The organism is Devosia sp. FJ2-5-3, from assembly GCF_029201545.1.
Classification (GTDB): Bacteria; Pseudomonadota; Alphaproteobacteria; order Rhizobiales; family Devosiaceae; genus Devosia.
This window is the reverse complement of the sequence record NZ_CP104007.1, coordinates 1050954-1279036: the sequence shown is the minus strand read 5'-3', so window position 1 is coordinate 1279036 and position 228083 is coordinate 1050954. Positions and strand designations below refer to the sequence as shown.

The window sequence follows — 228083 nt, the reverse complement described above, 5'->3', positions numbered from 1 at the left end:
TCATCTTCTCGTACCCTGTAAAACGCCGGCCAACTTTCGTAGTTGTGCGCGCTTATAGTATCTTCTGATATTCGAGGCATAAGGCTTGTCACATGAAGCACATCCCCCTTGATCGCACTCACACAAATCTGAAATTCATCTCGGGCCGCGCTCCAATCAACCGAGTCTAGAACCTCTTTAGACTTTTTTTCGTCTCCCTGAAGTCGGTAGCAGTTTCCAAGATTGACCACATTCATCATCTGCCGATCCATCTTAATCGGCTTCGCCTCCATCATGGAGAATAGGAGCAATTGCTCTGCTAGCTCATACTGTCGAGCTTCAACCAAATCATAGCAAAACTCGCCAAGAATTTGGTCTATTTGCTCCAGGTCATCTGGGCACTGCCGCCTCCAAGCTACAAAAACAAGCTTTGCACCAAAATCATACATATTTATTATAGATCGAGAGAAGTACTTAGAACCAACAGACAACCTGTCTCCGATATTTTTATCCGAATTCTCTACATTGTTCAAATATATCCCATTAACTACACCGTCAGCGTGCGCAAATAAATTCCGGCGCTCAAATACCTCAACCAAGTCATCCCACTTCTTATACTGACCGCTTATGCCCTTTTTTATTCCCAGATAACCTTCAAAAACTGAGACTTGTTTAGAAAAACTGTCCCGCATAACCCCTTCCACCTACTGAGAGATGTAATATGACTTTATCGATTCAATATCGCCAAACGAGGATATCCCTTCCAAGGTCAACTCAATAGCCTTGGAGTTCAATATTTCTGGCCTATTACTCAGGATACATTTCAATAACGTTGAAAAATGGTATTCGAAGCTACTAACAACGCCAAGCAAAAGCATTGGAGGGACTTTCTTACCCAGACGAACAGCGTTACCTCTTTTGCTATTTATATTGCTATACGTTGGAAAGTGACCAGAATGGATCCTGTAAACCTCCTTATATTCGTTATTTTCGTGCAGATCTCCATGTCGAGAAACGAACGACTTAACAGCTCCATTTGAAACAGAGTTCGAGATGGAGTTCCCGATTGCGGCAACCAATGGAAGCATTTCCAGATATCCCATCATCGAGCTAGAAAAATCACTGAACACCTCCCGAAAACTAGAGAACTCAGAAGAAACCTTTTTTTCCGAAGCCTCTTTTATTTGTTCCGTTTTTTCTCTTTGCTCATCCACGCTATCCATAAATTCGCCATCACTAGAAATGGCATGAGCCGAGTATTTTCCCGGATTCGACGCGTTTTTATACATGCAAACGTAGAAATATTTAGCCACAGTCAACCCCAGTAGTTCGCACACCGATTTTCGATCTATTCTCACAATATAATATATTTAAGATGTATTCTTGAGTCTATTTTAATTGCACCTTATGGCCCTTCAGAGTGCCAGCTTCTTTGTTAGAGAATGATAGAAAATCTTCCGCAGCTAAAGCAATAACCTCGTCGCGGTCATATAGATTCTTATCGAGTTACTGCCAGCCGAGGTCTGCCGCCAGCAGGCCTCCCCCTGTAGGAGCGGGAGGAGAAGATCGGGGCTCCCGCAGATCGCGACACAAACGCGATGCGTCCCTCCCCCTGGCAAGGGGGAGGTTAGGTGGGGGTCGACTGACGAAGATCGAGAGAAGCAAAACACCCCCACCCGGCCTCCCCCTGAAGAAGGGGGAGGGGAAGATTGCGGCTCTCGGGCTTAGGCGTCGGGCTCGCCGAGCACGCCACGCAAAATCTCAAAAACACCCTCGTCGCTTTCCAGCACATCGACATTGGTGAAGCGCAGCACCGTAAAACCGCGCTGGCGCAGAAAATCCGTGCGAACCGCGTCACGTGAAATCCCCGCGTCGGGAAAATGGCTGTCGCCATCTATCTCGACGACGAGTTTCCGGCTCTTGCAGCAAAAATCCACGACATAGGGACCGATCGGCGCCTGCCGCCGCCAGTGCATGCCGCGCTCGCGCCAGGGATGGAGCAGCGCCCAGAAGGCGCGCTCGGCGGGCGTCTGCTCCCGGCGCAGGGCGCGGGCAAAGGCGGTCCGGTCTTTCATGGTGTTCCCTCAAAGGGGAGAGTAGCAGGTGTGGGGATGGTGAGAAGACCCCCACCCGGCCTCCCCCTGAGGGAGGGGGAGGAGAAGAAAGGGGCTCTCCCAGATCGCGCCACAAACCCGATCCGTCCCTCCCCCTGGCAAGGGGGAGGTTAGGTGGGGGGCGACTGACGCAAGCCAGACAAACATAACACCCCCACCCGGCCTCCCCCTGGACGAGGGGGAGGGGAAGAAGGGGCCCCACAGATCGCGCCACAAACCCGATCGGTCCCTCCCCCTGGCAAGGGGGAGGCTAGGTGGGGGTCGGCCCCAACACCCAAAACCAAAACTAATCCCCGCCCCTCTGCCCTGCCCCACACTGGCTGCACGAAAAATCATCAGCCAGGGACCACCCACTAAATGCGACCACCCGATCCGCCGAAACTCAGCCCGATCGCTCTCCGTCAGGTCATCGTGTGGCAACGCCTTCAAACCGAGCTGGAGGAATTTGTCTTCGAGCTCGATGAATTGCCGCGGCAGACGCCGCCGTCCGGCCTGCTGGTCGAGCTGGTGCGCCAGCACCGGACAAAGCTCTACCGCTTCCTGTCGCGCGAAAACTTTGGGCGGGCGCTCGAAAAATTCCCCGCGCCGCCGCTCGATCGCGCCTGTCTGATCGCCCTCCTGCACGAATCCAGGCTGGCGCTCGGCCAGTTCCGAAAACTCCATTCCTCCGAATTTTCCGAGCGCGAGGATGGGTTCGTGATCGAGGAGGATTTTTAGCCCCTTCTTGCTCGCCCCCTCACCCTGTCATCCCCGCGAAAGCGGGGACCCCAGTTTCCTTGGGGCGACCCAACAGGGGTTCCCGCTTTCGCGGGAATGACACCGCGGGGGTTAACAGCTCCTCCCCAAGCCCCTCCGCTCCTGCGCCCCCTCGCCCCTCCGGGGAGAGGGTTGGGGTGAGGGGCCTTTCCCACCCCACCATTCGTCATCGCCGCCCGCCCCAACCACTATGTCATCCCCGCGCACGCGGGGACCTCCGTTTCCCCTTCCTCCACAGTACAACAGAGGTTCCCGCTTCCGCGGGAATGACATCGAGGGTGCAAAAGAATCCCACTTATCCCCGTCCTCAATGTTCCATGCCATCATCCGCCCGTTCCCGCCGACAACACGCGGCGCCGACGAAGCGTCGGGCGGGGAGACGGGCCGCACGGGGTCGCCTGGGCGGGGGCGTGGATGTCGACCACCGGCCGGCGCCGGTTCTGCCTTTCGGGGTCATGCCTCGACGCAGTTCCCAGCACCACCCGCAAGGGGGCCGCTCAAGACATGCGCCCAAAAAACCGGTCGTGGAAAGCGGCTTTCGCCTCTTTCACTCTTTTTCAATTCGGGGCGAAAGCCGCTTTTCACCGCGTGCCCTAGGGCATCGCGACCCTGCACCCGCGACGCTCCCTCCGAGCCGGGCGGCGCTTTGGCACGCCTGCCCCAAGCTTGCAACGCTGCCGGCTTTGGCGCATTGACTCCCGAAGCCCCCTGAGGAGCCGAACAAAATGCGCGCCCCTGCGAAAAAAACCGGACTTGCCCTCGTGACAAGCCTTGTCGCGAGCCTCGCCCTCGCCCTGCCCACCCAGGCGCTGACAGTGACGGCCCGGGTATCCGGCGGCAATATCGCCATTCATTCCGGCCCCGGCGATGGCTACGCCATTATCGGCCGCGTCGCCGATGGCATGGAAATCCCCATCGACCGCTGCACGCAGAACGACAGCGATTCCCGTTTTGGCAGCTTTTTCGGCGATGCCGGCCACGCCCTCCGCGGCCGCAACGCCACCCAGTGGTGCCATATTCCGGACACTGGCTGGGTACTGCGCAGCTACATCGTCGGCCGCGGCCTCGTCAACGTCACCCCGCCCGACTTCAACGGGCCGGGGTGGTAAGGGCAGATAATCCTAGGCTATCACCCCACCCTCATTCCCTCCCCATCGAGGGGAGGGAGGCGCTAGCACAACCGTCTCGGCTCCGTCGTCTCCGTCCCCCTTGTGGGGAGGGATCAAGGGTGGGGGTGTCACGTCGCGCTTGCGGTAACTTCTAGGCCCTAGAGCCAGCCGGACAGTTCCCGGCGCACCATGGACTCGATCATGTCCATGCCTTCGACGCTGTCGTTGAGGCAGGGAATATAGGCATAGTTCTCGCCGCCGGCCTCAAGGAAGGTCTCCTTGCCGCCAATGGCGATTTCTTCCAGCGTCTCGATACAGTCGGCCGAGAACGCCGGAGCCAGGATCGCCACCTTCTTGATGCCCTTCTTGGGCAGCTCGCCCAGGGTCACATCGGTATAGGGCTGCAGCCATTCCGTCGGCCCGAACCGGCTCTGGAAGGTCACCATCAGCTTTTCCTTCGGCCAGCCGAGATATTCCCGCACCAGCCGCGTGGTCTTGAAACACTGGCAGTGGTACGGGTCGCCCTTCTGCAGATACTCCACCGGCATGCCGTGGAACGAGGTGATCACCACATCCGGCTCGAAGTCGAGCTTGGCGACACCGTCGCGGATCGAATTGCCGAGGGTCTCGATATATTTCGGGTCCTCGAAATAGGCCGGCGCGGTGCGCACGGCCGGCTGCCAGCGCATGGTTTTCAGCGCATCGAACGCCTTGTCATTGGCCGTCGCCGTGGTGGTCGCCGAATATTGCGGATAGAGCGGCACGAGCAGGATCTTCTGGCATCCGGCGGCCTGCATCTTCTCCAGCACCGACTGGGTCGAGGGATTGCCATAGCGCATGGCGTATTCGACCATGACGCCGTCGCCGGACATGCGCTCGGCCAGCGCCTCGGACTGCGCGCGGGTGATCACGCGCAGCGGGCTCTCGTTCTTTTCCTTGTCCCAGATCATCGCATAGGCATGCCCCGCCTTTTGCGGGCGGAAGCTGAGGATGATGAGGTTGAGGACCGGCCACCACTTCCATTTCGGCGTCTCGATGACGCGCGGATCGGAGAGGAATTCCTTGAGATAGCGGCGCACGCTCCAATAATCGGTCGCGTCCGGCGTACCCAGATTGAGCAGCAGAACCCCGATTTTTTGCTGCGGAACGGGGGGATGATCTTTCGGCAGGTTGTGCGTCATTGTCCGCCAGTTTGGAGTTGTTCTATTTTGGGCGCACCATACCCGCTTCCCGCCTCTTCGCAAGGCGGCGTTGGGTCGCGCCGGCCGGGAAATTCTAGAGACTGGCCACCAGAAGCAAGACGCCGAAGCCGAGAACCATCACAGCGCCGGCCAGTTCCGCCCACCACACCAGCCCCTGTGCCAGGGCGCTGTCTGCGCCGCCAATCCGGCTCGCCAATCCCTTGGCGCCGACGGCAATGCTTGCCAACGCCGCCACGGTTATGGCGGTGCCAAGGCCCATCAGCAGCACCGAGGCAATGCCGGCCGCCAGCAATCCCTGTGACAAGGCAAACACCAGAACCACCAGGGCACCCGAACAGGGCCGCAGGCCGACCGCCAGCACCACGCCCAATTGTTCGCGCCAACTGCCCTTGAGGTCGGCCGGCGCAACCGCGTGGTGAAGATGCCCGGCGTGATCGTGAAGATGTTCGTGAACATGTTCATGATCGTGATCGTGATCATGATCGTGGACATCCGAATGGGCATGGCCATGGCTATGCCCCCAGCCAAACAGCTTTCGCGCCACAAGCCAAACTCCGAGCAGCGCTACAAGACCGTAGGAAATGATGCCCACCCAATAGGCGGCATCGCCGAGCGCCGTGCTGGTCAGGCGTAGGACCCCGGCCAACACCAGCACAAAGCCGATGGCAACGAGAGACTGCATGAGTGCCGAAAGCGCGCTGAGCACGATGCCCTGCCGCAATTGGCGCTCATTGGCGAGGAGATAGGAAGAGATAACCACCTTGCCATGCCCCGGCCCGGCGGCATGAAACACTCCGTATAGAAAACTCAGCCCGCCCAGCACCCAGAACGCGGTCCAGTCGGTGCGCATGGAGTCGAGCGCCCCCGTCATTGCGGCGTAGAAATCGCGCTGCTGATCCTGCAGCCAGCCGAAAAATCCGGTCCGCGGCAGATTGAGCCCCACTTCGGCGGGCGGTCCGCCGAACGGCGTTGCGGGCCGGGTTTCCGCCACCTGCGTGGCAGCCTCCAGCGCCGTCGCCGGCGCGGGCATCTCTCCGCAGGAGAGCACGATCATCCCTTGCGTACCCCGCATCGCGGCGGCAAGGTCCGGCGGCAGCACCGGCACGTCCGGCCCAAGGGCGTAGAGCCGGGCTTCCACCGCGGGGTCGATCGGCTGTGGCGGAATGAGCGCGACCGCGCAACTGTCCGGGGCATTCACCAGCGTCACATCGGAGACTGCTCCGAAGCCGATGGCCACGTAATATTCCGCGTCATAGACGCCCAGTTCAAACCTTGGCCCGGGCGGCGTAGGGCTAACTGCGTTGATGGAAAAATCCAGCGTAACCCGATTGTCCTGGTAGTTCATGCGCTGGTCGCCGGCCGCGACGAAGTCCACGCCGTCGCCGGCCACGGTGTAAAATCCGTATTCGCTCAGCCCGCCGACATTCTCGTCGGCCAGCTCCTGCATTTCCTCGGGGCTGACGCTGCCGTCGCCGTTGGTATCGAGCCCCTGAACCATCCATACCGAAAACGCGGCGTCGAATGTCCAGCTGTGCTGGAGCGCGGTTATGGCACCAGCGTCGTCAAAGACAACGCCCACCTTGGCGTCGATGAAAATATGAGGATGCGCCAGTGCCGGCTGTGCGAAAAAAAGGCCTGCCAGCGCAGCGACAGCCAGCCGTGCGAGCCCCGGAAACTTAATCAAATTCATGCGCCCCTAACTGATCGGATGGACGGAGAACCAATCCACCAGATGGTCGATCAGCGCCCTGACCTTCCCAGCCAGATGCCGCCGATGCGGGTAGACCGCCTGCAGTGTCTGCCCCGTCGGCAAGAAATCGACGAGGACCGGCACCAGTTCGCCACTCGCAACCTTCGGTTCGGCGAGGTAGGAGGGCAATACGACAAAACCGAGGCCCATCACTGCCGCAGTCCGGGCAGCGAGGGGTGAATTGACCCGAACCGGCCCGTTCACCGGTACAGAAATCGTCTTGCCGTTCTCGGTAAAACGCCAGTTCGACTGCCCCTGCAGATTGACGTCGACGATGCACGGAAGATGGCGCAAATCCTCGGGATGCGTCGGGATCTCGATGGATTTAAGCAGATCGGGCGATGCGCTCACCACCACATGCATGTCGGCGATCTTGCGGGCGATCAGCGAGGAATCGGCGAGTGTCGAGATACGCAGCGCCACGTCAACGCCCTCATCGACAAGATCGACATAGCGGTCCTCGAGCCGCAGATCGAGCGACACCTTGGGGTATTTCTTGAGGAACTCGAATATCGCCGGGGCGAGCGTCGATTCCCCGAAATTGCGGGGCGCCGACACCCGCACGATGCCGCGCGGCTCCGATGTCTGGTCAGTGATGGTCGCGTCGAGATCATCCAATTGCTGCAGAAGGCTCGAGGCTTCGCGGTAATAGGCCTCGCCTGCCTCAGTGAGGCTGAGCTTTCGCGTGGTCCGGTTCATCAGCCGGACGCCCAGATAGTCCTCTAGGTCGGTGACATATTTGCTGAGCAGGGCCTTGGAGCGTCCGAATTGCCGCGCCGCCGAAGAAAACCCGCCTGCATCAAAGACCTGCACAAAGGCGCGTATGCGAGCCAGATCTTGCGTCATGACCATCCGTTCACCCAAACCAGCGTAATCAAGCCATAACTCATCCGTGTTTGGTGAACAATAACGGCTTGGCGCGTTCCTGATTAACGATAGGATACGAGCCTCATCGACGCAGCCAAGGAGATCGGACTATTTTCCCGCCTATGTCCAAACCAACCTCCCGTTCGGCGCTCTATCGGCTTATCCAGGCCGGGCAATTGGCCCACCAGGCCGTCCTCGTGCCTCTGGTCGAAAAAGGCCTGGAGCCGGGAGACGATGCCATCCTCTTCGTCCTGGGTCGCGCCGGCACCACTGAGGACGATCTCTCGCGCGAATTGGGACTGCCGCCAGAGGCGCTGCAGAGTCGCTTGTCGCGTCTTGCCGAGCGCAATCTGGTCACCCGGCAGGCCGTAGGTCCGGAACTGCTCCCCGGCTTTGCCCTCACCGAACGCGGCGCTCGCATCCGGGCCGGATTGATCGAGCATTGGGCGCAATTGGAAGAGGCGCTCCTTGGCGAACTCAAGCCCAAGCAGCGCAAGAAGCTAAGCGCCGCCCTCAAGCGGTTCACAGAGCTACTGAGCTTCTGAAAGGAACGTCGGCTTCGGGGCCAAGAAGCCAGGCCAGTTTGCTGTAAGGCCCGTTCAGTCTGGGTTCATCCGCATTGGTGTCTTCTGTGTTCAGGCAAATACAAGCCACTAAACAGGGAAAGGACACTTCTATGGCACTCACTCGGAAGCTCTTCGCATCCGGCCTGGCCACCCTGGCCGTGCTGGCGACCACCGCAGCGGCATCTGCTGCTCCCGCTTTCGCCACCAGCAATGTCAACGTGCGCTCCGGCCCGGGCACGGGCTACGCAATTGTCGATGCCCTGCGTCGCGGCGAGCGCGTCGATGTTCAACAGTGCCGCGGCAGCTGGTGCTATGTCGAACGTCGCGGCGCCGATGGCTGGGTCTCAGCAAGCTATCTCGATAGTGGCCGCTGGGATGATGGCTGGAACGACGGCTGGGACCGCCCGCCTCCGCCGCCTCCGGCCTGGGGCAATCCGCGCCCGCCGCACTGGAACAATCGTCCCCGTCCGCCGGTCGTCTATCCGCCCTATCCGAGCCGTCCGGGCGCCAGCTTCTGCTTCAATGGCCCAAATGGCTATTTCTGCATGAACAATTGAGCATTGAGCGCCGCCTTCCGGGCGGCGCTTTTCATTCCACCCGCAGTCTCTCGACATCGACACCGTGCCGTTCGAGGGGTGCCCGGGCCTTTCGCGCCAGATATTCGCTGGCACCATAACCGACTGCCACCCCGATGGCAGCAGTGGCGGCAAAGCCCCGCCAGCCATCCTGGCTCCCCATCAGGATCGCGCCGAACAGCGTCGCCGCGCCCACTCCCAATAGAATCCACATGCGCTTCTGCGTGGCGGCGCGCAGATTGTGGGCACCTGCATAGAGCAGGTCGCGCAATTCGCTGTCGCTCATAGCGGCCAGGATGGGGCTTCCACGCTCCCGCCGGATGGTTTCGATATAGGCGTCCACCCTGCGCAGGATCAGGGCCTCGCGCCTTTTGGTGGCCTTGCCCTGCGTCAGAAGCGTCAGTCCACCGCCGACCAGCAGCAGCACCAGGGCAATCTGAATCAGGAACATCTTTCCCCTCCACGATTGTGCCCTTCACATGCCCATCAAAGGGCTGCGCTTCAAGCGGCAAATATGGGGCGCCGTGCTATTCGCGGCCCGTGACCGCCGCTGCCTTGGTGAGGATGCTGGCGTTCTTCGCCCGCTCCCGAGCCATCACCACCAGACCTGCGGCGGCAATCACCGTCGCGCCGAGCAACGAAACCGGATCGATCCAGTGTCCGAAAATCACCGCACTGAGAAAGATCGCCCAGGGCAGCGAGAAATAGTTGAACGGCTGCAGGGTGCTGGCCGGGGCCATGGACAGCGCGAAGACCATCAGCCCGTGTCCCGCACACGTCGTGACCATGGTCAGCGCGACGAGGGCGAAATCGCCCCATCCCATGGGCTGCCAGAAGAACACGCCCACGGCACCGGATAGCACGAGGCCCACCAGCGCCGAATAGGCGAGGCTGGTTGCCGCGCTGTCGACCGTGCTGACCTGGCGGGTGACCACGATATAGAGCGCATAGGTCGCCGCCGAGATCAGCGCAAAGCCGACGCCCCAATCGAGTGGCACGCCGCCCGGGCGGATGATCACCAGCGCGCCCAGGAAGCCGACGCTCACGGCGGCAAATCGAAAAATGCCGACCTTCTCCCCGAGGATCGGAATGGCAAAGATCGTCACCAGCAGCGGATAAACGATGACGATCGCCTGCAACTCTCCGAGCGGTACCGTGCGCAGCGCCATGCCGAACGTCCAGATGTCGACCATCAGCAGCAGGCCGCGCAACACCTGCCGCCGCGGCATGCGCGATCGCAGCGCCTGGCGCAGCGGCGCTTGTCGCGCCACCAGGATCAGGGCAAAGACGGCAAAGCCCCAATAGCGCATCATCGTAATTTGGAAAGGCGAATAGTCCTGCACCAGCAGCTTCGATATCGCGTCCTGAATGCCAAAGGCGCCGATCGTGACGAGCGTCAAAATGATGGCACGCCCCACAGCATCCTGCTGGGGCTCGGTAACGATGGCTGACATGGAGACGCGCGCTCTTGAAGACCTGATGCGCCCCGCAAGCAAGTTCTCGCGAGGCACGGCATTGGTAGCTGCTGGTTCAGCCTTTGGCCATCGCCGACTTGATGGCGCCCACTATTGCGGTCAGCAGTCCGCCACCGATAAGGCCGGTGGCCCCTTGCCCGGCCAGCGCACCAAGATCGAGCCCGCTCGCGACCCCATCCGCGGCGCCCGCCCTCACCAGGCCATCCAGTCCGGGAATGATGCCGGCGAGCCAGGTCCCGGCCAGGCCCCCAATAATCCCGACGATCGTATTGCCGGCCGTGCCCAGTTGAATGGACTTGGCCAATTGCCCGATGACATTGCCGCCTGCGGCGCCAGCGATCAGCTGCACCAAAATGGGTACGATAACGTCCATTATGTCCCCCTCCTCCCAAAAAGGGCGCAACCCCTCGTTGAGCCCTTTGGGAAGGCTACTCCCCTTCCTGGACGGGCAAAAGCCCCCACCTGCTGCCGCTCCCTGTCAGCAGCCTCTCGCCTTTACTGCACGCCCCGATTGAAGAAACCGACCGAACCGTCTTATGGTCCGCGCGATGTCACATCCGAACCCAGCTTCGATTCACGCCCCAGTCGCGCTTGTCACAGGCGCCAGCGACCGCATTGGCGCCGCCATTGCCCGAGCCCTTGCCGGCTCCGGCCATGCGGTCGTCATCCATTATCGCTCGGGCACCGACGGGGCCTGCCAGTTGAAAGACGAGATTTGCGCTGCGGGCGGCAGGGCCGAGATTCTCAAGGCCGATCTCGGCAATCGCGGCGATCGCGCTACGGTCATCCCCAGGGCACTCGATCTCTTCGGGCCCCTCACCACCCTCGTCAACAACGCGTCCATCTTCGATCCGGACTCTGCCCGCGATATCAACGAAGAATTGTGGGACCAGCATTTTGCGATCCATGCCGAAGCCCCCATATTTCTGGCACGTGATTTTGCCAACCAGCTGCCGCAGGGCGCCGAGGGAAATATCGTCAACATGATCGACGAGCGGGTGCTTCATCTCAGCCCGGCCTATTTCAGCTATACCCTGTCCAAATCGGTGCTTTGGACGGCAACGCAGACGCTTGCCCAGTCCCTGGCCCCCGCTATTCGCGTCAACGCCATCGGCCCCGGCCCGGTCCTGCCCCATTCGCGCCAGACCCAGTCAGAGTTCGAACAGGGCGTGAAGGCCCTGCCCCTGCAGCGTCACGCCGATCCCGAAGCCATCGCCCAGGGCGTGCTGGCCATCCTCTCCATGCCGGCCTTCACCGGCCAGATGCTCGCCCTCGATGGCGGCAAGCATCTCGAATTTCCCGCCAGGCGCGGGCCCACTCCGCGACAATGACCGAAAAACCGACCCCGACCCGTTCCGGCCCGGAAATCATCCGGGCTTTTGTCCGTACCCTGCCGGCGGCCCCCGGCGTCTACCGCATGCTCGATGCGGAGGGCGAGGTCATGTATGTGGGCAAGGCCCGCAACCTTAAGGCCCGCGTCACCAATTACACGCGCCCTGAAGGCCTGCCCGTGCGCATCCAGCGCATGATAGCGGCCACGGTCGGCATGGAGTTCGTGCGCACCGAAACCGAGTCCGAAGCGCTGCTGCTCGAGGCCAATCTGGTCAAGCGGCTGAAGCCGCGCTTCAACGTGCTGCTGCGCGACGACAAGAGCTTCCCCTATATCCTCATCGCCACCGACCATGAGGCGCCTGAGCTCACCAAGCATCGCGGCTCCCGCCGGCGGCCCGGCCATTATTTCGGCCCCTTCGCCTCGGCCACCGCCGTCGGCCGTACCATTGCGAGCCTCCAAAAGGCCTTCCTCCTCCGCAATTGCTCGGACAGTTTTTACGCCGGCCGCACCCGTCCGTGCCTCCAATACCAGATCAAGCGCTGCGCCGGCCCCTGCACCCGCGAGATCAGCCTCGAAGCCTATGGCGAACTCGTCGAGGACGCCCGGCAATTCCTCTCCGGCAAGTCGCGCAGCGTCCAGGATCACCTCCAGGCGGACATGAACAAGGCCGCCGAGGACCTCGATTTCGAACGCGCCGCCCTCATTCGTGACCGCCTTTCCGCCCTTGCCCTCATCCAGAGCCAGGGCGACGCCACCGCCAAGACGGTCGAGGAAGCCGACGTTTTCGCCATCCACCACGAGGGCGGCCAGTTCTGCGTGCAGGTCTTCTTCTTCCGTGCCTTCCAGAACTGGGGCAATTACCCCTACCGCCCCCGCGCCGATGCCAGCCTTACCGACGCCGAAGTGCTCGAAGCCTTCATCGCCCAATTCTATGAAGACCGCACGCCGGCCAGGCTGGTTCTCATCAGCCACGAGCTGTCCGAGCCGGCCCTCATGGAAGAGGCCCTCTCCTCCCGCGCCGGGCGCCGGGTCTATATCGAGCAGCCGAAGCGCGGCGAGAAGCGCGATCTCGTCAATCACGCCCTCAACAATGCCCGCGAAGCCCTTGGCCGCCAGCTGGCCGAAGGCGCCTCACACCGCGCCCTGCTCGAGGGCGTCGCCGAGACATTCGCGCTGGAAAACGTGCCGCGCCGCATCGAGATCTACGACAACTCCCACATTTCCGGCACCAACATGGTCGGCGCCATGGTGGTGGCGGGCGAAGAGGGCTTTTCCAAAAAGCACTACCGCACCTTCAACATCAAATCCGACATCTCCGCCGGCGACGATTTTGGCATGATGCGCGAAGTGCTGACCCGCCGCTTTGCCCGCCTCGCCGCCGAAAGCGAAACCGACGCCGAGGATGAAAACACCGGCATGCCCGACTGGCCCGACCTCGTCTTCATCGACGGCGGCGCCGGTCAGATGAGCGCCGTGCGCGAGGTCATCGCCACCCTCAACCTGCCCAAGGAAGTGATTTTCATCGGCATCGCCAAGGGCGAGGACCGCGATGCCGGTCGCGAAAAATTCTTCATGGAGGGTCGCGACGCCTTCATGCTGCCCCACCGCGATCCGGTGCTCTACTACGTCCAGCGCCTGCGCGACGAGGCCCACCGCTTCGCCATCGGCACGCACCGCGCCAAGCGCAAGAAGGACGCCATCAAGAACCCGCTCGACGAGATCGAAGGTATCGGCCCGACGCGAAAGCGCGCCCTCCTCAACCATTTTGGCTCCGCCAAGGCGGTATCCCGCGCCTCCCTCCTCGATCTCCAGGCCGTGCCGTCCATCTCCGGCGCCATGGCGCAGCTCATTTACGATCACTTCAATCGCACCTAGCGCGGGTGCGATCGTACTCCATGATGTGATCGATCCGCCGCCGCGCTTCCGCAACCAGTCTGGCCGTCATCCGTTCGAACCTGACCAAGCCAGGAGCTGACCCCATGACCCAAGAAAACAACAACATTCTTCCCCCCGACGAAGCTGCCGACCGTGTTTGGGAGCTGGCTGAAAAGATCGACATCTGCATGTTCACCACCTGGGATGGCGAACAGCAGCGCAGCCGCCCCATGTCGGCGCGCGTCCGCCGCGAAGAGAATGCCATCTATTTTCTCACCGACCTCGAGGGCCACAAGCTCCAGGAAATCGAGCGCTACCCTCATGTCTCGCTGGCCTGGGCCGATAATGGCGCACATCGCTATGCCGTTATTGCCGGCGATGCCATCGTTTCCAATGACCGCGCAAAGATCGAGCAATTGTGGAGCGCCTTCGACAAGGCCTGGTGGGACGATGCCAATGATCCCCAGATCCGCCTTCTCAAGGTCACCCCGGAAGATGGCGAAGTCTGGGATAGCCCCAACAAGCTGATCGCAGGGGCAAAGATGCTGTTTGCGGCCGCCACCGGCGCCAAGCCCGAAATGGGCGACACGGCCAAGGTCGACCTCTAGGACCAATTTCGGGCCGTCCTTCGCTGGACGGCTCGACGCCCCCTACGAAAGTCGGGACTCGACAAGCCGGAGACTCGGCGCTAGCTTCCCTGCCATGATCAACGCAGCCACCTTTTATTGGTACTTTAGCTATCCGCTCCCGGCGGAGGCTAATGCGCGCGCGTCCTGATCCCGACAAAGATTAGACCCAAATCGCAAGCCAGCCGCCCGACTTTCGAGGCGGCTTTTTTCTTGGCCGCCTCCTGAATAACCCAGGAAGCCAACGAAAATGCTCAAATCCACCGACGATCTCCGCATCACCGAAATCAAGACCCTGACCACGCCGATCGAGGTCATGCGCCAGCATCCGCGCACCGATGCGGCGACCCGCACGGTGCTCGCCGCGCGCCATGATTTCCATAATATCTTGACCGGCCAGGATGATCGCCTGGCCGTTATTGTTGGTCCCTGCTCCATCCACGATCCCGCCGCCGCCATGGACTACGCGCGCCGCCTCGCCCCGTTGCGCGAACGCCTGGGCGACCGGCTTGAGATCATCATGCGCGTCTACTTCGAAAAGCCGCGGACCACGGTCGGCTGGAAGGGTCTCATCAACGACCCCGATCTCAATGGCAGCTTCAATATCGACCAGGGCCTGCACACCGCGCGCGCGCTCCTGCTCGACATCGCCAATCTCGGCCTGCCGGCCGCCTGCGAATTCCTCGACATGACGACGCCGCAATACATTGCCGATCTCGTCTCCTGGGCTGCCATCGGCGCGCGCACCACGGAAAGCCAGATCCACCGCGAGCTGTCCTCCGGCCTTTCCTGCCCGGTCGGCTTCAAGAACGGCACCGACGGCAACGTCAAGATCGCGCTCGACGCCGTGCTCTCCGCCTCCCAGCCGCATCATTTCCTCGCCGTCACCAAGGACGGTCGCTCGGCCATCGCCTCGACCACCGGCAATGAGGACTGCCACATCATCCTGCGCGGCGGAAAGACCACCAATTACGATGCCCAGAGCGTCGAGGACACGGCCAATGCCGCCCTCAAGGCGGGCCTGACCCCTGCGATCATGATCGACGCCAGCCACGCCAACTCCTCCAAGAAGCCTGAAAACCAGCCCCAGGTTCTCGCCGAGATCGGCAACCAGCTCGCCGCCGGCGACAAGCGCATCATCGGCGTGATGGTCGAATCCAATATCGTCGCCGGTCGCCAGGACCTTATCCCCGGCCAGGAGCTGGTCTACGGCCAGTCGATCACCGACGGCTGTATCGATTGGGACACCACCGTCACCGCTCTCGAGGCTCTTGCCGATTCCGTCTCCAAGCGCCGCGCCGCCACCACCCAGGCCGTCGCATAACTTCCCTTCCTTCCTCCCCGGGGAGGGTAGCAGAGCTAGGCCGTCAGGCCGTAGTGGCGCTGGGGTGGGGGCGAATCTGCCCCAACTCCCTTACCCCTCGACTCCGTCCCACCTCCCCCTCCGAAGGGGGAGGTAGCGTCGCTCGGCCCAAAGGGCCGTAGCAAAGCTGGGAGGGGGTGATCCTACCCATCCCCTCCAATCTACCTTGACCCCTCGCCGCCATTCCTGTTCTCTCCGGCCATGGCCAGAAACCCGCTTACGCTCGTCCCGAACATCATCACCATCGCTCGCATCCTTGCGATCATCCCCATCACCTGGCTGGTGATGAATGGCGACATCACCCTGCGCATCGTCGCGCTGGCGCTCTATGTGCTCGCCGCCGCCAGCGACTGGCTGGACGGCTATCTCGCGCGCGCCTGGAACCAGTATTCCGATCTCGGGCGCATGCTCGACCCCATTGCCGACAAGCTGCTCGTCGGCATTCTCATCGCCGCCTTGGCGTGGGACGGCAGCTTTTCGGGTTGGGACATGATCCCCGTCGTCGCCATCCTGTTCCGTGAACTCTTCATTCCCGGCCTGCGCGAATTTCTCGGCAACAAGACCGTGGTCCTGCCCGTCAGCAAGCTGGCTAAATGGAAGACCACCATCCAGCTCGTCGCTCTCGCCTTCGTCCTCGCCGAGCGCATAATCCCCGGCCTGGGCCTTGCCTCCGATATTCTCCTCTGGCTTGCCGGCATCCTCACGCTCTGGACCGGCTGGCAATATCTTCGCGCCAGCTGGCCGCACCTTTCCGGCGTCGGCAAATGAAAATCCTCTATTTCGCCTGGCTGCGCGAACGCCTCAACCGCGCCGGCGACGAGGTCAACCCGCCCGCCGATGTCGAAACCCTCGCCGATCTCGTCACCTGGCTGTGCGCCAATGACGAAGCGCTCGACCTCGCCATGGCCAATCCGGCCCAGTTCAAGCTCTCGAAAAACGCCCGCATCGTCCCCTGGGACACGCCCATCGAGGGTGCCGACACCATCGCCATCCTGCCGCCCATGACCGGTGGCTGAAATGATCCGCGTCACCAGCGCCCCCTTTGATCCCGGCGCCGAGCTCACCGCCTTCCAGGCCAACCACCCCGACGCCGGCGCTGCTGTCACCTTCACCGGCCTCGTCCGGTCCCTCCCCGAGCGCCCGATCACCGCGCTCATCCTCGAATGCTATCCCGAACTGGCCGTGAACGAGATATCAGCCATCCGCGACGCCGCCATCGCCCGCTTCGCGCTCACCGACGCTGCGATCATCCATCGCCACGGGCGCCTGGTGCCCGGCGAGCCGATCATGCAGGTCATGGCCCTTGCCCCCCATCGGCAAGCCGCCTTCGACGGTGCTCAGTTCCTGATGGACTACCTCAAGACCGACGCGCCCTTCTGGAAACAGGAAGAAACCGCGACCGGCACAAACTGGGTCGAAGCCAAGCCCGCCGACGACGCCGCCCGCGAACGCTGGGGCTGACACCCCCACCCAACCGCCCCTGGTCAGGGGGAGGGGCACGGCGGTTCTTGCCTCAATATCTGCGCGCCACCGGCCGATCCCTCCCCCTGGCCAGGGGAAGGCTCGGCGGGGGTGCTACTCGCTAAAAACAATAAAAGCCGGACATCACTGCCCGGCCTTCTCAAATTCTATCAGCGGAAAAGACTTATTCTGCCGCTGCCTGCTTGGGCTGAACCGCTGCGGAATAAGCGTCGATCAGCGTGCGGCAACCTTCACCGGGGGTGAAGCTGTATTCGCCGATCAGCGAAACCGGCGTCACTTCGGCGGCCGTACCGGTCAGGAAGCACTCGTCAAAACTGCTGAGTTCTTCCGGCATGATATGCCGCTCGGTGACCGTAAAGCCGTTTTCCTTGGCCAGCTGGATAAGCGTCTGGCGGGTAATACCATTGAGGAAGCAATCCGGCGTCGGCGTGGTGATTTCCTTGCCCTTGATGAAGAACACATTCGCGCCGGTGGCCTCAGCCACATAGCCGCGATAGTCCAGCATCAGCGCGTCGGCATAGCCATTGGCCATGGCCGCGTCCTTGGAGAGCGTGCAGATCATGTAAAGACCGGCAGCCTTGGCCGAAGACGGAATGGTTTCCGGGCTCGGGCGCTTCCACTTGCTCCATTCGAGGCGAATGCCCTTGAGCTTCTCCTCGGTCGAGAAGTAGCTCGGCCAAACCCATGCGGCGATCGCCACATGCACCTTGTTGTTGCGCGCAGGAACCGACAGTTCCTCCGAACCGCGCCAGGCGACGGGACGAAGATAGGCGTCGACCAGGCCGTTCTTTTCGAGAACCAGGCGCTTTGCCGCTTCGATCTCTTCGACAGTGTAGGGGAAAGGCATGTCCAGCGTCGCCGCCGAGCGAATCAGACGCTCGGTGTGCTCGCGCGACTTGAAGATTTCGCCGCCATAGGCGCGTTCGCCTTCGAATACCGAGCTGGCGTAGTGAAGCCCGTGCGTCAGCACGTGAATCTTCGCGTCCTTCCACGGTTTGAGTTCGCCATCGAACCAGATCCAGCCATCACGCTGGTCCATGGGCAGGCCTGCCATAGTCCTCTCCAACATACTTAAATTGTGGTGCCGTCTTCGAACGGTCATTCCGTCAAATATGCCTCACGGCCCATGGCCTTGGCAAACCTGAATGTCTTTGGGATAAGACGGAACGGCGGTTTGATGGAGTGAAAATGGCAGAGAGCCTAAAAAATGTCAACAAGGCTGACATAAATTCTGCCCTTTCTGGAGACGAAGATCTGCCGCTCGATATTATGGGCCTGTTCTTCTTTGCCTATCGCGACTTCACGGGTGATGCCGACGCATTGCTGGAGCGTCAAGGGTTTGGCCGCGCCCATCACCGCGTGCTGTATTTCGTCAATCTGCGGCCGGGCATGCCCGTGGCCGACATTCTCGATGTCCTCAAGATCACCAAGCAGAGCCTGGCCCGGGTGCTGCGCCAGCTGATCGACAATGGCTATATCGAGCAGAAAACCGGCCAGTCCGATCGCCGCCAGCGTCTTCTTTACGCCACCGACAAGGGCCGCGCCTTTTTCGCTGCCCTCTCGGCCACGCAGGCCAGCCGCATCAAGGCGTCAATCGCCGCCTTGCCACCGGAAAGCGCAACCGTGTTGCGCAAGTTCTTCGTCGGCATGGTGGACCCGGCCGACCATGCGGTGCTGGACAGGCTCAATCTGACCGTAAATCTATAGGAAGCGCCGCTCCCCGGGGCCGCCGGCAGGGCCTCAGCCCTGCCCCAGTTCCTCGCTGCGCTTGCGCGCGGCATCCACGGCCCGCTTCATCAGCGGTTCAAGACCGTCTGCCGCCATCAGCACGTCGAGTGCGGCGGCGGTCGTGCCCTTGGGCGAGGTCACGTTCTGGCGCAAGACGCTGGCCGGAGCCGGATCGGCCTCCATCAGCGCTGCAGCCCCGATCACCGTCTGGCGCGCCAGCTGCATGGCGATATGCTCGGGAAGTCCTTCGGCGACACCCGCTGCGGCCATGGCCTCCACCAGGTTGAACACATAGGCCGGACCCGAGCCGGAAACGGCAGTCACCGCGTCGAGATCGCGCTCCCCGTCAAACCACACCACCGCCCCGGCGGCAGCCAGGAGGGCGTTGGCAGCGTCCTTGTCGGCGCGCGCCACTTCGGGCCCCGCAACCGCTCCGGTTATGCCCTTGCCTATCTGGGCCGGCGTATTGGGCATGGTGCGCACGATGCGCCCGGTGCCGAGGCCCTGGCTGAGCTTTTCGATGGAAACGCCTGCCGCGATGGAAACGACGAGCGTCTGCGGGCCGATAACCGGCTCAAGACCCTCCATCACTGCCGAAATGATCTGCGGCTTGACGGCCAGCACCAGCACATTGGGCACCAGCCCGGCTGCCTGGGAATGAATGACGAGATCATTGTCCGCGGCCAGCGCCTGCGCTGCCTCACCCGGATTAGGGTCGACCAGCACCAGATTGCTCGGGGGCATGCCGGCGTCGAGCCAGCCTTCGGCCAGCGCCATGCCCATCTTTCCGGCGCCGACCAGCATAACCGGACCCAGCGAACGCAGATCGCTCATCACGCTTCTCCAACGGTCTCGAACATTACGTGGCTCAGCGCGTCGGCGGCAGATTTGCCGGCCCAGACCACGAACTGGAATGCCTGGTAATAGAGGTCGCAGCTATCCGAGGCGGACCGCAGCAGGGCCTCGCATTGCTGCGGCGACACATCGGCGCCCCCGGTCAGCAGGTGCGAATTGCGAAACAGCACCACGCCTTCCTTGTGCCAGATATCGAAGTGGCCGATCCACAATTGTTCGTTGACGAGGCTGATCAATTGCTTGATCTCCCCCCGACGCGCCTCGGGCACCTTCAGGTCGAATGCGCAGGCGATATGGAGAGATTCGAGGTCTTCCATCCAGTTGAACGAGACGTGGTAGTCGCTCCAGCCGCCGCGCACGGAAATGGAAATCTCGTCTGCGTCCTGGCGCTCGAAATTCCAATCATTGATGGCGGCGATATGCTCGACCAGGTCCACCGGGTGGGACGAACGATCGGGCTCGAATTCAATCACAGGCATTGACCGGTTCCGTCCTGCATCACGCATGAAGATTGCGGCATCGTACCGCATGGCTCGGGATACGCGCTGGACGGCTCGCCGCACGAAAAGGTCTACGAATCGTCCACACCAAGAATGCTACACCCACCCCGCCGTTTCTGGGGAGAAACAGCACCCGGCGGACTCAATCTCTTGTGGATGACGAAAACGCAAAAGTTAAAAAACGCTCAATGCCAAGCGTTTCTTGCGCTTATTGCTGGTCCATCAGCGCAGGCTTTCGGGACCGACCCAGCCCCCTAAAAGGGAGGCGCGCCACTTCGGAAATCCATTCTCGGCCGCACGGTCGGCGGCGGCCTGATGGTCATAGGGGACGCTGATGATGCTGGTCTGCCAGCCGCGCGCCCGCTTCTCGAGAATGCCATAGCGCGCATCCGGCAGTCCCTGCACCAATTGCATGCCGATGGCGCCCGGGTTGAACAACAGACGACCGTCGGCCAGGCGCACAGTGCGCGGGATATGGGTGTGCCCACAAAGGATCACCGGAAAATCGATTCCATCGGCGCGCGCAGTGACGCTGGCCTCGTCCGGCAGCGCCGCGACCCTGTCTGTATAAAAATTGTCGAGCCAGGGCGTTTCGTCGTCGCTCGGTATGCCGTGGCAGAGAAAGACCTCGTCACCCCATTGGGCGGTCGCCGGCAAATTGGCCAGCCAGTCGAGCTGGTCCGGCGCTAATTGCCCACGCGCAAAAACATCGATCTTCCCCGAGCCTGGCAGGCCGAGATCAACGGTCCAACGATCGTGATTGCCACGAATGCACAGCGCCCCCAGCGCCATCAGGCGCTGCGCCACGCCCGAGGGATCGACGGGGCCGCTGACATGGTCGCCCAGCACGACGATCCCGTCGACGCTCAGGCGGGCCAGATCCTCCAGCACGGCCTCGAGCGCCGGCGCATTGCCGTGAATGTCCGAGAGAACCGCCAGACGCAACGATCAGGCGGGCTTCTGTTCGGCCTTGAGGGCGGCGATTTCCTTGCGCAGGGCATCGATCTCTTCGCCCTGGACCTGCACCAGCTCGCGCAGCGCGTCGAAATCCTCGCGCTTGACCAGCTCCATATCGGCAACGATGCGCTGGGCCTGGCTCTTGGCCACGGTTTCAACCTCGCGCCGCACGCCGTCCGCAACGCCTGCTGCTTCGTTCATCAGCCGACCGAGACCGTCGAAAATCCTGTTGTTCTGGTTCATCGCTGTTCCGTTCTTCATTTGGCGCTGCCGCGTTCGCTTCCTATTTAGGGGAGCCGGCACGGCTTGACCAGAGCGGCACATGCACTCAGCCCGGACCGATACCGTCATTTTTCGCCCCGGGCACAACGCGTCAAACCTCTCTTTCTTCACCTCCCCTCTTGAGGCCGAGGGCGGGAGGGGGGTAAGTCACTGCAATGATTTCGCGCCCGCGTGCGTGACCAGCCATCTGGAGAAACACGGGTGCCCTTCCCCAATATCGACCCCGTCGCCTTCGCCATCGGCCCCTTCGCCGTGCGCTGGTATGCCCTTGGCTACCTCATGGGCGTGCTGCTCGGCGCCGCCTATGGCTATACGCTGCTGCGCAATGAGCGCCTCTGGCACAAGGGCACACCGCCCTTCAAGGCCGCCGACATCTGGGATTTCGCCTTCTGGGCCATGCTGTCGATCGTCCTCGGCGGCCGGCTGGGCTATGTGCTCTTTTACAATTTCCCCTATTACGCGCAGAACCCGCTCGAAATTCTCAACACGCTTGACGGCGGCATGTCCTACCATGGCGGCATGCTGGGCCTGATGGCCGCGGCAATCCTGTTCACCCGCGCCAAGGGCGGAAACTGGCTGTCCTCGCTGGATCTGCTCGGCGCCGTCGCCACCATCGGCATCTTTTTGGTCCGCATCACCAATTTCATCAATTCCGAGCTCTACGGCGCGCCGACCGAGCTGCCTTGGGGCGTCGTCTTCCCGACCGACCCGCTGCAAGTGGCTCGCCACCCCAGTCAGCTCTATGAGGCAGCCCTCGAAGGGCTCCTCCTTTTCATTGTCATCCGGCTGGCCACCAATGTGTTCTTCGCCCTGCGCAAGCCGGGCCTGGTCGCCGGCATTTTCGGGGTCGGCTACGGGCTCTCGCGCATCCTCGTCGAGTTCGTCCGCCTGCCCGATGCCCATATCGGCTATCTCTACGGCAATTGGCTGACCATGGGTCAGGTCCTCAGCCTGCCCCTCGTCCTCGGCGGTCTGGCGCTCATCGCCTACGCCATGTCGCGCCGCGACAGCAAGATTCACTTCTAGGGGCTCCAAACGTGAACAGTCCGCTAACACTTGGCCAGCAAATTGATACTCAAATCGCTGCCAATGGCCCCATGTCCATCGCCACCTATATGGGCCTCTGCCTCACCCATCCCACCAAGGGCTATTACAAGGGGCCGGACCCACTTGGAGCCAAGGGCGACTTCATCACCGCACCCGAAATTTCCCAGATGTTTGGCGAGCTCATCGGCTTCTGGCTGGTCAATATCTGGCAGCAGATGGACGAGCCCAAGAGCTTCAACCTGCTCGAACTGGGTCCCGGCCGCGGTACCCTCATGGCCGATATCCTGCGCGTCGCCTGCCGCGCCCCCGGTTTTCGAGACGCGCTGAAGCTGAAGCTCTTCGAGACCAACCCGGTCCTCACTGGCCAGCAGCGTTCGCGCCTTGAGGTTTACGACCCCAAATGGCTGGAAAACTTCGAGAATTTCGACGAGGGCCCGATCCTCATTATTGCCAATGAGTTCTTCGACGCCCTGCCGATCCGCCAGTTTGTCCGCAAGCCCGATGGCTGGCACGAGCGCCAGGTCGGCCTCGCCGACGGCAAGCGCGTCTTCGGCCTCTCGCCCACCCCGATCCCGCCCGAAGCCCTGCCCGATGCGGTCGCTTCCGCCGAACTCGACACCGTCTATGAAGTGTCCTTCGCCGCTGGCGAAGTCATGTCGGTCCTGTCCAAGCTGGTCGCCCGCCAGGGCGGCGCCATCCTCGCCATAGACTATGGTTATGCCGAGACCCGAACCGGCGAAACCCTGCAGGGCGTGCGCAACCACGCCTATGCCGATGTCCTTGAAAATCCTGGCGAAACCGACCTCTCGGCGCATGTGGACTTCGGTGCGCTGATCGGTGCCGCCCGGCTTGCCGGCATCGCCACCCAGCCCGTTGTGACCCAGGGCGATTTCCTCCTGCAATTGGGCATCGGAGAGCGCGCCGGCGCCCTGTCTCGCGCCAATCCCGGTTCCGCCGAAGACATTCGCATCGCCCGGGATCGTCTCGTCAATGAGGACCAGATGGGCACGCTGTTCAAGGTCTTCTGCGCTCACAGCCCCGGACTTATCCCCCCCGGGTTCGCCTCATGATAGATCTTGCGCAAACAGCGGGAGAACTCGAAGCGACAGGATTGGTACGACACGGATTTTTCGGCCGGCAAGGCGGCGTGTCGACCGGCGAATTCGACAGTCTCAACGTTTCCGTCTCCACCGGGGATAACTCGGATAATGTGGAGAGAAATCGCGCCATCGTCGCCGAAAACCTCGGCAGCGCGCCCCTGGTCACCCTCAAGCAGGTCCACTCCACCCGCGTCGTGACGGTTGAAGCGGGCGCTATTCCCGACAGGGCGATCGAGGCCGACGCCCTCGTCACCAGACGGGCCGATATTCTGATCGGCGTGTTGACGGCCGACTGCGCCCCGCTTCTGCTCGTCGATCCTCATGCCGGCATCATCGGTGCCGCCCATGCTGGCTGGGCGGGCGCGGTCGGCGGCATACTCGAGAATACGGTAACCGCCATGGAGGCTCTCGGGGCCCAGCGCCGCCGCATTCTCCTGGCGATCGGCCCGACGATCAGCGGAGAAAATTACGAGGTCGGCGAAGAGTTTAAGGCCAAGGCGCTGTCTATCAACCCTGCAGCAGCGAACGCTTTTTTCACGCCGCCCGCGGGAAAACCCCATTTCGACCTCCCGGCGTTTCTCGTCGCCGAGGCCCAGTCGATCGGCCTGCCACCGGCAAGCAATCTGGCGCAGTGCACCTACGCCCAGCCGCAGGCTTACTTCTCCCACCGTCACGCCACCCACCAGGGCAAGCGCACCGGCCGTCAAATATCTGTCATCGGACTCGTTTAGCTATAAATTACATATGCGACCAATGGGTCGTTGCGATTGCCGGAACGACTCGATAAAGGTGCCGCGAAACTGGAAGGTCCCCCGCCCCAGGGACTGTTTGAGACAGGATCGCGCCCCATGAAACTGGTGACCGGCAACTCCAATCGCGCCCTCGCCCAAGCCGTCGCCAGCTATCTGGAACTCCCGCTCACCGATTGTACGGTCAAGCGCTTCGCGGACAAGGAAGTCTATGTCGAAGTGCACGAGAATGTGCGCGGCGAAGACGCCTTCATTCTCCAGTCGACGAGCTATCCCGCCAACGACAACCTCATGGAATTGCTCATCCTTACCGATGCGCTCCGGCGGTCGTCGGCGCGGCGCATCACCGCTGTCATTCCCTATTTCGGCTATGCCCGCCAGGATCGCAAGTCCGCGCCGCGCACCCCGATTTCGGCCAAGCTGGTGTCCAACCTCATCACCGAGGCCGGCGCCAACCGCGTGCTGACGCTGGACCTCCACGCCAGCCAGATCCAGGGCTTTTTTGACATCCCGACCGACAATCTCACCGCCGCCCCGGTGATGGTCCGCGACATCAAGGACAATTACGACGTCAAGAACGTCATGATCGTCTCGCCTGACGTCGGCGGCGTGATCCGCGCCCGCAATGTCGCCGGTCGCATTGGCGCCAACCTCGCCATCGTCGACAAGCGCCGCCCGCGCGCCGGCGTCTCGGAAGTCATGAACATCATCGGTGACGTCTCGGGGCAGGCCTGTATCCTCATCGACGACATCGTCGACAGCGGCGGCACGCTGGTCAACGCTGCCGAAGCCCTGCTCAAGGCCGGTGCCAAGGAAGTTTCGGCCTACATCACGCACGGCGTGCTGTCCGAGGGCGCATCCGAGCGCATCGCTGCCAGCAAGCTCAAGGAACTGGTGGTCACCGATTCCATCCAGGACACCGATGCCACGAAGGCAGCGGCCAATATCCGCCGGATCAGCATTGCCCCGCTCATCGGGGAAGCCATCGCCCGCACCGCGAGCGAACAGAGCGTCTCGAGCCTTTTCGACTGATTTCTGCCGCAGACTGCTCCTATCCTCCCCCCAAGTGCACTTTGGGAGGAGGATGCCATGCCAAAATTTCTGGCTCTTTATATGGGGTCACCGGACTCCGAGGCGCAGATGCGCTGGAACGCGCTGACCGATGCCGAACGCTCACAGCGTAATCTCGACGCCATGGCAGCGTGGGGCGAATGGATGAGCCGGCACAAGCAGGCCATCCGCGACATCGGTTCGCCTCTGGGCAAGACCATGCTGACCGATCCCAGCGGTGTCCACCCCTTCAAGAACGCCATTGCGGCCTATGTGATCGTCGAGGCTGACACCCACGAGGCGGCGGCCAGGATGTTCGAGAACCACCCCCATTTCAGTATTTTTCCGGGCACTGGCGTCGAGATTCTCGAATGCCTCCCCATGCCGGGGCCCTAACAGCCTTTGCAGGGGTAGAATCCCTTGCCCGCCCTGCCCCTTTCCTCTATATCCCGACCCCATGAAGCGCTCGTCACCCCTGGAGGACGGGCGCGTATGCCGTTGAGATGACGCCATACACCAACCCAATGGATGCTTTCCATGGCTGAGACCAAAGTGCTCAAGGCACAGGCGCGTAACGGAGTGGGCAAGGGGGCCGCTCGCGAAGCTCGTCGTCAGGGACTCGTTCCCGCTGTTATCTATGGTGACAAGAAGTCCCCCGTCGCCGTTTCCGTTGCCTACAAGGACGCTCACAAGGCGATCTATGCCGGCGGCTTCAAGTCGCACGTTCTCGATCTCGATGTCGACGGCACGATCCACAAGGTCATCCCGCGCGATTATCAGCTCGATGTCGTCAAGGGCCAGCCGCTCCACATCGACTTCCTGCGCGTCTCCGGCAATGCCAAGCTTCACGTTGAAGTCCATGTTGACTTCATCAATGAAGAAGCAAGCCCCGGCCTGAAGCGCGGTGGTACGCTCAACGTTGTGCGTCACACCGTCGAAGTCGTCGCTCCGGCAAACGCTATTCCGGATGCCATCACGGTCGACCTGACCGGCACCGAAATCGGCGACTCGATCCATATCTCGGCCGTGACCCTGCCCAAGGGCGTGACCCCGGCGATCACCGACCGCGATTTCACCATCGCAACCGTCGTTGCTCCGTCGGGCCTCAAGTCCGAAGAAGCTGCCGGTGGTGAGGAAGCTTCCGAGTAAGCTCGGTAGTTCTCACGATAGCTTTCTGGGGCGGCCTTTGGGCCGCCTCAGTCATTTGCAAGGCTTGCTTTCATGAAACTGCTCGTCGGCCTGGGCAATCCGGGCGCCCAATATGCGGGCAACCGCCACAATATCGGCTTCATGGCCATCGACGCGATCGCCTCCGCCCACGGCATTTCGGGGTGGAAGTCAAAGCATGCCGGGCTTCTGGCGGAAGGCACTATCGGCGGGGACAGGGTGCTGCTGCTCAAACCGCAGACCTTCATGAACAAGTCCGGCGACAGTGTGCAGCAGGTCGCGCGCTTCTATAAGATCGAACCGGCCGACATTATCGTCTTCTATGACGAACTCGACCTCACCGCCGGCAAGGTCAGGGTCAAGATCGGCGGCGGCAATGGCGGCCATAACGGCCTCCGCTCCATCGACCCGCAGATCGGGCTCGACTACAAGCGCGTCCGGCTTGGCATCGGCCACCCCGGCAAGGAATTCGTTACCCACCACGTGCTCGGCGACTTCGCCAAGGCCGACAAGGCCTGGCTCGATCCCTTGCTCGACGATATCGGCCGCCATGTGGGCATGTTGCTCAAGGGCGACGACGCCGGCTTCATGAACAAGCTGGCAGTGGCCGCCAAGGGCGCGGACGACGCCGCAAAGCCTGCCCCTGCGCCCAAGGCCCAGAGCCATATCCGCCAGGCCAGACAAGCCCAGCCGCAGGCCAGCGTCCCCAAATCAGGCCCGATGGCGGATATGCTGAGCAAGCTGTTTGGAAACAAGGGCGAGTAAAACCCGCCCCTGCCCTGCTCGAACTAGGCCACGCGCGCCTTGCGGGAGCCGCGCGCCCACTCGGGCAACATGGCGCCATGGGCCTCGCGCAGATCGTCCACCAGCGCCCAGATCTGCTCGAGATCGAGCTCGGCGGCCGTGTGCGGGTCCATCATCGCCGCGTGGTAGATGTGCTCCGGATTTTCATCCATCAGCGCCCGCACGGTGAGTTCCTGCACATTGATGTTGGTGCGGATCAGCGCCGTCAGTTGCGGTGGCAGATCGCCGATATAGGTCGGCTGCAGGCCGTTCTCGTCGACAAGGCACGGCACTTCGACCGCCGCATTGTTCGGCAGCGAGGTGATGACCCCATTATTGCGCAGATTGCCATAGATAACCGACGGCTCACCCGTCCACACCGAGTTGACGATGGACGAGGCGTATTCCTTCGATTGTTTCACCTCGATGCGGTCGGCCTTGCGATAATCTTCGCTGGTTTTTTTCCACTTGGCGATCTGCTCGACGCAGCGCTTTGGATATTCGTCGAGCGGAATACCGAACTTCTCGATGAGATCTTCCCGGCCTTCTTTGATGAAATAGGGGGTGTATTCGGCGAAGTGCTCTGAGCTTTCGGTGACGAAATAGCCCAACCGCGTCATCATCTCGTAGCGCACCTTGTTGGGGCAGCGCGGGTTCCAGCCGGCTTTTGGCGCACGTCCCTCACGATAGGCCCGATGAAGCTCGGGATAGAGGTCCTTGTAGCTTCCATCCGGCTGGCGATGCTCGAACTTGAGATAGAACGCCATGTGGTTGATGCCGGCCGAGCGGTAACGGATTTCCTCGTATGGGATATCGAGGTCGTGCGCGAGTTCCATCGCCGTGCCCTGCACCGAGTGGCAAAGGCCAACCTGCTTTATCGTCGGGTATTTTTCCGAAATGGCCCAGGTATTGATGGCCATCGGGTTCACATATTGCAGCATGATCGCGTCGGGAGCGACCTCGAGCATGTCCTCGCAGATGCTCCAGAGATGTGGAACGGTGCGAAGCCCGCGCATGATACCGCCAACCCCCAGCGTATCGGCGATGGTCTGGCGCAGATTGTATTTCTTGGGCACGTCGAAATCGATGACCGTCGAGGGCTCGTAGCCGCCGATCTGGAAGCAGACGACGACGAAATTGGTGCCGTCCAGCGCTTGGCGCTGATTGGCATAGGTCTCAACCCTCGCAGCCACGCCGAGCGTCGCGATCAGCTTTTTCGCGATGATCTCGCTTTCCTCGAGCCGCTTGGGATTGATGTCCATCAAGCGGATCGTCGCGCCGGCCAGCGCCGGACGCTGAAGAATATCGCCCACGATGTTCTTCATGAACACCGACGAGCCCGCACCGATAAAGGTGATCTTGGGATTTGCCATTTTTGAGAAAGCTCCGGAAATTCAGGCGGCTATTTCGAATGCGGCGCGGACCAGCCGGGCCGTATATTCAGACTTGGGGTTGATGAGCACTTCATTGACCGGCCCCTGTTCCACGATTTTGCCGTGCTGCATGACCATCACCCTGTGACACAGGGCCCGCACCACCTTGAGGTCGTGCGAAATGAAGAGGTAGGAGAGGCCCTTTTCGTCCTGCAGCTTGCGCAGCAGGTCGATGATCTGGGCCTGAACAGAGAGATCGAGCGCCGAAGTGGGCTCGTCGAGAAGGATGAATTCGGGCTCGAGCGCGATGGCCCGGGCAATGGCGATACGTTGCCGCTGCCCACCCGAGAATTCGTGCGGAAAGCGGTTGAGTATGGTGTCCGGCATGCCGGCATCCCGCAACGCCTGGCGCACCCGTTCGGATCGCTCCCGCCCATTGGCGCCAATGCCATTGACCGCCAGCCCCTCGGAAATGATCTGGCCGATGGACATGCGGGGATTTAGGCTGGCGAAAGGGTCCTGAAAGACGATCTGCATGCGGCTGCGCAGTGGCCGCATCGCCTTGCGATCCTTGTCGTGGATGGGCTCGCCATCGAAATAGATCTGCCCGCCCTGATTGCCGATGAGCCGGATCAGCGCCTGCCCGAAGGTCGTCTTACCCGACCCGCTCTCCCCCACGATACCCAGCGTTTCGTGGCGCATGAGCTTGATGTCGAGATCATCCACCGCCTTGAGCTCGAAGAAGTCCGGCTTGAAGAAGCCCCCGCGCTTGAGCGTGTAGGTCACCTTGACGTTCTGCCCCTCGAGCACCGTGTCATGTGCTCCCTCCGTCAGGGGCAATGCGGTCCCCTTGGGCTCGGAGGCGAGCAGATGCTTGGTATAGGCATGCTGGGGGTTCGAAAACAGCGCCTCGGTTGAATTGTGCTCCTGCACCCGGCCGTTCTGCATCACATAGACATAATCCGAGAATTGCCGGACGATGGTCAGGTCGTGGGTGATCAGGATCACCGCCATGCCGTATTTGTCTTTGAGATCCTTGATCAGATTGAGGATTTGCGCCTGCACCGTCACATCAAGCGCCGTCGTTGGCTCGTCGGCAATGAGCACATCCGGGCGATTGGCCAGGGCCATGGCGATCATGACGCGCTGGCGCTGGCCGCCCGAGAGCTGGTGCGGATAATTGTTGAGGCGGGCCCGTGGCTCGGGGATCTGTACTTCCTCGAGCAGCTTTTCCGCCCGGTCCATGGCCTCCTTGCGGGAGACGCGATTATGCAGATGAATGATTTCGCAGATCTGCTGGCCAACCGTGTAGACGGGGTTGAGCGAACTCATCGGCTCCTGGAAGATCATGGCGAGGTCATTGCCGCGAAGCTTGCGCATCTGCCTGTCGTCCATGGCGACGACATCCTTGCCGGACAGTGTGATGCGCGTGTCCTTGCCTATCGTTGCCCGCTTGGTCAGCAGCTTCATCAGCGTACGCGCCGTCACCGATTTGCCTGAACCGCTCTCCCCCACCAGTGCGATGGTTTCGCCCTTGTGCAATTGGAAAGACACGTCGCGGACCGCATTGACGATGCCGCCCTCGACCTTGAAATCCACGGCGACATTTCTGGCATCGAGGATCAGCTCTCGGCCGTGCTGGCCGAGATCGTGGCGCTCTGCGGCAACATTGTTCTTCTGGCTCATCGCAGCACCTCAGTATGGATCGATCGCATCACGCAACCCGTCGCCGAGCGCATTGAACGCAAAGACGGTGATGAGCACGAAAATGACGGGAGACAGGATCCAGGGATAGGAGCCGATGACGGAGAAAGTCCCGGTATCCTGCAGCATCAGCCCCCAGGAAATCAGTGGCGGCTTCACTGCAAAGCCGAGGAAGCCGAGGAAACTCTCCAGCAGCACGACACTGGGAATAGCCAGCGTGATGGAAACGATGATGTGGCTCAGCACATTGGGCAGGATATGCCGCGTGATGATGCGCGCGTCAGACGAACCGACCGCGATTGCCGCCCGCACATAGTCGATGCGAGCCAGCGACAGGGTCTTGGACCGCACCTCCCGGCTCAATTGCGCCCACCCCAGCACCGCCATGACGAAGATCACGAAACTGAGGAACACATTGGAGGGTGCCGTCACCGGGATTAGCGAAGTCAGTGCCAGGTAGAGCGGCAATTGCGGAAAGGCGAGCACGAACTCGACGAACCGCTGCACCCAGGCATCCAGCCGCCCGCCGATATAGCCGGAGGTAATCCCGACCAGCGTGCCGACAATCGTTGTGATCGCGACGACAACCAGGGCAATGGTGAGCGATATCCGCGAGCCGATAATCCCGCGCGAAAGGATGTCGCGCCCGAACTTGTCCGTCCCCAGCAATTGGAGTGGCCGCCCGTCCGTCGACCCGAAAAAGTGGATGTTCGACGGGATGAACCAGAGCAGGTGATAGGAATATCCCTTAACGAAGAAGCCGGTCGGCGTCGGGTCGTCCTTCTTTGCTCCGGTCAGCGGCTGGAAGGTAATTGGATCGAACTCCCCCGTATCGCCGATGGGATAGACATAGGGAATGAGGCTGAAATTGCCCTCCGGGTTCTCGAAGGCGATGAGATCGGGTGGCGCAAATGGCAAATTCGTCGCCTTGGGGTCCATCGGCGCGAAGAAATCGGCGAAGACCGAAACCACGAGCAGCATTCCCACGAGGACGAGGCCGATCATGCCCATGGTTGAGCGACGGAAACGCCGCCAGACCAGCGCCGCATAGGTCTCGTTGCTGGATCCGAAGCGCGTCGCCACCGTGCCGGTATCGGCCTCTTCGAACGCCGTCGGCGCAGGACCGCCAGCGACATCGGTGGGAAGGGGAATGGAGGAGTGTGTATCGATCTTGCTCATTCGGCCTTCCCTCCCAGACGGATACGAGGATCGAGCGCGACGAGCAGCAGGTCGGCGATGATATTGCCAATGATGAGTGTCGTTGCGAGGACGAGCATGAAAGTGGCGGTAACATAGACGTCGCCCACCCCCATCGAGCCGACAATGGCCGGCCCCACCGTGGCGAGGCCGAAGACGATCGCCACCTCGATCTCACCCGTGAGCATGTAGGGCAGCACCACGCCCTGATAGGCGACGAGCGGGTGCAGGGCATTGGGCACGGCATGCTTCATGATCACCGCGCCTTCCGGCAGGCCCTTGGCGCGTGCCGTCTCGACATATTGGCTGTTCAGCACGTCGAGCAGATTGGCCCGCATCACCCGCATATTATAGGCGAGGCCGCCAAAGGTGGCGATGAACACCACCGGCCACACATGCTGGACGAGATTGACGAACTTGTCCCAGCTCCAGGGCGCGCCGCCATAGCGGGCCGAAAAGAACATGCCCACTTCCGAAACATTGAGCCGGAAGACGAGGAGATAGAGGATGATGATGGCGAGCAGAAAGCGCGGAATGGTCATCCCGAGGAAGGAGATGATCCCCAGGCCAGTATCGATCCACGAATATTGCCGCGTCGCCGAAACTATGCCGAGCCCGATGCCCAGGAGCGAAGCGAGCACATGGCACACCAGCGCCAGCGCGATCGTCGCCGGCAGCCGCTCGGCGACCACGGTGCCGACTTCCTTGTTGTAGAAGAACGAATGCCCGAAATCGAACCGCGTCACGATGCCCGTAATCCAGCGGAAATACTGCACGATCATGGGGTCGTTGAGGCCATTGGCTTCGCGATAAAGCTCGGCCTGCGCCTCCGCCTGGGGGGCAGGAACGCCACCCTGGTTGATCAACATGGACCGGATCGTATCGCCATAATCCCCCGGCGGCGCCTGGATGATGGCAAAGGTCACGATGCTGAGCAGAAACAACAGCGGGATCGCGCCAAGGATGCGGAATGCGAGAAATCGAAGCATCTGGGCCTCTTCGAAAGTATCGTACCATGGAGGCACGCGCAGGAACGATCGGGGGAGCCACTGGCTCATTCCCCTCTCCCCTGAGGGGAGAGGGTTAGGGTGAGGGGGTCAGCATTTGAGTTAACCTCGGATCTGAACCCCTCATCCCAACCGAATTCGCAAGTGCGAATTCGGAGAGCTTCGGACCACCTTCTCCCCTCAGGGGAGAAGGCAAGGAGCAGTGTCGCCTACACCGGACCGGCGCCGCCCGGGGCACCGGGCAGGGTTTGCGGATGCAGTTCGAAATCGCCCTGCTTGTCTTCCGGCACGAAGACGCGTTCGCGGATGATGTTGTCCTCGGCCCAGTTGAACATGAAGATCGGGGCACCGGCCGGGATATTGGCGAAGCGCTTGTTGATGATCAGCGCACCCGGATACTGCGTGAGACCGACCGTATAGACGTTCTCCGTGTAGATGTGCTGGTACTGCTTCATCAGTTCGGCACGCTCGGCATTGTCGCTCGACGAGATGAACTTGTTGACGATGTCGATCAGCTCCTGCTCGAAGGGCAGCACGTCCACGGTGCCGTCAGTTCCTCCGCGGTGGAAGAAGCTGGTGCGCGGGCCGGTCGGCGCGAGCTGGGCCGTGCCCTGCACCACCGAGACCATTTCCGAGCCCTGGCGACGCACATGCCAGTCGAATTGACCCGCCTGCTGCATGTCGTCGCGTGCCGTGCCCGACTGGAAGTTGGCGATCACGCGGATCCCCAGCGGTTCCATCTGGGCGATGACACCTTCGGCAAGGTTGGTGTCGGTGCCATAGTCGGTATTGGCCAGGAGCGTGATCTCCACATCGGCCCCGCCATCGGGGAGGTTGCGGATACCATTGCCGTCAGTATCGATCAGCCCCAGACCGTCGAGCAGGCCGTTGGCCGCCTCGAGATTGAAGGGATAGTAGACCGTCGATGCCTTGTCGTAATAGGCCGTGCCCGCATAGAGGCCGCCCGGATAGATGGCGGTGAACGGACCACGCACCAGCGAGTCGCCTAGACGCTGGCGGTCGACCGCGATCGAGATCGCCTTGCGGAAGTCGATGTTGCGGTTGAGCTCGCGGATGGCCTGGCCACGCGCGTCGGGTTCACCCCAGCCATTGGCCGAGAGGTTCATCTCGAGCGTATAGCCGATGGTGCGGGCGCCGAACTGCAGACGAGCCGGAGCGCTGTCTTCAGCCGAGCGACGGAGCGCTTCGACATAGCTTTCCGCCTGTTCGAGGTTGGAGAAGTCGCCCGAACCGGCCACCGCCTGCACGTCGCGGTCTGCCCAGGTCGAGAGGCGATAGTGCATCTCGTTGAGATAGGGCAGCTGGTTGCCGTTCTCGTCGACCTTCCAGTAATAGGGGTTGCGGCGCATGACGATGATATCGTCCGGACGATATTCGACCGGCACCCAGGCGCCCATCACCGGAATGTTCATATATTCCGGCGGGAAGGCGTTCTTGTATTCTTCGTAGGTATTGTCGGCGTTGTATTTGGGATGTTCGGGCTTGAGGATATGGCTCGGGCCCGGGCAGAACGAACCATAGGCCATCGCATAGAGATATTGCGTCGGCCGCACGTCCTTGAACGTCCACTTGATGGTGTAGGGATCGAGCGCTTCGAGCGTCGTGCCGATACCGAAAGTTTCCGGCGTCGCATTGTTGAGCGGGGTGACGTTCTGGTCATTGACGTTGTCTTCCCAGAAGAACATCACGTCATCGGCGTCGAACGGATCGCCATCGGACCATTTGGCACCCTCGATCAGATGCATGGTCAGTTCATGGCCGTCCTCGGACCATTCCCAGCTCTTGGCCAGATTGGGCAAGGGCTCGAGTTCATCCGCCTTGATCATGAACAGCGGGCCGGTACGGGTCAGGCATTCGGAGAGTCCGATATCAATGCCGCCCCAGCCCTGGCTCTGGCCGCCGATATAGTTCCAGCCCTCCGGCCGACCACCGATGACGTGACGCATCGTGTCGCCATAAACACCAATGCCGTCGGGCATGTTTCCGGCCTTGTAGACCAGCGGCTCCTTGGGCAGGCGCTCGGCGACTGGCGGCAGCGTGCCGGCGTCGACATATTTCGAGGTCACCCAGTCGGGCTCGTGGTATTCCGGCAGCGCCTTGAATTCCTGGATATCGCCGACCGAGACGAAAATCGGCTCACTCTGGGCCGCGAAATCCGGCGGATCCGGCAATTCGCCCGTCAGTTCCTGCGCCGGAATGGCCAGCATGGAAACGGACAGCAGAAGTCCTGCCCCGCCAAGGGCATATTTGTGCTTTTTCAATAGAACCTCCCATCGCATCGGGGTTTAGCGGTCCTCGCTGCGCGCCAGTCACTCCCACTGGTCCCGCCCCCGCGCAGTCATGACCCTACGACTTGCCGGACGCGAAACAATCCGGAATGATAGAGACTAATTCCGGGTTTCTAAGATCAAGGGGATTAGTATGACTGAAGCTGCCACCCACCCATCCCCTCGCCGGGAAAGAGCGCCGCGGCCAACGCCCCGCCCCGACCGCAGCTTCTATGCGTCCGGCAAGGCCTTCGGCCGCTTCGGCATCCGCGCCTTCCCGCCCCAGATCATGGCACAGCCCCACAGCCACGGGCATATCGAGTTTAACTGGCTCACCGCCGGGCGCATGGACTATGTCTTTGACGGAGGGCCCGTAACCGTTGGCGACAACAGGCTCGTCGCCTTCTGGGCCGGCATTCCGCACCAGACGGTGGGGCTGACCGAGGTCGGAGACGGCCGACAGCTCAACATCTACCTGCCGATGGACGCTTTTCTCGAAATGCCGCAGCTAGGCCGTCTGACCGAGACCCTCATGGGCGGCGGCGTCATCCAGCTGACCCCGGACTGTATCGGCCTCGAAACGCTCGAGCGCTGGCACGGCGATTACCGCAGCGGCAATTCCCTCCGCTCCGATCTCGTGCGCGCCGAAATCGCGACCATGTTCCGCCGCGCCGCCATCACCGGCTGGGATACGCTTCTCCCCGCCTGGGTGGAGAAGACCGGCTCGCGCACCCGCACGACCTCGCCGGTCCGCTATGTCGTTCGCATGGTGCGCCACATTGTCGAGAACATCACCGACCCACTGACGGCCGATGACATCGCGCGCGTCGTCGGCCTCCACCCGAACTACGCCACCAATCTCTTCACCAAGGTGATGCACATCTCGGTGCAGAAATTCGTCACCCGCATGCGGCTCATCCGGGCGCGCAGCCTGCTCTTTGACGGCAATCTCTCGATTGCCAATATCGCGTTTCAGTCGGGCTTCGTCAGCCAGACCCAGTTTTACGAGCACTTCCGCCGGGCCTATGGCATGACGCCGAGCCAGATGCGCAGGGATACGATTGGCTGACCGCCGTCCTGCAAAACGCTCCAGTGGAGCGTTTTGAGGCGGTCAGGCCCGCAGAGCTATGCTCGCAGGGCGGGTAGCGTTTGGTCAGGCCTCAAGAGCTATGCTCGCAGGGCGGGCGGACCTCGGCGGTCTTCGTCTCTATTCCACGACTTCGACAATGCCCATCATGCCGTGATCCTCGTGGAAGAGCAGGTGGCAGTGGTAGACATATTTGCCGGTGAAATCGAGGAAACGGTGGCGGATGGTCAGCGAGCCGTTCGGCGGGATGCCGCGCGTATCCTCGAAGGAAAGCACTTCGTCCACCGGTACGCCGTTCACCGCCACGACCTGGAAATCATTGGTGTGGATGTGGAACGGATGCCACTCCGGCGAGTCGTTGATGAGTTCCCATTCCTCGAACGCGCCAAGCTTGACCGTCTGGTCCACCCGGCCCATGTCGACCTGCTTGCCGTCGATGGTGAACTTCGTGCCGCCCGGCTGTCCCCGAACGACATCGAAGCGGATTTCGCGCTTCTTGTCGACCGGCAGGCCGCGCAGATCTTCGCCGAGAGGGATCAGCTCATTGGGGATCTGGTGATCGGTAACGGCCTCGCCTTCTTCGACCACCAGCGTGGCAAGTAGCTCATCAGGCTCATACTGGCGCTCCGATCCCAGCCAGAGCATCTTCCGCAGCTCCCATGAGCCCGAAAACATGTGTCCCTTGACTAACACATCGGCGCGCGTGCCCGGCTCGAGCAGCAGGCGCTCATGCTTGACGACCCGGCTCATGGCATTGCCGTCCTTGGAAATCTGGTAGAGCGGGTGTCCCTCCAGCCCGATCATCAGGAAGGTCTCGGCGGTCGCATTGACCAGACGCCAGCGCTGCACCTCGCCCGAACGGATGCGCAGGGTCGGGTTGATCTGGCCGTTGACCGTGCGGGTCTGGCGATGAATGTCCTGGTTGTCGACCGGCACAATCGTGTTCGTGTCGTCGAACTCGGCCGACTGGATCACCAGCAGCTGGTCGACGCGGTCCTTGATGCCTTCAAGCGCGTCGAGGCCACCCTCGATGATCAGTGCACCGGCAAGCCCGCCCCCGACTTGGGGATAGGTTAGGCCATGCACATGGGGATGATACCAATAGGTGCCCGGCATATGGTCTTGGGGGATGCTGATCTCATAGTCGAAGGTCTCGCCCGGCTGGATCACCAGCATGACATTGTCGCTGTTCCCCGAGGGCGAAACATGCAGCCCGTGGGTGTGCAGATTGGTAACGTCGTCGAGATCGTTGATCAGCCGGATCTTGATCGTGTCGCCCGGCTGGGCAATTAGCGTCGGCCCTGGATAGGAGCCCTCGAAGGTCATGGCGACAGCTTTTTCGCCATCGATGTCGGTTGGACCATAGGCAAGGCGCAGCGTCGTTTCGAGCAGGCCATTTTCTGACCGGCGGACTTCCGGGAAGCGGATGTCATCGCCTGTCGCCTGCGCTACGGCGCGGCCGAGCTTCTTTTCGGTGGCGAAGACTTCGCCGTCGCCATGGCCGTGGTGGTCGTGCTGGCCAAAGGCTGGTGCCGAAAGACCGGCAGCAGCAGCGGCGCTGCCGGCAAAAAGAACTTGCCGGCGGCTTGGTTTATCAATCATCGAAAGGCCCCCAAATTACTGCCGGCACCATAAATTCTGGCACGGGCCGTGCAAGGGGGGATAAGTGGGGGAAAGCCGTTTGTCGGCTTGCCCCGGGGTGGGGTCGCGCTCAGCCACTCAAGCTGCCACTCAAGCATAGCTTTCGTGGCCTTCTTGACTTGCAAGGCTCCACCGGAGCCTTGCATCCGCTCCGCGGACCGCCTGCTAAGTCTCGTGGCCTTAAGTGCAAAAATCGCTTCATCGGAGCGATTTTACCGCGTAGCGGTCGCCTCAGCCATTCGAGCGTAGCTCTCATGGCCTTGATGCCTAAAATCCCTCCACTGGAGGGATTTTACCGAAAAGCGGTCGGCATCAAGTATTAAACTTGAACATCATGACGTCGCCGTCCCGGACGACATATTCCTTGCCTTCGTCGCGGGCCTTGCCGGCTTCCTTGGCGGCGACTTCGCCACCAAGGGTGACGAAATCATCATAGCCAATCGTCTGGGCACGAATGAAGCCACGCTCGAAATCGGTATGGATCACGCCGGCGGCGGCAGGAGCCTTGTCGCCTTTGTGGATGGTCCAGGCGCGGGTTTCCTTGGGACCGACGGTGAAATAGGTCTGCAGGCCCAGCAAATCATAGGCCTCGCGGATCAAACGGTTGAGGCCGGCCTCGTGCAGACCCAGGGATTCGAGATATTCTGCTTGCTCGGCATCGGGGAGCTGGGCCAGCTGGCTTTCGATTTCAGCCGAGATGACGACTACGCCCGCATCATTGGCATGGGCGTATTCGGCGACCTTGGCACTCATCTCATTGCCGTTTTCGGCGGAGCCTTCGTCAACATTGCAGACATAGAGCACGGGCTTGGAGGTCAGAAGCTGCAGCTCCTGGAAGGCCTTTTCCTCTTCGGCGGAACGCTCGACGAAGCGGGCCGACTTGCCTTCGCGCAGCAGCACCAGCGCACGGTCGATCAACTCGAGCGTCTGCTTGGCGTCCTTGTCATTGCCCTTGGCCTTCTTCTCGACGCCGGCACGGCGCTTTTCGAGGCTTTCGAGGTCGGCGAGCATCAGCTCTGTCTCGACCACTTCGGCGTCGGCCAGCGGATCGACCTTATTGGCGACGTGGATGATGTTGCCATCTTCAAAGCAGCGCAACACATAGGCAATGGCGTCGCATTCGCGGATATTGGCCAGGAACTGGTTGCCGAGGCCCTCGCCCTTCGACGCGCCTTTGACGAGGCCCGCAATGTCCACAAAGCTCATGCGCGCCGGCAGGATATTGACCGACTTGCCGATTTCGGCCAGCTTTTGCAGCCGATTATCCGGCACCGGAACCTCGCCCACATTGGGCTCGATGGTGCAGAACGGAAAATTGGCGGCAGCAGCAGCAGCCGTGCGGGTCAAAGCGTTGAAAAGCGTCGACTTGCCGACATTCGGCAGGCCGACGATGCCCATTTTAAAGCCCATGGGAAACTCCGGGGATAAGTTGGGTTTCAATTGGGTCGGATTGGCCGGGATGTCAATGCTTGGAGCTGTGCTGCATAGCCGCTGGGAGGCTCCGGTTTAGCCTTGCAGAGCCACAAGGCGCCAGCGTCCGCCCCTCACCCCATCTCCTGCACGATATCCAGAAACGCGCGATGCCCCAGTGCTTGGCTCGCCGCTGCGCGATATTCCTTCACCAGTCCATCAAAAGTCTGTTGCGCGAAACGGCGCAATTTTGGGTCGGCCTCCATTTCCCGCCGCGCCACCTGCTGGTCGAGAAGGCCGAGCCCATTGAGCACCGGATAGTGCAGCTGGGTTTCGATATGCGGCAGACCGCCGAGATAGTTTGGAAAATGCTCGTTGCGGGGCATTTCTGTCTGCCAGCGCGCCAGCCTCTCCCTGGTCTCGGCATGGATGCGATTGGCCCGCACTTCGCGCCAGAAGGGAGTGTCATCGCGCTCGGTGACGTAATGGGTGTTCACGAAGGTGCGGAAATCATCGACCTGCCGGCCGACCCTTGCATTGTAATCCTCCCGCGCCGTGGGCGTGATCTTGCCCGGCTCGTCCATATAGCGCTGCGCGAACAGCATCATCTGCACGATGGTGCCGTGGATGGAGGTGGATTCCAGCGGCTCGAGAAAGCTTGAGGACAGCCCCACCGCCACGCAGTTTCCGATCCAGGCCTTTTCCAGCCGCCCGATCTGGAAGCGGATATCGCTGCGCACCTCGATCTCGTGCCCGAGCACGCGCTCGACCTCTTCCTTGGCCTGCTCCGGGGTGGAGAACTCGTCGGAATAGACATAGCCGCAGCCATAGCGCGTGCGCGTCGGGATCTGCCACATCCAGCCCGAACTCTGGGCCCAGGCGCGGGTGTAATTGGCGAGCTCCTCTCCCGGCTTGATGTCGATCCAGAAGGGCAGCGCCCGGTTGACCGGCAACTCATGGGCATAGGATTTCCACGGGGCCTCCAGCGCCTTGACGATGATCTGCTTTCGGAACCCCGTCGCGTCGATGAAAAAGTCGCCCTCAAGGCGGGAATTGTCATCGAGCACGAGGGCGGAGATATCGCCGGTTTCCCCGTTCCGTTCGACACCCGCCACCATGGCGTCGACCTTTTCGACACCCTTGGATTTGCTGGCAAAAAACTTCCCAACCAGCGCCTGATCGAAGTGGAAGGCGTGGTGGAATGGTCCGAGCGGTATCAGCGAGCCATCCGGCTTTTGCGCATAGGGCGCCTTTCTCTGCTCCAGGAGGGGCTGGAAGAGATGCATCTCCTGCACCGCCCTGCCCGCAGCTATGGCATAGACATTGAGATAGTCCGAGGGCGCGCCCGGTGGCGCCTGCACGATCTGATGGGGATCATCGATTGGGCCATAATAGGTAAAGCCCTTGCGGCGCCAATCCTCGTGCCGGATGCCGAGCTTGAAGCTGGCATCGGTCTTGCGGAAGAATTCGAACTCATCGATGCCGAAATGCTTGAGCAGCACCCGGAACGCGGCGGTGGTGGCCTCCCCCACCCCGACAGTGGGGATGCGGGAGCTTTCAACGACGGAAATCCTGAAATTGAAACCACGACGGCGCGCTTCATCCTGGATGATGAAAGCGGCGATCCACCCTGCAGTGCCGCCACCGACGATGACGAAATGAGCCGACTGTGCCATGCAAAATCCTCCCCCGCATGACGCTATGGTGCCGCTCTCAGCCGGGCAATCCCTCCTGTGAAAGCCGGAAGTTTTCTCCTCTTTACCGCAGACACGCCAAGGCGCCGCCCGGCCCCAGGGGAGCGTCGCGGGGACACGGTCGCGATGCCCTACGGGCACGGTGAAAAGCGGCTTTCGCCCCGAATTGATAGAAATAGAAGAGGCGAAAGCCGCTTCCCACGACCGGTTTTTTGGGCGCATGCCTTGAGCGGCCCCCTTGCGGGTGGTGCTGGGTCCTGCGTCGAGGCATGACCCCGAAAGGCAGAACCGGCACCGGCCGGTGGTCGACATCCACGCCCCCGCCCAGGCGACCCCGTGCGGCCCGTCTCCCCGCCCGACGCTTCGTCGGCGCCGCGTGTTGTCGGCGGGAACGGGCGGATGATGGCATGGAACATTGAGGACGGGGATAAGTGGGATTCTTTTGCACCCTCGATGTCATTCCCGCGAAAGCGAGAACCTCCGTTGTACTGTGGAGGAAGGGTAACGGAGGTCCCCGCCTGCGCGGGGATGACACAGTGGTTGGGGCGGGCGGCGGTGACGAATGGTGGGGTGGGAATGGCCCCTCACCCCGGCCCTCTCCCCGGAGGGGCGAGGGGGCGCAGGAGCGGAGGGATTTGGGGAGGAGTGGTCATCCACCCACAATGTCATTCCCGCGGAAGCGGGAACCTCTGTTGTACTGTGGAGGAAGGGGAAACGGAGGTCCCCGCGTGCGCGGGGATGACATAGTGGTTGGGGCGGGCGGCGGTGACGAATGGTGGGGTGGGAAAGGCCCCTCACCCCAACCCTCTCCCCGGAGGGGCGAGGGGGCGCGGGAGCGGAGGGATTTGGGCAGGGCTGTCATCCACCCGCGGTGTCATTCCCGCGAAAGCGGGAACCCCTGTTTGATTGTGCGGTGAAGGGTAACGGAGGTCCCCGCTTGCGGGGATGACATCGTGGGTTTGGAAGATCAAAGCTCCCAACAAAAAGCCCCCGGTGGAGGGCCGGGGGCAGGTGACGCTTGGGAGGTCGCGTCGTTTTCAGTGATGGGCGCCGCTCATTTCGCGCAGTTCTTCGACCGAGCGAACACGCTTGCGGGCGGCGCCGTCCCAGTCGCGGGTCTTGACAGTGGATTTGGCGATCCGTTCGCGTGCAGCGGGCACTGCGTGCGCATATTGCGGCAGCCATTGCGCCTGGGCGACAACCATCTCGTCCACCATGGCCCAGACTTCGTCGGGCGTGCAGATGGCGCCGACCAGCGGATCATGCAGCACGGCGAGTTTCAGAGTGTCGATGTCGCCTGTCATGGCCGCCTCGACCGAGAGACGCTGTACCGAGACCGAGACCGAACAGGTGGCGGCGCAGGCCGTTGGCAGGGTGATGCCCTCGATCATGTTGATGCCGAAGCGATCGACATAGCCAGGGCTTTCGATGATCGCGTCATCGGGCAGATTGGTGATGATGCCATTGTTGCGGCGGTTGAAATGGCCGCGATAAACGCGCCCGGTTTCAAGCGCCTCGATAATGTAGCTGGCGTGTTCGCTGGTGCGCTTGTAGTCGGCGAGCGGCTTGTTCGCCTGCTCCTTGAACATCGGGAAATCGGTTTCGAACCAGTTCCGACGCTCGGTGGAATAGCGCAGATATCCGCCGGTCTCGCCATGGATCCAGTCGCTCATGTCGATCCAGCGATTGATCTCGTCCGGGCGCTTCCGATACCAAGGGAGGTATTCGGAGAGATGGCCATTGCTCTCGGTGGAATAGACGCCGAAGCGCTTCAGGACGTCGATGCGCACCTTTTCGGTCTTGGAATAGATCGGGTGGGCCTCAAAGCCGGCGATCAGCTCTTCCTTCTCGATCTTCCGGCCCTTGGCGCGAATGTCGATATACCAGGTCTGGTGGTTGATGCCCGAGCACACATAGTCGAGCTCGTCGTCCCGCACGCCCAACACCTGCGCGATCTGGTGCGCCCCGTGCTGCACGCCGTGGCAGAGGCCGACCACATTGACCCCGCCAAATTGCTCGGCGGCCCAGGTGTTCATGGCCATGGGATTGGCATAGTTGAGGAACAGCGCCCCGGGCTCGGCGACTTCGCGGATATCTTTGCAGAAATCGAGAATGACCGGGATGTTGCGCTGCCCGTAGAGAATCCCGCCGGCGCAGATGGTGTCGCCGACACACTGGTCGACCCCATATTTGAGCGGGATGGAAATGTCGGTGGCAAAGGCCTCGAGCCCGCCGACGCGGACGCAAGACATGATGTAGCGCGCCCCGCTCAGCGCCTCGCGCCTGTCGGTCGTCGCCGTCACCCTGGCGGGCAGATTATTGACCGAGACGATGGTCTCGATGATCTGCCGCACCATGTCGAGATTGTGCGGATTGATGTCGGTCAGCGCGAATTCGACATCGGCGAATTCGGGAACCTTCAACAGGTCGGAAATCAGCGTCTTGGTAAAGCCGACTGAACCGGCGCCGATAATGGCGACCTTGAATGACATGGCGTGCCTCACTCCCTGGCGGCATGATTATTGGGCTCATTGCTAGCGCGCCTCTCCCTGTTCGTGTAGAGAAAGCTTGTGCGAACGCGGGTAATCTTGTGCTGTCCCAGCTTCTCGACCATGGCCATGACATCAGATCCCTGAGCTTGCCGCGCAGCGCCGCGCCGCTCCATTGCATGGCCGTTGCCGCAGGCTATGAACAGCGCCGCAACGAGGTCTATTCCTGGGATGGGCTGAAGCGCGGCACCGCCCCTTTCCTTGTCATCCAGCACACGACGCTGGGCGAAGGCCGGCTCGATTTTTCCGGCACCCAGCATCGCCTCCGTCCTGGCAGTACGATGCTGGTGGCCATGCCACACGCCCATCGCTATTGGCTGGAGCGCGGCGGTCACTGGGAATATTTCTGGCTGCTGCTCAATGGTCGCGAGGCGCTGCGCCTTGCCCGCGAGATCATCGATAGCGCCGGGCCGGTTCTCGAGCTTTCGGCCCATCAGATCGACCGGCTGGCAGCGTCATGCCTCGCGCTCCTGACCCTGTCGGGTCTCTCCCCGGGCGAGGCTTCGAGCGCCGCCTATGGCGCCATGACCAGCCTTCATGACAGTGTGTTCGGCAGCCGCCCTGTCCCCGAGCACGCGCTGGCGCCGGCCCTCAGCCGGGTATTGGCCCATATCGATGGCCAGCTTGCCTCCCCTCTTCCGGTCGAGCGCCTTGCGGCGATCGCCGGCATCAGCCGGGCCCATTTCGTGCGCAGTTTTTCCGCTGCCATGGGCCGCGGCCCCGCCGACTATGTGCTCGAACGACGCCTCGAGCGGGTCGAGCGCCTGCTGCTGGCGAGCGAAATGAGCGTCGCCGAAATCGCCCGCGCCACGGGCTTTGCCGATGGAAACTACCTCGCCAAGGTGCTGCGCCGCCGCCGCGGCATCTCCCCGCTCGAATTCCGCCAATCGGGCCGGCGAGCGGAAATGTAGATGCGGCTGCAAGGAACGATGCGAATCTTGCCAGCCCAGTCGGCTCATGCCACAAGCGCGATTGACGTATAGGGAAAGACAATGACCAATCCTGTCACGCGCGATCGCAGGCATTTCGAGGATCTTGTCGAGGGCGAGATCATCGATCTGGGCCACACCAAGGTGACCAAGGAGATGATCACCACTTTCGCCCGCCAGTTCGACCCCTTTCCCTTCCATCTCGACGAAGAAGCCGCGCGCAAGAGCCTTCTCGGCGGCCTCTCCTCCAGCGGCTGGCAGACCGGCGGCCTCAGCCTGCGCATGCTGGTCGACAGCTTTCTCTCCAAAATCGCCTCCTGCGGCGGCCTCGGCTTCACCGACCTCAAGTGGAAGAACCCGGTGATGGTTGACGACATTATCGGTGGCACGGTGACCATTGCTGCGCTGCGCCGATCCGGCAGTCACCCCAAATGGGGTATCGTCACGCTCGATTTCGACGTCCGCAACCAAAACGACAAGCCGGTCCTCACCATGCGCCTTGCCAATCTCGTTGAATGCCGCGAGGTCGCGGCATGACCCGCTGGTTTGAGAACATCGTCATCGACGAAACCTTTCCGCTCGGCAGTCACACCTTTACCGCCGAGGAAATCATCGACTTCGCCACCCTTTACGACCCGCAATATTTCCACATCGATCCAGAGGCCGCCAAGCACAGCCATTTTGGCGGCTTGATCGCCAGTGGTTGGCACACGGTCAGCGTGGGGCACCGCCGCATGGTCGATGCGCTGGAGGCAGAGGCGGAACGGCTGCGGGAACTCGGCGAAGAGCCGGGCGTCTCCGGACCCTCGCCGGGCGTCAATTCCATGGATTTCAAGGTCCCGGTCCGCCCCGGAGATACCGTCACCTATGAACTCGTGGTTACCGGCAAGCGTCCCTCCAACTCCCTGCCCGGCTGGGGCCTGCTGTTCAATCGCCTGACCGCGACCAATCAGCGGGGCGAACTGGTCTATCGGGCCGAGCTCGTCGGGTTTTCCAAACTGCGGGATTATCGCATGCCGCTGAAGCTTCGGCTGCTGCTCGCGCTCACGAAAATACCGGTGATCGGGCCCAGACTGACACGCAGCACTTGAAACGCGGATGACGCCCCGGCACTCTCCTGCAATGCGCCGATTCGTCCTTGTCTTCTCGCTTCTTGCCACCTTCGCCACGCCGAGCCTGGCCCAGTCCTATCAGGGGAACTGGAGCTGTCGCGACGCGACCTCGAACCGCGCCGGAATTTTGACCATTTACGGTCAGGTCTATGGCTGGGCCTCGCGCGCCGTGGGCGATGCCAATTCGGGCACCGGCACCACCACGCCCTATGAAGACGGCATCGGCATCAATGATGGCAATCTGCGCGCCAATTCGGGCATTCAGGCCGGGCGGGTCGTCGCGGACGCCAATTTCGGTGTCGCTTTGCAACTGGAGACCGCCGACGCCATCGTCATGTTGTGCACGCCGCGCTGAACGGCCCGGTTTTTCTCGTGACGGCCCCGCAGCTTATCAACTGCAATCGGCGCTAAAAGCCGCAGGCGCGCGGCGAGGGCTTGAACTTTTCATTCCTTAGGGCATTTTAGAGGGGCAGCGCCGGGCCCCTCTGGTCATGGGTTCTCCATGATGATGTCGGAGCTGCTCCACCAAGTTACATGGAGAAGGTCCGGCGATGGAAATGCTGCTTGCCGCCTTAACGGGTGATTTTCTAGGCACCCCTATCTACTTCTGGGTCGCGTTCATCGCGATCGTCCTTGCCCTGCTTGTCTTCGACCTTGGCATCCTGCATCGGGATGAACACGAGATCGAAGCCAAGGAGAGCCTGCTGCTCTACGGCTTTTACGTCCTTATTGCCCTGGCGTTCGGCGCCTGGGTCTGGTTCAGCCGCGGCGCTGAGGCCGGGCTCGAGTTCTACACCGGCTATTTGCTCGAGCAGAGCCTGGCGATGGACAACATGTTCGTCATCGCCACCATCTTCGGCTTCCTCGGCATTCCCCGCCTCTACCAGCACCGCGTGCTGTTCTGGGGCATTCTCGGCGTGATCCTGTTCCGCGCCGTCCTGATTGGCGTCGGCGCAGCCCTGGTCAACCAGTTCAGCTGGATCCTGCTCGGCTTTGGCGCCTTCCTGGTGTTCACCGGCATCCGGATGTTCAGCCATCAGGACGAAGAGCCGAACCTTGAAGAGAACAAGGTCTACCAGTTCATTGCCCGGCACTTCCGGGTCACCAGGACGCTGCATGGCCGCAATTTCACGGTCAAGGAACCCGATCCCAAGACCGGCAAGATCGTCACCTGGCTGACCCCGCTCGCCGTGGCGCTGATCATGGTGGAAGTCGTCGACCTGATCTTCGCCGTCGACTCGGTTCCTGCCGTCTTCGCCGTGACCCAGGACACGTTCATCGTCTACACCTCGAACATCTTCGCCATCCTTGGCCTGCGTTCGCTGTATTTTGCGCTTGCCGCGGCGATGAACCGGTTCCGGTACCTGCAGACCTCGCTGGCCATCATCCTCGTTCTGGTCGGCATCAAGATCTCGCTCGTGCCGTTCCATATCCACATCGACACGCTACTCTCGCTGGTCGTGACCATCGCGATCCTCGCCGGTGGCATCATCTTCTCGCTGTGGAAGACTCGCAACGAGCCCAGCATCAGCGCTGAAGACCATCCGGAAACGGGCAAGCTCGAGCCCTAATGCGGCGCGGCTGACAGTTTTGGGGCGGACCGGTTGACCCGGCCCGCCTCTTTTTTTATCCTGCTCCCCGTTCACACACGAGAACGAGGTCTCGCCCGCAAATGATCTGAACCCTTGCTTCGGACGCTTCTGACCTGATCCAGCATCCCCGCTTCGGGGCCCGCATGGTCATGGAGGCTTCTGTCGCGACGGTAGATCGGGGCGACCACAAGGCGAGCTGATATCGCCACCCCTACCCTTCCGCATCGCTTACCCGGCCTCCAGGCGTCTCTGACCGCTTGAACCGACGGCTCGTGGCTTTGCCCGGCCGGCAAACCAATTCGTGCCGATCCGGCCCTGCCCGGACGGAAAGGAAAACGCATGCCTAAAAATCCACATCAACGCCCCCAGCCCATACAGCACACGCGGAACGTGCCGCGACATGGGCTCGCGCCCAAGGCCACGGCCCGCTCGTTGACGCCTGACAAAGCTGTGCGGCCGCCCGCAGGACCCTCGGGTGTCCCGACGCTGGAGAGCCTGTTGCGACGGGACAATCCCACCCGGTGACGCAGGAGGCGGGGCGGCCATCGGGTCGCCCCGCATCAGCCAGTGCCGCCTTGCGCCACTCTTGCCGCAATTTCTGGTTAACCGAAAGGGAATGAAGCGAGGAGATGGGCCATGGGAGCCATCCACGAAATCGTCTTTGACTGCGACAAACCCGCCATCCTGGCACGGTTCTGGGCCAGCCTGCTCGATGGCTACGCGGTGCGCAGCTATGATGACGTCGAGATCGCCAAGCTGGCGGCGCTCGGCTTTACCCCTGAAACCGACCCCACCGTGATGGTCGATGGCCCCGGGCCGTCGCTCTGCTTCCAGAATGTGGAGGGGCGACGTTACGACAATAATCGCGTCCATTTCGACGTCGATGCGGTGGATCGCGCCGCCGAGGTGGAACGGCTCAAGCAATTGGGTGCCACGCTCGATCGCGTCCTGCCCACCTATACGGTCATGAAGGACCCAGAGGGCAATCAGTTCTGCCTCGTGGACCGGCGTCAGGACGCTGCCGCACCGGAAATTGCCGCGCAGGACGCGGCCTGACCCGATGTGCTGACAGGGCCTGACACTGCACCCGCCTAGGCTCTCTTCATCACAGCCAAGGAGGAAGCCAATGCCCCTGATCGCCAGCTGCCATTGTGGCGCGACCCGTATCGAACTGCCTGCGCAGCCAACCCATGCCGGCTCCTGTAACTGCAGCTATTGCGCGCGCACGGGTGCAGTCTGGACCTATTACAAGCCGGGTGAGCTGAAATTCCTGTCGCAGGAGGGCGAGACCGAATATGCGCCAGGCGGGCTGAACCAGCACCATTTCTGCAGCCGCTGCGGCATGCAGACCTGGGGTTCGTCGCCCGACTGGGCCTCGATGTACAACACTGACGGAACGCCCAAGAATGGGGACCCGACCGCAGTGCCAACCGAACGCAGCTTTGCCGTCAATCTCAACCTCGTCGACGATCTCGACTGGTCGGCCATAACCATAGAAGCGATGGACGGGCGGAATAATTGGTAGACAATGCCGGGGTCACGGCCCCGGCAATCGCTCATCTCGAATGTCAGTGCCCTTCGAAATCGATCAGGGACTGCAGCTGCATGTTCTCGGCGCGCAATTTTTCTGCACCGCCCAGATCAGGCAGATCGATGACGAAGGCGGCGTGATTGACGATTGCCCCCGTGCGGCGGAGCAGTCCGACGGCTGCAATGGCGGTGCCGCCCGTGGCGATCAGATCGTCGACGAGCAACACATTGTCCTGGGCCCCCAGGACATCGGCATGGATCTCGATCGTGTCCACGCCATATTCGAGCGCATAGTTCTGCCCGATGGTTTCGCCGGGCAGCTTGCCCTTCTTGCGGATCGGCACGAACCCGACGCCAAGGGCGATGGCGACCCCTGCCCCGAAGATGAAGCCGCGCGCCTCGATGCCCGCTACATGGGTAATGCCGAGCCCGCGATGGGCGGCAGCGATGCGTTCAACGCTCTCCCTGAACCCCTGGGGATGCTCGATCAGCGTGGTGATGTCCCGAAACAGAATCCCCTTCTTGGGATAGTCCGGGATCGTGCGAACGAGCGACTTCAGGTCGAGCGACATGGATAGCCTTGGCTGGAAGAGAGATCAGGACTTGCGTCGGCCAATCAGGTGGCGGGCAATGACCCCGGCATTATAGGCCACGCTGCGCGTTGCGGAGACTGCGGCATCGCGCGCTTTGGGATTGTTGGCCACGGCCTGGATGCCAGCACGCACGGCCGGATGCCGGCTGACTGTAATGGCTGCGCCGACCACGGTAACAGCCAGGCGAATAGCGGACATGGCATTATCCTCGCAGGAAACAGACGCAGGCAATATATTGCTTTGCGAACTCGGAAACACAAGTGCCGATGGCGCAGGCACCCTTAAAAAGCAAAGGGCCCCGAAGGGCCCCGTGCCAAATTCAATAAGCAGCGAACGCTGTTAGTGTTCGATGACCAGCGAACAAACCTGGTGTTCGATGCCCAGCGAACACACTTAGTGTTCGATGCCGCGCCAGAGCTTGCGCTTGGTGCCGTACATGAGACCGGCGAACAGCACGAGGAACAGCAGCACCACGAAACCGGTCTGCTTGCGCGACACCAGATGCGGTTCGGCGAGCCACATCATGAAGGCCGAGACGTCGCGAGAATACTGGTCGATGGTCTCGGGGACGGTGGCGCCGTCTTCACCCGGCACATAGGCGATTCCGCCGTCGCTGAGCGGAGGCGGCATGCCGATAGCGTGACCCGGGAAGTAATCGTTGTAATACTTGCCTTCCGGCAGTTCGAACCCTTCCGGTGCAGTGGCCGGCACTTCGGCGTGGTAGCCGACCAGCAGGGCATGCACATAGTCAGCGCCGCCTTCCTGGTACCCGGTGAAATAGTTGGTGATCCACCACGGGAACGGATCGGTCACGCCGCGAGCCTTGGCCATCACCGACAGGTCCGGAGGCAGCGAGCCACCCATGGCATCGCGAGCATCCTGCTCGGTTGCGAAAGGCGAGGGCCAGCGATCGGCCGGAACGGCCTGGCGGACGCCACCGGTGGCCGTGGGATCGGTCACTTCATATTCGGCCGCAAGGGCGCGAACCTGGGCTTCGGAGAAGTGCGGGCCACCTGGTTCCATCAGATTGCGGAAGGCCAGCAGGTGAGCGCCATGGCAGCTGGCGCAGACTTCCCGGAACACCTGGAAGCCGCGCTGAAGCTGGTTCTGGTCATAGGTGCCGAAAATGCCGGCAAAGGACCAGTTCTGCTTCTCGATCGCTGCGCCACCCTCGGCGGCGTTTGCCGAAACCGAGGAGAGGCCAACCACGAGAGCCAGGGCGGCGAGGATGAACTTGCTCTTGAACATAGATGTCGCCCCGATCAAGCGTGTGCATTCTTGCCGAGAACGCTCTCGGAAATGCTGGTTGGCAACGGCTTGGGCGTCTCGATCCGCGACAGCACCGGCAGCACCACCAGGAAGTAGATGAAGTAGTATGCCGTGCAGACCTTGGCGAGCACCGTGTAGATGCCCTCGGCAGGCTGTGCGCCGAGATACATCAGGCCGATGAAGTTGATCACGAACAGGGCAAAGAACCACTTGAACATCGGGCGGAAAGTACCCGAGCGGACCTTGGACGTGTCGAGCCACGGCACGATCAGCAGCATGAGCATCGCGCCGCCCATGGCGATCACGCCGCCGAGCTTGCTGTCGATGAACAGGACGTTGAAGTCGATGGCGCGCAGGATCGTATAGAACGGCAGCAAATACCATTCCGGCACGATATGGGCCGGCGTCACCTGGCTGTTGGCCATGATGTAGTTGTCGGGGTGACCCAGGATATCGGGGGCGAAGAACACGAACCACGCGAACGGGATCAGGAACAGCACCATCGCGAACAGATCCTTCATCGTATAGTACGGATGGAAGGGGACGGTATCGCGGCTTTCCTTGACGTCAACGCCGATCGGGTTGTTGTTGCCCGGCACGTGCAGCGCCCAGATGTGGAGCGCAACGACGGCTGCGATGATGAACGGCAGCAGATAGTGCAGCGAGAAGAAGCGGTTCAGCGTCGGGTTGCCGACGGCAAAGCCACCGAGGACCAGCTGCTTGATGTTCTCGCCGACCAGCGGGATGGCGGTGAAGATGTTCGAGATAACCGTCGCCCCCCAGAAGCTCATCTGGCCCCAGGGCAGGATGTAGCCCATGAAGGCGGTCGCGGTGGTCAGAAGGAAAATGACGACGCCGAGGATCCAGAGGATTTCGCGCGGGGCCTTGTACGAACCGTAGAAGAGGCCGCGGAACATGTGGATGTAGAGCGCCACGAAGAACATCGAGGCACCCACGGCGTGGGTCGCCTGGATAACGCGGCCACCATTGACGTTGCGGCGGATGTGCTCCACCGAGTCGAAGGCAAGCGCCGTGTTGGGCGTATAGTGCATCGCCAGGATGATACCGGTGACGATCTGGATACCGAGGCACATCACGAGGATCGCGCCGAAGGTCCACCAATAATTGAGGTTCTTCGGCGTCGGGAAGTCCATGAGATGGGCTTTTGCGAAACGCACGACCGGCAGGCGGTCGTCAAGCCACTTCTCAGCAGCGTTTCCCGGGACGTAAGTCGAATGTTCTGACATCGGGAATGCCCCCATTAACCGATCTGGACCAGCGTATCGCTGAGGAATTCGTAAGGCGGCACAACCAGGTTGGCCGGAGCGGGACCGCGGCGGATACGGCCGGCAGAATCATAGTGCGAGCCGTGGCACGGGCAGAACCAGCCATCGAAATCGCCCGCTTCCCCGACAGGGATGCACCCCAGATGGGTGCAGTTGGCGATCATGATGAGCCACTGCTCATGGCCGGGCTTGGTACGCTCTTCGTCGGTCTGCGGATCCTTGAGGTCGGACAAGGGCACTGCCTTGGCTTCCTCGATCTCGGCAGCCGTGCGATGGCGCACGAACACCGGCAGGCCGCGCCACATGATCGTGACCGACTGCCCTTCAGCGATGGGACCGACGTCATACTGAATGCTGGCGAGAGCCAGCGTAGACGCGTCCGGATTGAGTTGATTGATCAGCGGCCAAACCACGGCCGCAGCTCCAACGGCGCCGACCGCGCCGGTGGCGACGTAGAGAAAATCCCGCCGGTTCGTGGTTTTATGTTCTGCTTGCGTGGCCAAGGTCCGTATCCCCGTACGATGCACAAATGACGGAGCCGGCTCCGGACGGCCGACTGAGTAAACAGAATCGACCGCCGGCCGCCCTCAAGCGGTCCGTCAGGTGGGGTTCTTTTTGCACTGTCAGGCTAGCTTGTCCAGTGCACGGCTCGTGACAGCCCCAAACTGCGACACTATACCCGGGCAAAGCCCGCCAGTCCGGGCACAACAGCACCAGCGCGGGACCATGGACCTAGACATCGCCCTTTACCAGCCGGACATCGCCAACAATACCGGCACGCTGATCCGCCTGGCGGCCTGCATGGGTCTGACCCTGCACATTATTCATCCCGCCGGCTTCCCGATAAGCCCGAAGATCCTGGCGCGGGCCGGGCTCGACTACGTCGAACACGCCGCCATCCGTGAGCACGTCAATTTCGCGAGTTTCCACCTCTGGCGCACGACGCAATCCAGGCGCCTTGTCCTGCTCACCACCAAGAGCGCGCACTCCGCCTATGACGTCCGCTATGCACCGGGCGACATTTTGATGCTCGGCAGGGAAAGCGCGGGCGTGCCCGACGCCGTCGCGGAGACCACAGAGCTGCGCGTGCGCATCCCCATGCTGCCCGAGCGACGTTCGCTCAATGTCGCCCTGGCCGGGGCGATGATCGTCGGCGAGGCCATGCGGCAGATCGACGGCTTTACTTCCCTCTCCTAACTCCCCTATTGCTCCTGCCATGACACTGCCAGCCGATATCGACACCAAGAAACTCACCGCCACCACCTGGTTCCGCGCCCTGCGCGACCGGATCTGTGCGTCCCTTGAAACCCTCGAAGCCGAGGTCAGCGGCCCCCATGCCGACATGGCGCCGGGCAAGTTCGAGCGCACCCCCTGGGATCGCGCTGCCGGCGGCGGCGGCGAAATGTCGATGCTCCATGGCCGGGTCTTCGAAAAGGCCGGCGTGCACATTTCCACGGTGCACGGCAATTTCTCCGACGATTTCGCCAAGCAGATGCCGGGCACCGAGGCGGGCACCGCCTTCTGGAGCTCGGGCATTTCGCTGATCATCCACCCCTGGAACCCCCATGTGCCGGCTGTGCACATGAACACGCGCATGATCGTCACCGGCAAGCAATGGTGGGGCGGCGGCGCCGATCTCACCCCCGTGCTCGACAATCGCCGCACCCAGGACGATCCCGATACGCTCGATTTCCACGCCGCCATGCGCGCCGCCTGCGAGGGCCGGCCGGGCGTCGACTACGACAAGTTCAAGGCCTGGTGCGACGACTATTTCTTCCTGCCGCACCGCAATGAGCACCGCGGCATTGGCGGCATTTTCTACGATCATTTCAATTCCGGCGACTGGGATGCCGATTTCGCCTTCACCCGGGCGGTTGGCGAAGCCTTCGACGACATCTATCCCCGCCTCGTGCGCCGCAATTTCGAAAAACCCTGGAGCGAGGCCGAGCGCGACGAGCAATTGGTGCGCCGCGGCCGCTATGTCGAATTCAATCTGCTCTATGATCGCGGCACCACCTTTGGCCTCAAGACCGGTGGCAATGTGAATTCCATTCTGTCCTCGATGCCCCCCGCGGTGCGCTGGCCCTGAGCCAGCCCTTGCCTCCTGCCCCTCCGCCAGCCAGATTGGCGGGCGAAAGGCCGGCAATGAACCTCTGCGATTTTTCCATTCGGGGCTATCGCTCCATCCGTTCCCTGCGCATGCCCGTGCGCCGGTTGACCGTGCTGACCGGCGCCAATGGCGTCGGCAAGACCAATCTCTATCGGGCGCTCGAACTGGTGCAGGCGGCAGCGACCGGTGACCTCGCCCTGTCGCTGGCGCGCGAAGGGGGGCTCGGCTCCGCCCTCTGGGCCGGCGCACGAAAAGCCAATGAACAGCCCCGGCTCGAAATAGACATCGGTCTCGAAGGCGCGCTCGAGGACAGCGCCGATAACGACGCAACGTTGCGCTACCGCATCGAGATCGGCTTCGGCGATTCCAAATATGGGGCCGTGTTTTCCGAAGAGCCGCAGATCAAGCGTGAAACCCTGACCATGCCCCTCGGCCGGCGCAATGTGACGCTGCTCGAACGCTCGGGCGCTGCGGCCTGGTATCGCGACGACAATGGACAGCGCCGCCAGGTCGACGACACAATCCTCGGCAGTGAAACCGCGCTTTCATCCCTTCGCGGCACGCTGCCGGAAGTCGATCTCGTCCGGCGCCTGCTCTCGTCCTGGCGCTTTTACCATAGTTTCCGCACCGACCCCGAAGGCCCGCCCCGCCGCCCTGCCCTTGCGGTCACCGCACCTCTGCTCGACGCCGATGGCGGCAATCTTGCGGCCGTCTTCGCCACCCTCGCCCATATTCGCGGCGACACCATCGATCTCAAAGCGGCCATCGACAACGCCTTTCCCGGCGCCCGCCTCGTCATCCCTCCGCCCGGGCGCGATGCGCGCTTTTCCATGGTCTTCCCGGAATTTCCCAACCGGCCCTTCGAGCAGCACGAACTCTCTGACGGGACGCTGCAGTTCCTCGCCCTGCTCGGCGCGCTGCTCTCTTATCGCCTACCCCCGCTCATTGCCCTTAACGAGCCGGAGGCAAGTCTTCACCCCGATCTGCTGCCGGCCCTGGCGCAGGCCATCGCCAAGGCCGCGACGCGCACGCAAATCTGGGTCGTCACCCATTCGCCCCTCCTGGCCGATGCCATTGCCAGTGAAACCGGCATTGCCCCGCGGGCGGTGATCCGGCGAGATGGCGGCAGCTGGATCGAGGGCCTCAGCGATATCGGCATCTTTGCCGACGAGGACGATTGAGACGCCGGAACCTTCAATTTCGGCCGGCGTTTCCTAAATTAGTCCTGTAATCCAAGCAAAGGAGACAAGGCATGAAACGCTTCGAATCCGGTACTCTGATCCCCGGCTCGACCTGGCGCGCGGAAGCCGAAACAGAGGCTGAAGTGGTACGCCGCGCCGTCGAAAACATGAAAAATTTCAACGGCGAAATTGAAGTGCGCCCGGATATGGTCGAGCGGATCAAGCAGCGCATTGTCGATGTCGACGCCAATGACGATACCCGACACTAGCCCTTTAAAGCTTCGTTAATGGGCCAGTCGGGCCAAGAGTTGCGCTTGGGTCAGGGTAAAACCGCTCTCGACCCAGAGTGCCTCGAGCCGGGCCAGTGCCGCTCCCAACTCTGGCCCGGCCCTGTATCCATAATCGATGAGATCCCTGCCTGAGACCGGGAAATGAGCTTCCGGCAGGCGGGCGATTTCGCGTGCGGTCTCGGCGAGGCGATCCCGGCTCCAATGGCCTCGCGCCGCCGCCAGCGCCAGCCCCTCCACCGAGATTTCCTTGTGCCGATGCACCGCCCAGGCCGTCTTGTCCTGAGCTATAAACCGTGCGGCGTCTTCGATCGCCTTGGCAGCATCCACCAGCGCATTGGAAAGCCGCCATCGCTCCTGAAGGGCTCTCCCATCGTCTCCGGCGATAAGTGCCAGGCGCGTGGCAGCATGCCGCCCACCCAGCATTTCATAGCGCAGCAGCGCCTTGACCGCATCGCGTTCGATGGCAATGAGGCCAATTTCGACCATCACCGCCACGGTGAGGGCGATGCGCGGCAGCCCCAGCATGCGCACCACTTCCTGTCCGACCCGCTCGGCGGAGATATGATCGAGCTTGCCCACCGCCGCCTGGCACGCCGCAAGGCCCGCGGGGTCGAGCTTTTCGTCGCCATGGCTCGCTGAAAAGCGGAAGAACCGATAGACCCGCAGCCCATCCTCGGCGATACGGCGCGCGGGATCGCCAATAAACCGCACCCGGGAATTGAGTGCATCGCCCGCCCCGCCCAGCGGATCGAAGAGCGTGCCATCGGGTCCGCAATAGAGCGCGTTAAAGGTAAAATCCCGCCGCGAGGCGTCCACCGCCCAATCGGTGCCGAAAGCGACCTCGGCGTGGCGCCCATCGGTCGTCACATCCTTGCGAAGGGTTGTGACCTCGATGGACACATCGTTCAGCCTCAGCGTCACCGTCCCGTGATCGATCCCGGTGGGATACACAGCGATGCCGGCCATTTTTGCCCGCTGCATCACCGTCACCGGCAGCAATTCGGTGGCCATGTCGATATCGGCCTCGGGCGCGAGCCGCCCCATCAGCGTATCGCGCACAATGCCGCCGACGGCCCGCGTCGTCCCGCTTGCCCCATCCAGGACGGAAAAAATCGCCTGCACTTCGGGTTTTGCCAGCCAGGGCGCGTTCTCGAGCTTCTTGGGGATCATGCCGAAATCTCGCCCAGTGCCAGTTCGCGAAACTGCCGCGTCAGGTTTGCCGTGATGCCCCAGATCTTGTGGCCATCATGGTCGATCTGCCAGCTCGTCAGCTCTTCACCCCCACGCTTGAGGCGAAGCCGCACATAGGCGTCGGCGTCGAGAATACGGTGCAAGGGCACCTCGAAGACCGAATGCACCTCTCCCGGATTGGGCACGAACGGCCCCGATGGCGTCACCTCGGCGACGACGGGGGTAATGAGATAATTCGTACCCGTATAATAGGTGGGCATATAGCCCAGCACGCGCACATCCGCCGGCGCCATGCCGACTTCCTCATTGGCCTCGCGCAGCGCCGCTTCAGCCGCACCGGCATCGGCCCCATCGATCTTGCCGCCCGGGAACGCCACCTGCCCGGAATGGGCGCGCAGATCGGGCGACCGCTCGGTGTAGAGAATCGTGTGCCCCTCGGGCCGCTTCACCAGCCCGATCAGCACCGCCGCCGGCACGGGCGGACGCTCGAACGGGCGGGGCGGTGCCCAGTCGGGCACCAGGCTGTCAGCTGAAGGCGCCACGGGGGCCGTGCTCAGCAGCCGCGCGATCAGGCGTTCGATGATGATGGAATCGGAGGACACGCGGTCTAGATCGACAAATTTGACATGGGCGGCGCCAGCTTAGGCCAGCGCCGCGTCATTGGCATCCCTTTTCGGGTGCTTCTGCGCGTTTACTTGCCGGCCTCGAACCCGGCGATCGCGCCCGAAAGCGTCTTGGCCAGGCTCTTGTCGTGCGAATAGAGCAGCACGCGGCTGGTGTCGACCGGACCGGGGAATTCGATAGCGCCGGGCGTGGTGATCTCCCACCCGAGAGGGCAATAATAGTCCTGATCGCCCACGAGCAGCACAAAATGCCCCTCGCCGCGTTCCAGCGCCCGGCGCGTCACTTCCAGCGCCAAGAGCTTGCCGGCGCCGCGCTTGCGGAAATTGGGGTGGGTCGCCAGCGGCCCGAGCAGATACCCCTTCATCCCGCCTACACTGATCGGGGTCATCCAGACCGAACCGGATGGCACGCCCTCGACTTCAGAGACGAGGCTCAGCGTCGGATCGATGGGAAACCGCTCGCGAATGCGAAACGCGGTCCGGGCAAACCGGCCGGGGCCAAAGGCAATGGCCTGCAAATCCTCGATGAACGCATCATCTTCGGGCGTGGCGGGACGAACGGTTGGCTGGCCAGAAGCAAGGGTAGCGACAGGCGTCGTCGCAGCAGACATGGTCATGGGACAAAAGATCCGGAAAGGTGCGCAGGGAAACGAGACGACCGCCGTCACGGGGTCGCATTTAACGACCGCCTAGGGTCGTCGGATCACCAGCAAAACCTTCACCATCCTGGACGCCTCCACGTCTGAATCCGCATTAGCACCAGCATGGATGCGCGTAAATGGGAATGTGTGGGTCATGCCGGAAATTCCTCGTCCGGGCCGCTCTGTGTCACAAATGCACAACGCATTGTTGCGTCCGCGCGGCCTTTTCTCTGGCGGTCATTCCGCCTACGTGAAGACCAACACGTGAACTCGCGCATTGGTTCGATAATGTGAACCGACAATGCCGACAGCAAGATGACCGAAAGGGACCCAAGGTGGGACAATTGATCGACGGAAAGTGGTCGGACCAGTGGTACGACACCAAAAAGAGCGGCGGGAAATTCGTGCGCTCCAATGCCGGCTTCCGCAATTGGATCACCCCTGACGGCAGCCCCGGCCCCAGTGGCGAAGGCGGCTTCCCCGCCGAAGCAGGCCGCTACCATCTCTATGTGTCCCTCGCCTGTCCCTGGGCGCACCGCACCCTCATCCTGCGCAAGCTCAAGGAACTGGACGATCTGATCTCGGTCTCCGTCGTCTCGCCCAAAATGCCGGACGAAACCGGCTGGAGCTTCGACAAGGCCTCCGGCTCGACCGGCGACGCCCTGTTCGGCAAGGATTTCCTCTGGCAGATCTACACCGAAGCCCAGCCCGACTATACCGGCCGCGTCACCGTGCCGGTGCTCTGGGACAAGAAGACCGGCAAGATCGTTTCCAACGAAAGCTCCGAAATCATCCGCATGTTCAACTCGGCCTTTAGCGAGCTGACCGGCAACACGGACGATTACTATCCCGAAGAGCTGCGGCCCCGGATCGACGAGATCAACGCCCGCGTTTATGACGACATCAACAATGGCGTCTACAAGGCGGGCTTCGCCACCGCCCAGGACGCCTATGACGAGGCGGTCTCAAAGCTCTTCGCCGCCCTTGACTGGGTCGAGGATATTCTGGGCGAAAGCGCCTATCTCACCGGCGACAGCATCACCGAGGCCGATTGGCGACTGTTCACCACGCTGGTGCGCTTCGACGCCGTCTATGTCGGCCACTTCAAGTGCAACCGCCGGCGCATCGCCGACTACAAGAACATCTCGCACTATCTGAAAGCGCTCTACGAGGTGCCCGGCGTCAAGGAAACGGTCGATCTCGACCACATCCGCACGCACTATTATTGGAGCCACCCCACCATCAACCCCACGCGCATCATCCCGATCGGCCCGGAACTGCCGTTTCTGGATTGAGTGCCTGAGGGCAAAAATCCCACCGGTCATCCCCGCGAAAGCGGGGACCCCCGTTTAACAGGGGTTCCCGCTTGCGCGGGAATGACATCGTGGACAACGACGCCAGTGAGCCCCTCTTCTCCTCCCCCTGCCAGGGGGAGGCCGGGTGGGGGTCTACTTGGCCACCATCGACAACCTCAATACCCCCAGACATCCCGCCTTGGCGCACCATCGAACACTTCGTCGATCCGTTGCGAGGTCGCCGGCGTCACCCCTTCGGGCAGCTTGGTGATCTCGAACCAACCATGCTCGGCGATCTCGTGGTCCTTCTTCCGCTCGAACACGAACTCATGGCTGCGCGCCACATAAAACAGCACATGGTCGCGGTTCGTGACCGGGCTGGTATTGTGGTAGATGCCGAAGAGCTCCATCGGCCCGGTCACCCGATAGCCGGTTTCCTCGAGCACTTCGCGCGCGCCGGACACTTCCGCCGTCTCCCCGGGCTCGATGCCGCCGCCGGGAAACTGCCAGCCGGGCACATAGGTGTGGCGGATCAGGAAAACCTTGTTGCCATCCACCAGCATCACGCGCGTGCCGATCGTCATGCGTCGCATCAACCCAACAATGTTGAGGAAGACCTTGGCGCGCACGCGCTGAAACCGATTCATCATGGGGCAGCACTCCTGCAATTGCCCCACGGGTAAACGCTCCAGCTGAAAAGTCGATAGCTGTTTTGCGACAAATAGGGTGGAGCCGATCCTCGGCACAAAGCGTTTCTGAGGCCCGGCTCACCATTCATTCACCCGAAAAGAAGCTGCCATGTGCAATTGACCGTTTTCATGTGGCGGGCCATCTGGCACAAACCCTTCCGATGATAACTCTCGCCCACATCTCCGATCTGCATCTGTCGCCCATGCCGGCGGTATCCGTCAGAAATCTTGTTGGGAAGCGCCTGACGGGCTTTCTCAATTGGAAGCTCAAGCGACACGGGGAGCTCAACAGCGAGACCCTGACCCGCCTCGTCACCCATATGCAGGCCCAGAACGCCGACTTTACCGCGGTCACCGGCGATCTCACCAATCTTGCCCTGCCCGACGAAGTGGCGCGGGCCGGCGATTGGCTGCGCGGCCTCGGCGAAAGCGACAAGATCGCCGTCTGCCCCGGCAATCACGACGCCTATGTGCCGGGCGCGCTGGAACTGGCCCGTGATCTCTGGGGCCCCTACCTCCAGGGCGAGACACTCGAAGGCGCGGCCTTCCCCTTCGTGCGCCGCGTTGGCGATGTCGCTATCGTTTCCTGTTCCAGCGCCGTGCCCACGCCTCCCTTCTTCGCCGTCGGTCGCTTTGAGGAAAAGCAGGCAGCCCGGCTCGAGCGCATGCTGAAACTTCTCGGCGATGCCGGCTATTTCCGCGTCGTGCTCATCCATCACCCGCCAAACGCCGAGCTCCAGCACCCCTCCTTCGGGCTCAAGGGCCACAGGCTCTTCCGCCAGGTGATTGCCAAGGAAGGGGCCGAGCTGGTCCTGCACGGACACACGCACCGCTCCTCGATCCACCATATCCCGGGCCTCAAGCACGAAGTGCCGGTGGTCGGCGTCGCCGCTGCCAGCGCCGCCCAGGGCGGCACCATCGACGATCCCGCCCGCTACAATCTCTTCCGCATCGAGCGCGAAGGCGATGGCTGGCACTGCACCATGCGCGAATTCGGCTTCCAGCGCCTCGGCCAGGACATCGTCATGCGCATGCAGATGCGAATTTATTGAGCGCGGTAGATTAGTCGTCCGCCGACAGCGGCCGGGGTATTTTGAGGATCATCCGTGGAACGGCGGGTGCGTTGCGCATGTCCACATACCGATCATGGACGAACCCCACCGACGTGTAGAAACCCAGTGCCAGCGGGTTGGCCAGAACGAAAATCTCGGTCTCTACCCACCGTGACGCCAATGTGGCCGCCGCCTCAACAAGTGACCTCCCAATGCCGCGTTTCCAGTGGCCGGGGTCGACGAACAGCGCGACGAGCTCGGTCTCGTCCCCGGACCGCGCGAGCACAGCGAAGCCGGCAATGCCCTCCTCCGCATCAATCGCCACTCTGACCTGATCGCCGGAGAACCATTCGGGGCGAAAGCTCTGGTCGACCAGTGCCGGATTTGCCGCCAGAACGCTGCGTACCGGCTCGGGATAGCCGGCGAGGGACGCCCGCCGCTGGAGATCGACGAGCACAGGAAAATCGTCGATCACGCCCGAACGTATGGCCGCGCCAGGATGAGATAACATCATTGGGTCCACGCTGAATTCCGGGGGGTAAAGCTTACCGTGGTGATGGCGCACTGCCAACAACAGGGGCGGAAACTGGCAGCCCTCGTTTTCGGACGACCGGGCAACAAACTCGTACGCCGGAGCATCGCTGGAGTTACCTCGAACTGATATTCCCGGATGAGAACGGCCCACTCCGCCGGTCACAATGCGGATTGATGTGCCGGATACGATCCCGTCTGGGAGGTCGAAAAATGCTTCGGACATCCATCGCCATTACCGCCCTGATCGCCAGCGTCGGGGGCACGGCGGCGCAGGGCGACGCGGTGATGGGCGAGACGGTTTTCAACGAAAGATGCGCAGGTTGCCATTCGCTCAGTGGTGAAAGCGACACTGCTCCTGCGCTCGACAACTTGATCGGCCGGCCCGCGGCGTCGCTCGAAGGCGTTCAATATTCGGACGGCATGATCGAAGCCGGTCAGGCTGGAGTCGTCTGGGACGTCGAAACGCTCACCAAATTCATCACCAAGCCGCGTACCGTGGTCAACGGGACCAGAATGGCCTTCACGGGGCTGTCCAAGCCCGAAGATGTGGCAAACGTCATCGCCTATCTCGCCACCTTTTCTTCGCCGCCCGCGCGCTAGCGCCTGACTGGCCGCGCAATGGCAAAAGGCGTGGGGGCGCTATGCAAGACCCCCACTCCCGCCGCAATGGCAAATCACCTATATGATGGTGCAAAGCCAGCGAGTTGCCCGTGACCGAGACCTTCCGCATCCTCCGCCCCTCCTTTGATCCCGCCAGCGGCGAGGCGCGCTTTCCCTATGCGCTGGGCGATCTCAGCTTCACCGAAGTCTTGACCCTGCCGAAGGTGACGGACAGTGCCGCGGCGGCCACACCCGCGTTCAAGAAACTGCTCGATCTCACCGCATTCGTCCTCGGCGTCAGCTATTTCAAGCTGCGCGCGCCGTTCCATATCGAAGCGCCCGAAATCGCCCTCAGCGAGGCCGAGCGCGCCTTCGTCATCGACATCTATGAAAATGGCCTCGGCGAATTTTATGCCCGCAACAATCTGGCGCGTTTCGGCCGCCTGACGCTCGACACCCCGACCGACATCGAGCCGCGAAGGCCCGCCCTGGATCTTCCCCCGCGCAGCCTCCTGCCGATTGGCGGGGGTAAGGATTCCCTCGTCAGCGTCGATCTCCTCAGCCATGTCGGGGTCGACTTCACCCCGTTCGCCGTCAATCCAAAGGGCCCCATCGTCACCTCCATCGACGCCATCGGCAAGGCGCCTCTATATGTGACCCGCACGCTGGACGCCGAGATGATCCGGCTGGGGAAAGAGCCGGGCTATTACAATGGCCATGTCCCCTCGACCGCCATCAATTCGATGATCGCCTCCCTCTGCGCCGTTCTGTTCGGTTATGACCAGATCGTGCTCTCCAATGAGCGTTCGGCCAGTGAGGGCAATGTCGTCTTCGACGGGCGCGAGACCAATCACCAGCATTCCAAATCCCTCGGCTTTGAACTCCTGATCGCCGGCATCCTCGCCGATGCCACTGGCGGCGCGCTCAAATACTTCTCCCTGCTGCGCCCCTATTCGGAGGCGCGCATCGCCTCGCTCTTCACCCAGGGCGGCAAGTTCGACCGCGTCTTTTCGAGCTGCAACCGCAATTTCCGCCTCAACGGCAATGACGGTCCGCTCTGGTGCGGCGAATGCCCGAAATGCCATTTCGTCTTCCTGATCTTCGCCCCCTTCATGGCCAAGGAGCGGCTCGTCTCGATCTTCGGCCAGGATCTGCTCGACAAGGCCGAAAACGAGCGCTCCTTCCGCGAACTGGCCGGTCTTGCCGGGCAGAAGCCCTGGGAGTGCGTCGGAGAAATCCTTGAGGCGGCAGCGTGTTTCTATACGCTCACCCGCCATGCCGACTGGCATCAGACGGCCGTCGTGAAGGCGATCAAGGCCGATCTTTTCGCCCAATATGGCGAGGAAAAGTTGCAACTGGCCATGGCAGAATGCCTGACCGACAGCCACGACCACCACCTTCCACCCGCTCTCGCCGCAAAGGTCGCAGCCTATGCGGTTTGAAGGTCCGGTCCTGCTCTATGGCGCGGGACGTGAAGCCCTGTCGACGCGCCGTTTCCTCGCCGAGCGGGCGCCCGGGCTGAAAGTCTACGTCACCGTCGATAGCGGCACGGCCGATCTTCCGGACACCGAATTTCTCCCGCCCGCCGATCTGCCCGCCGCCTTCGCTGACGAAAAGATCGCGCTCATCGTCAAGAGTCCTGGCGTCTCGCGCTACAAGCCCGTCTTTGCCGAGGCAGAGGCCGCCGGCATCCCCGTCACCTCCAATCTCAATCTCTGGGGCCGGGCCTATGGCGAAGGCCGCACCATCGTCGCCATCACCGGCACCAAGGGCAAGTCGACCACGGCCACGCTGGCCCACCTCATGCTCGATCGCTCGAGCATCGATGCGGGCCTCGCCGGCAATGTCGGCCTCGCCCCTCTCGATATCGCCGACAAGCATGCCGTAGTCGTGCTTGAACTCTCGAGCTACCAGACCGCCGACATGGATTTCCTGCCCGATCTTGCAGCGATCACCAATCTCTATCCCGAACATGTCGACTGGCACGGATCGGTCGATCGCTATTATGCCGACAAGCTTCACCTGGTCGATCGTGAGGGCAATCTCGCCGTGGCCCTCGGCGCGGCTGCCCGCGGCAATGCCCGAGTCGCCCACGCGGTCCGCGACCATCGCCGTCTGGTGAGCGAGCTCACGTCCGATCAGGAACTGGCCATCGAAAGCGCAGCCGCCCACTCCCGCCTGCGCGGCGCGCATAATCTGGACAATGCCCGGCTCGCGGCCCAGATCGCGCTGGCGGTCGGCGGCACCATGGAAGGCGTCCTCGCCGGCATCGCCGCCTTCCGGCCCCTGCCCCATCGCCTCGAAGAGCATGTCTTTGGCGCGGTGACAGTCGTTGACGATTCCATCTCCACCACGCCCGAGGCTACCAAGGCCGCGCTCGCTGCCTATCCCGGCCGCCGCATCGCGCTGATCGGCGGCGGGCACGAGCGCGAGCAGGACTATGCCGAACTGGCCACCCTGCTCCCCCGCCATGGCGTCACCACCCTCGTGACCCTGCCGGTCACCGGCGAGCGCCTCGCCTGCGCCGCCCGCGCGGTCGCCCAGTCGATCGCCGTTTTCGAAGCCGCCGATCTCGACGCAGCCATGGCCTGGCTTGCCACCCAGACCGATCGCTTCGACACCATCATTCTCTCGCCCGGCGCACCGTCCTACAACCAGTTCAAGAATTTCGAGGAACGCGGCACCCGCTTCATCGACCTCAGCCGCACTCTCTTCGGAAAGATCGCGCGATGAACGGAGCGGTTTACCTCGCCATCGCCATTGTCGGCGAGGTGATCGCCACCTCGTTTCTCCGCGCCTCGGCCGGCTTTACCCAGCTTGGCCCGACCATCGTGGTCGTGGTGGGCTATGCCATCACCTTCTACTTTTTCTCGCTGGCCCTGCAGACCATTCCGGTCGGCATCGGCTACGCCATCTGGTCCGGCGTCGGCATCATCCTGGTGTCGATCATCGCCTATTTCGCCTATGGCCAGACGCTCGACCTGCCGGCCCTGATCGGCATCGGCCTGATCCTCGCCGGCGTCCTGGTCATCAACCTTTTCAGCCAGTCCAGCTCGCACTGAACGAAAGCGCTTCCACGCCTGCCCCGGTAACGCGCCTAGAATGGCCCGGTCAGCGCCGCCGCCTGAACGCCTGCTGCCTCGAGGGATCGGCGCACCCGCGTGATGAACTGGCCATCCGCAATCCGCGCGCGCAGATGGGGCAGGATCCCATTCGCCCGAAAGCTGGGCACTTCCAGGACGCGCGGCAGGTAGAGATTGACGATTTCCCCGTCGCCCAGCCCCTGCGCCGCAAGGATCGCAAAGATCGGGCCGAGCTCCCGGTCGGACTGCGAATAGATCTCGGCATATTGCAACGCCGCTTCGTAGTCGGATTTGCTGAGCGCCTCCAGCGCCGGCACCGCCATATACCAGCGCGGCGGAGATGGCGCCCCCTCTATCGTGCGCCTGGCCATGGGCGCCGCCTCTTGCAGTCGCCCGATCAGCGCCAGGTGCCGAGCCCGCGCCGCCAGGGCATCCATGCTCGCTGGATTGAGCTGAAGCGAAGAGCCATAGGCCGCCTCGGCATTGTCGTGCTCCCCCATCAACTCGTAAAGCCGGGCGCGCTGTTCCCAGACAAAGGCATTGGTGGGGGCTCTGCGCAGGGCATCGGCCATCAGCTCCGAGGCGCGCGCCAATCGCTCCGCGCGCTCCGATGGCGGCGTGGCCCTGGCCAATTCGGCCGTCAGGCTGGCCACCGCCGCCAGAACCGGTCCGGTCTGCCGGTCGCGCTCGATCAGTTTTCCGAAGCAGGCCTGCGCCCGCTCCGCCGCCGAAAAGGCGCTGGTGTCCCGATAGATGTCGAACAGCATGCGGCAGAGATAGGCGTTTTCCTGCCCCTCGATCGAATATTGCGCCAGCAGTTCACGCGCGCGTCCATGCACCGGTCCGCGCATGCTTCCCAGCGCGGCCACCAGGTCCATGGAGACGTCGTCGAGCGCCCATCTGTCCCCGATCGCCGGGGCGGCCACCGACACGGCACGGCTCCAGACGACGCTGTCGCTGGAGCGGTCGGTCAGGCTGACACTATATTGCAACCCACCCGATTCCGCCGGATTCCGCCGCACCAGCCCGTTCAGGATGAAATCGCTCGGCACCGCTTCTGCATCCAGCGCGTCGGGAGAGCCAGCAAAGCGCACATTGACCGTGTCGAACGCCTCGAGATCGGTCACGACCTCCATGGCGAGGCCCGACGCGGCGAGCAGCTTTGCCGGTTCGCCCGTCAAATTCTGAAACTCGACAACGGTCAGCCGCGGCCTCTGCAATGCCCCGGCGGCCTGAGTGAGCGATTCCTGCCGCGGCCCCCATGTCGAAAGCGAAAATGCCAGCGCCGCAGCGCCCAGGGCGATCACCAGCAGCACGAACCATGAGACGGTGACGTGTCCTCGCGAGGCAAGCTCGATCGTCGGTGGAACCGGCGCCAATGCGACGCCCTGGTCCCCTCCCGACGCTATGGGAAATACGAATTCGGGGACATAGCGCCCCACTGGCAATTCGATTCGAACAGTGTCGTCGGCGCCGGGGCCTCCGTAATACTGCTCGAGCAGCCCGCGCAGCCGCCGCGCCTGAACGCGCACGATCGGGTCTGCCTGGGGATCGAAATCCGTCTGGCGCCCGAACACGTCGACGGCGATGGAATAAGCCTTGATCGACTGCTCCTCGCCATCGAGGCTTCGGCGCACGATATAGTCGAGAAACCGCGCCAGTTGCGGGGATCGGGCGATTTCCGGCCATGCCAGTATACGCTCGAGAGCGCTCTTGATCTCTTCCCGTCTGGCCGAGACCTCTGACAATGGCACCTCTGCAAGCATCGTTCGATAATGAGGGTTAACATGTAAAACGCAAGGCCGCTTACACTGATTTTACAGGGCGTTGCCTTTTTTGTGGGCAAGTCCGGCCCCATAGAGGCGGCGTCTCCGGCGACGACCCCGGCGATGTCCGAACGGCTCGGCCGCATCCGGACGATTTGACCAACCATTGCGTTCTGGATGGGCCGGCAGAGGCCAGGGCCGACCATCCGTTTTGTTCCTGTGTGTTGTCCCGTGCGGCGCGGGGTAAGAGGTACGCTTGTTGCTCGGTTTGGACATTTTGCCCGTCATCCACGTAATCGACGACGATGCGCATTCGGCCCGGCTCCTGCTGGGCACGCTGGCAAAATGCGGCGGCCCAGGTGCACTGCATCTGGGTGACGAAAACGAGGGGCTCGCGGCCCTCAGGCGTTGTTTTGACGATCCTGCCGCACATCGACCCGAATTGCTGGTTGTGGACATCAAGTCCCACAGCGGCGCCGTTCGGGATTTTACAAAGCGGCACGGCGATTGGTTGCGCCGCAATGGCGTCCAACTGGCCGTCATGGTCCCGCCCACCGACAGGTCGGGACGGGAAGAATATTACGAAGCCGGCGCCGATGCCGTCTTCTTTCGCCAGCCCGAACTCGACGCCTATCGGCGCGAAATGGCCGGCATCATCAGTTTCTGGGCGCGCACTCAGCGCCTGGATGCAGTTGGTATGTAACTCCTGCGTCCACAGGTTACATGCCTCGCGGAGAGCGGCGCTGCACGGCATAGGTCTCCTGACCTGGTCCCTGCATTCCCAAGTGCACTCTCCGCTCCCCTACCCAGGCGTCGGTCTGCACCACCGACACCTGAATGCGCCGGGTCACCTCCAAGAGACCGGCGCGGGTCAGCGGTTGCGTTTCCTCCCGATCGCAACCGTACGGGGGGAGAAGCAAATATCGGGTAGCGCGTTGTCCCTCTGCGCAGCCTGGTTGAATTGATTGCTTCTCCCCGCGGCCCCTCAGGGCTCTTTTCTTGCGGTCTCGGGCGCGGTGCGGCGCACCACCTGATGAGCGAAAAACCGCAGGCTGGCCATGACCATGACCGCCAGCAGCGCCGCCCCTCCCGCCACGTAATAATGCCCCAACGCCGTCGCAACGCCGACCGCGCCGGCCAGCCACATACCCGCCCCCGTGGTCAGGCCCTGTATGCCGCCGCCGCTCCGGAAGATCGCGCCTGCCCCCAAAAACGCTATCCCTGCCGTAACCGCTTCCACGGCGCGGATTGGATCGGCGCGGGTATCGCCTTGGGGGCCGATGGTGTGAAAGATCTCGAAGGCGAGAATGGTGAAAAGCGTGGCCGCCACCGATATCAGGATATGGGTGCGCAGGCCCGCCCCGGCTGAATGCGCCTCGCGCTCGAAGCCGATGATCGCACCGAAAATGCTCGCCAGCACGAGCCGGATGGCGATGATGTGTTGGGGCAGATAAGTATCGACCAAGCCGAAACTATTGCCGACTTCCATGAGCCGCACCCCGAGCAGGAACCTTTGCTGCCAAACTGCCCGTCGCCGCTTCTGGTTCCGCCAGGGCGGCAATATTCTCCCCGCTCACCGCCGGGCCGTTGGCCCGACGGCGGCTCTCAGGATCTGGTCACTCAGCCAAGCCGAATCTGCAGCTTGACGTCGCTTGGACGGGCCTCCACGGCGCGGTCGAATGCCTTGATCGAGTCCTCGAAGGCGAACGTTTCCGAGATCAGCGGCTTGAGATCGACCTTACCCGATGCGATGAGCGCGATGGCCCGGTCATATTGGTGGGCATAGCGGAACACGTTCTCGATCCGCACTTCCTTGGTCGATGCGGCCGCGATATCCACCTTCACTGGCTCCACAGGCAAGCCGACGATGACGATCGTCCCGCCGGGCCGGGGCAGATCCATGATCGTCTCCCATGCCTTTGGCGACCCCGAACACTCGAACACCACATCGGCGCCCCAGCCATCGGTCAGTCTGCCCACTTCCTCGGCAAGGTTCTTGTCGCGAATATTGACCGGGATGACGCCCTGATACTTTGCCGCAATGTCGAGCTTGGGCTGGGCCAGGTCGGCCACGATCACCCGCGCGCAGCCACCGGCCAGTGCGGCAATTGCCACCATCGTGCCGATGGGCCCTGCCCCCAGCACGATCGCCGTATCGCCGGGTTTGATCGCCGCCTTGCTCGCCGCCTGCATGCCCACCGCAAACGGCTCCACCATGGCGCCTTCGGCAAAGCTCACATTGTCCGGCAACTTGAATGTGTAATTGGCCGGATGCACCACTTCGGGCGTCAACACGCCATGTACCGGCGGTGTCGCCCAGAAGGTTACGGCGGGGTCGACATTGTAGAGGCCCAGCCGGCTGGCGCGGGAATTGGGATCGGGAATGCCCGGCTCCATGCAGACCCGGTCGCCCACCTTGAGATGGCTTACGCCCGCGCCCACTTCGGTGACCGTTCCGGCGGCCTCATGCCCCAGCACCATCGGCGCGTTGACCACAAACGGCCCGATCCGGCCATGGGTGTAGTAATGCACGTCCGATCCGCAGACCCCCACGGTGTGAATGGCAATCTTGACCATCCCAGGACCGACTTCGAGCGGCAGATCGATGTCGCGCAATGCCAACTCATGCTGGCGCTCCAGAACCAGTGCCCGAACCCGTGCCATGCTTGTCTCCTCCGAATGCAATATGAGCAAGGCCCATGGCTAGCCGATCGGCGCCATCCCTGCCAGTCCGCCCATCCTAGCGACTTGCCGTCCGCGTCGCACCAGGGCTCGCATCAAAACTGCAGACGGCCCGCCGCCAATTCCCCGTTAACCTCAAACCACGCCACCGGATCGAAATTCACGCTCTGCTAACGGGCGCACGCCATTTTTTCTGCATTGAGAGGGGTTTATCCAGTGCAGAAAAATACGTCCCGGTTTTCCGTCCGCTTTCTCATGCCCACCGTTGCGGCGGCGCTGGTGACGACCATTGCCCTGGCCCTCTCTCTCACATGGTCGGCGCAACGCATCGATGTGGACACCACCCAGCGGGAGCAGGTCCTGATCGAAAGGGCCATGGCCGAAGTCATCAGTCAGGTGGGATATGCCCAGGCGCATCTGGCCGTCTGGGACGAGGCCGTGCAAGCCTATGAGCGTGGCGACCGGCAATGGCTGGCCGATTATCTGGGTCTGGCCGCTTTTGAATATTACGGTCATTCCCGGACGATCATTCTCGATGGCAATCTCAAGCCTATCGTCGCCCTGCAGGAAGGCGGAGAGGTACCGCCCAAATCCTTCGGCGAACAACTCCCTCTTCTCGCGCCGCTGATCGAGAATATACGAAGCCGGGAGGGTCGCGCCAGGATATCGGCCTACTGCAAGGGCATGTCCTCGACCGTACCGTCGCAGATTGACGTGATGGTTTTTGAGGGAGAGCCCGCTATCGTCGGGGTCATGCCGATGCTTCCCTATAGCGACGGCACCAGCATGGAGCCGGGAACCGAACCGCTCTTCATCTCCGTCCTGCCGCTGGATCAGGAGATGGCCGACTATCTCGGCGATCAATATCTGTTGTCGTCCCCCATTTTCGCGCGGGAGCCCAAGCCGACCGGGGAATGGGCCCACAGCCCCATAATCGACCGCGATGGCAAGACCGTCACCTGGATCAATTGGCGGCCGCTCACGCCGGGCGCGCGGCTGGTCACCGAAACGCTTCCGACGCTATTGATCGGGCTGGGTATTGCCGGCGTCATCATTGGCTTCCTGCTGCGCAATCTGCGCCTGGCGCTCAAGCATCTGCGCGCCGAACGCGAGGAAGCAGACCATCGCGCGCTACACGATCCCCTGACGGGCCTTGGCAATCGGCGCCTTTTTGACGCCGAACTGGCCAGAAAAATGGCCGCGATATCGGCCGATGGTGGAAAGATTGCCCTGCTCGCGCTCGATCTCGATCGCTTCAAACAGGTGAACGACACGCTCGGCCATGACGCCGGGGACGCCCTGCTGGTCGAAGTGGCGCGCCGCATCGAGGCCAGGCTGCCCGCCGGCGGAACGCTTGCGCGCCTCGGCGGTGACGAATTTTCGATTATCCTGTCCGCCACATCCAGTGCCGCGGCACAGCTGGCAGGCGAAATCGTCTCATCTCTCGCCATGCCGTTCGACCTTGGCGGCCATCGCGCCACGATCGGCGTCAGCATCGGGCTTGCCATGGCCCCTGATATGGGGACTACCGGGACAAAACTGGTCTCGAACGCCGATGAGGCGCTCTACCGGGCAAAGAATGGCGGGCGGAACCGCTATTGCTTTTACGCGGACGCCCCGAGTGAAAAGACGCAGGCGGACGGGGCCGACCTTGATGCGGCCTTTCCATCACGCGCTCCCGCTCGCATCACTGTGACGGCTGCATGAGCGAGTAGATGACGAAGATTACGACGAATGCCACGACGATGCCGATGAGCGACGTCACCAGAACGCGCAAATTCATCTTGCGCGGGCTGGCCTGGCGCACTTCGGTCTTGGATTTGTGGGGGTCGTAAGTTTCCATGACGCTCTCCTTGGGCTTGTGTGATCCAACGTCTGCCGGCCACGCCGGTTCCGCAGGGACTTGACGCCGCGGCGGCCCCGGTCGACCCTCGCGAGGACTTTTCCTCCAGGACCATGCCCCGATGACAGCGCCCGAGACCCTGACCCGAATGATCAATGCCGGCCAGGGCAAGGAGCCTGCGGATCTGGTCATCCGCAATGTCGGCCTGCTCGATGTGATCACCGGCGCTGTCACCACCACCGATATCGCCATCGTCGCCGACCGCATTGTCGGCACCCACGCCCAGTATGAGGGCGCCGAAATCATCGACGGCACCGGCCGCTTTGCCGTCCCCGGCTTCATCGATACCCACCTCCACATCGAATCGTCCCTGGTCACCCCGCTCGAATTCGATCGCTGCGTCCTGCCCCACGGCGTCACCACCGTGCTCTGCGATCCCCATGAAATCGCCAATGTCCTCGGCGCCGAAGGCATCCGCTATTTCCTCGACAGCGCCGAGCGCACCATCATGGATGTGCGGGTCAATCTGTCCTCCTGCGTGCCGGCCACACCGTTCGAAACCGCCGGCGCCCAGCTCGAGATCGAAGACCTTCTGCCCTTCCGCAGCCATCCCAAGGCGCTGGGCCTTGCCGAAATGATGAATTTTCCCGGCGTGCTCAACGCCGACCCGGGCATTCTCGCCAAGCTGGTCGCCTATCAGGACGGCCATATCGACGGCCACGCGCCGCTCCTGCTCGGCCAGGGCCTCAATGGCTATCTCGCCGCCGGCATCCGCACCGACCATGAAGCCACCTCCGCCGCCGAGGCCCGCGAAAAGCTCGCCAAGGGCATGGCCATCCTTATCCGCGAGGGCTCGGTCTCAAAAGACCTCGTGGCGCTGGCCGAGATCCTCGACGAAAACACCTCGAGCTTCGTCGCCCTCTGCACCGACGACCGCAATCCCCTCGACATCGCCGAAGAGGGGCATCTCGATAGCTCCATCCGTCGCCTCATCGCCATGGGCCGCCCCCTGCACCACGTCTACCGCGCCGCCAGCCACTCCGCCGCCCGCATCTTTGGCCTCAGGGATCGCGGCCTCCTCGGCCCCGGCTGGCGCGCCGATATCGTGCTCGTCGATAGCCTTGAAGAGTGCCGCGTCTCCGACGTCATCGCCGCCGGACGCCATGTCACCCCCGACCTCTTCGACACCCGCGGACACGTCGAGCCAGTCGGCCTCACCTCGATGAAGGCAAAGCCCGTCACCGCCGAAGCCTTCATCACCGAGCCCAAACCCGGCCAGAACCGTGTGCCCGTCATCGGCGTCAAGCCCGGCCTCATCCTCACCTTCCGCGAGGAAGCCAGCCTCGCCACGACCGAGAAAGGCCTCCAGCCTGATCTCGATGCCGATGTCATCAAAGTCGCCGTCATCGAACGCCACGGCAAGAACGGCAATATCGGCCGCTCCTTCGTCAAGGGTTTTGGGCTCAAGCGCGGCGCCATCGCCTCCTCGGTCGGCCACGACAGCCACAACATCACAGTGGTCGGCGCCAACGACGACGACATGGCCGCAGCGGTCAACCGGCTCATCGAGCTTGGCGGCGGCTTCGTCGTCGCCAATGGCGGCGCCATCACCGCCGAGCTCGCCCTTCCCATCGCCGGCCTCATGAGCCCAAAATCCTTCGAGGATGTCGCCCACGATCTCCACCACCTCCGCGACGCGGCCAAGGCGCTCGACTGCGTCCTCCCCGAGCCGTTCCTTCAGGTGGCCTTCCTCGCCCTGCCGGTCATCCCCCACCTCAAGATGACCGACCGCGGCCTTTTCGACGTCGACAAATTCGACTTTGTGAGCTGATCAAATGAGCCTTTCCACGCTCTACCTGGCCTGGGTCGAAGATCTCCCGCCCCGCCTCAATGCCGTCAGGAAGACCCGTGGACTGAGCCTTACCATGGACGACGGCGTGGTCCTCAAGACCGATCACTACGCCCCGCGCGCCGGGGGGCCCCACCCCACCATCCTCATGCGCCTGCCCTATGGCCGGCGCGGCTTCGCCCCCATCGCCCAGGCCTATGCCGAGCGCGGTTTCCACGTCATCGTCCAGGCCTGCCGCGGCACCGAGCGCTCCGGGGGCGAATTCGACCCCTTCGCCAATGAGCGCGCCGATGGCCTAGCCACCCTCCGCTGGATCGAGCAGCAGGACTGGTTCGATGGCCGCCTTGGGCTCACCGGCCCCTCCTATCTCGGCTATGCCCAATGGGCGATCAGCGACGCCCTGCCCAAAATCTCCGCCATGGCGACGAAAGTCACTACCTCCAATTTCCGCCCCGTGGTCTTCCCCTCCGGCGCCTTCCACCTCAACCTCTGGCTCTCCTGGGTGCAGGTCATCGAGGGCCTGCGCAATCGCCCCCTCACCACCGCCGCCCGCATGTTCTCCGGCGATATCGAGCGCCGCACCGAGCGCGCCGCAGCCGTGCTGCCGCTCATCAATGCCGACAAGGCCGTCGTCGGCCACAAGATCGGCTTCTGGCGCCACTGGTTCGAGCACGCCATCGGCAATGACGCCTTCTGGGAAGAACTCGACCACAGCCATCGCCTCTCGAAAAACACCCCGCCGGTCCATTTCATCTCCGGCTGGTACGATTTCATGCTCGATCCCCTCCTGGCCGATTATCAGCGCCTCGTCGCCCTCGGCCACACCCCCTATCTCACCATCGGCACCTGGTTTCACATCGCCGAGGAGCTGCAGCGCGACAATCTCCGCGAGACCATTTTATGGATGCGCGCCAAGCTCATGGGCGACAGCTCCGGCCTCCGCCAAAAGCCAGTGCACCTCCACATTTCCGGCCGCAACAGCTGGCACGAATTCGACGCCTATCCGCCCGGGCCACCCGCCCTGCGCACGCTCCATCTCAGTGCTGACCGCAAACTGGCGCGGGTCCCCGCGAAAAAAGGCGCCGACACCTATCGCTATGATCCCAACGACCCCACCCCCAACCTCGGTGGCGCCATTTTCGCCTTCACCGGCGCCGGAGCCGTCGACAACGCTCCCCTCGAAGCCCGCCCGGATATCCTCGTCTATACCGGCCCGGAAATCCGCGACGAGGTCACCATTATCGGCCAGTGCCAGGTCACGCTCCACGCGCGGGCCAGCCTGCCCCATGTCGATTTCTTCGTCCGCCTCTGCGATGTCGACCCTGACGGAATATCGACCAATATCTGCGACGGCTTTGTCCGCGTCACCCCGGACACCCCGCGGGAGCCCGACGGGTCCTGGCGCCTCACCATCCCCCTTCACGCGACGTCCCATTCCTTCCGCGCCGGCCACAGATCGCGCCTTCTCATCGCTTCCGGCGCCCACCCCCGCTACGCCCGCAATCCCGGCACGGGGGAACACATCGCCACGGCCACAAAGCTTATCGCCAATGACGTCGAGATCCTGCATGCCGGAAGCCACATCGTGCTGCCGGTTTATGATATAATCTGATATTGACGCTCACCTTTTATTCACCTACTCCGACCGCATTGTCCGGAGCCGTGCGATGACCGAAAAAGACCTTCTCCAACCCACCGATGACGAGGCCCGCCGCTGGGCCAAGACCATCATCCGCACCGCCCGCCACGGTGCCATCGCCACGCTTGATCCCAAGACCGGCGCTCCCCAGGTCACCCGCGTCGGCGTCTCCACCGATTTCGATGGCGCCCCGATCCTGCTGATTTCCGGCCTCGCCGCCCATTTCCCGGCGCTCCGAGCCGATCCGCGCTGCTCCCTCCTGCTGGGCGAAACCGGCAAGGGCGACCCCCTCGCCCACGCGCGCATCACCATCTCGGCCGAGGCGAAAATCATTGAGCGCGCCAGCGCCGACCACCCGCGCCTTTACGCCCGCTACCTCGCCCACCAGCCCAAGGCAAAACTCTATGCCGACCTCGGCGATTTCCGCTTTGTCCGCCTCGAGCCCGTCAACGCCAGCTTCAATGGCGGCTTCGGCAAGGCCTTCGCCATGGTGGCCACCGACCTGCTCTCCAGCGCCGACCCCGCCCTTGCCGCCGCCGAAGCCAACGCCCTCGAGCACATGAACGAGGACCACGCCGAAGCAATCGACATCTATGCCCGCTTCTACGCCAAGGCCCCCGGCGGCAAATGGGTCCTCACCGGCACCGACGCCGAAGGTATCGACCTCGCCAATGGCGACGACACTCGCCGCATCTGGTTCGAGAAGACGCTCTCCGTCCCGCAGGACATGCACCTCACCCTCGTCCAAATGGCCCGCACTGCCCGCGTCGGCCTGATGGAAATTTAGGTCTTTGTGACCTCCTCACTAGGCTTCCCTCGGGCTTGACCCGAGGGCCACTCCGCGAGCCCCCTTACTGGAAACGTGCCCGCGAAGAGAGACCCTCGGGTCAAGCCCGAGGGAAGCTCCGCGCAAGAACGAAGGCAAAGACCGCAATGCCCGAGCGCCGCTCCAGGGCCATCCTCCGGAATAGCGCACCAGAACACCCCCACCCAACCTCCCCCTGATAGGGGGAGGAGCCCGTCAGTGCACTTTAATCCGTCCCGCTCCCCGATGCGTCCCTCCCCCTTTTCAGGGGGAGGTTAGGAGGGGGTACTTCCTCAGTCCTCGGCTCCGTCGCCGTCTCCACCCTCCCCCTTGAGGGGAGGGCAAGCAAAGCTTAGGCCGCAGGCCCTAGCGGCGCTCGGGAGGGGGTAGCCTTCGCACCATCCCCCCAAATACAAAAACCCCCGCTCACGCGGGGGTCTTCCAACTCAAAAACCAAAATGTCTACTTCTTGTCGCGGGCCTTGACCTTGCGGCGGGCGGCGTGGAGCAGCGGTTCGGTGTAGCCGCTCGGCTGGTCGACGCCCTTGAGCGCCAGATCGAGCGCGGCCTGGAAGGCCACCGACTGATAATTCTCGGCCATCGGCCGATAGATCGGGTCGCCGGCGTTCTGCTCATCGACCACCTTGGCCATGCGCTCGAACACCGAGGTCACCTCGTCGCGGCTGACGAGGCCGTGGCGCAGCCAGTTGGCAACGGCCTGGCTCGAAATGCGGCAGGTGGCGCGGTCTTCCATCAGGCCGACATTGTTGATGTCAGGCACCTTGGAACAGCCCACGCCCTGCTGCACCCAGCGGACGACATAGCCCAGAATGCCCTGCGCATTGTTCTCGAGCTCGCGCACGATCTCGTCGTGGCTGAGGGTCGAGGCGTCGAGCGCCGGCATGGAGAACAGTTCGCTGAGACCCGGCAGAGCCTGGTTGTGCCGACGGCGCTGGGCCTCGAACACATCGACCTGGTGATAGTGCAGCGCGTGGAGGATCGCGGCGGTCGGCGACGGCACCCAGGCGGTATTGGCGCCCGCGTTCGGATGGCCGATCTTGGACTCCATCATCGCAGCCATGTCGTCGGGACGCGCCCACATGCCCTTGCCGATCTGGGCCTTGCCCGAGAACCCGCAAGCCAGACCAATCAGAACGTTGCGGTCTTCGTAGGAAGCAATCCAGCGCTCGGCCTTGATCTCGTCCTTGCGCAGCACCGGGCCGGCTTCCATCGAGGTATGGATTTCGTCGCCGGTGCGGTCGAGGAAGCCCGTATTGATGAAGAACACGCGCTCACGCGCTTCATAGATGGCAGCCTTGAGGTTGGCCGAGGTGCGGCGCTCCTCGTCCATGATGCCGATCTTGATCGTATTGGGCGCAAGGCCCAGGAACTTTTCGACCGAGGCGAAGATGGCGCAGGCAAAGGCCACTTCCTCGGGGCCATGCATCTTGGGCTTGACCACATAGGTTGCGCCGGTCCGCGAATTGCCGCCCTTGTCATGCATCGCGCAGAGCGCGGTCACGGCGGCATCCATCAAGCCTTCGCCGATCGGCTTGCCATCGAGCAGCACCGCATCGGTGGTCATCAGGTGACCAACATTGCGCACCAGCAGCAGCGAGCGGCCCTTGAGCACCAGCTCATTGCCGCGAATGTCCTTATAGGTCCGGTCGGCACTGAGCTTGCGGGTAACCTGCTTGCCGCCCTTTTCGAACGTGTCCTCAAGGGTCCCGTTCATCAGGCCAAGCCAATTGCGATAAACGCCGACCTTGTCTTCGGCATCGACGGCCGCGACCGAATCTTCACAATCCTGGATCGTGGTCAGCGCGGCCTCGACAACGACGTCGCTAAGGCCGGCAGCGTGCTTGGAGCCGATAGCGGTTTCCGGAGCGATCACCAGGATCACATGCAAGCCATTGTGCTTGAGCACGATCTCGCCGGATTTTTCCGTGCCGGCATAGCCGACAAATGCGTCGGGATCGCGCAGGCCGGTGCGACCGATAGACGTGTCGACGAACAGCATCTTCACATCGCCTTCCTGGACGATGTGATAGCCTGTTGCATCCTTGTGGCTGCCGCCTGCCAGAGGGAAGCTGGCATCGAGGAATTCGGCCGCCTTGGCCACAACGGCGGCGGCGCGTGCCTCGTTAAAACCCCTGCCCGGCGCCAGATCGCCATCGCGGCTGATCGCGTCGGTGCCATAGAGCGCATCGTAAAGGCTGCCGAAACGGGCATTGGCCGCGTTCAGCGCATAGCGGGCATTGGAAACCGGCACCACCAGCTGGGGGCCGCAAATGCTGGAAATTTCCGGGTCGAGGTTTTCGGTCTCGATGGAGAAGTCAGCGGGCTCGTCGACGAGATAGCCGATCTCGCGCAGGAACGCCTGATAGGCGTCTTCCTTGCCGGCCACGGCGCCATTGGCGCGATGCCAGTCATCGATCTTGCCCTGGATATCGTCGCGCTTGGCCAGCAGGCGCTCATTGGTCGGGACATGTTCTTTGGCCAGGGCCGCCAGTCCGTTCCAGAACTGGTCTGCACTCACGGCCAGCCCGGGAAGGGCTTCCTTTTCGACGAAATCCACCAGCAGCGGATGAACAGAAAGGCCGGATTTCGTTGGGTAGTCGCTCATACCATATGCCTTTTGATAACAGCTTGGCGACAGCTTTAGGCCATCGCAGCTTGTGTCACAACCCGCCTAAAGTTGACTTCGCCTTTGCGCCAGCAACATAGACTTCGGCTATTGCCCGATCGTCGCCCATCGTCTGGAGCAGGAACAATTCTTCGACGAGCGTTTCCACTGTTGCCATGCGCATCCGCATGGCCGGGGTCGCCCGCGCATCGAGCACGATGAGATCGGCGTCGCTGCCCGGGGCGATGGTTCCGATCCTGTCGGCCAGCCCCAGCGCCTCGGCATTGCCGCGCGTCGACTGGTGGAAACTGGCCAGCGGGTTCCAGCGATGCCCGCGCAATTGCTGGATCTTGAACCCCTCATCCATGGTGCGGAGCATGGAAAAGCTGGTGCCCCCGCCGATATCAGTGGCGAGCCCGATCCGCACCCCGGCCTTGCTCAGCCGGTCAAGATCGAACAGGCCCGAGCCGAGGAAAAGATTGGACGTCGGGCAGAACACCGCCACCGATCCGGTCTCAGCCAACACCGCGGTCTCGCGATGGTTGAGATGGATGCAGTGTCCCAGCAGCGTCTTGGGCCCTAAAAGCCCATGATCCTCGTAGATGCCGGTATAGTCCTTGGCCGCCGGATAGAGCTCCATGGAATAGGCGATCTCGGCGTCGTTTTCCCCGAGATGGGTCTGCACATAGCAATCAGGGTGCTCAGCCACCAAGGCCCGGCTCATCTCGAGCTGCTCGGGCGTCGAGGTAATGGCAAAGCGCGGCGAAATGGCGTAGTGCGCCCGACCCCGCCCATGCCAACGCGCGATCAGCGCCTTAGTGTCGTCATAGCCGGACTGGGCACTGTCGCAGAGCGCCTCGGGCGCATTGCGATCCATCATCACCTTGCCGCCGACGACAAGCATATTGCGCCGCTGCGCCTCGGCAAAATAGGCATCCACCGAGCGCGGATGGCTCGAGCAATAGGCCACCGCCGTGGTCGTGCCGTGGCGGATCAGATTGTCGTAAAAATCCACCGCCACCGCATCGGCATGGCCCTGCTGGGAGAATTTCTGCTCCTCGATGAAGGTATAGGTATTGAGCCACTCGAGCAGCGAGCCGGCATAAGCCGCCAGCATCTGGCTCTGCACATAGTGCAGGTGCAGATCGATGAACCCAGGCAGGATCAGGTTCGGCCGGTGGTCGATGACAATGGCATCGCTCTTGTCGGCGGCCTCAAACTCCCCCACCGACACGATGCTGCCATCCGCCATGGTGACGGCGCCGTCCTCGAGATAGAGATAGCTCTTGCTATCCTCGATCCCCTGCGGCGCACGGACAAAGCTCAGTACCCGACCGCGCAGAATTGTGCGGGTCATGACCCCGACCCCTCGCGGAACCACTCAACCAGCAGCGCGCGCTCCGCATCGGTCATGGCGGTGACATTGCCCGGCGGCATGGCGTGCGAATAACCGGCCTGGATCGCAATCTCATGGGCATGGTTGGCGATATCAGCGTCGTTGTCGAGAATGACATGCTTGGGCGCCTGGTAGACGCCCTCCCAGCTCGGCTCAGCCGTGTGGCACATGGCGCAGCGTGTCTGCACCGCAAGGCTCGCCGCCTCGAAATGCTCGGCCGCCATGAAACGTTCGGCGCTAGCCGACACCAGTGCCTCCCCGCTCTCGCCGATCTTCGGCGCCGTCGAGAGCCAGGCGATGATGAGGAAGAGGATCACCGCGACCGCCCAGGTCCAGTGCGGATTGCCCTTCCTTGCGTGGCGGGTGTTGAAATAGTGCCGGATGACCACGCCGACGAGGAAGATCAGCGAAGCGATCACCCAGTTCCACTGCGTGGCGAAGGCCAGCGGATAGTGGCTCGAGAGCATGAAAAAGATAACGGGCAGCGTCAGGTAGTTGTTATGGAGGCTCCGCTGCTTGGCGATCTTGCCATATTTGGCGTCCGGCACGCGCCCCGCCTTGAGATCACCCACCACGATCTTCTGGTTGGGAATGATAATCATGGCAACGTTCGCCGTCATGATGGTCGCGGTAAACGCGCCCATATGCAGCATCGCCGCGCGGCCGGTGAAAAGCTGCGTATAGCCCCAGCTCATCGCCACGAGGATCGCGAACAACACCAGCATCAGCCCCGTGGTCGATTGGCCAATGGGTGATTTGCAAAGCGCGTCATAAAGCAGCCAGCCCAAGACGATCGAGCCCGCCGAGAGCAGGATCGCCACCCAATTGGGCACGTCGAGCACATTGCGATCGATGAGGAAAAGGTCCGCGCCCACATAATAGAGCAGCGCCAGAAGCATCGCGCCCGATAGCCAGGTCGCGTAGCTTTCCCATTTGAACCAGGTCAGGTGCTCGGGCAAAAATTCCGGCGCCACGAGATATTTCTGGATGTGATAAAAGCCCCCGCCATGCACCTGCCATTCCTCGCCATGGGCGAGCGGCGGCAGGCTCGGCGTCTTGCGCAGGCCAAGGTCGAGCGCAATGAAGTAAAAGGATGAGCCGATCCAGGCGATGGCCGTCACCACATGCAGCCAGCGCACTGCAAACATCGACCATTCATAGAAAATAGCTAGATCGCCCATTTCGGCTCCCCTTCAAGGTTGAGGGCGGGGATGAACCCGCCCCCCTTTTGTCGTGAGGTCGTGGATGAAAAGGCCGCTTAGGCCTTCACGCCCTCGACATACCAGTCCATGGCCCAGAGGCCTGCGTCATCGATGGTCTGGCCGGCCGGCACGCGCTCGGTGCCGGTGTTGTCGACGATCGGGCCGGTGAACGGATTGACCGAACCATCGACGATACCGGCCTTGACGGCTTCGGCAGCGGCGACGACGTCGGCCGGGATCTTCTCGTTATAGGGCCCGATGACCACTTCGCCCGCGGCAATGCCCGGCCAGCTGTCGTCGGAAACCCAGGTACCGGCCTGCACATCCTTGATCACCTGGATATAGTGCGGTGCCCAGACGTCGATGATCGCGGAGAGGTGCGACTTGGGCGCGAAGGCGCTCATGTCGGCGCCCTGGCCGAAACCACCGATGATGCCGCGCTCTTCGGCAACCTGGAGAGCCGCCGGGCCGTCCGTGTGCTGCACGATGATGTCGGCGCCCTGGTCGATGAGGGCGCGGGCCGCGTCGGCTTCCTTGGCCGGGTCGTGCCAGCTCGAGAGCCAGACCACGTTCACGGTGATTTCCGGGTTGATCTTGCGGGCAGCGAGCGTGAAGGCGTTGATGCCCATCACCACTTCGGGGATCGGGAACGAGCCGATATAGCCGATATTCTTGGTCTGGCTGAGATGACCGGCCAGCGTCCCCATGACGGCGCGACCTTCGTGGAAGCGGGCGTTATAGGTGCCGACATTTTCCGAGCGCTGGTAGCCGGTGGCGTGCTCGAAGATCACGTCGGGGAATTCGCGGGCGACCTTGATCACATAGTCGCCGAAGCCGAAGCTGGTGGCGAAGATGATCTTGTTGCCCTGCTGGGCCAGTTCGCGCAGCACGCGTTCGCAGTCCGGGCCTTCCGGCACGCTTTCCACGAAGGTGATTTCGATCGCATCGCCGAATTCTTCCTCGAGCGCCTGTGCGGCAACCCAGTGGCCATAGGTCCAGCCATTGTCGTCCTTGGGGCCGACATTGACGAAACCGATCTTGAGCGGGCCGTCCTGGCCGAGGGCGAGCTGGCTCGCAATCGTGAGCATGAAGCCGGCGGCTCCAAGCTTGAGCGCCGTACGGCGGGTTAGAATAGTCATGCTGTCTTCTCCTTGACTGACATCTCTAGGCTTATTGTTATTATTGGCCGGGCATAAAAGGCTTGCCCAGGCAGGCCGGCGCGGCCGAGTTTCCGGAGCGCCGCAGCGAGATCAGCACGAGAACGATGATCGTCGCCAGATAGGGTAGAGCCGCCCAGAATTCGGACGGGAAGAGGCCCATGCTGCCCGAAGCCTTGGTGTAGACCTCGATGGTCATCACCAGCCCGAAGAGATAGGCGCCGGCGAGAAGCCGGAAGGGTCGCCAGGCGGCGAACACCACGAGAGCCAGAGCAATCCAACCCCGGCCCGCCGTCAGCCGCTCGGCCCATTGTGGGGTGAGCAACAGCGGAAAGCAGCTCCCGGCGATCCCTGCCATGGCGCCGCCGAACGCGACGGCGGCATAGCGCACCTTGATCACCGAATAGCCGATGGAATGGGCCGAAAAATCATTCTCGCCCACGGCCCGCAAGATCAGCCCTGCCCGGCTCTTGTTGAGAAACCACCAGACCGCCACCACCATGAACAGCGAGAAGAACACCAGCGGGCTGTGATCGAACACCACGCGCCAGAACGGGTGGTTTTCCAGCTCGTCGGGAAACACCGAGTCAAAGATGGCAATCGGCTTGCCGGTATAAGCCTGCCCGAACAGGGCGGAAAACCCCGTGCCGAAAATGGTCAGGGCGAGGCCCGTCGCCACCTGGCTGGCCGACAGGGTCAGCGTCAGGAAAGCGAAGATCATCGAGGCGGCGGTGGCCGCCAGGGCTGCGCAGAGGATCGCCAGCCAGTGATTGCCGGTCGTATAGGTGACGGCAAAGGCGACGACCGCGCCGATCAGCATCATCCCCTCGACACCGAGATTGAGCACGCCGCTCTTTTCGACCACAAGCTCACCGAGGCCGGCGATGAGGATCGGCGTCGAGGCCCCAACCAGCGTGATGATGATCGGGATCAGCAAATCCGGGTTCATCGCGCCACCTCCAATTCGCGCCGTGTCCCCAACCGCACGCGGTAGCGCACCAAGACGTCGCTGGCGAGCAGGAAGAACAGCATCATGGCCTGGAAAATGCCGACCGCGGCAACGGGCAGCTTGATCGTGGTCTGCGCCACTTCCCCGCCCACCACGGCAACTGCCATGGCGAGACCGGCGAAGATGATGCCGATCGGATGCAGTCGCCCGAGAAAGGCGACGATAATGGCGGTAAAGCCGTAATTGGTCGGGAAAGACGGCACCATGCGTCCGAAGGGTCCAGCCGCTTCGAGCACGCCGGCAAGTCCGGCCAGGGCGCCGCTTGTCAGCAGCGCCAGCCAGATGGTCTTGTTGACCGAGAACCCGCCATAGCGCGCTGCGCTCGGCGCCGCGCCCACCACCTTGATCTGGTAGCCGAGAACCGACCGGCTCATGAAGAACCATGCGGCAATGGCCACCACGATGGCGATCGGCGCGCCGAGATGAACGATCGTCCCCGGCACGATGCGCGGCAGCATCTGGTCGGCGGTGAACATCCGCGTTTGCGGAAAGCCGAACCCCATCGGGTCCTTCCAGGGCCCGATGACGAGATAATTGAGCAACTGGATGGCGACATAGGTCAGCATCAGGCTGGTGAGGATTTCGTTGACCTGCAGCCTGGTCTTGAGAAAGGCAGGCACGACTGCCCAGGCCATGCCGCCCAGCATGCCCGCGACGATCATCAGCGGCAGGATCCACGGGCCGCTGAAATCGCGCGTCAGCAGCGCAACGCCCGTGGCCGCGAGGCCTCCGAGCACATATTGCCCCTCGGCGCCGATGTTCCACACATTGGCCCGATAGCCGATGGAAAGCCCCACAGCGATGATGATCAGCGGCGCCGATTTGACGGCCAGATCCTGCCATTTGAGAGGATTGAGCAGCGGCGTGAGAAAAATTTCCCGCACCGCGCCGATGCCGTCATAGCCGATCAGCGAGAAGACAATGGCGCCCACTATGGCTGTTGCCAGCACTGCCCCTATCGGGGTCAGGTAGAGCATTGCCTTGCTGGGCTCAGGCCTTTTTTCAAGCCGGAACTGCGTCAATTTCTTCCATCCCCCCATGCACCCCACCCATCAGCAGGCCGATCTCCTCGACGGTGAAATCCCCCGCCGGCCTTACCGGGCTCAGACGCCCCATATTGATAACGGCAAGCGTATCGCACAGCGCCCGCAGCTCATCGAGGTCCTGGCTGATGACCACGATGGCCGATCCCGACGCCGCCAGATCCACCAGAGCCTGGTGGATGGCCGCCGCCGCCCCCGCGTCCACGCCCCAGGTCGGCTGGCTCACCACCAGCACCGATGGCCTTTGCAGGATCTCCCGCCCCATGATGTATTTCTGCAAATTCCCGCCCGAGAGCGACCCGGCCAGCGAGGCCGGCCCCAGCGCCTTGACGGCAAAATCGGCGATGACCTTGCCGGTATAGAGCTTGGCGACGCTGGACTTGATCATCCCCGCGCCGACCATGCCCATCCGGTCGCGCGCCGTCAGCACCGAATTCTCGGACAGCGAGAAATCGCCCACGGCCGCATGGCCATTGCGCTCCTCCGGCACGGCGCAAAGCCCTTGCCGGCGCCGCTCCGTCGGCTCCATCTGCCCGATGCCGCGTCCATCGAGCGTGATGGCGTCGCGGTTCTCGCTGCGGATTTCCCCTGAAAGCGCGTCGAGCAGCGCGTTCTGTCCATTGCCGGCCACCCCGGCAATGCCGAGGATCTCCCCGGCCCGCACCGAAAAACTGGCGCCGTCTACGGGCACGTCGAAATGCCCGCCCTTCACCGTCGACAGTCTGGTGACCACCAGCTTGGCGTCGCCAAAACTGCGCCCTGCCGGCTTGACGATGTCTCTGAGATTGCTGCCGATCATCTTTTCGGCCATCGATCGGCTGGTCTCGACCCTGGGGTCGCACGTGTCCACCAGTTTGCCGCCGCGCAGGATCGTCGCATTGTCGCACAGCGCCTTGATCTCGTGCAGCTTGTGCGAAATGTAGAGGATCGAGCACCCCTCCGACGCCAGCTGGCGCAGCACGGTGAACAGCTGCTCCACCTCCTGCGGCGTCAAGACCGAAGTCGGCTCGTCCATGATCAGGAGTTTGGGGTTGAGCAGCAGCGCCCGCACGATTTCGATGCGCTGGCGTTCGCCCACCGACAGCGTCGCCACGGTGCGGTGCGGATCGAGCAGCAGCCCATAGGTCTGCATCACCTCCCGGATCTGCGCCTCGAGTTCACGCGCCGGGATTTTCGCATCCATGCCCAGCGCGATGTTTTCCAGAACCGTCATCGCCTCGAACAGCGAGAAATGCTGGAATACCATGCCGACGCCGAGCTTTCGCGCGGCCTTGGGATTGGTGACGACGACGCTCTCGCCATTCCAGCGGATTTCGCCCGCATCGGGCTGCATGATGCCGTAGATCATCTTGACGAGGGTGGATTTTCCCGCGCCGTTTTCCCCCAGCAGCGCATGGATTTCCCCCGGCTTGACCGAGAATGACACATTGTCATTGGCCAGAACGCCAGGAAATCTCTTGGTAATTCCGATCAGTTCAAGCCGATTGGGCATATCAATGTCCACTCGTCACCCCCCTTGTCATGGGGGTGAGCGTTCGCCCGTTCGTAGCTTCCCGTCCCCCAATCTGAACCATAATTTCGGCTGCCGCCAGCACCGCAATAACAGATGGGCGTTTATCCCCAAGCCCTTGCGCACCGATCGGCAGCACAAGTCGCTCAAGCGCCTCTCTTTTTCCGCCCTGTTCGAGGAACCAGCTGGCAAATTTCGCGCGCTTGGTTTTCGAGCCCACCATGCCGACATAAGCACAGTCGGCCCGCCCCAAGGCCTCAAAAGCGATAAGAAAATCAAGCGCATGGTCGTGGGTCATGATGACGAAGGCGCTTCCCGCCGGCGCCGCCCGCACCACCGCCTCGGGCATGGCCACGCGCCGGAAGGCGATGCCGGGCGCAAGCAGATCGAGCTCCTCCTGCCGCGTATCGATCACCTCCGAGCGCACCGGCAAAATCGAGAGCATCTGCGCCAGCGCCCGTCCGACATGCCCCGCGCCGAACACATAGACATGCGGTTCGGCGTTTTCCTCGGTCGCCACGCGCCCCGCCAGCTCCCGCCGAATCGCCGCGTCGGCATAGCGCAGCCCCACGTTCACCCGCCCGCCGCAGCATTGGCCGATTTCCGGCCCCAGCGGCACATCCATCGCCTCCTCGGCCCGCCCCTCGGCGATCAGCCGGCGCGCATGGTCGATGACCATATATTCGAGCGCCCCGCCCCCGATCGTCCCGAAAATCGCCCCCATGCCCACCAGCATGAACGTCCCCTCCGCCCGCGGCGAAGACCCCCGCACCTGCATCAGCTCGCAGGCAATCACATCCCGATTGGCAGCAAGGAAGCTTTCGAGGGCGGAGGAATTCATCTCCTGCGTCCCCCCACCCTTGATCCCTCCCCACGGAGGGGGAGGGAGACGACTGAAGCTGAGGTGGTCACGCTGGTCCAGCCATCACCGGCCAAGCTTCCCTCCCCCTTGTGGGGAGGGAACGAGGGTGGGGGTGATGTCATCGGGCCCAAATTCCTCACCCCCGCGCCTCGCGCTTGATCCGTTCGACGCCCATCAACACGCGCTCCGGCGTCACCGGCGTATCGAGCCGCGGGGCCGTGCGATAGTCCCCCACGCTCGCCACCGCCATGCCGAGCGCCTCGACGACGCTCATCGCCAGCATGAACGGCGGCTCGCCCACGGCCTTGGATCGCCCGATCGTCGGCTCCCGGTTCACCGACCATTCGGCAAGCTTGACGTTGAAAACAGGCGGAATATCGGAGGCCAGCGGGATCTTGTAGGTCGAGGGTGCGTGGGTCCTGAGCTGCCCCTTGCCGTCCCACACCAGCTCCTCGGTCGTCAGCCACCCCATGCCCTGGATGAACCCACCCTCGATCTGCCCGATATCGATGGCCGGGTTCAGCGATTTGCCGACATCGTGCAGAATATCCACCCGATCGACGCTATATTCCCCCGTCAGAATATCGATGGTCACTTCGCTGACCGAAGCCCCATAGGCGAAATAATAGAACGGATGCCCGCGCCCGGTCGCCCGGTCCCAATGGATTTTCGGCGTCTTGTAGAACCCAGCCGCCGAAAGCTGCACGCGGTTGAGATAGGCCGAGGCACAAAGCTCGGCAAAGGGCACGAATGTGCGCCCCACATTGATCCCGCCCTGCGCCCAGTGGCAGTCGGCCTCATCGGCCTCGTAAATCCTGGCCGCATGGGCCAGCAACCGCGTCTTGATCTGCTCGCAGGCATCCCAGGCCGCCATGCCGTTGAGATCGGTGCCCGACGAAGCTGCCGTCGCCGACGTGTTCGGCACCTTGCCCGTCGTCGTCGCCATGATCTTCACGCTGTCGAGGCCCACCCCGAAAGCGTCGGCCACCACCTGCGCCACCTTGATATAGAGCCCCTGCCCCATTTCGGTGCCGCCATGGCTCAAATGGATCGAGCCATCTTTGTAGACATGCACCAGCGCCCCGGCCTGATTGTACCAGGTCGCCGTAAACGAGATGCCGAATTTGACCGGGGTCAGCGCAATGCCCTTTTTGAGCACGGAACTGGTCCGGTTGAACGCGATCACCGCCTGCCGCCGCGCCTGATAATCGGACGACGCCTCAAGCTCCTCCACCACGCGATGGACGACATTGTCCTCCACAGTCTGGTGATAGGGCGTCACATTATCAGTATGCGTGCCGTAGAAATTGGCCTTGCGGATCTCCAGCGGATCCTTGCCGAGATCATAGGCAATGTCCTCGATCCAGCGCTCCGCCGCCATCATCCCCTGCGGCCCGCCAAAGCCACGGAAGGCCGTATTCGACACCGTATTGGTATAAAGCGGCTCCGAGCGCACCCGCACCGCCGGATACCAATAGGCATTGTCGGCGTGGAACAGCGCCCGGTCGGTCACCGGCCCGGAGAGATCGGACGAAAAGCCCGCCCGTGCGCCATAAACGGCGTCGACCGCGTGAATTTTCCCGCTCTCGTCATAGCCGACGTCATAATCGACCACGAAGTCGTGCCGCTTGCCAGTCGCCTGCATGTCGTCGTCGCGATCGGGGCGGATCTTGCAGGCGCGGTTCCACTTCTTGGCCGCCAATGCGGCCACCGCCGCAAAGAGATTGCCCTGGGTTTCCTTGCCGCCAAAGCCGCCACCCATGCGCCGCACCTGCACGGTCACCGCATGGTGCCGGATCGCCAGCACCTGCGCCACCATCAGCTGCACTTCGCTCGGATGCTGGGTGGACGAATAAACGGTCACGTCCTCGTCTTCGCCGGGAACGGCAAAGGCAATCTGCCCTTCGAGATAGAAATGGTCCTGCCCGCCAATGGCAATGCTGCCCTTGGCCCGGCGCGGCGCCGCCGCAAACCCGGCCTCGAGATCACCGCGCTCGAGCTTGAGCGGATCGGTCACCAGCGCGCCTCCGGCCGCCTGCGCCGCGCGCACATCGAGCGCAAAGGGCAGATCCCTGTAGTCGACCTTGACCAGATGCGCCGCCCGCCGCGCCGCATCGCGCGTTTCGGCGACCACGGCGAACATGGGCTGGCCCCAGAAATGCACCTTGCCCTGGGCAAAGATCGGCTCGTCATGCTTATGGCTGGGCGACACGTCGTTCTCGCCCGGAATATCCCCGGCCGTCAGCACGCCGATCACCCCCGGCGCCGCCTTCACCGCCGAAAAATCGATCGAAGCGATCTCGGCATGGGCCCGCGTCGACAGCCCCAGATAGGCATGCATCGTGCCCACGGGCTCGATCATGTCGTCGATATATTCGGCGGTCCCGGTGACATGCTTGGGCCCACTATCGTGCCGCGTCGCACTGTGCAGGCTCGCCAACGCAATCGGGGCTTCGTGCTTATTCATAGGCTGCACTCCCATTTCCCCCCGCTGTCATTCCCGCGCAAGCGGGAACCCCTGTCAAACGGAGGTCCCCGCTTGCGCGGGGATGACCCGGTGACGACAAAGCCATCGCGGCCTCTCTACACCCTCCCCCTTGAGGGGAGGGCAAGCGCAGCTTGGGCCCAACGGGCCCTAGCGCAGCTCGGAAGGGGGTGTCTCTGCCCTTGCTCCACCCTCTCCCCAAGCGCGATCTGTTCCCTCGCCCCTCCGGGGAGAGGGCTAGGGTGAGGGGGCCCTTGGTGAGGGGCCCTTCGACGCACAAACCACCCATCACGCCACCTCCCGCTTCAGCCGCTCACCCTGCCCCTGCGTTTCGAGATAAAACCGCTTGAGCAGATTCTGCGCCGCGAGCAGCCGATATTCCTTGCTGGCGCGCATATCGGTGATGGGCTGGAAATCCTCGGCAAAGGCCTCCAGCGCCGCCTCGATCGTCTCCATAGTCCACGGCTTGCCATCCAGTGCCGCCTCGACCGCCTTGGCGCGCTTGGGAATTGCCGCCATGCCGCCAAAGGCGATGCGCACCATGCCGACCTGCCCGACATCGTTGACGAACACCCGGAACGCTCCGCACAGGGCCGAAATATCTTCCTCGCGGCGCTTGGAGATTTTGTAGGTGGCAAATTTCTCCCCAGCCGGCAGCAGCGGCAGCGTCACGCTTTCCACGAACTCGCCGGGCCGGCGGTCCTGCTTGCCATAGTCGATGAAAAAGTCTTCGAGCTTGATCTCGCGCCTGTGGCTGCCCTGGCGCAGATGCAGTTTCGCACCCAGCGCGATGAAGGGCGGCGGGGTATCGCCGATGGGAGAGCCATTGGCGATATTGCCGCCGATCGTGCCCATATTGCGCACCTGCTCGCCCGCGAACCGGTTCCACAATTCCGTCAATTGCGGGAAATTTGCCGTGATCACCGGCAGGGCTTCCGAATAGGTCACCCCGGCATAGAGGCGCACTTCGCTATTGTTCTCGGCAATGCGCTTCAATTCCTGCAAATGCCCGGTAAAGATCACCGGACCGATGGCTCGCATGAATTTCGTGACCCAGAGCCCCACATCGGTAGAGCCCGCCACGATCCGCGCCTCGGGATTGGCGGCATAGATTTCGGCGAAATCATCGAGATTTGCCGGAATGTAAATCTTCGTCGCGCCCGCGCCGATTTCGACGCGACGGCCATCCAGAAGGCCCTTGATCTTGTCCTTGACCGCGATGCGCTCGGCCCACAGCACATCGCCCTGCGGCGCGCCATAGCTCGACATTGCCTCGGCCGCGCGGATGATCGGCGCATAGCCCGTGCAGCGACAAAGATTGCCCTGCAATGCCTTTTCGATCGCCGGACGCGATGGCTGCGGATCACGCATCCAGAGCCCGTAAAGGCTCATGACGAAGCCCGGCGTGCAGAAGCCACACTGGCTACCATGATAATCGACCAGCGCCTGCTGCACCGGATGCAGATCGCCGTTCTCGCCGCGCAAATGCTCGACAGTCACCACATGGGTGCCATGAAGGCTCGCAACAAACCGGATGCAGGCCGTCACCGAGTCATAGATGATCTCCTCGCCCGCCACGCGGCCGACCAGCACCGTACAGGCCCCGCAATCGCCCTCGGCGCACCCTTCCTTGGAGCCGCGCAACCGCCGCTCCAGCCGCAGCCAGTCCAGCAGCGTCACATCCGGCGCCACATCCGTCAGCGCAATCTCTTCCCCATTCAGCAGGAACCGGATCGTATTGGAAATCTCAACCATTGATCAGCTCCTTGCTTCCCCTCTCCCCTTGAGGGAGAGGGTGGATCGCGCAAAGCGCGAGACGGGTGAGGGGTTCTGCTTCAAATTTGGCGCCGCACTCGCCCCCATCGTCCCCTCGCCCCTCCGGGGAGAGGGTCAGGGTGAGGGGCCTCTCAACCAGCGCCAGAACCATCATCAGCTCCCCCGATACGTCGAATAAGAGAACGGGGTACACACCAGCGGCACGTGATAGGGCTTGTCCTCGGAGATCAGGAACCGGATCGGCACCACATTGAGGAAGGGCGTCTCGGTCTCGACGCCCAGCCGCTCGAAATACTGCCCCACATGGAAGCGGATTTCGAACTCCCCCTGCTGAAACTGGTCGTCGGCAAGCAGCGGCTGATCCACGCGCCCATCGGCATTGGTATAGCTATCGACCAGATGATGGGTGTGGTCCCCATGCACGAAATGCAGCTCGATCCGCATGCCGCGAGCCGGCTTGCCATGCATCGTGTCCAGCACATGGGTGGTTAGCTTTCCGCCCGCCATTCTTTTTGCTCCTCATACACCCCCCGGACCAGTGCGTCGGTCACGGGCGATGCGTTTCTTTAAACTTCACCATAGAGCCGCACTATTGCTCTTGATACTCTCAATTTGGGAGCAGTATGCTGCCAAAACGGCAACAAGGGAAGCGCTCGATGGACAAGGGCGGAACATCAGAGCGGCCACGCGAGCATGCCCTTTCGGCAAGCCTGCTAAGCCGGGTCTTTCACCAGCCGTCCCTCCTCTATTTCAACGCCGTCGCCACCCATCTCTCCATCCGCGAAGCCGCCCGCCGGCTCAACGTTGCCTCTTCCGCCGTCACCCGGCAGGTCGCCCAGCTCGAAGACGCCCTGGGCATAGCCCTCTTCCTGCGCGACAAGCGCCGCATGCGCCTCTCCCCGGCCGGCGAAATCCTCTTCCGCCATTCCCGCCGCCTCGCCGCTCCCATGGAAGCGGCCGTTTCCGAAATCGAAATGCTGCGCGGGGTCCGTGCCGGTTCGGTCCGCATCGCTGCCGCCGAAAGCGTCGGTCATTCCTTCCTGCCCCGTCTCATCAGCGAATTCGGCGCCCGCTATCCGCGCCTCACCATCGACCTCTCTATCGTTTCCTCCGGCGAAGTCATCGACCGGCTGGTCGAGGAGCGGGTCGATATCGGCTTCGGCTTCATTGCCCGCACACCCAGGCAGATCAATGTCGCCTTCCGCCGCGACGTGCGCATCGGCGCCGTCATGGTCCCCACCCATCCCCTCGCCGGTGTCGAACACCTCACCATGGACATGTGCCTCGATCACGCCCTCGCCGTCGCGCGGCCGGAAATCTCCATCCGCGAGGTCATCGAGCCCTTCCTCAGGCGCTCCTCCTCCATCCTGCCCCCCATGGTCGAGGTCAATTCCATCCGCATGCTGGCCGAGCTCGCCCTGGGCGGCCACTACCTCTCCATCATGACCCCCATCGGCGCCCAAAACGAGATCGCCGCGGGCCAGCTTATCTTCAAGCCGCTTGAGGATGGCGGCCTGCCTACCAACCGGTTCGGCATCCTCGTCCGGTCCGGCAGCGCCCTGCATCTGGCGCCCGCCATCTTCTTCGATCACGCCAAATCCTATTTCGAGGGGGTCGAGCTTCCGGGCGCTATTGCGTGAACGCACGCTTTCACCGAATCTCGCTCTCAACGCTAACATTTTGCTAACCAAATCGGGACCAATGATGAACCGCTACCCTCGCGACATGCACGGCTACGGCCCCAATCCACCCAACGCCAATTGGCCCGGTGGCGCCCATGTCGCGGTGCAATTTGTCCTGAATTATGAAGAGGGTGGCGAGAACAACATCCTCCACGGCGACGCCGCCTCCGAGGCTTTCCTCGTCGACGTCCTCGGCGCCGCCCCCTGGCCCGGCCAGCGCCACGCCAATGTCGAATCTATGTACGAATATGGCTCCCGCGCCGGCTTCTGGCGGCTCCATCGCCTGTTCACCGAAACCAAAATTCCCGTTACAATATATGGGGTTGCGACGGCCCTGATGCGCGCGCCAGCCCAGCTCGCGGCCATGCAGGACGCCGGTTGGGAGATCGCCAGCCACGGCCTAAAATGGGTCCAGCACAAGGACATGCCACCCGAGGAAGAGCGCGCCCAGATCGCCGAAGCTGTCCGCCTCCACACGATCGCCACCGGCTCACGCCCGCTCGGCTGGTACACCGGCCGCTCCTCGCTCAACACCGTCGACCTCGTCGCCGACTATGGCGGTTTCGCTTACATCTCAGACACTTACGATGACGACCTGCCCTATTGGAAGCTCATCCACGGCCGCCCGCAGCTCATCATCCCCTATTCGCTCTCGACCAATGACATGCGTTTCGTCACCGGTCCGGGCTTCGACAATGGCGAGGAATATTTCACCTTCCTCAAGGACACATTTGACTGCCTCTACGCCGAAGGCCAGGCCGGCAGCCCGAAAATGATGTCGCTGGGCCTGCATTGCCGCCTCGTCGGCCAGCCCGGCCGCTTCCAGGGGCTCAAGAAATTCGTTGAATATATCAAGGGCTTCGACAAGGTCTGGATCCCGACCCGCCTCGACATCGCCCGCCACTGGGCCGAGCACCACCCCTATTCCGCCCCTGACGCGATCCCATCCGAAATGGAGCGCGAGGACTTCGTCACCCGCTATGGCTCGATCTTCGAGCACTCCCACTGGATCGCCGACCGGGCCTGGGAAACCGAACTTTCCCCCGCCAATGACACCGCCATCGGCCTCCACTTCGCCCTGCGCAACCAGTTCCGCATGGCCACTCCGGAAGAGCGCCTTGCCGTGCTCCGCGCCCACCCCGACCTTGCCGGAAAACTGGCCGCTGCCAAGCGTTTAACAGCTGATTCCACCGCCGAACAGGCCTCTGCTGGCCTCGATGCGCTGACCGATGCCGAGCGCGAGCGCTTCACCGCGCTCAACACCGCCTATGTGGAAAAATTCGGCTTCCCCTTCATCATCGCCGTGCGCGACAATACCAAGGCTACCATCCTCGGAGCCTTCGAAAAACGCATCAATAACAGTGCTGAAGAAGAATTCGCCACCGCCTGCGCCCAGGTCGAACGGATCGCCCTGCTGCGGCTCGAGGCCATCCTGCCCTAAGAAAAGCTCAGCCGTTCCGGTCGTTCAGGGATGACCCGACATGGGGCTCGCCATCATCGAGCCCCATCACGCGCGCCAGCATCGCCAGCCAGGGCAGGTGATGCTGCAGGCAATTGTGCGGCGCCATGCCGAATATCGCGGCCAGTGTGCTCATGACGACGATCATCGCAGCGATAGGTTGAAATTCGGTAACCCTAACGAGATGTTGCCGCAACTTTACTTGTAGAAGCCCTCGCGCAGATTAATTCCGTGCTCCACGAATACTTTGAGGGCACAGACCATCCCCGTCCAACCTTCGCAATTGCCATAGGATGCCTTCTGCCCGGCTTCGCTGTCACGCCACCCCGCCTCATGGATGGAAACCAGCGTGCGCCCATCCTCGAGCGGCGAAAAGCTCATGGTTACCGTGGTTTGATAATTCCCTGCAGCATCCTCGTCCGGCGGCGCATCCCAGCGCAGCACGATCTTCCGGTCAGGGTCGACCTCCACCACATGCACTGGAAAAGCCCCAGGAAAATCATGGAAATCCCATGTCACCACCGCGCCCGTCTCGAGCCGTCCGACTGCCCCGCCGGTCGTAAAATACCCTGAGAGCTTGGCGGGATCGGCCACCGCCTCGAAGACGTCGTGGACCGGCCGCGCAATGCGCCCGCTGACTGTAAATTCATAGGCCATGGCTTCCTCCATCCTTGACCCGTAAGACGGTATGTTATAAAAATATAACATGTCAAGCGACGACCAGGACGACCTCATCTTCAAGGCTCTGGCCCATTCGGTGCGCCGTCGCCTGCTCGATCTGCTCAAGATAGAGCCGCGCACCACCGGCATGCTTTGCGACCTCACCCCCGACCTCGATCGCTGCACCGTTATGCAGCATCTGAAGGTTCTGGAGCAGGCCGGGCTCCTCATCAGCGAAAAGCGCGGACGCGAGCGTTGGAACCACCTCGATGCCCTCCCCATCCAGGCCATCCACGAGCGCTTCATCGGACCATACGCTGCCTACGCCGCCGCCATGTTGAGCCGGCTGGACAAACAGGTTGAGTTGGCTGGGAAAATCGAAGCTTAGGGTCTTGGACTTGCTGCCGGGATGGCTCTACTCTCTGGCGACGCATTTCAGTGAACCCAGACATGTCCGCTTCTTACGCCACCCCGATCGCCGGCCTGCCCGCCCAGATGGCCCTTCACACGGGCCGAGCAACCTTCAACGAAGCCTACGCGCTCATCCCGCGCGGGGTGATGCGCGACATCGTCACCTCCTACCTCCCCCATTGGCGGGACACCCGCCTCTGGATCATCGCTCGCCCCATGTCCGGCTTTGCCGAGACCTTTTCCCAATACATCGTGGAAGTGGCGCCGGGCGGCGGCAGCGAGCGCCCCGAGCAGAACCCGGAAGCCGAAGGCGTGATCTTCGTGGTCGAAGGCGACCTCGTCCTGACGCTTGAGGGCATTGTTCACCAGCTCAAACCCGGCGGCTACGCCTTCCTGCCCCCCGGCGCAAACTGGAGCCTCGTCAATCGAAGCCCCGAACCCGCCCGCTTTCATTGGGTACGCAAGCGCTACGAAAAGGTGGACGGCATCGACATGCCAAGCGCCTTTGTCACAAATGAACAGGACGAGCCCATCCGCTGGATGCCTGACACCAATGAACGCTGGGGCACCACGCGCTTTGTCGAGCCCACCGATTTGCGCCACGACATGCACGTCAATATCGTCACCCTGGAACCCGGCGCCGTCATCCCCTTCGAGGAAACCCACGTCATGGAGCATGGGCTTTATGTGCTTGAGGGAAAAGCGGTCTACCGGCTCAATCGCGACTGGGTGGAGGTCGAGCCCGGCGATTTCATGTGGCTGCGCGCCTTCTGCCCCCAGGCCTGCTATGCCGGTCCCGAGCGGTTTCGCTATCTGCTCTACAAGGACGTCAACCGCCATGCAAAGCTGCCGTTCTGAGCCATGAACGACCGTAACCTCACCATAGAGCCGCTCACCGCCGAGTCCTTTGCGCCCTTCGGTCAGGTCATCGAACGCGAAGGCGCCCACCATTACCCGATCAATTCGGGCATGACCGAGCGCTTCCATGATCTGGCCAAAGTCGAGTTGGGGGGCGTGCATGCGCGACCGCTCATCTCGATTTTTCGGGGCCGCCCCTATGCCCTGCCGCTCAGTCTGAGCCTGGTCGAGCGACACCCCTTGGGAAGCCAGGCCTTTTACCCCATCTCTGCCGCGTCCTGGCTGGTCATCGTCGCCGAAGACGACAGCGGCACGCCAACCCGGCTGCGCGCTTTCCGTCCGTCTCCCGGGCAAGGCGTCAATATCGCCATGAACACATGGCACGGCGTACTCACCCCCCTGGAGCGCGAGAGCGAGTTTCTCGTGGTGGACCGAGGCGGCGACGGCAACAATCTCGAGGAATATGTGTTTGATCTCCCCTGGATCATCGGCGTCGGTTCGTAACCCTAAAAAAGTCCTTTGCTCGCATGTGCCGGCGGCATGGTTTAGGCTGGGAGCACATCTTTATTTCGCTGGTGCCTTTGCCCGCCTGTCACGGACAGCCAGTCGAGACGGGAGGAAGCCATGTTTGCCAGGCTGATAAGCATTATCGCGGCCCTGTTGGTTCTAGCTGTCCCTGCCCTCGCGGCGCCACTGACCCTTACAGGCGAGGTGTTTTACCGCGAACGCATGGCCCTGCCGTCCGGCGCCAGCCTCCACATCGAGCTTGTTCGCCTGCACGATGGCGGCCCCGTCGTCGGCGCGGAGGGTTACATTGCCCCGTCCGGTCAGGTCCCGCTCACCTTCAACCTCAACATTCGCACCAACCCCGACCCAAAACGCGACTATGGCCTCCGCGCTGAAATCCGCGCCAATGGGCAGGTGCTTTTTTCCAGTCCGTCGCCAGTCCAGGTCGATCTCGCCAATCCAGCGCCAATATCGATCCTCGTCACCCGCCAAAAGCCCCAGCCCATCGCCGCGGCCCCAACCCTGCCCGAGCCGACGCTGCTCGATACGCGCTGGCGCGTCACCAGTATTGGCGGCAAGCCGGTCACCGGCACGCGGCCGATCATCCTTGCCATCGCCGCCGATCTGCGGGCGACCGGCAATGGCGGCTGCAACAGCTATGTTTCGGAATTGACGCTTCTGGCCAGCAAGTTGGTGTTCGGTCCCGCTGCGGCCACCCGAATGGCCTGCGCCGAAGACATCATGGCCCAGGAGGCCGCCTATTTCGCAGCGCTCGCCGCCGTCGGTGGCTTCGAACGCGACGACAAGGGCCTGCGCCTGCTCGATCCTGCCGGCATTCCGCTTGTCGGCCTCGTCCCCTCTGAGGAGTAAGTCTTGGACACCGCATCCTTCGTTTCCCGCCTGCTCGACGTCATCGAACAGGACATCGTGCCCAAGACTGCCCAGGGCGTCACCCACGGCAACAAGCTCTTCGGCGCCGCCATCCTGCGCAAGTCCGATCTGTCCGTGGTGATTGCGGAAACCAATAACGAGACGGAAAATCCGCTCTGGCATGGCGAGATGCACGCCATCAAGCGCTTCTACGAATTGCCTGCCGGGGCGCGTCCTGACCCCAAGGATTGCATCTTCGTCACCACGCACGAGCCCTGCTCGCTCTGCCTCTCGGGCATCACGTGGTCAGGCTTTGACAATTTCTATTTTCTTTTCAGCCATGAAGACAGTCGGGACAGCTTCGCGATCCCCTACGATATCCAGATCCTGCAGGCGATCTATGCCGTGCCCGATCCCGGTGCGGAAACGGTTCCCGCGGATCGCCCGCTCTACAACCGCCACAACGCCTTCTTCAAGAGCTACGCCATTCAGGGCCTGATTGCCGGTCTGGAGCGGACGCAGAAGGAAGAACTGCTTGCCCGGGTCGACAATCTGGTCGGCGCCTATGCGGATCTGTCGGCCGTCTACCAGCGCGACAAGGGCAACAAGGGCATACCCCTCGCCTGATCACCGTGGGTTTTTGCGCGTCGACTTTAATGGGCCTCGAATGGGGGATCCGGCTGGGCTGGGGGCCGGCCCCGGCGGCAGGCGTCTCCAGCCCCATAACAGCAGTTGCGCGCCAAGCCCGCCCGATTGTGCGCTACTGGAACTGGCCATTGGAGATCTCCACGGCGTCCGTCTCGGGCGGCATTTCAGCAAAGCTTGCTGCCAGGGCAATGAAACTCATGGCCATGGTGAACAGCATGGTGAGAAGCAGTTTCTGGGGCGCGATATTCAGCATGATCTTCGCTTTTCTATTGTCTGGTCGAAGCTTGAGGCATCACCGTACAGTGATCTCTGGCTGCGGACTTAACGCGGTTAGATGCAATAACGCTCCCGTCATGAACTGCTCACGAATGCGTTATTAAGAATTTGTTCATTTTTGGCCCCGGGCCCGGCACCGCGCCGCCGAACCATTTGGCTTCACTAGCGTTTCCCTTGTTGAACCAATATCAACCAAAGGGGCTATCATGGCCGAGCCGAGCCTTTTCGCGGGCGAAAACCTGCCTCTTCTTGCCGTCTTTACAGATTTCGACGGGACACTTGTCGAGATCGCCGAAACCCCGGAAAGCATTGCTGTCCCCCCCGAATTGCCCGGGCAGCTGGACAGGATCCTCACCGAGTTCGATCATGCATTCGCCGTGATCACCGGGCGGGAAATTTCCGATATCGATCGTTTTTTGTCGCCACTGCAACTTCCCATCGCGGGGGCGCACGGCTCGCAGCGCCGACGTGCTGATGGCACGGTCGAACAGATGGATGAGCATCTCGTCGAGGCCGCTCAGGAAATCGCCCGGACACTGGAAGGGCTGGTGGTCGACAACCCAGGTCTTTTGCTCGAACCCAAGGAAGGGGCCGTCGCCCTTCACTTCCGGCAGGCGCCAGAGATGGCCGATGAGTGCCACCGCGCTATGCAGGAAGCGGTTCGCGATTATCCCGACTTTACCCTCGTGGCCGGAAAAATGGTCATCGAGGCCCGTCCCACTGCGTTCGACAAAGGCGCCGCATTGCGCGCCTTCATGCAGGAACAGCCCTTTCTTGGCCGCGTCCCGATCTTCATCGGCGACGACCGCACCGACGAGGACGCCTTTCGAGTGGCCCAGGAACTGGGCGGCGTGGGCATCAAGCTCGGGCCAGGCGAAACGATCGCCCGCATGCGCATAGCCGACGTGACCTCGGTCCATGCGCTGCTGCGGGGGTTGAGCGAGTTGATCCACCGCGACCGGCCCGACCATGCTGACCGGCAGCAAGGCGGGACAGAGGACGGTCTGGCCCACTAGGGCCCATCGAAACTTCCGGCGGGACGTTTTCGCCCCGCCATCAAACACGAAAAAAGGGGCAGAGTAACCATGAGTCGCATCGTCGTCGTTTCCAACCGCACACCCGGCAAGGGTCCGACCGCCGGAGGCCTGGCCGTGGCCCTGCGAAAAGTGCTGATGGAGCGCGAAGGCTTCTGGTTCGGGTGGTCGGGAAAGCTGACGGAACAGCCGAGCGAGACGGCCCGGCTCGAAGATATCGAGGGCGTAACCGTCGCCCAGATCGATCTCACCCGGGACGACCACCACGCCTATTACGCAGGCTTCTCAAATTCGATCCTTTGGCCGAGCTTTCATCTGCGGCTCGACCTCGCGACCATAGAAAGCCACTGGTACGAAGGCTATCGCCGGGTCAACGCCCAGTTCGCGCGGGCGCTGCTGCCCCTGCTCAGGCCCGACGACGTCATCTGGGTGCATGACTATCACCTCATTCCCCTGGCCGCGGAATTGCGGCGCCTCGGCGCGCGAAATCGCATCGGCTTTTACCTGCACATCCCCTTCCCCACCCCGGATGCGCTCTATGCCATTCCCAACCATGCCGAGCTGATGCGCGATCTCTCGCGCTATGATCTCGTGGGCATGCAGGCCCGGCGCGACGTTGCCGCCTTTACCGAATTCGCCGAGCATCAGTCTCCCTCCACCTTTGTCGGCGACAATCAGGATCATATCGACTTCAGCCGCACCGAGATCGATGCCTGCCCGATCGGTTCGGAGCCGGACGCCTTCGCCAGCCTGTCCACCAGCCCCGCTGCCACCAAAATGGTAAAGCGCATGGAGCGATCCCTGGGCGGACAGCGCCTCATCCTTGGCGTCGACCGCCTCGATTATTCCAAGGGATTGCCGCAACGCGTTGAGGCCTACGAAAAGCTGCTCGCCAACAATGCGCGCTTCAGGCGCCATGTTCACATGCTCCAGGTGGCGCCGCCTTCGCGCGATACGATCAAGGAATATCAGGAGACCAGCGACACGCTCGACGCCATCTGCGGCCGTGTCATGGGTCATTTCGCCGAGCCCGACTGGCAACCGCTGACCTATGTCAAACGCGCCTATGGCCAGCCCAGCCTTGCAGGGCTTTACCGTCTCGCCCGCGTCGGTCTCGTGACCCCGCTCCGCGACGGCATGAACCTCGTGGCCCACGAATATGTCGGCTCCCAAAACCCGAAAGACCCGGGCGTCCTGGTGCTTTCGCGCTTTGCCGGTGCGGCGGAGATTTTCCCCGAAGCGCTATTGGTCAATCCGTTCGACACGGACGAAACCGCCGAGGCCCTGCGCATCGCCCTCGACATGCCCTTGGAAGAACGGCTCGAGCGCTGGCAGGCCCTGATGGCGGCCGCCCGCAAGCACAATGTGGTGGATTGGGCCGTCAGCTTTCTCGACCGCCTGGCACCCCGGGGCACCGCATCGAGCGCCACGCGCGACATTCTCTACCTTGCCTCGGTCGCCTAACGCCCTGGTTACGAAAGCTTCACGCACCTTTCTGTCTCTTCACGACCAATCTCGACCCCTTCGGGATATTCATGTGCAGATAGCCAAGGGAAAAACCATGCCAAAGCTTACTCGCCGCGATGCCTTCCGCGCCCTCGCCGTCACTGCCAGTGGCGGCGTCCTCATGACCCGCACCGCTTTCGCCCAGGAAGCGGGTGCCAGCGCTGGCCAGACGGCGGCCCTGCTTCAGGGCGCCGATGTCTGCACCATCGTCCCCGAGGTCACGGAAGGCCCCTATTATTTCGATCCTGATCTTGAGCGAGCGGACATCACCGAGGGGCGCCCGGGTATTCCCCTGCGGGTCCGCCTTCAGATCGTCGATGCCGGCTGTGTGGTGATCCAAGGCGCCCGCGTCGACATCTGGCATTGCGATGCAACTGGAGCCTATTCCGGATATGCGGGCCAGGGCGATGACGGCGCCGTCGACACCTCTGGCGAAACCTTCATGCGGGGCACACAATTCACCGATGAAAACGGCATAGCCGAGTTCGAAACAATCTATCCCAGTTGGTATCGCGGCCGCACGACGCACATCCATTTCAAGATCTTCATCGCCGAGAACGTCGTGCTGACCGGGCAGATGTTCTTCCCCGACGCGCTCTCCGAATACATCTATCTCAATGTCGCGCCCTATAATGAACGGTCCGGAATGCGCGACACGCTCAACGCCAATGACGGCATAGCGACCCAGTCCACCCGCGCGGCCTATGCCTTCCTCAAGGAAACCGACGAGGACTATCTCGCCGCCATGATCATCGGCATTGACCCCAATGCGCAGCCAGGCACGGGGTTCGGGCGCCCCGGCGGCGGCATGCGCCCCCCTCCGCCGGCCAGCAATGGCGGCCCGCCGCCCGGTGATGCTGGCGGCCCCGAGGGGCGCGCCGACCGGAGCAGGATGACCCCGCCCTCGCGCGGTCAGTAAACAAAAAAGGCGGCCCGAGAGCCGCCTTTTCTAGATCATTTAGCCTTCGCGGCGGCTGCGCGCTGCAGTCTTCTTGGCCGCCGTGGTCCAGCGCTGCTTGGTCTTGAGACCGTCTGCGCGGGGCGGCTTGGTGGACTTGGCCGGAGCCAGTGCATTGTTCGGATCGCGCGCGATGGCTTCACGCGCTACGCCGCCCTTGCCGCGTTCGCCACCCGGACGAGGGGTGTTGAAACGCCGATTGCTGTTCGGCTTGGGGTTGCGTGCCGTACGAACGCCTGCGGGTGCACCCGCATTGTTGCGCGGCGCGCGCGGGGCAGAGCTTTCGACTTCCGTCAGCAGCTTCTCGTCGCCCGAAACCGGCAGCGTCCGGCGGATGAGACGCTCCACATCGCGCAGCTTGCCGCGCTCGGTGCCGTCACACAGCGTGATGGCAATGCCGGTGGCGCCATTACGGCCGGTGCGGCCGATGCGGTGCACATAGTTTTCCGGATCGTCCGGCAGATCGTAATTGACCACGTGGGTGATGCCCGGCACGTCGATGCCGCGCGCCGCGATGTCGGTCGCAACGAGAATGCGGACCGAACCCGAAGAAAAGCCCTTGAGTGCGGCCTGACGGGCGTTCTGGCTCTTATTGCCGTGGATGGCGGCGGCGTCGTGACCGTCAATCGCCAGATTTTTGGTGACGCGGTCGGCACCATGCTTGGTGCGTGCGAACACGATCACCCGCTCCATGGCTTCCGCCTCGTCGCTCAGCAGATCGTTGAGCACGTTCCGCTTGGCCTTGGAGTTGGAGAGGATCACGCGCTGGTCGATCTTGACCACGGTCGAGCCCTGCACCGAAGCCTCGACCTTGATCGGCTCCTTGAGGAGGCTCTTGGTCAAATCTTCGATTTCCGGCGCCATGGTGGCCGAGAACAGCATGGTCTGGCGACGAAGGCCGATGGCCTTGGCGATTGCCTTGACCGGGGCAATAAAGCCCATGTCGAGCATGCGGTCGGCCTCGTCCAGCACCAGCCAGCGCGTTTCATTGAGGCGGATCTTGTTGTCGTCCAGGAGATCCTTGAGACGCCCCGGCGTGGCGACGACGATGTCGACGCCCTTTGCGATCTTCTGGACCTGATGGTAGCGCGAGACGCCGCCCAGGACGAGCACGGTATCGAGCTTCATCTTGGAGCCGGCGAATTTGCGGATATTTTCCTCGATCTGGACGGCGAGCTCACGCGTCGGCGCCAGGATCAGCGCGCGCGTGGTCATCGGGCGCGGACGCCCTGTCACGGTGAGGAGGCCAGCCAGGATCGGCAGGCCGAAAGCAGCGGTCTTACCCGAACCGGTCTGGGCGATACCCAGCATGTCCCGACCTTCGAGCAGCTTGGGAATAGCCTGGCTCTGGATCTTGGTGGGCACGGTATAACCACCCGCAGTCAGGCTATCGGTAAGGACTGTGGGAAGGCCGAGCGAAACGAAATCGGTCAAGTTTGGTCTTTCTGCGCCAATGCGGCGCTGATGTGCACGCAGCCATGCTGCGCGCCTATCGCCAGTCGCGGCGCGACAGGCGGTTCAACAGGTGCAATCGGGCGATAAAGGGAAAGTATCGCGCGGGTGCTGGCTCACCTCCGGACCAATTCGTGGTATCCGAAGTGACTTCGCCGCTCACCGCTTGAGTAAGAAGAGAAGTCCATTCGCGGCGCTCTGGCCGCGATGTCCGTCCCATATGGGCCAATTTTCCGTCAATGGCAAGACGATCGCGTGCATGGGCGGCCTGCGTGCAGCGTCAGATGCCGCCGTACCAGTCATATCCATTGTCTTCCCAATAGCCGCCCTTGCCGCCCCCGAACGGCCGCAGATCGTCCACGAGTTCGATCGTGTGCAGGTATTTGGGCTGCTTGTAGCCCAGTGCCCGCTCGATCCGGAGCCGAACCGGCGCCCCATTGCTCACCGGCAACACCTGATCGTTGAGCCCGTAGGAAAGGATCGTCTGCGGATGATAGGCGTCGACCAGGTCCGAGCTCGTATAGTAGAGAATGTCGCCCGACAGCGTTTTCTGGATGTTGTCGAAGCAATGGTAGACGCAGAACCGTGCCTCCGGCTTCACACCCGCCATGTCGAGCAGCGGCCCCAGCGCGGTCCCCGTCCACTTCGCGATGCAGCTCCAGCCCTCGACGCAGTCATGCCGCGTGATCTGGCTGCGCGCCGGCATGTTGCGCAGCTCGTCGAGCGAGAAACTGACTTCCTTCTCCACCATGCCCTTGATGGTCAGTTTATAGGGCGCGAAATTCTGCGCCTTGAGGAACATATATTCCGGCGTCGTCGGCTCGGTAGAGCCATTGGGCTTCATGCCCTGGCGGATTTCGCTCGCCGCATATTCGCGCGCCATTACCTGCTCGCCGATCAGCGCCCGCTGCGCCCGATAGGTCAGCACATTGGCCTGCTCGATGGCGCTCCGGATCGGATTGCCCCGCTGGCCAAGGAAATCGAACTGGTCGCAGCCCGAGAGCGCCAGCCCAGAGCCCAGCGCCGCAGAACCCATGATGAACCGCCGGCGATTGAGGATCAGATTGCTCATGGCCGGTCACCCTCCCGGGCAATAGTGCCCCTGCCCGTCCGATACCAGCCGGTGATCATCGAACGCATCTCATTGAACGGCCCCGCCAGCACCACCATCACCAGATGGACGATGAAGAACAGCACCAGCAGCGCCATGACGATGAAATGGATGGTCCGCGCCGTCTGACGACCGCCAAAAACATCGAGCAGCCATGGCCAGGCCGCATCCATCCCCGGGCTCATCGTCAGCCCCGTAAGGACGATCAGCGGAAACAGCACGAAGAAGACGATGAAATAGCTCAGCTTCTGCACCGGGCCATAGCTGCGCCCATGATGCAGGCGCAAGCGCGCATGGTTGAGCGCGTCCGCGGGCAGCGCCTTCAAATCCGCGCCCTTGGGCACGATATCGCGGCGCAGATGTCCGTTTATGGCGCTTGCCAGAAACCAGATGAACAGCGCCGCCACCAGCAGCCAGCCGAAGAAGAAATGCACCACTCGCCCCGTCGCCAGATCGCGAAACGAGGGAATGGTCACCGCGCCCGGAAAGCCGACATATTGCGGGCGCTCGGCGCTGCCGCTCATGCCCAACACACCCGTGGTGTCGAAATTATTGCCCAGTATGGTCGTCTGCCCGCGCGGGCCCTCCGGCGTGTTGATCGCACCGATCCGAAAAACGGTGTTGTCATACTCGAACCCCGACTCATTGCCGAGATAGAGCGCCGGATGGGCATTGAAGATCTGCAGGCCTGAGAGCAGCAGGAAAAACAGGCATATCGCCCAGACCCAGTGCGTTATCCGGGTCCAGATCGACTGGCGGTAAACCAAAGGTCCGCTTTTTGGCGCGTCCGATCCGGCGTCGTGGCTCATCCCGCTCTCCTTGCTGGAGGAGATACGAAGCCAAAACGACGTCAGTTTCAACTCACCATCATGGGACGGCGAAACGAAGAGCGATATTATTCGTCCCGCGCAGCCCAGTTGATGCCCCGGCGCAGGATCGTCGCCATATTGGTGTTTTCGAATTCCTTGGCGCGGTGCCCGAGGGTGGAGTGGAAAATCCGCCCTGCCCCGTGCATGCGCTTCCACACCACCGGCATCACCACGCCCTCGACCCAAGGCGCATGCTCGCCCGAAAAAGTGGTCGTCGCCAACACCTCGTTGGAGGGGTCGACATGCATATAATATTGCTCGGAGGTGTAGGGGAACGACTTGATGCCGGCCATGATCGGATCGTCCGGTTTGGTCACGTCGACGCTGTAATCGATGATGTTCCCCGGATGGGCCACCCACTGTCCGCCGACCATGAACTGGTAGTCCACGCTGTCGCGGAAGGCGTCGCTCATGCCGCCATGATGGCCGGCCAGCCCCACCCCATTCTGAACTGCCCTGGTCAGGTTCTCGACCTCCTCCTTGGCAATCTTGCTCATGGTGAAGATCGGGATGATCAAATTGAGATCATGGATGGACGGGTCGGCAAAGGCACTCGTTTCGGTCGCCATGCGAACGGAGAAACCGTCTTCGTGCAACCACCGCCGATAGATGGCGGCACACTCTTCCGGGTCGTGACCTTCCCAGCCGCCGTAGACGATCAAAGCACTTCGCATTGGAGATTACCCCGCAAATCAAACGGCGCGGAGATTACCCTACTCTCCCCGCTTTGAAACCCTTTGCCCCTTCGTTTCCACCACAGGGCCCTGCCAGCGCAGTAGATTTGACCAACAGGTCCACTTTCCACTGTCATAAATTGCTGATTAACTGCTCTTCGATGCCGTCGGCCAGTTCCCAGGGGAGCACGTTCGGAATCTGGTCCCGCAGCCTCAATTGCCAAGCAAAACAAGGGACAACAGGGATGAAGAAGTTACTGCTGGGCGCCACCGCGCTCACCCTCTGCGCCGGCTTTTCCAGCGCGGCGTATGCCGAATTCACGCTCAACATCCTGCATATCAACGATTTTCATTCGCGGTTCGACCCCATAACGGGCACTGATTCCAATTGTGATGAAGAGACTGATGCCAAGGGAGAGTGCTTCGGCGGCATCGCGCGGCTCAAGACGATCATCGACGACACCCGCGCGAAATATGACGGCGCCAATTCCCTGCTTCTCTCCGCTGGCGACAATTTCCAGGGCTCGCTCTATTACACGACCTACAAGAGCAAGGTCGTCTCCGACTTCTTCAACCAGATGGGCTTCGACGTCGTCGCCACCGGCAACCACGAATTCGACGACGGCCCCGAAGAATTCATGAAATTCATCGACGCCGCCGAGTTTCCGATCATCGGCGGCAATTTCGACGTCACCCGGGATCCGCACCTGGCGGGCAAGATCAAGGGCTCCTACGTCATCGAGATCGGCGGAGAAAAGATCGGCATTATCGGCGCGACCGCCGAGGACACCCCCGAGATCGCCTCTACCGAGGACATCGAGTTTTATGACGTCATCCAATATGTCCGGGGCGCCTCCGAAGCGCTCGACGCGGCCGGGGTCAACAAGATCATCCTCTTGAGCCATATCGGCTACACGGTCGACCTCGAAGTCGCCGGCGCCCTGCCGCTGGTCGACGTTATCGTCGGCGGCCACAGCCATTCGCTCCTTGGCTCGATGGAAGGCGCCGTCGGCCCCTACCCCACCATGGTCACCAACCCCGATGGCGTGGAAGTTCCTGTCGTCCAGGCCAACCAGTACGGCAAATATCTCGGCGACATCGCCATCACCTGGGACGATAATGGCGTCGTAACCAAGGCCGAAGGCCAGCCCTTCCTCATCGATGCCTCTGTCACGGCCAATGCCGAATTCGCCGGACAGCTCAAGGAGCTTCTCGGCCCGATCGAGGAGCTGACCAGCACCGTCATCGGCACGACCACCGACAAGCTCGAAGGCTCGCGCGAGATCTGCCGCGTCCAGGAATGCTCCATGGGCAATCTCCTGGCCGACGCCATCCTTGATCGCGTCGCCGATCAGGGCGCAACGATCGCCTTCCAGAATGGTGGCGGCATCCGTGCCTCCATCGACGCCGGTGAAATCACCGTCGGCGACGTGCTGACCGTCCTGCCCTTCTCCAACACGCTCGCCACCGTCCAGATCAGCGGCGCCGACGTTATCGAAGCGCTCGAAAACGGTGTCAGCGACATCGAGAACGGCGCCGGGCGCTTTGCCCAGGTCGCTGGCCTCAAGTACAGCTACACCCTGGCCAATCCTGCCGGCGAGCGCGTCAGCGACGTGATGGTCAAGGGAGAAGGCGATGCCTGGGTCCCGATCGACGAAGACGCCACCTACACCATCGTCACCAATAATTATGTCCGCGGTGGCGGCGACGGCTACGGCACCTTTGCCGAAGGCGACAACCCTTATGATTTCGGCCCGCCGCTGGAACAGGTGGTCGCCGACTACATCGCCAAGCTCGGCGGTGAATACACCCCCTACACCGATGGTCGCATCACCATCATCGAATAGGTCGGGTTAGCTGCAAAACAGAAAGGGCGCCCCAACCGGCGCCCTTTCTTCTACCCGATCGTGGGAGCCGGATGACCGCTCCTAGACCCGATGCTCGGTCCGGTCGCGATCCGTGATCGAACCCAGATCGAGCACTTTCTGAATATTGGCCGCATGCCGGAAGCTCGGCTCCAGATTGCGTCCGGCGCGCACGGCTTCGGCAAATCGCATGTAATTGGTCGGCACCGGGTCTACCTGCACCTCGGTCCAGGTCCCGGTCTCGATATCATCCCCGAGGCACGTGAACAGCTTCGACCAGTCATGCCGATGCTGTACTTCCACCGACCCCTTGTCGCCATAGATACGCAGGCGCAGCTCGTTGAAATGGCCCGTTGCCCAGCGCGTGGCGTGGATGACCCCCAGCGCGCCGTTCTCGAGCTGCGCGGTCATGGCGAAGCTGTCATTGGCATCGAGCTGATATTCGCCGATCTGGTTGTTCTCGGCCTTCTCGAAGGTTTCCAGCCGGCAGAACACGCGGGAAAAATCGCTGCCCGCGCCATAGGCCGCAAAATCGAGGATATGAACGCCGATATCGCCGAGCACGCCGTTCGAACCGTGCTTCTTGCTGAGGCGCCACAGCCATTGACTCTCCGTGCGCCAATCGCCCCAGGCCTTCGACACCAGCCAGCTCTGCAGATAGCTGGCTTCAAAATGCTTGACCGTACCGACCAGCCCCGACTGCACGATTTCGCGCGCTTTCTGCAGCTGGGCGACATTGCGATAGGTGAGGTTGACCATGTTGACGAGACCAAGCCGTTCGGCCGTCTCGGTCATTTCCATCGCCTTTGCATAGTCGGTGGCCAGCGGCTTTTCGCAGAACACGTGCTTGCCCGCATTGAGCGCAGCCATGGTCGTCGGATGGTGGATACTGTCCGGCGTGACATTGGCGATGGCGTCGAACTCGCCCCAGGCGAGAGCCGCATCGAGCGAACCGAAGCCGCGCTCGATCCCGTGCGCGGCATTGAACGCCTCGACACGGGCCGGGTCCACATCGACGCCGCCTGCGAGCGTTACGCCCTCGATGGCCGCAAAGTGCTTGGCATGCTGGTTCGCCATGCCACCAGTACCCAGGATAAGGATACGCATAGTTTTATTCCTTGGGCGCCTTAGCCCGATTGCAATTTACACGGGGGTCATTCCCGCGAAAGCGGGAACCACTGTTTTTCTCAACGGAGGCTCCCGCTTTCACGGGAATGACTCCACTGCAATGGGCTAGGCCTTCACTTCACCGGCGTGGTCGGCAGAGCTGAGCTTGGGGCCGCGCTCTTCAATCTTTTCAATGGCCTCGCCGACGGGAACATTGGGCGCCTTCATCAGGCGGGCATAACGATCGCCGTTATGAGCCCAGTTGACGGCATTCCGCAGCACCTGGCCGACAGTGGCATCGTGATAGGTCGGATAGGTCTCGTGACCCGGGCGGAAATAGAAGATGTTTCCGGCGCCGCGCCGATAGGTCAGGCCAGAGCGGAAAATCTCCCCACCCTGGAACCAGGAGACGAATACCGTCTCCAGCGGCTCCGGCACGGTGAAGGGCTCGCCATACATCTCTTCGTTTTCAAGCTCGAAATAGGCCGGCAGGCCCTTGGCGATCGGATGGCCTGGATTGACTACCCACAGGCGCTCGCGTTCGCCCGCCTCGCGCCAGTTGAGGTTGGCAGGCGCGCCCATCAACCCCTTGAAGACCTTGGAATGGTGGCCCGAATGCAGCACGATCAGGCCCATGCCCTGCCAGACATGCTCCATGACGCGCTTGACGACGGCGTCATCGACCTTGTCATGGGCCGCATGACCCCACCAGATCAGCACATCGGTCTGGCTCAGCGCCTCCTCGGTGCAGCCGTGCTCCGGCTCCTGCAGCGTCGTCGTCTTCACCGACAGATTGGGATCGGAGGACAGCAGCTTGGCGATCTGGCCATGCATCCCCTGGGGATAGATCTCCGCCACTGTCTTGTTCTTTTGCTCGTGGACATTCTCGCCCCAGACGAGGGTACGGATCGTCATCGATAGTCTCCTGATTTGACTTGGCCGGTGGGGAGACACCGGCCTGCGTGTATTCTCTGTGCCGTCGGCGCAAACTGCGTTCGCCTCAAGATCATTGGAGGTGAACGCACCACGGCCCGACAAGTTGTGGCGTGGCGAAAAGACGACGATGTGGCCGCCCCGCCGATTGTGATCTCCCTAGGCGACAGGCTTGCCCGCCGCGTCGAAACGATGGATGCGGTCCGTCATCGGCGAGAGCTGGACGACATCGCCGCTCTTGTAGTCATTGGCCCCGTCGAGCCGAACCACCACTGGTTCCTCCGTACCCATCTCGAGATAGACATAGGAGTCGGCGCCAAGGTTCTCGGTATGGATCACCTTGCCGTTCCACACCCCGTTTTCAGGCACGATGGTAATGTGCTCGCCGCGAATACCCAGCGTATCGCAACCATAGGCCTGGGCCTTCTCGCCACCGATGAAGTTCATCTTCGGCGAGCCGATAAACCCGGCAACGAACACCGAATTGGGCCGTTCATAGAGCTCCATGGGCGTACCCACCTGCTCCACCAGCCCGTCGCGCAGCACGCAGATGCGGTCTGCCAGCGTCATCGCTTCCACCTGGTCGTGGGTCACATAGATCATTGTGACATTGTCCATTTCCTCGTGCAGCTTGGCGATCTCGATGCGGGTCGCCACGCGCAGCGCCGCATCCAGATTGGACAGCGGCTCGTCGAACAGGAACACCTTTGGGTCCCGCGTAATAGCGCGACCGATGGCGACGCGCTGGCGCTGGCCACCCGAGAGCTGCTTGGGCAGGCGATCCAGATATTGGCGGATCTGCAGCATGTCGGCGGCCTTCTCGACGCGCTTGCGGATCTCTTCCTTGTCCTTGCCCTTTTCGAGCGTCAGACCGAAGGCCATGTTTTCGTAGACCGTCATATGCGGATAGAGCGCATAGGACTGGAACACCATGGCGATGCCGCGTTTGGAGGGCGCGAGGTGGTTCACCACCTGCCCGTCAAACAGCATCTCGCCGGAGGTGATATCCTCAAGGCCCGAGATCAGGCGCAAAAGCGTGGACTTGCCGCAACCGGACGGGCCCACGAAAACCATGAACTCGCCCTTGAAGACCTCCAGATCCACGCCCTTGATCACGTCGACCATGCCGAAGGACTTGCGGACATTGCGCAGTTCGATTGAAGCCATCTTTTCTCTCCCTAGCCTTTCACGCCGCCAGCGGTCAGGCCGGACACAATTTTGCGCTGGAAAATCAGAACCAGAACGACGAGCGGAACGGTGACGATCACCGATGCCGCCATGATCCGGCCCCATGGGATTTCGTATTGCGTGCTGCCCGACAGCAGCGCGATCGCCACCGGTACAGTTCGGGTGTCATTGTTCGCGGTGAAGGTCAGCGCGAAGAGGAACTCGTTCCAGGCCCCGATAAAGGCCAGAAGACCCGTCGTCACCAGTGCCGGCCACATCAGCGGCAGGAACACGCGGGTGATGATCACCCATGGCGTCGCCCCGTCCACAATCGCCGCTTCCTCGATTTCCACCGGCAGGTCGCGCATGAAGGTGGTCAGCACCCAGACTGTGAAGGGCAGGGTGAAGATCGTGTAGGAGAAGATCAGCGCCCAGGGCGTGTTGTAGATGCCCATGAAGCGGATCAGCTCGAAGAGACCCGCAAGGACGGCCATCTGCGGAAACATCGAGACCGCAAGGATGGTCAGCAGCAACAGCCCCCTGCCCCGGAACCGCACGCGGCTCAGCGCGAAGGACGCCGTCACCGCCAGGAACAGCGCCAGCAGCACCGTCATGGCCGAGATGAAGATCGAGTTGAGCAGATTGCGCGGGAAGCTCCCGGTGCTCAGCACGGCGGTATAATTGTCCAGCGAGAACGAGGTCGGCCAGTAGTCGATCTGAAACAACGCCGTGCCGGATTTGAAGCTGGTGATGATGGCGTAGTAGAATGGGAAGACGCTCACCACCACGATGAAGGTCACCAACAGGTAGAACAGCGCCCATTTGGTGAATTTCCAGAGGTCGAAGGTCGCAGTCATCAGCGGTCTCCCCCGTCAAATCGGACCTGCCCGAGCCAGATATAGATTATGGTGAGGAAGGCGATGATCAGGAACAGGAGCGTCGACATCGCCGAGCCATAGGCGAACTTGTCGAAGTCGAAGAGATTTTCGCGCGCCAGCACGCTCATCGTCTTGGTCGCGGCACTGTTCGGCGTCAGCACATAGATCAGGTCGAAAATGCGCAGCGCGTCGAGCAGGCGGAAGATGATCGCCACCATCAGCGCCGGCCGCACCAGCGGCAGGGTGATCTTGAAGAACTGCTTGACCGGATGCACGCCGTCGATTTCAGCGGCCTCATAGATGTCCTTGGGGATCATCTGGAGGCCCGCCAGCGTCAGGAGCGCCATGAAGGGCGTCGTTTTCCAGATGTCGACAATCAGCACCGCAGTCATCGCCGTTTCTGACGTCGCGGTCCAGGCAACCTTCTGGCTGAGAAGACCAAGCCGCATGCCCAGATCATTGAGAATGCCGAACTGGTCGTTGAGCATCCAGCTCCACATGCGGGCCGAAACGATGGTGGGGATAGCCCACGGGATCAGGATGGCAGCGCGGACAAGGCCGCGGCCACGGAACTCGGCATTCAGCACCAGTGCCACGATCATGCCGAGCACGGCTTCGAAGGCCACCGAAGTGAACGCAAACCGAACCGTGTTCCACACGGCATTCCACCAGGCCGGATCGGCCAAAAGGCCCCGCCAGCGCACGGCTCCGCTGTCGAGCACCTGCCAGCGCAAATAATTGCCGAAGCCGATGAACTGGGCACCCTCGAGATTGCTGAGGGACGCGTCGGTGAAGGAGAAATAGATCGATCGAAGCAGCGGCCACCCGGCCACGATAGCCAGTGCGATCAGCATCGGCAGGAGGAACCAGCGAGCGGCCCGCACACGCTGCTGCGTTAGTTCCGACTTTATCTTGGGTGCTGGCCGGACCCCGGCCGTTACCATCGTTTCCGTCGCCATCTTGGTCTCCTCCCTCGATGCGATGCACCACCATCAGAAAGGGCGGACGGTGAACTGGTCACCGTCCGCCTCATGTTCGACTGCCGGGGAGGTCTTACCAGCCGTCGCCCTTGAGCTCTTCGAGATCGGCTTCGAGAACTTCGAGGTTCTCGGCGGCCGTACCATTGCCCGAAAGCGTGGAGTGGACGGCGCTCCAGAACAGCGAAGAGACCTCGTTGTAATTGCCCTGGGTCGGCGCGGACGGACGCGGCACCGCGTTCTGGAAGATTTCCTTCCAGGCCGGGATGATCGGCTGGCCGGCGGCGATATCGGCGTCGTCATAGAGCGCTTCGATCGTCGGCAGGTTGGACTGCATCAGGGCGCGTTCCTTCTGCACTTCGGACGAGCTCAGATAGAGCGCCAGTTCGATGGCGGCATCCGGATCGGGCGAATACTTGGAAACGGCGACGTTCCAGCCACCCAGCGTTGCAGCCGATCGGGCATCGGGGCCGTCGCCTGCCGGCAGCGGCGCCACGTCGAACTTGCCGGCAATCGGCGAGTCGCCGCCATTGCCGAGCGAATAGGCATAGGGCCAGTTGCGATGGAACACGGCATTGCCGAGCTGCCAGACGCCGCGGCTTTCTTCTTCCATATAGGCCAGATTGCCTTCCGGAGAGATGGTGCCGATCCAGCTTGCCGCCATGTCGATGGCCTTGGCAGCCTGTTCGTTGTTGATCGAGATCGTGCCGTCGGCCTCGACGATCTGGCCGCCGCCATAGGACTTGACCCACTCGAGGGCATCGCAGGTCAGGCCTTCATAGGCATTGCCCTGGAACACGAAGCCCCACATTTCCGAATTGCCCTCGGCGCGCTCCGCATCCATGATTTCCTGGGCGGTCGTGGTCAGTTCGGCCCAGGTGGTCGGAACGGTCTTGCCGTGCTTTTCGAGCAGATCCTTGCGGTAGTAGAGCGCCGGAGCGTCGGTGAAGGCCGGCATGGCGACGAGCTTGCCGTTGACCGTCTGCGACTCGATGATGGAGGGGAAGTGGTCACCCACCACATCCTTGGCGGCTTCGGTGAGGTCGAGGAACTGATCGGCCAGTTGCGGTGCCCAGATCACGTCTGTCTGGTAGACGTCGATGTCGGTATTGCCGGCCGCAAGCCACAGCTTGTACTGGCCGAACTGGTCCGTCGTCGAGGACGGCATGGGCACGATGGTGACCTTATGGCCCGTATTCGCCTCGAATTTGTCGAGCTGGGTCCGCAGGAATTCGAGGCCATTGCCGGTATCGCCGGACACAATGGACAGCTCGGCGGCCTGGGCGGCGCCTGCCACCAGCGTCACGCTCGCCATCATGCCGATGAGCAGTTTCTTCAATGTCATTGGATTTCCTCCCGATAAACCATTGCGCATGTGGGGAGGATCAGGCGCAAGCGCTGGCGCGCCCGCCATTTTCCTCCCGAAAGACGCTTTGCCGACTTATTGCGTCAGGCTTTTTCAAAGCGCTTTGGATGAAAAAGAACCAGAGCGGCGCAATACTGTCAAGCTCCGCCAATCGTGATTTTAAGAACTCGGCCAGCAGAATTCATTTTTATCATTATTTCTCAACTACTTAAAGGTAAGCAGCCGGGGAATTGGTAAACTTGGACCATTCGCAGTCTGATGTACGCACCTCAGGATAGCGCGCAGCGCGCACCCACTTGCATCAAAAATTGAAATCGCTTTGAATAGTTTTCGGAGGAGATGGCAGACCACCCTTGTTCAATGGGTCCTGCCTGCCCTATTGGCGTGTGACGGACGGCTTTTCGGTCAACGAACCGACCGCCCCTGGCAAACCATTAGGGCCATACGCCACTATGAGACTAAAGGACCTTGCCGAACATCTTGGCCTGTCGCAGACCACCGTCAGCCGCGCGCTGAACGGCTATCCCGAGGTCAAGGAAGCCACGCGGCTCCGCGTGGCGGAGGCCGCCGATCAATTGGGATATCGGCCCAATGCCAGCGCTTTGCGGCTGGCCACCGGTCGCGCCGGCGCCATTGGGCTTGTCCTGCGCGGGGCGGACGAGCTTGGCCCACACATGTCCGAATTCCTCTCCGGGCTTGGCGCGCGCATGGCCAGCCAGGACATCGACATCCTGGTCACAACCGTTGCCAGCCAGGAGGAAGAACTCACCGCCTATCGGCGCCTCGCCGCCAGCCAGAAGGTCGATGCGATGATCCTGCATTCGCCCACGCTCACCGACGAGCGGGCCGAATTGCTGATCGAGCTCGGCATTCCCTTCGTGCTCCATGGCCGCACCAATATCAGCACGCCCGTGGCTTGGCTCGACATCGACAATACCAGCGCGCTGGAGCGGGCCACCGGCCATCTGCTCGATCTCGGCCACCGCCGTATTGCCCTGCTCAACGGCCTCAAGGGGCGCACTTTTGCCGAGCACAGGGAGCTCGGCTACCTCGCCGCCCTCTCTGCCCGGGGCGTATCCTTTGATCCCGCCTTGATGAGCAATTCCCCGTTCACCGACGAAGTGGCCTTCCGCACGGCGCAGGCCATGCTGGAATTGCGCCCCCGCCCCACCGCTTTCCTCGCCGGCTCGATGATGACCGCGCTTGGCGTCTTCCGCGCCATCCGCCAGGCGGGCATGGAACTGGGCACAGACGTTTCCATGATCGCCCATGACGACGTCTTCCCCTATCTCAACGCCGACAACATGTATCCGAGCATGTCCACCACCCGATCCTCGATCCGGCAGGCCGGCATGCGGATCGGCGATCTCGTCCTCCAGGTGCTGGGCGGCAAGCCCTCCGACGCGGTGCATGAGCTCTGGCCGGTCGAACTGGTCCTGCGCGAAAGCTCGGGCCCGGCGCCATTATTTTGACCATCTGGACGAAACTGTCACAATTGGGCAATGTCCCCCTACGGCTGGGAGGAGCCAAAGACAGGAGCCTGATGAGGCGAGCGACGGATTGCGGGCGGTGGCCCGGCCTCTTGGAAAGGCCGGATATCCCCAGGAACGACCCGTCATCGCTCTGTCATCGGCGCCATCTACTCCCTCGCCCGTTCGCTGGGCCAAGCCTCCGCGACAGCTTTTCAGGGAGTTTCAAATGACGTTCAAGTCTGCGCTCACCGCCTCCGTTTCAGTACTGACGGTACTCAGTCTCTCCGCTCCTGCCTTCGCCCAGGCCGACCTTGAAGCGCTCTATGAAGCGGCCAAGGCCGAGGGCCAGCTGACGACCATCGCCCTTCCCCATTCCTGGTGCAATTATGGCGGCATGATCGAGGGTTTTAAGGCCAAATATCCCGGCATCACGGTCAACGAGCTCAATCCGGACGCCGGCTCGGCCGACGAGCTCGAGGCTGTCCGCGCCAATAAAGGCAATACCGGCCCGCAGGCGCCAGACGTGCTCGATATCGGCCTCGCCTTCGGCCCCCAGGCCAAGGATGAAGGCCTGCTCCAGGCCTATAAGGTCTCCACCTGGGAAGAAATCCCCGACGACGCCAAGGACGCTGACGGCTTCTGGTATGGCGACTATTACGGCGTGCTCGCCTTCGGCATCAACAAGGACATCATCGACGGCGACAATCCCGCCTCCTGGGCCGATCTGATGAAGGACGACTACGCCAATTCGGTCGCCCTCGCCGGCGATCCCCGCACCGCCAACAACGCCATCATGTCGGTGTTTGCGGCAGGCCTCTCCACCGGCGCCGCACAGGATGCCGCCGCCCAGGCCGGTCTCGAATATTTCAAGGCTCTGAACGACAAGGGCAATTTCGTTCCCGTCGATGCCGAGGCCGCCGCCATTGCCCAGGGCACGACGCCCATCGCCGTCAACTGGGACTACAATCTCCTCGCGGCGCGCGACAATCTCAACGGCAACCCGCCGATCGACGTCGTCGTGCCCTCCGATGGCGTTGTGGCCGGCGTCTATGTCCAGGCCATCTCCGCCTTTGCGCCCCACCCCAACGCTGCCAAGCTCTGGATGGAATATCTCTATTCCGACGAAGGCCAGCTGCACTGGCTTGCAGGCTATTGCCACCCGATCCGCTTCAACGCGCTCGCGGACCAGGGCAAGCTGCCTGACGATCTGATGGCCAAGCTCCCGGCGGCCGAAAATTACGCCAAGGCTGTCTTCCCCTCCATCGAAGAGCAGAACGCCAACAAGGCCACCATCACCACCGGCTGGGACACCACCGTCGGCGCCAGCGTGCAGTAACTTCGACCCGTCCCGAAAGGGCAGATCGCTCCAGTGGAGCGATCTGAGGCGAGAAGCCATGAGGGCTATGCCCGAATGGCGCGCATCAGCTCCCTCACCCCACCCCTCTCCCCGGAGGGGCGAGGGAGCACATCAGTGATTGTGGCACCATATCGCCACAACCCAGGAGCGGTCCCCTCGCCCCTCCGGGGAGAGGGTTAGGGTGAGGGGCTTGGACGCTGGCCAACATAATTATGACTGACATTGCCGCACCGCCAAAACCCCGCCGCCGCATTCCCTGGGACGCGCTGGCCGTCGCGCCCTTCATCATCTTTGCGGTGATGTTCCTCTTCCTGCCCACCCTGTCGCTGGCGGTCACCGCCTTCACCGACCGGGCCGGCAATTTCACCCTCGACAATTTCGCCGGTCTCTTCTCCGACCAGATCATCGCCGCCTACTGGATTTCGATCCGCATTTCCGGCGCCTCGGCCATCATCGGCGCCGTGGTCGGCCTGGCCATAACCCTCGCCATCATTCGGGGTCGCCTGCCCTCGGGCATCCGCTCTGCCGTCATGACCTTCTCCGGTGTGGCCTCAAATTTCGCCGGCGTGCCGCTGGCCTTCGCCTTCATCGCCACACTTGGGCGGCTCGGGCTCGTTACCATCATCCTCAAGACCGTCTTCGGCTTCGACCTCTACCGCGCCGGCTTCAATCTGCTCAGCTTCTGGGGCCTCACCCTCACCTATCTCTATTTCCAGATCCCACTGATGGTGCTCATCATCGCCCCGGCGGTCGATGGCCTCAAAAAAGAGTGGAACGAGGCCGCGCAGATCCTTGGCGCCAGCCGCTGGCAGTTCTGGCGCTATATCGGCTTCCCGATCCTCTGGCCCAGCTTCCTCGGCACACTGTCCCTGCTCTTTGCCAATGCCTTCGGGGCCATCGCCACCGCCTGGGCGCTGACCGGGTCGAACCTCAACATCGTCACCGTGCTGCTCTACAACCAGATCCGCGGCGACGCGCTGCAAAACCCGGGCCTCGGCGCCGCGCTGGCCATCGGCATGATCGTCATTACCTCGCTCGCCAATGTCATTTATCTCGTCATTGCGGCCCGCGCCGAGAGGTGGATGAAATGAAGTCCGACCGCTTCTGGGCCTGGCTGGTTTTCGGCATCGGTGCCGCCTATTTCATCCTGCCGCTGATCGCGACCTTCGAATTCTCGCTGCGCATGCGCCGGGGCGAATACAGCTTCGACGCCTATGCATCGGTGTTTTCCGATCCCCGCTTCCACGCCAGCTTCGGCTATTCCATTGTCATCGGTCTGTTCACCATCGTGGTCGGCGTTCTGGTGGTCGTCCCGGCGGTTTATTACGTCCGTCTGCGCATGCCCTGGCTGCGGCCCCTGGTCGAGTTCATCACTCTCCTGCCTCTGGTTATTCCCGCGCTGATCCTCGTCTATGGCTATATCCGGCTCTACAATTCGAGCTCGATCATCCCCTTCACCGGCAGCGCTCTCGGCACCGATATCCTGCTCACCGGGGCGTATGTGACGCTCGCCCTGCCCTATATGTATCGTGCCGTCGACACCGGCATGCGCACCATCGATGTGAAGACCTTGACCGAGGCGGCCCAGATCATGGGTGCCAGCCAACTCACCATTATCTGGCGCATCATCTTGCCCAATATTCTCGTCGCCATTCTCTCCGGCGCTTTTTTGACCTTCGCCATCGTCATCGGCGAGTTCACCATTGCCAGCCTTCTCAACCGCCCGGCCTTCGGTCCCTATCTCGTCAATATCGGCACCAACCGCGCCTATGAGCCTGCGGCGCTCGCCATTATCGCCTTCATCATCACCTGGGGCGCCATGGGCATGATCAGTGTGCTCGGCCGCTTTGCCCCCCGCACCTCCGTCCGGAACGATTGACCATGCCCGCTTTTCTCGAAGTCCAGAATCTCGTCAAAAGCTTCGGGGCCACCACTGTGGTCAAGAATGTCGGCTTCGCCTTCGACAAGGGGGAATTCATCTCCCTCCTCGGCCCGTCCGGCTGCGGCAAGACCACAATCCTCCGGATGATCGCGGGCTTTGAGGCTCCCACCTCGGGCACTATTTGGGTCGAAGGCCAGGACATCACCCATTTAAAACCCAATCAGCGCAAGCTCGGCATGGTGTTCCAGGCTTATGCGCTGTTTCCCAATCTCAATGTCGGGGACAATATCGGCTTCGGCCTCAAGGTCGCGGGCATGCCGGCCGACGAGCGCCGTGCCCGCGTCGACGAAATGCTCAAACTCATCGGCCTCTCCGGCTACGAGAAGCGCTTCCCTTATGAAATGTCCGGCGGCCAGCAGCAGCGCGTCGCCCTCGCCCGCGCCATCGCGCCGCGTCCGCGGCTGCTGCTCCTCGACGAACCCCTCTCCGCGCTCGATGCCAAGATCCGCGTCTCCCTGCGCGAGGAAATCCGCGCCATTCAGCGCGATCTGGGCATCACCACTGTCTTCGTCACCCACGACCAGGAAGAGGCCCTTTCCATCTCCGACCGCGTCGTGGTCATGAATGCGGGCAATATCGAGCAATTGGGCACGCCGCACGAAGTCTACAACCGCCCGAAAACCCGCTTCGTCGCCACCTTTGTCGGCCAGCTCAATACGGTCCCCGCCACTCTGGTGGATCCTGCGGCTCCACGCGACCAGCTCCGCGCCATCCGCCCCGAAATGCTCTCGCTCTCGCCCCGCCCGGGGACGGATACGACACTCTCCGGAACCATCGAGGACGTGCACTTCCTCGGCTCCGTCGTTCGCCTGCGCATCGATGTCGGCGGCACAGCGCTCAGCGTCGATACGTTCAACGACCAGGCCAGCGCCCCGCCCCAGCGCGGCGATACCGCAACCCTCCATTTCGCCAGCAAGGATCTCCTCGCCCTGGCCGACTAGGAGCCTGCGCGTCCCTCCTGCTTTGGCACGGGAGACTGGGTTAGGGGTCGGCCATCCTCCGGACTCAAATTTGCCGTTTGACCCCGCCAGAACGCCAGACCATCCTGCGCCGAACAAGAACCGGAGTCGCTCATGCAAAGCCCATTCGTCACCACAGACTGGCTGGCCCAAAACCTTGCCGATCCCAGCGTGGTGGTCGTGGATGCCAGCTGGCACCTTCCCAATGCGGCCCGAAATGCCCAGGCCGAATATCTCGATGGCCATATCCCCGGCGCCGTCTTCTTCGACATCGACGGTATTGCCGATACGTCGAGCGACATGCCCCACATGCTGCCGTCCCCCGACGATTTCTCGCGCATGGTCGGCGCCCTTGGCATCAGCGATACCGACACTATCGTCATCTATGACGAACTCGGTCTGTTCAGCGCCCCCCGGGCCTGGTGGACCTTCCGCAGCTTTGGCGCCGAAAACGTCTATATCCTCGAAGGTGGCGGCCCCAAATGGCGCAGCGAACGCCGCCCGCTGGAAACCGGCCTCGTCGCCCGCACCAAGGCCAGTTTCGAGGCGCGCTTCAATCCCGACATGGTCACCGACTTCGAAACGGTGCAGGCGCGCAGCCGGGATGGCGCCGCCCAGATTCTCGACGCCCGACCCGCGCAGCGCTTCCATGCCGAAGTGCCCGAGCCCCGTGCCGGCCTCCGCGCCGGGCACATCCCCAATAGCCGGAACATTCCCGTCAGCCTGTTGTCGGAAGGCGGAAAAATGCGTCCGGTCGATCAGCTTCAGGCGCTCTTTGCCGAGCGCAGTGTCGATCTGTCCAAACCCATCGTCACCTCCTGCGGCTCGGGCGTGACCGCTTCGACCCTGGCCATGGCGCTCGAACTGGCCGGCGCGAAATCCGTCGCCCTTTATGACGGCTCCTGGGCCGAATGGGGCGCCCGCCCTGACGCCGAAGTGGAAAGCTGAGAGCTTCCCTACGCACTGCTCTTCCCCTCCCCCTACCAGGGGGAGACCGGGTGGGGGTGCCACGCCAACCAGCCCAAAAACAATTACGCGATTGTAATGCCCCAGCAAGTTCTCACCCTGCTATGGTCGCGCCATTGTTTTTCGTATTCCTCGTAGGTCTGGTTTGATCCGGCAGCTTCTCGTTTCCCTCGTCATCATCATTGCTGCGGCCTATGCCTGGCTCTATCTGGTCCCAGGTGCGCCGCAGACGGTCGCGTCCTGGGGCATTGCAGTCCCCTTTGCCCCGTCCGTCGCCGCCGCTGACACTGGCAATGCGGCGGCCCCCGGCGCGGGCGCACAGCGCGGCCCCGGCGGACCCGGCGGTGCGCAGGGCCGCCCTCCTGCCGCAGGCGGTGCAGGCGGCGGTCGCCCGGGCGGCTTTGCCGGCCGCGCCACCAATGTCATCACCAGCGCCGTCAAGCTTGCCACCATCAACGACACCCTCTCCTCCATCGGCGAGGGCACGCCCGTGCGCTCGGTCACCGTCACCGCCCCAGCCGGCGGTGAGCTCTCGGAAATCCTCGTCCGTCCAGGCCAGCGCGTCGAGGCCGGCACCATCATCGCCCGCTTCGATGACGCCGCCGAACAGATCGACTATGAGCGCGCGCTCCTCGCCGCCGAAGATGCCCGCTCGGCCTTCGCACGGACCTCCGGCCTCGCCAGTTCCAATGTCGTCGCCAACACCGCGGTTTCGGCCGCCCAGCTCGCCGTTTCAAATGCCGAACTGGCGCTGCGCAACGCCGAAATGGCGCTGGAACGGCGCACCATCACCAGCCCCATCGCCGGCACTATCGGCCTGATCCGCGTCTCCCCGGGCAATTTCGTCTCCGCCCAGACCGCGATCACCACCATCGACGATACATCGTCCATTCTCATCGATTTCTGGGTGCCCGAACGCTACGCCGCCCAGATCGCCCCCGGCATGCCGGTCGACGTCTCGGCCATCGCCCTGCCCGGCCGGACCTTTACCGGCGACATCTCCGCCGTCGACAGCCGCATCGATCCAGCCAGCCGCACGCTTCAGGTCCAGGCCGAAATCCCCAATACCGACGCGCTCCTGCGCTCCGGCATGAGCTTTACCGTCGCCCTGAGCTTCCCCGGCGAGGCCTTCCCGGCGGTCAATCCGCTGTCCATTCTCTGGTCGGCCGAAGGCTCCTATGTCTGGAAATACCAGGACGGCAAGGCCACCAAGGTCATGGCCGAAATCGTGCAGCGCAACAGCGACGGCGTGCTGGTGCGTGGCGAGTTGAACGAGGGCGACCCGATCATCACCGAGGGCATCCTGCAGCTCAGCGAAGGCGCCAGCGTCACCCTGCTCGACGGTCCCGATGGCAGCGGGGCCACCGCCCCCGCAACGAACTGAGAAAGAGGCCGCTCATGTCGATTGCCAGCAAGAACGAAAATGGCGGCTCGCTCGCCGCCCTCTTTGTCCGTCGTCCTGTCCTCGCCATTGTGGTCAATGCCATGATCGTGGTTGCCGGTCTGGCGGCCCTGCTCGGCATCGAGGTGCGCGAATTGCCCCGGGTGGAGCAGCCCGTCCTGTCTATCTCCACCAGCTTCCCCGGCGCCGCCGCCGAAACTGTTGATCGAGAAATCACGGCCTTGGTCGAAGGCGCCGTTGCGCGCGTCCAGGGCGTCACCTCTATTTCGTCGTCCTCCTCGGTGGGCAGCAGCCGCGTCACCCTCGAATTCTCTGACAGCACCAATCTCGATATCGCCACCTCAGACGTGCGCGATGCCCTCAGCCGCGTCACCCGCAGCCTGCCCGAGGATGTGAGCGAGCCCACGATCTTCAAGGCCGACAGCGATGCCCAGGCCATCATGCAATTGGCGGTCACCTCCGAGACCATGACAGTCGCCGAGTTGAGCGAACTGGTGGACGGCATCATTACCGAGCGCCTCAGCGCCGTCGAAGGCGTCGCCGAGGTCCAGGTCTACGGCACGCGCAGCACGGCCTTCGAGGTCGATATCGACCCGCTCAAGCTCGCCAGCCGCGGGCTCACCGTCGCCGATGTGCGCAATGCCCTGTCCACCATCGCCTTCGACGCGCCCGCAGGCTCCATCAACGGCCCCAACCAGAACATTTCCGTCCGCGCCATTTCCGAAATCACCGACCCGGCCGATTTCGAAGCCATCATCATCAATGGCCGCACCCGCCTCGGCGACGTCGCGACCGTCGTCTTCGACGCCGCTGCCAGCACCTCGGCCATCCGGGCCGATGGCCGCCCCGGCATCGGCATGGGCATCGTCCGCCAGGCCCAGTCCAATTCCGTCTCGATCTCCCATGCAGTCCACGCCGCAGTCGCGAGCCTCAATCAGACCCTGCCGCCCGGCGTCGCCATAAAAGTGTCGAGCGACGAGGCCGTCTTCATCGAAGGCGCCCTGCACGAGGTCGAGATTGCGCTCATCGTGGCGCTCGTCGTCGTCATCGCCATCATCTACCTCTTCCTGCTCGATTGGCGCGCCATTATCGTGCCGGCCATCTCCATGCCGATCGCCCTGCTCGGCGCCGTTGCCGGCATGTATGCGGCGGGCTTCTCGCTCAATATCATCACCCTGCTCGCCCTTGTGCTGGCCACCGGTCTCGTCGTCGACGACGCCATCGTGGTTCTCGAAAACATCGTGCGCCGCAAGGGCATGGGCGCCGGCCCGCGTGCCGCCGCCGTGCTCGGCACCAAGGAAGTGTTCTTCGCCGTCGTCGCCACCACACTGACCCTGGCAGCGGTTTTCGTCCCGCTGTCCTTCCTCGACGGGCAAACCGGCCGCCTCTTCCGCGAATTCGGCTTCACCCTTGCCATCGCCGTCCTGCTCTCCTCCGTGGTTGCGCTCTCCATGGGCCCCATGGTGGCCTCGCGACTGCTCAAGGCCGAGACCAGGACACATGGCGGCGGCCCCTTTGCCGCCATCGGCCACTTCTTTGCCCGCATTTACCGCTCGACGCTCGGCGTCGCCCTGCGCAATCCCCTGGTCATCATTATCGTTTCGCTGATCTTTGCCGGTTCCGCCGTCTATGTCTGGGGCAATATCCGTCAGGAAATCACCCCGCCCGAGGATCGCTCGCAGATCTCCCTGCGCGTCTCGGCGCCCAACACCGTCAGCCTAGATTTCGTCCGAACCCGCCTCGGTCAGGTCGAGTCCATGCTCCAGCCCTATGTCGAGAGCGGGGAGATACAATCCATCTTCGTTCTCTCCGGCTGGGGCAGCGGCGGCTCGCTCACTCTCACGCTCGCGCCCTGGAGCGAGCGTGACCGCAGCCAGCAGCAGATCGCCTCCGAAATCACCGCCCTCATGACCCAGGTTCCCGGGGTCCGTGCCTTCGTCGGCCAGGGCAATAGCCTGGGCATTCGCGGCGGCGGCTCGGGGCTGCAATTCGCCGTTGCCGGCTCGGACTATGCCGTGCTCGCCGAAACCGCCCAAACCATAGCCGACGCCCTCGACGCAGAGGGTGGCTTTGGTCGGGTCAGCGTCAATTTCGACACCAGCCAGCCCCAGCTGACCCTCACCGTCGACCGTGCCCGCGCGTCTGCCCTCGGCATCGACATCAACGGCCTCGCCACCACCATGCAGGCCATGATCGACGGCGCCAATGTCGGCTCCATCTTCATCAACGATCAGAGCTATTCGGTCCGCATGGTCTCGACCACCAATCCGGTCAACGACCCCCGCGATCTCGAAACCCTGTTCGTGCGCACCGGCGACGGCCGCTATGTGCCGATGTCGACCATCGCCACCCTCACCGAGGCCGCCGTGCCCCCCTCTCTCCGGCGTGAGGAGCAGCGTCGCGCCGTCACCGTCGCCGCCAGCCTCGAGGATGGCATGGCCCTGGGCGACGCCTATAACCGTCTGATCGAAATCGCCACGCCGCTCCTGCCCGAAGGCACCTCGATCCTGCCCATGGCCGAGGCCAAGACGCTTGGCGCCGCCAACAACGCGCTCTTCCTCACCTTCGGCTTTGCGCTGGTCATCATCCTCCTCGTGCTGGCGGCCCAGTTCGAGAGCTTCTGGAGCGCCATCATCGTCATGGCCACCGTGCCGTTCGGCCTGGCGGCCGGCGTCTGGGCCATCCTGCTGACCGGCGGCAGCCTCAATATCTTCAGCCAGATCGGCCTTGTCCTCGTGGTCGGCATCATGGCCAAGAACGGCATTCTCATCGTCGAGTTTGCCAATCAGCTGCGCGATCGTGGCATGCCGGTGCGCGAGGCCATCGAGGAAGCCTCCAACATCCGCCTGCGTCCCGTCGTCATGACCATGATCGCGACCATCGTCGGTGGCGTGCCGCTTGTCCTCGCCTCCGGGGCCGGCGCCGAAGCGCGCGCCGCGCTGGGCTGGGTGATGGTCGGCGGTCTCTCCTTTGCCGCCATCGCAACGCTCTATCTCACCCCGGTCGCCTATTTGCTTCTCGCGCGCTTCTCAAAGCCCAAGATCGAGGAAGAGGCCCGGCTCGAACGCGAACTCGACGCCGCAGAAACCGCAGCCGGTCAGGATCCGGATCTGCCGGCCAATCCCGTCCCGGCGGAATAACCTTGCCATCCGGGTGCGCCTGCCGCGCGCCCGGACACACCCAATGAGCCGACGATTGCGCGCTCGCGCCAATCGTGTAGCCTCATGGTCAGGCGATTCCCGCGCCTCCCCCCTCCAATGGGAAAGCAGTCTCCTGCAGGGCATGGAATTTTCCGCCACCCTTGTGTGAGCGCAGGCATGAGGAGGGATTGCTTCTACCGCTCGTCCCACGAGGTTTCCGATGAAGCTTTCCCAGCCCATCCACCGCCTGCGACGCCAGGCAAAGTCCCTGTCCCGCACCCGCGCCATTCCGCTCGGCGCCGCGCTCGATGTCCTCGCGCAGTCCGAGGGCTATAATCGCTGGAGCCATCTGGCCGCCGCCCATCCGGCCGCCACCGCTGCAGAACAATTGCTCGGCCGCCTCGCGCCCGGCGATCTCGTCCTCGTCGCCGGCCGGCGCGGCGAAGGCAAGACCCTTCTCGCGCTCGAGACCGCCCATTCCGCTGCCCGGCCGGGCTCCCCGTCCCATATCTATAGTCTCGAGTTCACGCGCGACGAGCTTGGCCAGCATCTCGACCGGATCGGCGCCAACCACGAAAATCTCGTCCTTGATTGCTCCGATGGCATCTCCGCCGCGACCATCAGCGAAGCACTGGCCGCCGTGCCTGCCGGCACTCTGGTGGTCATCGACTATCTGCAGGCGCTCGACCACGATCGCCGGAAGCCCGCGCTGAACGCGCAAATTTCGGCGCTGAAGGCCACGGCCCTGTCGCGCGGGCTGATGATAATCTTCATCTGCCAGGTCGATCGGTCCTTTCTGAAGACCGGCAGGCGCCATCCCGACCTGTCCGATATCCGCCTGCCCAACCCGCTCGATCTCTCGCACTTCGCCTTCGCCGCCTTTGTGAGCAATGGCGCCGTAAGGTTTCAACACCTGGCGCCCATCCCTTGAGGTCATGACATGCACCACGGCTCCTGCCTTTGCCGGGCAATCACCTTCACCGTGGCGGGCGAACTTGCCCCGCCCACGGCCTGCCACTGCACCAAGTGCCGCAAGCAGACCGGCCACTACGAGGCCGGCACCGATGTCCCCAAATCTGCCCTGACTGTGAGCGGCGAGGACAATCTGCGCTGGTATCAATCCTCCGAACATGTCCGTCGCGGCTTCTGCGCCGTTTGCGGTTCTTCGCTCTTCTTCGATCCGATCCATCTCGACTGGATCGGCATCTTCATGGGCGCCTTCGATGGCCCCACCAGGACCAGGCTGGCGCTCCACATCTTCGTGGCCGACAAGGGCGACTATTACGACATCGCCGACGGCGTCCCGCAAAACCTGCAATAAGGCTGGCCTCTGTCCATCGGCTGTAGGAACCGGTGGATGGAGGCGGCGTTTTCTCCTCGTTCAGGAGGATCCGATCATGCTTGATCACACCGGCATTGTCGTCACCGACCTCGCCCGCGCGCGCCGCTTCTACGACGCCATCGCCGCCGCACTCGGGCTGCAGACCATCGACAATGGTGATGAAGCCTTCCTCTTCGGCAAGAGCGCAGCCGAGCCCATTCCCTATCTCTGGATCGGCACCACCCGTCCTTCCTACTGGGTGGACGGCTCGCGCCCCGGCATCAACCAGATGCATATTGCCTTTCAGGCCAGGGACCAGGCGATGGTGGACGCATTTTACCAGGCGGCCCTCGCCAATGGCGGCACCGACAATGGTGCGCCGGGCCCACGCCAGGGTGCGGGTGCCTACTACGGCGCCTTCGTGCTCGACCCCGATGGCAACAATATCGAGGCCTGCGCCCGCGGGCAGGCGGCGCAATAGCCCTGCCGCTCAGCGACCGGCATTGAGCCGTTCGAGATAGTCGCGCAACAGGCTTGCCCGCCGGGGTCGGAAACTTTCTCCGGTGCGCACTGCCGCCGCGATGCGATCGGCCCGGAAAATCCGAAAATCCTGTCTCAGGCAGCACCAGGCCAGCACAGCCAGAACATGCTGATGATAGGCCAGCGCCAGCGGCCTGATCGTGCGCTCCGTCACCGACCCATCCGCATCGGCATAGCGGATCGCCACCGCCTCCTCCTGCCAGCAGCTTTGGCGAATGACGCCCATATCCACCGCCACCGCATAGCGCGCGGCCGGCCGATAGACCTGCGATATGGCATGGACCAAGTGCTGTTCCCTCTCATCTGGCAGGGTCGCCGCCACCTTGGCGAGGGCCGACCGGGCCGCCGCGGCCAGCTCGGGATCGCCCAGATGCTGCACTTCCGCGAGGCCCAGCACCAGAGCCTCGATCTCGATTCGATCGAAAGTCTGCGGTGGCAGCGCGAAATCTTCGATCAGCCGATAGCCATAGCCCCGCTCGCCATCGATCCGCGCCCCCGCCGCCCGCAGGCTGTCGATATCGCGATAGAGCGAGCGCAGGGATACCCCCGTCTCTTCGGCCAGCCGCGCCGCGGTCAGCGGCGCCGGCAGCACACGCATCGCCTGCAAAAGTCTCAGCAATCTGTCGGCGCGGGCCATCGCTCAACTGTCTGAAAGTGGCAGTTGGCTAGCCCTATAACAGCGCCATCAACCCCGCAAGGAACCAGCGATGAGCATCACCACCACCACCCACCTCAATTTCCGCAACTCGGCCCGCGAGGCCCTCTACTTCTACGCCTCTGTCTTCGGCGGCGAACCCGTTATCGCAACCCACGCCCAGGCCTATCCGTCATTCCCGCCCGAGGAGGCCGACCTCGTCGCCTTCGGCCAGCTCCAGAGCTCGAACGGCTTTTCCATAATGGCCTATGACGTCCCCGCCGCCCGCCCCTATGACGCCGGCATCGCCCCTATCTTCGTATCCATCCGCGGCAATGATGAAGCCGAACTCACCCGCTATTGGAACGGCCTCTCGGATGGCGCGACCATCATCCAGCCGCTTGCCCCCTCCGGCTGGACGCCCCTCTTCGGCATGCTCACCGACCGGTTCGGGGTCACCTTCGTCCTCGATATCGCCGTCGCCTACGCCGGGTGAAAACGCAAAAGGGCCGCCGGATATCCCCGGCGGCCCCCATCAAGTCCGGCGCCCGAGGGATCTCAGGCAGAACGGTTCTTGTTGTAGAGATCGAAGAACACGGCTGCGAGCAGCACCACGCCCTTGATCATCTGCTGCCAGTCGATATTGACGCCCATGATCGACATGCCATTGTTCATCACACCCATGATGAAGGCGCCGATCACCGCGCCCGCCACCTGGCCGACCCCGCCCAGCGCCGAGGCGCCGCCGATGAACACGGCCGCGATCACGTCGAGCTCCAGCCCCTGCCCGGCCTTGGGCGTCGCCGAATTGAGGCGCGCCGCATAGATCATGCCGGCAAGCGCTGCCAGCGCCCCCATGATGGCGAAGATGTAGAACGTCGTCCGTTCCGTCTTGATGCCCGAAAGCGCCGCCGCCTTGAGATTGCCCCCCAGCGCATAGATGCGCCGGCCGAAGGTCAGCCGCTTGGTGAGGAAGACGAAGCCGGCAATGAGGATGCCCATCACCACCAGCACATTGGGCAGGCCGCGATAGGATGCCAGCATATAGGCAAAAAACATCACCAGCGCCGTGATCACCACATTCTTGATGATGAACAGGCTGAACGGCTCGACGTCATAGCCGCGCGCGATGCGGCGGTTGCGCGTCCGGATGGCGAAGAACACCATAGCTACGATCGCCAGGATGGCGATGACCATCGTGGTCGTGTGCAGCGCCACCGGCTTGCCGTTCTCCGCCAGGATCGGCAGCACGGTCGGACCGATCAGATCGGGAATGAACCCCGCCGACAGCATCTGGAACTCGGCCGGGAACGGCCCGACGGACTTGCCCGCGAGGATGGCCAGCGACAGGCCCTTGAAAATCAGCATGCCCGCCAGGGTCACGATGAAAGCCGGCACCCTGTGATAGGCGATGATATAGCCCTGCGCCGCGCCGATCGCCGCCCCGGCCACAAGACAGATTGCCCCCGCCACGATCGGATGGGCCAGAAACGCCAGTTCGGGGGGAAACTTCCACCCCACCATGAGCATGGCGGCCAGCGCCCCGACGAAGCCGGAAACCGACCCCACGGACAGATCGATATGGCCAGCGACGATCACCAGCAGCATGCCCAGCGCCATCACGATGATATAGCTGTTCTGCAGGATGATATTGGTCAAATTCACCGGCTTGAACAGCACGCCGGCGGTAAAATACTGGAAGAACAGCATGATCAGGATCAGCGCCAGCAACAGGCCATAGTCCCGCATATTGGCGCGCAGCGCGCCCACCAGGCTCAACTCCTGGGATTGCGCCGGTGCGCCGGCCGCTTCAGGTGCGGTTTGAGTGGTCATGATGCCTTCCCTTCAGCCCGCACGATGGCGCGCATGATCTTTTCCTGGCTCGCATCGCTGGTGGGCATTTCGCCCACGATACGGCCTTCATTCATTACATAGAGGCGGTCGGTGATCCCCAGCAATTCGGGCATCTCCGAAGAGATCACGAGGATCGCCTTACCCTGCGCCGCCAGCTGGTTGATGATGGTGTAGATTTCGTATTTTGCCCCCACATCGATGCCGCGCGTGGGTTCATCGAGGATCAGCACGTCCGGATTGGCATAGAGCCATTTGGACAACACCACCTTTTGCTGGTTGCCGCCCGAGAGATTGCCGGTGACCTGATAGACGCTTGACGAGCGGATATTGGTCTTCCTGCGATAGTCGTTTGCCGCGTCGAGCTCGCCAAGGTCATCGATCACCCCCCAGCGCGACACGCCGGCCAGATTGGCGACGGTGATATTGTGCTTGATATGGTCGATGAGGTTAAGCCCGTAGGTCTTGCGATCTTCGGTGGCATAGGCAATGCCGTTTGCAATGGCCTTGCCAACGTTGGAAACGTCGATCTTCTTGCCGTTCCGGAAGACTTCGCCGCTGATCTTCTGGCCGTAGGATTTGCCAAAGAGGCTCATGGCGAATTCGGTTCGCCCCGATCCCATCAGCCCGGCAATGCCCACCACTTCGCCCCGGCGCAGGACGAGATTGACGTCCCGGATCATCTGGCGCTCGCGATGCTGGGGGTGGAAGACGTTCCAGTTGCGCACCTCCAGCACGACTTCGCCGATTTTTGGCGTGCGCGCGGGATAGCGGTCTTCGAGCGAGCGGCCCACCATGGAGGTGATGATCCGGTCCTCGGTGATCTGGTCGGTATCCATCGTCTCGATGGTGCGCCCGTCGCGGATCACCGTCACCCGGTCGGCAATCTTTGAGATCTCGTTCAGCTTGTGACTGATGATGATCGAGGTAATGCCCTGCTTCTTGAACTCGGTCAGAAGCTCGAGCAGCGCCTGGCTGTCCTTTTCCGAAAGCGAGGCTGTCGGTTCGTCGAGGATCAGCAATTGCACCTGCTTGGAGAGCGCCTTGGCGATCTCGACAAGCTGCTGCTTGCCCACACCGATATTGGTGATCAGCGTGTCCGGGTCCTCATTGAGCCCCACCATGCTCAACAGCTTGCGCGCTCCGTCCCGGGTCTCGTCCCAGTCGATCACGCCGCCCTTGGCCACTTCATTGCCGAGAAAAATGTTCTCGGCGATCGAGAGCAGCGGCACCAGCGCCAGCTCCTGGTGGATGATGACGATGCCCTTGTGCTCGCTGTCGCGAATGGACTTAAAATGCTGCTCGGCGCCCTGATAGATGATCTGGCCGTCATAGGAGCCATGCGGGTAAACCCCGCTCAGCACCTTCATCAGCGTCGATTTTCCAGCCCCGTTTTCCCCGCAAATGGCGTGGATTTCGCCTTCGCGCACGTCAAGATTGACGTCCTGCAGGGCTTTGACACCGGGAAATGTCTTGGTGATGCCGCGCATCTCCAGAATGGTATTTGTCATGCTGGTCCTGCCATGGGCGAATGCACTCCGACTGAATACACGCAACCGCGTTGAGCCCCCGGCCTCGGCCGGGCCAGTCTTCGACCCGACGAACGGCAATGCCCGTTCCTGGCGGATCTCGAACCGGAAAAGGCCCCGCTCGAGGCGGGGCCTTCCAATGCCTGCAGATTACTGCAGTTCTTCGGCCTTGATGTAGCCCGATGCGATGACGCGCTGTTCGTAATTGGTCGCGTCGACCTCATAGGGGGTCAGGAGAATCGACGGCACGACCTTGACGCCATTGTCATAGGTGGTGGTGTCGAGGCCGCTCGGCTCCTGGCCGGACAGGACGGTGTCGAGCAGCTGGGCGGTGTACTGGGCCAGCTCGCGCGTGTCCTTGAACACGGTCGAATACTGTTCACCGGCAATGATCGCCTTGACCGACGGCACTTCGGCGTCCTGGCCGGTGATGATCGGCCAGGCGAGGTCGCCCGAGCCATAGCCCACGCCGCGCAGCGAGGAGATGATACCGCGCGACAGACCGTCATAAGGAGCCAGCACGCCATGCACGCGGCTGCCGTCCGAGTAATTGGCCGACAGGATGTTGTCCATGCGCGCCTGTGCAACCGCACCGTCCCAACGCAGCGTGCCGACCACGTCCATGCCCATCTGGCCGGACTTGACGACGACGTCGCCACTGTCGATCAGCGGCTGCAGCACAGCCATCGCGCCATCATAGAAGAAGAAGGCGTTGTTGTCGTCGGGCGAGCCGCCGAACAGTTCGACGTTCCACGGCTTGTCATCGGGGAAGCGCTCGTTGAGACCCTTCACCAGGCTGTTGGCCTGCAGCACACCAACCTCGAAATTGTCGAAGGTGGTGTAGTAGTCCACATTGCCGCTCTCGCGGATCAGGCGGTCATAGGCAACGACCTTGACGCCCTGGTCTGCAGCCTGCTGCAGCACGGCCGAGAGCGTGGTGCCATCGATCGAGGCGATCACGAGGGCATCGACGCCCTTGGTCACCATGTTTTCGATCTGTGCGAGCTGGTTGGGGATATCGTCTTCCGCATACTGCAGGTCGACCGTATAGCCCATGCCTTCCAGCGCGGACTTGAGCTCGTTACCGTCCGAGATCCAGCGCAGCGACGACTGGGTCGGCATGGCGATGCCCACGGAACCCTTGTCCTGCGCAAAGGCGCCGGAGAATGCGGTCGCGGCCATTGCGCCAGCTGCGATCAGCGTCACCAGAGATTTCATAACCTTCACGTCTCGACTCCCTTTTCGATTCTTAGCGATTGATGTGTTCAGTGTGCGGGGCCCTTCCCCGTCCGGCCGGATAGCTTGCTGAACCTGCGGAAAACGCACCTGCCGCAGAACGAACGGCAGCCGGCTCTTGCCGGGCATCACACCCGAGCGTCACCCTGATCTGCATCATTTCCTCCCACGGGCGCCCTCTCGCGCCAGGGCTCTCCCAAGCCATGCGACATAAGTATGATAATCAGATAGGGCTGTAAAGACGCTCGATCTTCATGTGCACATTTTTTCGATGATCGAATTAATTTTGGCTACAAAGAAAGCCAGCATTTCCGCGGTTGCGACCGTCAAAATCTGTGTCTACGATGACGGCGAAGCGTCATATTGCAAACGTCACGGCGTGGTTCCACACTCGAAAATCGGCAAACATATCTGATATCTTTGGGAGAAACTGCGTGAGCATCATTGGCGGATCGCGCTCCGATACCAGCGCGGCAAGCACTGTGGCGGACGATCTCGCACGCTGGATATTGTCTGAACTCAGCCCCGGCCAGAACATGCCGAGCGAAGCCGAACTGGCCGAACGCTACGCCGTCAGTCGCCTGACCATTCGGGAGGCGGTAAAGCTGCTCGAGGGTCGGCGCCTGCTCGAATTGGCGCGTGGTCGCCGCGCCGTCGTGCGCGAACCCGACGGCTCCGCCTTCTCCGACTTCCTGAGTTCGATCATTCGCTATGATCCCAAGGGTCTGTTCGATCTGGTGGAGGTCCGACTCTCGCTCGAAGTGCAATCGGCCACCCAGGCTGCCAAGCGCGCCAATCGCGCCGGCATCATCGCCGTCGAAAACGCCCTCGAAGGGATGTGCAAATCCATCGGCGAGGACGGGAATTTTGCCGATATCGAGGCCGAGCAGCGGTTCCACGCTTCCGATTTCGGCTTCCACGAGGCCGTCGCCCTGGCGAGCGGCAATCGCGTGCTGAGCTATCTTTTCGAGGCCATGGCCACGCCCCTGCGCGAGGGTTTTCTCATCAGCCACCGCGGCCACACCTATCGTGGCCACACCCCACAGGACACGATCACCGCACACCAGCGCATTCTGGACGCCATCCGTGCCGGAAACGCGCGCGCTGCCGGCGAGGCCATGCGTCTCCACCTTCGGGATACCGAGCGCGATATTCGCACCGCCCTATCCCGCGGCGTCTCGCCCGACGAAAAAGACTGACCGCAAAGACCTTGCGATCAACCTCGTCATGTCCGAATAATCCCGCCGATTAACCGGACCAGATGATGCCAGCCCGACAGGAAAACACCACGAGCCGCCTCGACGACGCCGCCCGCGCCGGCTGGCTCTACTATGTCGCCGGCAATACGCAGGAAGAGATCGCCACCAAGATGGGCATTTCGCGCCAGTCGGCGCAGCGCCTCGTCTCGCTTTCCGTCAGCGAGGGCCTCGTAAAAGTCCGGCTCGATCACCCCATCGGCCGCTGCATGGATTTTGCCGAGCGCCTGCGCCATCGCTATGGCCTCGACCTCAGCGAGGTCGTGCCCTCCGATCCCGCTTCGACCTCCTCCACCCTGGGCCTCGCCGAAGCCGGCGCCACCGAGATCGAGCGCTGCCTCAAGGCCATCGAGCCGACCATTATCGCCATCGGCACCGGCCGCACGCTCAAGGCCGCCATCGAACAACTCCAGCCCATGGAATGCCCGCACCACAAGGTCGTTTCCCTCACCGGCAACATCGCCCCGGACGGCTCCGCCGCCTTCTACAACGTCATTTTCAACGTCGCCGACACGGTCAAGGCCCGCTCTTTCCCCATGCCCCTGCCGGTCTTTGCCTCCTCGGCCAGCGAGCGCGAACTGCTGCACGCCCAGCCGATGATCGCGGCCACGCTCGATCTCGCCGCCCGCGCCAGCACGACTTTTGTCGGCGTCGGCCACCTCGATGATGACGCCCCCCTTCTCCTCGACGGTTTCATCACAAGCGACGAACAAGTCGAGCTCGCCCGCTCCGGCGCTGTCGGGGAAATCTGCGGCTGGGTCTACGACGCCGAAGGCCGGCTGATCGACGGGCCCACCAATGCCCGAGTCGCCTCCGCCCCCATCCCGCCCCGCGAAAACGGCCGTGTCATCGCGCTCGCCATGGGCCGGCGCAAGGCCGCCGCCATCCGCGCCGCCCTCACCAGCCGCCTGATCAACGGTCTCATCACCGACGAGGACACCGCCGCCCTCCTCCTCGCCTGATTTTTCTATCTGGGCATTTGCTCCGGCTTGACACTTTTGCCCAAGTGATGAACATTTGCCCAAGACAGGAGCAAAAACTCGCTTCGTCTTGGGAGGACTTCATGAAACTGACACCCCTTTTCGTGGGCGCGATCACTCTTGCGCTGGTCGGCACGGCCTCGGCGCAGACGCTCACCATCGCCACCGTCAACAATGGCGACATGATCCGCATGCAGAACCTGTCCCCGGCCTTCACCGAGGAAACCGGCATCGAGCTCAATTGGGTCGTGCTCGAGGAAAACACCCTTCGCCAGAACGTCACCACCGACATCGCCACCAATGGCGGCCAATACGACATCATGACCATCGGCACCTATGAAGCGCCGATCTGGGCCAAGCAGAATTGGCTGAAACCCCTCGACGCGCTCTCCGCCGACGCCAATTACGATGTCGACGATCTGCTCCCGGCCATCCGCGCGGGCCTCTCGGTCGACGGCAAGCTCTATGCCGCACCCTTCTACGGCGAGAGCTCCTTCATCATGTATCGCACCGATCTGATGGAAAAAGCCGGGCTCACCATGCCGGATGCCCCAACCTGGGAATTCATCGGCGAGGCCGCCCGCGCCATGACCGATCGCGCCAATGACATCAACGGCATCTGCCTGCGCGGCAAGGCCGGCTGGGGAGAGAACATGGCCTTCCTCACCGCCATGTCCAATTCCTTCGGCGCCCGCTGGTTCGATGAAAACTGGCAGCCCCAGTTCGATCAGCCCGCCTGGAAGAATACGCTCGATACTTATCTCTCGCTCATGGCCGATGCCGGTCCCTCCGGCGCCTCGTCCAATGGCTTTAATGAAAACCTGACCCTCTTCCAGCAGGGCAAGTGCGGCATGTGGATCGACGCCACCGTCGCTGCCTCCTTCGTCACCAATCCCAACGACTCCACCGTCGCCGACAAGGTCGGCTTCGCCCAGGCGCCCGATACCGGCCTCGGCAAGCGCGGCAACTGGCTCTGGGCCTGGTCCCTCGCCATCCCCGCCTCCTCGCAGAACGCGGAAGCGGCCGAGAAATTCATCAATTGGGCCACGTCCAAGGACTACCTCGCCCTCGTCGCTGAAAAGGAAGGCTGGGCCAACGTGCCTCCGGGCACCCGCACCTCGCTCTACGAAAACCCCGAATACCAGGCAGCCGCGCCCTTCGCCGCCATGACCCTGGCCTCGATCAATTCGGCCAATCCGTCCGAACCCACCGTTGATCCCGTGCCCTATACCGGCGTCCAGTTCGTCGCCATCCCCGAGTTCGCCGGCATCGCCACCAATGTGGGCCAACTCTTCTCGGCGGCCCTCGCCGGCCAGATGTCCGCCGACGACGCCCTCGCCCAGGCCCAGGAAGCCACCCGCCGCGACATGACCCGCGCCGGCTACATCAAATAGAGCCTCCCTCTTCACCTCTCCCCTGAGGGGAGAGGTCGGCGCGCAGCGACGGGTGAGGGGTCAAGCCTTTCGGCTCAAGCCGAGACGTATACCCCTCACCCTAGCCCTCTCCCCTCAGGGGAGAGGGGACCAGTTTCGTGATTGGGAACACATTGCGTCCAGCACTCGATCCAATCCCCTCGCCCCTCCGGGGAGAGGGTTAGGGTGAGGGGCTTCCTTCTCGAGGGAAAGCGTAGGAAATGGCCACCAGACAGACCCGCACCCTTGCCCGCACGATGATGGCCCCGGCTGTCTTCGTGCTCTTTATCTGGATGATCGTGCCACTGGTAATGACCGTGTGGTTCTCCTTCCAGAACTACAGCCTCATCAACCCGATGATGACCGGCTTTGCCGGCTGGGCGAACTACGCCTATGTCATCGGCGACCCCAGCTTCACCCAGGCCCTGGTCAACACCCTCATCCTCGTCGGTGGCGTCCTCCTCATCACCATTGTCGGCGGCACGCTCCTCGCCCTCCTCCTCGATCAGCCGATCTGGGGCCAGGGCATTTTGCGCATTCTCGTCATCTCGCCCTTCTTCGTCATGCCGCCCGTCGCCGCGCTGATCTGGAAAAACGGCTTCATGCATCCCGGCTACGGCATGCTCGGCCATCTCTGGAAATTCTTCGGCCTCCAGCCGGTCGACTGGTTCAACCAGTACCCACTCTTTTCCGTCATCGTCATCGTCGCCTGGCAATGGCTGCCCTTTGCGACGCTGATCCTGCTCACCGCCCTGCAATCGCTCTCCGAAGAACAGCGCGAAGCCTCCGAAATGGATGGCGCCAACGCGATCAACCGCTTCCGCTACATCATCCTGCCGCATATGGCGCGGGCGATCACCATCGTCATTCTGATCCAGACCATCTTCCTCCTCGGCATTTTCGCCGAGATCCGCGTCACCACTGGCGGCGGCCCGGGCTATGCCTCCACCAACATCGCCTTCCTCGTCTTCCGCACCGGCATTCTTTCCAATGACATCGGAGCCGGCTCCGCCGGCGGCGTCGTCGCCGTCATCATCGCCAACATCGTCGCCATCTTCCTGATGCGCGCCGTGGGGAAGAACCTCGATGCTTGAGCCTGCGACAGCCCCCCACCCTCATTCCCTCCCCACCAGGGGGAGGGAAGCTTGCCCGGTGCTGGCTTTGATATCGTGCGCACATGTGGCGCAGTCGTCTCCCTCCCCCTTGTGGGGAGGGATCAAGGGTGGGGGTTCTTTCCTCACGCTCAACTTGACGGAGGCACACTGAATGGCCCGCCGCGTCCCCACCAGCACCCGCATCGGCTTCACCCTGCTCGCCTGGGCCGTCGCCCTGCTGCTGTTCTCGCCAATCCTCTGGACCCTTGTCACCGCCTTCAAGACCGAGGCTGAGGCCATTGCCTCGCCACCGACCTTCCTGCCGGAAACTTTTACGCTCGAGAATTTCGCCGCCGTCCAGGCGCGCTCGGACTATATCAAGCACGCCACCAATTCGATCATTGTCTCGGTCGGCTCGACCCTGATCGGCCTCATCATCGCCATCCCTGCTGCCTGGTCCATGGCCTTTGCCCCGACCAAACGCACCAAGGACATCCTGATGTGGATGCTCTCCACCAAGATGATGCCCGCGGTCGGCGTGCTGATCCCGATCTACCTGATCTTCCGCGACCTGCGCCTGCTCGACACGCTGCACGGCCTGACCATCATCATGACGCTGATCAATCTGCCGATCATCATCTGGATGCTCTACACCTATTTCAAGGAAATCCCGGTCGACATCCTCGAAGCCGCCCGCATGGACGGCGCCGAGCTCTGGAACGAGATCGTCCATGTCCTCGTGCCCATGGCCGTCCCCGGCATTGCCTCGACGCTCCTCTTGAACGTCATCCTCGCCTGGAACGAAGCCTTCTGGACCATCACCCTCACCTCGGGGCGCTCCGGCACGCTGACCGCCTTCATCTCCTCGTTCAGCTCGCCCCAGGGCCTCTTCCTCGCCAAGCTCTCCGCCGCCTCCCTCCTCGCCATCGCCCCCATCCTGCTGCTCGGCTGGTTCAGCCAAAAACAACTCGTCCGCGGCCTGACTTTCGGGGCGGTGAAATGATGCGGCGCGATGTCTCAGTCGTCTCCCTCCCCCTCGCGGGGAGGGATCAAGGGTGGGGGGATGAGAGCCACCATAGGGAGGCTCTCGCACCCCCACCCAACCTCCCCCTGGGAGGGGGAGGAGGGGCCCGGTGGCTCTCAAACCTCGCCCCAAACGCGATCAATCCCTCCCCCTGCCAGGGGGACGCTAGGTGGGGGTCTCTTCACCCTGCTCCCCACCTGCAAACTTCCACCGGAGGACTGTAAAAAATGGGCTCCATAACCCTCGAACACGTCAACAAGTCCTTCGGCGAAGTCCAGGTCATCCCGGATATCTCGCTGGCCATAAACGACGGGGAATTCGTCGTCTTTGTCGGGCCCTCCGGTTGCGGCAAGTCCACCCTGCTCCGTCTCATCGCCGGGCTCGAAGACACCACTTCCGGTCGCATCCTGCTCGACGGGCAGGACATGACCGACGCGCCCCCTGCCCGACGCGGCCTCGCCATGGTGTTCCAGTCCTACGCGCTCTACCCCCATATGAGCGTGCGCGACAACATCGCCTTCCCGCTCAAAATGGCCAAGCTTCCCCAGGCCGAGATCGACCGAAAGGTTGAATACGCCGCCAAGACTCTCAATCTAGGCTCCTATCTCGATCGCCGTCCCCGCGCCCTCTCCGGCGGCCAGCGCCAGCGCGTCGCCATCGGCCGCGCCATCGTGCGCGAGCCCAAGGCATTCCTTTTCGACGAACCGCTCTCCAATCTCGACGCGGCGCTGCGCGTCAACATGCGGCTCGAGATCACCGAGCTGCACCAGCAGCTCAAAACCACGATGATCTACGTTACCCATGATCAGGTCGAAGCCATGACCATGGCCGACCGCATCGTCGTGCTCAATGCCGGCAATGTCGAACAGTTCGGCTCCCCGCTGGAACTCTACAAGCGCCCCGCCAACCGCTTCGTCGCCGGCTTCATCGGCAGCCCGAAGATGAATTTCGTCGATGGTCCCGAGGCGGCCAAGCACAGTGCCCATTCCATCGGCGTCCGCCCCGAACACTTCACCATCTCCACGACCCAAGGCGCCGGGCTCTGGCAGGGCACGGTGGCCGTATCCGAACAGCTCGGCTCCGACACCTTCCTCCACGTCAATGTCGATGGCCTCGGGCTCATGACCATCCGCACCGACGGCGACCAGACCTTCGCCCACGGCGACCGCATCGCCCTCACCCCCGACCCCAACCGCATCTACAAATTCGACGCCAATGGGCAGGCGGCCTAGTCCATGACGATCGGGACACAGCATCCGCTCCCCGCATCTCAGGCACAGTTTTGCTTGTTGGAGGCAGGGCTTGCTCGCAAGACGCGGCTGAGCCCCCGGCTTTCCTCGGGCTTGACCCGAGGGCCACTCTGCCAGCCCGTCTCCGACAAATTGCACGCGGATAAGGGCCCTCGGGTCAAGCCCGAGGGCAGCCCCGTGCAAGGGCAGCCACAGGGTCATTGCCGCGAAAGCGGGAGCCTCGGTCTTCTTCGCAAAAAATCAGCCATTCTCGCGACTGCCGTTCCCGGGCCCATCCTGCCATGACCACAAAACTCTCCGCCGCCACCCTGCCCGCCATCACCACGGCCGCCACCCCGGCCTACGACCGGACAACCCTCACCCCCGGCATCGTCCATTTCGGCGTGGGCAATTTCCACCGCGCCCACCAAGCCGTCTATCTCGATGATCTCTTCGCCCTCGGCGAAGACCATGACTGGGCCATCATCGGCGCCGGGGTTCGCGATGCCGACGAGGCCATGCGCCAAAAACTCGAGGCGCAGGATTGGCTCACCACAGTGGTGGAACAGGAAGCGGACACCAGCTCCGCCCGCATCACCGGCGCCATGATCGATTATCTCCGCCCCGGCGACACCGAGGCCATCATCGCCCGCCTCGCCGATCCGGCCACCCGCATCGTTTCCCTCACCATCACCGAGGGCGGTTACTACATCGATCCAGCCAGTCAAAAAGTCGATGTCGATCACCCGGATCTCGTCTGGGACGCCGAACATCTCGATGCCCCGCGCACGGTCTTCGGGCTCATCCTCGCCGGGCTAATGCGCCGGCGGGAGAAGGGCATTATTCCCTTCACGGTCATGAGCTGCGACAACATCCCCGGCAACGGCGATGTGACTCGAAATGCTACCGTTCTGTTAGCAAATAAAGCCCAAATGCTACTCGGCGACTGGGTGCGAAACAACGTCGCCTTCCCCAATGGCATGGTCGATCGCATCACCCCGGCCACCTCTGAGCGCGAGCGAAATCTGCTCAGCGAGAACTTCGGCATCGACGATAATTGGCCGGTTTTCTGCGAGAGCTTCCGCCAATGGGTTCTGGAAGACCATTTCCCCGCCGGCCGCCCGGCTTTGGAGAAGGTCGGCGTGCAGTTCGTGGAGGATGTAAGTCCCTACGAACACATGAAGATCCGCATTCTCAATGGCGGCCACGCCACCATCGCCTATCCCGCCGGGCTGATGGACATTCACTTCGTCCACGAGGCCATGGAGCATCCGCTCATTGCCGCCTTCCTCCGCAAAATCGAGGACGACGAAATCATCCCGGTCGTGCCCCCGGTCCCCGACACAAATCTTCATGATTACAGGGCCTTGTGCGAACGGCGCTTTGCCAATCCCAAGATCGGCGACACCATTCGCCGCCTGGCTCTCGACGGCTCCAACCGCCAGCCGAAATTCATTATCCCCTCGGCGCTGGACCGTGTGAAAATGGGCGCTTCGGTCACTGGCCTGGCGCTCGTCTCCGCCCTCTGGTGCCGCTACTGCTATGGCACCACCGAGAGCGGTACGACTATCGAGCCCAATGACCCCAGTTGGGATCGCCTGACCGCCCAGGCCAAATTGGCCAAAGATAAGCCGGATATCTGGCTTCAAATGACTGATATATATGGCGAATTGGCCAATCTATCCCCCTTCTCCTCCGCCTTCACCCATGCGCTCGAAACCCTCTGGTCCATAGGCACCGAAGCGACCCTGGAGCGATACCTGGCCGACCGGCTCTAGCCCACCCATTAGGCTTGGGCTAAGGTCCGCCCCGGAACGAATGGGAGGGGCGGGCCAAAGTGTCGGAAAGCCTGTTGGCGGGAGTGGACGTGGGGACCGGCAGCGCCCGCGCCGGGATTTTTACCAAGTCCGGTCAGATGCTTGGCCGCGCGGAACACCCCATCGCCCTGCGCCGCACCGGGGCCAACATGGCCGAGCACGACAGCGAGGATATCTGGCGCGCCACCTGCACCGCCCTTCGCCAGGCCATCGCCAATGCGGGCGTAAACCCTTCCGATATCCTCGGAATTGGCTTTGACGCCACCTGTTCCCTCGTCGTCCGCGACAATGAGGGCCAGCAATTGTCCGTCTCCAAGGACGGCGATGATCGTTGGGATACCATAGTCTGGCTCGACCACCGCGCCATTGCCGAGGCGGCCGAATGTACCCGGACGGGCCATCAGGTCCTCGACTATATCGGGGGCGTCATGTCTCCCGAGATGGAAGTCCCTAAGCTCATGTGGCTCAAGCGCAATTTGCCCCAGAGCTGGGCCCGCGCCGGCATCATGCTTGATCTCGCCGACTTCCTTTCCTGGAAGGCAACCGGGTCCCTGGCCCGCTCCCAATGCACCCTCGCCACCAAATGGACCTATGTCGCCCATGAGCAAACCGGCTGGAAACAGGACTTTCTGAGCCAGGTCGGCCTCGAGGACATGGTCGAAAAGGCCGCCCTGCCCGATCACGCCTCGCCCGTCGGCGCCGATCTCGGCCCGCTGACCGCCGAGGCCGCCGCCGAGCTTGGCCTCACCACAAATTGCCGCGTTGGTGCTGGCGTCGTCGACGCCTATGCCGGCGCCCTTGCCGTCCTCGGCCCGCTCTCCACCGACCCCGAGCAGATGGACCGCCACTGCGCGCTCATTGCCGGGACGTCCAGTTGCGTCATGGCAATGTCCCTGCACAATCAGCCTATTAGCGGCATCTGGGGCCCGCACTGGGGCACGATCCTCGATGGCTTCTGGCAGCTCGAAGGCGGCCAGTCGGCCTCCGGTGCCCTGCTCGATCACATCGTCAAATGGCACGGCGCCGGCGGCGAACCCACCGCCGAACGACATCGCGCAATCTGCGCCCGCATCATGGAACTGCGCGAAACCGAAGGCCTCGCCCTCGCCCGTCGCCTCCACGTCCTGCCCGATTTCCACGGCAATCGTTCCCCCCTTGCCGACCCCAATGCCCTCGGCGTCATTTCGGGCCTGACGCTGGACAGCGACTTCGACAGCCTCTGCCGGCTTTACTGGCGCACCTGTGTCGGCATCGCCCTGGGCATCCGCCATATCGTCGAAACGCTCAACGCCTCCGGCTACGCCATCGACACCCTCCATGTCACCGGTGGGCACACGAAAAATCCTTTGCTCATGGAGCTTTATGCAGACGCAACCGGCTGCACCGTCGTCGAGCCGGCAACACCCGATGCCACCCTTCTGGGCATGACCATGGTGGCAGCCTGTGCGGCCGGACTGCACCCCGCCCTCGACAAGGCCTGCGTTGCCATGCAGCAGGGCGGAATTGCCCACCCTGCCAAGCCAGAGGCAGCATCTCAGTTCGACCGGGACTATCGCATTTTCCTCGAAATGTTACGCCAGCGCCAAGCCATTGATGCGATGAGCTAATTCTATCATCGACGTCACGGAGTCCATTTTGGCTCCGCTCGTTCCAACGCCCGGCGGGCGAGTAATGGAACCAAACGCGGCAATCCCCGTTTTTTCTGCCATGCAACCGGAGACGGATGCGGTTCAGAAACCCCGATAGGGGCTGGAGGCAGACATGACACACGCTGAAATCAAATCCATCGAAGACGCAGGCCGTTCAACCATGGTCTGGTCCAACGAGGTCTATGACAGCTCAAACCAGTTTGCCGACATTGCGAGGGCCCTCATACCGGCCCTGCTTATTCTGACTGCCGCCACGGCGCTGCTTCTCGCTCTGCTCTAACGGGTCACGACAGGCGAGACAGAATAAACCAGACGACTTGGAGGGTTTTCATGACACTTGGCACCATACTGATCATCATTCTCATTCTGCTGTTGATCGGCGCACTTCCCAATTGGGGCTATTCGCGCGGCTTCGGCTACTTCCCGTCCGGCATCCTTGGCGTGGTGTTGGTCGTCATTCTGATCTTGGTGCTGATGGGCCGAATTTAGTCACCAACTGATTGGACACCACGGCACCCCTGCACGACGTGTCCTTGCGAGCCGACGGTCGCCCCCCTTTCGGCTTGCCCTGGGCCCCGATGTGCGCACGCATATCGGGGCTCTTCTCACGATCTGCCCCTTTGCCACGCCCGGAACCATGCCACGGTTCAGGCGTTGGTGAGTTTGCAAAACAGGAGCTAGAATTCCATGGCAAATACGCCCGAAATGGCCTCCACCCCGACCAGCGCCGCGCGTAAGGCCGCAGCCAGCGCCACCGGGGCCCTCCAGGAAAAGAACCGCGAGCAGGAGCTCGAAGCCCAGGTCTCGCAATTGCAGGACGACCTCAAGGCGATCACCGAGACCTTGCGCAAGCTCACTGAGGAAAAGGCCGGGGAAGTCAAGGACATCGCCCAGGCAGAGTTCCGCCAGCTCAAGCGGCGCGGCAAGCACATGATCGAGGACGCCCAGGATCAGGCAGTGGAATATGAGGAACAGCTCAAGGACACGATCCGGGAAAAGCCCCTCACCGCAGTGGCCGCAGCCGCCGGCATCGGGTTCGTTCTGGCACTCCTGACCCGGCACTGAGGATGAACCTGCTCGCGCCGCTCGCGGCGCTGCTTGGCTTTGAGGCCGAGAGCATCGCCCGACGAGCCAAGTCGACGGCCGTCGCCTATGGGTTCATCGCCCTGTTTGGTTTGGCCGCTCTGGGCTTTCTGATCGCCGCAGGCTTCATCGCCCTGGCTGAAGCTACAAGTCCATTGGTGGCGAGCCTTATCCTCGCAGGCGTATTTATCCTCCTGGCGCTGGCCGTATATCTCGGCGCCCGGGTCGGCGAGGGACGTCGAAAAAGGGAAGCTGAACAGCGCCGGCATTCCGGAGAAACCGGTGCCTTCCTCACGACGGCTGCCTTGACCGCCCTGCCGGCGCTCAGCAAGTCGCCGCTGCTCTTGCGCTTTGGCATCCCGGCCGCCATCGCCGCCTTCCTGCTCTTGCGCAGCAAGGACTAAACCACAAGAGGGTCAGGCTTACGCCTGGCCCTCGTTATTCCTTGGGAGGATCACGGGCAATGCCCGTCTGTGGAGCACCAGTTCCACCCTCCGATCCAGCTTGACCAATTCGCCATCGATAACCGCAAAAGCATTCCGCTTTTTCTGCGGGAAGCTGAGGGCGATCCGGCGCACCTCGACCTCGCTCACCTGCGGATTGTCGCGCCATCGTCCTCTCAGCACGTCGAAGGCAAGGTTCAACAATTCCGTCGTGCCCACCGGCCCAGCCAGATAGACGCCGAGGAGCCCGGTATCGAGCCGCTCCGCAACCGGTATCGTCCCATTATTGAGTGGATTATTTGAAACCGCCACGCCGCTGACGGTACGTGTGATCTTCTGCCCGCCGCTCTCGAGTTCGACCTCGAAGCGCGGAGGATTGACAGCCGCGGCAGCGATAGCCCGAAGGCTCGCCAGCATCTTTCCGGTGCGGCTCCCGTAACTCATGCCTTCGCGGATCCGAACCAGACGGGCGTGTATCCCCACCCCGAACTGATGCACGAACGGGCGTCCATTGGCGGTGGCAATATCGACACGGTCGACGCTGCCCTGCGCGATCGCCACCATCGCCTCTTCCAAATCCAGCGGCAGGTGCAGGGCACGCGCGAAGAGGTTCATCGTACCAGCCGGCAGCACGGCCAGCGGCTTGCCGCTTTGGAAGGATATGGCGGCGGCCGAAGAAATCGTACCGTCCCCACCGCCGGCCAGGGTGGCGTCCACCTGGGGATTTTCGGCGGCGGCGCGCAAAGCGGCCTCGACCTCCTGACCGCCAACGATATGAACCTCGAGTTCATGCCCGCTGGCCGCAAAAATCTCTGCCCCACGGCTGGCCAGCGATCCCAAGTCCAATGTGCGCAACGTACCGCCATCGCGGTTCAGGATGGCAGCTATCCGCACTATTCGGCCTCGTGTTGAGCGGCCATGGGCCGGTTGAGATGAGGAAGGGGAATGGTGATGGTCAGCCCCCCACCTGACGTCGTCGAAAAGACCGGCTTGCCGCCAAATTGCCCCGACAATTGCTGGATGATCACCGACCCCATCCCGCCCTCGCCCGCATCCGGAGGCAGGCCAACACCGTTATCCGAAATGGAGAGGGTCGGCACCTCGTCGACCCGCGCCAGGGCAACGACGATCGTGCCGCTCTTGCCATCCGGGAAGGCATGCTTGAGAGCATTCGTCACAAGTTCGCTCACCAGTATGCCAATTGTCGTGGCATCACGGGCACCCACCTCGATGTCCTCGATTTCGGATTTGACCTCTATGTGCCCAGACATCGTCTGGGTGTTCATGATGTCTTCTAACACCGAGTTGAGAAACTCATTGGCGGCAGTGGATTCGAGATCATCGCCCAGACGCAACCTGCGATGGGCGGACGCCACGGCATGAACCCGCAATCGTGCGGCTTCCAGCGCATCCTTCACTTCCTCCGATCGGGTGCGCATCAATTGAAGGGCCAGGAGCGACGAAACCGTCGCCAGAGAATTGCCAATTCGGTGATTGGCGTCCTGCAACAATGCCTCGACGCGATGGCGCTCGCGCTCGGCGTGCGCCCTCGCCTCCTCGATGGCCCGCGTTCGCTCGGCGACTTCTGCTTCGAGGGCTTCGTTTTGCGTCACAAGGCCACGATGCCTCTGGGCCAGTGCGCTGACCTGCCGCTGCGTACGGCTCAGAAGGGCATAAGCCAATATGGCCGCGGCACAGAGAGCCGCAATCAGAACGGCAGCAAGAAAGATGCGGCTGCGGTCGATATTGGCGTTCCGCTCGGCCAGCTTCTGGTTTTCTTCGCCGATGAAGGTATTGAGGGTATCTCGCACCTCCATCATTAAGCGCGCACCCCGGCCGGTTTCGGTGAGGCTTTGGGCCTCGGCGTCACGCTGGAGGGAGACCAGCTCAACCGCCCGCGCCATTTCGACCAATTTGCCCTGGATATCGCCGATGATGCCATCGACGCGTCGGGTCTGAGCGGGATCGTCCGCTGTCATCTCGAGCAGCGCCTCGACCTGCGCCTCGATGCTGCCCACCGCTGCATCATAAGGCTCGAGAAACAAGCGATCACGGGTCAGCAAATAGCCGCGTTGATTGGCCTCGGCTTCCCCCAGCGCGATGATCAATTCGCTCGCCTGCTGGCGAACGGCATAGGTCCGGGTGATATCGGTGAGCTGCTGACTGATCCCCTGAATGAGGACCAGGGAAATGAGGCCGGCCAGAATGACGAGCGCCAGCGAAACCCAGACGGCCAGGCGTCGTAGACTGATGCGCCCCCATTTCGGAATGGCTATTTCCGCCGACTTTTCGTTCACCGTGCCCACCCAAGCCCTCTGCTTCCCACGAAAGTGAGGCAAGCCATGCCGGTGCCCAATGCTAATGCCCTGCGGCAATGGCAGCAATGAGGCCGGTCATATATCGACCTCCCGACATTTTTCTATTCGCACCGGCCACTTGGCCGCAACAAGGGCACGGGCAAGGCAGCACAACGCTGCGCTCCTACACGATATTATCCAGCCCTCGGAATCAATCAGCAGGCATGCTTAAAGCCTCGGCGCACACGCCGAGGCTTCGTATTCGCATTCCCGGCCGCTGCGCCGGTTAGAAAGAGTGGTTTGTGGTGGTAACCTGAGCAGAGACCGCATCCGGACCGTAGTCGGATTCTCCACTGACCTTGAGCATGTCTTGGAGACGCGACCGCGCCCGGCTGACGCGGCTCTTCATGGTGCCGACCGCGCAATCGCAGATATCGGCAGCCTCTTCGTAGGAGAATCCCGAAGCCCCGATCAGGATGATTGCTTCGCGCTGATCGTCCGGGAGTTGCGACAGCGCCTTTTTGAAATCTTCCATGTCCATCGATCCATATTGGGACGGATGAACCGAAAGGCGTTCGGTGAACGCACCATCGCTGTCCTGAATCTCGCGACCACGCTTGCGCATCTGGCTGTAAAATTCATTGCGAAGGATGGTGAAGAGCCAGGCCTTGATATTGGTGCCCATTTCGAAGCTGGTCTGCTTAGCCCAGGCTTTCATAACGGTGTCTTGCACCAGATCATCTGCCTTGTCGTGCTTGCCGGTAAGTGAAACGGCAAATGCGCGCAAGCTTGGCAGAGTTGCTAGCATTTCGCGCTTGAATGACGTCTGTTCAGTCGCCATCCGACTATTCCCCTTCCTGAGCAGGAAGCTTGGAGCTTTGAGCCTGCTCGGCATTATCGAGCTTCTCCAGCAGGTCGAGCAGCTGGTCTGGCACGCCTTCGTCCTGGATAGCGCCATAGAGGGCACGCAGCCTTGAGCCGATGTCGGAATTGACACCAAGCCCGTCATCTGCACGCCCTGCCAGCGTCCGCATGCGTTGCTGGTTCACAGAGGTTTCCTTCTTCATCCGATCTGACCGATCAATACGGGTTATTGCCGCTTGTTAGCTTAAATGCCCGGTAACGAAAAAAGTTCCTGCCATCTGGAACTTTTCCGATCTTGGGTAGTTAATCGGTTTCGTGAATTCACGAATACAAGCGTCACCGGGAGTTCTATTCCATGTCATTGTCCACGCGGATCGCTCCGCACCTGCCCTATCTGCGGCGTTTTTCCCGTGCCGTCACGGGATCGCAGACCTCAGGCGATGCCTATGTGGCCGCCACCTTGGAAGCTCTCATTGCCGACATATCGCTTTTTCCTGAAGCGTCCAGTGACCGCATTTCCCTCTACAAGCTGTTCTCGGCTCTGTTTTCATCCTCCGCCGTGACCGTGCCCGAGCCGATCTCCACTTATGCCTGGGAACAGCGCGCTGCTGCCAATCTCGCCAACCTTGCACCGCGTCAACGCCAGGCCTTTCTTTTGGTTGCGGTTGAAGGTTTCACCCGTGCGCAGGCGGCCGAAATATTGTCCGTAAACGATGCTGAATTCGTGCAATTGCTTGACGAGGCGTCGAGCGACATCTCGCGTCAGGTCGCCACTGAAATCATGATCATCGAAGATGAGCCGCTCATCGCGATGGACATTGAGCAGATGGTCGAAAGCCTCGGCCACAAGGTGGTATCTGTGGCACGCACGCACAAGGAAGCGGTCAATCTCTTCCACCAGACCAAGCCACGTATGATCCTGGCCGATATTCAGCTGGCGGACGGAAGTTCGGGCATCGATGCGGTGAACGACATTCTCAATTCCCATTCGGTGCCGGTGATTTTCATCACTGCATTCCCCGAGCGCCTGCTGACCGGCGAGCGTCCCGAGCCGACATTCCTGGTAACCAAGCCTTTCAATCCTGAAATGGTGAAGGCGCTGATCAGCCAGGCCTTGTTCTTCGACGAGGGCTCCCGAGCAGCGGCGTGATCTTTTTCAGCCAATTCTCACAAGGGCCGGTTTTCACCGGCCTTTTTCTTGTCGGCAGGAACCAGCAACAGCACCGGGCGTTGTTCTAGCAAGATAAATCATGGAGCTTCCCATGCTGTACTACGCACTCGTATTTCTCGTCATCGCCCTGATCGCCGGCGTCCTCGGCTTCGGTGGTATTGCTGGCGCTTCTGCAGGTATTGCCCAGGTTCTGTTCTTCCTCTTCCTGGCTTTCCTCGTCATTTCTCTGGTGATCGGCCTGTTCCGTCGCACATGATGAGCAATTGCCGACCTCGATAAGGGCAGTGCCAAGGCACTGCCCTTTTTCATTGGGCTGGCGGCGGCTCCGAAATGCGCCCGGTCCAGCGATAGATGGCCAGGCCGATCCACTCCTTGATCGCGACAGTTGAAACGCTGATGTTCTGAACCGGGTTGGCAATATCGATCCAAAAGCCCATCGGGCCAGGGCTGCGATAGTCCGTTGGCCAGGGGATGACGTCCAAATCCTGCGCCATGAAAAGTCCGATGGCACGCGGCATATGAAAGGCAGACGTAACGAGGAGAATTGCCCCCTCACTATCATCGAGAAATTCGCGCGACAGGGCGACATTCTCATCTGTGTTCCGGGAATCCCCCTCAAGGATCAACCTGTCCTCCGAAATCCCGAAGGCCGCGAAAAAGCGCGCCGCAGTGACCGCTTCGCTTTCGGTTTCACCTGACAGGAGCCCGCTGCCGCCGCTCAGGACGATCTTGGCTTGCGGATATCGCCCGGCCAGCCACAGGGTTGCTGTCAGCCTGTCCCCGGCATCATTGAGTTCGGCCGTCTGCCGCGCAGAACTCGGCCGGGCGAGGGTCGCACCGCCCAACATGACGATCGCCTCGACATCGTCGGGCATCGCTACAGGACGTTCAAATCGGTCCTCCAGCGGCTGGATCAGGATATAGCCCAGATTGGTGAAACCCGTTACGCCCAAGATAAGCGCGGCGAGAGCGAACGCACTTGCTGCCAGACGCCGACGCCTCCACCACAAAAGCGCCAATCCGACGCAGAGCAGCAGCAACAAAAGGCTGAGGGGCTGGACGAGAAGCCAGAACACTTTCGAGGCGATGAAAAACATTGGTCTCCTTTCATGAACGCGTCGCAATGACCGCCTGGCAGACCATTATGCCGGGGACGGAGCGAATGCGTCGGTTTTTGTGCTTGCCATCGGGCCGACATTTGCCTTTGTTTAGCGCGGTGAAGATTGCCAGCCTCTTATAAGGGCAATCGCCGGTCAGGAAGCGCCTGTCGCCAGGCCAGAACAGTAAGCATGTCGCAAGTCGAGCCCGCCAGGTCGGGAAAATCGCCGATCGTTGAGCTGCGCGATCTGCACAAGTCTTTTGGCGATCTGGAAGTCCTCAAGGGCATTTCGTTTTCCGCGGAGGAAGGTCAGGTCATCACTCTGATCGGCTCATCGGGATCGGGCAAGTCGACCCTTTTGCGCTGCATCAACATGCTCGAGATTCCCAATGGCGGTGACGTCATCATCGGTGGTGAAACCATTCGCCTGCGCGGCAATGGGCCATCCCGGCGCATTGATGACGAAGGCCAGATCCGCCGGATCCGGTCCGAACTGGGCATGGTGTTCCAGTCCTTCAATCTCTGGGCCCACATGACCATCCTTGAGAACGTCATGGAAGCCCCGCTCATCGTCCAGAAGCGCCCGCGCGCCGAGGTCGAAGTCGAAGCCCGTGCCATGCTCGATAAGGTGGGTATCGGCAGCAAGGCAGACACCTATCCGTCCCAGCTCTCGGGTGGCCAGCAGCAGCGCGCGGCCATTGCCCGCGCCCTCTGCATCAATCCACGGGTCATGCTGTTCGACGAGCCGACATCGGCGCTGGACCCGGAGTTGGAAGTGGAAGTCCTGCGCGTCATCAAGATCCTGGCCGACGAAGGCCGGACCATGATCCTTGTCACCCATGACATGGAATTCGCGCGCACGGTCTCTGACCGGGTCATTTTCCTGCATCAGGGTCTGATCGAGGAAGAAGGCACGCCAGAGGAAGTTTTTGGCGCGACGCGCTCAGCCCGTCTCAAGCAATTCCTCAACGCCGCCAGCCATTCTTGACGGCAAAGAGAGAGTAGACCCGGCAAACCGGGCGTAAATAACAGGTCAAACCGAACGGAGTACGACTATGAAGAAGATCATGCTGGCGGCGACTGCGATCTTGGCCCTGAGTGGCTCCGCCATGGCGCAGGAAACCGTGCGCATCGCCACTGAAGGTGCTTATGCCCCCTGGAACTTTCTCGATGACAGCGGCGCTCCCGCCGGCTTCGAGATCGAGTTGGGCGCCGCCATCTGCGCCCAGGCAGGTCTGACCTGCGAGTGGATCATCAACGACTGGGATTCCATCATCCCCAATCTTCTCGCCGGCAACTACGATCTCATCATGGCCGGGATGTCGATCACCGACGAGCGTCTGGCAACGATCGATTTCACGCAGAACTATTTCCCGCCCGATCCGTCGCGCTATGTCGCACTGGCCGGCTCGACCCTTGATTTTGCGGCTCTGTCCGGCGCCCGCGTTGGCGTCCAGGGCGGCACGATCCAGGCGAGCTATGCCGACACCAATCTGGGTGCTGCCAACACGATCATCACTTTCGCCACTGCCGACCAGGCAATGGCCGACCTCGCCGCTGGCAACCTCGATACCATCCTGGCGGACGGCGCCTATCTCGAGCCTGTGGTGACGGCCTCCAATGGCGCCATCGAGTTCGTGGGCGAAGACATCCTCATCGGCAATGGGGTTGGCGCTGGCCTGCGCAAGGACGACGCTGAACTCAAGGCCACTCTGGACGCCGCCATCACGGCCCTCAAGAGCGACGGCACTGTCGACACGCTGATCGCCAAGTGGTTCGAGGGTCACGGCCCCTACTTCGCCGACTGATCGGTTGACCCGCCCGCCGCAGGACACGAGTCCTGCGGCGACAATTTTTGCTGGTAACGCTGCATTGCAGGACCGTGCCGGAGCGACTCCCCGTCCATGACAGACGATATAGCCTTCTGGATCGCCTATCTGACCAATGGTAAGCACCTGACCTGGTACGCCAGTTTTCAGTTCACCATCTTTGCTGCCCTATTGGGCGGGGCCCTGGCGGTCGTTTTCGGGCTTACCGGCGCAACCCTTCGAAATTCGCGGTATTTTCCGCTGCGGCTGATCGGCACCACCTATTCGGCGATCGTCCGCGGCGTACCGGACGTCCTGTTCTTCCTGTTCTTCCCTCTGGCCTTAGAGCAGGCGGTCGAATGGTTCATCTCGAGCCAGATCTGTACGCCCGAGTCGATCGCGGCGCAGACCGCGTCTTGGCCACCCTGCCGCGAAGCAAACTGGTTTCTCGGCACGACGGAGTACCTCCTGCTCGCCAGCGTTTCGCTCGGCCTCGTCTACGGCGCCTTTGCCACCAACGTTATTCACGGCGCAATGCGCGCCGTCCCACATGGTCAGCTCGAGGCGGCGCGCGCCTATGGCATGAGTGCCAGCCAGGTGCTCTTGCGCGTCCACATCCGCCAGATGTGGGTCTATGCCCTGCCCGGCCTTTCCAATGTCTGGATGCTGATCATCAAGGCGACCTCGCTGCTTTCGCTCCTGCAGATCGCCGATATCGTGCTCTGGGCCGACCGCCTTGGCGCCCCGAATTTTCTGCCCGCCGTCGGCCTCGTCCATGACGACTGGCGCTGGCGCTATTACCTTGTGCTCTTCGTTTTCTACATCCTCGTCACCTGGCTCTCGGAAAAGGCCTTTGACGCGATCATGCGGCGTGCGGGTCGCGGCATTCTGAGCGAGGCCCGAGGCTGATGCAGGCTTTTCTCGACGATCTCGCGCTCATGGCGCCAGCGGTGCTGTTCAACCTCTATTTCGCCGCGGCCTCCATTCCTGTCGGCTTTGTCCTCGCCATCTTCCTGGCCCTGGGGAAGGCCTCGTCCAACGCGCTGCTCAATCGGCTGTCGCGCGGCTATATCTACGCTTTCCGGGGCTCGCCGCTCTTTATCCAGTTCTTCATGTTCTATTCGCTGGCGCTGTCGCTGAATTTGACGGTCTGGCGTCCTCTGGGCATTTCCGGCTTCGTGCTCCATCCGCTGTTCATGGGCCCGCTGGTTCTGGTGCTGAACACGGCCGCCTATACGGCTGAAATCTTCTATGGGGCCCTTCGCGCCGTGCCGCGGGGCGCCATTGAAGCCGCCCGGGCCTATGGCATGAGCGGCCCGCAACAATTCCGCCGGGTCGTCTGGCCAAACCTCATCCGGCTCGCCTGGCCCGCCTATACCAATGAAGTGGTCTTCCTGTTCCACGCCACCGCCATCGTCTATCTGGCCCTGCCGGTGGTTGGGGGACAGAAGGATTTAATGATCACCGCAAAGGATCTGTTCGAACGCGATTTCAATGCGTTCCTGCATTTCCCCGTGGCCGCGCTCTATTTCCTGTCCGTGTCGCTGGTGGTGTTCTTCGTCTTCGGCCTCATCTACCAGCGCCTGATGCGCCACCTTCCGCAGCCGCCGCGCATCCGGTTTGTGCCGCGCTGGATGCGATAGAGGGAGCACACCATGAAGATCATCGCCGATCTCTGCATCGTCCCCATGGGGGTCGGACCTTCCGTCTCGACCTATATCAGGGAGGTGCGCGACATCCTCGCCACCACCGGCCTTACCTACGAAATGCACGCCAACGGCACCAATATCGAGGGCGAGATGGCCGAGGTCAGCGCGGCCGTCGAAGCGTGCTGCGAGCGCCTGCACGCCATGGGTGTCGAGCGCATCTTCTGCACCATGCATTTCTCGACCCGTACCGACAAACCCCAGACCATGGCCGACAAGCTGGCCCGTCTCGCCTGAAGATAGTTACATGACCTTCCAACAGCACAAGCTCGACTTCCCTGGTGACGCGCCGGGGCAGACCACGACACTCTATTGGTACGAAGTCGGCCCCGCCGACGCGTCCACCAAGGTACATTTGCAGGCCGCCCTCCATGCCGATGAACAGCCTGGCACCATGGCTCTGCACCACCTTCTGCCCATGCTGCGGGACGCTGACGCAAATGGTCAACTTCGGGCGCGCTTCGTGGTCTTCCCCTCGGTGAACCCCATGGGCCTGGCGACCCGCATCCTGCGCCGCCATATCGGCCGCTACGATCTTGGGACCGGGGTCAATTACAACCGCCGCTGGCCCGACCTCTATCCGGCCATTGCCGATGCTGTCTGCGACAAGCTGACCTCGAATGCCGCTGAAAACGTCCGGCTCATCCGTTCTGCAGTCGGCGTCTGGATCGACCAGCAGACGCCGGTCACGGCCCAGCAGAAATTGCGCCTGCACATCCTGAAATCCGCCCATGACGCCGACATCGTCCTCGACCTGCATTGCGACGACGAGAGCCTGATGCATATCTTCACCTCGCCCGAAATGATGCCGGGTCTCCAGGATCTTGCTGATCGCATGCGCGTCGCGGCCACGCTGACGGCCGAGGACAGCGGCGGCGGCTCCTTCGACGAGGTGCTCCCCAATCTTTATCGCAAGGCCCAGCGCGACAATCCGCACGCTGTGGTGCCCATGGCCGTCGAAACGGCGACGCTCGAATACCGTGGCCAGGCCGATACTCATGACGCCATGGGCCGCCTGGATGCCGATGGTCTCTATGGCTTCTTCGCCGGACGCGGCCTGATTGATGCCAACGTGGCCTCGGTCCTGTCGCCTGCCCCGGCCGCCACGCCCTTCGAAGCCACCGAAGTTCTCCGCACGCCCCGCCCTGGCCTCCTCGCCTATCGCGTCAATCTCGGCGACCGGGTTGCAGCCGGGGATATCGTGGCCGAACTGATCGCCATGGATGGTCCCGAGGCCTTCATGGCCCGCACCCCAATTCGGGCGGGAACGAGCGGCTTCATCCTCTCGCGCGCCAGTGCCAAATATGTGCCTGCGGGCGCATCGGTCGCCAAGATCGTCGGCACCGAAATCCTGCCGACGCGCGCCGGCGGATATCTTCTCGAAGACTGACAGCCCAGAGAGAATTGCCCGGCAAGCCGGGCAATTCCTGGCGCCTAAAGGCCGAACGCGGAATGCTCCAGCGCGGTCATGACACCGCGCAATTCGGCAAGGCCCTTCATACGGCCGATCGTAGGGTAGCCCGGCTGCGCACGGCGCCCCAGATCATCGAGTATGTCCTGCCCATGGTCAGGGCGCATGGGAATGATTGCGTCCTTGCGGCCCTCAGCCTTGCGCCGCCGCTCCTCCCGCACGATCGCCGCGATGAGGGCAACCATGTCGGTGTCTCCGGCCAGATGCTCGGCCTCGAAGAACGAACCCATGATCTCCCCACTGTCGCGTTTGACATTGCGCAGATGGAGGAAATGCACTTTTGGCCCAAAGCGCTCCATCATGCCGGGGAGGTCATTGTCCGGACGCGCACCGAGCGAGCCGGAACAGAGCGTCATGCCGTTGGCAGGGCTGTCGACCGCATCGAGGATATATTTGTAGTCCGCTTCGGTCGACATGATCCGCGGCAGGCCAAGCAGCGCGAACGGGGGATCGTCGGGGTGGCAGCAGAGCCGCAGTCCCAGCTTTTCGGCCTCGGGCACGACCTCCTCGAGGAAGTCCAAGAAGTGCCGCCGCAACTGGTCCCGGCTGATATTGCCATATTCGGACAGATGCGACCGCACATCCTCAAGCGACAAGGATTCCGTGGAGCCGGGCAGACCCATGGTGACATTGCGGCTGAGCTGCTTCTTGTCATCTTCGCCCATCGCCGACACGCGGCGTCCCGCTTCATCGGCGATGGCATTGGTGTAGTCGGCGCCGGCGCCGGGACGCTCGAGGATATGGATGTCGAAGGCTGCGAAATCATTGATGTCGAAGCGCATGCACGAGCCGCCATTGGGCACGGTCCAGCGCAGATCGGTGCGCGTCCAATCGAGAACGGGCATGAAATTATAGCAGATCACCTCCATGCCGCTATCGGCGAGATTACGCATGGAAATCTTGTAGTTGGCGATGTGCTCGCGCCAGTCGCCCTTCTGCTTCTTGATGTCCTCGCTGACCGGCAGGCTCTCCACCACATCCCAGGTCAGGCCCGATGGCGTGCCATCTTTGCGCGTGGCAATCTCGGCATAGCGCCTGTCGATCTCTTCCCGGGTCCACACCACCCCATTGGGAATATGGTGCAGGGCACTGACGACACCTTCGGCACCGACCTGAGTGATGTCGTCTATGCTGCAAAGGTCCTTCGGCCCGAACCACCGCCAGGTCTGTCGCAAGTCAGGTCTCCGTTCTTGTATGGTAGCCTCTGGCCATAGCAGGTTTTTCCGTTTGGCCCTAGGTGTTAGCGAGCAAGAGAAGGGTGTCCACATGACAGGGCGAACCCTCTGCGCACCAGCAGGCAAGGTTCTTGCCGGCAAGCGCGGCGCGGATTTCCTCGCGCTGAGGTCGCGGACGATCCGCCTCCAGTTCCCCGGCCAGCCACCGGGCATGACGCGCCACGGCCTCCGCCTGGGCCTCGCGCCGACCAAGGCCGGTTTCCTGCATGACGGCGTCAATGGTGAAGGGGTTGCCCCAAGGACCCGGACGCGCGACAGATTGAGCCGCTAGCCCGTTTAGGGCGCGCGATTTCGCCTGCAGGTCAAACCCCGCCTTGCGCGAAAGCACGATGCGCTCCGGCCTCATTTGCGCATCTCGCGATCAAAGACGAATCGCGGCATTTCCCATTTGAACACCAGCGCCGCCACGCGCAGCGGAAAGCCTACGGCAAGGGCGATCAGCACCACGATGTCCGCAGGCAATCCGGCCAGCAGGCCCAGATAATAGACCACGCCGGTGACGATGGAGACTGTGGCGTAGAGCTCTCCCTGGAACACCAGGGGGATGTCGTTGCACAACACATCTCGCAGGATGCCCCCGACGATCCCGGTGACCATCCCCGCAACGATGACGATGATCGGATGGACACCCGCCTCCATGCCGATATTGCAACCGACGATAGTGAACACCACCAGCCCAAGGGCATCGAGGAGAAGGAAGGGCCAGCGGAGACGATCGACGAGCCTGGCAATGGCCACGGTCAAAAGCGCCGCCCCGCACACCAGGAGCAGCACATAGGGATTGGCCACCCAATAGAGCGGATAGTGCGCGAGAAACATGTCGCGCGTCGTCCCCCCACCCAGCGCGGTGACGCAGGCAATCAGGCACACCCCGAACCAGTCCATGTTCCGCCGGCCAGCCGCCAAGGCAGCCGTCATCGCCTCAGCGGTAATGGCGATATAGAACATGATGCTCAGCATGGAGTGTCCTCAAGCGCGGCAAGGATGGGGGCGCATGCCCCATTCCATCACAGCCTCTGCCCGCAAGCCTACCGATAAGTCCTCTGGCGGCAATTTGTCTGTTGCCAGTTACAGAAAATCGGCTCGGTGCGGGGTAAATGCATCGATCAGCCTACCCTTTTCCAGCGCCACGACGCCGTGTGTGACCCCCGAGGGAACGATGAAGCTACCCCCCTGCCCCACGATCTCCGTCCGGTCGCCGATGGTCACCTCGAAACGCCCTTCGGCAACATAGCTCGCCTGGACATGGGGATGGCTGTGCAGCGCCCCCACGGCGCCTTTTTCAAAGCCAAACTCGACCTGCATCAGTTCAGGCAAGTGGACCAGCACGCGGCGCGTATTGCCGGGCGCCAACTCGATCCAGGCGCTTTCCTCGGCCTGGGCGAAAAGTTTGGGTTCAGTCATAAATCTACCTCGCGAGCCAGCCGCCATCCACGGGGATGACAGCGCCATGCATGTAATTGGATGCGGGAGCCAACAGGAACACCGCCGCATCGCCGATATCGGATGGCACGCCCCAGCGCCCCGCCGGAATGCGCCCCAGAATGGCCGACGCCCGGTCGGGATCGTTGCGCAACGCCTCGGTATTGTTCGTCTCGATATAGCCCGGCGCAATGGCGTTCACATTGATCCCCCGGGCCGCCCACTCATTGGCGAGCAGCCTTGTGATCCCGAGCACTCCACTTTTCGACGCGGTATAACTCGCGACGCGGATGCCGCCCTGAAAACTCAACATCGAGGCAATGTTGACGATCCGTGCCGGGCGGTCGGCCGCCAGCGCCTTCTTGCCGAGCGACTGGCTGAGGAAGAACATCGTCTTGAGATTGATGTCCATCACCGCATCCCAGTCCGCCTCGGTAAAGTCCACCGCATCGACGCGCTTGATGATGCCGGCATTGTTGACGAGACCGTCGATCGGGCCATGGTCGTCCCACGCCTTGTCGAACATTGCTTGCGCCGCGGCCGTCGAGCCGAGATCGGCCTGCACTTCGACAATGTCGGCGCCCTGCCCCGCCATCAGGGACGCCGTGATTTCCATAGACGACCGCCCCACGCCGACGACGCGCCCACCCGCCCGGCCAATGGACAGGGCGATGCCCTGCCCGATGCCGGTATTGGCGCCCGTGACCATGATGGTCTTGCCGGCAAGACTGAATGCGGTGAGGTCGGTCACCGCAGATCCTCCATGGCGACTTTTTCGACGTCGGTATAGTCGACATTGTCGCCGGCCATGGCCCAGATGAAGGTGTAGGAGCCCGTGCCGGCCCCACAATGGATCGACCAGGGCGGCGAAAGGATCGCCTGCTCATTGCGCACGATCAAATGCCGGGTCTCGTCTGGTTCGCCCATCAGGTGCACGACGAAGGCGTCTGGCTGCAGGTCAAAATAGAGATAGGCCTCCATGCGCCGGTCATGAACATGCGCCGGCATGGTGTTCCACAGCGAGCCTGGGGCAAATTCGGTCAGTCCCACGACCAGCTGGCAGGTCTTGACGCTATCGGCGTTCACATACTGGTAGATCGACCGCTCATTGGCGGTGTCGCGCGCGCCCATGTCGAGCCGCTTGGCATCCGATTGACGCAGAAGCTTGTCCGGGTAGCGGGAATGCGCGGGAGCGCTCAGAAGGTAGAATTTGGCCTTTGCCCCGGTAAAGCGCACATCCTGCGCTCCCATGCCGATGTAGAACATGTCGCGCGGTCCGACCTCATGCGTCGTGCCGTCGACACTGATGCGTCCCGCCTCTCCGATATTGACAGCAATCAGTTCCCGCCGGTCGAGAAAGGCCTTGGTGCCGGTGGGTTTGATGGCTTCGAGCGTCAGCTCGCCTGCGCCGGGAACCGCGCCCCCGACAGTCATGCGGTCATAATGGGAATAGGTCCAGCGGACCCCGCCCTCGGCAAAGAGATCGTCGATCAGGAAATTTTCGCGCAGCTCGGCTGTGCCCATTCCCGCGGCGCCGGCGGGGTCAATGGCAAATCTGATGTCGTATTCGGTACTCATGTCAGCTCCAGAAAAATGCTCGGCTCCAGACAAATCCGGGCCCTAATGGCTCACCGCCTGTTCGGCCAGGCGGACACAGTAGCGCTCCTGGCTGCGGGAAAGATGGTCGCGCATGGCCTCCCGCGCCGCTTCGGCATCTTGGGCGGAAATAGCGAACAGGATACGCCGGTGCTCCTCGTGCAGCCCCACCTGGTAGGCATGGGTGAGGACGCTCTCCGTGCCCCAGGGAGAGGCGACGTCGCAGGGGATGGTCCGGCTGCCGAGGGCGTCGAGCACCTCGATGTAGAACGGATTATTGGTGGCCGCCGCAATGGCGCGGTGAAAGGCAAAATCGGTGCGGCCGGTCGCGCCGCCATTCTTCAGCAACCGCCCGAATTCATTCCACGCTTCCTGGATGGCCGCTTCCTGGCTGGCGCTGCGCCGAAGGGCTGCAAGCGCCGCCGCCTCGATCTCGATACCCATGCGCACTTCGAGCACGTTGAGGGCCACCGAAATCTTGTTCGAGCCCTCGCCACCAATGCTGTTGAATGTGCTCGTGGCACTTGCCAGCACATAGACGCCCGCCCCCTGGCGGGACTGCACGCTGCCCTCGGCGGCCAGCGCGGCTATGGCTTCGCGGACCACCGTGCGGCTTACGCCGAATTGTACGGTCAGCTGGCTTTCGGTAGGCAGTTTCATGCCCGGCACCAATTCCCCGGTAACGATACGCCGACGCAGCGTATCGATGACCAGTTCGGCAAGCTTGGGTTTTCGCGATGGCGGCGGTGCGGCGTGGACAAGGGACATGGCGCTAGTGGAACAGGCTCGGCAGCCACAGCGAGAGTGCCGGGACATAGGTGACAAGGCCGAGCACGATCAGCCCGGCTGTGTAGAACGGCCAGACACTGCGCATCGCGGTCCAGATCGATATCTTTCCAACCGCAGCCGCCACGAACTGCACCGGACCCAGTGGGGGCGTATTGAGGCCAATGCCCAGATTGAGGATCATGATGACCCCGAAATGCACGGGGTCGACTCCGAAGGCCTGAACCATCGGCAGGAAGATCGGCGTCGTGATGATGATCAGCGGGCCCATATCCATGAACGTGCCGAGCAGCAGCAGCATGACGTTGATGAGCAGGAGGACCATCAACGGGTCGCTGGTCAGGTTGGAAATCATGTCGGTGAGGATCGGCGCGACCCGCAGATAGGCCATAAGCCAGCCGAACGAAGCGGCGGCGCCGATGATGAACAGCACCATGGCCGTGGTTTTGACCGCCCCGGTGACGGAGTGGACGAATTCCGACCAGCTCATCGACCGATACACCAGCAGGGTCACGAGCAGGGCGTAGATGACGGCGATGCATGAGCTTTCGGTGGCGGTAAAAATGCCGGACCGCACACCGCCGAAAATGATGGCGATCAGCAGGAGCCCCGGAATGGAAATCAGGAAATACTGGAACGCCTTCGCAAATCCGGGAAATGGCTCGGTCGGATAGCCACGCTTGACGGCGACGATATAGGCCGTGATGCCCAGGGCCACAGCCAGCAGCAGACCCGGAATGATGCCGGCCGTAAAAAGATCGGCAATGGAAATGCGACCGCCGCCCGAGAGCGAATAGATGATCATATTGTGGCTGGGGGGCAGCAGGAGGGCGATGAGCGCCGCCATTGAGGTCACGTTGACCGCATAGTCGGCGCCATAGCCGCGCGCCTTCATCTGCGGGATCATGATGCCCCCCACGGCCGCCGCCTCGGCAACGGCCGAGCCGGAAATGCCGCCAAACAGGGTCGACGCCGCCACATTGACTTGGCCCAACCCGCCACGGACATGCCCGATGAGCGCGCCGGCAAACTGAATGATCCGCGCAGCGATGCCGCCGCGCATCATCAGGTCGCCGGCGAAAATGAAGAACGGAATGGCCATCAGCGTGAACGCGGACACCCCCGAATTAAGCTGCTGGAACACCACGATGGGCGGACGCCCGATAGTCATGATGGTGGCAAAGCTGGCAATGCCGAGGCAGAAGGCGATCGGCGTGCCAATCAGCATGAACAGTGTGAAGACGCCGAAGAGTACCCAATATTCCATAAGCGTCAGGCCTCGGTCACGAGTTCGGTAGGGGCTTCGTCGACCGGTTCTCCAGCGAGGCGCAGCAGGATGCGTTCCAGCGAGAACAGGCACATGAGAAAGCCCGAAACGACGATGGGCAAATAGGTGAAGGTTTGAGGCAGGCCGAGCACCGGAATGCGGACGCTGAGGCCGCGCAGGGCCAATTCGCCGCCGTAATAGATCATGCCCGATGCAAAGGCGAAAATCGCGATATCGCTGATGGACCGCAGGACCGGTTTGGCGCCTTTGGGCAGCACATAAAGCAGCACGTCGAACCCCATATGGAAGTTCTCTCTCACGCCGACTGCCGCGCCCAGGAAGATGAACCAGCTCATGATCATGATCGAAGCACCCTCCGTCCAGGACGGGGAGGAGTTGATCACGAAGCGCATATAGACCTGGTAGGCGACGATGATCGTCATCACGACAAGCCCCACCCCTGAAAGCCAGAGGGAAGCATTCGATATGGCCCGCAGCACGCGGCTGGTAGGCAGGAGCCAGTTTCTCACCGGAATATCCTCCGCAAGACGACCGGGCCGGCGCGAAGCCGGCCCGGCAGTTGCAATCAGCCTTCAGTGGCCTGGATGCGGGCCACAAGGTCCTGCAGCTTCGGATCGGTGACGTACTTCTCGTAGACAGGCTTCATCGCTTCGATGAACGGCGCCTTGTCGACCTCGTTGATCGTCGCGCCCAGCGCTTCGACAGCGGCCTTGGATTCGACTTCCTTGGCGGCCCACAATTCGCGCTGGTAGGCGACGGATTCCTTGGCCGCTTCACGCATGGCCGTCTGGACTTCGGGCGACAAACCATCCCAGACGACCTTGGAGACGACCAGAACCTCGGGCACCATCAGATGTTCGTCGAGCGAGTAGAATTTCGCGACCTCGGCGTGGCCGGCTGTGTCATAGCTCGGATAGTTGTTTTCGGCGCCGTCGATAACGCCGGTCTGGATGCCCGAATAAACTTCGCCATAGGGCATCGGCGTGGCGTTGGCGCCCAGCGCTCCCACCATGTCGACAAAAATGTCGGACTGCATCACGCGGAACTTGAGGCCATCCATGTCCGCCGGCGTGTTGATCGGCTTTTCGCTGTTATAGAACGAGCGGGCGCCGCCATCATAATAGGCCAGGGCCACGACATCCACGGCGTCGAAAGCGGCCAGGATTTCCTCGCCGATCGGGCCATCGAGCACGTTGTGGAAGTGGTCGGCCGAGCGGAAGATATAGGGTAGCTGGGTGACGGTCGCTTCGGGCACCTGGGTGCCGAAGGCGCCGATGGAAATGCGGTTGAGATCGATGACGCCGAACTGGGTCTGCTCGATCGTGTCGGCCTCGCCACCGAGCTGGGCCGAATGGAACACTTCGACGGAATACTGACCGCCGGTCTTTTCACTGAGAAGCTCACCGAACTTCTTGACAGCTTCCACCGTGGGATAGCCATCAGGATGCGTGTCCGATGAGCGAAGCACCGTCTGGGCGCTGGCCCCGGACACCATTAGGGTCGCAGCCACGGCAAAGCCGGCCGCCATTTTCGGCAGATGCAACATTAGAATTCCTCCCAAAAATCCTTAGACGTCCGGCACCTCTCCCCGATGCAGCGACGCAGGATCGGCGCGCCACTGGACAGCAACCGATCCTTGGGCAAAACTTGTATGGAAGACGAAATGACAAGTCAACATACAATAATCGGCAAGTTGTATGATGAATTTTCATTCAAAAAAGAGGGGCACCCAGAGGGCACCCCAAATAGAAACATAATGTTTTCAGTACCTTGCAGGCGACCTGCCTAGATGTGGATGGCACCATCGCCCAATGCCAGGGCTGCTTCACGGATGGCCTCGGACAAGGTGGGGTGCGCGTGGGTGGTACGCGCCAGATCTTCGGAGGCGCCAGAAAATTCCATCAGCGTCACCAGCTCGTGGATCATCTCACCGGCATTCTTGCCGACGATGTGCGCGCCCAGCACACGGTCGGTCTCGACATCGGCGAGGATCTTCACGAAGCCCTGGGTCGCCAGCATGGCCTTGGCCCGACCATTGGCCGTGAAGGGGAATTTGCCGATCTTGTAGTTGACGCCATCGGCCTTGAGTTCGTCCTCGGTCTTGCCGACGGAGGCGACTTCCGGATTGGTGTAGACCACCGACGGGATGGCGGCATAATTGACGTGACCGGCCTGGCCGGAGAGGATTTCGGCGATGGCAATGCCTTCGTCCTCGGCCTTGTGAGCCAGCATGGGCCCGGCCACCACGTCACCGATAGCATAGATGCCATCGATGGAGGTCTTGTAGTGGCCATCGACACGCACGCGGCCGCGCTCGTCCAGCGCAACCCCGACAATGTCGAGCCCGAGTCCTTCGGTGAACGGCTTGCGGCCGATGGCGACCAGCGCCACATCGGCGTCGAGCAATTCGATGTCCCCGCCTGCGGCCGGTTCCACCCGAACCTTAAGCGAACCGTCATCCTGCTTATCGATGCCGCCGACCTTGCTCGAGAGGCGGAATTCCATGCCCTGCTTTTGCAGCATGCGCTGGAACTGGCGCGCCACTTCGCTATCCATGCCCGGCAGGATGCGATCGAGATATTCGACCACGGTCACCTTGGCGCCAAGCCGCGCCCAGACCGAGCCAAGCTCGAGGCCGATGACGCCCGCGCCGATGACGAGGAGGCGCGCAGGAACCTTGGCCAGCGACAGCGCGCCAGTGGAGGTGACGATGGTCTTTTCGTCGATCTCGATGCCCGGCAGATTAGCCGAAACCGAGCCGGTGGCGATGACGATGTTCTTGGTGGCGATTTCCTGCTGTGCGCCGGTCTGGGGCGTCACCAGCACCTTGCCCGCAGCCGGGATCGAGCCGATGCCGCGGAAAATGGTGATCTTGTTCTTCTTGAACAGATAGTCGACGCCGCCGACATTGGAGGCAACCGTATCGGCCTTGTGGTTCATCATCTGCGGCAGGTTGAGCTGCGGCGCGGGGATGTCGATGCCCAGGGCCTTGAAGCCATGGCCGGCCTCTTCAAACAGTTCCGAGGCGTGTAGCAGGGCCTTGGAGGGAATGCAGCCGATATTGAGGCAGGTGCCGCCCAGCGTCGGCCATTTCTCGACCACGGCCACCTTCATGCCGAGCTGCGCCGCGCGAATGGCGCAGACATAGCCGCCGGGGCCCGAACCGATAATGGTGAGGTCGAATTGATCTGCCATGTTTCTCTTAGCCTCAGAAGATTAGCGCTGTTGTGCCAAAGCGACGCGAACGGCCAACGCCAGGAATGTAATGCCGGTAATCCGATTAAACCACCGGCCGGCGCGGAAAAAGCCCTGTTTCACCGAAGGGGTCGTAAAGAAAACCGACACCAATGCGAACCAGGCGAACAGCATAAGCGCCATGCTGAGCACGTAGATAAGTTTGATCTGGCCGTCCGTATGGACGGAGACCAGCGATGTGAACAGCGCCAGGAAGAACAGGACGGCCTTGGGATTGAGCAGATTGGTCAGAAAGCCGAGGCCAAAGGCGGCCATGTCGCCGCGCCTCGTGCCGACCTCATCCAGATCGGCCGGCGGCTGCGGCGGCGGACTGCGCAGCGCGGCAATGGCGAGCCAGACGAGGTAAGCGACGCCCAACCACTTGAGAACATTGAACAACAGAAGCGATTGAGCCACGATGACCCCCACGCCCAGCAGCGTGTAGGTGCCATGGACGAGCAGCGAGACGGCGACGCCGGCGGAGGTGAACAATGCAGCGCGACGCCCATGCGCCACCGACTGGCGCAGGACCATGGCGAAGTCGGCCCCTGGAATGACCGCATTGATCCCGAAGGCGAGCATGAGACCCGCAAATTCCAGCCAGGGGAAATCCATTTGTCTATCGCGCGTGGAAGGTGCTCAAGGGTTACACCAGCGCGCCCGTTCCGGCAACGCAGCCCGGCCGACGGGGCCTTGCCCCTTGGGCAAGGCGGGGTCTCGCAATAGCGTCGGCTCAGGCATTTTCCTCGCGGAAATGGCCTAGAATGCCACGCCCACGAACAGCAGAACGAGGCCGATCAGGGAGATGGTCCAGATCAGCGAGCGCACATAGGGCGCCTCGATGAAATAGGCCGGCAGATAGATCCAGCGGCTCCAGAACCAGACCTGGCTGCCCATTTGGGTGAGGCCGTCAGAGCGGCCGGAGAGTTCGGTGGCCACGGCCAGGGCAATGAAGATGCCGTATGTCTCGAGGAAATTGCGCAAGGCCTTCTCGCCACGCGCCGCCCATTTGTTTGGCGGACGCTCGCCATCGCGCTGGCCATTGGCAAATTTCACACCATAATCAAGGCGATAGACCGTCGACTGCACCGCCAGATAGGCAAAGGCGAGCAGCGCGCTCCAGACCAGAAGGGTCAGCTCAAGACTCATTGGATTTATCCCCGTTGTCCCGCTTATACGCAGCCCCGACAACAAAGGTTCATCGCCCACCCCAAAAATGCCGCCTGATCAGCACTTTATACTGGTTCGGTGCGGCGGGGATAATCTTACTACGACGCCGATATTTCCTGCGCTCGCTTGAGCGGCGCGGGCAATTGCCGATCGATATCGAGGGCGCCCGTTTCGACCTGCTCGAGGAAGGCGCGGCAGAAGCTGTTCTTGTTTTCGGCCTGGTTATAGGCCGACATGATCTGGCTGCCGCCATAGGTCTCGGCGTTGATCTGCTGGCCTTCGGCCCCGCCCCCAAGCCGCGCAATCACCCGGTCCGCAAGGTCGAGGAAGCCGATATTGCGCAGATACCAGTTCTCGGCTGCCGCCTTATAAGCGCCGTCGAGCCCGGTGGTTTCATAGCAATGGGTGGTCATGACATTGACGATGGCCTGCGAGCCATGAAAGGCCATCAATTCCCCGATAAGCTGGGTATTTGCGGCTACGTCCTCCTGCGCTGACGCTGGAAAGACCGCGCCGAAACATAAGGCTGCCAGAACCACAAACCGTCGCAAACCACACCTCGAAAATTTATCCAGACACAGCCTTAGCGTCACAATCTGCTAACAGACTGCTAACGTTTGCCGTGACGTCCAACACCAATCGGTGAACAAAAAAAGGGCCCGGCGAACCGAGCCCTTTTCAATCAGGAAAATGCGGCGATCACAGGTCGAGCACGAGGCGTTCGGGCGCCTCGAGGCTTTCCTTGACGCGCACGAGGAAGGTCACCGCTTCCTTGCCGTCGACGATCCGGTGATCATAGCTGAGGGCGAGATACATCATCGGGCGGATGACGATCTGGCCGCCGACGACGACCGGGCGCTCCTGGATCTTGTGCATGCCCAGAATGCCCGACTGGGGGGCATTGAGGATCGGCGTCGACATCAGCGAGCCATAGACGCCACCATTGGAGATGGTGAAGGTGCCGCCCTGCATGTCGGCCATGGACAGCTGGCCGTCCCGGGCCTTGCGACCGAGATTGCCGATTTCCTTTTCGATCTCGGCGATCGACATCTGGTCGGCATCGCGCACCACCGGCACGACGAGGCCCTTGTCGGTGCCGACGGCCACGCCGATATGGGCGTACTGCTTGTAGACGAGGTCATCCCCGTCGATCTCGGCATTGACCGCCGGGATTTCCTTGAGGGCGTGGACCACGGCCTTGGTGAAGAAGCCCATGAAGCCGAGCTTGACGCCATGCTTCTTCTCGAAGAGGTCCTTGTACTGGTTGCGCAGCTCCATCACCGGCTTCATGTCCACCTCGTTGAAGGTGGTCAGCATGGCGGCGGTGTTCTGCGCGTCCTTGAGGCGACGGGCGATGGTCTGGCGCAGGCGCGTCATCCGCACGCGTTCTTCGCGCACGGCATCCTCTGCAGCGCTGGGCGCGCGCGGGGCAGCAGGCTTGGCCGCAGGAGCCGGGGCGGGGGCGGCGGGCGCCGCGGCGGCCGGCGCGGGCTTTGCCAAGGCAGCAAGAACGTCTTCCTTGAGCACCTGGCCGGCCTTGCCCGAACCCGGGATGGCGGCGGCCTCGAGGCCCTTCTCATTGATCAGCTTCTGGGCTGAAGGGGCGGGAGCGCGGTCGGTTGCGCCGGCAGCAGCCTTGATAGGCTCCGGCCCGGCAGCATTGGCGGCGGGCACTTCAGCCTTGGCGGCGGCGGCGGGAGCCGATGCAGCGGCAGCGGCGCCAGCGGCGATCGCGCCGAGCAGCGCGCCGACATCGACGGTGTCGCCGGGCTGGGCGGCAATCGCCTCGAGCACGCCAGAGGCCGGTGCCGGCACTTCGATGGTGACCTTGTCGGTCTCGAGCTCGACGATGGGCTCGTCGGCGGAGACCGTGTCGCCCACCTTCTTGAACCACTGGCCGATGGTGGCCTCGGAAACGCTTTCGCCCAGGGTCGGCACCCGGATTTCTGTCGACATGGAATCTTGTCCTTCTGTTTCGGGCCAGAGCGCCACCGTCCTAAGGACGAATGTGGCGCTCATTATGTCTTGTCACAAGGCTCAGGAGCCCAAGGCATCGTCCAGGAATGCCTGGAGCTGCTCCAGGTGGACACTCATGCGGCCTGTAGCGGGAGAAGCGGCGGCCGGCCGACCGGAATAGCGCACGCGCTGGTTGCCACGACCCATCTGGTCGAACACCCATTCCACATAGGGCTGGATGAAGGCCCAGGCCCCCATATTGCGGGGCTCTTCCTGGCACCAGATCACTTCCGCATTGGGGAAGCGGCTCAATTCGTCCAAGAGCGCCTTGGCCGGGAACGGATAGAGCTGCTCGATGCGGAGGAGATAGACATCGTCGATGCCCTTCTTCTCGCGATCTTCCAGAAGGTCGTAATAGACCTTGCCGGTGCAGAGGACGACGCGGCGGATCTTTTCGTCCGGCGCGAGGCGGATCGTGGTCTTGGGCAGACCCGGTGCCTCGGCATCGTCCCAGAGAAGGCGATGGAAGACACTGTCGGGGCCAAGCTCGACGAGACCCGAGACGGCGCGCTTGTGGCGCAAGAGGCTCTTGGGCGTCATCAGGATCAGCGGCTTGCGGAAGTCGCGCTTGAGCTGCCGGCGCAGCACGTGGAAATAGTTGGCCGGCGTCGTGCAGTTGGCGACCTGCATATTGTCTTCGGCGCAGAGCTGAAGGAAGCGCTCGGGACGCGCGGAGGAATGCTCCGGCCCCTGCCCTTCATAGCCATGCGGCAGGAGCATCACGAGGCCCGACATGCGGAACCACTTGCGCTCACCCGAGGAGATGAACTGGTCGATGACGACCTGCGCACCGTTCACGAAGTCGCCGAACTGGGCCTCCCACAGCGTCAGCGCCCGAGGCTCCGACAGCGAGTAGCCATATTCGAAGCCCAGCACAGCCTCTTCGGAGAGCATCGAATTGATGACCTCGTAACGAGCCTGATCCTCGGTGAGATTGTTGAGCGGGGTAAAGCTCTTGTTCTCGACCAGCTGATCATTCAGCACCGAATGGCGCTGGCTGAACGTGCCGCGTTCGCAATCCTGGCCGGACAGGCGCACCGGGTGCCCCTCGGTGACCAGGGTGCCGAAGGCCAGGGCCTCGGCGGTCGCCCAGTCGATCCCCTCGCCGCTTTCGATGGCGCTGAGGCGGTTGTCGAGGAAGCGCTTGACCGTCTTGTGGACGTTGAAATCCGACGGGACCTTGGTGAGCTGGGTGCCGATGGCCTTGAGGCGATCCATATCGACACCGGTGTCGCCGCGGCGCGGGCCTTCATCGGCAGCCGGCTTGAAGCTCTTCCAGGCGCCGTCGAGCCAGTCGGCCTTGTTCGGACGATAATCCTGGCCGGCTTCGAATTCGGCCTCGAGCTTGGCCTTCCAGTTGGCGCGCATCTGGTCGATGTCAGTCTGGCTCAGCAGGCCTTCGCCGATCAGCTTTTCCGAATAGATCTCCAGGGTGGTCTTGTGCGACCGGATCTTGGAGTACATCAGCGGCTGGGTGAAGCTGGGCTCGTCGCCTTCGTTATGGCCGAAACGGCGATAGCAGAACATGTCGATAACGACAGGCTTGCCGAACTTCTGGCGGTATTCGACGGCGACCTTGGCCGCGAATACGACGGCTTCCGGATCGTCGCCATTCACATGCAGAACCGGCGCCTCGATCATCTTGGCGACGTCGGTCGGATAGGGCGAGGAGCGCGAATAGATCGGCGAAGTGGTAAAGCCGATCTGGTTGTTGATGACGAAGTGGATCGACCCACCCGTACGGTGGCCCTTGAGGCCCGAGAGCCCCAGACACTCGGCGATCACACCCTGGCCGGCAAAAGCCGCATCGCCGTGGATCAGCAGCGGCAGCACCATCGAGCGGTCGGGCTTGCCGTCCACCGCGATATTGACCAGCTTGCCATCTGGCGAGATGTGCTGATCCTGCTTGGCGCGCGACTTGCCGAGCACCACGGGATCGACGATCTCGAGGTGGGACGGGTTGGCCGTCAGCGACAGGTGCACCTTGTTGTTGTCGAACTCGCGGTCCGAAGAGGCACCGAGGTGGTACTTCACGTCGCCCGAACCCTCGACGTCGTCAGGGTAGAAGGCGCCGCCCTTGAACTCATGGAACAAGGCGCGGTGCGGCTTGGCCATGACCTGGGTCAGAACGTTGAGGCGACCACGATGGGCCATGCCCAGGACGATGTCCTTGATGCCAAGGGCGCCGCCGCGCTTGATGATCTGCTCGAGCGCCGGAATCGTCGCTTCGCTGCCATCAAGGCCGAAACGCTTGGTGCCGGTATATTTGACGTCGAGGAACTTTTCGAAGCCTTCGGCCTCGACAAGCTTATTGAGGATCGCCTTCTTGCCCTCGGCGGTGAAGGTGATTTCCTTGTCCGGACCCTCGATGCGCTCCTGAATCCACTGCTTCTCTTCCGGATCGGAGATATGCATGAATTCGATGCCGAGCGTGCCGCAATAGGTGCGCTGCAGAATGGCCAGCATCTCGGGGATGGTGGCGTATTCGAGGCCCAGATAATTGTCGATGAATATCTTGCGGCTGTAGTCGGCCTCGGTGAAGCCGTAGCTGCGCGGATCAAGCTCGGGCGCCGGCTCGTCGGCCTTGAGCTTGAGCGGATCGAGATCGGCATGCAGGTGACCGCGCATGCGATAGGCGCGGATCATCATGATGGCACGGATGGAATCGCGCGTCGCCTGCAGCACGTCTTCGGCGCTGGCGGAAGGCTTGCCCTCGGCAATGGCCTTCTTGGTCGTGGCCTTTTCGGCCTTGACCGCGATCTCGCCCCAATTGCCGTCAAGGGCGGCGATCAGATCGCCGCTGGCTGCCTGCGGCCAGTCCTTGCGGCCCCAGCTGGGGCCCTCGGCGTTCTTGAGGGCGACATCCTGGCTATCATCGAGCCGCGCGAAAAAGCTCGACCAGGTCTCATCGACGCTGGCTGGATCAGCTTTGTAACGGGAGTAGAGTTGTTCGATGTAGTCGGCGTTCCCCCCATAGAGGAACGAGGTCAGCAAGAACGCGTCGTTCTTTTCCTGTCGTGTCATCGCTTTTTGTGCGAGGCGCCGCCCCGCCATCCTTTGAAACGAGCCGGCTAGCCGGCCTCAATGCGGTCCCTGATTTCGTTCGGATACTGACCGCTCATCCTTAGTATCCTGTTAAGTGAGCGACCCCTGAGCAGGATCGCGGCTCAAATGTCGAGCAACCTTGGCCTAATATTGGCTAGCATCACTCTTAGCAGTAAGCGCGGCGATTTTTTCGCCGCGCCCGGTGACGATCCCGTGAAGGGGACCTTTCTATAAGTCGTGCGCTTTCATCGACGGTAAAAGACAACTTTGCTGACCTAGTTGGTCTAGTTGTATTACAATCGGCAAAAGCGTCCCTGATCAGCCCTTGAGGACTTCCACGAGGGTCTTGCCGAGACGAGCCGGCGACGGCGACACCGTGATCCCGGCCGCTTCCATGGCAGCGATCTTGGATTCCGCATCGCCCTTGCCGCCGGAAACGACAGCGCCGGCATGGCCCATGGTGCGGCCCTTGGGCGCGGTGCGACCGGCGATGAAGCCAGCCATCGGCTTCTTGCGGCCCTTCTTGGCCTCGTCGATGAGGAACTGGGCCGCTTCTTCTTCGGCCGCGCCACCGATTTCGCCGATCATGATGATCGACTTGGTTTCGTCGTCGGCGAGGAACATCTCGAGCACGTCGATGAACTCGGTGCCCTTGACCGGATCACCGCCAATGCCGACTGCCGTGGTCTGGCCCAGGCCCTCATTGGTAGTCTGGAACACGGCTTCATAGGTCAGCGTGCCGGAGCGCGAGACGATACCGACCGAACCCTTGCGGAAGATCGAGCCCGGCATGATGCCGATCTTGCATTCTTCCGGGGTAAGGATACCGGGGCAGTTCGGGCCGAGCAGGCGCGACTTGGAGCGCTCGAGACGAGCCTTGACGCGCACCATGTCGGCCACCGGGATACCCTCGGTGATGCAGGTGATGAACGGGATCTCGGCTTCGATGGCTTCGATGATCGCGTCGGCAGCACCGGCAGGCGGCACATAGATCACCGATGCGTCAGCACCGGTGGCGTCGCGGGCTTCGGCAACCGTCGCGTAGATCGGCAGGCTTTCGCCGGCAGAACCGGTCCAGGTTTCGCCGCCCTTCTTGGGGTGGATGCCGGCGACCATCTTGGTGCCGTAATAGGCCAGCGCCTGCTCGGTGTGGAACGTGCCGGTCTTGCCGGTCAGGCCCTGAACGAGGATCTTGGTGTCTTTGTTGACGAGAATAGACATGCTTTCCAGTCCTCTGAATTAGCCGTTGACCGCAGCGACGATCTTCTTCGCCGCATCGTCGAGATCGTCTGCCGCCGTGATGGCGAGACCGGATTCGTTGAGGATCTTCTTGCCCAACTCGACATTGGTGCCTTCGAGGCGCACCACCAGCGGAACCTTGAGCCCCACTTCCTGAACCGCAGCGACAACGCCTTCGGCGATGACGTCGCACTTCATGATGCCGCCGAAGATGTTGACGAGGATGCCCTCGACCTTCGGATCGGCGGTGATGATCTTGAACGCAGCCGCCACCTTCTCCTTGCCGGCGCCGCCGCCGACGTCACAGAAGTTCGCCGGCTCCTTGCCGTAGAGCTTGATGATGTCCATGGTCGCCATGGCGAGGCCCGCGCCGTTGACCATGCAGCCGATATTGCCATCGAGCGCCACATAGGCGAGGTCCCACTTGGAGGCCTCGATTTCCTTTGCGTCTTCCTCGGTCTCGTCGCGCAGCGCCTTGATGTCGTCGTGGCGGAAGAGCGCATTGCCGTCGAAGGACACCTTGGCGTCGAGGACGCGCAGATGGCCGTCGGTCATGACGATCAGCGGGTTGATCTCGAGCAGCGCCATGTCCTTTTCGACAAAGGCCTTGTAGAGGATCGGGAAGAGGCTCTTGGCGTCTTCGACAGCAGCGCCGTCGAGCTCGAGGGCCTTGGAAATGGCAGCGACGTCAGCCGCGGTCACGCCGGCTTCCGGATCGATCGCGATGGTATGGATCTTTTCGGGCGTATCATGGGCGACGGCCTCGATGTCCATGCCGCCTTCGGTCGAAACCACGAAAGCCACGCGACCAACGGAGCGATCGACCAAGAGCGAGCAATAGAGTTCGCGGGCGATGTCGGCGCCATCTTCGATATAGAGGCGGTTGACCTGCTTGCCGGCTTCACCGGTCTGGGCGGTCACCAGCGTATTGCCGAGCATTTCGCGCGAGAAGGCGACGACGTCGTCGATGGTCTTGGCCAGGCGCACGCCGCCCTTGGCGTCGGGACCGAGTTCCTTGAACTTGCCCTTGCCGCGACCGCCGGCATGGATCTGGCTCTTGACCACATAAAGCGGGCCCGGCAGCGACTTGGCGGCGGCTTCCGCTTCGTCGACGGAATAGATGGCGACGCCCGCAGCAACCGGTGCACCATATTCCTTGAGCAGCGCCTTGGCCTGATGTTCGTGGATGTTCATCGTGTTCCCCTTACTGGGTCAATCGCTTGCGATCACGGGGCTCCAAGTCCCCTACCGCGTCATTCCCGCCCGAGAGGCGGCAATCTCGTTTCGCTCCCCCGAAAGGGAGATCCCCGCTTGCGCGGGGATGACATTTGTTCGGATTACGCCAGCTTCGGCGCGATCTTCTTGCAGGCCTCGATCAGGCCCTCGACGGCGCCGACCGACTTTTCGAAGGCCTTCTGCTCGGCGGAGTTGAGGGCGATCTCGACGACCTTCTCGACGCCACCGGCACCGATGACCACCGGAACGCCAACATAGGTGTCCTTGATGCCATATTCGCCATTGAGGTAGGCGGCGGAGGGCAGGACGCGGTTCTTGTCCTTGAGGTAGCTCTCGGCCATGGCAATGGCGGAAGCCGCAGGAGCGTAGAAGGCCGAACCGGTCTTCAAGAGACCCACGATCTCGGCGCCGCCATCACGGGTGCGCTGGATGATCTCTTCGAGCTTTTCCTTGCTCATCCAGCCCATCTTGACGATGTCGGTGAGCGGGATGCCGGCAACGGTGGAGTAGCGGGCCAGCGGCACCATGGTGTCGCCGTGGCCGCCAAGCACGAAGGCATTGACGTCTTCGACCGAAACCTTGAGTTCATCGGCGATGAAGTGGACGAAGCGCGAGCTGTCGAGCACGCCAGCCATGCCGACGACCTTATTGGTGGGCAGGCCGGAGAATTTCTGCAGCGCCCAGACCATGGCGTCGAGCGGGTTGGTGATGCAGACCACGAAGGCGTCGGGAGCATATTTGGCAATGCCCGCGCCCACCTGCTCCATCACCTTGAGGTTGATTTCGAGCAGGTCGTCGCGGCTCATGCCGGGCTTGCGCGGCACGCCGGCGGTGACGATGACGACGTCAGCGCCTTCGATGTCCTTGTACTCGGACGTGCCCTTCATGACCGCGTCAAAGCCCTGGGAAGGGGCCGACTGGGCGATATCGAGCGCCTTGCCGGGGCCTACGCCATCAACCACGTCGAACAGGACGATATCGCCGAGTTCCTTCTGCGCCGCGAGCAGGGCCAGCGTTCCGCCGATCTGTCCAGCACCGATAAGGGCAATTTTCTTGCGCGCCATTAGCCTTGATCCCCGACTGCGTTGATTTGGCGCACCTCTTAACCTTCCCCGGCCTGAGGGGCAAGTGAACCGTTCGTCTAGAGCCCGGTTTCGCCCTTGCTCATGGGCGATGGGGGTATGCCAAATGGGCAAGGTGAACTACCCAAAGAGGGCGCAATCGTTTCAAGGTTTTCGGCATGACACCCACCCCCAGGCCACCGCACAAAAAACCGGCTCCGGCGGCGCGAGACGGTCTCGGCCGACGCCAGGGCATCACCATGGCGATCGGATTGGTCCTGGGCGCTTGTGCGGGCGGCATTATGGGTTCGCAAGTCAATCTGGCGGGCGCTGCCATCGGCGCCCTGCTCGGCGCCGCCGCTGGTGGCACGCTCGGCCTCGTCATCTGGCACTGAACCGGACGATAGCTAGGCCGTTTCCTCGCTGGGCGCATCGCGCAGGCCCTTGCCCAGATATTCCTCGGACTGCATTTCGGTGAGGCGCGACACCGTGCGCTGGAACTCGAACGCGGTCTTGTCGTCCTTGCCCAATTGCTCGAGCGGCACGGCAAAACTGGCCGCGAGCTTGACGCCCCGATCATAGAGGCTGTCGATGAGAAGGATGAAGCGCTTGGCCGCATCGGACCGCGTGCGATCCATCTGCGGCACATCTTCGAGCACCAGCGTATCGAAGGAATGGGCGATGCGCACAAAGTCGCGCGTGCCGAGCGGCTTGTCGCAGAGATCGGCAAAACCGAAACGCGCTGCGCCCATGGCGATACGCGGCACGGGGATCTCACGTCCGATGCTTTCGATAGTGCCTGGCGCGCCCTCTTCGCCACCGGTGAGGCGCAGCCAGAGCGCATCCATCTCGGCGGCAACCTGCGGCCCCGTGCCAAAGACATAGACCTGCTGGCCGGCAAATTTGAGCCGCCGGTAATCCTGCTCCGAAGGCAGGCCCACCACCTCGGTTTCGCGCTTCAGCCGCTCGATGAACGGCAGGAAGAGCTGGCGATTGAGACCATCCTTGTAGAGCCCATCGGGCACCACATTGGAGGTCGACACCAGGACGACCCCGCCGGCAAAGAGCTTGTCGAAAAGCCGGTCGAGCAACATGGCATTGGTGATGTCGTGGACGTGGAATTCATCGAGGCAGAGCACGCGCAGCCCCGATTTCAGCATGGGCCGAACCACCGCCTCGATCGGATCGGCATTGTCATTGCTGCCCCGCGCCGTCTTGCGGAAGGCGGCAACGCCGCGATGCACCTCATCCATGAATTCATGGAAATGGACGCGCCGCTTTTCCTTGATCGGCAGGCCGGCGAAGAAAAGGTCCATCAGCATGGTCTTGCCGCGACCGACCTCGCCGTAAAGGTAGAGCCCGCGCACGGGACGCGGCTTTTCGCGGAAGCCGAACAGGCGCTTCGGCCGCGCGGCCCGCAAATCGGCAAGGATGCGGTCGAAATGGGCAACGGCCTCGAGCTGCGCCGGGTCGCGGGTCAGCGCACCACGGGCGGCAAGCGCTTCATAGGCGGCGCGAACGGGAGTAGCGGGGGAGGACATGGAAGAAGCAACCACAAGGTCATTCCCGCGAAGGCGGGAACCTCAGTTGATATGGATGGGAACAGAGGCCCCCGCTTTCGCGGGGGTGACACGGCGCAACTGCATGAAGTGCAGCGCGCTGGACGGCAAGAAGCCGGCCCCAGGGACCGGCCCTTGCAGATTTTACCGCGACATGGCGATGGCCTGGCCACCGCCCATTGTGCCGATATAGCGGCCGCTCGACGGCGCGAGGAAGGCGGCGATATTGCCGTTCTCATCATAGAGCTGCAGCTGGCTGCCGACCTGCTGCCAGCCGGTGACCGAGGCGATCTGCGCCACGGTGCAGCCCGGAGCCGAGGCCCGGTAGTAATTCGTGCCCGTCTTTGCCGTCATCGGCAGATTGAGCTGGCAGGTCTGGCTGCCCGCCGTAACGGTCCAGACGCCTTCAGGGCCGGCGCTGAAACTGCCGGCCGGCTGGCCGATCGTCGTGATCGAGCTATTGGCAGCAACATTGGTGGTGGCGCCGAAGCCCGGCTGGGGCGCAGCAGGTGCCCCACCGAGAACCGGCGTGCCCGACAGGCCAGGTGCCGGCGTACCGGTGGCGCCAATCGAGGGCAATGTTCCCTGCTGGACGGTCGAGGACTGGACCGGCTGCAATTGCTGGGGCGCGCTCACGACGTTGAGCCCGGCCGTGTTGGAGCGTGTGGTCGGCGAGCAGGCTGCAAGCAGCAGCGCCGCAGCGGCCACACCCAAAACGGAACCGGCTCCGCGTATCCAAAGTTTCATGAGTGACTCCTGCCCGAGGGCTTAAGGGAAATTAACACTTGTGGCGGCTTATAAACCAAAGCAACCACTCCGTTCAACGCCCGACCCGCAATTCGATGGTGGTTCCTCAATATGGCGGTTTTGCGGGATCGGCCTCTGTCATGTCCTTCAACAGATCCTCGACCAGAAGTGTTGCATCGGCCATCTCGTTTTCCGGCACTTCGATGCCGACGCCCTCGGCCCCGAAAATGTTCGGCACGCCCGGCAAGCCGCCGTCGCGCGGCTCGAGCGGGTGAAATCCGTGTGCCCTGAGGGCAACGATGAGGACGCGGGCAATGCCGGCATCCCGGACCTGGGCGATGGTCTTGTAGTTCATGGGCACTCCTGAGTTGGGGAGAGTGTGACGGCGGCGGGGGAATGAGGCAAGTGGAGATGGTGGAGGCTGGGACAGCGTGGCTCCCCTCCCCCCACCCTCATTCCCTCCCCACGGAGGGGGAGGGAGGCGCAAGCACAACTCTCTCGTCTCCATCGTCTCCCTCCCCCTTGTGGTGAGGGATCAAGGGTGGGGGCCTTCGACGTGGCAAGTGCTCCCAACGAAAGCGGCAGTTGCAAAACCCGTCGCCAAATGGTGCATTTGACACAAGCCCCTCTCGCTGCAAGGTGATTTGCGGGTGGCTCGACAAAGTGAACTATGGCGAGCCAAGGGTTTGGAGACGAAATGGGCGCCTATATCATCCGCCGACTATTGCTGATGATCCCGACTGTCTTCGGCATCATGGCCATTTCGTTTCTCATCACTCAATTTGCCCCGGGCGGGCCAGTAGAACAGGCGCTGGCTAATCTCTCCGGCCAGAACGTCGCCTTGACCGAACGCGTGACCGGTGGCGGCGGCGACGTCGTCTCCCAGCCGAATGCGCCCATCCAACCGGGCAAGAGCGGCTATCGCGGCAGCGAAGGCCTGCCGCCCGAACTGGTCGAGCGCATCGAAAAGCAGTTCGGTTTCGACAAGCCCCCGCTCGAACGCTTTTTCACGATGATCTGGAACTATCTCCGCTTTGATTTCGGCGAGAGCTATTATCGCGATATCTCCGTCATTGATCTGATCAAGGAGAAGATGCCGGTTTCGATCTCGCTGGGCCTGTGGATGACGCTGATCGCCTATGGCGTGTCCATTCCGCTTGGGATTGCCAAGGCGCGGCGCGATGGATCCCGCTTCGATGTCTGGACCTCGAGCCTCATTATCGTCGGCTATGCCGTGCCCGGTTTTCTCGTTGCGATTGCATTGATCGTGCTGCTGGCCGGGGGCAGTTTCTGGTCGATCTTTCCCCTGCGCGGACTGACCTCGCCGGGTTTTTCAAGCTTTCCCTGGTGGCGGCAGGTGCTGGACTATGCCTGGCATCTGGTGCTTCCGATCACCGCCATGGGGCTCGGGGCCTTTGCCACGGCGACGCTGCTGACCAAGAATTCCTTCCTCGACGAGATCGGCAAGCAATATGTGGTGACGGCGCGGGCAAAGGGCCTCAACGACCGGCAGGTGCTCTACGGCCATGTCTTCCGCAATGCCATGATGCTGATCATTGCCGGGTTTCCGGGGGCATTCATCGGCGCATTCTTCGGCGGCTCGCTTCTGATCGAGACCATCTTCTCGCTCGACGGGCTGGGGCTTCTGGGCTTTGAAGCCATCGCCAATCGCGACTATCCTGTGGTCTTTGCCACGCTCTACATCTTCTCCCTCCTCGGGCTGGTGATCGGGCTGATTTCGGACCTGGCCTATATGTGGGTGGATCCGCGCCTCGACTTCGAAAGCCGCGACGCATGAGCATCGCCCTCTCCCCGCTCAACCGCCGTCGCCTCGCCAATTTCAAGGCCAATCGGCGCGGCTGGTGGTCGCTCTGGATTTTCCTCGCCCTGTTCATCGTGACGCTCGGCGCCGAGTTCATCGCCAATGAGCGGCCCATTCTCGTCTCCTACAAGGGTGAGTTGATGGTGCCGGCGCTGGTCACCTATCCCGAGAGCAAGTTCGGCGGGTTCTTGGCCACCACGAATTACCGCCAGCCCTATATATCAGACGAAATCGAGGCCAATGGCTGGGCACTCTGGCCGCCGGTGCGCTTCGACTACACCACCATTGACGGCTATCTGCCCTATTCGGGCGCCAATGCACCGAGTTGGATGATGGGCCGGGACGAGTTCTGCGCGCGCTACCCGCTGGGCGTCGAGGACCCCAATTGCCATATCGGCAATTATCATTGGCTGGGGACGGATGATCGCGGCCGCGATGTCTTCGCCCGTCTGGTCTATGGCTTCCGCCTCTCCATCCTCTTCGGGCTAATCCTCACCGTGATATCCTCGGGCATCGGCATCGTGGCGGGGGCGACACAGGGCTATTTCGGCGGCTGGACCGATCTCATCGCCCAGCGGCTCATCGAAATCTGGACCTCGATCCCCGCGCTTTACCTGCTGCTGATCATCTCGCGGGTGATCGCGCCCAGCTTCTGGGTGCTGCTCGGCATTTTGCTGCTGTTTTCCTGGGTGTCGCTGGTGGGCATTGTCCGCGCCGAATTCCTGCGAGCGCGCAATTTTGAATATGTCACCGCCGCCCGCGCGCTGGGCGTTTCCAACCGCACCATCATGTGGCGGCACCTCTTGCCCAATGCCATGGTGGCGACGCTGACCTTCATGCCCTTCATTCTGTCGGGCTCGGTGGCGACCCTCACCTCGCTCGATTTCCTCGGTCTCGGCCTGCCGCCCGGCTCGCCCTCGCTGGGGGAACTGCTGGCGCAGGGCAAGAACAATTTGCAGGCCCCCTGGCTGGCGCTGACGGGCTTTTTCACCATTGCGCTGATGATGACGCTGCTGGTGTTCATCGGCGAGGCCGTCCGCGACGCCTTCGACCCGCGAAAGACCTTTGCATGACCGGGCCGCTGCTTTCCGTACGGGATCTCACCATCCGCTTCGGCGCCTCCGAGGCGGTGCGAAACATCGCCTTCGACATCGCGCCGGGTGAAACGCTGGCGCTGGTGGGCGAGAGCGGATCGGGCAAATCGGTTTCGGCGCTCTCGGTACTGCGGCTGTTGCCGGCCAGCGCCAGCATTTCCGGCGAGATCAGCTTTGAGGGGCAAAACCTCGCCAGAGCCGATGAGCAAGTCTTGCGCGGCCTGCGCGGCAACCGGATCGGCATGATCTTTCAGGAGCCGATGAGTTCGCTCAATCCGGTGCACATGATCGGCAAGCAGATCGGCGAGGTGCTGGCGATCCATCAGGGCCTGCGCCAGACGGCGGCCCGCAAACGCACGATCGAGCTGCTGACCGATGTCGGCATTCCCGACCCGGAAAGCCGGCTGGAGTCCTATCCGCACCAGCTGTCAGGCGGGCAGCGCCAGCGCGTCATGATCGCCATGGCGCTGGCCAATGATCCCAAACTGCTGATTGCCGACGAGCCGACCACGGCGCTCGACGTGACGGTGCAGGCACAGATCCTCGACCTGCTGAAATCCCTGCAGCGCAGGAACGGCATGGCCATGCTGTTCATCACCCATGACCTCACCATCGTGCGCAAGATCGCCGACCGGGTGGCGGTGATGACCGAGGGAAAAATCGTCGAGACCGGACCGGTTGCGCAGATTTTCGAAAGCCCTCAGCACGCCTACACCAAAAAACTTCTCGCCGCCGCGCCGAGTGGGACGCCGAACCTGCCCGATGCCAATGCCGAAAAAGTGGTGGAGGCACGGGACCTCAAAGTGTGGTTCCCGATCAAGCGCGGCCTGTTGCGGCGCGTCGTCGGCCATATAAGGGCGGTCGACGGTGTCGATCTCGACATTTTCCGCGGTGAAACGCTGGGCGTCGTCGGCGAAAGCGGCTCAGGCAAATCGACGCTTGGCTATGCGCTGTTGCGGCTGATCCCGTCCGAGGGTCGCATCGTGGTGCTGGGGGAAAATATCGCCGGCCGATCGGGGCGCGCCATGCGCCCCCTGCGGCAGCATATGCAGATCGTCTTTCAGGACCCGTTCGGCTCGCTCAGCCCCCGCATGCCGGTGCGCGAAATCGTCGCCGAAGGCCTGTCCGTGCACATGCCGCGCCTGTCGAGCGAAGAACGGCAAAACAAGGTCATCGCGGTCCTGCGCGAAGTAGGACTCGACCCCGAGAGTGCCGACCGCTATCCGCACGAATTTTCCGGCGGCCAGCGCCAGCGCATCGCCATTGCCCGCGCCCTCATCCTCGAGCCGGCCTTTCTCGTGCTCGACGAGCCAACCTCGGCGCTCGACGTGTCCATCCAGGCCCAGGTGATCGACCTCCTGCGCGAAATCCAGCATCGGCGCGGCCTCACCTATCTCTTCATCAGCCACGATCTGCGCGTCGTTCGAGCGCTCGCCCATCGCCTCGTGGTCATGCGTAATGGCAAGGTCGTCGAGGCCGGACCCGCTGCTGAAATCTTTGCCGCGCCGCGCGAGACCTATACGAGCCAGCTCATGGCCGCGGCCTTCGACATCGCCCCAAATTCAGACTACGCTTCTGGCCAAATCAACGGAGCCACACCATGAAGTTCTCCGCCCTGCTCTCTTCCGGCCTCCTGCTCCTCGGCCTTGCCGCGCCGGTTGTCGCGCAGACCCCGACCGGGGTCTGGGTCCATGCGGATTCGCTGACCGAGGCACCCAAATATGCGGAAGGCTTTTCCCATTTCGACTATGTGAACCCAGATGCGCCCAAGGGCGGCACGGTTCGCCTGGGCACGCGCGGCGGCTTTGACACGTTCAACCCCATATTGCCCAAGGGCACGCCGGCCGCCGGTCTCGGGCTCATCTACGAAACGCTCATGACGTCCTCCATGGACGAGGTGAACACCGCCTATGGCATGCTCGCCGAAGCGATGAAGGTCGCCGACGATTATGGCGCGGTGACCTTCCGCATGGACCCCGATGCGCGCTGGCATGATGGCGAGCCGGTGACCGCCGAGGACGTGGTCTGGTCCTTCGAGAAGGTCATCGAGCTCAGCCCCACCTACACCCAATATTATGCCAATGTGACCAGCGCCGAGGTGACCGCGCCCAGCGAGGTGACCTTCACCTTCGACATGACCGGCAATCGCGAACTGCCTCATATCCTTGGACAGCTGATTGTCCTGCCTCAGCATTGGTGGGAGGGCACGGACGCCAATGGCAAGCAGCGCAATATCGGGGAATCTACCCTCGAGCCCCCGCTCGGCTCGGGTCCCTACCGCCTCGCCAGCTTCGACGCCGGCCGCACCATCACCTATGAACGGGTCGAGGACTATTGGGGCGCCGACCATCCGACCCAAATCGGCACCAATAATTTCGACAAGTTCGCCTACGAGTATTTCCTCGACGAGGCCGTCTGGTTTGAGGCCTTCAAGGGCGATCAGTTCGACTGGTGGAGCGAATATACCGCCCGCCGCTGGGCCACGGGCTTCGACTTCCCAGCCGTCGCCGAAGGGCGCGTCGTGCGCGAGGAGTTCCCCGAGGATTATAACGGCCGGGGCGAGATGACCGGCTTCATCCCCAATCTGCGGCGCGATAAATTCGACGACCAGCGCGTGCGCCGGGCGATCAACCATGCTTTCGATTTCGAAGAGCTGAACGCGACGGTGTTCTATAACCAGTATGCTCGCATCGACAGCTATTTCTTCGGCCTGCCCTTTGCCTCAAAGGGTATTCCCGAGGGCGAAACGCTGGACATTCTGGAAGGCGTTCGGGAGCTAGTCCCCGAAACCGTGTTCACCACGGCCTATACCAACCCCGTCAATGGCGACCCGACAAAGCTGCGGGAAAATCTGCGCGCGGCACTGAACCTGCTGACCGAGGCCGGCTACACGCTCAACGGCACCCAGCTGGTCGACGCCAATGGCACCCAGCTTTCCATCGAGCTTTTGATGCACCAGCCGACGCTGGAGCCGATCGCCGCAAATCTGCAGCGCAACCTCGCCCAGATCGGCGTCGATTTGCAGATCCGCGTGGTGGACACACCGCAATATATCAATCGCCTGCGCAGTTTCGACTTCGACATGATCTATGCCAGCTGGGCGCAGTCCTTTTCGCCGGGCAATGAACAGCGCGATTTCTTCGGCTCCGGCAGTGTCGACGACCCTGGCTCGCGGAACTATGCCGGCATCTCCGATCCGGGCATCGACGCGCTGATCGACCAGCTCGTGGCCGCCGAGGATCGCGACACGCAGCTGGCCATCATCGGAGCCCTCGACCGGGTTCTTCTCGCCCATGACTATGTCATCCCCGGCTATGCGCTGCTCTATTCCCGCACCGCCCGCTGGGACCGGTTCAGCCGCCCCGACACCCTGCCGGAATTCTCCAACGGCTTTCCGACTATCTGGTGGTGGGACGAGGCCAAGGCCGCAAAGACGGGCGGCGCTGGGCGGTAGCGGCAAAAGCACAATGTCATTCCCGCGCACGCGGGAACCTCTGTTTTCCTTGAGGCTCCGCAAACGAAGATCCCCGCTTTCGCGGGGATGACGTCGTGTGTTCTTTCGGTTCAAACCTGGAAGCCCCCCTCCCCAGCCCTCCCCTCGAGGGGGAGAGTGTCCTGCGGTGGGTGTGGCAAGATCGTGCCCGAAACGCAGTGACACTCCCCCTCGAGCGGAGGGCTGGGGAGGGGGTGAACCGTGCTCCCTCAGCCCGAAACACATCGCTCCACAATGTCATTCCCGCGAAAGCGGGAACCCCTGTTAAACGGAGGTCCCCGCGTGCGCGGGGATGACACAGTGTGTTTGATAAGGCCCCGTGCCAAAAACCTCAGTAATCGCGCTCGTAGAACACGCCGAGGCTGGAATTGCCGTCCTGGCCGGCCGCACCCTTGACGGTGAGATCCTCGGTCACATCGAGATTGATGGTCACCTTGCTCTGGCCATTGGCCCCGGCGGTGACGCCGAGATAGACATTGTCCTGGAGATAGGTGCCCGCCTCGACGCCGACATTGCCCTGGGCATCGGTGACCACATCGAGATCGGCAAGGCCCGCGGCGCCGCGAAGGCCGCCGAGGAGACCGCCACCGCCGCCACCTGCACCGACCAGTTCACCCGCTGCCGCAGCCAATTGCGCCAGTTGCAGCGGCGACAATTCGCCCATGGAGCGCTTGAAGATGAGGCGCGCGAGCACTTCGTCCTGCGGCAATTGCGGATTGGAGCTGAAATTGATGTCCAGTGCCGAGACGCGCCCGGACACGGTGACTACCACGGTAATGTCGTCGGCCTGGGTGGTCGCCACGAAATCAAGCTGCGGATCGAGATCGCCGACCAGCGTGACGGTTCCGCGCTCGAAGGTGATGCGCTGGCCAAGAATGGAGAGCCGGCCGCGATTGAGCGAGAAGGCGCCGACGGGCTGGATGTTGTTCAGCGGCCCGGTGAGACGCACCGACCCACCCACTTCCGCGTCGAGGCCACGGCCGCGAATGAAGATCTGGTTGGGCGCGTTGAGCGTGACGTCGAGCAGCATGCCGGGCGAGCGGCTCTGCGGCACGGGCGCGCCATTGCTGGTGATCTTGGCGCGGCTGAGCGTCTGCGCCACGGCCGCTGGCGCGGAGCGGTGCTCGACATCGATCAATTGCGCACCACCGCCAAAGCCTTCCGGCACGGTGATATTGGCCTGTTCGACGAGGACCGTTCCGGCAAGGAGCGGCGTGCCGGTGAGATTGCCGGTCAGCCCGAGGCTGCCCGTCACCGTGGCAATGAAAAGATCGCCATCGGCATAGCGGGCCGAATTGACATTGAGCGTGAGATTGGCCGGGAAGGCCCCGGTGAGACCGACCGTACCGGAAACCGAGGCACTGCCGCCGGTGGCAAGGTTGGCGCTGAGCGTCTCGATGGTGGCGGTGGTGCCATCGAGCCGCGCCCGGCCGGCAATATTGGCCAGACGCAGATTGAGCTCGGGATCGACATAGCCTGCCCCGCTAGTGGACACCGATCCGCCGAATTGCGGGTTCGCGAGGCTCCCGCTGACCTGCGCATCAAAACTGGCCGTGCCGGACAATTGCCCGCCCCGGTCGATGAGGAAGCGGTTGGCGAGCGCCAATGGCGCCGAGCCATTGAGCGAAAGGGAAAGCCCCGACCCGGCCAATGGCACGCGGCCCGAACCGGTGAGTGCAAGCCCGCCCGAACCATTGGCGCTGAGCGCCTCGATAGCAACGGAATTGTTGGCAAATGTGCCGCGCGTCGAAGCGCTGAGCGGAGTGATGCCGAACGGCGCGATAGCCGCAGCATTGATGCCATTGCCCCGCGCGTCAAAACTGACACGTGGGTCGGAGGCCGAACCCGTGATGCGCGCATTGCCTTCAAGCGTGCCGGCAAGCCCGAGGCTCGGGACGATTGCATTGGCGATGGAGAGCGGCAGGGCCGAGATGTCGACATTGAGATCGAGCGCAGTGCCGGCAGTGCCGCTGGCGGTGATGCGGCCCGAGCCAACATCGAAGCGCACGGCGTCGAGCGCGACGCTCTCGCCTTCGACCAGAAGCGTGGTGGGGTTGGCCAGACGCGCCGAGAGCTGCCCCTGGACGAGGTTGGCGTGATCGAGCCCCAGGCGATAGCCGCCGGTCACCGGGCTCAAGGATCCGTCGACAGCGACGCCGGTGCCGGTCGCCAGCGCGGCGCGCGCCTCGAAATTGGTAGTATCCCCGCTTTGGCTGGCCTTGGCGTCGAGGAGGTTGATCGTGGTGCCCGCGACCGAGATGGCGCCGGCATTGATGGTGCCATCGATGGCCGGAACGCCGAAGAGATCGCCGACGGTGGCGGCAATGTCGGCGCGGCCGATCGCGATGTCGTTGACGCGGAGGTTTGCGGCATTGGCGGACACAGTCGCGCCCTGCTCGCCGTCACTCGGTGCAAAATCGATCCGGGCAGTGACGGCGCCGGAGGCCTCTTGCAGCAGCAGTGCGGCAGCCAGCGAAATATCCTGGGCCGAGAGATCGATGCTGCCGGTGAGCAGTTCCGTATCCACCGCGCGCGCCACTTCGCCCGAAATGCGCGTGCCGGCAATTTCAAAGGCCATTCCCGTGAGGGCCTGGCGCACTTCGTCCACCGCGATCTGGCTGACCAAGGTGGCGCGATAGCCGTCGAGCATGGCGACGCCATCGACGGAACCGGAAATCTTGCCGGCGAGCAGGTCGAGGTCGAGCCCCAATTGCGCGTCGCGCAGGGTGCGGCCGACCAGCGTGCCGCTCTGCACATCGGCGTCGAGAGCCAGCGCGATCGGATCTTCCGGCGCGGCGGACTTTGCCGTGCCGCGCACGCGCAGCGCACCGCTGGCTTCCTCCGAGAGCAACGCCAGGTCAGCGAGATCGAGCCCGATGGCGAAATCGGCCGTGTCGCTGGCATAGACGCCATCGGCGGTGAACTGCACCTGCGGATTGGTAATGGCGAAATCGTCGGCGATGATGCCGTTTTCGTTCCGCGCCAGGCGGCCCGACAGTGCGACCTCGCCGGCAAGGAGCTTGTCGGCCGTTTCGTCATCCACGGAAAGATTGGTGCCGGTGCCGTCAAAGGTCAGGTCGAATGCGCCGCCGACGGCTTGCACTTCGCCCTCGGCATCGAGCAGTAACCCACCGGTCAGCTGGCGACCCGCAAGACCCGAGAACGGCGCAATGCTGTCGGTCTGAAGGCCAATGCGGCCCTTGAAGGCGGTGCCGTCGATGACGCCGGCAAGGCTGGCGGTCAGCGCTTCGCCGACCACGCGCAATTGCGCCAGCTGGATGGGCTGGCCACCCTGCCACATGCCGGCAAGGCCGAGGCCGACGCTGTCGCCCAAAGCTGCCTTGATCGCCGGCTCGGCGGCAATACCCGACAGCGCGCCGTCGCCATTGAAGGTGACCATGCGATTGGCCGGATCGGAGAGATTGCTGGCGACGCCGGCGACGTCGAAGGCCAGTTGCCGGGAGGCGAAGCCATCTGTTTCGAAGCGCTCGATATCCAGCGCGGCAGTCCAGTTGCCGCCGTCGTCGTCACCAAAATCGATGCTGAAACGGGCCTCGCCGACGCGCGTCGTATTGCCCGCGACCGGCAGGGTCACGGGTGCGCCCGAGGGATCGGCAATCCGCGCCTCGAGATCGAGCCGGGAGAGGAAATTGTCCGCCGTAGTGGCCCCGCTCGCCGTCAGCGACAATTGTCCGCCGCTCAGCGACACCGCATTGAGGTCGAACCCGCCCGCCGAACGCATCGTCGCATTGGCGGTCAGTCGCGTTTCCGCGCCAAAGAAGGGACGATAGGGTTCGGCGACGAGACGCGACAGCGGCCCGCCGAGATCGGCGACGATGGAAAGGCCGTCCGCAGCCTGCTCGATGGTCGCCTTGCCCGCCAGCGCCGGCTGGCCATCGGCGAGGAGGTTCAGCTCGGCCACGAGATCGTCGACCGGCCCTGCCCCGGCAAGGGTGAGCTGCATGGCCGGCCTCCCCTCGATATTGAGGAGATTGGCGATGACGCCATTGGCAGGCTCGTTGAGATCGAGCGACAGATCGATGGAATTGTCGGCGCGCAGATAGGCGACATCGAGCCCCAGCGTGCCGCCAGGCCCATCGAGGCGGGTGATATCGAGCGCAGTATCGAGATTGCCACCCTCGAGCGTCAGGGACCCAGCCAGCGAAATTTCCGAGCCGAGCCCGAAGACGTTTTCGCCGAAGGTGACGCGCGGCACCGCCAGCTCACCCAGCTGGATGGCAACCGGAAACTCGGGAATTTCGAACGAACCGGCTTCGGGCGGAGGCAGATCGACGCCTTCGGCCGGCACGGCATTGCGGATATAGTCGATGCTGTCGGCGCGCAGCGAACGGACATCCAGCTTGCCGGTAAAGAGCGCGCCCTGGTTCCAGTTGAGGCTCGCATTGTTGACGCGCAGCCAGACGCCCTGCTGGTCCGAGATGGTAATCTCGCGCACCGAGACGTCGGACCCCAGAATGCCGTCGATATTGGATAGCCGGATCTGTCGCTCGGGCGTCGAGAGCCGGTCTTCGACGAAACTCGTCAGCCAGTCCTTTTGCTGCTCTTCGGGCATGGACAGCACGTCCTGCGCCACCAGCGCCACCGGCACGCCGATAACTGGCACGAGCAGGGCCGCGACATAGGTGAAGCGGCGCGAGATCTTGGGCAGGGTAACCATCAGAATGCCTGTCCGATACCGGCATAGATGGCGTAGTCCGGATCGCCGGGCCGCTTGTTGAGCGGCACGGCCAGATCCAGCCGCAGCGGGCCGAGACCGGTAAAATAGCGGGCGCCGATGCCGGCGCCGAGGCGCAGATCATCGAGCCCTGGGAAAGTATCGGCAGCGACATAGCCACCATCCACGAAGCCGACGATGCCGATATCCTCGGTGACCTTGGCGCGGGCCTCGAGCGAACCTTCGAGGAGATAGCGCCCGCCGGTCACGACGCCGGCGCCATTGTCGACGCCGATGGACTTGAAGCCATAGCCGCGCACCGAGCCGCCACCGCCGGCAAAGAACAGCTTGTCGGGCGGAATTTCGCTGAGGTCGGGACCGACCAGTGCGCCACCCTTGATGCGCCCGGCGAGAATGAACGCGTCGTCTTCGGAAAAGCCGAAATAGGTCCGGCCCTCGATGGTGATGCGGGCGCCGGCCCTGCCGAAGCGCAGATCGTAGAAGGGCTCGAGCATGCCCGAGGCATAAAAGCCCTCGGTCGGGTTCACACTGCTGTCGCGCCCATCATAGGTCGCGCCCGCATAGAGCCCCACGGTCGAGAAATCGCGCGTGCCGAAACCGTCATCGAAGCGGGCGCGCTTGAAGCTCATGCCCCCTTCGAAGGTGATTTCGTCCGAGAAGAAATGCGTGAGGCCCAGCCGCCCCGCCGCCGAAGTCTCGGTATAGGTCGGGTAGATGGTGCGTTCGGCCGAAACCACCGCCACGAGATCGGTATCGGGCGTGAGGAACCCCGGCTTGGTAAAGGTGCCGCCGACGAAATAGTCGAACTCGGCCGTGTCCACCGGCCAGGCAATGCTGGCGACGCGCGCATCGAGGCGCAGCCGTTCGGCCTGTCCGAAGAGATTGCGCCAGAGGTGGTAGCCTTCCACACCCAGCCCATCGACCGTCGAATAGGTCGCGCCGACGCCAAAGCGGCGACCGGGCAATTCGTCGACGATCAGCTGATAGGGCAAGAGACCGTCGGAGCCGATCGAGTCGGCAGCCTCGAAACGGGCGGCCCGGAACACTTCCAGCCGGTCGAGACGCTTTTGCGCGCGGATCACTTCATCCGGGTCATATTCCTGGCCGACGACGAGGCCGGTCTGCTGGCGGATGAAATCTGGGTTCATCGCCTGGGCGCCGGTGACGTTCACCGGTCCAAAGGCAGCGAGGCGCCCGGGATTGACGACGATCCTGGCGTCCACCGTCTGCGTGGCGTGGTCGGCGACGACCTCGCGGCCGATGATCTCGGCCTTGGCGTAGCCCTGCTGCTGCCAGGCAGCGAGCGCCAGCCGTTCGGCCGTCAGAATGACCGAGGATTTTGCCACCTGCCCCGCCCCGAAGCCGCGCATGACCGGCGGCTCGACCTGGTCTTCGGGATCATCGGTTGCCGGCGCCTGATTGACGACCGCGACATCGCGGAAGGTGAAGAGTGGGCCGGTGGTGACGGCAATGGTCACGTCGACCGGATCGGGCAAATTGACGTCGGGCGCCAGGCTAGCGGCCTCGACCCCGCCAATGCGGATGCTGACGGCGCCGCCGTAATAGCCTTCATTATAGAGGCCGGCGAGAATGCGCCGATAATCGCCACGCGCCTTGGCGATGAGCCCGGCAGCGCCGGAAGCCGGCTCGGCCTCGTCGGCAATCAGCGCCGAAGCATTGCGCGCCGCCGTCTCGGCAGCCCCGCTTTCGCTGGCGGAAAAGGTGACCACATAGGGTTGCGGGTCGACGATCACGGCGTCGGCAGCAGCTTCGCTCTCGTCCTCGAAAAACTTGAAGCCAAAAAGCTCAAAACCATGGGCGGCCGGAACCGTCACGGCAGCACATGCCATGGCGATGCACAAGGCGCCAATACTCGTTACCAAACGCGCGCTTTGCAGTGGACCAGTTCCCGACCGTTACGCTTCAACTACTTACGGTTAAAGCCGACAATGCCTTCCTACGGGGAAAGATTCCGTTAAGGCCTCCCCCAAGCTGTGCAAACTCTGTCTGCACTGGCCCAACAGGCGGCCCTTTCATGGCGAGTTTAGGGCGTTGAACGGTGTTGGAACAAGTCCGGGCGGTCATTTTGCCCCGCATTGCACCCGAGCGTGACCGATCCGCAACGCACTGGCGAGGTTGACGCCGGCCCCGGGCCCGGTCCACCCTCCCCACCATCATTTCCGACTATTCGCAGGACTGCCATGTATCAGCTGCTCGATCCCAGCCGCTTCGTCGTCTTCATCACCGGCGCCACTTCCGGCTTCGGTGCCGCCGCAGCGCGCCGCTATGTGGCCGCCGGCGGCAAGGTCGTTGCGACGGGACGGCGCGAGGATCGCCTCGAGGCGCTGCAGGCCGAACTGGGCAAGGACAATTGCCACATCATCACTCTCGACGTACGCGACCGCGCCGCGCTCGAAAAGGCCATCGCCGACATCCCCGCGCCTTTTGACGCCATCAATATCGTGCTCGCCAATGCCGGGCTGGCGCTGGGACTTCAGCCCGCCGCCGAGGCCGATCTCGACGACTGGCAGACCATGATCGACACCAATATCTCCGGCCTCGTCTATACGGTGCGCTTGCTGCTGCCGGGCCTGATCGCCCGCGGCGGCGGTCAGGTGGTGACGCTCGGCTCGGTGGCCGGCGAATATGCCTATCCCGGCGGCTCGGTCTATGGCGCCACCAAGGCCTTCGTGAAACACTTTGCCCTTAATCTGCGCTCGGACCTGCAGGGCAAGAATGTCCGCGTGACCGATATCGAGCCCGGCCTCACCGAAACAGAGTTTTCGCTGGTCCGCTTCAAGGGCGACGAGGGCAAGGCCTCGGCCCCCTATTCCGGCACCAAGGCCATGAACGCCGAAGACATTGCCGAAAGCATCTTCTGGGCAACCTCCCTGCCCGAGCATGTCAACATCAACAAGATCCAGTTGATGGCCACAACGCAGGCCATCGGCCCCTTCGACATCTATCGGGAAAAGTAGAACCCGACCCGCGCAAGTATTGCCGGATTTCAATTTTAAGATTTTAGTGGGGCATGTCCCGTGCCCCGCTTTCTCCCGGCCTTATCATCATCGCCATGACGACGCTTATTGCCGTCTCGGCCGGCGTGATCTTGTGGCTGGCCGCCAGCACGCCCTGGCTCGGCGTCGGGCTCGTGCCCCGCGACGGGCTTGTGGTCCTGGAGGGCCCGGCCTGGGGCCTTGAGGCAGGGACGGAAATCCTCTCCATCTCGGCAGCGGACGGCACGCGCCACACGATCGAGGCGCAGGATCTTCTCGCCGAGCCGGACTCGCTGCCCACCTATGCTGCGATCAATGCGCTCTATGACCGGCAGCAGGCCCTGTTCGATCTCATCGGCGAGCCCGTCATTGCGATCGAAGTCAGGACCGATGCGGGACTGCGGACCCTCGATATCGCTCCCGCCCCGCGACCGCTCGGCTCGCTGCCGGGCAGTTTCTGGATCCAGTTCGTCACCGGAATAACGAGCGCTCTCATCGCCTTCTGGGTCTGGTCCTTGCGCCCGCGCCTGCTTGCCCCGACGCTTTTCGCCCTCTCGGGCCTGGGCGTGTTGATGGTGACGCTGAGTTCGGCCTATTATGCGCATCGCGGTCTCGCCCTGCCGGCCGATGCCTTCCGCGTCCTTATGCTCATCAACCATTTCGGCATCCTCGCCTTCAGCTCGGGCATGATCGGGCTGTTCCTCGTCTATCCCCGCCGGCTTGTTCACCCCCGCTGGCTCTGGCTCGTGCCCGCCCTGCTGGGCCCGCCCTTCGTGCTCGATTCGCTCCAGATCCTCATCGAGGCCGGGCACTATTATCTCCTCGTCATGGCCATCACCCTGACCATCATGGCGCTCATCGTGGCACAATATTGGGCGACGCGGCGCCATCCCGATGAGCGCGCCGTCCTGGGCTGGCTGGGACTTTCGGTGGCCATCGCCATTGGCAGCTTTGCGCTGATGTCCGTTACCCCCGCCCTCCTGGGCTACGACACGCCGCTTTCCCAGCATTATGCCGCGGGCGGCATCATCATCATCTATCTCGGCCTGGCGCTGGGACTGCGGCGCTATCGGCTGTTCGAGCTGGGGCACTGGGCCTATCGCATCCTTTTCTACATGCTGGGTGTCTTCGCGCTTATTGCGCTCGATGCCGCCTTGCTTGTCGGCCTCGGGGTTGGCGAAGCGCCGGCCCTGGCCCTGTCGCTCCTGCTGATCGGCCTGATCTACCTGCCTCTGCGCGACTGGGTCTGGCGGCGCTTCTTCGCGCCGCGGCACATCGAGGAGCATGAGCTGTTTTCTGCGGCCATGGCGGTCGCCTTCGCCCCCAGCAGGGTGGACAGCGCCCGGCGCTGGCGCGACCTTCTGGCCCGGCTATTCGACCCTTTGCAGGCCGTCGACCACACCAATGATCTGAACGCCCCAAGCGTCAGCGAGGACGGTCTCACCATGACCCTGCCTGCCGTGGCTGGGGCGCCGGGGCTCCGCCTCTCGCATCCTTTTGGTGGTCGCGGGCTGTTCCAGCCGGGTCATCTCGCGCTGGCCGCCGATCTGGTCACCCTCACCGAACGCGCCGAGGAAAGCCGACAGGCCTATATGCGCGGCGTGGGCGAGGAGCGCCGCCGCATGGCGCGCGACCTGCACGACGATGTCGGCGCGCGTCTCCTTACGGGCCTCCACACCGCCGATGAACGCACCCGCCCCACGCTCCAGGCGGCGCTCAGCGATATCCGCGCCATCGTCTCCGGCCTCGCCGGAGAAGAAGCCGAACTGGACCGCGTTCTCGCCCAAATCCGCCACGAAGCCGCCCGCCGGCTTGAAGCGGCGGAGATCGGTCTCGACTGGCCGCTGGTCGACGCATTGGGCATGGCGGCGGATGTCCGCATCGATTATCGCGCCCACAAGACGCTCACCTCGGCCGCGCGCGAAATCGTCTCCAATGTCATCCGCCACTCCGGCGCCGACACCCTGACCGTGGCGCTCGAGTGCACGCCCGAAAACCTCGTCCTGCGCTTTGCGGACAATGGGCGCGGTCTCCCGGCCACGGCCCTCGCCGGCGAAACCACCGGCTATGGCCTGCGCAATCTGCGCCAGCGCCTCGCCGATCTCGGCGGCAGCGTGGCGTTTGGCACAACGGGCGGGACGACAATTACGCTCGCTTTGCCCCTCCATCTCGCCGAGCCCCCGGAACCGGGGGTGAACTTCCCCCATAGCGCGGTAGATTTGCCCTCATGACCCACGCTGCCGCGCCCCGCCAATGCCTCCTCGTCGAAGACCAGCCGACCACGCGCGACTGGATGGAGGGGGTGCTGGAACTGGCCTTTCCCGGCGTCAGCATCGCCACGGCGGCAACGCTTCGCGCCGCCTATGCCTGGCTCGATGCCCGCCAGGACCCGGTCTGGCTGGCCGTCATCGATCTGGGCCTGCCCGATGGCTCGGGGATCGATCTGGTGCGCCGCCTTGCGCAGGACCGCCCCGCAACCCTCCCCGTCGTCGCCTCCATCTATGATGACGACGCCCACCTCTTCGACGCCATTGCCGCGGGCGCCCGTGGCTATGTTCTCAAGGACGAGGAACCAGCGCTTCTGGTCGGCTATCTCCAGCGCATCGAACGCGGCGAGCCGCCGCTCTCGCCCTCCATCGCCCTGCGCATGCTCGACCATTTCCGCGGCCCCAGGCGAAAAATCGACGACGACGCCGGTCTCAGCCCCCGCGAAACCGAAGTGCTGGCGCTCCTCGCCCGCGGCCTTACGGTTGCGGAGGCCGCGCGCCGCCTCGGGCTCCAGCCGCAGACCGTCGCCTCCTATGTGAAGGTGATCTACCAGAAATTGTGCGTCTCGAGCCGGGCCGAGGCCACGCGGGAAGCGGTGCGACGCGGCCTCGCCTGACCTATTCGGTCACTGGCGGCGGATAGGCGTGCTCATTGCCCTGCCAGTCTTTTATGGTCATGCACCCGTCGCCGCCCGAAATGCGGCTCTGCCCGAGCTCGGCCTTGCCATGCCCACCCGGAATATCGAGGACGTATATCGGCTGGCAGAGCCCGGAAATCCGCCCGCGCAGCGCCGCCACCAGCGCCTGTCCTTCTTCAATCGACAGCCGGAAGTGACCGGTCCCCGGCGCCAGGTCCGGATGGTGGAGGTAATAGGGCTTTATGCGGTTTTCGACGAAGCCGCGCATCAGCGCTGCCAGCGTCTCGACACTGTCATTGATCCCGCGCAAGAGCACGGACTGGCTGACCAGCACCACGCCGCCCTCGACCAGCGTGCGGAACGCCTGTCGGGCGGCGGGCGTAAACTCGCGCGGATGATTGGCATGAACGGCCAGATAAGTCGTCTTGCCGCTCGCGGTCAGCGCCGACACCATGTCCTGGTCGACCCGCTCCGGCTCCACCACCGGAACGCGGGTGTGAAAGCGCACGATCTTGACATGCTCGATCCCCGCGAGGCGGTCCATCAGTGCGCGCAGACGGCGCGGCGACAGCACCAGCGGATCGCCGCCGGTGAGGATGACTTCCCAGATTTCGGTGTGCGCCGCGATATAGGCCATGGCCGCATCGAGTTCGTCGGGGGTGAGGGTTCCCAACCCCTGCGGCCCCACCATTTCGCGGCGGAAGCAGAAGCGGCAATAGACCGGGCAGACATGCACGGCCTTCAGCAACACCCTGTCGGGATAGCGATGGACAATTCCCTCCACCGGCGAATGGGCCAGATCCCCGATTGGGTCCTCGCGCTCCTCCGGTGTCGTCACCAGCTCCTCGACGCTCGGCACGAACTGCCGCGCCATCGGGTCATCCGGATCGTTTGGATCAATCAGGTCCAACACAGCCGGGGTAATGCCGATAGCGTACTTTGCCGCCACGGCGGACAGATCCGTGCCATCGGTCAAGCCGGCAGCTTCGAGATCAGCGACAGTCTTCAAAGCTTTGGATGTGACGATGCGGTTCATGCAGCAGGGCTCCCACAGTCACCGGACGACACCTCCCCCTTGAGGGGGGAGGCTGGGAGGGGGTGACGGAAGCCCCAATATCCGGGCTCTCTCCCCCCACCCTTGATCCCTCCCCGCAAGGGGGAGGGTATCGACTGAGGCTCCAGCGACAAGCGAAAACTCATTCTGCCACCGGTGCCCAGAGCACCGCCTCTATCCTGGGCGCGCCGGTTGCCAGCATCACCAGCCGGTCAAACCCCAATGCCACGCCACTGGCCTCCGGCATCAGCGCGAGCGCCGCCAGGAAATCCTCGTCGATCGGATAGCGCTCGCCATAGATGCGTTGCTTTTCGGCCATTTCCGCCTCGAAGCGCAGGCGCTGCTCGGCGGCATCGGTGAGTTCGCCAAAGCCATTAGCCAGCTCCACCCCACAGGCATAGATTTCGAAGCGCTCGGAGACGCGGGCATCGCCCGGAACCCGACGCGCCAGCGCCGCCTCGCAGGCCGGGTAGCGGTCGAGGATGGTCACGCGGCCATTGCCCAGCGCAGGCTCAACCTTTTCCACCAGGATGCGGCTGAAGAGATAGCTCCAGCTCCTGTCCTCCGGCACGTCCAGCCCGCGATCGGCCATCTGCACGGCCAGCGCATCGCCGTCCGGTACGCCGAGATCATCCATGGTGGCGAGGAGGTCGATCCCGGCATGGGCAAGGAACGCGTCGGCGACACTGATCCGCTCGGCCTCGGCCCGCGGATCGCAGACGCGCCCGCGGAAATTGAACTGGTCGATGCCGGTCGTGTCGGCGGCCAGGCGGATGATGGCCACGCAATCGGCAATGATCGCGTCATAGGGCTCGCCCACCCGATACCATTCGAGCATGGTGAACTCGGGATGGTGCAGCGCGCTGCGCTCGCGATTGCGCCAGACATGCTGGAGGCTGGCGATCCGCACTTCGCCCGCCGCCAGCAGCTTCTTCATGGTGAATTCGGGCGAGGTGTGCAGGTACATGGCCTCTGCCGCCCCGTCATTGCCGATCATGCTGGTGCCGAAGGCATGCAGATGGGCCTCATTGCCCGGCGAACGCTGCAGCCCGGGCGGATCGACCACGAGAAATTCATTCGCGGCGAGCCAGGACCGCAATGCCGCGTCGAAGCGGTTGCGCGCCAGCAGGATGGGACGGCGGTCGGCATGGCGTTCGGGCGTCCACCATGGGGAGGCTTTGGGTGCGGGCATACGGGTTTCTGGCGCTCCGGTCTGGCGGTTTGGCGCGGAATAATGTATCGGGCGCTCGATGATAAGTTAATCGGCGCGCGGATGGCCCTGCCTCTAGTACGCGCCAGTGCTACGAACAAGGAAGAAATATGGTCAAGGTCATCGCCTCGTCCCTGCGCAAAGGCAATGTCGTCGAGCAGGACGGCAATCTGCACGTCGTCCTCACGGCCGAAAACGTCCACCCGGGCAAGGGCAATTCGGTGACCAACGTCACCATGCGCCGCATCTCCGACGGCGTGAAGGTCCTGGGGCGCTGGCGCACCGTGGAAATGGTCGAAAAGGCCGATGTCGATGACCGCGTCTACGACTACCTCTATTCGGACGGCGAAGGCCACCACTTCATGGAGCCGGAAAGCTTCGAGCAGATCACCGTTGGCGACGACGTGATCGGCGACCAGAAGGCCTATCTTTCCGATGGCATGAAGGTGCACCTGATGACCCATGAGGGCATTGCGCTCTCCATGGAACTGCCCCAGCGCATGACCTTCGAGATCGTCGAGACCGAGCCGGTCGTGAAGGGCCAGACGGCCTCCTCGTCCTACAAGCCCGCCGTTCTCAACAACGGCCTGCGCGTCATGGTCCCGCCCCATATCGACGCCGGCACCCGCATCGTCATCCTGACCGAAGACAATTCCTACGTGGAACGCGCCAAGGCCTGATCGGCTTTCGCCCGGGCAGCCGAAACGCCGTCCACATTCCGCTTTCGACCAAAAAAACGGGCCCCATCGGGGCCCGTTCTCATTTGTCGTCGATCTCGGCTTCCGCCTCGTGCCAGTGCAGATCGGATCGGTCCCAAGGCGTGCCATCCGCCAGCCAGCGGTCATAGGCCAGCTGCCGCAGGTGCATGGTCTTGGCGCGAAGCCAATACTCCATGGCGCGACCCTCCGGGCAGCCGTCCTGCTCCCACAAGAAATAGGCCGTGTCGCGAACGCGTTCGGCCAGAGCTGTGTTCTTGCGCATATCCCGCTAGACCCGCGAGGGTGGGCATTTCGCCCACCCGACCTGCCCGTCAGGCAGCTTTCTTGTTGACGACGCTCGTCGCCAGCTGGGAGAGCTTCTTGTCGGTCGCCTCTTCCTCGGCCAGGGTCTGCCCGAAAAGATCGGCTGCTTCCTTGTGACCGAGCTGCATTGCCCAGGCACGCAGCGTGCCATAGCGGGCGATTTCGTAGTGTTCGACAGCCTGCGCAGCAGCGGCCAGACCTGCATCGAGCGCCGGCGAGTCCTTGAATTCTTCCATGATGGACTTGCCTTCATCGAGAATGCCGAGGATGGCATCGCAGGTCTTGCCGCGCGGTGTCTTGCCGAGAATCTCGAAGACGCGCTCCAGCCGTTCCACCTGGCCTTCGGTTTCCGTATGGTGCTGTTCGAAACCGGCACGCAGCTCCGGCGAGGATGCGGCCTTCGCCATTTTCGGCAGCGCCTTCAGGATCTGACGTTCTGCGTAGTAGATGTCCTTGAGCGTATCGAGAAAGAGATCGTCCAGTTGCTTGTCAGCCATGTTGTCGACTCCAGAATTTCGTGGGTAATGACGCTGGTCCTTCAACGAGACACCTCCTCCCATGGTTCCTGTCCGCTAACAATGAACTGGCCCCGGCAGGCGTTTTTGATAGTTTGGCGGCAAGGAGTAACCGCGCCCATGTCCACCAGTCTCTACCCGGCCGATTTTTACGCCGATCGGCGCAGTCACACGGCCCATGCGGCACGCCATGTCCTCGCCGCTCTGCCGTCGGCCCTCAACTGCAATCGCGTGGCCGATATCGGCTGTGGCACGGGCACATTTCTGGTCGCCGCGCTCGAGGCAGGCGCGAGCGCTGTTTTCGGCATGGAAGGGCAATGGGTGAGCCCCGACATGCTGGACGACGCGCGGATCGTCTTCGCCAATCAGGATCTCGAACAGCCGTTTTCCGGCCCTTCGGTCGATCTCGTCATGTCGCTTGAAGTGGCCGAGCATCTCTCCCCGGCCCGCGCGCAATCCTTCGTCGCCGATCTCGTCGCCATGGCGCCGGCGGCCCTGTTCAGCGCCGCCATCCCCGGCCAGGGCGGCGTCGGCCATATCAATGAGCAATGGCCCAGCTTCTGGGCGGCGCTCTTCGCCGCGCACGGCCGCAAGCCCTATGACGTCCTGCGCCCCAAACTCTGGACCGACGAGGCGATCCCCGCCTGGTATCGGCAGAACGCAATTTTGTTCCTCGACGACGGAACGGCGGAGGAACTTGGCCTCACGCCGGACGACCCGGCCCTGCTCGACCGGGTCCACCCCGCCTTCTGGGCCCGCGCCAACCGCGAATTGGCCTATGCCGATGCGCTGCCGGAGTCAGAGGTGCTGCGTCGCCGGGCAGAAGCGGCAGCGGAGTGATTTAAGGAGCCAAACTTCCCCTCACCCCATCCCTCTCCCCAGAGGGGCGAGGGGGCCTGGCCGGTGCTTTACAAAAGATCTCGCCCCACCCCCGATGCAATCCCCTCGCCCCTCCGGGGAGAGGGTTAGGGTGAGGGGCAGCCTCGCCACTATCACCGCGCCGCCCAGAGCAGCCCGCGCTTCAAGATCGTCCGCACCTGGGGAATCTCAAGCTCGTCGGCGGTGTGCCCGAGCGAAGAGTAAAACACCCGGCCCTTGTCGTGGGTCGTGGTGAACACCACCGGCATCACCACATCCTTGCGCCAGGGATGATGCTCACCCGAGAATGTCGTCGTCGCCAGCACTTCAACCGCCGGATCGTAATTGAGATAATACTGCTCGGATGTGTGCGTAAAACTCTCGATCCCGGCCATGATCGGATGATCGGTCCGGGTCACATCGACCGTGTAGGGGATGATATTGCCCGGGTGCTGCACCCAATAGACGCTCGCTGCGTATCGAAACGGCACGCTCGCCCGAAACGTCGTCGCCAATCCCATGTGATAACCGGCAAGCCCGGTGCCCGCACGGATCGCGCCGATCAGGTTCTTCATCTTTTCAGGCTCGAGCGTACCATCGGTGATCACCGGCACGATGAGATCGTTCGCCCCCACATCCTCGGCGCCCAGCGCGTCGTCATCGGGCGTAACGGTAACGGCAAAACCCTCTTCCTCGAGAAGCGCCCGCACCACATGCGCGCCCCGTTCGGGGGTATGCAATTCCATCCCGCCCCAGACGACCAGCGCCTTTTTCCCCGTCATCTCCCGTTCCTTTTTCTATAGACCCAGCCCAACGGCCTTTGTCCGGTGTACGCCCTTGGGCACGAAGGCAAAATCGGCCTCGAGTCCAAGCAGTTTTGCCGCCAGATGCACCACGGACAGCCACATTTCCGTGCCCTGCAGGCCCGGCTCCTGCCCATCGGCAAAGGCGAAGCCCCTGCTCTCCACCCAACGCGGACCGGCCCGCGCAATGATCGAGCGGGCGATCGCCTCCGCTTCGTGGCGGCGGTGATCGGTCTGCCCAAGGCACAGCACCAGCGGATGGATGGTATCGAGCAGATTGCAGGCCGTGTAGGTGGCGCCGGCAAAGCCGCTGTAATGGCGATAATTGAGTAGCACGCTGTCGATCGCCGCTTCCGTCCTCGGCACCGCGACCCCAAACTGCGCATAGGTGCCGCGTGTCAGCCGGTAAAAGCCATTGACCGGCTGCAGCAGACCTTCCCCCGGCGTAGAGCTGCCCCAGAGCCCGGTGCCGCGGTCCTGGTTGAGAGCCAGCCAGCCAAAGAGCGCCTCTCGCGCCCGGCCGGAGGTGAAATAGCGCGCATTGAAATAAAGCGCCGTCCCAATGGCGTCCACCGCGGCTCCTGCCCCCCACGCCCGTTCGCGCCAGGGCAGGCTTTCGAGCCAGTCGCAGAGGTCCGGGCCTTGCAGTTCCACCGCCGCGATCGGGTGCACTGGTCGGCTGCCCAACACCTCCAGCGCATAGCCGGCAGACAACACATTATAGAGCGCGAGGCCGTCGTCGCGCATCGGCCGGTCGGGCCGCGGCGGCTGGTAGGGATCGGGAAACAGCCCCGTGGCCGGGTCCTGCATATCCTGCAGACGCACGATCGCAGCATCGACATCGAGCTCGGGCGGAATTGCGCCAAACCCGGCGGCAATCTCGATAGCGTCGCAGAGATGGCGGCTCGATCTGCGTGCCGTGCCATCATGCTCGCGCGAGACATAGTCCGCGCCCTCGCGATTGGCGGCCAGCACATCCTGCCATTGCGTCGCCGCTCGCGTGCCAAGGCTCTGGAGGTGCGCCCGTGCCTCGTCGCTCCGCCCCTGCCCGCGAAACCGCAGCACTTTTGCCGGCACGCCTCCGACCACCGCCATGGGCGGCACGTCCCTGCTGACCACCGCCCCGGCCGCAATCACCGCGCCGCGGCCGACATTCACCCCGTCCACCACCACCGCATTGGCCCCGATCCACACATCATCCTCGATGATGATCCCCAGGCTCTCATGCTTTTGCTGGTGGATCGGCACATCCGGGTCGTCAAAACCGTGGTTGAAGCCGACAAGCGACACATGGCTGGCGATCCGCACGCCATCGCCGCAGCGCACCCTGCCCGAAATCATCGCATAGGGATTGACCGTGCAATGGCTGCCGAAACTGACATCGCCCCGCACCAGCGCGTGCCCGGCAATCCAGCTCTGCTCGCCCAGTTCCAACCGGGTCGTAAAAATCGCCGCGTCCGCCGCCACATAGGCGCCGGGCGCAAAGCTGGCCCCGGCACGCTCCGCAAGCATGGCCTGTCGGGCCCGGTGTTCTCCGCTTTCGATATCCTCCGGTGTCCGGTCCCAGGTGAGATATTGCAGGCGGGATTGGTGCCAGTCCCCCTCATCCAAACCGCATTCGATGTCGAATTCGGTGCCTCCGCAATCACCCCGTTCCCCCGCTCCCCCTGAGGGAGAGGTTGGATCGCCCGCAGGGCCAGACGGGTGAGGGGTGCCGGAGTTCGCGCCCTGGGAGGAGTTGGACACGGTCATGCCAATCGCTCCAGCAGTTCGGGCATCACCTCGTAGAGAAGCGTCTCGCCACGCACGAACCGTTCCACTTCATCGGCGACCAAAATGCCCAATCGGGAGCGCTCGGTGCCAATCGCCCCGGCAACATGGGGCGTGAGGAAGACATTGGGAAGCCGGAACAAGGGTGAATCGGGCGGCGGAATCTCCGGCTCGGTAACGTCGATCACCCCCTGGATACGACCCGTTTCGAGTTCGGCGACGAGCGCGGCTTCATCCACCAGCCCGCCGCGCGCCGTATTGATGAAGGTGGCGCCGTCGCGCATCAGCCGCAGATGCCGCGCGCCAATCATGCCCCGCGTATCCGGCAGCAGCGGCGCGTGAACCGACACCACATCGGACCGCGCCATGAGGCTATCGAGTGCAACCATCTCGACCCCCGCCAGCTCGGGATCGCCCGCATGCGCGAAGGGATCGTGCAGCAACACCGCGATGTCGAAGGGTTTGAGCAGCTTGATCACGCGCCGCCCGATGCGGGACGCACCGACAATGCCCACCACGCGGCGAAAATTGCCGATGGGCTGATCCATCAAGGCATAGCTGGTCATGCGGCTCGGATCGGCCCGATAGCGATCGCGCAGCGTGAACGCCGCCTTGTTGGCGAAAAGGATCGCCGCCAGCGTATATTCGGCCACCGGTACCGCATTGGCCTCCGCCGCGTGCGTCACCCTGATCCCTGCCTCATAGGCAAGCGGGTCTACGGTAAATTTCACCGTCCCCGCCGCATGGGCGATGAGTTTCAGCCGCGGCATCTGCCGCAACAGCGCCGGGGTGATCATCGGGCAGCCCCAGCCGGTCACCAATATGTCCGCCTCAGCCAGCGCCGCCCTGGCGGCGTCAGTGGTCAGATCCTCAAACGGCTGGCGCGAGAGGATTTCGCAGCTCTCGCCAAGGCGATCGACCGTGGCGGTGTCGAACACGTGCCGCGTCTTGTCCGCTGCCATGGCAAAAGCAAGTTTTGGGCGCATCAGAAATTCTCCGGCACCATTATGGCGCTGACATCAACACCCTCGCGGGCAAAAAGCGCTTCGAGCGCGGCAAGGTCGGGCGCCTCTGGCGGCTGGGCGAGGGCAGTTTCGGCCGCAGCGCCCGCCGGATGCGCCATCGCCGCCGTCACCAAAACAGTGGTCCCGGCCGGGATCTCGCCCCGCAATTGCGGCACGATGGTTTTCGAGACGATGAGATTGGTGTTGGGCAGTGCGCGGAATGCCCGCCCCTCGCGCTGCCCGTCCGGCGACAAGTCCACAATGGCGCTGACATCGGTCACGCTCTTGGCCAAACCGCGACCGGGTTCGTCGATATAAGTGTCGGCGTTCTGGTCGGCACGGCCAATGGCAAAGCCGCCTTCGGTGGCGTGCAGCGCCCGCGGCGAAGTGATCTTGTGCACGCGGATATGCCAGGGATTGGCGGGTATGAGCCAGGTCTCGACCGTCACATCGCTCCATGGCTTCCACACCGCGTGGAGCTTCTTGCCGGCAATCCTGGCGCTCTCATTGGTCTCGCGCACGCGATAATGGCGGCCGTCGTCGGAAAAGGCGAGCGCGCCGTCAAACGCGCCCTGCGGATAGGCGCGTTCATCGGCCTCGACCGAAAAGCCATAGCGCGAGGAATAGACAAATTTGGCGTATTTCTCGGTGCCGTGCCGCATCTGCCAATTCTGCTGGCCGCTCGAAAGCGCCACCACATTGCCCGGCGTATGCATCATCACCATGCCCGGATGCTTTAAGGGCACCGGCACATCGTCGAAATCGGCGTCGACCTCTTCCGCCGTCCAGAAAGGATGGTCGGCCGGCAGCGCCAGCGGCAGGAAGGCTTTGAGCGCCCAATAGGGCGAGCCCGAGGAATTATAGCTCTCGGACATGAAGAGGTTGGGATAGCCATAGCCAACTGAGAGCACGCCATCGCGGGTGGCAATCGGCAGCTTGCTCCACCAGCGCAAATGCCTGAGGAACTGGCCCTTGATGACGCCCCATGGCAGAGCCTCTACATCGGCAAAGGCCAGCGCGCCCCAGAACCCGCCACAGGCAAAGCGATAGGTCAGCGAACGCCCGAAGGCCAGCGTGCCGCCCTCATCGTCAAACCAGTGCTGGATATCCCGCGCAAAGAGCCGCGCGCGCTCCTTGTAGACGGCCACGCGGTCCCCATCGCCCCGGGCCAGCTTGGCGTAGATCAGCCCGTAAAAATGCATGGCGAAGGGGATGTAATGGTCGATCCGGCGGATATTGCCGTCGCGATACCAGCCATCGTCGATATAGAAATCCTCGAGCTCAGCCAGATATCTGTCGGTATAGGAGCGGTCGAATTCGACCCCGCATTCCTCGAGCCCGAGATCAACCAGGATCCGGAAGAACTTCCAGTTATTGGGCGCATAATCGAACTGGCGCGCATGCTTGAGATAGGCGGCCAGATTGTCCTTGGCCTTTTGCGGCAGCGGCTCCCAGACGAGGTGCGGCAGCATCTTCATGGTAAAGCCAATGGCCGCCAGCTCCACCTGCCGCTGGTCAATGCCGTTCACCGTCCCCCAATATTCGGAGTGCTCGGGATCGGTGCCATTGGCGAGGCCCTGCCGGTAGAGCTCCCAATGGTCAAAATCGCCGCCGCCCGCAGCCAGTGGCGTCAGCCCCCAGAGCGGCCGGGCAAAGCCTTCAAGGTCGGCCGCGGCCCGATCAAAATGGGCGCCCACCGCGTCGAGCCGCACGCGCGCCCCACCTTCGGAGAAATAGGGCAGCAGCGGCGCAAACAGGTCGCGCAGCCCCTTCTCGACATCGTCTCGGGTTCTCAGCGGATTACCGGCCAGCGGATTGGCGGAAACGGGATCGTAGGTCATGTCAGCTCGGCATCTCTGTTGTGAACCGGAATGTCAGTCGTCTCCCTCCCCCTCGCGGGGAGGGCACAAAGGTCGGGGGCGCGAGCCGCAATGATCGGGCTCCCATCACCCCCTCCCACCCTCCCCCTTCAAGGGGGAGGTGCAGGCCGGTGGATGTGGCGGCCTTGGCACGCAATCTCGGCTCAAGCTCCGCAGCTTTCGATCCCCAGCCGATCAGTCGACACCCTCCCCCTTGAGGGGAGGGATCAAGGGAGGGGGTAAGAGAGCCCCGAGATCGAGGCATGGGCGCAGGCAGTTGGACCACCCGGACAAGCCGGGTGGTGACGGCGGAAGATTCTCGGATTATCGCACCCATCCTGCCCTCCATCGTCATTGCCCGACATGTCCGGGTAATCCATCGGCGGATTGCAGCGCGCGCGGCGCGATGGGCGCTGGCCCATAGGCCCCCTTCAGCTCAAGACTTTCGGCAAAGTGGCACGCGGCCAGCTGGGCCGAGCCGTTGATCGGGCGCAGCGCCGGCTTTTCGGCCCGGCAGATGTCCTGGGCGTATTTGCAGCGCGTGTGGAAGGGGCACCCCTGCGGGCGATTGCCGAGATAGGGGATTTCGCCCTTGAGCTCGGTGCTCCGCCCCTTGAGCCGGCTCGGGTCGGCAATCGGCAGGGCTTCGAGCAGCATTTCCGAATAGGGGTGACGGGGCCGCTCGAACAGCGCCTCGGTCGGCGCATTTTCAACCACATGGCCTAGATACATCACCACCACCCGGTCAGCGATGTAGTTCACCACGCCCAGATCATGGCTGATGAAGATATAGGTCAGCCCGAAATCGGCCTTGAGGTCTTCAAGCAGGTTTAGCACCTGCGCCTGGATCGAAACGTCGAGCGCCGACACCGCCTCATCGGCGATCACCAGTTTTGGGTCGAGCACCAGCGCGCGGGCAATCCCGATGCGCTGCCGCTGCCCGCCCGAAAAGGCATGGGGATAGCGGCCCACCGCATCAGCCGAAATGCCGACCTTGGCGAGGGTGTCGATGACCTTGTCCTCAAGCTCGCGCCCCTTGGCGATGCGATGCACCCGCAGCGGTTCGGCGACGATATCGAAGACCCGCATGTTGGGATTGAGCGAGCTCATCGGGTCCTGGAAGATCATGCGGATATCGCGCCGCCAGGGTTTTATGGCGTGCTTGTCGAGCGCGCTGAGTTCAACACGCTGCCCATCCTTGGGGTGATAAAACACCTTCCCCGAGGTGACCGGCTGCGCCTTGATGATGCAGCGCCCCAGCGTGGTCTTGCCACAGCCGCTCTCGCCGACAATGGCGAGGGTTTCCCCCGCCTCGACCGTGAGATTGATGTCGTTGAGCGCCACCAGCTCCCGGCCCGGACCGAAGAGCCCGCCGCCCAGCGTATAAATCTTGGAGAGGTTTTCGACGGTAAGAAGCGTGCTCATGCCAGCGCCTCCGCCTTGTGATGGGTGAGAAGATGGCAGCGCGCCACATGGCCTTCAGAGACCTGGGTCCGCTCCGGCCGCTCCCCCGCGCAGGGCGCAAAGGCATGCGGGCACCGGCTGGTAAAGGCGCAGCCCACCGGCCGGTCCTTGGGCGAGGGCACAGTGCCCTTGATCGGCGACAGGCGCTGCCGCTCGGCTTTTCGCGTCAGCCGCGGCACCGACGCCATCAGCGCCTGCGTATAGGGGTGCTGGGGCGCGCGGAACACCTCATAGACGTCCCCCTGCTCCACCACATCGCCCAGATACATCACCGCCACCTCGTCGGCGATTTCGGCGACAACGCCGAGGTCATGGGTGATGAACAGCATGGCCATGCCGTAATCGGCCTGCAGCTGGCGCAGGAGATCGAGGATCTGCGCCTGCGTCGTCACATCGAGCGCCGTGGTCGGCTCGTCGGCGATCAGCAGTTTGGGGGTACAGGCCAGCGCCATGGCGATCATGGCGCGCTGGCGCAGCCCGCCCGAGAGTTCGAACGGATAGGCATTGGCCCGCTCGCGCGCGCCGGGCACGCCCACCTGATCGAGCAGCGCCACCGTCCGCTCCCGCGCCGTCTTGGGTTTTAATCCCTCATGCAGCACGATGATCTCGTCAATCTGGTCGCCGATCGTATGGACGGGCGACAGCGAGCTCATCGGCTCCTGAAAGATCATCGAAATCTGCGCGCCGCGAATGGCGCGCATGGCCTGGCTGTCGGGCTTGAGCCGGGCAATATCGACTGGCCCAGCCTCGCCCTCAAAGAAGATTTCCCCGGTGCGGATATCGGCGTTCTTTTCCAGAAGCCGCAAAATCGCCCGCGCCGTCACCGATTTCCCGCAGCCGCTTTCCCCCACCAGCGCCAGCGTCTTGCCCGGCGTCAGCGTCAGATCCATCTGCCGCACCGCCTCGATGTCGGGCTCGTCGGGCGAGGTGAAAATGAGGGAGACATTGTTGATGGTCAGGAGGGGTTTGGTCATGCCGGACACTCGTTACTTGCCGTCGAAAGCCCCCTCACCCGTCTCGCGCTGCGCGCGATCCACCCTCTCCCACAAGGGGCGAGGGGGAGGCTGGTGTTGGGGGAGGCACCCTGCCTTCCTTCTCCCCTTGAGGGAGAAGGTGCCCGAAGGTACACCGAATTCGACGTCGAATTCGGTTGGGATGAGGGGTCTGACATCCACAAAACCATCATCTCACCGCCCATGAGGATCAGCCGCGTCGCGCAGGCCGTCGCCGAAGAAATTGAGCGCCAGGATCACCACCACCACGCAGAGGCCCGGGGTCAGCAGCCAGGGCGCCGTCGCCAGGGTGCGGATGTTCTGGGCTTCCTGGAGCAGTGTGCCCCAGCTCACAATTGGCGGCTGCAGGCCCAGCCCAAGGAAACTCAGCGCCGTTTCGGCAAGGATCATGCCGGGAATGGCCAGGGTCGCCGCCGCAATGATGTGGCTGGTGAAACTGGGCACCATGTGCCGCATGATGATGCGCCAGTCGCTGGCGCCGTCGAGCTGCGCCGCCGTCACGAAATCCTCGGTGCGCAGGCTCAAGAACCGTCCGCGCACCACCCGCGCCAGCTCGGTCCAGCCGATCAGCGAGAGAATGATGGTGATAGCGAAATAGGTCTGGAGCGCATTCCAGTCCTTGGGCAGCGCTGCCGCCAGCCCCAGCCAGAGCGGAATGGTGGGCATGGAGCGGATGAATTCGATCACCCTCATCACCGCGCCGTCGAACCAGCCGCCGTAATAGCCGGCAAAGCCGCCGATAATGATGCCGAAAAAGAGGCTGAGCGTCACACCGGCCAGCCCGATGGAGAGCGAAATGCGCGTACCGTGGATCAGCCGGCTGAGGAGATCGCGGCCAAGCCGGTCCGCGCCCAGCACATAGAACGGGTCCCTGCTGTTCTCGACGCCCATCAGCTTGACCGACATGGGGATGAACCCGGCCAGCTTGTAGGGCTCGGACGGCGCAAAGAACCTCACCGGAATGATCACTTCCGGGTCGACCACGAACGTGCGCCGCATCGCCTTGGGGTCGATTTCGGATTTGTAGCCATTGACGTGCGGTTGGAACGACCAGCCGCCGTTCTCGTCGCGCAGGATGAAGTGCATCCCCTGCGGCGGCGCATAGGTGTAGCGGGCGCTATAGCTCGCCGGGTCGGTTGGCGCGAGAAACTCCGCCAGCGCCGCGACGAGATAGAAGGCCACCACGATCCAGAGGCTGACCACGGCCAGTTGGTGCCGCTTGAACCGGCGCCACATCAGGCCTAATTGGGACTCGCGGGCGCGGCGCGGCGGCACCACTTCTGCGACGGGCGAGAGCGTTTCCACCGCCATTTTATTTCCCTCCGAAACGGATGCGCGGATCGATCCAGGCGAGCAAGAGATCCGAGATCAGCGTGCCGATGACGGTGAGCACGCCCAGGAGCATGATGATGGCGCCGGCCAGATACATGTCCTGGCTGGTCAGCGAGCGCAGCAGAAGCGGCCCGGCCGTGGGCAGATTGAGCACCACCGAGACAATCACCGAGCTCGACACCAGCGCCGGCAGCAGCCAGCCAATGGTCGAGACCAGCGGGTTGAGCGCCACGCGCACGGGATATTTGAGGATCACCTTCCATTCCGGCAGGCCCTTGGCGCGCGCAGTGGTGACATAGGGTTTTTTGAGCTCATCGAGCAGATTGGCGCGCAGGATCCGGATCAGTTCCGCCGTCCCCGCCGTGGCCAGCACCAGGATCGGCGCCCAGGCCCGGGACAGGAAGTCCATGACCTTGGGGATCGACCAATGCGCATTCTCAAATTCGGGCGAGAACAGCCCGCCAATGGTGGTGCCGAAATAGACGAAGCTGAGATACATCAGCAGCAGCGCAAGAAGGAAATTCGGGATGGCGAGGCCGATGAACCCGGCCACGGTGGCGAGGTAATCGCCCAGCGAATATTTTCTTACAGCCACATAGATGCCGATGGGCAGGGCGATGAACCACATCACCAGCACGGCCAGCCCCTCGACGAGGATGGAATTGCCCAGCCGGCCCCAGATCAGCGTCGTCACCGGCGCTTTCCACTCAAAGCTCTGGCCGAAATCACCGCGCAACAGGATGCCGGAAATCCACTTCCAGTACTGCACCAGATAGGGCTCGCCAAAACCATATTGCCGACGCAGCGCCTCGATCGTGGCCGGATCGACCCGATCGCCATTGGCCGACAGCGTCGCCAGATAGGTGGTGAGATAATCGCCCGGCGGCAGCTGGATGATGGCGAAGGCCACGAAGCTGACCGCCCACAAGGTGAGCACCATGGCAATGAGCCGATTGGCAATGAAGCGGAGCATGGGGCTCTCCTGGTGATACGCGGATAGTTGGGGACACCCCACCCAGCCTCCCCCTAAGAGGGGGAGGAGCAGCTCGGTGTTCCGGGCAGGTTCTGTGGCCACCCACCGGCCCGTCCCTCCCCTTTTCAGGGGGAGGCTAGGAGGGGGTATTGGCCGCCCGGCATTTGTCTCCAGCATCCCGCGGCCCGTTGGGAGGGGCCGCGGGAGCCGGGGAGGACCTATTCCTGGGCGAAATACCACTGGAACGGGTCATAGGGGCCCGGGGTCGGGTAGAGATAGGCATGCAGCATCGGCTCGGCGATGTTCCGCATGTTGTTCTTGGCGATGTAGTAGCCCTCGCCCGGCAGGCTGACGCCGATGACCGGGAAGTTCTCCTTGGCGATGGCCAGGATCTGCTTCATCAAATCCGAGCGCTTGGCGGGATCGCCTTCGGCGCGGATCTGGTTGTAAAGATCCATCTGCGCCTTGGCCCAATCGACCGGCTCTTCGGCGATTTCGGGACGAGAGCCGTTGAACCATTGCGCCCAGCGATAGCCCCAGACGGATTCGTCACCCGAGGCCATGTAGTAGCGCGGCTCCTGCACCACATCGAGGCCGCCATCGCCCTGCCAGATCTGGGCATCGAAATCCCCTGTCGGGCGCTTGTCGTAATAGAGCGTGCGATCGATATTGTTGAGCTCGATATCCAGCCCGCCGGCCTCGAGCTGGAGCTGCATCAGCTCCATCATGTCCACCCATTCCGAGCGGAACGACGAGATCATGTCGATGGTGATCTTGAGCGGGGAGCCGTCGGCAAAGGCATAGACCCCGTCGCCACCCTTTTTGAGGCCCGCCGCCGTAAACGCGGCTTCGGCCGCATCCGGATCGAACTCGGTATATTGCTTGGCCATTTCCTCGTCATAGAACGGGCTTTCCGGGCGCGGTGCGGCCTGGAAGGGCTCGCCCTGTCCGGTAAAGACCACGTCGATGATTTCCTGGCGGTCGAGCAGATGGCTCACCCCGATGCGGAAATCCTTGTTGGCGAAGAGTTCGCGGCGCTTTTCATCGACATGGTTGAGGTTGAACTGCAGCATCAGTGTGTTCATCGACGAGGGCACATTGGCGCCCAGCCGGTAATCCCCGCCCTCCTGTCCATCGAAGAACAGCGGCTGGTTGGCCACCGTGGCGATATGGCGATCCTGGAAGTCGATCTCGCCATTGAGCGCCATCAGCGTGATTTCTTCGAGCGAGTCCGACACGCGCATATCGAGCCGGTCGATATAGGGCAGCTGGTTGCCCTCGGTGTCGACCTTCCAATAATAGGGATTGCGCTTGAAGCTGGCCCGGGTCGCGTCACCAGTCAGCGGCTCGTCGATCATCCAGGCATTCATCATCGGCAAATCGGGATTGGCCCAGCGGATCGTTTCCGTCGCCCACGAGCAACGGTCGGTCATGTGCAGCTCCCAGGTCTCGAAGCCGGCCGCCTTGGCATTGGCCGCCGCATCCGGATTGTATTTCGGATAGAACTGGCTGCAATATTCCTTGTTCAGCGACACCACGGTGAAGCCGTTGACGCTGGCCAGATCGTCCATGATCAGGCCATTGGGATGCTCGAACACGAAGCGGAAACTGGTGTCGTCGATGACCTCGACACTCACCGGATTGTTCGGGTTCTTCATGAAGGTGCCGGCGCCATAGCTGGGCTCGGAAAAGAGCTCGGCCGCAAAGGCGATGTCGGCACTGGTGAAGGGGGTGCCGTTATTCCACTTGAGCCCCTCACGCAGCTTGAAAGTATAGGTGCGGGAATCCGGGCTGACCTCCCAGCTTTCGGCCAGATTGGGGATGATTTCCTTCCATTCGCGGTCATAACGAACGAGGCCGTCATAGGCGACGGTGCGGGCGATCCAGGCATTGTCGAGCCCGCCGCGCAGCGCGCTGCGCCAGGTGCCGCCATAGGTGCCGACGCTGTCGACCGGCTCGACGACGAGCGGATTGGCGGGCAGGCGTTCTTCAACCGGCGGCAATGCGCCGCTCTCGACCTGCGCATCCAGTTCGGGCGCTTGTTGATATTGGGCAAGAGCGGCGGTGGTAAGCATAAGCGCAGTGGCCATCGCACCGAATGCGACGCGGACCGAATACTTCCCCCTTGGGGGACGGGTCTTGATCATGTCTTCCTCCCATTGCGGCCGTCCTTCGGCCTGGCGTTCTTTGCACGCTACAGCAAGCTAGGAGGAGTTTTGCGCAAACTCAAGCAATTTGCGCAATTCATGCAATTTACGCAAGTTTGCGTAATTTGCAGTTGTTTATCAAATTCATGCGCCGTGAAAATCAGCCTTCCGCGACAGAAAACCGGGCGTTACAGGGAAAAATTACTCGGAAAATTTTTGCGTCAGATCGAGACAACAGTCTCGCCCGCCACCAGCGACAGGCCGATCTGCAAATGCTGCACTGCCATCTCGCCATCCATGCGCTGGCTCAGCAGACGAATGGCGCCCCGCCCGATAGCCTCGCGATCGACCCGCACCGTGCTCAGGCGCGGATTGGCCATGCCGGCGATCGGCAGATCGTCAAACCCCATGATCGAAAAATTCGGCGGCAATGATGTGTCGGGCCCGAGCAATGTCTCGACCATCGACACCGCCACTCCGTCATTCCAGCAGAACATCGCGGTCACATCATAGGCCCCGGCGAGGAAATTCTCGAGCAGCGCCTTGGTGCCGACCTCATTGGAAAACACCACGACGCCTTCGGTTTCCGGGTGGTCGGCGATCGCTGCTTCGAACCCGCGCTGGCGCTGGCGAATGGTCGGGCGGTGCCGGAATGTGTAGTGCAGGATTTTCCGATGCCCGGCATCGATGAGGTGCTGGGTCGCCATATAGGCGCCGTGAAAATTGGCGGGAGACACCGAACTCAGCCGCATCAGCGGGTCGATGCCATTGGCCAGGACCACGGCAATGTCCTCCTCGGCGGCCCAGTCGACCAATTCGGCGCCGGGGTCGATCCCCGCCAGAATAACCCCCGACGCATCCGACTTCGTCACCTGCTTATGGACGAAATCGAGCGTCACCATTTCTTCGTTGATGAGGCGCACATCGAGCGCGATCCCGGCTTCGGCGGCCTGCGTCCGCATGCCTTCGACAATGCCGTGATAGAAGCTGGCGAGACTCCCCATGGCCCCGCTCAGCGGCACCAGCGCCACGGCCCGCTTGTCGAGACTGCCCGTGGCCGGAATGTGCTTGCTCTTGTAGCCCAGCATTCGCGCCACGCGCTGCACATCGCGCCGCACCGCGTCGCTGATGCCAATTTCATTGGCCAGCGCCCGGGAGACGGTGGAAACCGACACCCCCAGCTTTTCGGCGATATCGGCCTGATTTGCGCGCTTAGCGGCCATTCCTGCGATCTCCTGCCCTACCTACGCAATATTTGCGTTTTTTGAGCAGATCAAGAGGCAGCGGCGGGAATTATGGAATGCGGCGCACAGAAGCAGCCTTTCACCGTGTCATTCCCGCGTTCGCGGAGATGACATTGTGTATCGGTGTCGCTGTCGCAGAAGGACGTCAGACCCCAAAGCGCTCCGACAACCACTTCATCTGCTCGCGATCCTGGAACGGCCCTCCGCCTTCGTGGTTGTTGAATTCATATTCCACGATCGATTTGTCCGACCCGGCAAAGGCCTTGTAGGCCGCATAGACCGTCGAGGGCGGGCAGATATCGTCCATCATCGCCACCGAAAACAGTGCCGCCGCCTTGCTCTGCCGCGCAAAATTGACGCCGTCGAAATAGCGCAGCGTGTCGAAGACGGTTTCGCGCTTGTCCCGATGCTGGGCCAGGAAGCGGACGATCTCGAGATAGGGATCGCGCCCCGCTACCCGCACCGCCCGCGGAAAATCGCAGAGGAAGGCAACGTCCGGCATCACCGCCTTGACCCGACTATCGATCCCCGCCACCGCCAGCGAAATGCCGCCGCCCTGGCTGCCGCCGCAGACCGCGATCCGGGTCTCATCGACAAAGCCCTGGTCGATCAGCATATCGATGGCGCGCACGCCATCGGTGAACACGCGGCGATAATAATAGTCGTTCTTGTCGAGGATGCCCTTGGTCATCACGCCGGGAATGGACGGCTGGGTGCCGACAGGGTCAGGCGTGCCGCCCATGCTCCAGCTCGACCCCTGCCCGCGCGTATCCATGCGGAAATAGGCAAAGCCCGATGCCGCCCAGTGCAGCAGCTCATGCGGAAAACTCCGCCCGCCGCCATAGCCGATATATTGCACCACCAGCGGCAGTTTTTCCGCCCGCGCCTTCGGCAGCACCAGCCAGCCTTTTACAGGATGTCCGCCAAATCCGGGGAAGGTCACATCGAACACTTCGACCAGTTTCAGCGTCGTATCCGCCGGCACCATGCTGACCTCGCCCCCGGCTGCCCGCGCCTCGGCAATGGTTTGCGCCCAGAACTCGGAAAAGTCAGCAGGCACTGTCACCGCGCTTTCATAGGCGTCGATGGCGGGGTGGGTCATATCGGGAAAGGGCACGGCGCGGATCCAATCTGGAGCTGGCAAACTTGAGAGCAAATCTGCACCCCCCAGCGCCACATATCCAGCGCAGCCGGAACTTTGCCACAGCAATCGGTGCAAGGGGTTTGCGCCGCAGAGCCTCCATGATCATCGGGAGCGCGCCACACCCACAATGTCATTCCCGCGAAAGCGGGAACCTCTGATTCGCCGGCCTTCTGAATGTCGCAAGCCCCCTCCCCACCCCTCCCCTCAAGGGGGAGGGGTGGGGAGGGGGTTCTTAAAGGGCTGCCAGCATGACCGACTATCTTAGCGTGCCGCCGCTACCCCAACGTCACCCGCACGCGGCTGACAAGATCCCCCTCCCACCACATGGGAAAATTCGTCCCCCATTTGTTATTGTAGAGATTGATCCGCACCCCTTCCGAATAATCCGGCACTTCGGGTTGGAACGGAATGAACGGCGCCCCGGCCGGCCCCACCAATGCGCTGTCGAGCAGGGCAAACTCTGTCGCCCCACAGCGCAGCGCCGAGACCGCCTGCAATTGCCCGCCCCCGCGCCGCACAATGTCCTGCGTCCTGTGCCAAAGCCCCATCTTCTCTTGTCGCCAGTCGCTTCCCTCCGGCGTCACGAGGAAAAACCCTGCCTCCGGCATTCGATTTGCCGGTTTTCCGCGCAAGACCAGCGTGATTTCCGCCTCATCCGCGCTGACGCCACGCAGGATGATCTCGTGCCGATCCGGCGCGCCCAGCGCTACGCGAGCCTCCTCAGGCATGCGCCCGAGTACGCGCGCGCCATCCTCCGAAACACCCAGCCCTTCAGGCACAAACCTGGCATTCCGCGCAGTCTTCGCGGCGCCCAGCCCGGGCTTGTCATGGTCCATTATGGCCCAGACCTCCCGGTGCATCAGGTAGCTGTCGAGATGTCTCTGCAATTCGGCCCAGTCATAGCTTTCATGCCGATAGCCGAAGAGGCAGCCGTTCTGCCCCGCAAGCCGCCGCCCATCCGGCGCCATGAGCACCGAAATATCGCCCGTGGCCGGATCAATCCCGGCCACCCAGCCATTGCTCTCCAGCCTATCGCCAGCTCCGGCCTCTGCCTCAGCCGGCACCAAAACCTCGTTGCGTGCCGCGTCGGCCCGGGCTCGGTCCGCATCAGACAATTGAGCAATTGCCGCATCGAGATAGGCCCGCTGCTCGGCCCAGCTCGCCTCGGTATAGTGGAAGCGATAATCGTTTCTCCGCGCCGCCTCGAAATCCTCCCGGTCCCAGGCCGTTTCGTCCCGAAGATAGGTTTTTATATCGACGCCCCAGGTGTGCTCGGCTACTTGCGTCAGCCCGCGCCCGAAGGCCAACCGCTCCGGCGTCAGCGCCTCGGCCGAAAATTCGTCATAGAGCCGCCCCAGCGCCCTGAAATGCCGCAGCTTTTCCGGGTCCGTGCCGACGCCGTGGATCCAGCTGTCGCCGATCTCCTCTGTCACCACCGGAAAATTCTCGCGCCGCGCCCACATCTCGGCCCCGAAGGCATCGAGCGTCGAGGCTATCACCCGCGCGTCCGGATGCTCGGACCGCAGATGCCGCAGCGCTTCCACCGTCTGCCCCACGCTCTGGGGGCCGATATTGTCATTGGTGTGCGCGAAGCTGAGGCCAATGTCCGGCCCGGCCGGAAAATCCGTCGCCCCATAGGAGGCCTGGTACATGACCACGATCTCCTCTCCGCCCGGCGCCTGCCAGCGGAAGATCGGCGGCACATCAGGCACAGGACTGGCCGTATTCACCCCCAGATGCAGGAATTTCAGCCCCGCCTCGGCCATCAATGGCACCATGCCCAGCGTATGCCCCGGCACGTCGGTCATTTTTGCCGCGATGGTTGCCCGCCCGAACCGCCGATCCAGCTCCTGCGCATAGGATAGCCCCGCCCGAAACAGGGCCGGCGTCATCAGCTCGGTATGGGTGGTGAACGGCAGCCCATGCCAGGCGATCAGCCCGCGCTCGATGGCCCGCTCCAGCCGCTTGACCTTGTTTCCATCCTGCGAATTGAGATGATCCCAGATCAGCCAGGCGCCCGTCGTCCAGATAAATTCCGGCGCCTCGGGGTTCTCGGCATAAAAATGCTCTCCCGTGGCAATCGCCTGCGGGATGAACTGCTCATGATATTGCCGCCGCACCTTTGCCGCGTGGTCGGTAAAGCCGATATCGAGATGGGTCTTGAAAACCAGATGGATGAGCGTGTCGGTCATGAAAATCGCCGTCAGCCGACCGTGCCGCGCACGACGAGCCTTGTGTTGAGAGTTTCCTGAAGGCCCGGAGCATCGGGACTGTTGAGACGCCGCAGGATCAGCCGCACCAGCGCCCGCACCCGCTCGTCGAGGTCGAATTTCACCGTGGTGAGATTGTAGCTTTTCCAGTGCGACTGGGCGATGTCGTCAAAGCCCACCACCTTTACGTCTTCCGGTACCCGTAGTTTCAGCTCGTGCCGCAAGGCATCCATGGCCCCGAACGCCCCCACGTCATTGGCCGCAAAAATGGCGTCCGCCCCCTCCCCGATCCGAAACAAGTCGATGGTCGACTGATAGGCCGCCTCATAGGAAAAATCCCCGCGCACCACGATGGGCGGCTCCATGCCGCGCTCTTCCATCACCTCGCGCAGCGTCTGTTCGCGCGCGCCATTGGCCTGGGATTTGTCGACGCCTGACACATAGGCAATCCGCCTTGCGCCAAAGCCCTGCAAAAGCGCCACGGCCTGCTCGATCCCGTCCCGCTGCAGCACGTTGAGCCGGTCATGCAGTGGCCCGCCTTTCGGCTCCTCCTCCCCTTCCATCGGGTAATGCACATAGATCGGCACCGCCCGATCGAGAAACCGAGCCAGCGTTTTCGGCTTCACGTTCTCGACGAATGCAATCACCGAATCCGGATTGAACCCGCGCATATAGGCGAGCAATTGCTCGTCCATGGAATAGTCGGTGCGCGTCTTGAACAGCAGCGTGGCGAAGCCCTCGGCCTGCAGCGCCGTGGTCAGCGCATCGATTTCCTGGCTTTCCCAATAGCTGCACACATCGGGCACAATTACCCCCACAAGGTGCGACCGCCCGCTGACCAGCGCCCGCGCCGCGCGGTCCGGCGTATAGTTCAGCTCCTGCGCTATTCTGAGGATCAGCGCGCGCTTGTCGGCCTTGAGCGAAGCATGGGGATTGAAGGCGCGCGATACGGCAACGCGGGACACATTGGCCCGCTCGGCGACCATTTCCGCCGTCGCCCGCCCCCGCGGCGCCTCCTCCATATCGCCTGCTGCCACTTGCCGCCAGCCTTCTCAAAAATGAAAACGTGTTCAATCCTCTGGCGATCACAGCACCGCCTGTCAAGCGGCGCCACATTTTGCGACAGCCCCAAATAGCGCCGGAATGTCACCACCACGTCGCAAAACCCTGCCATTCAAGCGCCGCACCAAAGCCTTGTCGTCGCATCAAGCGAATTCTCCGCATTGACGATAAGTGAAAACGTGTTCATTCTACTTTGGCCTACGCCCGGAAGATTTATTCCATCAGCAAGGCCAATAGCCGGCTACCGGAGAATTCGGAGCCACCATTTGGGAGGATTTTTGCGATGACTCATCGTCTGCGCAGTCTTGCGCTTGGTCTTGTCGGTGCCACCGCCGTGGCGCTGCCCGCATTCGCCGTCGATCTCAACGTCACCTGCCGCTGTGTCATCGGCGGCGTCAACAGCGCCACCGCGCAGTGGATCGAGGAAAGCGTCATTCCCGCTTTCGAAGCCGCCAATCCCGACATCAATGTCGAGCTGAACCAGTTCGGCGGCGAAGACGCCCAGCTCACCCAGCAACTGGCGCTCGATTTCTCGACCGGCGCCGGTCCTGACGTCACCGCCTTTGACGGCTTCCTCATTCCCTCCTTCGTGGAAGGGGGCCTCCTCAAATCCCTCGACGAAGTCGCCGGCCCCGAGGTCAATGACTGGTCCGGCTGGGCGGCGCTCTCCGAAGGCTCGCGCGCCCTCATGCTCTACCAGGACAAATATTACGGCATCCCGCTGGGCACCGACGTGCGCATGATCAATACGCGCAAGGATATCCTCGCCGAAGCCGGCATCGACGCCGACACCTGGCAGCCCACCTCCTGGGAAGAACTGCTCGACGCCGCCCGCGCCATCAAGAAGGCCAAGCCCGACAGCTTCCCGCTCCAGATCAATGCCGGCGTCGCCATGGGCGAAGCCACCACCATGCAGGGCTACTGGATGGTCCTGCTCGGCACGGGTGAAGCCGTTACCGACGAGAACGGCAAGTTCATCGTCTCGAGCCAGGGCATTCTCGATACGCTCAACCTCTACAAGACCATCTATGTCGACGAAAAGCTCGGCGACCAGCGCGCCCAGCTCCTGGCTGACGGCCGCAACCGGTCCTTTGCCAATTTCCGCGACGGCGTGACCGCGCTTCTGGTCGAGGGCGATTATTTCTATCGCTCCGTCACCCCCGAAGGCTCCGAATTTGCCGTGGCCAATCGCGATGAGGTCCAGGGCTGGGCCAAAATGCCGGCCAAGGAACCCGGCGCCGGCATTCGCGGGCAGGATTTCGTCACCATTTCCGGCGGCACCGGCTTTGTCATCAATCCGGCAACCGACACGCCCAAGGAAGCCTGGGCCTTCCTCTCCTTCATGAACGAGCCGGCCCAGCTCGAAGCCTTCCAGGCCATCCAGCCGCGCATCACCGCGCGCACCGACGTGGCCATCCCCAACAATCCGTTCCTGACCGAGACCAGCCAAACCCTGCTCCCGCTCACCACCGCGCGTCCGAACGACCCCAACTACAACGCGGTCTCCTCGGAAATCCAGCGCATGACTGAAGCCGTCGTCTCCGGCGAACTCTCGCCCGAAGAGGCCATGGCCCAATACAAATCGGCTGTCATCGCCATTGTCGGCGAAGAAAACACTGTCAGCCTGCTCTAGCCCTCCCTGGCACCCTCCGGCGCGTTGCGGCGCGCCGGGGGCTCGATCCTCCCGGCCACTATGCCGCCACGCGCACGGCGCTCCCCTCGGGCTTGACCCGAGGGTCACTCGGAGAGCCCCATTAAGCGGTCTCGCGCGCGGATAGCGACCCTTGGGTCAGGCCCGACGGAAGCCAGCGGCCAAGCCATATGGCGACCACACAAAGACATCGACCAGCGAACGCGGCAGATCTCCAATGACCACTGACCCCATCGCCGCCCCCACGAGGCGAAAACCCCGAAACTTCGCCCTGCTCTCGGCCCGGGCTGGCGCTGCCTTCCTGACCCCGGCGGGGCTTCTGGTGTCGGTCTTCGTCATCGTCCCCTTCTTCTGGGTGATCTTCGTTTCCTTCACCAACCGCACGCTGCTCGGCCGCACCGCGCTCAATCCCGAATTCGTCGGCCTCGCCAATTATCTGGCGCTGTTTGACCCCGCGACCTTCTTCCAGCGCGGTCAGTTCGGCTTTTCGCTGATCCTCACCACCCAGTTCGTGCTGGCATCTGCCCTCATCGGCCAGGCCCTGCTCGGCCTGTTGCTGGCCTGGCTCATCCAGACCGTGCCGCCCTGGGTGAAACGCATCACCGAAACCTTCGTCATTGCCGCCTGGATCCTGCCCGAGGTGGTCATCGGCTTTGCCTGGTTCGCCTTCCTCGATCGGGACCAGGGCACGCTCAACATGCTGCTCGAAAGCGTCGGCCTGCCGCCGGGCGATTTCCTGCTCGATTCCCCCTTCTGGGTGATTGTCGTCTTCAACACCTGGCGCGGCGCCGCCTTCTCCATGATGCTGTTCAACTCGGCCTTCTCGTCCATCCCGCCGAGCTATTTCCAGGCGGCAGACGTCGCCGGTGCATCCTCATGGCAGAAATTCCGCGACATCGGCCTGCCGCTCATTCGCGGCCACATCGTCACCGATCTCATCCTCATCACCATGTGGACCTTCAACACCTTCACGCCGTTCCTCCTCACCAATGGCGGGCCGAGCTACCGGACGGAGCTGGTGTCGATCTACAATTATCGCGTCGCCTTCCAGGATTTCCAGTTCGGCAAGGGCGCCGCCGTGGGCGTCATCATGATGCTGATCAACCTCGCCTTTGCGCTGGTCTATCTCAGCCTTGGCCGCAAGAAGAGGGCCTGAGCCATGAACCTCTCGCTCCCCGCCTTTATCAGCCGCATCGCCTTTTCCGCCCTCGCCGCGCTGATCGGCGCCATTTTTGCCCTGCCGCTGCTCTGGTTCCTATTCGCGCCCTTCAATGCCCGCGCCGAGCTTGGCCTCGCCCTGCCCGATCCGTGGACCCTCAGTAATTTCGTCACCGTCTTCGGCAATTCGTTTGCTGTACAGGCCCTATGGAATTCCTTCATCCAGGCCGTCGGGGGCGTCATTCTCGTCGGCGCTGCGGCAACCCTTGCCGCATACGCCCTCTCCCGCTCCTCCATCCCCGGCAAAGGCGCTGTCACCTATATTTTGCTGCTCTTTTCCTCAGTGGTTTCGGGCTCGGCCGCCATGGTGCCGATCTTCCTCATCATTTCGGCCGCCGGGCTGATGGACACCCACCTCGCGGTTATTCTCACCTTTGCCGGTGGCCTCCTCCCCACCGCCATGTTCATCCTTCGCGACTTCATCGACAGCATTCCGAAATCCTACGAAGAAAGCGCCATGGTCGCCGGCGCCTCCCCGGTTCAGGCCTTTTTCGATGTCGCCCTGCCAGTCATTCGCCCGGGCATTGTCGTCGTCGTGGTGTGGAGCTTCGTCAATATCTGGGGCAGCTTCCTCATCCCCTTCATCCTCCTCCGCAGCGACAAGAACATGCCGGCCTCGGTCGCCATCTATTCCTTCTATTCGGAAGCGGGCACGCCCATCGTCACGCTCCTGGCCGCCTATTCGCTCATCTATTCGCTGCCCGTCATCGCTCTCTATCTCTTCGTCAGCTGGAAGTTCGGCTTCCGGTTCTTCGGCGGCATCAAGGCTTGATCCCTCATGGCTTCAGTTGAATTCCGAAACGTCACCAAGAGCTTTGGCCTCTTTAACGCCGTCAGCGATGTCAGCTTTTCCATCGGCGATGGTGAGTTCGTCTGCCTGCTCGGCCCCTCCGGCTGCGGCAAAACCACCTCCCTACGCATGATGGCGGGCCTCGAAACACCCACATCCGGCCAGATCTATATCGGCGGCGAGGAGGTCACCCACCTCCACCCCAAAGATCGCAACATCGCCATGGTGTTTCAGGACTATGCGCTCTATCCACACATGAATTTGGCCGACAACATCGCCTATCCGCTAAAGGTTCGCGGCGAGAGCGTCGAAAAGCGCCATGGCCGTGCCAAGGAAGTCGCTGACGTTCTCAAGATCGGCCATCTGATGGACCGGCTTCCCAGCCAGATTTCGGGCGGCCAGCAACAGCGCACCTCGCTCGCCCGCGCGCTGGTTTACCCGGCAAAAATCTATCTTTTTGACGAGCCGCTCTCAAATCTGGATGCAAAACTGCGCCTCGAGGCGCGCGGCTTTCTCAATCATCTCCAGCGCGACATGGGCATGACGGCGGTCTACGTCACCCACGACCAGGCCGAGGCCATGGCGCTCGCCACCCGCATCGCCGTCATGGACCAGGGCAAGATCGTCCAGTTCGCCTCGCCCATCGAAATCTATCGCCGCCCGGCCACCACTTTCGTCGCCAATTTCGTCGGCAACCCGCCGATGAATCTTGTCACCGTCACCGGCACCCAAGGCGATGGAAAACTCCAGCTCAAGGCCGATGGCCTCACCATCGCTCCCCTGCCCATGACCGATTCCATCGGCAAGGCGCTCGCCACAAGCGAAAACCTCACCCTCGGCATCCGCCCCGAGCATCTGGGCATCGCCTCCCCCGGCGCGATCAACACCGTCACTGCCCCGCTCTTTGCCAATGAAAACATGGGCCCCGAAAGCCTCGTCACCATCGATCGCGGCGACGGCATCCGCCTTACCGCCCGCATCTTCACCGACGACCACCTCGACATCGCAGACATCGTCACCCTCTCCTTCAGCGCCGAGCACATCCACCTCTTCGACCACGACGGCAACCGCATCCCGGGCGCGGGGGAATGATCCACCCCCACCTAACCTCCCCCTGAAACAGGGGGACGAACAGATCGAGTTGGCTGAGAATTCAGCGAGCCCCGATCAATCCCCTCCCCCTCTCAGGGGGAGGCCGGGTGGGGGCAAGGAGCAACGGTGATGGAAGACATTTCACCCCCTCCCTTCCCTCCCCTCAAGGGGGAGGGTGAAGCCGGTTCACTTGGCGAAACGGTGCCTCAAACTCGATGCCACCCTCCCCCTCGAGGGGAGGGCTAGGGAGGGGGGCCTTTCCCACGCCAGAAGTCCCCAATTTCGCCCCATCAAGGCACGCCACCCATGACGACTTCCGCCATTCCCACCGCCCCATCGCCTCCCTCACCCTTGGGGGGAGGGATCGAGGGTGGGGGTATCTCCAGCGCACAAACCTCCGGCTAGCCCCATGACCACGATCACCCAAAAGATCACCCGCGCCGACCAGTCGCAAAACCCCTATTTCCACATCCCCTTCGAGGTCCCCGCCGGCACGACACGCATCGATGTCACCCTCGCCTATCCCAAGGCCGAGGACTGCATCATCGATCTCGGCGCCTTCGATCCGCGCGACCAAGGCTACCCCACGGAGCAAGGTTTTCGCGGCTGGAGCGGCGGCGCGCGGGAGAGCTTTTTCATCGCCACCGACGACGCCACGCCCGGCTATATTCATGGCGAGATCCAGCCCGGCATCTGGACTGTCATTCTCGGCCTCTACAAGGTGCCGGAGAACGGCACCGAGGCCACGGTAAACATCACCCTCGACGCCACCCCGCGCGCACTAGAACCCCAGCCCGCCCGCACCCTCCCCGTGCGCCCTCAGCCCGGCTGGTACAAGGGCGACCTCCACTGCCACACATTTCATTCAGACGCCCGCGGCGCGCCCGAACTCCTGCACGCCGCCGCCAGACAGGCCGGGCTCGATTTCCTCGCCATCGCCGATCACAACACCATCACCCAGCGCCGCTATTTCCACCCGCACTCCAGCCCGGACCTCGTCTTCGTGCGGGCCATGGAAGTCACCACCGCCGTGGGCCACGCCAATGTCTACGGCGTCGACGACTGGATCGATTTCCGCATGACCAAACCCTCTGACGCCCATGTCCTCGCCGATCTCGTGCATAAGAAGGGTGGCCTTCTCTCCATCAACCACGACAAGCCCACTATTCCCTGGGATTACGATTTCCCCGCCGCCGATTGCCAGGAAGTCTGGCAATCCACCTGGCTCGCCTGGAACTGGGTTTCGCTTGAGCGCTACCAGCAGCGCCTCGCCGCAGGGCTGAAACTCTCGGCCATTGGCGGCTCCGATTACCATCAACCCGACCGGCTCATGCCCGAGGGCCCGCTCGTCCTTGCCCGCCCGACCACCGTTTTCTGGCTCCCAGAGCTCAGCGAAGACGCCATTCTGGCGGCGATGAAATCGGGGCATGGCTACGTCACCGAAAGCCCCACCGGCCCCCATCTTGAACTGAGCGCCGGCGACACCCCCATGGGCGGCACGGTCAGGAGCCTCACAGAACCCAAAGTCATCATCCGGGGCGCAGCCGGCGACCGGCTCAGTCTCATCGATGCCACCGGCCCCATCGCTGATATCCTCATCCCGTCCGACGACTGGCAGGCGACACTCCCAATCGCCCCGCAGAAATTTCTCCGCGCCGAAATCATCGCAGACGCCAGCCGCGAAAACCTCGTCGCCCAATTCACCGCCGCCCTCGATGGCCGCGAGCTTCCCTGGCAGCTCAAGGGCACGGACCTTACCAGCCGGCCCATTCGCCGCGCCCTCAGCAACCCTATCTACCTTGGCTAGGGCGTCCAAAATGGAATGAATGTTTTTTTGGCCCCAGCCAAAAAGGCTTCATTCCAGAGCCTTCCTCCCCACACGATACCTGCCACCACCAATACATCTCCTGCCTTATTTCCGACCGAGCCAAGGCTCGCGGCCGGAAACTCCTGGCCAAAACCCTTTCAGCCCCGGGCTTTTTTCAATCCCTTCCCTCTCGACCGACCACGCCCGCACATTCGAAAAATATCCATATTAATCAACAAACTAAGTAGTATTGATGTTTTCATGAAGACGTCATCTTGGCGTCATCCCCCTGTCACCTGCAGACGCTCAGTTCTGCGCGCAACTTGCTTTCCCATCGCAAATGGCGCTTTCCGCTTGCTTTCAAATTCAAGCGAGGCTTAACCTCTTGCCGACGGGAAAGTCGACGCCAGTGCGATGAAATCCAGAGTGCATTGTGACACGAACTGGAATATCCGTTCGAAAAGGGAGAAGTTTGATGAAACGGCGTGATTTCATGCTCGCCGCCGGTGCCGCCGCCGGCGTTGCTCTATTGCCCCGCTCTGCCTTCGCTGAAGCGGGCCGCATCGATTGGTACACCAGCTCGGACCAGAACATTCTCGATTTCTGGACCAATGTGGTGGCCCCCAAATTCGAAGCCGCCAATCCCGGCGTCACCATCAATCTGGTGGATGGCGGCGACAATGCGGGCCTGCAGGCCATCGCCGAGCGCGGCCTCGCCGCCATGGGTTCCAATGCCGATCCGCAGGCCGATTTCTTCGAGGGTTTTGATGCCCGCCAGCCCGTTGGTGCGCTCGATCAGGGCCTCTGGGTCAATTTCGAGGAAGCCGGGCTCTCCAACTATTCCAAGATCAATCCGCTGGCCCGGGACATTCCGCAAAACTTGCCCTATCGCGGCTCGCAGGTGCTCCTCGCCTACGACAAGACCAAGCTCGATCCGGCCAATGCGCCAAAGACCTGGGCCGACCTGATCGCATGGATCAAGGCCAATCCCGGCCAATTCATCTACAACCGTCCCAACAAGGGCGGTTCGGGCCTCAACTTTGTCCGCCGTGCCGTGCTCGAAGCCAATGGCCAGGACATCTCCAAATTTACCGTGGAGAACGCCACTCCGGAGAACGGCGATGCCATGCTCCCGGGCGCCTGGGATATCCTCAACGATATCGGCCCCTCCCTCTTCGACGGCGGCGCCTATACTTCGGGCAACACCCAATCGCTGCAGCTGCTCGGCCAATCGGCCGTCACCATGATCCCCGCCTGGTCCGACCAGGCCCTTTCGGCCATCGAACAGGGCGTGCTGCCCGAAACCACCGGCCTCGTCCAGCTCCAGGATCTGGGCCTGCCCGGCGGCTTCTCGCGCATCACCATCCTCTCCAATGGCGTCAACAAGGACCTTGCGCTCAAGCTGGCCGATTTCGTCCTCTCCGAGGAAATCCAGTCCGCGGTGCTGACCGAGCTCGGCGGCTTCCCCGGCGTCTCCTGGGATCATGTCGATCCGGCCCTGCGCGAGCGCTTTGCCGACGTCATTCCCAATTCCATCCCGGTCTTCCCGAGCGGCAATTGGGAACGCCTCATCAATGATGGCTGGTACCGCACCGTGGCGCCCAATGTGGACCCCAATTCGTGACCAATTCCGCCCTCAGCTCCGCCGGAGTTGAGCACATCCAACGCGGGAGGCCGTTTGGCCTCCTGCTCGTGGCGGCTCCGGTTATTCTCGTCATCTGGCTGGTCATCTGGCCGATCGTTTCTGCCGTCATCCAGACGCTGTGGCTCCCCACGCCCGAGGGCGGCCGCCAGTTTGCAACCAGCACCTATCAGTTCTTCTTTTCCGACAGCTATTCGCTCTCAAACCTGTCGATGACCTTGTGGACCACCGGCGTCTGCGCCGTCCTGCTGCTCGTCATCTGCCTGCCGATCGCGCTCTATCTGCGCTTTTCCGACAGCAAGCTGGCCGCCTATGTGCAGGGCCTGGCCATCTTCCCCATGTTCGTGCCCTCGATCATCCTGGCCTTCGCCTTCATCCGCGTGCTGGGCCCCAATGGCACCACCGATCTCCTCCTCAATTCCGTCGGCCTGCCAAAGATCCGCTCGCCCTATCTCACCCCCTGGGGCCCGGTCATCGGCCTCGTCTGGGACAATATCCCGCTGACCGTGCTGATCCTCCTCTCCGGCCTGGGCAATGTATCCACCCAATCCATCGAAGCTGCGCGCGATGTCGGCGCCGGGCGCTTTGCGCTCTTCTGGCACATCATCCTGCCGCGCATTTCCAATTCCATGCTGGTGGCCGTGTCCTTTGCCGTGCTCGGCATTTTTTCGGCCTTCACCCTGCCCTACATCCTCGGGCCCGCCGCGCCCGAAATGATGGGCCCCTTCATGCAGCGCACCTTCCGCGATCTCTACGATCCGACCAACGCCATCACCCAGGCCGTGGTCACCTTCGGCTTCTGCATCATCTTTGGCCTCTTCTATGTGCGCTCCGTCGCCAAGAACAGGACACCCTGACATGGCCGCCACCCTCGCAAGACGCAATATCGACTGGGTCGGCATCTTCTTTGCCGTCACCCTCACCATCGTCATCATTGTCCCGCTGGTGGTCGTCGGCACCTGGGCCTTCACCAATGTCTGGCGCTATCCCTCGGTCATCCCGCAGGAATTCGGCCTACGCTTCTGGAACCAGACCTTGGCCCGCGCCGATGTCTGGAGCTCGATCACCATGAGCCTGTCGCTGGCCACGGTGGTCACCGCGCTGTCCGCGCTGATCTGCCTGCCCGCTGCCTATGCCTTTGCCCGGCTCGATTTCCCCGGCCGCAATATTTTGTTCTTTTCGTTCCTTGCCGGGCACGCTTTCCCCAAATTCGGTCTGCTCGTCGCCATCGCCGGGATTTTCCTCCAGCTCAATCTCATCGGCACGTTTTGGGGCGTGGTCCTCATCCAGCTCGTCGGCACGCTTCTGTTCATGATCTGGATTCCCGTCGCCGCCTTCCAGGCCGTCGACCGACGCATGGAAGAAGCCGCCCGCGATGTCGGCGCCTCCCCGCTGCGCGTCTTCTGGTCCATCACCTTGCCCCAGGCCGGCCCGACCATCGCCGCTGCCCTGCTCCTCAGCTTTGTCGGCACCTTTTACGAAACCGAAGGCGCCTGGCTCATCGGCGCGCCCCAGGTGCGCACCCTGCCGGTGCTGATGATCTCCTTCATCAACAATCAGCCTGTCATCCAATATGGCGCCGTGCTCTCGGTCCTCCTCTGGATCCCCAGCTTCATCGCCCTCCTCTTCGCCCGCCGCGTCGTCAACTCCGGCTCGTTTGCCAAGGGGTTCGGCGCATGATGGCGGACCCAGATTTTCCTCCACACCGGGTCATTCCCGCGAAAGCGGGAACCCCTGTTTGGGTAACGGAGGTTCCCGCTTTCGCGGGAATGACACCGAGGCCAGGCACACCAAATGCCTCCCCGAATGCGATGCATCCCTCCCCCTCCCAGGGGGAGGTTAGGTGGGGGTCTCTTCTTGCCGGAGCTGCAGGGCAAGTCACATTCCTCAGCGCGGCCCCAGGAACTGAACAAAAATGTCCGTACTGAAAATCAAAGACGTCACAAAAGTCTTCGCCAATGGCGCCGTTCGGGCGGTCGACAATTTCTCGCTCGAGGTGGACGATGGCGAGCTGGTCTGCCTGCTCGGCCCGTCCGGCTCGGGCAAATCCACCCTGCTGCGCATGGTCGGCGGCTTCGAGCGCCTGTCCTCGGGCGAAATCACCATTGATGGCGAGGACATCACCCATCTGCCGCCCGAAAAGCGCCCCACCGGCATGGTCTTCCAGAGCCACGCGCTCTGGACCCATATGGATGTGTTCAAGAACCTCGCCTTTGGCCTCAAACTCCGCCGTCTCCCCGCCGCCGAGATCAAGCAACGCGTTGAAGCCGTGCTCGATCTCGTGGGCCTGGGCGGCTATGGCAGCCGCCGCGTCACCCAGCTGTCCGGCGGCCAGCAGCAGCGCGTCGCCCTCGCCCGCTCGCTCGTGCTCGAGCCGAAAATCCTCCTCCTCGACGAGCCCTTCGCCAGCCTCGACCAGCATCTGCGCGAGCGCCTACGCGAAGAGGTCCGCGACATCCAGCAGCGCCTGAAGATCACCACGCTCTTCGTCACCCATGGCCAGGACGAAGCCCTTTCCATGGCCGACCGCATCGTGGTCATGCGCGATGGCCGCACCGAGCAGATCGACCGCCCCGATGTGGTCTATCGCGATCCCCAGACCCCATTCGTGGCTGGCTTCATCGGCACCATGAACCTCATCGAGGGCGTCGTCGCCAATGGCATGTTCACTCGCGACAGTTTTACGACGCCCCTCGCCCTGCCCGACGGCCCGGCCACCCTCGCCATCCGCCCCGAAACGCTCGACCTCGTCGCCGCCGAACCCGGCCAGGCAAAAGTCCACCGCGTCACCGATTTCGGCACGCACGGCCTTGTCGACCTCGCCCTGCCCGACGGCACCCGCCTCAAGGCCATGGTCTCCCACCCCGACCTCTTCGCCACCGGCCAAGGTGTCAATCTCACCCCCCGCGCCGTCGCCGTCTACCGCAACGACAAGCAGATCTTCAGGAGCGCCCAAGACAGCAAATCTCCTGCGCTAGCGCCGGGATGAGCCGCCGCGCTAGCCTACCAAACCATCGGCTCCTGCGCCTCCCTCCCCCTCGTGGGGAGGGAATGAGGGTGGGGGTTCTTCGGCTTGTCGCGTAGCACACCGAATTCGCCAAGCGAATGTCGGTTGGGATGAGGAGTTCAGCCTTTAGCGCTGGCCCTCTCCACCACCGCCCCCTTCACCCTCCCCCTTGAGGGGAGGGCAAGCGCAGCTTAGGCCCTAAGGGCCTTAGCGCAGCTCGGGAGGGGGAATTTTCCCTCCTCAACGCCCCCTCCCAGAGGACCAAGGGCGCGATAGAACCAATAGTTTCCACCCCGAGCCGCCAATGTCCGCCCCGCTCTATCTCACTCGCAACGCCCACCGCACCTGGCTCAAATGGCATCGCGGCCGTCGCCGCGCCTCCGATCCGGTCTTCACCGGCGCCCGCATTCTGGAAGCCGTGCAGCTTGGCGCCAGCGTAGAGATCGACCTCGTCATCCACGCCGACCGCGGCTTCGCCGTACTCCACGACAAGACGCTTGAGCGTGAAACCACCGGCACTGGCCGCGTTGTCGACACTCCCGCCGTCCAACTTCGCGCCCTCCACCTCCGCTCCGAAGACGGCAGCCCAATCCCCGACCACGTCATGCTGCTCGAAGATCTCTGCGCCCTTCTGGCCAAGCACCATCCCCATCCAGATGCCCTGCTGCAGCTCGATTTCAAGGAAGATCTTTCCGCGCTTGATCCTAGCGCCGTCACTAATTTTGCCAGCGCTGTTGCCCCAATCGCCTCAGCCCTCATCCTTTCCGGGGGCGATGCCGACGCCATTGCGCTCCTCGCCGAACACACCCCCGGCCTCCGCACCGGCTACGACCCCTGCTACGGCGCCTCCCTCGCCCGCCTCCAGGAAACCGGCGACTTTGCCACCTTCACCACCGACGCGCTCCGCGCCGCGCCCAGGGCCGAGATGATCTATCTCCACCACGCCCTCATCCTCGAAGCCGACCGCGCCGGCTTCGACATCATCGCCGCCCTCCACGCCAACAACCGCCGCGTCGACGCCTGGACCATCAAAGCCGCCGACG

Annotated in this window: 216 protein-coding genes (2 of these 216 cut by a window edge); 105 read left to right on the top strand and 111 right to left on the bottom strand. The window is 62.6% G+C overall.

Going from position 1 to position 228083, the window contains the following annotated elements; translation table 11 throughout:
• From N0P34_RS06135 to N0P34_RS06125, 3 genes are all read right to left on the bottom strand, one after another.
• A protein-coding gene (locus N0P34_RS06135) for a hypothetical protein (RefSeq protein ID WP_275606133.1) crosses the window boundary here: on the bottom strand, window positions 1–671 show its 5' portion. The gene continues 184 nt to the left of window position 1, outside the view; the window shows 671 of its 855 coding nt (coding positions 1–671); the start codon lies at window positions 669–671; the stop codon falls past the left edge of the window.
• Between the two features lie 12 nt (window positions 672–683).
• Window positions 684–1292 carry a hypothetical protein gene (locus N0P34_RS06130; protein ID WP_275606132.1) on the bottom strand — a complete coding sequence of 203 codons (609 nt, stop codon included), beginning with the start codon at window positions 1290–1292 and terminating at the stop codon, window positions 684–686.
• A gap of 411 nt (window positions 1293–1703) precedes the next feature.
• Window positions 1704–2054, bottom strand: coding sequence for an endonuclease domain-containing protein (locus N0P34_RS06125; protein ID WP_275606131.1), 351 nt, complete (start codon window positions 2052–2054; stop codon window positions 1704–1706).
• A 396-nt stretch (window positions 2055–2450) separates the two neighbouring features.
• On the opposite strand from N0P34_RS06125, the gene N0P34_RS06120 reads away from it, so the two are divergent.
• Together N0P34_RS06120 and N0P34_RS06115 are read left to right on the top strand one after the other, a co-directional pair.
• Complete coding sequence (locus N0P34_RS06120) at window positions 2451–2810, top strand: hypothetical protein (RefSeq protein WP_275606130.1); 360 nt, start codon at window positions 2451–2453, stop codon at window positions 2808–2810.
• A 764-nt stretch (window positions 2811–3574) separates the two neighbouring features.
• Window positions 3575–3958 carry a hypothetical protein gene (locus N0P34_RS06115; protein WP_275606129.1) on the top strand — a complete coding sequence of 128 codons (384 nt, stop codon included), beginning with the start codon at window positions 3575–3577 and terminating at the stop codon, window positions 3956–3958.
• Window positions 3959–4116: 158 nt separating this feature from the next.
• On the opposite strand, the gene hemH is transcribed toward N0P34_RS06115, so the two are convergent.
• From hemH to N0P34_RS06100, 3 genes are all read right to left on the bottom strand, one after another.
• Complete coding sequence (gene hemH, locus N0P34_RS06110) at window positions 4117–5139, bottom strand: ferrochelatase (RefSeq protein WP_275606128.1); 1023 nt, start codon at window positions 5137–5139, stop codon at window positions 4117–4119.
• Between the two features lie 94 nt (window positions 5140–5233).
• A complete protein-coding gene (locus tag N0P34_RS06105) occupies window positions 5234–6850 on the bottom strand; it encodes a DUF1007 family protein (RefSeq protein ID WP_275606127.1) in 1617 nt (538 codons plus the stop codon).
• A gap of 6 nt (window positions 6851–6856) precedes the next feature.
• Window positions 6857–7756: a LysR family transcriptional regulator gene (locus tag N0P34_RS06100; RefSeq protein WP_275606126.1), complete on the bottom strand. Its 900-nt coding sequence runs from the start codon at window positions 7754–7756 to the stop codon at window positions 6857–6859.
• Between the two features lie 143 nt (window positions 7757–7899).
• Here N0P34_RS06100 and N0P34_RS06095 point away from each other — a divergent pair, with 143 nt between their 5' ends.
• Together N0P34_RS06095 and N0P34_RS06090 are read left to right on the top strand one after the other, a co-directional pair.
• Window positions 7900–8322, top strand: a complete 423-nt coding sequence (locus N0P34_RS06095; protein WP_275606125.1) for a helix-turn-helix domain-containing protein — start codon at window positions 7900–7902, stop codon at window positions 8320–8322.
• Window positions 8323–8453: 131 nt separating this feature from the next.
• Window positions 8454–8900 (top strand): SH3 domain-containing protein, encoded by a 447-nt coding sequence (locus N0P34_RS06090; protein ID WP_275606124.1) that lies wholly within the window; start codon window positions 8454–8456, stop codon window positions 8898–8900.
• Between the two features lie 31 nt (window positions 8901–8931).
• Here the strand turns inward: N0P34_RS06090 and N0P34_RS06085 are convergent, their stop codons facing one another.
• The 3 genes from N0P34_RS06085 to N0P34_RS06075 all read right to left on the bottom strand — a co-directional run bounded on the left by N0P34_RS06085 (window position 8932) and on the right by N0P34_RS06075 (window position 10766).
• Entirely contained in the window at window positions 8932–9369 is a 438-nt protein-coding gene (locus N0P34_RS06085; RefSeq protein ID WP_275606123.1) for a hypothetical protein, read from the bottom strand.
• A gap of 76 nt (window positions 9370–9445) precedes the next feature.
• Complete coding sequence (locus N0P34_RS06080) at window positions 9446–10372, bottom strand: DMT family transporter (RefSeq protein ID WP_275606122.1); 927 nt, start codon at window positions 10370–10372, stop codon at window positions 9446–9448.
• A 76-nt stretch (window positions 10373–10448) separates the two neighbouring features.
• Window positions 10449–10766 (bottom strand): hypothetical protein, encoded by a 318-nt coding sequence (locus N0P34_RS06075; protein ID WP_275606121.1) that lies wholly within the window; start codon window positions 10764–10766, stop codon window positions 10449–10451.
• A 175-nt stretch (window positions 10767–10941) separates the two neighbouring features.
• On the opposite strand from N0P34_RS06075, the gene N0P34_RS06070 reads away from it, so the two are divergent.
• The 7 genes from N0P34_RS06070 to N0P34_RS06040 all read left to right on the top strand — a co-directional run bounded on the left by N0P34_RS06070 (window position 10942) and on the right by N0P34_RS06040 (window position 17051).
• Complete coding sequence (locus N0P34_RS06070) at window positions 10942–11724, top strand: SDR family oxidoreductase (protein ID WP_275606120.1); 783 nt, start codon at window positions 10942–10944, stop codon at window positions 11722–11724.
• A complete protein-coding gene (gene uvrC, locus N0P34_RS06065; protein WP_275606119.1) occupies window positions 11721–13601 on the top strand; it encodes an excinuclease ABC subunit UvrC in 1881 nt (626 codons plus the stop codon). The genes N0P34_RS06070 and uvrC overlap by 4 nt, the downstream gene beginning before the upstream one ends.
• A gap of 104 nt (window positions 13602–13705) precedes the next feature.
• Window positions 13706–14209 carry a pyridoxamine 5'-phosphate oxidase family protein gene (locus N0P34_RS06060; protein ID WP_275606118.1) on the top strand — a complete coding sequence of 168 codons (504 nt, stop codon included), beginning with the start codon at window positions 13706–13708 and terminating at the stop codon, window positions 14207–14209.
• Between the two features lie 268 nt (window positions 14210–14477).
• Window positions 14478–15551 (top strand): 3-deoxy-7-phosphoheptulonate synthase, encoded by a 1074-nt coding sequence (locus N0P34_RS06055; protein WP_275606117.1) that lies wholly within the window; start codon window positions 14478–14480, stop codon window positions 15549–15551.
• 240 nt (window positions 15552–15791) lie between these two features.
• Window positions 15792–16358 carry a CDP-diacylglycerol--glycerol-3-phosphate 3-phosphatidyltransferase gene (gene pgsA, locus N0P34_RS06050; RefSeq protein ID WP_275606116.1) on the top strand — a complete coding sequence of 189 codons (567 nt, stop codon included), beginning with the start codon at window positions 15792–15794 and terminating at the stop codon, window positions 16356–16358.
• A complete protein-coding gene (locus N0P34_RS06045) occupies window positions 16355–16606 on the top strand; it encodes a MoaD/ThiS family protein (protein WP_275606115.1) in 252 nt (83 codons plus the stop codon). Before pgsA ends, N0P34_RS06045 begins: the two co-directional genes overlap by 4 nt.
• Window position 16607: 1 nt before the next feature.
• Window positions 16608–17051 (top strand): molybdenum cofactor biosynthesis protein MoaE, encoded by a 444-nt coding sequence (locus N0P34_RS06040; protein ID WP_275606114.1) that lies wholly within the window; start codon window positions 16608–16610, stop codon window positions 17049–17051.
• Between the two features lie 184 nt (window positions 17052–17235).
• On the opposite strand, the gene N0P34_RS06035 is transcribed toward N0P34_RS06040, so the two are convergent.
• Entirely contained in the window at window positions 17236–18126 is an 891-nt protein-coding gene (locus N0P34_RS06035) for a branched-chain amino acid aminotransferase (RefSeq protein ID WP_275606113.1), read from the bottom strand.
• A gap of 134 nt (window positions 18127–18260) precedes the next feature.
• On the opposite strand from N0P34_RS06035, the gene N0P34_RS06030 reads away from it, so the two are divergent.
• Entirely contained in the window at window positions 18261–18779 is a 519-nt protein-coding gene (locus N0P34_RS06030; protein WP_275606112.1) for a MarR family transcriptional regulator, read from the top strand.
• Window positions 18780–18812: 33 nt separating this feature from the next.
• Here N0P34_RS06030 and proC read toward each other — a convergent pair whose 3' ends face one another.
• The 4 genes from proC to N0P34_RS06010 all read right to left on the bottom strand — a co-directional run bounded on the left by proC (window position 18813) and on the right by N0P34_RS06010 (window position 21355).
• Entirely contained in the window at window positions 18813–19634 is an 822-nt protein-coding gene (proC, locus tag N0P34_RS06025; protein WP_275606111.1) for a pyrroline-5-carboxylate reductase, read from the bottom strand.
• A complete protein-coding gene (locus N0P34_RS06020; RefSeq protein WP_275606110.1) occupies window positions 19634–20134 on the bottom strand; it encodes a YbjN domain-containing protein in 501 nt (166 codons plus the stop codon). Before N0P34_RS06020 ends, proC begins: the two co-directional genes overlap by 1 nt.
• A gap of 243 nt (window positions 20135–20377) precedes the next feature.
• Window positions 20378–21100, bottom strand: a complete 723-nt coding sequence (locus N0P34_RS06015) for a metallophosphoesterase family protein (protein ID WP_275606109.1) — start codon at window positions 21098–21100, stop codon at window positions 20378–20380.
• A 3-nt stretch (window positions 21101–21103) separates the two neighbouring features.
• On the bottom strand, window positions 21104–21355 hold the full coding sequence (locus N0P34_RS06010; RefSeq protein WP_275606932.1) for an accessory factor UbiK family protein: 252 nt from the start codon (window positions 21353–21355) through the stop codon (window positions 21104–21106).
• Window positions 21356–21595: 240 nt separating this feature from the next.
• On the opposite strand from N0P34_RS06010, the gene lgt reads away from it, so the two are divergent.
• The 7 genes from lgt (at window position 21596) to pth (ending at window position 27272) form a co-directional block, all read left to right on the top strand.
• Window positions 21596–22420, top strand: a complete 825-nt coding sequence (gene lgt / locus N0P34_RS06005; protein WP_275606108.1) for a prolipoprotein diacylglyceryl transferase — start codon at window positions 21596–21598, stop codon at window positions 22418–22420.
• Window positions 22421–22431: 11 nt separating this feature from the next.
• Window positions 22432–23511 (top strand): SAM-dependent methyltransferase, encoded by a 1080-nt coding sequence (locus N0P34_RS06000; protein ID WP_275606107.1) that lies wholly within the window; start codon window positions 22432–22434, stop codon window positions 23509–23511.
• On the top strand, window positions 23508–24272 hold the full coding sequence (pgeF, locus tag N0P34_RS05995; RefSeq protein ID WP_275606106.1) for a peptidoglycan editing factor PgeF: 765 nt from the start codon (window positions 23508–23510) through the stop codon (window positions 24270–24272). The genes N0P34_RS06000 and pgeF overlap by 4 nt, the downstream gene beginning before the upstream one ends.
• 117 nt (window positions 24273–24389) lie before the next feature.
• Complete coding sequence (locus N0P34_RS05990; RefSeq protein WP_275606105.1) at window positions 24390–25322, top strand: ribose-phosphate pyrophosphokinase; 933 nt, start codon at window positions 24390–24392, stop codon at window positions 25320–25322.
• A gap of 57 nt (window positions 25323–25379) precedes the next feature.
• Window positions 25380–25736, top strand: a complete 357-nt coding sequence (locus tag N0P34_RS05985; RefSeq protein ID WP_275606104.1) for a hypothetical protein — start codon at window positions 25380–25382, stop codon at window positions 25734–25736.
• Between the two features lie 141 nt (window positions 25737–25877).
• Window positions 25878–26489, top strand: coding sequence for a 50S ribosomal protein L25/general stress protein Ctc (locus N0P34_RS05980; RefSeq protein ID WP_275606103.1), 612 nt, complete (start codon window positions 25878–25880; stop codon window positions 26487–26489).
• A gap of 72 nt (window positions 26490–26561) precedes the next feature.
• On the top strand, window positions 26562–27272 hold the full coding sequence (gene pth / locus N0P34_RS05975; RefSeq protein ID WP_275606102.1) for an aminoacyl-tRNA hydrolase: 711 nt from the start codon (window positions 26562–26564) through the stop codon (window positions 27270–27272).
• 23 nt (window positions 27273–27295) lie between these two features.
• Here the strand turns inward: pth and N0P34_RS05970 are convergent, their stop codons facing one another.
• The 5 genes from N0P34_RS05970 to N0P34_RS05950 all read right to left on the bottom strand — a co-directional run bounded on the left by N0P34_RS05970 (window position 27296) and on the right by N0P34_RS05950 (window position 34853).
• Complete coding sequence (locus tag N0P34_RS05970; RefSeq protein ID WP_275606101.1) at window positions 27296–28663, bottom strand: alpha-glucosidase/alpha-galactosidase; 1368 nt, start codon at window positions 28661–28663, stop codon at window positions 27296–27298.
• Window positions 28664–28684: 21 nt separating this feature from the next.
• Window positions 28685–30349, bottom strand: coding sequence for an ABC transporter ATP-binding protein (locus N0P34_RS05965; RefSeq protein WP_275606100.1), 1665 nt, complete (start codon window positions 30347–30349; stop codon window positions 28685–28687).
• 9 nt (window positions 30350–30358) lie between these two features.
• Entirely contained in the window at window positions 30359–31546 is a 1188-nt protein-coding gene (locus tag N0P34_RS05960) for an ABC transporter permease (RefSeq protein ID WP_275606099.1), read from the bottom strand.
• Window positions 31543–32553 (bottom strand): ABC transporter permease, encoded by a 1011-nt coding sequence (locus N0P34_RS05955; RefSeq protein ID WP_275606931.1) that lies wholly within the window; start codon window positions 32551–32553, stop codon window positions 31543–31545. The genes N0P34_RS05960 and N0P34_RS05955 overlap by 4 nt, the downstream gene beginning before the upstream one ends.
• 227 nt (window positions 32554–32780) lie before the next feature.
• Entirely contained in the window at window positions 32781–34853 is a 2073-nt protein-coding gene (locus N0P34_RS05950; RefSeq protein WP_275606098.1) for an ABC transporter substrate-binding protein, read from the bottom strand.
• 160 nt (window positions 34854–35013) lie between these two features.
• Between N0P34_RS05950 and N0P34_RS05945 the strand changes: the two genes are divergently transcribed.
• Entirely contained in the window at window positions 35014–35928 is a 915-nt protein-coding gene (locus N0P34_RS05945) for a helix-turn-helix domain-containing protein (protein WP_275606097.1), read from the top strand.
• 138 nt (window positions 35929–36066) lie between these two features.
• Here N0P34_RS05945 and N0P34_RS05940 read toward each other — a convergent pair whose 3' ends face one another.
• The 4 genes from N0P34_RS05940 to N0P34_RS05925 all read right to left on the bottom strand — a co-directional run bounded on the left by N0P34_RS05940 (window position 36067) and on the right by N0P34_RS05925 (window position 43183).
• On the bottom strand, window positions 36067–37548 hold the full coding sequence (locus N0P34_RS05940; protein ID WP_275606096.1) for a multicopper oxidase family protein: 1482 nt from the start codon (window positions 37546–37548) through the stop codon (window positions 36067–36069).
• Between the two features lie 351 nt (window positions 37549–37899).
• Window positions 37900–38997 carry a redox-regulated ATPase YchF gene (gene ychF / locus N0P34_RS05935; RefSeq protein WP_275606095.1) on the bottom strand — a complete coding sequence of 366 codons (1098 nt, stop codon included), beginning with the start codon at window positions 38995–38997 and terminating at the stop codon, window positions 37900–37902.
• Between the two features lie 134 nt (window positions 38998–39131).
• Window positions 39132–40673, bottom strand: coding sequence for a tryptophan halogenase family protein (locus tag N0P34_RS05930; protein ID WP_275606094.1), 1542 nt, complete (start codon window positions 40671–40673; stop codon window positions 39132–39134).
• A 1055-nt stretch (window positions 40674–41728) separates the two neighbouring features.
• Complete coding sequence (locus N0P34_RS05925) at window positions 41729–43183, bottom strand: alpha-glucosidase/alpha-galactosidase (RefSeq protein ID WP_275606093.1); 1455 nt, start codon at window positions 43181–43183, stop codon at window positions 41729–41731.
• A gap of 98 nt (window positions 43184–43281) precedes the next feature.
• Between N0P34_RS05925 and N0P34_RS05920 the strand changes: the two genes are divergently transcribed.
• The 7 genes from N0P34_RS05920 (at window position 43282) to N0P34_RS05890 (ending at window position 48398) form a co-directional block, all read left to right on the top strand.
• The gene (locus N0P34_RS05920; RefSeq protein ID WP_275606092.1) at window positions 43282–44151 is read left to right on the top strand and encodes a helix-turn-helix domain-containing protein; all 870 of its coding nucleotides are present in this window, start codon (window positions 43282–43284) and stop codon (window positions 44149–44151) included.
• Between the two features lie 81 nt (window positions 44152–44232).
• The gene (locus tag N0P34_RS05915) at window positions 44233–44706 is read left to right on the top strand and encodes a MaoC/PaaZ C-terminal domain-containing protein (RefSeq protein WP_275606091.1); all 474 of its coding nucleotides are present in this window, start codon (window positions 44233–44235) and stop codon (window positions 44704–44706) included.
• Window positions 44703–45260 (top strand): MaoC family dehydratase, encoded by a 558-nt coding sequence (locus tag N0P34_RS05910; RefSeq protein ID WP_275606090.1) that lies wholly within the window; start codon window positions 44703–44705, stop codon window positions 45258–45260. Before N0P34_RS05915 ends, N0P34_RS05910 begins: the two co-directional genes overlap by 4 nt.
• Window positions 45261–45291: 31 nt before the next feature.
• Window positions 45292–45636, top strand: a complete 345-nt coding sequence (locus tag N0P34_RS05905) for a hypothetical protein (RefSeq protein ID WP_275606089.1) — start codon at window positions 45292–45294, stop codon at window positions 45634–45636.
• A 196-nt stretch (window positions 45637–45832) separates the two neighbouring features.
• Window positions 45833–46852: a TerC family protein gene (locus tag N0P34_RS05900; RefSeq protein ID WP_275606088.1), complete on the top strand. Its 1020-nt coding sequence runs from the start codon at window positions 45833–45835 to the stop codon at window positions 46850–46852.
• Window positions 46853–47509: 657 nt separating this feature from the next.
• Complete coding sequence (locus tag N0P34_RS05895; protein WP_275606087.1) at window positions 47510–47929, top strand: VOC family protein; 420 nt, start codon at window positions 47510–47512, stop codon at window positions 47927–47929.
• Window positions 47930–47999: 70 nt separating this feature from the next.
• Window positions 48000–48398, top strand: coding sequence for a GFA family protein (locus tag N0P34_RS05890; protein WP_275606086.1), 399 nt, complete (start codon window positions 48000–48002; stop codon window positions 48396–48398).
• Between the two features lie 43 nt (window positions 48399–48441).
• On the opposite strand, the gene N0P34_RS05885 is transcribed toward N0P34_RS05890, so the two are convergent.
• The 5 genes from N0P34_RS05885 to petA form a co-directional block, all read right to left on the bottom strand.
• Entirely contained in the window at window positions 48442–48975 is a 534-nt protein-coding gene (locus N0P34_RS05885; protein ID WP_275606085.1) for an adenine phosphoribosyltransferase, read from the bottom strand.
• 24 nt (window positions 48976–48999) lie between these two features.
• Window positions 49000–49194: a hypothetical protein gene (locus N0P34_RS05880; RefSeq protein WP_275606084.1), complete on the bottom strand. Its 195-nt coding sequence runs from the start codon at window positions 49192–49194 to the stop codon at window positions 49000–49002.
• A gap of 195 nt (window positions 49195–49389) precedes the next feature.
• The gene (locus N0P34_RS05875) at window positions 49390–50244 is read right to left on the bottom strand and encodes a cytochrome c1 (RefSeq protein WP_275606083.1); all 855 of its coding nucleotides are present in this window, start codon (window positions 50242–50244) and stop codon (window positions 49390–49392) included.
• 14 nt (window positions 50245–50258) lie between these two features.
• Window positions 50259–51512 (bottom strand): cytochrome b/b6, encoded by a 1254-nt coding sequence (locus N0P34_RS05870; protein WP_275606082.1) that lies wholly within the window; start codon window positions 51510–51512, stop codon window positions 50259–50261.
• A 14-nt stretch (window positions 51513–51526) separates the two neighbouring features.
• On the bottom strand, window positions 51527–52054 hold the full coding sequence (gene petA / locus N0P34_RS05865) for a ubiquinol-cytochrome c reductase iron-sulfur subunit (RefSeq protein ID WP_275606081.1): 528 nt from the start codon (window positions 52052–52054) through the stop codon (window positions 51527–51529).
• 223 nt (window positions 52055–52277) lie between these two features.
• Between petA and N0P34_RS05860 the strand changes: the two genes are divergently transcribed.
• From N0P34_RS05860 to N0P34_RS05845, 4 genes are all read left to right on the top strand, one after another.
• Window positions 52278–52748: a tRNA (cytidine(34)-2'-O)-methyltransferase gene (locus N0P34_RS05860; protein WP_275606080.1), complete on the top strand. Its 471-nt coding sequence runs from the start codon at window positions 52278–52280 to the stop codon at window positions 52746–52748.
• A 19-nt stretch (window positions 52749–52767) separates the two neighbouring features.
• Window positions 52768–53640, top strand: a complete 873-nt coding sequence (gene hemF / locus N0P34_RS05855; RefSeq protein ID WP_275606079.1) for an oxygen-dependent coproporphyrinogen oxidase — start codon at window positions 52768–52770, stop codon at window positions 53638–53640.
• 56 nt (window positions 53641–53696) lie between these two features.
• Window positions 53697–54842, top strand: a complete 1146-nt coding sequence (locus N0P34_RS05850; protein WP_275606078.1) for an AAA family ATPase — start codon at window positions 53697–53699, stop codon at window positions 54840–54842.
• 71 nt (window positions 54843–54913) lie between these two features.
• On the top strand, window positions 54914–55111 hold the full coding sequence (locus tag N0P34_RS05845) for a DUF1059 domain-containing protein (RefSeq protein ID WP_275606077.1): 198 nt from the start codon (window positions 54914–54916) through the stop codon (window positions 55109–55111).
• 15 nt (window positions 55112–55126) lie between these two features.
• Here N0P34_RS05845 and N0P34_RS05840 read toward each other — a convergent pair whose 3' ends face one another.
• From N0P34_RS05840 to N0P34_RS05830, 3 genes are all read right to left on the bottom strand, one after another.
• Complete coding sequence (locus N0P34_RS05840; protein WP_275606076.1) at window positions 55127–56302, bottom strand: CCA tRNA nucleotidyltransferase; 1176 nt, start codon at window positions 56300–56302, stop codon at window positions 55127–55129.
• On the bottom strand, window positions 56299–56925 hold the full coding sequence (locus N0P34_RS05835; RefSeq protein WP_275606075.1) for a CoA pyrophosphatase: 627 nt from the start codon (window positions 56923–56925) through the stop codon (window positions 56299–56301). Before N0P34_RS05835 ends, N0P34_RS05840 begins: the two co-directional genes overlap by 4 nt.
• 89 nt (window positions 56926–57014) lie before the next feature.
• A complete protein-coding gene (locus N0P34_RS05830) occupies window positions 57015–57563 on the bottom strand; it encodes an N-acetyltransferase (RefSeq protein WP_275606074.1) in 549 nt (182 codons plus the stop codon).
• A 359-nt stretch (window positions 57564–57922) separates the two neighbouring features.
• On the opposite strand from N0P34_RS05830, the gene N0P34_RS05825 reads away from it, so the two are divergent.
• Window positions 57923–58882, top strand: coding sequence for a glutathione S-transferase family protein (locus N0P34_RS05825; RefSeq protein WP_275606073.1), 960 nt, complete (start codon window positions 57923–57925; stop codon window positions 58880–58882).
• Window positions 58883–59058: 176 nt separating this feature from the next.
• Here the strand turns inward: N0P34_RS05825 and N0P34_RS05820 are convergent, their stop codons facing one another.
• Window positions 59059–59532, bottom strand: coding sequence for an NUDIX domain-containing protein (locus tag N0P34_RS05820; protein WP_275606072.1), 474 nt, complete (start codon window positions 59530–59532; stop codon window positions 59059–59061).
• Window positions 59533–59732: 200 nt separating this feature from the next.
• On the opposite strand from N0P34_RS05820, the gene N0P34_RS05815 reads away from it, so the two are divergent.
• Window positions 59733–60623 (top strand): metallophosphoesterase, encoded by an 891-nt coding sequence (locus tag N0P34_RS05815; protein WP_275606071.1) that lies wholly within the window; start codon window positions 59733–59735, stop codon window positions 60621–60623.
• A gap of 10 nt (window positions 60624–60633) precedes the next feature.
• Here the strand turns inward: N0P34_RS05815 and N0P34_RS05810 are convergent, their stop codons facing one another.
• Window positions 60634–61137 (bottom strand): GNAT family N-acetyltransferase, encoded by a 504-nt coding sequence (locus N0P34_RS05810; RefSeq protein ID WP_275606070.1) that lies wholly within the window; start codon window positions 61135–61137, stop codon window positions 60634–60636.
• Window positions 61138–61367: 230 nt separating this feature from the next.
• Here N0P34_RS05810 and N0P34_RS05805 point away from each other — a divergent pair, with 230 nt between their 5' ends.
• The 4 genes from N0P34_RS05805 (at window position 61368) to N0P34_RS05790 (ending at window position 64819) form a co-directional block, all read left to right on the top strand.
• Window positions 61368–61757: a cytochrome c family protein gene (locus N0P34_RS05805; protein WP_275606069.1), complete on the top strand. Its 390-nt coding sequence runs from the start codon at window positions 61368–61370 to the stop codon at window positions 61755–61757.
• A gap of 110 nt (window positions 61758–61867) precedes the next feature.
• A complete protein-coding gene (locus tag N0P34_RS05800) occupies window positions 61868–63199 on the top strand; it encodes a hypothetical protein (protein ID WP_275606068.1) in 1332 nt (443 codons plus the stop codon).
• Window positions 63189–64490, top strand: a complete 1302-nt coding sequence (gene murD / locus N0P34_RS05795; protein WP_275606067.1) for a UDP-N-acetylmuramoyl-L-alanine--D-glutamate ligase — start codon at window positions 63189–63191, stop codon at window positions 64488–64490. Before N0P34_RS05800 ends, murD begins: the two co-directional genes overlap by 11 nt.
• The gene (locus N0P34_RS05790) at window positions 64487–64819 is read left to right on the top strand and encodes an SMR family transporter (protein ID WP_275606066.1); all 333 of its coding nucleotides are present in this window, start codon (window positions 64487–64489) and stop codon (window positions 64817–64819) included. Before murD ends, N0P34_RS05790 begins: the two co-directional genes overlap by 4 nt.
• A 35-nt stretch (window positions 64820–64854) precedes the next feature.
• Here N0P34_RS05790 and N0P34_RS05785 read toward each other — a convergent pair whose 3' ends face one another.
• Complete coding sequence (locus tag N0P34_RS05785; protein WP_275606065.1) at window positions 64855–66588, bottom strand: hypothetical protein; 1734 nt, start codon at window positions 66586–66588, stop codon at window positions 64855–64857.
• Window positions 66589–66862: 274 nt separating this feature from the next.
• Between N0P34_RS05785 and N0P34_RS05780 the strand changes: the two genes are divergently transcribed.
• Window positions 66863–67309 carry a hypothetical protein gene (locus tag N0P34_RS05780; protein ID WP_275606064.1) on the top strand — a complete coding sequence of 149 codons (447 nt, stop codon included), beginning with the start codon at window positions 66863–66865 and terminating at the stop codon, window positions 67307–67309.
• A 282-nt stretch (window positions 67310–67591) separates the two neighbouring features.
• Here N0P34_RS05780 and N0P34_RS05775 read toward each other — a convergent pair whose 3' ends face one another.
• Window positions 67592–68095 carry an MgtC/SapB family protein gene (locus N0P34_RS05775; protein ID WP_275606063.1) on the bottom strand — a complete coding sequence of 168 codons (504 nt, stop codon included), beginning with the start codon at window positions 68093–68095 and terminating at the stop codon, window positions 67592–67594.
• A gap of 131 nt (window positions 68096–68226) precedes the next feature.
• Window positions 68227–69270 carry an NAD(P)-dependent alcohol dehydrogenase gene (locus tag N0P34_RS05770; protein WP_275606062.1) on the bottom strand — a complete coding sequence of 348 codons (1044 nt, stop codon included), beginning with the start codon at window positions 69268–69270 and terminating at the stop codon, window positions 68227–68229.
• A gap of 234 nt (window positions 69271–69504) precedes the next feature.
• Between N0P34_RS05770 and N0P34_RS05765 the strand changes: the two genes are divergently transcribed.
• Window positions 69505–70995, top strand: coding sequence for a diguanylate cyclase (locus N0P34_RS05765; protein WP_275606061.1), 1491 nt, complete (start codon window positions 69505–69507; stop codon window positions 70993–70995).
• Here the strand turns inward: N0P34_RS05765 and N0P34_RS05760 are convergent.
• Window positions 70976–71131: a hypothetical protein gene (locus tag N0P34_RS05760; RefSeq protein ID WP_275606060.1), complete on the bottom strand. Its 156-nt coding sequence runs from the start codon at window positions 71129–71131 to the stop codon at window positions 70976–70978. The two genes, N0P34_RS05765 and N0P34_RS05760, sit on opposite strands and share 20 nt — an antisense overlap.
• Before the next feature lie 121 nt (window positions 71132–71252).
• Here N0P34_RS05760 and ade point away from each other — a divergent pair, with 121 nt between their 5' ends.
• Genes ade through N0P34_RS05745 form a run of 3 tightly spaced genes read left to right on the top strand, consistent with a single transcriptional unit; the run spans window position 71253 to window position 75406 of the window.
• Window positions 71253–72962 (top strand): adenine deaminase, encoded by a 1710-nt coding sequence (gene ade, locus N0P34_RS05755; RefSeq protein WP_275606059.1) that lies wholly within the window; start codon window positions 71253–71255, stop codon window positions 72960–72962.
• A gap of 4 nt (window positions 72963–72966) precedes the next feature.
• Window positions 72967–74592: a CocE/NonD family hydrolase gene (locus tag N0P34_RS05750; protein WP_275606058.1), complete on the top strand. Its 1626-nt coding sequence runs from the start codon at window positions 72967–72969 to the stop codon at window positions 74590–74592.
• Window positions 74593–74647: 55 nt separating this feature from the next.
• Window positions 74648–75406, top strand: coding sequence for a DUF2470 domain-containing protein (locus N0P34_RS05745; protein ID WP_275606057.1), 759 nt, complete (start codon window positions 74648–74650; stop codon window positions 75404–75406).
• A gap of 480 nt (window positions 75407–75886) precedes the next feature.
• On the opposite strand, the gene N0P34_RS05740 is transcribed toward N0P34_RS05745, so the two are convergent.
• The 11 genes from N0P34_RS05740 to uraH all read right to left on the bottom strand — a co-directional run bounded on the left by N0P34_RS05740 (window position 75887) and on the right by uraH (window position 90996).
• The gene (locus N0P34_RS05740; protein ID WP_275606056.1) at window positions 75887–78049 is read right to left on the bottom strand and encodes a malate synthase G; all 2163 of its coding nucleotides are present in this window, start codon (window positions 78047–78049) and stop codon (window positions 75887–75889) included.
• A gap of 55 nt (window positions 78050–78104) precedes the next feature.
• A complete protein-coding gene (gene guaD / locus N0P34_RS05735; RefSeq protein WP_275606055.1) occupies window positions 78105–79406 on the bottom strand; it encodes a guanine deaminase in 1302 nt (433 codons plus the stop codon).
• Complete coding sequence (locus N0P34_RS05730; protein ID WP_275606054.1) at window positions 79403–80626, bottom strand: urate hydroxylase PuuD; 1224 nt, start codon at window positions 80624–80626, stop codon at window positions 79403–79405. Before N0P34_RS05730 ends, guaD begins: the two co-directional genes overlap by 4 nt.
• Window positions 80627–80703: 77 nt before the next feature.
• Entirely contained in the window at window positions 80704–81786 is a 1083-nt protein-coding gene (locus N0P34_RS05725) for a BMP family ABC transporter substrate-binding protein (protein ID WP_275606053.1), read from the bottom strand.
• 40 nt (window positions 81787–81826) lie between these two features.
• Entirely contained in the window at window positions 81827–82753 is a 927-nt protein-coding gene (locus tag N0P34_RS05720) for an ABC transporter permease (RefSeq protein ID WP_275606052.1), read from the bottom strand.
• Window positions 82750–83790: an ABC transporter permease gene (locus N0P34_RS05715; protein WP_275606051.1), complete on the bottom strand. Its 1041-nt coding sequence runs from the start codon at window positions 83788–83790 to the stop codon at window positions 82750–82752. The genes N0P34_RS05720 and N0P34_RS05715 overlap by 4 nt, the downstream gene beginning before the upstream one ends.
• Before the next feature lie 25 nt (window positions 83791–83815).
• On the bottom strand, window positions 83816–85348 hold the full coding sequence (locus N0P34_RS05710; protein WP_275606050.1) for an ABC transporter ATP-binding protein: 1533 nt from the start codon (window positions 85346–85348) through the stop codon (window positions 83816–83818).
• Window position 85349: 1 nt separating this feature from the next.
• The gene (gene xdhC, locus N0P34_RS05705) at window positions 85350–86207 is read right to left on the bottom strand and encodes a xanthine dehydrogenase accessory protein XdhC (protein ID WP_275606049.1); all 858 of its coding nucleotides are present in this window, start codon (window positions 86205–86207) and stop codon (window positions 85350–85352) included.
• Window positions 86208–86364: 157 nt separating this feature from the next.
• Complete coding sequence (xdhB, locus tag N0P34_RS05700; RefSeq protein WP_275606048.1) at window positions 86365–88710, bottom strand: xanthine dehydrogenase molybdopterin binding subunit; 2346 nt, start codon at window positions 88708–88710, stop codon at window positions 86365–86367.
• Between the two features lie 291 nt (window positions 88711–89001).
• Entirely contained in the window at window positions 89002–90468 is a 1467-nt protein-coding gene (gene xdhA, locus N0P34_RS05695; protein ID WP_275606047.1) for a xanthine dehydrogenase small subunit, read from the bottom strand.
• Window positions 90469–90642: 174 nt separating this feature from the next.
• Window positions 90643–90996: a hydroxyisourate hydrolase gene (gene uraH, locus N0P34_RS05690; protein ID WP_275606046.1), complete on the bottom strand. Its 354-nt coding sequence runs from the start codon at window positions 90994–90996 to the stop codon at window positions 90643–90645.
• 149 nt (window positions 90997–91145) lie between these two features.
• Between uraH and N0P34_RS05685 the strand changes: the two genes are divergently transcribed.
• Both N0P34_RS05685 and puuE read left to right on the top strand, forming a co-directional pair.
• Window positions 91146–92129, top strand: coding sequence for a LysR family transcriptional regulator (locus tag N0P34_RS05685; protein ID WP_275606045.1), 984 nt, complete (start codon window positions 91146–91148; stop codon window positions 92127–92129).
• Window positions 92130–92193: 64 nt separating this feature from the next.
• Window positions 92194–93612, top strand: coding sequence for an allantoinase PuuE (gene puuE, locus N0P34_RS05680; RefSeq protein WP_275606044.1), 1419 nt, complete (start codon window positions 92194–92196; stop codon window positions 93610–93612).
• 7 nt (window positions 93613–93619) lie between these two features.
• Here the strand turns inward: puuE and N0P34_RS05675 are convergent, their stop codons facing one another.
• Together N0P34_RS05675 and N0P34_RS05670 are read right to left on the bottom strand one after the other, a co-directional pair.
• On the bottom strand, window positions 93620–93766 hold the full coding sequence (locus N0P34_RS05675; RefSeq protein WP_275606043.1) for a hypothetical protein: 147 nt from the start codon (window positions 93764–93766) through the stop codon (window positions 93620–93622).
• Between the two features lie 62 nt (window positions 93767–93828).
• Window positions 93829–94287, bottom strand: coding sequence for an SRPBCC family protein (locus N0P34_RS05670; RefSeq protein WP_275606042.1), 459 nt, complete (start codon window positions 94285–94287; stop codon window positions 93829–93831).
• 49 nt (window positions 94288–94336) lie between these two features.
• Between N0P34_RS05670 and N0P34_RS05665 the strand changes: the two genes are divergently transcribed.
• The 5 genes from N0P34_RS05665 (at window position 94337) to N0P34_RS05645 (ending at window position 97563) form a co-directional block, all read left to right on the top strand.
• Window positions 94337–94678, top strand: coding sequence for a helix-turn-helix domain-containing protein (locus N0P34_RS05665; protein ID WP_275606041.1), 342 nt, complete (start codon window positions 94337–94339; stop codon window positions 94676–94678).
• 62 nt (window positions 94679–94740) lie between these two features.
• On the top strand, window positions 94741–95559 hold the full coding sequence (locus tag N0P34_RS05660; RefSeq protein ID WP_275606040.1) for a bifunctional allantoicase/(S)-ureidoglycine aminohydrolase: 819 nt from the start codon (window positions 94741–94743) through the stop codon (window positions 95557–95559).
• Between the two features lie 3 nt (window positions 95560–95562).
• A complete protein-coding gene (locus N0P34_RS05655) occupies window positions 95563–96063 on the top strand; it encodes an ureidoglycolate lyase (RefSeq protein ID WP_275606039.1) in 501 nt (166 codons plus the stop codon).
• Window positions 96064–96183: 120 nt separating this feature from the next.
• Entirely contained in the window at window positions 96184–96936 is a 753-nt protein-coding gene (locus N0P34_RS05650; RefSeq protein ID WP_275606038.1) for an META domain-containing protein, read from the top strand.
• A 3-nt stretch (window positions 96937–96939) separates the two neighbouring features.
• Entirely contained in the window at window positions 96940–97563 is a 624-nt protein-coding gene (locus N0P34_RS05645) for a nucleoside deaminase (RefSeq protein ID WP_275606037.1), read from the top strand.
• Window positions 97564–97696: 133 nt separating this feature from the next.
• Here N0P34_RS05645 and N0P34_RS05640 read toward each other — a convergent pair whose 3' ends face one another.
• On the bottom strand, window positions 97697–97837 hold the full coding sequence (locus tag N0P34_RS05640; RefSeq protein WP_275606036.1) for a hypothetical protein: 141 nt from the start codon (window positions 97835–97837) through the stop codon (window positions 97697–97699).
• A gap of 229 nt (window positions 97838–98066) precedes the next feature.
• Here N0P34_RS05640 and otsB point away from each other — a divergent pair, with 229 nt between their 5' ends.
• The 3 genes from otsB to N0P34_RS05625 all read left to right on the top strand — a co-directional run bounded on the left by otsB (window position 98067) and on the right by N0P34_RS05625 (window position 101319).
• Entirely contained in the window at window positions 98067–98876 is an 810-nt protein-coding gene (otsB, locus tag N0P34_RS05635) for a trehalose-phosphatase (RefSeq protein ID WP_275606035.1), read from the top strand.
• 69 nt (window positions 98877–98945) lie between these two features.
• Window positions 98946–100358 (top strand): trehalose-6-phosphate synthase, encoded by a 1413-nt coding sequence (locus N0P34_RS05630; RefSeq protein WP_275606034.1) that lies wholly within the window; start codon window positions 98946–98948, stop codon window positions 100356–100358.
• A gap of 97 nt (window positions 100359–100455) precedes the next feature.
• On the top strand, window positions 100456–101319 hold the full coding sequence (locus N0P34_RS05625) for an intradiol ring-cleavage dioxygenase (RefSeq protein ID WP_275606033.1): 864 nt from the start codon (window positions 100456–100458) through the stop codon (window positions 101317–101319).
• 39 nt (window positions 101320–101358) lie between these two features.
• On the opposite strand, the gene N0P34_RS05620 is transcribed toward N0P34_RS05625, so the two are convergent.
• The 4 genes from N0P34_RS05620 to N0P34_RS05605 all read right to left on the bottom strand — a co-directional run bounded on the left by N0P34_RS05620 (window position 101359) and on the right by N0P34_RS05605 (window position 105464).
• Window positions 101359–102792, bottom strand: coding sequence for a DEAD/DEAH box helicase (locus tag N0P34_RS05620; RefSeq protein WP_275606032.1), 1434 nt, complete (start codon window positions 102790–102792; stop codon window positions 101359–101361).
• A 298-nt stretch (window positions 102793–103090) separates the two neighbouring features.
• Window positions 103091–103882 (bottom strand): molybdopterin-dependent oxidoreductase, encoded by a 792-nt coding sequence (locus tag N0P34_RS05615; protein WP_275606031.1) that lies wholly within the window; start codon window positions 103880–103882, stop codon window positions 103091–103093.
• The gene (locus tag N0P34_RS05610) at window positions 103879–104730 is read right to left on the bottom strand and encodes a cytochrome b/b6 domain-containing protein (protein WP_275606030.1); all 852 of its coding nucleotides are present in this window, start codon (window positions 104728–104730) and stop codon (window positions 103879–103881) included. The genes N0P34_RS05615 and N0P34_RS05610 overlap by 4 nt, the downstream gene beginning before the upstream one ends.
• Window positions 104731–104816: 86 nt before the next feature.
• Window positions 104817–105464 (bottom strand): ThuA domain-containing protein, encoded by a 648-nt coding sequence (locus tag N0P34_RS05605; RefSeq protein WP_275606029.1) that lies wholly within the window; start codon window positions 105462–105464, stop codon window positions 104817–104819.
• A 245-nt stretch (window positions 105465–105709) separates the two neighbouring features.
• On the opposite strand from N0P34_RS05605, the gene N0P34_RS05600 reads away from it, so the two are divergent.
• Window positions 105710–107311 carry a bifunctional metallophosphatase/5'-nucleotidase gene (locus tag N0P34_RS05600; protein WP_275606028.1) on the top strand — a complete coding sequence of 534 codons (1602 nt, stop codon included), beginning with the start codon at window positions 105710–105712 and terminating at the stop codon, window positions 107309–107311.
• 81 nt (window positions 107312–107392) lie between these two features.
• On the opposite strand, the gene N0P34_RS05595 is transcribed toward N0P34_RS05600, so the two are convergent.
• From N0P34_RS05595 to N0P34_RS05570, 6 genes are all read right to left on the bottom strand, one after another.
• Window positions 107393–108436 carry a Gfo/Idh/MocA family oxidoreductase gene (locus N0P34_RS05595; RefSeq protein WP_275606027.1) on the bottom strand — a complete coding sequence of 348 codons (1044 nt, stop codon included), beginning with the start codon at window positions 108434–108436 and terminating at the stop codon, window positions 107393–107395.
• Window positions 108437–108562: 126 nt separating this feature from the next.
• A complete protein-coding gene (locus tag N0P34_RS05590) occupies window positions 108563–109351 on the bottom strand; it encodes a ThuA domain-containing protein (RefSeq protein ID WP_275606026.1) in 789 nt (262 codons plus the stop codon).
• A gap of 177 nt (window positions 109352–109528) precedes the next feature.
• The gene (locus tag N0P34_RS05585) at window positions 109529–110536 is read right to left on the bottom strand and encodes an ABC transporter ATP-binding protein (protein ID WP_275606025.1); all 1008 of its coding nucleotides are present in this window, start codon (window positions 110534–110536) and stop codon (window positions 109529–109531) included.
• A gap of 11 nt (window positions 110537–110547) precedes the next feature.
• The gene (locus tag N0P34_RS05580; RefSeq protein WP_275606024.1) at window positions 110548–111393 is read right to left on the bottom strand and encodes a carbohydrate ABC transporter permease; all 846 of its coding nucleotides are present in this window, start codon (window positions 111391–111393) and stop codon (window positions 110548–110550) included.
• Window positions 111393–112373, bottom strand: coding sequence for a sugar ABC transporter permease (locus N0P34_RS05575; protein ID WP_275606023.1), 981 nt, complete (start codon window positions 112371–112373; stop codon window positions 111393–111395). Before N0P34_RS05575 ends, N0P34_RS05580 begins: the two co-directional genes overlap by 1 nt.
• A 94-nt stretch (window positions 112374–112467) precedes the next feature.
• The gene (locus N0P34_RS05570) at window positions 112468–113736 is read right to left on the bottom strand and encodes an ABC transporter substrate-binding protein (RefSeq protein ID WP_275606022.1); all 1269 of its coding nucleotides are present in this window, start codon (window positions 113734–113736) and stop codon (window positions 112468–112470) included.
• Between the two features lie 473 nt (window positions 113737–114209).
• On the opposite strand from N0P34_RS05570, the gene N0P34_RS05565 reads away from it, so the two are divergent.
• From N0P34_RS05565 to N0P34_RS05515, 11 genes are all read left to right on the top strand, one after another.
• Complete coding sequence (locus N0P34_RS05565) at window positions 114210–115229, top strand: substrate-binding domain-containing protein (RefSeq protein WP_275606021.1); 1020 nt, start codon at window positions 114210–114212, stop codon at window positions 115227–115229.
• 226 nt (window positions 115230–115455) lie between these two features.
• On the top strand, window positions 115456–116565 hold the full coding sequence (locus N0P34_RS05560; protein WP_275606020.1) for an extracellular solute-binding protein: 1110 nt from the start codon (window positions 115456–115458) through the stop codon (window positions 116563–116565).
• A 233-nt stretch (window positions 116566–116798) separates the two neighbouring features.
• A complete protein-coding gene (locus N0P34_RS05555) occupies window positions 116799–117677 on the top strand; it encodes an ABC transporter permease subunit (RefSeq protein WP_275606019.1) in 879 nt (292 codons plus the stop codon).
• Entirely contained in the window at window positions 117674–118465 is a 792-nt protein-coding gene (locus tag N0P34_RS05550) for an ABC transporter permease subunit (protein WP_275606018.1), read from the top strand. Before N0P34_RS05555 ends, N0P34_RS05550 begins: the two co-directional genes overlap by 4 nt.
• Window positions 118466–118467: 2 nt before the next feature.
• Window positions 118468–119469, top strand: coding sequence for an ABC transporter ATP-binding protein (locus N0P34_RS05545; RefSeq protein WP_275606017.1), 1002 nt, complete (start codon window positions 118468–118470; stop codon window positions 119467–119469).
• A 132-nt stretch (window positions 119470–119601) separates the two neighbouring features.
• Window positions 119602–120435, top strand: coding sequence for a 3-mercaptopyruvate sulfurtransferase (gene sseA / locus N0P34_RS05540; RefSeq protein WP_275606016.1), 834 nt, complete (start codon window positions 119602–119604; stop codon window positions 120433–120435).
• Window positions 120436–120598: 163 nt separating this feature from the next.
• Window positions 120599–121837, top strand: a complete 1239-nt coding sequence (locus N0P34_RS05535) for an efflux RND transporter periplasmic adaptor subunit (protein WP_275606015.1) — start codon at window positions 120599–120601, stop codon at window positions 121835–121837.
• Window positions 121838–121851: 14 nt separating this feature from the next.
• Window positions 121852–124995, top strand: a complete 3144-nt coding sequence (locus N0P34_RS05530) for an efflux RND transporter permease subunit (protein WP_275606014.1) — start codon at window positions 121852–121854, stop codon at window positions 124993–124995.
• A 220-nt stretch (window positions 124996–125215) separates the two neighbouring features.
• Window positions 125216–125926 (top strand): DNA helicase, encoded by a 711-nt coding sequence (locus tag N0P34_RS05525; protein WP_275606013.1) that lies wholly within the window; start codon window positions 125216–125218, stop codon window positions 125924–125926.
• Between the two features lie 9 nt (window positions 125927–125935).
• Window positions 125936–126316, top strand: a complete 381-nt coding sequence (locus tag N0P34_RS05520; protein WP_275606012.1) for a GFA family protein — start codon at window positions 125936–125938, stop codon at window positions 126314–126316.
• A gap of 76 nt (window positions 126317–126392) precedes the next feature.
• Window positions 126393–126797 (top strand): VOC family protein, encoded by a 405-nt coding sequence (locus N0P34_RS05515; RefSeq protein ID WP_275606011.1) that lies wholly within the window; start codon window positions 126393–126395, stop codon window positions 126795–126797.
• A 9-nt stretch (window positions 126798–126806) separates the two neighbouring features.
• Here N0P34_RS05515 and N0P34_RS05510 read toward each other — a convergent pair whose 3' ends face one another.
• Window positions 126807–127493 carry a YafY family protein gene (locus tag N0P34_RS05510; protein ID WP_275606010.1) on the bottom strand — a complete coding sequence of 229 codons (687 nt, stop codon included), beginning with the start codon at window positions 127491–127493 and terminating at the stop codon, window positions 126807–126809.
• Between the two features lie 70 nt (window positions 127494–127563).
• On the opposite strand from N0P34_RS05510, the gene N0P34_RS05505 reads away from it, so the two are divergent.
• On the top strand, window positions 127564–127986 hold the full coding sequence (locus N0P34_RS05505) for a VOC family protein (RefSeq protein WP_275606009.1): 423 nt from the start codon (window positions 127564–127566) through the stop codon (window positions 127984–127986).
• Window positions 127987–128048: 62 nt separating this feature from the next.
• Here the strand turns inward: N0P34_RS05505 and mmsB are convergent, their stop codons facing one another.
• The 3 genes from mmsB to chvE all read right to left on the bottom strand — a co-directional run bounded on the left by mmsB (window position 128049) and on the right by chvE (window position 132088).
• Complete coding sequence (gene mmsB, locus N0P34_RS05500; RefSeq protein ID WP_275606930.1) at window positions 128049–129239, bottom strand: multiple monosaccharide ABC transporter permease; 1191 nt, start codon at window positions 129237–129239, stop codon at window positions 128049–128051.
• 80 nt (window positions 129240–129319) lie between these two features.
• The gene (gene mmsA / locus N0P34_RS05495) at window positions 129320–130852 is read right to left on the bottom strand and encodes a multiple monosaccharide ABC transporter ATP-binding protein (RefSeq protein WP_275606008.1); all 1533 of its coding nucleotides are present in this window, start codon (window positions 130850–130852) and stop codon (window positions 129320–129322) included.
• A gap of 168 nt (window positions 130853–131020) precedes the next feature.
• Window positions 131021–132088 carry a multiple monosaccharide ABC transporter substrate-binding protein gene (chvE, locus tag N0P34_RS05490; protein WP_275606929.1) on the bottom strand — a complete coding sequence of 356 codons (1068 nt, stop codon included), beginning with the start codon at window positions 132086–132088 and terminating at the stop codon, window positions 131021–131023.
• 452 nt (window positions 132089–132540) lie between these two features.
• Between chvE and N0P34_RS05485 the strand changes: the two genes are divergently transcribed.
• From N0P34_RS05485 to N0P34_RS05430, 12 genes are all read left to right on the top strand, one after another.
• Window positions 132541–133305 (top strand): FCD domain-containing protein, encoded by a 765-nt coding sequence (locus N0P34_RS05485; RefSeq protein ID WP_275606007.1) that lies wholly within the window; start codon window positions 132541–132543, stop codon window positions 133303–133305.
• A gap of 65 nt (window positions 133306–133370) precedes the next feature.
• Window positions 133371–134324 (top strand): sugar-binding transcriptional regulator, encoded by a 954-nt coding sequence (locus tag N0P34_RS05480; RefSeq protein ID WP_275606006.1) that lies wholly within the window; start codon window positions 133371–133373, stop codon window positions 134322–134324.
• 101 nt (window positions 134325–134425) lie between these two features.
• The gene (locus N0P34_RS05475) at window positions 134426–135736 is read left to right on the top strand and encodes a sugar ABC transporter substrate-binding protein (RefSeq protein WP_275606005.1); all 1311 of its coding nucleotides are present in this window, start codon (window positions 134426–134428) and stop codon (window positions 135734–135736) included.
• Window positions 135737–135975: 239 nt separating this feature from the next.
• The gene (locus N0P34_RS05470; protein ID WP_275606004.1) at window positions 135976–136848 is read left to right on the top strand and encodes a sugar ABC transporter permease; all 873 of its coding nucleotides are present in this window, start codon (window positions 135976–135978) and stop codon (window positions 136846–136848) included.
• 172 nt (window positions 136849–137020) lie between these two features.
• Window positions 137021–137851: a carbohydrate ABC transporter permease gene (locus N0P34_RS05465; protein WP_275606003.1), complete on the top strand. Its 831-nt coding sequence runs from the start codon at window positions 137021–137023 to the stop codon at window positions 137849–137851.
• 248 nt (window positions 137852–138099) lie between these two features.
• The gene (locus N0P34_RS05460; protein ID WP_275606002.1) at window positions 138100–139104 is read left to right on the top strand and encodes an ABC transporter ATP-binding protein; all 1005 of its coding nucleotides are present in this window, start codon (window positions 138100–138102) and stop codon (window positions 139102–139104) included.
• A 299-nt stretch (window positions 139105–139403) separates the two neighbouring features.
• The gene (locus tag N0P34_RS05455; protein WP_275606001.1) at window positions 139404–140879 is read left to right on the top strand and encodes a mannitol dehydrogenase family protein; all 1476 of its coding nucleotides are present in this window, start codon (window positions 139404–139406) and stop codon (window positions 140877–140879) included.
• Window positions 140880–140938: 59 nt separating this feature from the next.
• On the top strand, window positions 140939–142525 hold the full coding sequence (locus tag N0P34_RS05450) for an FGGY-family carbohydrate kinase (protein ID WP_275606000.1): 1587 nt from the start codon (window positions 140939–140941) through the stop codon (window positions 142523–142525).
• A 154-nt stretch (window positions 142526–142679) separates the two neighbouring features.
• The gene (locus N0P34_RS05445; RefSeq protein WP_275605999.1) at window positions 142680–142847 is read left to right on the top strand and encodes a hypothetical protein; all 168 of its coding nucleotides are present in this window, start codon (window positions 142680–142682) and stop codon (window positions 142845–142847) included.
• Between the two features lie 50 nt (window positions 142848–142897).
• A complete protein-coding gene (locus tag N0P34_RS05440; protein WP_082092705.1) occupies window positions 142898–143056 on the top strand; it encodes a DUF3309 family protein in 159 nt (52 codons plus the stop codon).
• Window positions 143057–143254: 198 nt separating this feature from the next.
• Window positions 143255–143632: a DNA gyrase subunit B gene (locus N0P34_RS05435; RefSeq protein WP_275605998.1), complete on the top strand. Its 378-nt coding sequence runs from the start codon at window positions 143255–143257 to the stop codon at window positions 143630–143632.
• 2 nt (window positions 143633–143634) lie between these two features.
• Entirely contained in the window at window positions 143635–144054 is a 420-nt protein-coding gene (locus N0P34_RS05430) for a hypothetical protein (RefSeq protein WP_275605997.1), read from the top strand.
• A gap of 18 nt (window positions 144055–144072) precedes the next feature.
• Here N0P34_RS05430 and N0P34_RS05425 read toward each other — a convergent pair whose 3' ends face one another.
• The 4 genes from N0P34_RS05425 to N0P34_RS05410 form a co-directional block, all read right to left on the bottom strand.
• Window positions 144073–144987 (bottom strand): diacylglycerol kinase family protein, encoded by a 915-nt coding sequence (locus tag N0P34_RS05425; protein WP_275605996.1) that lies wholly within the window; start codon window positions 144985–144987, stop codon window positions 144073–144075.
• Window positions 144987–146390, bottom strand: a complete 1404-nt coding sequence (locus N0P34_RS05420) for a CHASE3 domain-containing protein (protein ID WP_275605995.1) — start codon at window positions 146388–146390, stop codon at window positions 144987–144989. Before N0P34_RS05420 ends, N0P34_RS05425 begins: the two co-directional genes overlap by 1 nt.
• Before the next feature lie 286 nt (window positions 146391–146676).
• The gene (locus N0P34_RS05415; protein WP_275605994.1) at window positions 146677–147231 is read right to left on the bottom strand and encodes an RNA polymerase sigma factor; all 555 of its coding nucleotides are present in this window, start codon (window positions 147229–147231) and stop codon (window positions 146677–146679) included.
• Window positions 147232–147235: 4 nt separating this feature from the next.
• A complete protein-coding gene (locus tag N0P34_RS05410; RefSeq protein WP_345774451.1) occupies window positions 147236–147439 on the bottom strand; it encodes a NepR family anti-sigma factor in 204 nt (67 codons plus the stop codon).
• 170 nt (window positions 147440–147609) lie between these two features.
• Here N0P34_RS05410 and N0P34_RS05405 point away from each other — a divergent pair, with 170 nt between their 5' ends.
• Together N0P34_RS05405 and N0P34_RS05400 are read left to right on the top strand one after the other, a co-directional pair.
• A complete protein-coding gene (locus tag N0P34_RS05405) occupies window positions 147610–148404 on the top strand; it encodes a response regulator (RefSeq protein ID WP_275605993.1) in 795 nt (264 codons plus the stop codon).
• Window positions 148405–148516: 112 nt separating this feature from the next.
• Window positions 148517–148681: a DUF1328 domain-containing protein gene (locus N0P34_RS05400; protein WP_275605992.1), complete on the top strand. Its 165-nt coding sequence runs from the start codon at window positions 148517–148519 to the stop codon at window positions 148679–148681.
• A 49-nt stretch (window positions 148682–148730) separates the two neighbouring features.
• On the opposite strand, the gene N0P34_RS05395 is transcribed toward N0P34_RS05400, so the two are convergent.
• Window positions 148731–149522, bottom strand: coding sequence for a YdcF family protein (locus tag N0P34_RS05395; protein WP_275605991.1), 792 nt, complete (start codon window positions 149520–149522; stop codon window positions 148731–148733).
• A 192-nt stretch (window positions 149523–149714) separates the two neighbouring features.
• Between N0P34_RS05395 and N0P34_RS05390 the strand changes: the two genes are divergently transcribed.
• The 6 genes from N0P34_RS05390 to N0P34_RS05365 all read left to right on the top strand — a co-directional run bounded on the left by N0P34_RS05390 (window position 149715) and on the right by N0P34_RS05365 (window position 154428).
• Window positions 149715–150512, top strand: coding sequence for an amino acid ABC transporter ATP-binding protein (locus N0P34_RS05390; RefSeq protein ID WP_275605990.1), 798 nt, complete (start codon window positions 149715–149717; stop codon window positions 150510–150512).
• A 67-nt stretch (window positions 150513–150579) separates the two neighbouring features.
• The gene (locus N0P34_RS05385) at window positions 150580–151332 is read left to right on the top strand and encodes a transporter substrate-binding domain-containing protein (RefSeq protein WP_275605989.1); all 753 of its coding nucleotides are present in this window, start codon (window positions 150580–150582) and stop codon (window positions 151330–151332) included.
• A 96-nt stretch (window positions 151333–151428) separates the two neighbouring features.
• Entirely contained in the window at window positions 151429–152241 is an 813-nt protein-coding gene (locus tag N0P34_RS05380; RefSeq protein ID WP_275605988.1) for an ABC transporter permease subunit, read from the top strand.
• A complete protein-coding gene (locus tag N0P34_RS05375; protein ID WP_275605987.1) occupies window positions 152241–152975 on the top strand; it encodes an ABC transporter permease subunit in 735 nt (244 codons plus the stop codon). Before N0P34_RS05380 ends, N0P34_RS05375 begins: the two co-directional genes overlap by 1 nt.
• 12 nt (window positions 152976–152987) lie before the next feature.
• Window positions 152988–153275 (top strand): MTH1187 family thiamine-binding protein, encoded by a 288-nt coding sequence (locus N0P34_RS05370; RefSeq protein ID WP_275605986.1) that lies wholly within the window; start codon window positions 152988–152990, stop codon window positions 153273–153275.
• 10 nt (window positions 153276–153285) lie between these two features.
• A complete protein-coding gene (locus tag N0P34_RS05365; protein WP_275605985.1) occupies window positions 153286–154428 on the top strand; it encodes a succinylglutamate desuccinylase/aspartoacylase family protein in 1143 nt (380 codons plus the stop codon).
• 44 nt (window positions 154429–154472) lie between these two features.
• On the opposite strand, the gene uxuA is transcribed toward N0P34_RS05365, so the two are convergent.
• The 19 genes from uxuA to mdh form a co-directional block, all read right to left on the bottom strand.
• Entirely contained in the window at window positions 154473–155684 is a 1212-nt protein-coding gene (gene uxuA, locus N0P34_RS05360; RefSeq protein ID WP_275605984.1) for a mannonate dehydratase, read from the bottom strand.
• A 58-nt stretch (window positions 155685–155742) separates the two neighbouring features.
• Window positions 155743–156090, bottom strand: coding sequence for a DUF4326 domain-containing protein (locus N0P34_RS05355; RefSeq protein ID WP_275605983.1), 348 nt, complete (start codon window positions 156088–156090; stop codon window positions 155743–155745).
• Window positions 156087–156704 carry a trimeric intracellular cation channel family protein gene (locus N0P34_RS05350; RefSeq protein ID WP_275605982.1) on the bottom strand — a complete coding sequence of 206 codons (618 nt, stop codon included), beginning with the start codon at window positions 156702–156704 and terminating at the stop codon, window positions 156087–156089. The genes N0P34_RS05355 and N0P34_RS05350 overlap by 4 nt, the downstream gene beginning before the upstream one ends.
• Window positions 156705–156812: 108 nt before the next feature.
• Complete coding sequence (locus tag N0P34_RS05345; protein WP_275605981.1) at window positions 156813–157148, bottom strand: cupin domain-containing protein; 336 nt, start codon at window positions 157146–157148, stop codon at window positions 156813–156815.
• Between the two features lie 4 nt (window positions 157149–157152).
• Window positions 157153–157917, bottom strand: coding sequence for a 2-dehydro-3-deoxy-D-gluconate 5-dehydrogenase KduD (kduD, locus tag N0P34_RS05340; protein WP_275605980.1), 765 nt, complete (start codon window positions 157915–157917; stop codon window positions 157153–157155).
• A complete protein-coding gene (gene kduI, locus N0P34_RS05335; protein ID WP_275605979.1) occupies window positions 157914–158744 on the bottom strand; it encodes a 5-dehydro-4-deoxy-D-glucuronate isomerase in 831 nt (276 codons plus the stop codon). The genes kduD and kduI overlap by 4 nt, the downstream gene beginning before the upstream one ends.
• A 42-nt stretch (window positions 158745–158786) precedes the next feature.
• Window positions 158787–159530, bottom strand: a complete 744-nt coding sequence (locus N0P34_RS05330) for a FadR/GntR family transcriptional regulator (protein WP_275605978.1) — start codon at window positions 159528–159530, stop codon at window positions 158787–158789.
• Window positions 159531–159534: 4 nt separating this feature from the next.
• Window positions 159535–160815 carry a TRAP transporter large permease gene (locus N0P34_RS05325; RefSeq protein WP_275605977.1) on the bottom strand — a complete coding sequence of 427 codons (1281 nt, stop codon included), beginning with the start codon at window positions 160813–160815 and terminating at the stop codon, window positions 159535–159537.
• 5 nt (window positions 160816–160820) lie between these two features.
• A complete protein-coding gene (locus N0P34_RS05320; protein ID WP_275605976.1) occupies window positions 160821–161345 on the bottom strand; it encodes a TRAP transporter small permease in 525 nt (174 codons plus the stop codon).
• A gap of 56 nt (window positions 161346–161401) precedes the next feature.
• Window positions 161402–162382 carry a TRAP transporter substrate-binding protein gene (locus N0P34_RS05315; RefSeq protein WP_275605975.1) on the bottom strand — a complete coding sequence of 327 codons (981 nt, stop codon included), beginning with the start codon at window positions 162380–162382 and terminating at the stop codon, window positions 161402–161404.
• Between the two features lie 239 nt (window positions 162383–162621).
• Window positions 162622–164031, bottom strand: a complete 1410-nt coding sequence (lpdA, locus tag N0P34_RS05310) for a dihydrolipoyl dehydrogenase (protein WP_275605974.1) — start codon at window positions 164029–164031, stop codon at window positions 162622–162624.
• 21 nt (window positions 164032–164052) lie between these two features.
• Window positions 164053–164685, bottom strand: a complete 633-nt coding sequence (locus N0P34_RS05305; RefSeq protein ID WP_275605973.1) for a LysE family transporter — start codon at window positions 164683–164685, stop codon at window positions 164053–164055.
• Window positions 164686–164829: 144 nt separating this feature from the next.
• Window positions 164830–165219 carry an MAPEG family protein gene (locus tag N0P34_RS05300; RefSeq protein WP_275605972.1) on the bottom strand — a complete coding sequence of 130 codons (390 nt, stop codon included), beginning with the start codon at window positions 165217–165219 and terminating at the stop codon, window positions 164830–164832.
• Between the two features lie 119 nt (window positions 165220–165338).
• Window positions 165339–165689, bottom strand: coding sequence for a hypothetical protein (locus N0P34_RS05295; RefSeq protein ID WP_275605971.1), 351 nt, complete (start codon window positions 165687–165689; stop codon window positions 165339–165341).
• A 250-nt stretch (window positions 165690–165939) separates the two neighbouring features.
• Entirely contained in the window at window positions 165940–167196 is a 1257-nt protein-coding gene (gene odhB / locus N0P34_RS05290) for a 2-oxoglutarate dehydrogenase complex dihydrolipoyllysine-residue succinyltransferase (protein WP_275605970.1), read from the bottom strand.
• A gap of 81 nt (window positions 167197–167277) precedes the next feature.
• The gene (locus N0P34_RS05285) at window positions 167278–170280 is read right to left on the bottom strand and encodes a 2-oxoglutarate dehydrogenase E1 component (protein ID WP_275605969.1); all 3003 of its coding nucleotides are present in this window, start codon (window positions 170278–170280) and stop codon (window positions 167278–167280) included.
• A gap of 339 nt (window positions 170281–170619) precedes the next feature.
• Window positions 170620–171522 carry a succinate--CoA ligase subunit alpha gene (gene sucD / locus N0P34_RS05280; RefSeq protein ID WP_275605968.1) on the bottom strand — a complete coding sequence of 301 codons (903 nt, stop codon included), beginning with the start codon at window positions 171520–171522 and terminating at the stop codon, window positions 170620–170622.
• 18 nt (window positions 171523–171540) lie between these two features.
• Window positions 171541–172734 (bottom strand): ADP-forming succinate--CoA ligase subunit beta, encoded by a 1194-nt coding sequence (gene sucC / locus N0P34_RS05275; RefSeq protein ID WP_275605967.1) that lies wholly within the window; start codon window positions 172732–172734, stop codon window positions 171541–171543.
• A gap of 143 nt (window positions 172735–172877) precedes the next feature.
• Window positions 172878–173840, bottom strand: coding sequence for a malate dehydrogenase (mdh, locus tag N0P34_RS05270; protein ID WP_275605966.1), 963 nt, complete (start codon window positions 173838–173840; stop codon window positions 172878–172880).
• A 176-nt stretch (window positions 173841–174016) separates the two neighbouring features.
• Between mdh and N0P34_RS05265 the strand changes: the two genes are divergently transcribed.
• Window positions 174017–174232 carry a hypothetical protein gene (locus tag N0P34_RS05265; RefSeq protein ID WP_275605965.1) on the top strand — a complete coding sequence of 72 codons (216 nt, stop codon included), beginning with the start codon at window positions 174017–174019 and terminating at the stop codon, window positions 174230–174232.
• A gap of 12 nt (window positions 174233–174244) precedes the next feature.
• Here N0P34_RS05265 and zapE read toward each other — a convergent pair whose 3' ends face one another.
• From zapE to N0P34_RS05250, 3 genes are all read right to left on the bottom strand, one after another.
• On the bottom strand, window positions 174245–175393 hold the full coding sequence (gene zapE / locus N0P34_RS05260) for a cell division protein ZapE (protein WP_275605964.1): 1149 nt from the start codon (window positions 175391–175393) through the stop codon (window positions 174245–174247).
• A gap of 147 nt (window positions 175394–175540) precedes the next feature.
• A complete protein-coding gene (locus N0P34_RS05255) occupies window positions 175541–176143 on the bottom strand; it encodes an AprI/Inh family metalloprotease inhibitor (RefSeq protein ID WP_275605963.1) in 603 nt (200 codons plus the stop codon).
• A gap of 106 nt (window positions 176144–176249) precedes the next feature.
• Window positions 176250–176498, bottom strand: coding sequence for a hypothetical protein (locus N0P34_RS05250; protein ID WP_275605962.1), 249 nt, complete (start codon window positions 176496–176498; stop codon window positions 176250–176252).
• Window positions 176499–176840: 342 nt separating this feature from the next.
• Between N0P34_RS05250 and N0P34_RS05245 the strand changes: the two genes are divergently transcribed.
• Genes N0P34_RS05245 through N0P34_RS05230 form a run of 4 tightly spaced genes read left to right on the top strand, consistent with a single transcriptional unit; the run spans window position 176841 to window position 182513 of the window.
• Window positions 176841–177941: a microcin C ABC transporter permease YejB gene (locus tag N0P34_RS05245; protein WP_275605961.1), complete on the top strand. Its 1101-nt coding sequence runs from the start codon at window positions 176841–176843 to the stop codon at window positions 177939–177941.
• Complete coding sequence (locus tag N0P34_RS05240) at window positions 177938–179038, top strand: ABC transporter permease (RefSeq protein WP_275605960.1); 1101 nt, start codon at window positions 177938–177940, stop codon at window positions 179036–179038. Before N0P34_RS05245 ends, N0P34_RS05240 begins: the two co-directional genes overlap by 4 nt.
• Window positions 179035–180663, top strand: coding sequence for an ABC transporter ATP-binding protein (locus N0P34_RS05235; RefSeq protein ID WP_275605959.1), 1629 nt, complete (start codon window positions 179035–179037; stop codon window positions 180661–180663). The genes N0P34_RS05240 and N0P34_RS05235 overlap by 4 nt, the downstream gene beginning before the upstream one ends.
• Window positions 180660–182513 carry an extracellular solute-binding protein gene (locus N0P34_RS05230; RefSeq protein ID WP_275605958.1) on the top strand — a complete coding sequence of 618 codons (1854 nt, stop codon included), beginning with the start codon at window positions 180660–180662 and terminating at the stop codon, window positions 182511–182513. The genes N0P34_RS05235 and N0P34_RS05230 overlap by 4 nt, the downstream gene beginning before the upstream one ends.
• 370 nt (window positions 182514–182883) lie before the next feature.
• Here N0P34_RS05230 and N0P34_RS05225 read toward each other — a convergent pair whose 3' ends face one another.
• The gene (locus N0P34_RS05225; protein WP_275605957.1) at window positions 182884–187230 is read right to left on the bottom strand and encodes a translocation/assembly module TamB domain-containing protein; all 4347 of its coding nucleotides are present in this window, start codon (window positions 187228–187230) and stop codon (window positions 182884–182886) included.
• On the bottom strand, window positions 187230–189098 hold the full coding sequence (locus N0P34_RS05220; RefSeq protein WP_275605956.1) for an autotransporter assembly complex family protein: 1869 nt from the start codon (window positions 189096–189098) through the stop codon (window positions 187230–187232). The genes N0P34_RS05225 and N0P34_RS05220 overlap by 1 nt, the downstream gene beginning before the upstream one ends.
• 351 nt (window positions 189099–189449) lie before the next feature.
• Between N0P34_RS05220 and N0P34_RS05215 the strand changes: the two genes are divergently transcribed.
• From N0P34_RS05215 to N0P34_RS05205, 3 genes are read left to right on the top strand one after another with little or no spacing between them, the layout of a single operon-like run.
• The gene (locus tag N0P34_RS05215; RefSeq protein ID WP_275605955.1) at window positions 189450–190226 is read left to right on the top strand and encodes an SDR family NAD(P)-dependent oxidoreductase; all 777 of its coding nucleotides are present in this window, start codon (window positions 189450–189452) and stop codon (window positions 190224–190226) included.
• Between the two features lie 53 nt (window positions 190227–190279).
• A complete protein-coding gene (locus tag N0P34_RS05210; RefSeq protein ID WP_275605954.1) occupies window positions 190280–192475 on the top strand; it encodes an ATP-binding protein in 2196 nt (731 codons plus the stop codon).
• Entirely contained in the window at window positions 192472–193128 is a 657-nt protein-coding gene (locus N0P34_RS05205) for a response regulator transcription factor (RefSeq protein ID WP_275605953.1), read from the top strand. Before N0P34_RS05210 ends, N0P34_RS05205 begins: the two co-directional genes overlap by 4 nt.
• A 1-nt stretch (window position 193129) precedes the next feature.
• Here the strand turns inward: N0P34_RS05205 and N0P34_RS05200 are convergent, their stop codons facing one another.
• Both N0P34_RS05200 and epmA read right to left on the bottom strand, forming a co-directional pair.
• Window positions 193130–194176 carry a lysine-2,3-aminomutase-like protein gene (locus N0P34_RS05200; RefSeq protein WP_275606927.1) on the bottom strand — a complete coding sequence of 349 codons (1047 nt, stop codon included), beginning with the start codon at window positions 194174–194176 and terminating at the stop codon, window positions 193130–193132.
• Between the two features lie 169 nt (window positions 194177–194345).
• Window positions 194346–195395 carry an EF-P lysine aminoacylase EpmA gene (epmA, locus tag N0P34_RS05195; protein ID WP_275605952.1) on the bottom strand — a complete coding sequence of 350 codons (1050 nt, stop codon included), beginning with the start codon at window positions 195393–195395 and terminating at the stop codon, window positions 194346–194348.
• A gap of 128 nt (window positions 195396–195523) precedes the next feature.
• Between epmA and efp the strand changes: the two genes are divergently transcribed.
• Window positions 195524–196093: an elongation factor P gene (gene efp, locus N0P34_RS05190; protein WP_275605951.1), complete on the top strand. Its 570-nt coding sequence runs from the start codon at window positions 195524–195526 to the stop codon at window positions 196091–196093.
• 79 nt (window positions 196094–196172) lie between these two features.
• On the opposite strand, the gene N0P34_RS05185 is transcribed toward efp, so the two are convergent.
• Both N0P34_RS05185 and N0P34_RS05180 read right to left on the bottom strand, forming a co-directional pair.
• Window positions 196173–196394, bottom strand: a complete 222-nt coding sequence (locus tag N0P34_RS05185) for a DUF2934 domain-containing protein (RefSeq protein ID WP_275605950.1) — start codon at window positions 196392–196394, stop codon at window positions 196173–196175.
• Window positions 196395–196443: 49 nt separating this feature from the next.
• Window positions 196444–196932, bottom strand: coding sequence for a ferritin-like domain-containing protein (locus N0P34_RS05180; protein WP_275605949.1), 489 nt, complete (start codon window positions 196930–196932; stop codon window positions 196444–196446).
• Window positions 196933–197070: 138 nt separating this feature from the next.
• Between N0P34_RS05180 and N0P34_RS05175 the strand changes: the two genes are divergently transcribed.
• Entirely contained in the window at window positions 197071–197790 is a 720-nt protein-coding gene (locus N0P34_RS05175; RefSeq protein WP_275605948.1) for a class I SAM-dependent methyltransferase, read from the top strand.
• A 152-nt stretch (window positions 197791–197942) separates the two neighbouring features.
• Here the strand turns inward: N0P34_RS05175 and N0P34_RS05170 are convergent, their stop codons facing one another.
• The 13 genes from N0P34_RS05170 to N0P34_RS05110 all read right to left on the bottom strand — a co-directional run bounded on the left by N0P34_RS05170 (window position 197943) and on the right by N0P34_RS05110 (window position 215808).
• Complete coding sequence (locus tag N0P34_RS05170) at window positions 197943–198590, bottom strand: ThuA domain-containing protein (protein WP_275605947.1); 648 nt, start codon at window positions 198588–198590, stop codon at window positions 197943–197945.
• Between the two features lie 15 nt (window positions 198591–198605).
• Entirely contained in the window at window positions 198606–200222 is a 1617-nt protein-coding gene (locus N0P34_RS05165) for a DapH/DapD/GlmU-related protein (RefSeq protein ID WP_275605946.1), read from the bottom strand.
• Window positions 200223–200359: 137 nt separating this feature from the next.
• Complete coding sequence (locus N0P34_RS05160; protein ID WP_275606926.1) at window positions 200360–201370, bottom strand: hydroxyacid dehydrogenase; 1011 nt, start codon at window positions 201368–201370, stop codon at window positions 200360–200362.
• The gene (locus N0P34_RS05155) at window positions 201367–203226 is read right to left on the bottom strand and encodes a DUF2264 domain-containing protein (protein WP_275605945.1); all 1860 of its coding nucleotides are present in this window, start codon (window positions 203224–203226) and stop codon (window positions 201367–201369) included. The genes N0P34_RS05160 and N0P34_RS05155 overlap by 4 nt, the downstream gene beginning before the upstream one ends.
• Before the next feature lie 369 nt (window positions 203227–203595).
• A complete protein-coding gene (locus N0P34_RS05150; protein ID WP_275605944.1) occupies window positions 203596–204669 on the bottom strand; it encodes an oligopeptide/dipeptide ABC transporter ATP-binding protein in 1074 nt (357 codons plus the stop codon).
• Window positions 204666–205682 carry an ABC transporter ATP-binding protein gene (locus N0P34_RS05145; protein WP_275605943.1) on the bottom strand — a complete coding sequence of 339 codons (1017 nt, stop codon included), beginning with the start codon at window positions 205680–205682 and terminating at the stop codon, window positions 204666–204668. Before N0P34_RS05145 ends, N0P34_RS05150 begins: the two co-directional genes overlap by 4 nt.
• Window positions 205683–205895: 213 nt before the next feature.
• A complete protein-coding gene (locus tag N0P34_RS05140) occupies window positions 205896–207032 on the bottom strand; it encodes an ABC transporter permease (protein WP_275605942.1) in 1137 nt (378 codons plus the stop codon).
• A 1-nt stretch (window position 207033) separates the two neighbouring features.
• Entirely contained in the window at window positions 207034–208026 is a 993-nt protein-coding gene (locus N0P34_RS05135; RefSeq protein WP_275605941.1) for an ABC transporter permease, read from the bottom strand.
• A gap of 218 nt (window positions 208027–208244) precedes the next feature.
• On the bottom strand, window positions 208245–210173 hold the full coding sequence (locus N0P34_RS05130; protein WP_275605940.1) for an ABC transporter substrate-binding protein: 1929 nt from the start codon (window positions 210171–210173) through the stop codon (window positions 208245–208247).
• Between the two features lie 221 nt (window positions 210174–210394).
• The gene (locus tag N0P34_RS05125; RefSeq protein ID WP_275605939.1) at window positions 210395–211396 is read right to left on the bottom strand and encodes a LacI family DNA-binding transcriptional regulator; all 1002 of its coding nucleotides are present in this window, start codon (window positions 211394–211396) and stop codon (window positions 210395–210397) included.
• A gap of 166 nt (window positions 211397–211562) precedes the next feature.
• Window positions 211563–212534 (bottom strand): acetylxylan esterase, encoded by a 972-nt coding sequence (locus N0P34_RS05120; protein ID WP_275605938.1) that lies wholly within the window; start codon window positions 212532–212534, stop codon window positions 211563–211565.
• A gap of 302 nt (window positions 212535–212836) precedes the next feature.
• Window positions 212837–214753 (bottom strand): DUF5054 domain-containing protein, encoded by a 1917-nt coding sequence (locus tag N0P34_RS05115; RefSeq protein ID WP_275605937.1) that lies wholly within the window; start codon window positions 214751–214753, stop codon window positions 212837–212839.
• 11 nt (window positions 214754–214764) lie between these two features.
• Entirely contained in the window at window positions 214765–215808 is a 1044-nt protein-coding gene (locus N0P34_RS05110; protein ID WP_275605936.1) for a LacI family DNA-binding transcriptional regulator, read from the bottom strand.
• A gap of 308 nt (window positions 215809–216116) precedes the next feature.
• Here N0P34_RS05110 and N0P34_RS05105 point away from each other — a divergent pair, with 308 nt between their 5' ends.
• The 10 genes from N0P34_RS05105 to N0P34_RS05060 form a co-directional block, all read left to right on the top strand.
• A complete protein-coding gene (locus N0P34_RS05105; RefSeq protein WP_275605935.1) occupies window positions 216117–217466 on the top strand; it encodes an extracellular solute-binding protein in 1350 nt (449 codons plus the stop codon).
• 235 nt (window positions 217467–217701) lie between these two features.
• Window positions 217702–218640, top strand: coding sequence for a sugar ABC transporter permease (locus N0P34_RS05100; RefSeq protein WP_275605934.1), 939 nt, complete (start codon window positions 217702–217704; stop codon window positions 218638–218640).
• A gap of 3 nt (window positions 218641–218643) precedes the next feature.
• A complete protein-coding gene (locus N0P34_RS05095; RefSeq protein WP_275605933.1) occupies window positions 218644–219474 on the top strand; it encodes a carbohydrate ABC transporter permease in 831 nt (276 codons plus the stop codon).
• A gap of 6 nt (window positions 219475–219480) precedes the next feature.
• On the top strand, window positions 219481–220584 hold the full coding sequence (locus tag N0P34_RS05090) for an ABC transporter ATP-binding protein (RefSeq protein WP_275605932.1): 1104 nt from the start codon (window positions 219481–219483) through the stop codon (window positions 220582–220584).
• A 409-nt stretch (window positions 220585–220993) separates the two neighbouring features.
• Window positions 220994–222391, top strand: a complete 1398-nt coding sequence (locus tag N0P34_RS05085; protein WP_275605931.1) for a CehA/McbA family metallohydrolase — start codon at window positions 220994–220996, stop codon at window positions 222389–222391.
• 475 nt (window positions 222392–222866) lie between these two features.
• Window positions 222867–224015 (top strand): extracellular solute-binding protein, encoded by a 1149-nt coding sequence (locus N0P34_RS05080; protein WP_275605930.1) that lies wholly within the window; start codon window positions 222867–222869, stop codon window positions 224013–224015.
• Complete coding sequence (locus N0P34_RS05075) at window positions 224012–224890, top strand: ABC transporter permease subunit (RefSeq protein ID WP_275605929.1); 879 nt, start codon at window positions 224012–224014, stop codon at window positions 224888–224890. The genes N0P34_RS05080 and N0P34_RS05075 overlap by 4 nt, the downstream gene beginning before the upstream one ends.
• Before the next feature lies 1 nt (window position 224891).
• Window positions 224892–225713 carry an ABC transporter permease subunit gene (locus N0P34_RS05070; protein WP_275605928.1) on the top strand — a complete coding sequence of 274 codons (822 nt, stop codon included), beginning with the start codon at window positions 224892–224894 and terminating at the stop codon, window positions 225711–225713.
• A 235-nt stretch (window positions 225714–225948) separates the two neighbouring features.
• The gene (locus N0P34_RS05065) at window positions 225949–227022 is read left to right on the top strand and encodes an ABC transporter ATP-binding protein (protein WP_275605927.1); all 1074 of its coding nucleotides are present in this window, start codon (window positions 225949–225951) and stop codon (window positions 227020–227022) included.
• A 322-nt stretch (window positions 227023–227344) separates the two neighbouring features.
• Window positions 227345–228083 carry the 5' portion of a glycerophosphodiester phosphodiesterase family protein gene (locus N0P34_RS05060; RefSeq protein WP_275605926.1) on the top strand. The gene runs 101 nt beyond the window's last position, so 739 of the gene's 840 nt are visible here — the first part of the coding sequence; it begins with the start codon at window positions 227345–227347; its stop codon lies beyond the right edge, outside the window.

Bases quoted from the DNA above. Each gene is read 5' to 3' on its own strand.
- N0P34_RS05435 (WP_275605998.1), top strand. From the start codon at position 143,255: ATGGCAAATACGCCCGAAATGGCCTCCACCCCGACCAGCGCCGCGCGT.
- mmsA (WP_275606008.1), bottom strand. From the start codon at position 130,852: ATGACAAATACCATTCTGGAGATGCGCGGCATCACCAAGACATTTCCC.
- N0P34_RS05220 (WP_275605956.1), bottom strand. From the start codon at position 189,098: ATGGCATGTGCTGCCGTGACGGTTCCGGCCGCCCATGGTTTTGAGCTT.
- N0P34_RS05730 (WP_275606054.1), bottom strand. From the start codon at position 80,626: ATGGGCGATCTAGCTATTTTCTATGAATGGTCGATGTTTGCAGTGCGC.
- N0P34_RS05740 (WP_275606056.1), bottom strand. From the start codon at position 78,049: ATGAGCGACTACCCAACGAAATCCGGCCTTTCTGTTCATCCGCTGCTG.
- epmA (WP_275605952.1), bottom strand. From the start codon at position 195,395: ATGCCCGCACCCAAAGCCTCCCCATGGTGGACGCCCGAACGCCATGCC.
- N0P34_RS05555 (WP_275606019.1), top strand. From the start codon at position 116,799: ATGACTGACATTGCCGCACCGCCAAAACCCCGCCGCCGCATTCCCTGG.
- xdhB (WP_275606048.1), bottom strand. From the start codon at position 88,710: ATGGGAGTGCAGCCTATGAATAAGCACGAAGCCCCGATTGCGTTGGCG.
- hemH (WP_275606128.1), bottom strand. From the start codon at position 5,139: ATGACGCACAACCTGCCGAAAGATCATCCCCCCGTTCCGCAGCAAAAA.
- N0P34_RS05815 (WP_275606071.1), top strand. From the start codon at position 59,733: ATGATAACTCTCGCCCACATCTCCGATCTGCATCTGTCGCCCATGCCG.
- N0P34_RS06055 (WP_275606117.1), top strand. From the start codon at position 14,478: ATGCTCAAATCCACCGACGATCTCCGCATCACCGAAATCAAGACCCTG.
- N0P34_RS05630 (WP_275606034.1), top strand. From the start codon at position 98,946: ATGAGTCGCATCGTCGTCGTTTCCAACCGCACACCCGGCAAGGGTCCG.
- N0P34_RS06105 (WP_275606127.1), bottom strand. From the start codon at position 6,850: ATGAATTTGATTAAGTTTCCGGGGCTCGCACGGCTGGCTGTCGCTGCG.
- N0P34_RS05990 (WP_275606105.1), top strand. From the start codon at position 24,390: ATGAAACTGGTGACCGGCAACTCCAATCGCGCCCTCGCCCAAGCCGTC.
- N0P34_RS05530 (WP_275606014.1), top strand. From the start codon at position 121,852: ATGTCGATTGCCAGCAAGAACGAAAATGGCGGCTCGCTCGCCGCCCTC.
- N0P34_RS05090 (WP_275605932.1), top strand. From the start codon at position 219,481: ATGGCTTCAGTTGAATTCCGAAACGTCACCAAGAGCTTTGGCCTCTTT.
- N0P34_RS05065 (WP_275605927.1), top strand. From the start codon at position 225,949: ATGTCCGTACTGAAAATCAAAGACGTCACAAAAGTCTTCGCCAATGGC.
- N0P34_RS05670 (WP_275606042.1), bottom strand. From the start codon at position 94,287: ATGGCCTATGAATTTACAGTCAGCGGGCGCATTGCGCGGCCGGTCCAC.
- N0P34_RS05685 (WP_275606045.1), top strand. From the start codon at position 91,146: ATGGACAAGGGCGGAACATCAGAGCGGCCACGCGAGCATGCCCTTTCG.
- N0P34_RS05560 (WP_275606020.1), top strand. From the start codon at position 115,456: ATGACGTTCAAGTCTGCGCTCACCGCCTCCGTTTCAGTACTGACGGTA.
- mmsB (WP_275606930.1), bottom strand. From the start codon at position 129,239: ATGCGGGACTATGGCCTGTTGCTGGCGCTGATCCTGATCATGCTGTTC.
- N0P34_RS05615 (WP_275606031.1), bottom strand. From the start codon at position 103,882: ATGAGCAATCTGATCCTCAATCGCCGGCGGTTCATCATGGGTTCTGCG.
- N0P34_RS05510 (WP_275606010.1), bottom strand. From the start codon at position 127,493: ATGGCCCGCGCCGACAGATTGCTGAGACTTTTGCAGGCGATGCGTGTG.
- N0P34_RS05610 (WP_275606030.1), bottom strand. From the start codon at position 104,730: ATGAGCCACGACGCCGGATCGGACGCGCCAAAAAGCGGACCTTTGGTT.
- N0P34_RS05155 (WP_275605945.1), bottom strand. From the start codon at position 203,226: ATGACCTACGATCCCGTTTCCGCCAATCCGCTGGCCGGTAATCCGCTG.
- N0P34_RS05960 (WP_275606099.1), bottom strand. From the start codon at position 31,546: ATGAGCAAGATCGATACACACTCCTCCATTCCCCTTCCCACCGATGTC.
- N0P34_RS05415 (WP_275605994.1), bottom strand. From the start codon at position 147,231: ATGGCGACTGAACAGACGTCATTCAAGCGCGAAATGCTAGCAACTCTG.
- N0P34_RS05915 (WP_275606091.1), top strand. From the start codon at position 44,233: ATGACCAATCCTGTCACGCGCGATCGCAGGCATTTCGAGGATCTTGTC.
- mdh (WP_275605966.1), bottom strand. From the start codon at position 173,840: ATGGCGCGCAAGAAAATTGCCCTTATCGGTGCTGGACAGATCGGCGGA.
- N0P34_RS05570 (WP_275606022.1), bottom strand. From the start codon at position 113,736: ATGACATTGAAGAAACTGCTCATCGGCATGATGGCGAGCGTGACGCTG.
- N0P34_RS05440 (WP_082092705.1), top strand. From the start codon at position 142,898: ATGACACTTGGCACCATACTGATCATCATTCTCATTCTGCTGTTGATC.
- odhB (WP_275605970.1), bottom strand. From the start codon at position 167,196: ATGTCGACAGAAATCCGGGTGCCGACCCTGGGCGAAAGCGTTTCCGAG.
- efp (WP_275605951.1), top strand. From the start codon at position 195,524: ATGGTCAAGGTCATCGCCTCGTCCCTGCGCAAAGGCAATGTCGTCGAG.
- N0P34_RS05875 (WP_275606083.1), bottom strand. From the start codon at position 50,244: ATGTTCAAGAGCAAGTTCATCCTCGCCGCCCTGGCTCTCGTGGTTGGC.
- N0P34_RS05605 (WP_275606029.1), bottom strand. From the start codon at position 105,464: ATGCGAAGTGCTTTGATCGTCTACGGCGGCTGGGAAGGTCACGACCCG.
- N0P34_RS05170 (WP_275605947.1), bottom strand. From the start codon at position 198,590: ATGACGGGGAAAAAGGCGCTGGTCGTCTGGGGCGGGATGGAATTGCAT.
- N0P34_RS05235 (WP_275605959.1), top strand. From the start codon at position 179,035: ATGACCGGGCCGCTGCTTTCCGTACGGGATCTCACCATCCGCTTCGGC.
- N0P34_RS05475 (WP_275606005.1), top strand. From the start codon at position 134,426: ATGAAACTGACACCCCTTTTCGTGGGCGCGATCACTCTTGCGCTGGTC.
- N0P34_RS05305 (WP_275605973.1), bottom strand. From the start codon at position 164,685: ATGGATTTCCCCTGGCTGGAATTTGCGGGTCTCATGCTCGCCTTCGGG.
- N0P34_RS05575 (WP_275606023.1), bottom strand. From the start codon at position 112,373: ATGGCGACGGAAACGATGGTAACGGCCGGGGTCCGGCCAGCACCCAAG.
- N0P34_RS05725 (WP_275606053.1), bottom strand. From the start codon at position 81,786: ATGACTATTCTAACCCGCCGTACGGCGCTCAAGCTTGGAGCCGCCGGC.
- N0P34_RS05650 (WP_275606038.1), top strand. From the start codon at position 96,184: ATGTTTGCCAGGCTGATAAGCATTATCGCGGCCCTGTTGGTTCTAGCT.
- N0P34_RS05675 (WP_275606043.1), bottom strand. From the start codon at position 93,766: ATGAGCACACTGGCCGCGATATTCGGCATGGCGCCGCACAATTGCCTG.
- N0P34_RS06075 (WP_275606121.1), bottom strand. From the start codon at position 10,766: ATGGACGTTATCGTACCCATTTTGGTGCAGCTGATCGCTGGCGCCGCA.
- N0P34_RS05395 (WP_275605991.1), bottom strand. From the start codon at position 149,522: ATGTTTTTCATCGCCTCGAAAGTGTTCTGGCTTCTCGTCCAGCCCCTC.
- N0P34_RS05980 (WP_275606103.1), top strand. From the start codon at position 25,878: ATGGCTGAGACCAAAGTGCTCAAGGCACAGGCGCGTAACGGAGTGGGC.
- N0P34_RS05505 (WP_275606009.1), top strand. From the start codon at position 127,564: ATGAGCATCACCACCACCACCCACCTCAATTTCCGCAACTCGGCCCGC.
- N0P34_RS05240 (WP_275605960.1), top strand. From the start codon at position 177,938: ATGAGCATCGCCCTCTCCCCGCTCAACCGCCGTCGCCTCGCCAATTTC.
- guaD (WP_275606055.1), bottom strand. From the start codon at position 79,406: ATGACCCGCACAATTCTGCGCGGTCGGGTACTGAGCTTTGTCCGTGCG.
- N0P34_RS06100 (WP_275606126.1), bottom strand. From the start codon at position 7,756: ATGACGCAAGATCTGGCTCGCATACGCGCCTTTGTGCAGGTCTTTGAT.
- N0P34_RS05585 (WP_275606025.1), bottom strand. From the start codon at position 110,536: ATGGCTTCAATCGAACTGCGCAATGTCCGCAAGTCCTTCGGCATGGTC.
- N0P34_RS05215 (WP_275605955.1), top strand. From the start codon at position 189,450: ATGTATCAGCTGCTCGATCCCAGCCGCTTCGTCGTCTTCATCACCGGC.
- N0P34_RS05265 (WP_275605965.1), top strand. From the start codon at position 174,017: ATGACACCCACCCCCAGGCCACCGCACAAAAAACCGGCTCCGGCGGCG.
- N0P34_RS05375 (WP_275605987.1), top strand. From the start codon at position 152,241: ATGCAGGCTTTTCTCGACGATCTCGCGCTCATGGCGCCAGCGGTGCTG.
- N0P34_RS05370 (WP_275605986.1), top strand. From the start codon at position 152,988: ATGAAGATCATCGCCGATCTCTGCATCGTCCCCATGGGGGTCGGACCT.
- N0P34_RS05640 (WP_275606036.1), bottom strand. From the start codon at position 97,837: ATGCTGAATATCGCGCCCCAGAAACTGCTTCTCACCATGCTGTTCACC.
- N0P34_RS06010 (WP_275606932.1), bottom strand. From the start codon at position 21,355: ATGAACCAGAACAACAGGATTTTCGACGGTCTCGGTCGGCTGATGAAC.
- N0P34_RS05455 (WP_275606001.1), top strand. From the start codon at position 139,404: ATGACCACAAAACTCTCCGCCGCCACCCTGCCCGCCATCACCACGGCC.
- N0P34_RS05810 (WP_275606070.1), bottom strand. From the start codon at position 61,137: ATGATGTTATCTCATCCTGGCGCGGCCATACGTTCGGGCGTGATCGAC.
- N0P34_RS05750 (WP_275606058.1), top strand. From the start codon at position 72,967: ATGAGCCTTTCCACGCTCTACCTGGCCTGGGTCGAAGATCTCCCGCCC.
- N0P34_RS05175 (WP_275605948.1), top strand. From the start codon at position 197,071: ATGTCCACCAGTCTCTACCCGGCCGATTTTTACGCCGATCGGCGCAGT.
- xdhC (WP_275606049.1), bottom strand. From the start codon at position 86,207: ATGAATTCCTCCGCCCTCGAAAGCTTCCTTGCTGCCAATCGGGATGTG.
- N0P34_RS05330 (WP_275605978.1), bottom strand. From the start codon at position 159,530: ATGTCCCTTGTCCACGCCGCACCGCCGCCATCGCGAAAACCCAAGCTT.
- N0P34_RS05100 (WP_275605934.1), top strand. From the start codon at position 217,702: ATGACCACTGACCCCATCGCCGCCCCCACGAGGCGAAAACCCCGAAAC.
- N0P34_RS05315 (WP_275605975.1), bottom strand. From the start codon at position 162,382: ATGTTGCATCTGCCGAAAATGGCGGCCGGCTTTGCCGTGGCTGCGACC.
- sseA (WP_275606016.1), top strand. From the start codon at position 119,602: ATGCAAAGCCCATTCGTCACCACAGACTGGCTGGCCCAAAACCTTGCC.
- N0P34_RS05870 (WP_275606082.1), bottom strand. From the start codon at position 51,512: ATGTCAGAACATTCGACTTACGTCCCGGGAAACGCTGCTGAGAAGTGG.
- N0P34_RS05895 (WP_275606087.1), top strand. From the start codon at position 47,510: ATGGGAGCCATCCACGAAATCGTCTTTGACTGCGACAAACCCGCCATC.
- N0P34_RS05525 (WP_275606013.1), top strand. From the start codon at position 125,216: ATGAAGCTTTCCCAGCCCATCCACCGCCTGCGACGCCAGGCAAAGTCC.
- N0P34_RS05430 (WP_275605997.1), top strand. From the start codon at position 143,635: ATGAACCTGCTCGCGCCGCTCGCGGCGCTGCTTGGCTTTGAGGCCGAG.
- N0P34_RS05520 (WP_275606012.1), top strand. From the start codon at position 125,936: ATGCACCACGGCTCCTGCCTTTGCCGGGCAATCACCTTCACCGTGGCG.
- N0P34_RS05150 (WP_275605944.1), bottom strand. From the start codon at position 204,669: ATGAGCACGCTTCTTACCGTCGAAAACCTCTCCAAGATTTATACGCTG.
- N0P34_RS05210 (WP_275605954.1), top strand. From the start codon at position 190,280: ATGTCCCGTGCCCCGCTTTCTCCCGGCCTTATCATCATCGCCATGACG.
- N0P34_RS05655 (WP_275606039.1), top strand. From the start codon at position 95,563: ATGAACGACCGTAACCTCACCATAGAGCCGCTCACCGCCGAGTCCTTT.
- N0P34_RS05135 (WP_275605941.1), bottom strand. From the start codon at position 208,026: ATGCTCCGCTTCATTGCCAATCGGCTCATTGCCATGGTGCTCACCTTG.
- N0P34_RS05385 (WP_275605989.1), top strand. From the start codon at position 150,580: ATGAAGAAGATCATGCTGGCGGCGACTGCGATCTTGGCCCTGAGTGGC.
- N0P34_RS05080 (WP_275605930.1), top strand. From the start codon at position 222,867: ATGAAACGGCGTGATTTCATGCTCGCCGCCGGTGCCGCCGCCGGCGTT.
- N0P34_RS05660 (WP_275606040.1), top strand. From the start codon at position 94,741: ATGTCCGCTTCTTACGCCACCCCGATCGCCGGCCTGCCCGCCCAGATG.
- N0P34_RS05910 (WP_275606090.1), top strand. From the start codon at position 44,703: ATGACCCGCTGGTTTGAGAACATCGTCATCGACGAAACCTTTCCGCTC.
- N0P34_RS06095 (WP_275606125.1), top strand. From the start codon at position 7,900: ATGTCCAAACCAACCTCCCGTTCGGCGCTCTATCGGCTTATCCAGGCC.
- N0P34_RS05760 (WP_275606060.1), bottom strand. From the start codon at position 71,131: ATGGAAACTTACGACCCCCACAAATCCAAGACCGAAGTGCGCCAGGCC.
- murD (WP_275606067.1), top strand. From the start codon at position 63,189: ATGCGGTTTGAAGGTCCGGTCCTGCTCTATGGCGCGGGACGTGAAGCC.
- N0P34_RS05125 (WP_275605939.1), bottom strand. From the start codon at position 211,396: ATGGCCGCTAAGCGCGCAAATCAGGCCGATATCGCCGAAAAGCTGGGG.
- N0P34_RS05185 (WP_275605950.1), bottom strand. From the start codon at position 196,394: ATGCGCAAGAACACAGCTCTGGCCGAACGCGTTCGCGACACGGCCTAT.
- N0P34_RS05380 (WP_275605988.1), top strand. From the start codon at position 151,429: ATGACAGACGATATAGCCTTCTGGATCGCCTATCTGACCAATGGTAAG.
- N0P34_RS05580 (WP_275606024.1), bottom strand. From the start codon at position 111,393: ATGACTGCGACCTTCGACCTCTGGAAATTCACCAAATGGGCGCTGTTC.
- N0P34_RS05480 (WP_275606006.1), top strand. From the start codon at position 133,371: ATGCCAGCCCGACAGGAAAACACCACGAGCCGCCTCGACGACGCCGCC.
- N0P34_RS05840 (WP_275606076.1), bottom strand. From the start codon at position 56,302: ATGATCCCCAAGAAGCTCGAGAACGCGCCCTGGCTGGCAAAACCCGAA.
- N0P34_RS06040 (WP_275606114.1), top strand. From the start codon at position 16,608: ATGATCCGCGTCACCAGCGCCCCCTTTGATCCCGGCGCCGAGCTCACC.
- N0P34_RS06035 (WP_275606113.1), bottom strand. From the start codon at position 18,126: ATGGCAGGCCTGCCCATGGACCAGCGTGATGGCTGGATCTGGTTCGAT.
- N0P34_RS05345 (WP_275605981.1), bottom strand. From the start codon at position 157,148: ATGACTGAACCCAAACTTTTCGCCCAGGCCGAGGAAAGCGCCTGGATC.
- N0P34_RS05850 (WP_275606078.1), top strand. From the start codon at position 53,697: ATGAACCTCTGCGATTTTTCCATTCGGGGCTATCGCTCCATCCGTTCC.
- N0P34_RS06060 (WP_275606118.1), top strand. From the start codon at position 13,706: ATGACCCAAGAAAACAACAACATTCTTCCCCCCGACGAAGCTGCCGAC.
- N0P34_RS05710 (WP_275606050.1), bottom strand. From the start codon at position 85,348: ATGCCCAATCGGCTTGAACTGATCGGAATTACCAAGAGATTTCCTGGC.
- N0P34_RS05285 (WP_275605969.1), bottom strand. From the start codon at position 170,280: ATGACACGACAGGAAAAGAACGACGCGTTCTTGCTGACCTCGTTCCTC.
- pth (WP_275606102.1), top strand. From the start codon at position 26,562: ATGAAACTGCTCGTCGGCCTGGGCAATCCGGGCGCCCAATATGCGGGC.
- xdhA (WP_275606047.1), bottom strand. From the start codon at position 90,468: ATGGTTGAGATTTCCAATACGATCCGGTTCCTGCTGAATGGGGAAGAG.
- N0P34_RS05465 (WP_275606003.1), top strand. From the start codon at position 137,021: ATGGCCCGCCGCGTCCCCACCAGCACCCGCATCGGCTTCACCCTGCTC.
- N0P34_RS05130 (WP_275605940.1), bottom strand. From the start codon at position 210,173: ATGATCAAGACCCGTCCCCCAAGGGGGAAGTATTCGGTCCGCGTCGCA.
- N0P34_RS05770 (WP_275606062.1), bottom strand. From the start codon at position 69,270: ATGGCACGGGTTCGGGCACTGGTTCTGGAGCGCCAGCATGAGTTGGCA.
- N0P34_RS06045 (WP_275606115.1), top strand. From the start codon at position 16,355: ATGAAAATCCTCTATTTCGCCTGGCTGCGCGAACGCCTCAACCGCGCC.
- N0P34_RS06030 (WP_275606112.1), top strand. From the start codon at position 18,261: ATGGCAGAGAGCCTAAAAAATGTCAACAAGGCTGACATAAATTCTGCC.
- N0P34_RS05930 (WP_275606094.1), bottom strand. From the start codon at position 40,673: ATGGCACAGTCGGCTCATTTCGTCATCGTCGGTGGCGGCACTGCAGGG.
- ade (WP_275606059.1), top strand. From the start codon at position 71,253: ATGACAGCGCCCGAGACCCTGACCCGAATGATCAATGCCGGCCAGGGC.
- N0P34_RS05625 (WP_275606033.1), top strand. From the start codon at position 100,456: ATGCCAAAGCTTACTCGCCGCGATGCCTTCCGCGCCCTCGCCGTCACT.
- N0P34_RS06085 (WP_275606123.1), bottom strand. From the start codon at position 9,369: ATGTTCCTGATTCAGATTGCCCTGGTGCTGCTGCTGGTCGGCGGTGGA.
- N0P34_RS06080 (WP_275606122.1), bottom strand. From the start codon at position 10,372: ATGTCAGCCATCGTTACCGAGCCCCAGCAGGATGCTGTGGGGCGTGCC.
- N0P34_RS05245 (WP_275605961.1), top strand. From the start codon at position 176,841: ATGGGCGCCTATATCATCCGCCGACTATTGCTGATGATCCCGACTGTC.
- N0P34_RS05955 (WP_275606931.1), bottom strand. From the start codon at position 32,553: ATGCTTCGATTTCTCGCATTCCGCATCCTTGGCGCGATCCCGCTGTTG.
- lpdA (WP_275605974.1), bottom strand. From the start codon at position 164,031: ATGGCAGATCAATTCGACCTCACCATTATCGGTTCGGGCCCCGGCGGC.
- N0P34_RS05775 (WP_275606063.1), bottom strand. From the start codon at position 68,095: ATGGAAGTCGGCAATAGTTTCGGCTTGGTCGATACTTATCTGCCCCAA.
- N0P34_RS05070 (WP_275605928.1), top strand. From the start codon at position 224,892: ATGGCCGCCACCCTCGCAAGACGCAATATCGACTGGGTCGGCATCTTC.
- N0P34_RS05255 (WP_275605963.1), bottom strand. From the start codon at position 176,143: ATGAAACTTTGGATACGCGGAGCCGGTTCCGTTTTGGGTGTGGCCGCT.
- otsB (WP_275606035.1), top strand. From the start codon at position 98,067: ATGGCCGAGCCGAGCCTTTTCGCGGGCGAAAACCTGCCTCTTCTTGCC.
- N0P34_RS05325 (WP_275605977.1), bottom strand. From the start codon at position 160,815: ATGGAATATTGGGTACTCTTCGGCGTCTTCACACTGTTCATGCTGATT.
- proC (WP_275606111.1), bottom strand. From the start codon at position 19,634: ATGAGCGATCTGCGTTCGCTGGGTCCGGTTATGCTGGTCGGCGCCGGA.
- N0P34_RS05830 (WP_275606074.1), bottom strand. From the start codon at position 57,563: ATGACCATGTCTGCTGCGACGACGCCTGTCGCTACCCTTGCTTCTGGC.
- chvE (WP_275606929.1), bottom strand. From the start codon at position 132,088: ATGAAATCTCTGGTGACGCTGATCGCAGCTGGCGCAATGGCCGCGACC.
- N0P34_RS05145 (WP_275605943.1), bottom strand. From the start codon at position 205,682: ATGACCAAACCCCTCCTGACCATCAACAATGTCTCCCTCATTTTCACC.
- N0P34_RS05720 (WP_275606052.1), bottom strand. From the start codon at position 82,753: ATGAACCCGGATTTGCTGATCCCGATCATCATCACGCTGGTTGGGGCC.
- N0P34_RS05545 (WP_275606017.1), top strand. From the start codon at position 118,468: ATGCCCGCTTTTCTCGAAGTCCAGAATCTCGTCAAAAGCTTCGGGGCC.
- N0P34_RS05970 (WP_275606101.1), bottom strand. From the start codon at position 28,663: ATGGCAAATCCCAAGATCACCTTTATCGGTGCGGGCTCGTCGGTGTTC.
- N0P34_RS05805 (WP_275606069.1), top strand. From the start codon at position 61,368: ATGCTTCGGACATCCATCGCCATTACCGCCCTGATCGCCAGCGTCGGG.
- N0P34_RS05405 (WP_275605993.1), top strand. From the start codon at position 147,610: ATGTCATTGTCCACGCGGATCGCTCCGCACCTGCCCTATCTGCGGCGT.
- uraH (WP_275606046.1), bottom strand. From the start codon at position 90,996: ATGGCGGGCGGAAAGCTAACCACCCATGTGCTGGACACGATGCATGGC.
- pgeF (WP_275606106.1), top strand. From the start codon at position 23,508: ATGATAGATCTTGCGCAAACAGCGGGAGAACTCGAAGCGACAGGATTG.
- N0P34_RS05590 (WP_275606026.1), bottom strand. From the start codon at position 109,351: ATGACGATCCGTACCCTCGTCTGGGGCGAGAATGTCCACGAGCAAAAG.
- N0P34_RS05940 (WP_275606096.1), bottom strand. From the start codon at position 37,548: ATGATTGATAAACCAAGCCGCCGGCAAGTTCTTTTTGCCGGCAGCGCC.
- N0P34_RS05665 (WP_275606041.1), top strand. From the start codon at position 94,337: ATGTCAAGCGACGACCAGGACGACCTCATCTTCAAGGCTCTGGCCCAT.
- N0P34_RS05925 (WP_275606093.1), bottom strand. From the start codon at position 43,183: ATGTCATTCAAGGTCGCCATTATCGGCGCCGGTTCAGTCGGCTTTACC.
- N0P34_RS06020 (WP_275606110.1), bottom strand. From the start codon at position 20,134: ATGCCTGTGATTGAATTCGAGCCCGATCGTTCGTCCCACCCGGTGGAC.
- hemF (WP_275606079.1), top strand. From the start codon at position 52,768: ATGACACTGCCAGCCGATATCGACACCAAGAAACTCACCGCCACCACC.
- N0P34_RS05860 (WP_275606080.1), top strand. From the start codon at position 52,278: ATGGACCTAGACATCGCCCTTTACCAGCCGGACATCGCCAACAATACC.
- N0P34_RS05600 (WP_275606028.1), top strand. From the start codon at position 105,710: ATGAAGAAGTTACTGCTGGGCGCCACCGCGCTCACCCTCTGCGCCGGC.
- N0P34_RS05880 (WP_275606084.1), bottom strand. From the start codon at position 49,194: ATGTCCGCTATTCGCCTGGCTGTTACCGTGGTCGGCGCAGCCATTACA.
- N0P34_RS06120 (WP_275606130.1), top strand. From the start codon at position 2,451: ATGCGACCACCCGATCCGCCGAAACTCAGCCCGATCGCTCTCCGTCAG.
- sucD (WP_275605968.1), bottom strand. From the start codon at position 171,522: ATGTCTATTCTCGTCAACAAAGACACCAAGATCCTCGTTCAGGGCCTG.
- N0P34_RS05565 (WP_275606021.1), top strand. From the start codon at position 114,210: ATGAGACTAAAGGACCTTGCCGAACATCTTGGCCTGTCGCAGACCACC.
- N0P34_RS05515 (WP_275606011.1), top strand. From the start codon at position 126,393: ATGCTTGATCACACCGGCATTGTCGTCACCGACCTCGCCCGCGCGCGC.
- N0P34_RS06125 (WP_275606131.1), bottom strand. From the start codon at position 2,054: ATGAAAGACCGGACCGCCTTTGCCCGCGCCCTGCGCCGGGAGCAGACG.
- N0P34_RS05105 (WP_275605935.1), top strand. From the start codon at position 216,117: ATGACTCATCGTCTGCGCAGTCTTGCGCTTGGTCTTGTCGGTGCCACC.
- sucC (WP_275605967.1), bottom strand. From the start codon at position 172,734: ATGAACATCCACGAACATCAGGCCAAGGCGCTGCTCAAGGAATATGGT.
- kduI (WP_275605979.1), bottom strand. From the start codon at position 158,744: ATGAGTACCGAATACGACATCAGATTTGCCATTGACCCCGCCGGCGCC.
- N0P34_RS05085 (WP_275605931.1), top strand. From the start codon at position 220,994: ATGACCACGATCACCCAAAAGATCACCCGCGCCGACCAGTCGCAAAAC.
- N0P34_RS05985 (WP_275606104.1), top strand. From the start codon at position 25,380: ATGCCAAAATTTCTGGCTCTTTATATGGGGTCACCGGACTCCGAGGCG.
- N0P34_RS05390 (WP_275605990.1), top strand. From the start codon at position 149,715: ATGTCGCAAGTCGAGCCCGCCAGGTCGGGAAAATCGCCGATCGTTGAG.
- N0P34_RS05905 (WP_275606089.1), top strand. From the start codon at position 45,292: ATGCGCCGATTCGTCCTTGTCTTCTCGCTTCTTGCCACCTTCGCCACG.
- N0P34_RS05965 (WP_275606100.1), bottom strand. From the start codon at position 30,349: ATGAGCCAGAAGAACAATGTTGCCGCAGAGCGCCACGATCTCGGCCAG.
- N0P34_RS05225 (WP_275605957.1), bottom strand. From the start codon at position 187,230: ATGGTTACCCTGCCCAAGATCTCGCGCCGCTTCACCTATGTCGCGGCC.
- pgsA (WP_275606116.1), top strand. From the start codon at position 15,792: ATGGCCAGAAACCCGCTTACGCTCGTCCCGAACATCATCACCATCGCT.
- N0P34_RS05295 (WP_275605971.1), bottom strand. From the start codon at position 165,689: ATGGCCTTTCATGGCTCGCAGGCCATCGTCAATGTCATGACCACCCAT.
- N0P34_RS05715 (WP_275606051.1), bottom strand. From the start codon at position 83,790: ATGCTCTACCTGACCCCGATAGGGGCAGTGCTGGCAACAGCCATAGTG.
- N0P34_RS05460 (WP_275606002.1), top strand. From the start codon at position 138,100: ATGGGCTCCATAACCCTCGAACACGTCAACAAGTCCTTCGGCGAAGTC.
- N0P34_RS05745 (WP_275606057.1), top strand. From the start codon at position 74,648: ATGACCGAAAAAGACCTTCTCCAACCCACCGATGACGAGGCCCGCCGC.
- N0P34_RS05820 (WP_275606072.1), bottom strand. From the start codon at position 59,532: ATGATGAATCGGTTTCAGCGCGTGCGCGCCAAGGTCTTCCTCAACATT.
- N0P34_RS05300 (WP_275605972.1), bottom strand. From the start codon at position 165,219: ATGAGTCTTGAGCTGACCCTTCTGGTCTGGAGCGCGCTGCTCGCCTTT.
- N0P34_RS05095 (WP_275605933.1), top strand. From the start codon at position 218,644: ATGAACCTCTCGCTCCCCGCCTTTATCAGCCGCATCGCCTTTTCCGCC.
- N0P34_RS06115 (WP_275606129.1), top strand. From the start codon at position 3,575: ATGCGCGCCCCTGCGAAAAAAACCGGACTTGCCCTCGTGACAAGCCTT.
- N0P34_RS05845 (WP_275606077.1), top strand. From the start codon at position 54,914: ATGAAACGCTTCGAATCCGGTACTCTGATCCCCGGCTCGACCTGGCGC.
- N0P34_RS05140 (WP_275605942.1), bottom strand. From the start codon at position 207,032: ATGGCGGTGGAAACGCTCTCGCCCGTCGCAGAAGTGGTGCCGCCGCGC.
- N0P34_RS05355 (WP_275605983.1), bottom strand. From the start codon at position 156,090: ATGAGGCCGGAGCGCATCGTGCTTTCGCGCAAGGCGGGGTTTGACCTG.
- N0P34_RS05205 (WP_275605953.1), top strand. From the start codon at position 192,472: ATGACCCACGCTGCCGCGCCCCGCCAATGCCTCCTCGTCGAAGACCAG.
- N0P34_RS05900 (WP_275606088.1), top strand. From the start codon at position 45,833: ATGGAAATGCTGCTTGCCGCCTTAACGGGTGATTTTCTAGGCACCCCT.
- N0P34_RS05595 (WP_275606027.1), bottom strand. From the start codon at position 108,436: ATGCGTATCCTTATCCTGGGTACTGGTGGCATGGCGAACCAGCATGCC.
- N0P34_RS05890 (WP_275606086.1), top strand. From the start codon at position 48,000: ATGCCCCTGATCGCCAGCTGCCATTGTGGCGCGACCCGTATCGAACTG.
- N0P34_RS05250 (WP_275605962.1), bottom strand. From the start codon at position 176,498: ATGAACTACAAGACCATCGCCCAGGTCCGGGATGCCGGCATTGCCCGC.
- N0P34_RS05945 (WP_275606097.1), top strand. From the start codon at position 35,014: ATGACTGAAGCTGCCACCCACCCATCCCCTCGCCGGGAAAGAGCGCCG.
- uvrC (WP_275606119.1), top strand. From the start codon at position 11,721: ATGACCGAAAAACCGACCCCGACCCGTTCCGGCCCGGAAATCATCCGG.
- N0P34_RS05230 (WP_275605958.1), top strand. From the start codon at position 180,660: ATGAAGTTCTCCGCCCTGCTCTCTTCCGGCCTCCTGCTCCTCGGCCTT.
- N0P34_RS05400 (WP_275605992.1), top strand. From the start codon at position 148,517: ATGCTGTACTACGCACTCGTATTTCTCGTCATCGCCCTGATCGCCGGC.
- puuE (WP_275606044.1), top strand. From the start codon at position 92,194: ATGAACCGCTACCCTCGCGACATGCACGGCTACGGCCCCAATCCACCC.
- N0P34_RS06070 (WP_275606120.1), top strand. From the start codon at position 10,942: ATGTCACATCCGAACCCAGCTTCGATTCACGCCCCAGTCGCGCTTGTC.
- N0P34_RS05365 (WP_275605985.1), top strand. From the start codon at position 153,286: ATGACCTTCCAACAGCACAAGCTCGACTTCCCTGGTGACGCGCCGGGG.
- N0P34_RS05115 (WP_275605937.1), bottom strand. From the start codon at position 214,753: ATGACCGACACGCTCATCCATCTGGTTTTCAAGACCCATCTCGATATC.
- N0P34_RS05180 (WP_275605949.1), bottom strand. From the start codon at position 196,932: ATGGCTGACAAGCAACTGGACGATCTCTTTCTCGATACGCTCAAGGAC.
- N0P34_RS05445 (WP_275605999.1), top strand. From the start codon at position 142,680: ATGACACACGCTGAAATCAAATCCATCGAAGACGCAGGCCGTTCAACC.
- N0P34_RS05885 (WP_275606085.1), bottom strand. From the start codon at position 48,975: ATGTCGCTCGACCTGAAGTCGCTCGTTCGCACGATCCCGGACTATCCC.
- N0P34_RS05470 (WP_275606004.1), top strand. From the start codon at position 135,976: ATGGCCACCAGACAGACCCGCACCCTTGCCCGCACGATGATGGCCCCG.
- N0P34_RS05550 (WP_275606018.1), top strand. From the start codon at position 117,674: ATGAAGTCCGACCGCTTCTGGGCCTGGCTGGTTTTCGGCATCGGTGCC.
- N0P34_RS05350 (WP_275605982.1), bottom strand. From the start codon at position 156,704: ATGCTGAGCATCATGTTCTATATCGCCATTACCGCTGAGGCGATGACG.
- N0P34_RS05790 (WP_275606066.1), top strand. From the start codon at position 64,487: ATGAACGGAGCGGTTTACCTCGCCATCGCCATTGTCGGCGAGGTGATC.
- ychF (WP_275606095.1), bottom strand. From the start codon at position 38,997: ATGGGCTTTAAAATGGGCATCGTCGGCCTGCCGAATGTCGGCAAGTCG.
- N0P34_RS06090 (WP_275606124.1), top strand. From the start codon at position 8,454: ATGGCACTCACTCGGAAGCTCTTCGCATCCGGCCTGGCCACCCTGGCC.